The sequence below is a fragment of the Klebsiella sp. FDAARGOS_511 genome, assembly GCF_003812845.1.
In the GTDB taxonomy this organism is placed as follows: domain Bacteria; phylum Pseudomonadota; class Gammaproteobacteria; order Enterobacterales; family Enterobacteriaceae; genus Klebsiella; species Klebsiella grimontii.
Map to the genome: position 1 here is coordinate 3,891,986 of NZ_CP033824.1, position 230,686 is coordinate 4,122,671.

A 230,686-nucleotide genomic window follows, 5' to 3' on the forward strand; every position below is an offset into this window, starting at 1 on the left:
TGAAGGGCATAATCGCATCCAGCAGCTGGGCGCTCAGCGCCTGGTGGCGTGGATGCTGACTCTCTACCAGCGTCATGGCCTGGGCAAGCGTGGCCCGTTCGCCCAAACGTAATCGCCGAATGGCGTCGGTCAGGGTGGATAGGTTAATCATGATGCTGGCTAATCCGCGTCAGGACGTCACGCACGCTCTCCAGCATCGGCGTGCCGGGGCCGTAAATGGCGGCCACGCCGCGGGCCTGCAGAAAGGCGTAATCCTGCGGCGGGATGACGCCGCCGGCGATGACGCAGATATCTTCCCGCCCCCATTTTTTCAGCGCGGCGACCAGCTCGGGGATCAGGGTTTTGTGGCCTGCCGCCAGCGATGAGGCGCCAACCACGTGCACGTCGTTTTCTATCGCCAGACGAGCAATCTCTTCCGGCGTGGAAAACATCGGGCTCAGGTCAACATCGAAGCCGAGATCGGAATAGGCGCTGGCGATCACCTTGGCGCCGCGATCGTGCCCATCCTGGCCCATTTTGGCGATCAGAATGCGCGGTCGGCGGCCGTTATCCATCAGGAACCGTTCGGTTTGCGCAACAATGGCGTCAAATTCGCAGGCGGCTGTGTCTGACTGATGGTAGCTTTGCGCAATCACGCCTGTGACGCACTGGCTGGGTACCAGATAGCGGTCAAACGCCGCCTCCAGCGCGTCGGAGATTTCCCCCAGGGTGGCGCGAACGCGGGCGGCGTTTATCGCGGCGGCCAGCAGATTTTCATGATGCTGCGCGGCGTGGGTGAGGGCGTTCAGCGCGGCTTTTACCGTCACATCGTCACGCTGAGCGCGAATTTTTTCCAGCGAGGCGATCTGCTCGTTGCGCACCTTGACGTTGTCGATCTCCAGCACCGCTGTTTTATCCTCTTTTTCCAGCTTGTACTTATTAACGCCGACGATGACGCGCTTGCCCTGATCGATCAGCGATTGTTCGCGGGCGGAGGCCTCTTCGATCATCCGTTTCGGCAGTCCGGCTTCGATCGCCTTAGCCATTCCACCCGCCTCGGCGATCTGTTGAATAATGGCCCGCGCCTCCTTGACGATGCGATCGGTCAGCGACTCCACGTAATACGATCCGGCCAGCGGATCCACGGTGCGGCAGATCTCCGACTCCTCCTGAATGATGATCTGCGTATTACGCGCGATGCGGGCGGAAAAGTCGGTCGGCAGGCCGAGCGCCTCGTCAAAGGCGTTGGTGTGCAGCGACTGGGTGCCGCCAAGCGTGGCGCCGAGCGCTTCGATGGTGGTACGGATCACGTTGTTATACGGATCTTGCTCGGTGAGGCTCCAGCCGGAGGTCTGGCAATGGGTGCGCAGGGCTAAGGATTTCGGATTGGTGGCGCCGAAGCCGCTTACCGCTTCGCTCCACAGATAGCGGGCGGCGCGCAGCATCGCAACGTTCATAAACAGATCCATGCCGATGCCGAAGAAAAACGACAGGCGCGGCGCGAAGTCGTCAATTTTCAGCCCGGCGGAGAGCGCGGCCTTGATATATTCGATACCGTCCGCCAGCGTAAAGGCCACCTGCTGCACGCAGTTAGCTCCCGCTTCACCCATGTGGTAGCCGCTGATGCTGATGGTGTTAAAGCGCGGCATATTGCCCGAACACCAGGCGATGATGTCGGCGATAATGCGCATTGAGGGTTTTGGCGGGTAAATATAGGTATTCCGGCATAGATACTCTTTCAGAATATCGTTCTGGATTGTCCCGGTGAGCTGTTCCGGCGCAACCCCTTGTTCTTCCGCCGCGACGATATAAAACGCCATCACCGGCAGCACCGCGCCGTTCATGGTCATCGACACGGACATCTTATCCAGCGGGATCCGATCGAACAGAATTTTCATATCTTCGACGGTATCGATCGCCACGCCCGCTTTACCGACGTCGCCCGCCACGCGTGGGTTATCGGAGTCATAGCCCCGGTGAGTGGCGAGGTCGAAGGCGACGGAAAGTCCTTTCTGCCCGGCCGCGAGGTTGCGGAGATAGAAGGCGTTGGACTCTTTGGCGGTAGAGAAACCGGCGTACTGGCGGATGGTCCACGGCTGCGCGGTGTACATGGTGGCGCGCGGGCCGCGAACGTAAGGCGGCAGACCGGGCAGGGTGCCGGTCACTTCCAGATTATCAAGATCGGCTTTGGTATACAGCGGCTTAACGGCGATGCCCTCTGCCGTCTGTTTGATCAGGTCGTCGACGGTTTTTTCCCGCCGGCTAAGCTCTTTGTTGGCGAGCGTTTGCCACTCCTGCAACTCAGACATGTTGTGCTCCGTATTCGCAATAAAATGGGGTATTGCGAATACGGTGAGCTTTTTCATCGGCCCTGTCGCCAGCAAAAAACAGCCATCGATGCGTCGTTTTTTGCCGGATAAAATGTTTTATTTTGTGATGTATTTCAAAGATATGAGCAAAGAATGGTGGGGCACGCGGGCCGGAGGGCTCCGGCCTGCTTGCGGGGGTTAATCTTGCCTCAACACCTTGTGGCCGTAATCGATCAGCGCATCGGTCACCCGGCGCATCATGCGGCTTTCCGGCGCAAAACGGTGCCAGTAGAGCATCCGGCGCTGGAACAGGCCCGGCGTGAGGTTGATAAGCTCGCCGCTGTTCAGCTCTCTTTCAATTTGCAGATGCGGGATCATACAGCAGGTCGTTCCCTGGCGGGCCAGCTGCACGAAGGCTTCAGAAGAGTTGACGATATGGCAGGGCACGCTGCCCGGGGGTAAATCGAAGTTCTGCTGCAAAAAGGCCTGATGCATATCATCGAGATGATCGAATGCCACCACCGGTGCTTTCAGCAGCGCCGAGCGGGTCACTCCATTAGGGAAATAGCGTTGGGCAAACTCCTTCGAGGCGACGAACAGGTAGTCGAGGGCGCCGAGCTGATCGACCAGACAGCTTGGCAATGCCTGCGGCTGGATACTGACCGCGCCGACCACTTCGCCGCGGCGCAGGCGTTCCTGGGTCCGGGTCTCGTCTTCCACCTGCAGATTCAGGCGAATCGGGGAGTCCGAAAGCACGCTGGAAAGCGCGGGCAGCAGCCAGGTGGCCAGACTGTCGGCGTTGACCGCCAGCGATAGCAGCAGCGGCGTGGAGCCGGTTTGCTCATCGCCCAGCCACTCCTCTTCCAGCAGCTCAACCTGACGCAGCAGGGCCAGCAGCTTTTGCCCCTGTTCGGTAGGACGCGGCGGTACGGTTCGCACCAGCAGCGGCTGTCCAAACATGTTTTCCAGCTGTTTGATGCGCTGAGAGACGGCGGACTGCGTAATACAAAGCTTCTGCGCGGCGCGCTCAAACCCTCGTTCCCTGATTACCGCGTCCAGCGCCTGTAGTGTTCTGTAGTCCGGTCGTTTCATTGCTCTGGCGTGCCCCCTAATACTTTTCGTTAACTCGCACTATGACATAAATTTGTTTTTGATGAAGATGAAAAATTGGCGACTGCGTTGTGTGATCGCCGTCGCAGGGACAATGGCCCCCCTGATGTTCTATAATGCGCCACAGGAATTCACATCTCGGACCATAATCATGACGCAAGATGAACTGAAAAAAGCGGTAGGCTGGGCGGCATTGCAGTATGTACAACCGGGCACTATCGTTGGGGTCGGCACGGGCTCCACGGCGGCGCATTTTATTGATGCGCTGGGTACCATGAAAGGGCAGATTGAAGGAGCGGTTTCCAGCTCTGACGCCTCTACTGAAAAACTGAAAAGCCTCGGTATTACGGTTTTTGATCTGAACAGCGTTGACCGTCTTGGTATTTATGTGGACGGCGCAGATGAAATCAACGGCCACATGCAGATGATTAAGGGCGGCGGCGCCGCGCTGACGCGCGAGAAAATTATCGCCTCGGTCGCCGATAAATTTATCTGCATCGCCGATGCTTCCAAGCAGGTGGATATTCTAGGTAAATTCCCACTGCCGGTAGAGGTGATTCCGATGGCGCGCAGCGCCGTAGCGCGTCAGCTGGTTAAGCTGGGCGGCCGTCCGGAGTATCGTCAGGGCGTCGTGACCGATAACGGTAACGTGATCCTCGATGTGTTTGGTCTGGAAATTCTGGACGCTATTGCGCTGGAAAATACCATTAACGGTATTCCGGGCGTCGTGACCGTCGGCCTGTTTGCGAATCGTGGTGCGGATGTCGCGCTGATTGGTACCGCTGATGGTGTAAAAACTATCACTAAATAGTCTGATCCGAGGGAGCGAATCGCTCCCTCGCAAATATTTTTTCTCCAGGCCTATTTTGGTGACTTCTGTCACATTTATGCGCCTTGTCTCAGTAACAATCTACCTTTCTTTTACTTTCTGGTGTTTTGTCCTGCTATTTCCCGCTGATTGATATTTCTTCAGGATGCCGACGCAAACGTTCATATTGCCGCAATAGTTTTTTTTGATATGTTGCTGAGAAGAACTTTCGTTCCGCACGACATCAGTTAAGACAAAAACAGGACGGGGAAATGGCTAAGGTATCACTGGAAAAAGACAAGATTAAATTTCTGCTGGTTGAAGGTGTGCACCAAAAAGCGGTGGACAGCCTCCGCGCAGCGGGCTACACCAATATCGAATTTCATAAAGGCGCGCTGGATAGCGAAGATCTGAAAGCGTCCATCCGTGATGCCCATTTTATCGGCCTGCGTTCCCGTACTCATCTGACGGAAGAGATCTTCGCGGCGGCGGAGAAGCTGGTTGCGGTCGGTTGCTTCTGTATCGGCACCAACCAGGTTGATTTAAACGCGGCGGCAAAACGCGGTATCCCGGTGTTTAACGCCCCGTTCTCCAATACCCGTTCCGTTGCTGAACTGGTAATCGGCGAGCTGCTGCTTATGCTGCGCGGCGTACCGGCGGCAAACGCTAAAGCGCACCGCGGCGTATGGAACAAGCTGGCGGTCGGCAGCTTTGAAGCGCGTGGCAAAAAGCTGGGTATCATCGGCTATGGTCATATCGGCACGCAGTTGGGTATTCTGGCTGAATCGCTGGGGATGCACGTCTATTTTTATGATATCGAAAGCAAACTGCCGTTAGGTAACGCCACCCAGGTTCAGCATCTCTCTGATTTGTTGAACATGAGCGATGTGGTGAGCCTGCACGTGCCGGAAAACGCCTCGACGAAGAATATGATCGGCGCGGAAGAGCTGGCGCTGATGAAGCCCGGCGCGCTGCTGATCAACGCCTCCCGCGGCACCGTGGTGGATATCCCGGCGCTGTGCGATGCGCTTGCGAGCAAGCACCTGGCGGGCGCGGCGATCGACGTATTCCCGACCGAGCCGGCGACCAACAGCGATCCGTTCAACTCTCCGCTCTGTGAGTTCGACAACGTTATCCTGACCCCGCACATTGGCGGCTCCACTCAGGAAGCGCAGGAGAACATCGGTCTGGAAGTGGCGGGCAAGCTGGCGAAATACTCGGATAACGGTTCAACGCTCTCCGCGGTTAACTTCCCGGAAGTGTCTCTGCCGCTGCACGGCGGGCGCCGTCTGCTGCACATCCATGAAAACCGTCCGGGCGTTCTGACCGCGCTTAACCAGATTTTCGCGGCCCAGGGTATTAACATCGCGGCGCAGTATCTGCAGACCACTCCGCAAATGGGCTACGTGGTGATTGATATCGAAGCCGAAGAAGATGTCGCGCAGAGCGCGCTGCAGGCGATGAAGGCTATTCCTGGCACCATCCGCGCCCGTCTGCTGTTCTAACTCCTTTTTTGCCAGCGGGCAGGTCATCGACCTGCCCCTTGTCTCCTGATAGACCCTTCTGCCATTTCCCGTCACCACCCAAACGCTTTGCGAGGTCTGCCGCAAACGGCGATTAAAACCGTCGGAGGTCGTTGTGCCTGAAAGAAAGGGATTTACGATAAAGACTCAGCGTGGGGCTGAAACGGGAAAGCCCCTACCAAGGCAGGGGCTCTAAAAGGAAAGGGACGATGATGAGACTCTTCATCATGCTGCTTATCCTGTTAATCATCGCCTGGCCAGCATATTAACTGAGAGAATGCAGGAGGGAGGTTCGCCTCCCTCACCCTTTACCCAGGAATTTAGGTGAAAAAAACAGCAATGTCAATTGTTCGGGCGTTTTACCAGAGCCAGGTTTTTGACGGCGTGATGACCGCTGGCAGCGGGATATCCCACTGCTCCGTCGGTAGCGCGTCGACCTGCTGGCAATCATGCGCGTAGCCGACCGGCTGCAGGCGATGCCGCCGCCAGTTTTGCAGCGTCCGGTCGTAAAATCCGCCGCCCATACCCAGACGCTGTCCGGCGGCATCAAACGCGACCAGCGGCGTTACCAGTACATCCAGCCGGCTAAGCGGGAGGACATCGCGCACGTCGAGCTTCGGTTCGCGGATTTTCAGACGATTCACCACCAGATCGCTGCTTGGGTGGTAGTGCAGAAACAGAAGATTGCCGGGGCTGAACGGATGAAGCACGGGGAGATACACCCGTTTGCCCGCCCGCCAGAGCTGATCAATCAGCGGCCGCGTATCCAGCTCGCCGTCAAACGAAAGAAATACCGCGACCGTCTGCGCGAGCAGAACCGGCGTATACGCCATCATTCTGTCCGCCGCCTGGAGGGCGAACTGGGTTTGCTGCTCCGGCGTTAGCGCGCGTCGGCGCTGGCGGATCTGCTGACGAATTTGCTGCCTGGTATAGGGGGGATCTGACAGTAGAGTCATACCTGAGTCTCATCGGTAAGCAAACGATACAAACAGGCGTAGTTTAATACACGACGGCAAAAGCCGAAAATTAACTTAAGGGGGATGAAACGAAAAAGAAGGGAATCTCCGAGATGCCGCCGCAGGCTGTAACCCTTGAACCCTTGGTTCAAGGTGAATGTGTCGTCACAGTTTTAAGGCTTCTCGGACGGGCCGAGCATGCTCACCAACCGTGGAGCGCCACATTCTTGTGGTATGAAATATCGGCTCAGGGGACTGGCCCGCTTGCAAACATCTCAGAGAAATTTTGTTCTTGCGATTACTCTAACACAGTTAAATGCAAAGTGTTATTCAAACTTCTGCCCGGGTCTTTCGCTTATGCGACCTTGCTCAAGCAATGCTTGTTCGATGGTCTGCTGAAGCATCCGAATACGCTGCTCCATGCTGGCGGCGTAGTCGCGGGTTTTCGCTTTTTCCTGAGTCAACTCATAGCTGATGTTCAACGCGGCGATGAAGACCAGCTGCTCAGTATTTGTGACTCTAGTGCGTTCTTTTAAATCTTGCAACCGCTGATTCAGGTCGTCAGCTGCCTGGTTTAAGGCATCCCTTTGTTCAGGCGGGCAATTCACTCGTAGTGAACGGCCAAAAATTTGGAGATCTACGGGTTGTGCAGACATGCCACCTTCCTGCTGATTGACTGCGCGGCCTTCACGCCCTGGGAGGGTCTGCGAAGGGGCGACACTATAGCTACCCTGGTTTTAAGATACAAGCCCTATTCTGGTTCACCAGGGTCCAAAGTGGTAGCATATCATGAATATTCCTCCCAACGATGACGAATGCGCATGTCTATACAGAACGAAATGCCTGGCTATAACGATGTAGACCAGTTACTGAACCAACAAGGGGTGGGATTAACCCCTGCCGAAATGCACGGTTTGATCAGCGGGATCCTGTGCGGCGGCAACAAAGACAGCAGCTGGCAGCCGTTGGTGCACGATCTGACCAACGAAGGTCTGGCCTTTGGCCATGAGCTGGCGCAGTCGCTGCGTAACATGCATTCCGCCACTAGCGATTCGCTGGAGGACGACGGCTTCTTATTTCAGCTCTACCTGCCGGATGGCGATGCGGTGAGCGTGTTCGATCGCGCTGATGCTCTGGCGGGTTGGGTAAACCATTTCCTGCTTGGACTGGGCGTGACGCAGCCCAAGCTGGATAAAGTGAAAGACGAAACCGGCGAAGCCATCGACGACCTGCGCAATATTGCCCAGCTTGGGTATGACGAAGACGAGGATCAGGAAGAACTCGAAATGTCTCTGGAGGAGATTATCGAATACGTACGCGTTGCCGCGCTACTGTGTCACGACACCTTCTCTCTCCAGAAACCCACCGCGCCGGAAGTGCAAAAGCCGACGCTACATTAATAAATTCATTAAATCGTTCAGGGGGCGTCATGACTCAGCAGGAATTTCTCTCTCGTCGCCAGGCTCTACTGGCGCAGATGCAACCGGGCAGCGCAGCGCTCATTTTCGCCGCGCCGGAAGCGGTACGCAGCGCAGATTCGGAATATCCCTACCGGCAGAGCAGCGATTTTTGGTATTTCACCGGCTTTAATGAGCCCGAAGCGCTGCTGGTATTGATTAAAAGCGATGAGACGCACAACCACAGCGTGTTGTTTAACCGCGTGCGCGACCTGACCGCTGAAATCTGGTTTGGCCGTCGCCTTGGGCAGGAAGCTGCCCCCGAGAAGCTGGGCGTCGATCGCGCGCTGGCATTTAGTGAAATCAATCAGCAGCTGTTCCAGCTCCTTAACGGCCTCGACGCTATCTACTTTGCGCAGGGCGAATATGCCTACGCCGACGAAATCGTGTTTAACGCGCTGGAAAAACTACGCAAAGGCGTGCGGCAGAATCTACAGGCGCCGAACTCGGTCATTGACTGGCGGCCGCTGGTGCATGAGATGCGCTTGTTTAAGTCGCCAGAAGAGCTGGCGGTGATGCGCCGCGCAGGCGAGATTTCCGCCCTTGCGCATACCCGTGCGATGGAAAAATGCCGCCCGGGGATGTTTGAATATCATCTGGAAGGCGAGATCCTCCACGAGTTCAACCGCCACGGCGCGCGCTTCCCTTCTTATAACACCATCGTGGGCGGCGGCGAAAATGGCTGCATCCTGCACTACACCGAAAACGAATGCGAGCTGCGCGACGGCGATCTGGTGCTGATTGACGCAGGCTGCGAATACCGCGGCTACGCGGGCGATATCACCCGAACCTTCCCGGTTAACGGCAAGTTCAGCCCGGCGCAGCGCGAGATTTACGACATCGTCCTTGAATCTCTGGAAACCTCGTTGAAGCTCTATCGCCCCGGAACCTCGATCAACGAGGTTAACCAGCAGGTGGTGCGGATTATGATTACCGGCCTGGTGCGTCTGGGGATCCTGAAAGGCGAAATTGATGAGCTGATTGCTAATAACGCCCATCGTCCTTTCTTTATGCATGGCCTGAGCCACTGGCTGGGTCTCGACGTGCATGATGTCGGCAGCTATGACATCGACCGCTCGCGTATTCTCGAACCGGGAATGGTGTTGACCGTTGAGCCTGGGCTGTATATCGCCACGGATGCCGACGTTCCGGCCCAGTACCGCGGCATCGGCATTCGTATTGAAGACGACATCGTCATTACTGAGGACGGCAACGAGAATCTCACCGCCGGGGTAGTGAAAAAGGCTGATGATATTGAGGCGCTGATGGCGGCGGCGCGCCAGCTATGAGCGTCCTGATCGTTGGCGGCGGAATGACCGGCGCGACGCTGGCGTTAGCGATATCTCGCTTAACCGGCGGTACGCTGCCCGTGCATCTGGTTGAAGCATCCGCGCCGGAATCCGCGCAGCATCCGGGTTTTGACGCCCGCGCCATCGCCCTGGCTGCTGGTACCTGCCAGCAGCTGGCGCGCGTGGATATCTGGCAAGAGATAGCCGACTGCGCCACGGCCATTCAGCGCGTGCATGTTAGCGACCGCGGCCATGCGGGGTTTGTCACCCTCGAGGCTGAGGACTATGGGCTGGCGGCGCTGGGTCAGGTGGTTGAGTTGCACGATGTCGGCCAGCGCCTGTTTGCGCAACTGCGCAAAGCGCCGGGCGTGACGCTGCACTGCCCTGCCAGGGTGGAAAATGTCAGCCGCAGCGAAGAGAGCGTGAGCTTGCAGCTGGATAACGGCGAAACGCTCAGCGGTAAGCTGCTGGTCGCCGCCGACGGTTCGCGCTCCACTCTGGGAGCCCGCTGCGGTATCAGCTGGCAGCAACAACCCTATGAACAGCTGGCGATTATCGCCAACGTCAGTACCGCTCAGCCGCATAGCGGGCGCGCGTTTGAACGCTTTACCCCACACGGTCCGCTGGCGATGCTGCCTATGTCGCAGGGCCGCTGCTCGCTGGTGTGGTGCCATCCGCAATCGCGGCATGAAGCGGTTCTGAGCTGGTCTGACGAACGCTTTTGTCACGAGCTTCAGCAGGCGTTTGGCTGGCGTCTTGGCCGGATCGTCCAGGCCGGAAAGCGCAGCGTCTATCCGCTGTCGCTGACCTCGGCTACCCGCACGGTTGCGCATCGTCTGGCATTGGTCGGCAATGCGGCGCAAACGCTGCATCCTATCGCCGGACAGGGGTTTAACCTCGGTCTGCGGGATGTGATGAGCCTGGCGGAAATGCTGGCGCAGGCGCATGCTGACGGAGAGGATCCGGGTAGCTATCCGCTTTTATGTCGCTATCAGGCCCGGCGCGCCGAAGATAAGGCCGCCACCATCGGCGTGACCGACGGGCTGGTGCATCTGTTCGCCAATCGCTGGGCGCCGCTGGTGATGGGGCGCAATCTGGGCCTGATGGCGATGGAATTATTTACCCCGGCGCGCGATGCGCTGGCGCAGCGTACCCTCGGTTGGGTCCCCCGTTAAGGAGTGAAACGTGCAAAGTGTTGATGTCGCTATTGTTGGCGGTGGAATGGTAGGACTGGCCGTTGCCTGCGGTTTACAGGGCAGCGGGCTGCGCGTTGCGGTGCTCGAACAGGCCGCGCCTCAGCCTTTGAGCGAGGATGCGCCGCCGGCGCTGCGGGTGTCGGCGATTAACGCCGCCAGCGAGAAGCTGCTGAACAAACTGGGCGTCTGGCAGGATATTATCGCCCAGCGCGCCAGCTGCTACCACGGTATGGAAGTGTGGGACAAAGACAGTTTTGGCCGCATCAGCTTTGATGACCAGAGCATGGGTTTTAGTCACCTTGGGTATATTATTGAAAACGCCGTGGTTCACCATGCCCTGTGGCAAAAAGCACAGCGCTGTGCAGACGTCACCCTGCTGGCTCCGGCGCAGCTGCAGCAGGTCGCGTGGGGGGAGAACGAGGCCTTTCTTAGCCTGCAGGACGGCAACATGTTAACCGCCCGGCTGGTGGTTGGCGCCGACGGGGCCAATTCGTGGCTGCGCAATAAAGCCGATATTCCGCTGACCTACTGGGATTATCACCATCATGCGCTGGTTGCCACTATTCGCACCGAAGAGCCGCACGAAGCGGTGGCGCGTCAGGCGTTTCACGGTGAAGGGATCCTCGCGTTCCTGCCGCTGAGCGATCCGCACCTTTGCTCTATTGTCTGGTCGCTCTCTCCTGAAGAGGCGGAGCGGATGCGGGCGGCGGACGATGCCGCTTTCAATCAGGCGCTGAATATTGCCTTCGATAACCGCCTCGGCTTATGCGCCGTGGAGAGCGAGCGCCAGGTCTTCCCGCTCACCGGCCGCTATGCGCGTCAGTTTGCCGCCCATCGTCTGGCGCTGGTCGGCGATGCCGCCCATACCATTCATCCGCTGGCGGGGCAGGGCGTTAATCTTGGCTTTATGGATGCCGCCGAGCTGATCGACGAACTGAAGCGCCTGCACGCGCAGGGCAAGGACATCGGCCAGCATCTGTATCTGCGTCGCTATGAACGCAGCCGCAAGCATAGCGCCGCGGTGATGCTGGCGGGGATGCAGGGTTTTCGCGACATGTTCTCCGGCAGCCATCCTGCGAAAAAGCTGCTGCGGGATATCGGCCTTAAGCTGGCGGATACATTGCCCGGCGTGAAGCCGCAGCTTATTCGTCAGGCGATGGGGCTCCACGACCTGCCTGCCTGGTTACGTTAAGTACATCACACTTCTCTCACCCGGCCTCGCGCCGGGTTTTCTCCTCTCATTTGAAATAATCTAATTTCACCTCGTTTTTCGCATTAGTTTTATTAATGTTACCTTTTTTTTGTTATAGAAATTAGGCTCATCATTTCGCAGAAAATATCATCATGCGCTGCTTTTTCACTTTATTAGTTTAATTTTATGCGGTTTAACCCGCTTTATTGCAGCCGAAAACTCTGTAGTCTCTTTAGCTGATTTTAGTCATAAGCTAATGTGATGTCCTGACCAGGCTTATGGTTTAGTGTGGATATCGGTGGTAAGTTCAGGCCAAAGAGAACGTTTGCGTCAGCGTCCGTTAGCGATGCCGGCGGCGTTTTTCGCGGCGCAAAAACGCCAGAAATAGTGGCTGGTTCCGTTTTATTCGATGAGGAAAAGATGGCTCAACAGACTCCGTTGTTTGAACAACACACGCTATGCGGCGCGCGCATGGTGGATTTCCATGGCTGGATGATGCCGCTGCATTACGGATCCCAGATTGATGAGCATCATGCGGTGCGCGGCGATGCCGGAATGTTCGATGTGTCGCACATGACCATTGTCGATTTCCACGGCAGCCGAATCCGCGAGTTTCTGCGCTATTTGCTGGCTAACGACGTAGCGAAGCTCACCGTGCCAGGTAAAGCGCTCTATAGCGGCATGCTGACCGCCTCCGGCGGCGTCATTGATGACCTGATTGTTTATTTCCTTTCTGAAGACTATTTCCGCCTCGTTGTTAACTCCGCCACCCGTGAAAAAGATCTCGCCTGGATCACCGAGCAGTCTGAATCTTATGGTCTTGAGATAACCGTGCGCGACGATCTTTCCCTGATCGCAGTCCAGGGGCCTAGGGCGAAAGAGAAAGCGGCGACGCTGTTTACCGATGCGCAGCGTCAGGCCGTGGAAGGCATGAAGCCGTTCTTTGGCGTGCAGGCTGGCGATCTGTTTATTGCGACCACCGGTTATACCGGCGAAGCGGGCTATGAAATCGCGCTGCCGAACGAGCAGGCGGTAGATTTCTGGCGCGGCCTGCTCGATGCGGGCGTTAAGCCATGCGGCCTCGGCGCGCGTGATACGCTGCGCCTGGAAGCGGGCATGAATCTTTACGGCCAGGAGATGGACGAAGGCGTCTCTCCGCTGGCGGCTAATATGGGCTGGACCATTGCCTGGGAACCGGCTGACCGTGATTTTATCGGGCGTGAAGCGCTGGAAATGCAGCGTGAAAAAGGCACCGAGCAACTGGTGGGCCTGGTGATGACCGAGAAAGGCGTTCTGCGCGGCGGCCTGCCGGTGCGCTTTAGCGATGCCGACGGCAATCAGAAAGAAGGCATTATCACCAGCGGCACCTTCTCCCCGACGCTGGGCTACAGTATTGCGTTAGCGCGCGTACCGGAAGGCATCGGTGAAACCGCCGTAGTGCAGATTCGCAACCGCGAAATGCCGGTCAAAGTGACTAAACCTGTTTTTGTACGCAACGGCAAAGCCGTGGTGTGATTTCCCTTTTGGAGATGAATTGATGAGCAACGTACCAGCAGAACTGAATTACAGCAAAGAACATGAATGGCTGCGTAAAGAAGCGGACGGCACTTATACCGTTGGTATCACCGAGCACGCGCAAGAGCTGCTTGGCGATATGGTTTTCGTAGACCTGCCGGAAGTGGGCGCCGTCGTTGAAGCGGGCGCAGACTGCGCGGTTGCCGAATCCGTCAAAGCGGCTTCCGATATCTACGCGCCGATCAGCGGCGAAATCGTTGCCGTCAATGACGAGCTGAACGACTCCCCTGAGCTGGTCAACAGCGAGCCGTACGCCGGCGGCTGGATCTTTAAAATCAAAGCCAGCGACGAAGCTCAGGTTGCCGCGCTGCTGGATGCGACCGCATACGAAGCTCTGTTAGAAGACGAATAAATACGCTTCATCCTTCACGCTGCAGGGGCGTTGGCTTCCTGCTACGCCAATGATTTTGCGTATTCTGGCCCGGTAAGCATCAGTGCTCGCCGGGCAAACCAGTCAGACAATCACGATTCACCGCACGTTCAGGAACCATCGCTCATGACCCAGACTTTAGGCCAGCTTGAAAACCGTGACGCCTTTATTGAACGTCACATCGGCCCGGACGCCTTGCAGCAGCAGGAGATGCTGAAAACCGTTGGCGCCGATTCGCTTAACGCCCTGATTGGCCAGATTGTGCCGCAGGATATCCAGCTGGCGACGCCGCCGCAGGTGGGCGAGGCAACCACGGAATTCGCCGCGCTGGCGGAACTCAAGGCGATTGCCGGTCGTAACAAGCGCTTCAAGTCGTACATTGGCATGGGCTACACCGCCGTGCAGCTGCCGCCGGTGATTCAGCGCAACATGCTGGAAAACCCGGGCTGGTATACCGCCTATACGCCTTATCAGCCGGAGGTTTCTCAGGGCCGTCTGGAATCGCTGCTGAACTTCCAGCAGGTGACCCTCGACCTGACCGGTCTCGATATCGCCTCGGCCTCGCTGCTGGACGAAGCCACCGCCGCCGCGGAGGCGATGGCGATGGCCAAACGCGTAAGCAAACTGAAAAACGCCAACCGTTTCTTCGTCGCCGCCGACGTTCACCCGCAGACTCTGGACGTGGTGCGCACCCGCGCGGAGACCTTCGGTTTCGATGTGATTGTCGATGATGCGGAAAAAGCGCTCGACCATCAGGACGTCTTCGGCGTACTGCTGCAGCAGGTGGGCACCACCGGCGAGGTTCACGATTACAGCAAACTGATTGCTGACCTGAAAGCGCGCAAAGTGATTGTCAGCGTCGCCGCCGATTTTATGGCGCTGGTTCTGCTGACCGCCCCGGGCAAGCAGGGCGCGGACATCGTTTTTGGCTCCGCCCAGCGCTTCGGCGTACCGATGGGCTACGGCGGCCCGCACGCGGCTTTCTTTGCCGCCAAAGATGAATTTAAACGCTCCATGCCGGGCCGTATTATCGGCGTATCGAAAGATGCGGCGGGCAATACCGCGCTGCGCATGGCGATGCAGACGCGCGAGCAGCATATTCGCCGCGAGAAAGCGAACTCCAATATCTGTACTTCTCAGGTGCTGCTGGCCAATATTGCCAGCCTGTACGCGGTATTCCACGGTCCGGCTGGCCTGAAGCGTATCGCCAGCCGTATTCACCGTCTGACCGATATTCTGGCCGATGGTCTGCAGAAAAAAGGCCTTAAGCTCCGCCATGCGCACTACTTCGATACCCTGTGCGTTGAGGTTGCCGATAAAGCCGCTGTGCTGGCGCGGGCGGAAGCGCTGCGCATTAACCTGCGCAGCGATATTCATCATGCCGTCGGGATCACCCTTGACGAAACCACCACGCGTGAAGACGTCCTGAATCTGTTCCGCGCCATCATTGGCGACGATCATGGCCTGGACATCGATACCCTGGATAAAGACGTGGCCCTCGATAGCCGCTCGCTCCCCGCCAGCATGCTGCGCGACGATGCGATCCTTACTCATCCGGTGTTTAACCGCTACCACAGCGAAACCGAGATGATGCGCTATATGCATGCGCTGGAGCGTAAGGATCTGGCGCTCAACCAGGCGATGATCCCGCTGGGCTCCTGCACCATGAAGCTGAATGCCGCCGCCGAGATGATCCCTATCACCTGGCCGGAATTCGCCGAACTGCATCCGTTCTGCCCGGTCGATCAGGCTGAAGGCTATCATCAGATGATCGCTCAGCTCTCCGACTGGCTGGTTAAGCTGACCGGCTATGATGCGGTCTGCATGCAGCCGAACTCCGGCGCGCAGGGCGAATACGCGGGCCTGCTGGCAATTCGTCATTACCACGAAAGCCGCAACGAGGGGCATCGCGATATCTGCCTGATCCCAAGCTCTGCGCACGGCACCAATCCGGCTTCCGCGCAGATGGCGGGAATGCAGGTGGTAGTGGTGGCCTGCGATAAAAACGGCAATATCGATCTGGCGGATCTGCGGGCGAAAGCCGAGCAGCATGCGGCGAACCTCTCCTGCATCATGGTGACCTATCCGTCCACCCACGGCGTTTACGAAGAGACCATTCGCGAAGTGTGCGAAGTGGTGCATCAGTTTGGCGGCCAGGTTTATCTCGATGGCGCGAACATGAACGCCCAGGTTGGCATTACCTCTCCGGGCTTTATCGGCGCGGACGTCTCGCACCTCAACCTGCATAAAACCTTCTGCATTCCGCACGGCGGCGGCGGCCCGGGTATGGGGCCGATCGGCGTGAAATCGCACCTCGCGCCGTTTGTACCGGGCCACAGCGTGGTGCAAATTGAAGGCATGCTGACCCGCCAGGGCGCGGTTTCCGCTGCGCCGTTCGGCAGCGCCTCCATTCTGCCGATTAGCTGGATGTATATCCGTATGATGGGCGCAGAAGGGCTGAAACAGGCGAGCCAGATGGCGATTCTGAACGCCAACTACATAGCTACACGGCTGAAAGACGCGTTCCCGGTGCTGTATACCGGCCGCGACGGTCGCGTGGCGCACGAATGCATTCTGGATATTCGTCCGCTGAAAGAAGAGACCGGCATCAGCGAGCTGGATATCGCTAAGCGACTGATTGATTTTGGTTTCCATGCACCAACCATGTCCTTCCCGGTTGCCGGTACGCTGATGGTTGAACCAACCGAATCGGAAAGCAAAGTGGAGCTGGACCGCTTTATCGATGCGATGCTGGCGATTCGCGGCGAGATCGACCGCGTGAAAGCCGGCGAGTGGCCGCTGGAGGATAACCCACTGGTGAACGCGCCGCATACCCAGGGTGAACTGGTGAGCGAGTGGAACCATCCGTACGCCCGCGAACTGGCGGTCTTCCCGGCAGGGCTGAACAACAAATACTGGCCGACCGTTAAGCGTCTGGACGATGTTTACGGCGACCGTAACCTGTTCTGCTCCTGCGTACCGATGAGCGAATACCAGTAATCTGCTGATTAGACTATCTTTTAAAGGCGCTGCGGCGCCTTTATTTTTTGGGAGAATGGCATGACGATAGCACTGGTAACGGGCGGCAGCCGGGGAATAGGTAAAGCGACGGCGCTGCTGCTGGCGCAGGAAGGTTATACCGTGGCGGTGAATTACCACCAGAATAGCGCCGCCGCGATCGGCGTGGTGAACGAGATTATCGCCAGCGGCGGCAAAGCCGTTGCGCTACGGGCGGACGTCAGCGATGAAGCGCAGGTGATGGCGATGTTTGCCTCGATCGACCGTCTCGGCGAACCGCTCTCCGCACTGGTCAATAACGCCGGGATTTTATTTACCCAAGGGACGATTGAAAGCCTTAGCGCCGAACGGATTAACCGGGTGCTGGCCACCAATGTGACCGGTTACTTCCTCTGCTGCCGGGAGGCGGTAAAGCGGATGTCGTACAAGCACGGCGGTAAGGGCGGGGCGATTGTGAATGTGTCGTCCGCGGCGTCGCGCCTCGGGGCGCCGGGGGAGTATGTGGATTACGCCGCGTCGAAAGGTGCGGTAGATACTCTGACCACTGGCCTGTCGCTGGAGGTAGCGGCGCAGGGGATTAGGGTTAACGGCGTGCGTCCCGGCTTAATCTATACCGACATGCACGCCAGCGGCGGTGAGCCGGGGCGCGTGGATCGCGTGAAGTCGATGCTGCCCATGCGGCGCGGCGGGCAGCCGGAGGAGGTGGCTCAGGCCATCGTCTGGCTGCTAAGCGATAAGGCTTCCTACGTTACCGGCAGCTTCCTCGAGCTGGCGGGCGGAAGATAATCGGCAGCTCGTTTCCCGGGGGGGCGGCTAACGCCTTGCCCGGGCGACAAAATCTGCATACCGCACCCCATCCGTAGCCCTGCTAAGCGCAGCGCAAGCAGGGAAATGCCCTACGACGCCAGCCACAGCCGCAGGCGCATCCCCCAGCCGCTGGTCCAGCCGGTGGTGATTGACTTAACCTCGCCGCGTGAAATCACGATCAGGGTCGGCGTGACCTGCACTTCCCACCGTTGGGATAGCTGACCTGTAGCGTCATTGATCGTCGGCAGCGCCGTTTTTTTATGCGCCAGCCAGCGCGTCAGGGCGGCGTTGTCGCCGGAACGGAGCGCTACCGTCATGACGTTGCCGCCATCGTCGGCCAATGCGGCCACCGAAGGCGTGGTATAGCGGCAAACGCCGCACCAGGTGTCCCAGACGTACAGCAGCAAAGGGCGCTCGTGGCTCAAGGCCGCCAGATCGACCGTTCGGCCATCAAGCGTTTGCAGCGGCGTGCTGGAGAAATTCTGCGGCAGCGCGGGCCTGCGCAGGTAATCCACCGCCAGGCTGACGGCGGCGACAATCAGCAGCCATATCAGGATCTGTCTGAAGACGTTTAGCATCATTTTTCTACATAGTGATGCGCCGGAAAGGTCGGCAGCGTGCGGCGTTGATTCGCGGAGTAAGCGTCAGCGGCTCAACGTTTGATGTGGTTTATCTTATCGGCTGAGCGCGCGTTAGCAATGCTAAAGCTGTAAAGAAGTGTCTGTTTTGTGGGAAGTTTTGCCCCTTTCCGGCTGGAAAGGGGCAAGATGATTACAGTTTCTCGCCGTTGCTGGCGATAACGTCTTTGTACCAGTTAAAGCTCTTCTTGCGCGAGCGGGACATATCGCCGGTACCATCGTCATGTTTGTTGACGTAGATAAAGCCGTAGCGCTTGCTGTATTGACCGGTCGTGAAGGAGACACAGTCGATGCAGCCCCACGGGGTATAGCCCATTAGCTCAACGCCGTCGTAAGTCACCGCTTTGATCATCTCTTCGACGTGAGCGCGCAGATAGTCGATACGGTAGTCGTCGTTGATGCTGCCGTCTTCTTCGACTTTATCGTACGCGCCGAAGCCGTTTTCGACGATAAACAGCGGTTTCTGATAGCGCTCATACAGTTCGCACAGCGCATAGCGCAGGCCCACCGGGTCAATTTGCCAGCCCCAGTCGGAGGCTTTGACGTGCGGGTTGGGCACGCTGCCCTCGAAGCCGGAAATTGCGTCGCCGCTGCCGCCTTCCGCTTTCACCGCATTGGTCATGTAGTAGCTGAAGCCGAGATACGCGCAGGTGCCTTCGCGCAGGATTTGGGCATCGCCGTCCTCCATGTTGATACTGAAGCCGCGACGTTCCCATTCGTTCAGGACGTAGCTCGGATAGTAGCCGCGCAGCTGGACATCGGTAAAGACGTAGCGTTCGCGCATGGATTCCTGGGCAAACATCACGTCTTCCGGCTTACAGGAGAACGGATAGAGAGGGACCATTGCCAGCATGCAGCCAACCTGCATCTGCGGATTGATTTGACGTGCCGCCTTCACCGCCAGTGCGCTGGCGACAAACTGATGGTGCAGCACCTGATACATGGTCTCTTCCGGGTTTTCATGCTCGGTATAGACCACGCCGGAGCAGCAGTAGCCAAACAGCGGCGCGCGCCAGTTACGCTGGTTATTGATCTCGTTAAAGGTCATCCAGTATTTCACTTTATGCTTATAGCGCTCGAAGACCACTTCGGCGAAGCGCACAAAGAAATCGACCACTTTGCGGTTGGTCCAGCCGCCGTACTGCTGAACCAGATGCAGCGGCATCTCAAAGTGGGAGAGGGTGATTACCGGCTCGATGTTGTACTTCAGCAGCTCATCGAACATGTCATCGTAGAATTTCAGCCCCTCTTCGTTCGGCTGGCTTTCGTCGCCCAGCGGGAAAATGCGCGTCCAGGCGATGGAGGTACGGAAGCACTTGAAGCCCATCTCGGCGAAGAGCTTGATGTCTTCTTTGTAGCGGCCATGGAAGTCGATGGCTTCATGGTTCGGATAGTACTTGCCCGGCTCTACCTGCTGGGTTATCTCGCGCGGCACGCCGTGCGCGCCGCCGGTAAGCACGTCGCAGATGCTCGGACCTTTACCGTCTTTATTCCAGCCGCCTTCAACCTGGTGCGCGGCGACGGCGCCGCCCCATAAAAAGTCTTTTGGTAAAGGAATTTTCTTCATCTTTGCTCATCTCGTCATAATTACTTGTTGGTTTCGAGTCTAACAAAGGCGATATAAATGTCACGATATAACAATTTTCCATGGATGGAATTTGTTACATCGAAAAAACATCCTGTTATTTTCAGCGGAGTTTGCGCGCTAATTTACGCCCCAGTGTTTCCAGAATATAAATGACTGGGATCTGGGTGGTAATGTCATAGACGCCGCCAATGCGCGTTTGCGGAACGTGCCAGGAGAGATTAAAGTCGGCAAGCTTTGCCAGCCGCGAGTGCTCGTGGCTGGTAATGGACATCACTTTACAGCGATGCAGGCTGAACTGGCTGGCAAAGCGCAGGATCTCTTCGGTTTCGCCGGAGACCGACAGCACAATCGCCAGCGCATTACGCGCCATATCATTGGTCACCGGGAAATAAGGGTCATCGATATGGTTACTGAATTTCCCGACGTTAGAGAAGAAACGCGCACCATATTTCGCCAGCGCGCCGGAGGTGCCGGCGCCGACGAAAATAATACGTTCCGACGACAGAATAATATCGACCGCCTGCTCGAGCAGTTGGTCAAATTCATCGTTATTAACGCTTTTAAAAAAGCTCATTATTTCGCTGGCACCGATATTTGCCTGTTGAGGCTCATTCTGCTCCAGATATAATTTAAAGCGTACGCGGAATTCCGAGTAGCCTTCGCACTGCAGCTTGCGGCAGAAGCGCAGGACGGTGGTCGTGGAGACTCCGGCCGCTTCCGCCAGTTCTCGGATGGTCATGTACATCACTTTGTCGCGATTTTTAATGACATAGTGATACACCATCATCTCAAGATTATTGAGACTGGCGATAGCGGCGTGGGAGAAGATACTCACAGTGGCAAACTCACAATTCATAATGACCAGGACGGAATGATATCATGCAGCCAAATAACATAACCTTTTTTCAGCGTTTTCAGGACGACATCCTCGCCGGACGTAAAACCATTACCCTCCGCGATGCTGCGGAATCGCACTTTAAAGCAGGCGATGTACTGCGCGTTGGCCGCTATGAAGATGACGGCTATTTTTGCACCATTCGCGTAGTCGCAACCTCGACGGTGACGCTGGATACGCTGAGCGAACGGCATGCGCAGCAGGAGAATATGACCCTGGCGCAGCTGCGCGAAGTGATAGCGGAAATCTACCCCGAAGAAAAGCAGTTTTATGTTATTGAATTCGAAAAACTTTAATTAAATAGTGAACGCCTGTTAGTTGAAATATTTATGTAAGCTATTGATTTTATACTGTTCACAAATATTCATCTTTTTATTTTAGCTAACAGGTGTTCACTGGAATCATTCTCAGTTAACCTAAGTGTGCTATTGAAAGCGTACTTGTTTTCGGAGTCAAATATGGTTCGCAAATCGTTAATCACGCAGGGATATTCTCTGGCAGAGGAAATTGCCAACAGCATCAGCCACGGGATTGGGCTGGTGTTCGGTATTGTCGGTCTGGTGTTGTTGCTAGTACAGGCGGTGGACAGCAACGCCGGCGCAACGGCCATCACCAGCTACAGCCTGTACGGCGGCAGCATGATTCTGCTGTTTCTCGCCTCTACGCTCTATCATGCTATTCCGCATCAGCGGGCAAAGCTGTGGCTGAAAAAATTCGACCACTGCGCCATCTATTTGCTGATTGCCGGGACCTACACGCCGTTTCTGCTGGTGGGGCTCAATTCGCCGCTGTCGCGCGGGCTGATGATCGTCATCTGGAGCCTGGCGCTGCTGGGGATCCTGTTTAAGCTGACGATTGCGCATCGTTTTAAGATCCTCTCTTTAGTGACCTACCTGACTATGGGCTGGCTGTCGCTGATTGTGGTTTATCAACTGGCGATTAAGCTGGCGGTGGGCGGCGTGACGCTGTTGGCCGTTGGCGGGATTATTTATTCGCTGGGGGTTGTTTTCTACGTCTGCAAACGTATTCCGTACAACCACGCTATCTGGCACGGTTTTGTCCTGGGCGGCAGCGTGTGCCACTTCCTGGCCATTTATTTGTACGTCGGGCAGGTATAAATTTCGCGAAATCTCCCGGCTCGCGCTACGCTTTGCCGGGCTACAGGTTCACCGTCGTCTGAGGGCTGGTAGCCCGGACATGGCGCGCCAGCGCCGCCTCCGGGATATTCTCCGTTGGTGATGGCTTGCTTGCCTGGGCTACGGCCTGGTGTTTTTGATTCAGACCACGGCTTTCACAATATCCATTAATCTGCGGATATCTTCTGGCCGGGTATTGCCGGTTTGCGGGTCGATTATCGAGCTGTAAACATGAGGCATCACGCGAGGTACGCCGGCTTCCAGACAGCTTTGCAAAATAATGCCAAAGTTATCGAGATCGATTCCGCCGGTTGGTTCTATCAGCGTCATCCCGTTGCGCGCAGCGGTGGTCGCCAGCACATACAGCTCCGGTAGCGACTTCTCGCCGCCCATGGGAAAAAACTTCGCCGCATGGGCCCCCATATCCTGCATCATGCGTACCGCCGCATCGCAGGAGACGCGGGCCGGCGTGCCCTGACAGCTGCTGACGCCGGTGGAGATAAGCACCTCGCCTGGGGTTCCCGTCGGGCTGACCAGCGCATTAATGTAGGTCTGCTGCCCGCCCGTAGCCGCCAGCGCGCCTGCGGCAAACCCGCTGCCGGTAAAGGTCTGATTTACGTGCGCCGGGTGCAGCGCTGACGCGATCATCGCCGCTTTGTAATACTGTGCTGGATCGCCGGCCCCCAGGCCGACGGAGAGGGAGGGTATCTCCGCCATCCAGCGTTTGACTTCCTGGATACCTTCTTCCACGGAGGCAAACTGTGCCGAAAGGACGCCGATCGCCGCATGGCCTTCGGCGGCATCATAAATTTCCCGGGCGTTGGCGATATCTTTCGCCAGTACGTTAATTGCCACTCGTTGGCGATAAAAATTAATTTGCTGCATGGTTTGCAATCTCCTTTAAGCGCGTCACGATCAGGGCCATCTCCCCTTCAGCCACCGTTCGTGGGTCCAGACTAAAAACCCCCTGATGGAGGTTATAGCGCCGGGCGTAAATGGCGATATCGCCGTTGCGCAGCTGTGCTTCGACTTCGCGGGCATCCAGGCCCAGCTCCTCGGCATTCACCTGAATGCGGATACGCCAGATAGCGCGTCCGGCTTCATCCTGCTCAATATCGGCGGTTAAGCCCTTGATCTCTGAAATCGCTTTCGCGACGGGCTGGAGCTCCTCGGCAGCGACCGCCTTCTGTCCCTGATGATAGTGTTCCAGCGCATAAACCAGACCGACCATATTCTCCTTGCCGATTTTCATCGCCCGCGCAATACCGTGATGCTGCGCCTTACACGCCGCGATCCACTGTTTTTTCCCGGTGATGAATCCGGAGGTGGGCGCGTTAAACGCTTTTGCCCCGCTATAGATAACCATGTCCGCTCCGCTCGCGACCCAGACGCGCAAATCCTCCTCGGCGGCGGCGTCGACAATCAGCGGCAGGTTGTGGCGCTGCGCGACCTGGGCGAAGTCCTCAATGCTCAGCATCCCTTTTTGCACGCAGTGGTGCGACTTCACGTACAGCAGGGCGGCGGTGCTGGTAGAGATCGCGCTCTCCAACTGCCAGCGCGCCGCCAGATTGCTTGAACCGACCTCCACGACGCGCCCACCGCCTAAGCGAATCGCGCTGGTGATGGGCGCGCCGTAATCGACGTTATGCCCGCGGAGCATGACGACTTCGTTGGCCATATCGCGACTGTCCGGCATCTGCATCACTCGCGCCTGGTCGCCATGGGTAATCGCGGCGGCCACGGCGATGGCGATTCCCGCCGAGGCGCAGGAGGTGATATAGCTGTCCTCCGCACCGGTAAAGCGGGAGACCCGCTCGCCGGTTCGGTCTACCAGCCTGTCGATTTCCACAAAGGCCGATGCCGCCCGCGCCGTTGCCTGCATCACCTCCGGCGCCACGCTGGAAACGCCCAGAATCGTCATTTTGCCGCAGGCGTTAATCACCTGTTTTAACCCCAGCTGTTGATAGATATTCTGCGTCATGGTTTACAGCACTCCCAGTAGCGAACAGACCACGCTGAGCGCGACAATTGACAGCAGAATGGTGGTGTAGCGCGGCCCTTTCTTCACCAGATAGAAGTAGATGGCAAACACCGCCGCCAGCGGCAACAGGCCGGGCGCGATAGAGTCGAGAATTTGTTGGACCACCACCTCCGAGCCCTTCAGCGCGCTGAGCTTTAAGGGGGTGGTGATTTTGACGTAGCTTGCGGAGAGCGCGCCCATCATAATCAGGCCCAGCACGTTCGCGCCGTAGATAAGCTCCTTAATTCGTCCTCCCTGGAGCAGGCCGATTATTGAGTCGCGTCCCAGGGTGTAGCCTTTGTGCACCATGCCGTAGCTGATCGCCAGCGTAATGGCCGGATAGAGAATTAAGGGCACAATGCCGCCCATCGCGCTGCCGCTGGCGGCGAACGGGATGAAAATAGCAATCAGCAACGGCATGACGGCCGCCCAGATGATCGAGTCCCCCATCCCGGCCAGCGGCCCCATCAGCCCGGTCTTAATCCCGGTGATAGACGCGTCGCTAATCGGTTCTCCGCGGGTTTTCTGCTCCTCCATCGCAATCGAGATCCCCTGAATCACCGCGCCAAAGGTTTGCTCAGAGTTGAAGAAGTTCAGATGGCGTTTTAGCGCCTCCACCTGCTCTTCTTTTTGCGGGTAGAGTTTTTTGATAATCGGCGTCATGGAGGCGCAGAAAATCAGACTTTGTAAACGTTCATAGGAGCTGGAAACTTCCGCGCCCAGCCAGTAGATAAACCAGGCCTTGGTGATGTCCGCTTTGGTCAGCGTGCCGCTCTCACGTGCGCGCTCAACCAGTTCATGCTGCATTACGTCGCTACTCATCATGCTGCTCCTTCATTTTTCGCCAGGCCTTTAATCAGGAAGGCCACGCAGGTACCAAAGATCGCCATCGCCATGATGTCCACCTTCAGGTACAGCACCGCAAAGAATCCGCCGATAAACCACGGCAGCAGGCTCTTCTTGCCGATCACCATAATGGTGATGGCAAAGCCCAGCGCCGGCAGAATGCCGCCCATAATTTCAAAGGAGTGAGTCAACCAGTGCGGCATCAGCTTGAGGAAACTTTCCACCACGTCCTGGCCAAAATAGTTGGCAGCAAACACCACCGGGAAACGCAGCACCAGGCCGAGCAATGCCGGGTAGAGGAACGCGCAGCGCATAATACCGCCCATGTTGGCCGTTTCCGCGTGTTTATCCGCCATATGGACCCACGCGGCGTTCAGCGTGCGTCTAAGCTGGTCAAGGAATACGCCGATCACGCCAAACGGGATGGCCAGCGCGATGGCCAGGTTCGGATCCATTCCGGCTTTTACGGCAATAGGAATTGAGATGCAGGCGGCCAGCGCCGGATCTGACGGCACGTTACCGCCGGGCGTTGAGGTCACGCCGAGGTAAACCAGCTGCATGCCAGCGCCAATAATCATCGCTGTTTCCATGTTGCCCAGCAGCAGGCCGACAAAAACGGCGATCACCACGGGTTGAAGCAGCATGGCGGAGAAGGTGTAGCCAAGGCGTAAGCGGGCAAACCAGTAATACAATCCCATCAGGCTTGCAAAGACTAAAGTATCCATAATTATTTACCCTGTTATCAGAGGATTAGAATTTTTTCAGGATATCGTCCAGCGACTGCGGCTTATCTTCCGGGATAGTCTGGAAGACCGCCTTAATCCCTCGACTTTTCAGGTCGTGAAGAATGGCAACGTCTTTTTCATCCAACGTGATGTTCTGGAAAACGACCTTGCGGTTCGGCCCGCCGCCTAAGCCGCCAACCTGAATGGCGGAAACATCAAACCCGAGCTGTACGGCCTCCTGAATCGCCGCGAGGGAAGGGAACAGCACCAACACGCTGCCGTCACCAAGCTGGTTTTCTTTGCACGATGCGGCAAAGCTCTGATTGCTGTAGCAATCCACTTTGATGTTTGGCGGTGCCGCCATCAGATAGATATTTTTCATAAACGGATCGGCGTCCAGCTCATCACTCACTACCGCAATCCGGTTGGCCTGGGATTGTCCGACCCATTTTGTCACCACCTGACCATGAATGAGGCGGCTGTCGATACGACATAACACGATGTTAGCCATGATATTTTTTCCTTATTGTGATTGTTGTAGCTGACGAACGTGGGCGACAACGTCCAGACAGCTGCTGCGCGCGGCTTCAACTAAGTCGGCTACGCAGGCAGATAGCGGCCCCTGTTCACGCTTGTCCAGCGCCTCCAGCAGCAGCGAGGCATTCAGTCCGGAAATCACCGCCACCGGATAATCGGCGCTTAGCCGCGCGGCCACGTTAGAGGTAGTCCCACCGATAAAATCGGTCAGAATAAGTGAGCCTTCGGGCAGGGTTTTCACGACAGCTTCTACGCGCTGATAAAACTCGCCCAATGTATCGACGGGCATCAGGGCTATTTCCGTTACGCCTTTAATTTCGCCCGTCACCATGCACAGGCTGTTGCAGAGCTGTTGTCCCCAGCCGCCATGGGTCAGCAGCAGGATCTGGGACAAGGGTTCAGTGGTAATCAAAATGGCCTCCTGGCGCTATTACGTTGACATACGTAATAAGAGCAAAGGCTATGCCAGAATTTGTGTCACATGGGGGGATAAGAGGGGCTGGCGCAGCGTAAAGCCACGCCAGTTAAGGGGTTAGCGATACAGCAGTTCGTAGATATAAAAATATTCCGCGTCGGATAACCGAATGGCATAAGCCTCTTCGATCGGCTGGAAGGCGGATTTAATGACACTAAACGCGCGGACGTCCAGCGCGGGCTGGCTCTCCAGCGACATCTGTAACGGTTTTCGGTTAATCACGATACGCTCGACCATACAACAGCAGTGGATCAGGAAGCGTAGTGTCACCTGGCGGCTGGGTTTTAGCGAAAGCGAGGTGGTTAAATGATTAAACACGCCTTCCATCTCTTTAAGAATACGCTGGGGGTTGAGTACCGAAATATGGTTGATGATACTTTCCATGGTCAGCGCGCTGATAAATCGCATCGCGCTGCGCTCCATCTCCAGACGGCGCTCACTGCTTGAAAGGTCCGGCGTGAGCAGGCTAAGCACCAGCTCCGGCCCCTGCTCGGAGAACAGCTCTTCAAGTGAGATAAACGGAATGTCCGGCAGCCCCGGCTGGAAGGTGCCGACAATCCCCGCTAGCCGCTCACCGGCCAGCAGCGACTGCTGAACGCGCTCCAGGCTGCGAACCTCGTTGTAATCAAGGATTACCATTCGCGTATCCTGTGACATCAGCTCGCCAAAACTTTCCTCCAGCACTTTTTTGATTTTCTCTGCGGTTCCCATGCCCGTAATGCAGGAGATCACCAGCACCTTACCGCCATTCTCCTGCTGCGGAGTACAGAGCTGACAGGGGATATTTTTACTCTGCATTAATTCCGCAAGCTGCGGTAGCTCGCTGGTTTCATAGCTTAAATCCAGACCCAGCTCCAGCAGGCTGGTCAGCGTAATATTTGGCAGTAACAGGACGTCAATCTGGAATAACTTGCTGATGGTACTGCCAAAATGCACCAGTGAGCCGATATCCACCATCAGAATCAGCCGCCGGTAGCGTTGGGTTTGGATCAGCTGGGTTAGCGTTTCCAGCGTGTCATGCACCGACTGCTCAAATGGCATATCGATGGCGCTGAACAGCTCCCGCTCCAGCACTCGATTGACGTACTGGGCCTGGCTGGTCGCGGTCGTCGCTCCGTGAGCGATTAAAATGACGCCGCAGTCGGGACTGGCGTCGATACGCTGGCGATAATGGCGGCACTCTTTCAGGAACAGACATAACCAGACAATCTCCGTCGCCGGGCACTGAATATGCAGCAGCTCGTTGATTTTCCGGCACAGCAGAGTCGCGTTTTCATACTCGTCTTTGCAGCGGTCGAGGATCAGGCTGGAGGAGTAGAGCTGCGGGATCAGCCCGCGCTGGACGTAGCCAATCAGCGCCAGAAAGTGTTTTCGCAGCGGATTCATCAGGTTTTCTGGCAGCGTAAAGCCCAGCACCTGTTCCACACAGCCAATCAGCAGGGTCACCCGCTCTTCAATCCGATCGCCGTAGCGCGGCGGATGGGCCACGCTGTCGCGGCTGTAGAGACCATATTCAAAGATTGAACTGAGTTTGTTTTTGAGGATCGCCAGCGTCTCAGCCGGTGGGACATTGCTGTTGCGCAGGTTGATGTATTCGCGGGTGAGGAAGCTGTAAAACAGATCGCTTTCTTCGATCTCCGCTCCTGTCGCCAGAGAGGTTTTCAATGCGGGTAACGTGCGCGCATCGACGCTTAGCCGATCCTGGCCGTCAAACAAGGTATCGACGAGCAGGCGCTGTTCCGGGGTGGCGTTAAACGGCATGTCTACCAGCCGTTTATCCAGCCGGAGCGTGTCGTTATGCTCGGTCATTCCCGTGGCCCACGCCTGGGCGCAAAGAAACTGGATATCGCTTTTGAGCTGGCCGATATTGCCTTCCAGCGGCTTATTCAGCAACCAGAGCAACAGCGTTTTGTCGATACTGACCGTACGCTCAATTTTGCGGCTCTCACGCTGGAGAAAACCGACGATAAGCTCCACCTGTTCCTCCACCGAGCGCTGACGGATCCCAGGAAGATCGATACAGACCTGGATGCGCCTCTGGAACGTTCGCAGCAGCGCCGAACTGACCGGTTCGGTAGTGGCGCAAATCAAGCGTACCGTGATGGAACGCGCCGTGGCGCTTGAACCGAGCGGGCGATATTGACCTTTATCGAGAATGGAGAAGAGTTTTTCCTGCCCTTCATAAGGCAGGCGATGCACCTCATCAAGCAGCAGATACCCGCCGTCCGCCTGCTCCACTAGACCGGCTTTATTCTCACTGGCGCCGGTAAAGGCGCCCTGCCGATGACCAAATAAATGCGAAGAGAGCAGTTCCGGGTTGTGCGCATACTCGGCGCAGTTAAAGTAGACCAGCGGCGGGGGGGAGCCCGCGGCGTGTTCGCAGGCAAAGCGGTGCATCAGTTCGGCAAAGAAAGTTTTTCCCACACCGGAGGGGCCAGTCAACAGCACATGGAGCCCGTGAGGATAAAGCACCGCGGCGCGGCCTTTTTCCACCGCGTCACGGAGGCTACGGTCGTAGCCAATCAGCCCGCTGAAGGGGTCATCCGGCGAGCGATCTTCCTGATGCGGTAGAAGGTCGCCAACCGTGCGCACTTCACATTCGGTATCATTCAGTCTGCGCCCCAACAGCGTTTCCATTGCCTGACGGTGCAGAAAGAACACCGGTCGCCCTTTGCTTTTAATCGCCAGGCCGTCGTTCCATAACTGATTGAGGTCTTTACTGACCGAGTTACGCGCAAGCCCGAGGTTAAAGCCGATGGCTTCCGCCGTAAAAGCTGTTTCCTGTTCCAGATCCGCAAGACTCAGCCCGCGCGTTAGCCGCTCCAGTTCCCCCAGTATGACCTCAATCCGTCTCATCTCTTTACCGCTTAAGAAATAAATGATTGTTCAGAACATACACTATTATTCTACGCAAGAAAGTGGCCTGGGCCAGAGATGGCGCATTTGCGCAAAGCGCGGTCGCGGGTGTTTCGTGGTTTGCGGGTAGGGTAGCGCCGCCTCCGGGGAGAAGGCGGCCGGGAATGTCGCTTTAACGCTCTTCCAGCGAATACGGCAGCGGCTCAATGCTCAGGCTACCGGCATCGTCGCGCACGCGGAACACGCTGTCCGGCTCCATATCGTTATTCATTACCACCTGCACCAGCAGACGGCCGTCGTCCAGCTGTACGGCAGCTAAAACGGTGCCGGTACGGCGCCAGTTTTCACCCATTTTCAGCTCCAGGTCTTCCCCGGCTTCAGGCACGCGGCTGGCCGTTCCCGCCAGATACCACAGGGCGCGCTTGTTGGCGCCGCGGAATTTAGCGCGGGCTACCATTTCCTGGCCGGTGTAGCAGCCTTTTTTGAAGCTGATGCCGCCCAGCGCCTGCAGGTTGGTGGCTTGCGGAATAAACTGTGCGCTGTTGGCGCTGTCGATAACCGGCAGACCGGCTTCGATATTCAGCGCCAGCCACTGCTGGCTATTGTTGAGCTGCGCTTCGCCGCGCAGGGTATCGGTGATGCGGGTGGCGGTTGCCACATCGGTCACCAGCAGGAAGCGCTCGGCCGGATGCTCAAACCACAGCACGCTGGTAGCGCCTTCGCTGACCACCTGTTTCTCGGCGTTCGGCAGCTGACTAAACAGCGGCGACAGCGCAGCGCGCGCCTGGAAACCGGCAACGCCCAGCAGCACGGATTCATCATCGGCGGCGATGGTCACCTTAGAGAACACCGCGTATTTTTTCAGTTCGGTCAGCTGCGCATCGCGCAGGCTGCGGCGCTCAATCCACGCAAAACCCTCGTTGCGGCGGAAAACGCGAAGATTGCTCCACATCTTGCCCTTGGCGTCACAATGCGCGGCAAGCAGATGCTGCTCGTCGGTCAGGTGGCTGACGTCGGCGGTAATCTGCCCCTGCAGATATTTTTCGCCATCCGGACCGGTAATTGTCGCCAGCGCCCAGTCGTCCAGCGTCATCAGCGTTAACGGCAGACGAGCGGAAGAGGAAGGCTGACGCGGAGGAAAAGGTGTAAAAGCCATAGTCATATCCTGAATAGCTTAACGCAGAGTGTGTGACTAATGGTAAAAGAGCTATGGTGCAATGCAAGCGCTTTTGACAGGCCATTCGTGCCCTAAAAAACCGGGAGCTAAAACGAGCGAAATAATCAATAACCTGATTATTTTAAGGATTTCATGGAATAGCGCTCGCGAATCTTGATATTCCAGTGAAGTCAGCGCCGAAAACGGGTTAAACTAAGAGTTATTTATAAGTAGGAAGTAAAACATGGACATTAACAATAAAGCCCGCATCCACTGGGCATGTCGTCGAGGTATGCGTGAACTCGATATCTCCATCATGCCGTTTTTCGAGCATGAGTACGACACGCTAAGCGATGGCGATAAGGCGTTATTCATCCGCCTGCTGGAAAATGACGATCCGGATCTGTTCAACTGGTTGATGAATCATGGCGAGCCGGCTGATGCTGAACTGCAGCGGATGGTAAAATTAATTCAGACTCGGAATCGGGAACGTGGTCCTGTGGCAATCTGATTTACGCATCTCGTGGCGCGCGCAGTGGTTCTCACTGCTGATGCACGGCGTGGTGGCGGCGCTGGTGCTGGTATTGCCCTGGCCGCTGAGCTATACCCCGCTGTGGCTGATATTGCTGTCGCTGGTAGTGTTCGACTGCGTACGCAGCCAGCGGCGGATCCACGCCCGTCAGGGTGAAATAAAGCTGCTGATCGACTCGCGTCTGCGCTGGCAAAAGGCGGAGTGGGATATCATCGGCACGCCGTGGGTAATCAACAGCGGCATGCTGCTGCGCCTGCGGAATACGGAAAACCAACGTACCCAGCATTTGTGGGTCGCGGCGGATAGCATGGACGCGGGAGAATGGCGCGACCTGCGTCGGCTAGTGTTACAGAAACCGACGCAAGAGTAGGCAAGGGCTCAGGAGAACTGCTCAGCCATTTCACCGAGGATTTGCTCGCACCAGTTCTGAATGCGCTCATCGCTCAGGTCGTACTGGTTCGTTTCATCAAGCGCCAGGCCAACGAACAGCTGGCCGTCGGCGATGACCGGTTTCGGGCTGGTGAATTCATAGCCTTCGGTAGGCCAGTAGCCAATGAACTTAACCCCTTTGGTCGCCAGCTTATCGTGCAGCATACCGAGCGCGTCGAGGAACCATTCGCCGTAGCCGATCTGGTCGCCCATGCCGTACAGCGCGACGATTTTATCCTGCAGATCCAGCGTATCAAGCTGCTGCCAGACGGCCTCCCAATCCTCCTGGATCTCGCCGAAATCCCAGGTCGGAATGCCGAGGATCAGCACGTCATACTGCGTCATCAGGGTAGGGGAATCATCTTTCAGGTTGTGCAGCGTGACCAGTTCAGGGCCGATAATATCGCGGATTTTTTCTGCCGCCATTTCGGTGTAGCAGGTGCTAGAACCGTAAAAAAGACCTATGTTCATCGCGGAAACGTCTCAATTCTTGCTGTGACTTTGCGCTTAGTGTACCAGAAAGGCCGCGCCCGCCTGCAACTCGAATTATTTAGGGTATAATGGCGCCGTTTTAATAAGCAAAGAGGCCGGAGTGGAACAGGATCTCGCACGAATCGAGCAGTTTCTTGATGCCTTATGGCTGGAGCGTAATCTGGCTGAAAACACGCTAAGCGCCTATCGCCGGGACCTGACGATGGTGGTCGAATGGCTGCATCATCGTGGCCTGTCGCTTGCCAGCGTCAGCGGCGAAGATCTCCAGTCGCTGCTGGCGGAGCGGCAAACCGGCGGCTACAAGGCCACCAGCACCGCGCGCCTGTTAAGCGCCGTGCGTCGCTTCTTCCAGCATCTTTACCGGGAGAAAATTCGCCCGGACGATCCCAGCGCGCTGCTGGCCTCACCAAAGCTGCCGCAGCGGTTGCCGAAGGATCTGAGCGAGGCGCAGGTGGAGCGGCTGCTCCAGGCGCCGCTGGTTGAACAGCCGCTGGAGCTGCGCGATAAAGCGATGCTGGAAGTGCTGTACGCCACCGGTCTGCGCGTTTCCGAGCTGGTGGGCCTGACCATGAGCGACATTAGCCTGCGCCAGGGCGTGCTGCGCGTGATTGGTAAAGGAAATAAAGAACGTCTGGTACCGTTAGGCGAAGAGGCGGTGCTGTGGGTTGAGAACTACCTTGAATACGGCCGTCCCTGGCTGCTGAACGGCGTGGCGTCCGATGTGCTTTTCCCCAGCCAGCGCGCGCAGCAGATGACGCGCCAGACTTTCTGGCATCGAATTAAGCATTATGCCGTACTGGCGGGGATTGATAGCGAAAAGCTCTCCCCGCACGTGTTACGCCATGCGTTTGCTACGCATTTACTTAACCATGGCGCTGACTTACGCGTGGTGCAGATGCTGTTAGGACACAGCGATCTCTCCACGACGCAGATCTACACCCACGTGGCGACCGAGCGTCTGCGACAACTACATCAACAGCATCACCCGCGTGCGTGAGTGCTGAAAAAAAGGACTGAGTATGAAAAAAGGTTTACTGATGTTCACTCTGCTGGCGACCACCTTATCTGGTGCGGCGCATGCGGATAGCGCGGCGATTAAGCAACTGCTGGCGAAGCTGGGCGTGCAGAGTTCGGAAGTGCAACCTTCGCCGATCAAAGGCATCAGCACCGCATTGACGGACAGCGGCGTGATATACGTTACCGATGACGGTAAGCACATTATCCAGGGGCCGATGTACGACGTCAGCGGCGCGCGGCCGGTAAACGTCACCAATACGCTGCTGGTCGGTAAGCTGAACGCGTTGGAAAAAGAGATGATCGTCTATAAGGCGCCGCAGGAAAAACACGTCATCACCGTCTTCACCGATATTACCTGCGGCTATTGCCATAAGCTGCACGAACAGATGAGCGACTACAACGCGCTGGGGATTACCGTGCGCTATCTGGCCTTCCCGCGCCAGGGGCTGCAAAGCGAAGCCGAACAGAACATGAAGGCTATCTGGTGCGCCAAGGATCGCAACAAAGCCCTGGATAACGCGATGAGTGGCAAAGGCGTACAGCCGGCCAGCTGCGATGTTGATATCGCTAAGCACTACACTCTCGGCGTTCAGCTTGGCGTTAACGGCACGCCGGCGATGGTGCTGAGCGACGGCACGCTGATGCCCGGCTATCGCGATCCTAAAGACCTGAAAGCGCTCCTTGATGAGCATCAAAAACAGACAAGCGGTAACTGATTCGCGTGAAACAACAGATACAACTACGCCGCCGTGAGGCGGTTGACGGCGTCGATTTACCTGCCGATCTCCCGCCGCTGTTGCAGCGGCTGTACGCCAGCCGCGGCGTGCGCAGCGCGCAGGAGCTGGAGCGGGGGGTGAAAGGCATGCTGCCGTGGTCGCAGCTGACCGGCGTCGAAAAAGCAGTAGAGATACTTTATGGCGCATTTAAGCAGGGGCTGCACATCGTGGTGGTCGGCGACTTTGACGCCGACGGCGCCACCAGCACCGCGCTGAGCGTGCTGGCCCTGCGCGCGCTGGGGTATAGCAACGTTTCGTACCTGGTGCCAAACCGTTTTGAGGATGGCTACGGCCTGAGTCCAGAAGTGGTGGATCAGGCTCACGCCCGCGGCGCGCAGCTGATTATGACCGTGGATAACGGCATTTCTTCGCACGCTGGCGTCGATCATGCCCACGCGCTGGGTATTCCGGTGCTGGTGACCGATCACCACCTGCCGGGGGATTCGCTGCCCGCGGCGGAAGCGATTATTAACCCGAACCTGCGCGACTGTGAGTTCCCGTCGAAATCGCTGGCCGGGGTGGGTGTGGCTTTTTATCTGATGCTGGCGCTGCGCACTTTTCTGCGCGATAAAGGCTGGTTTGAGGAGCGCGGCATCGCGCCGCCGAATCTGGCTGATTTACTCGATCTGGTGGCGCTTGGCACCGTGGCGGACGTCGTACCGCTGGATGCCAACAACCGGATCCTGACCTGGCAGGGGCTGAGCCGCATTCGGGCGGGGAAATGCCGTCCGGGCATTAAAGCGCTGCTGGAAATCGCCAACCGCGACCCGCAAAAGCTGGCGGCAAGCGATCTCGGGTTTGCGCTCGGTCCGCGCCTGAACGCGGCTGGACGGCTGGACGATATGTCCGTCGGCGTGGCGCTGCTGCTGTGCGACAACACCGGCGAAGCGCGGGTGCTGGCCAATGAGCTGGACGCGCTGAACCAGACGCGTAAAGAGATAGAGCAGGGGATGCAGGCGGAAGCGCTGACCCTGTGTGAGAAGCTGGAGCGCAGCGGCGAGACGCTACCCGGCGGCCTGGCGATGTACCACCCGCAGTGGCACCAGGGCGTTGTCGGTATTCTGGCCTCGCGTATCAAAGAGCGTTTTCATCGCCCGGTTATCGCCTTTGCGCCTACAGGCGACGGTACGCTCAAAGGCTCCGGCCGGTCGATTCAGGGGCTGCATATGCGCGATGCGCTGGAGCGCCTGGATACCCTCTATCCGGGGCTGATTATGAAGTTTGGCGGCCATGCCATGGCGGCAGGACTATCGCTGGAAGAGGCGCGCTTTGAAGAGTTCCAGCAGCGCTTTGGCGAGCTGGTGACCGAGTGGCTCGATCCGGCGCTGCTGCAGGGCGAAGTGGTCTCCGACGGTCCGCTGGCGGCGGCAGAAATGAGCATGGAGGTCGCGCAGATGCTGCGCGACGCCGGGCCGTGGGGGCAGATGTTCCCCGAGCCGCTGTTTGACGGGCGTTTTCGTCTGCTGCAGCAGCGGCTGGTCGGCGAGCGTCATCTGAAGGTGATGGTTGAACCGGTCGGCGGCGGCCCGCTGCTGGACGGTATCGCGTTCAATGTTGATACTTCCCTTTGGCCGGATAACGGCGTTCGCGAAGTTCAGCTTGCCTATAAGCTTGATATCAACGAGTTCCGCGGCAACCGCAGCCTGCAGCTGATCATCGACCACCTCTGGCCAAATTGACAACAGTATATTAATGAGAGCGCGAATCCGGTAGAATTCCGCTCTTATCACCGCATTTTGACGAATCCATTAAAAGAAACCGACCATGTTTGAAATAAATCCGGTAAAAAACCGCATTCAGGACCTCACGGAGCGCTCGGGCGTTCTTAGGGGGTATCTTTGACTACGATGCTAAGAAAGAACGTCTCGAAGAAGTAAACGCCGAGCTGGAGCAGCCGGACGTCTGGAACGAGCCCGAGCGCGCACAGGCGCTGGGCAAAGAGCGTTCCTCGCTGGAAGCTATCGTGGATACGCTGGATCAGATGTCTCAGGGGCTGGAGGACGTTTCCGGCCTGCTGGAGCTGGCCGTTGAAGCCGACGACGAAGAGACCTTCAACGAAGCCGTCGCTGAGCTCGATGTGCTGGAAGAGAAGCTGGCGCAGCTGGAATTCCGCCGCATGTTCTCCGGTGAATACGACAGCGCCGATTGCTACCTCGATATCCAGGCCGGTTCCGGTGGTACGGAAGCGCAGGACTGGGCCAGCATGCTGACGCGCATGTATCTGCGCTGGGCAGAAGCGCGCGGCTTCAAGACCGAGATTATTGAAGAGTCTGAAGGCGAAGTGGCGGGCATTAAGTCCGTGACCATCAAGATTATCGGCGACTACGCCTACGGCTGGCTGCGTACCGAAACCGGCGTTCATCGCCTGGTGCGTAAGAGCCCATTCGATTCCGGCGGCCGCCGCCACACCTCTTTCAGCTCCGCGTTCGTTTATCCGGAAGTGGATGACGATATTGATATCGACATTAACCCGGCGGATCTGCGCATTGACGTTTATCGCGCATCCGGCGCGGGCGGTCAGCACGTTAACCGTACGGAATCCGCGGTGCGTATTACCCACATTCCGACCGGCTTAGTGACCCAGTGCCAGAACGACCGTTCACAGCACAAGAACAAAGACCAGGCCATGAAGCAGATGAAAGCGAAGCTTTATGAGCTGGAAATGCAGAAGAAAAATGCCGAGAAGCAGGCGATGGAAGACACCAAATCCGACATCGGCTGGGGCAGCCAGATCCGTTCTTACGTGCTGGATGACTCCCGCATTAAAGATCTGCGCACCGGGGTGGAAACCCGCAACACTCAGGCGGTGCTGGACGGCAGCCTGGATCAATTTATCGAAGCAAGTTTGAAAGCAGGGTTATGAGGAACCAACATGTCTGAACAACAAGCACAGGGCGCTGACGCGGCAATTGACCTTAATAATGAACTGAAAGCCCGTCGTGAGAAGCTGGCCGCGCTGCGTGAGCAGGGTATCCCGTTCCCGAATGATTTCCGTCGTGACCACACCTCTGACCAACTGCACGCTGACTTCGATGGCAAAGAAAACGAAGAGCTGGAAGCGCTGAACGTTGAAGTCGCCGTCGCTGGCCGCATGATGACCCGTCGTATCATGGGTAAAGCCTCCTTCGTTACGCTGCAGGACGTTGGCGGCCGCATTCAGCTGTACGTTGCCCGCGACGATCTGGCGGAAGGCGTCTATAACGAGCAGTTCAAAAAATGGGACCTCGGCGATATCATCGCGGCGCGCGGTAAGCTGTTCAAAACCAAGACCGGCGAGCTCTCTATCCACTGCACCGAGCTGCGTCTGCTGACCAAAGCCCTGCGCCCGCTGCCGGACAAATTCCACGGCCTGCAGGATCAGGAAGCGCGCTATCGTCAGCGCTACCTGGATCTGATCTCCAACGATGAATCGCGCAACACCTTTAAAGTGCGTTCGCAGATCCTGGCGGGCATCCGCCAGTTCATGGTCGGTCGCGGCTTTATGGAAGTCGAAACCCCGATGATGCAGGTGATCCCTGGCGGCGCATCTGCGCGTCCGTTCATCACCCATCACAACGCGCTGGATCTGGATATGTACCTGCGTATCGCGCCGGAACTGTACCTGAAGCGCCTGGTGGTTGGCGGCTTCGAGCGCGTGTTCGAGATCAACCGTAACTTCCGTAACGAAGGTATCTCCGTTCGCCATAACCCAGAGTTCACCATGATGGAACTCTATATGGCCTATGCGGACTACAAAGATCTGATTGAGCTGACCGAATCCCTGTTCCGCACCCTGGCGCAGGACGTTCTCGGCCATACTGAAGTGCCTTACGGCGATCAGACTTTCGATTTCGGCAAGCCGTTTGAAAAACTGACCATGCGCGAAGCGATCAAGAAGTACCGTCCGGAAACCGAGATGGCCGATCTGGATAACTTCGATTCTGCAAAAGCCATTGCGGAAAGCATCGGCGTTCACGTTGAGAAGAGCTGGGGTCTGGGCCGCATCGTGACCGAGATTTTCGAAGAAGTGGCGGAAGCGCATCTGATCCAGCCGACCTTCATTACCGAATATCCGGCAGAAGTCTCTCCGCTGGCGCGTCGTAACGACGAGAACCCGGAAATCACCGATCGTTTTGAATTCTTCATCGGCGGGCGTGAAATCGGTAACGGCTTTAGCGAGCTGAACGATGCGGAAGACCAGGCGCAGCGTTTCCTCGATCAGGTTAACGCGAAAGCCGCCGGTGACGACGAAGCGATGTTCTATGACGAAGACTACGTGACCGCGCTGGAGCATGGTCTGCCGCCGACTGCGGGTCTCGGTATCGGTATCGACCGTATGGTGATGCTGTTTACCAACAGCCACACCATCCGCGACGTGATCCTGTTCCCGGCGATGCGTCCGGTAAAATAAGCATTACGCGAATAAAAAAACCCAGCAGAGCTGGGTTTTTTTATGCCTGATTGCTAAAGCTGATTAATGCGTTACGCGCATTATCGTCCGCCGACTGCAGCACCATCCACGGGCTAAAAGCCCACGGCGTCGCGCGAATCCCGCTTAACACATCCGCAAGATGGCTCCATTGAAAATCCATCACTTCGTCAGGATTTATCCGTAATGCGCTGGCGACTCGTGCCGCATAGACCGGACAGACCTCGTTTTCGACAATGCCATTCGGCGCGACGGCCCGGTAACGGAACTCCGGAAAGACCGGGACGATGCGGGTAATCTCAACGCCGAGCTCAAAGCGGCAGCGGCGCTCAACGGCCTGTTCGAAGGTTTCGCCGGTTTGCGGATGCCCGCAGACTGAGTTTGTCCACACGCCTGGCCAGGCTTTTTTGCCCAGCGAGCGGCGCGTGACCAGCAGTTGGCCTTGTTCATTGAACAGCCAGCTGGAAAACGCGAGATGCAGAGGGGTATTGAGGGTGTGGGCGGCATACTTCTCCAGCATACCTGTAGGCTTATCTTGCTCGTCCAGCAAAATGACATGTTCCCCGGCCATGACAACTCCTGAAATAGAAAATGACCCGGCACAAACCCGCCGGGTCATGTACTCAGGCCACTAGGGTAGCCCATAAATGGGACAAAGGCATTACCAAAACATGTTGGCCACGGGGGAGAGTGTGATATTACAGATGCGCCGCCAGGCGGCTCATGGATTAACTAGCCGTTTAACCCGAAGCATCATGAAGATCCTGGCGATGATATGTAGCCGCTTAGCCGGCCTTTAATACTTCTGTATGAAGGGTAGCGATTGGGGATTGCCCTGGGGACTGGTATGATAATCCCCCCTGGTTTTGAGGTGAATGTTTGTGTTAAGCGCAGGACGCCTGATGAGAAAACGCTTTGTTATCGCAATAATGTTGTTGAGCAGCCTGATCGTCGCGGGGTGTTCCAGCTCATCCGATTCCGGTTCCACCTATACCGTGAAGCGCGGCGACACGCTGTACGCTATTTCACGTTCCACTGGCACCAGCGTCAGGGATCTCGCCCGTCTCAATAATATTTCACCTCCCTATACCATCGAAGTTGGGCAAAAGCTGAAGCTGAACAGCGGCTCAGGGACTACGGCGAAGGCGGGGGCATCCGGCAAGAAATCGTCAGCGAAACGTACCGCAGCCGTGACGCCATCTTCGGCAGTGCCGCAGTCCTCCTGGCCACCGGTCGGGCAACGCTGCTGGCGCTGGCCAACCAGCGGTAAAGTAGTGCTGCCATACTCCACCAGCGATGGCGGCAATAAAGGTATCGATATCGCCGGTAAGCGCGGCCAGCCGGTGTATGCGGCAGGGGCGGGCAAAGTGGTGTACGTGGGCAACCAGCTGCGCGGCTACGGCAACCTGATTATGATTAAACATAATGAGGACTATATCAGCGCCTATGCGCACAACGACAAGCTGATGGTGAACAATGGCCAGAGCGTGAAGATCGGCCAGCAGATCGCCACCATGGGCAGCTCGGATGCGGATTCCGTGCGTCTGCACTTCCAGATTCGCTACCGGGCGACGGCGATCGACCCGCTGCGCTATTTGCCGCCGCAGGGCAGTAAGCCCAAGTGCTAAAAGGTTATTTTATCGGCAGTTAGCCTGGTTTGGGCTTGTCAGCGGGTGCGTAAGGTCTATAATGGCCCTCGCACCTCTTCGCTTCAAGGAGGAGGAGTAAGGCATTGCATGGTTGTCTTAAAGTAGTCTGTTGTAAAACTGATTACATCCCTGACAAGAATCCAAATGGGTGAATTTGCTTTATCGGATCCTGTCTGGGCGAGTGTAGCTCAATGGTAGAGCTTTTGGTTCCCAACCAAATGACGGGGGTTCGATTCCCCTCACTCGCTCCACTTCCTGAATAGAGTCCGCTATGGACGCCAGCCTTAATTTCTCAAAACGTATGAATGGTGCCTACAAACGTCGCTATCACTTAGTATAGGGACATCATCTGAGTATTAACCCACGATGCGTTGGTGATTGATCTGTGCTCATGCACGATTCTTGGCTGGTCGCTGTTACTACGAATTTGACCACCATTTGCTTATGCTAGAATCTCATTCAACTCTTTGAAAGTAGACTATATTCATAGAGGTCACAGGGTCAGCCTGGGCACCAGATGGACGATAGCGTCTAGTTAGACAGAGTATGCTTTCAATCGCGGACGTTTTCACTGCGAGGATGGCGATCGCAGAGGGCAATAATTAGCAAATCAGTAAGTTACCAAGGTTAAGGTCATAACACATTTATAAGAATAAACTTATTCTGCTAATTATGTGATACGCAAGTTAAAGTGAAGTCCGCCAATAGAGATAAACTACAACGTACTGATAAAACACAAGTATTATAAAAAACATACGATATGTACGTGCTTAATATCAAAAAAATTCAAATATATTAGCGAAAATAGATGAAATAAATGATTTCTCCTGAAATTAGTATAACTTGCGCCTTTTAAGTTCAAAAAGTAACCAATTGCATACGAATTGCATAACCTATTTAATCAAATTATAATAAAAAGAATATAATTGCAGGAGCGATGTGCAATGAATTACTTACTTGAGAATTTGGTTCATTACAATGAAGAGTCGCGAGCTTTAGAGAACGATAATACAGAGATAATACTTCCTGTATCGGCCGCGAGGCTATTGTCTTTATTGTTACAAAAAAATAACGAGCAGTTAAGCAGAATTGAAATTCTTGAGAAAGTTTGGGAGAAGTATGGTTTAGTGGCATCTAACCACAATCTAAACAGAAATATCTCTATATTACGGAAAACGTTACAAGAATTAGGTCTGTCAGATATCATTGAAACGATACCTAAACAAGGGTTCAGGTTGCATTGTGATTTTAAGTTAATATCCCAAGCTCAAGAAAATAATACAAAAAAAATAAAACACAAGGTGTTACGTAACACTGGCTTAAAGCTTAATTTCTTCATTTTTATATGTTTTAGCATACTCCTCATATGTCTTTACATCAAATATGATGAAAAAAGCAGTGTATTATATAAATATAAAACGATAGGGAAATGTGATGTATATGTTGATAAAAGCTTAACAAACATTAATAATGTATCCGTTTTTTTCGATACTATACTTGGTAAGAAAATCATTGAAACTTGTAAGAGCATGACCCAAACGATATTTTTTGATGATAATAAAACATCTTTAAAAGATAAAACGTACTCTACGCACGTAGCTGTTTGCAAAGCAAATAAATTGAATAAAGGTAATCAATGTGAAAACTATCTCAATATTAAAAATATTTAGCGTAGCTGTTAATATTATATTGTTGCTGGTTATTGCCTTTATTGGTTATAAGTTATTTGCCATAGATAAATATTTGCCAATGAACTGTATGTCTAGTTTTTACATCAATCAGGGAGAAAAAAACGTTATCACAGGTAATGTTAAAATTGTTTTTCATATAACAGAGAAAGGACATGTGGTTGTTAATGAATATGGTACTCTCGAGAATGAAGGGAAGGAATATATTGTTGACCGTTCAGGTGATATGACTATCACCAAAAATACGGAAAATGGTTTTCATAAAGTATTTAAAGGGCGTTTTACAGCCAACAAGCAGGATACAACTCCGCCAGAATTGACGGAGAAACTTACTTCAAGTCAGTCTGTATTTTTTTATAAAATTCAGAAAATAGATGAAGTCACATGGCGTATTAGCGATCTGCAACGTACTATTTTCATGTGTCGCAAATGATCTATTTTATTCACCAGTGAATTAATAATGTTAGCTCATGGTTTTTATAAAGGTGTATGCAATTTTTATACTGTCGTATGTTCTTTTTAATCAATGATAGCGACAGTAAGCCGTATTGATTTAATAATCGACATTCAATACTGGTAATCAGTGATAAAGCAAGTTAACTATTTTTTCTTTTATAGCTATTCGATAACTGCTTTTAACTCCTGTAAAAATCTGGGCATGAAAATATAGCTATCAACAGGAATATATCTTCTTGTCCCTCACTCTTTTTTGACGTAATGCTGCGCTAACCATTTATGTGGTTATTCAATGTGGCAATCGAACTGGCAATTCTTTCTCCTTCTTCTGTTTGTATTGTTTATATCCGAATAGGTAACATACATCTTCCTGCCCTGATGAAGTATCCCTTTTTAACTCCTGATTTATTCATAAACAGTTTATGCAAAATATTTATCAGGAAAAAGCAAACTCTATCCCTGCCTGAATTATATCAAAGCATGTTGTTTCTTTATCTACATGGCAATACTGGCACAAGTAAAAAATTATAGGGATTAAATTTGATCGTAAATCTAGTGAAATACCTTCTTTCTGGTTTTTCTGAGCTGAATAAAAAATGGCAATAACTATTTCCAGTGAGGGATGGTTAAAAAATTTTCCTGTAGAGGGCATAAATATCTATAATTTTAATCGATTTTACAGTTGTCAGGTTTATGAATTGTCTTTGTAAAAGCGTGTGAAAATTGAACAAAAAAATTGTGGGCTTTACGTGGAGTTATAAAAAATCTTACCAATGCACCTATTTTCACACCAGCTAAAGGCAGTCAGTTGTATAATCCTTTCTTAATTAAAGCTATCTTGGTAGCGTGAAAAACTAGATTTTATGTGATTATTGGAGTTATGTGCTGATTCGTTATGATTGTCTATGATGTTTTTATAATTTATTACAGGTTTTAGAATAATAATTTGTATATTCAGTATGACTTTTTGCTCTATTGCCTTGCCTGACAAATAGCGTAACAATTGTTGCCATGTTCAGGTATGTTCAATTGGATGAGATCACCAGCGTTGGTACCAGATGGAATTATAAGTTATATGTTTTGCGATGGAATAGATTAAAAGCCTGGGGCTATACAAAGTAGGAACATTTTCTAACAAGGATAAGGATTCGGATGTGCGTGCCTTAATATTAGATCCAAATGTCATTAGTCAAAATTACTTACGATCTCAGACGGAAAATGCTGGGTTTGTTGTGGATGTTTGTTCGAGCTTAAAAGAAGCATGGCTGTTCATGATATCGAATAAACCAGATGTTATGGTAATGACTACGACTCCTCGTGATTCCGAAAGTGTCCAGGCTATTCGGCGTTGGCGAAAAATGGGAGAAAATATTAGGATCTTAATAATCAGCAATGAAGAAAACCTGCAGCATAAAGTGCGTGCTTTAAATGGAGGCGCTGATGATTATATTGTCAAACCATTCAGGATAGAAGAACTCATTGTTCGCTTACAAACACTTATTCGTAGGTCTTGTCTGGAACCGACAAAAAAAATGGCTGCAGGTAAGATTGAGCTTAACATTGGAAGTAGAGCATTGTTTATTGCAGATGAAAAAATAAAACTCACCAACTATGAGTTTGAGATAATGAGACTGCTTATTAAAAAAAGTGGCAAGCTCATCAGTAAATATGAAATTATGAAGCATTTGCATGATGATATATTTAATCAAAACAATAATACTGTAGAAGTACTCATTGGGCGGTTGCGAAAAAAAATCGCACCTTATAAATGTGCCAGAATTGAAAATAAAAGAGGTGATGGATATTATCTGGATGCAAAAAATTTTATTGACCATTAAATATAAAAGCATCCTTGCTTGTACCAGGTAGATGTGGAAATACCATCCTCATAAATTATAGTGAGAGTTGCAGTATAGATTAAATCTAATGCCGAAGTTTTAAAAATAACAATACATTCAGCGTGTATAGCAAACCATAGCCGTGTGGCCACAAATTCATGACCATTTTTATTATGGCCATATTTGATGATATCAGTAATGTGATAGCAAAATTGCTTACTGAATAAAAAGCAGTGATAAGTATTAAACTATGTATGTCAGGGAGCGACCACAGTGGCGGTTCCTGTTAATTAAAGATGAATTACGTTGTCAATAACAGGAGAGGTTATGTTTTTGAAATTAATTTTAGTGTCTGTTGGTTCCTTATTTTTAGTGAGCTGCAGTGGAAATCCTGTGGGCTCGGCTGATAATATTAATATGGCTTTGACGGGGCAGCCCATGGCTGTTACCCAGGGTACCGTCACCAGAGTAAGAAATATTACAATCCAGAATGACAGTGATAATAATATTGCCGGTGCGGCAGCAGGTGGGGTATTAGGTGGCGTAGCAGGTAATGCTATAGGTGGTGGAAGTGGCAGACGCATCGCTACGGCAGGCGGTGCCGTTGCCGGTGCTTTGACCGGGCAAGCGATTCAGCGCAATAGATCTCAAATAAATGCTGTGGAGCTTTTCATCCGACCAGTGCATGGTAATGAATTTGTCATTGTTCAACCGATGGGAGAAACGCCTTTTTTTGTCGGGCAGCAGGTTAATATTACGTCACTAAGGGGGCAGGTTACCATTACTCCTGTCGCTCAATTGTAGAATTATTCTCATTGTATGTTCTTTGAATAATATTGCTGTCTGGGGGAGATAGGATTAATTAAGCTGTTTTTTAATTAACTCATTTCCCATTTTATGCCGATTGCTTATGGAGGGTTTCTTTAATGAATTTACATTCAATGACATTCTCGGATATTGTTATGTCATTTTTTACGATTTTGTTCTTTTTTGCTTATTTAATGTTAATTTTTCAGATTCTGACGGATCTTTTTCGTGATGATGACTTGCATATTTCTTTTAAAGTAGTTTGGATCGTTTTATTACTCTTCATCCCTGTCATTTGCTCAATTATTTATCTATTGGTTAGGGGGAAGGGAATGGCGGAAAGACAGCGATATCATCACCATAAACATTCTTACTCAGGGTACCCCAGTGTAAGGAAGAGTATTACTGAACAAATAATTGAAGCTCATGAGCTTAAGGTCTCAGGCATTATCACTGAACGTGAGTATGCAGAAATAAAGGAAAAGCTTCTGCGGTAGTATGTTTTATTTTCTACATAGCTGAATAACGTCAGCCATGCGATACAGTATTTATTTGTTAAGCAAGGATATGCATAGCTATTTTTTTTTAGCAGAGCACTGCTATCATGATTGATAGCATAAATTTTGTTTAAATGACTAATGAGTACTGTACAACTCAATTTGCCCAAAGTGGGGTGATTTTTTTTTAATTTTTGTCAGTTTTTTTGATGAGATGCTAAATCAACCCTTTTCTAAAAGGATAATGGTATTTCCTTTAGGGCGTTATTTTACTTTTTAACAAAATAACCCTTAAAAAGAAATGTAATCATGGTTTTTTTATTATTAAGTATTTGAATTTCACTTGTTGGTAGTGAAAAGCTCTGAATTTGACTTTTTTGTGGCCTGACTTCAGCGCAAAATTCATTATTTCGCAAGAATATTCTTAAGTGCATGGGGGGGATTCCTAATTTTTGTGTATATCAGGTAGGTTTAATCATCCCTGAGTTAAGATTTTTCTTCTTTTTTAGAGTTTATTAATTCAAAAAAATCAAGTTGTAAAATTTATATCTGAATATATTATGTAGGAAAGTTCCTGGTGATTATTAGGATATTTCAAGGAGGGGTATGAAGCATGGGAATGTACTGTGTCAGAGTTGTAGTGTTAAATGCCAAATCCTTCCTGAACAAGAGTTTAGCGCCTCTCAGTGTCTTAATCCTAAGGTTTGTATCTGGCCGGGAGTAAATGTTTTTTTTGAGGCGGGGGTGAGGTTTCTGGTTAATTCAATAAGTATTATCACCTCTTCTGAAGGTTTTATTTTTGTGGATTTTTCCTGGCGGAACATTCATTTCTTTATGAATGACGAGTGGGTTGAATACCTTGCCAGTACGAATATGAAGATAATATTGTTGGCAGATGTAAAAATGGCAGCGCTGGCCAATTATTACAAACAAACTGAAAAGAGAGTAACAGAGGTACTCTACCTCTCTGAAGGTTTAGGGGCGACCTTAATTAACTTCAGGAAAGTGTTTATTGGATTACCTTTGTTTCGTCGGTCTGGCAGAGCATTAACAAAAAAAGAAAGGCAAGTTCTCTATTTAACGCTAAAGCATAAAGGCGTGGCTGATATTTCCACGGAAATGTCACTCGATGTCAAGGCTGTTTATAATATCAGGCAAAGAATTGAGAGTAAGATAGGAATGAAAATAAGGAGGTTTGCATAATATCAGAGTGCTGTGCCATCACCAGGCAGGCTGAAATATAGCGTTTATAATATCGTTGCTATTAATAATGTACGTGGAGAATTTATTTATGAATAAAAAGATCATAGCCCTGAGTGTTTTTGTCGGTTTGTCATCCGCTGTTTCAGCTTTTGCTGCATCTGATAACACTATTACTTTCCAGGGCGAAGTCACTGACCAGACCTGCGCGGTGACCATCAACGGAAACGCGGTATCACCGGTGGTTTTATTACCGACGGTGAGTATTTCCGATTTCGCAAGTTCGACAACTGCTGGCGCCACAAATTTTGAAGTCGGTGTCAGTGGCTGCGCGGTTGAAACGACCGATCGGGAAATTTCTACCGTTTTTGTAGGTAATCAGGTGACTACCTCTGGCAATCTGGGAAATACCGGTAGTGCAGGTGATGTGGAAATCCAGATCCTCGACACTACGGGAACGGTTATTGATTTTACCAGCTATTTCACTGGTGATGCTGACCTGACGTTAACCGCAGGTGAAACATCGGCAAGTGCTAATTATACCGCTCAGTACTATTCAGCTGGTACGCCAACAGCGGGTGATGTTACCGCTTCATTACAGTATGCCGTGACCTACCTGTAAAACTATGGCCGGAATTTTTTCCGGCCATTTTTACCGGGCCAGGCTGTGTACTGGCTTTATTAATGGAGAGAAATATGAAATTTCTATATAGATCCTTTTCGTTCTTTTGTTTTACTTTTTTAGCGTTATTTTCTCTTCAGCTTAATGCCAGCGTTATTATGACGGGTACTCGGATTATATATAATGAGGGCAGTCGTTCAGTTGATGTTAACCTTAAAAACCAGAGCGATTTCCCCTATGTTGTACAGACGTGGTTTGATGACGGGAAGATGTCTAGTGGACCGGATGCCTCTGTAAGGGTTCCCTTTATCGCCTCCCCCCCTGTTTTTCGAATTCAGCCGGGTGCAGGTCAGGTTGTTAAAGTGACATTCACGGGTGGTTTGAATCTTCCAGATGATAGAGAGTCTGTGTTTTATTTTAATTTCTTGCAGGTTCCTCCAGCAAATATTAACAAAAATGACGTAAAAAATAAAATGCTCGTCATGCTGCGTAACAGAGTTAAAATTTTCTATCGCCCTGCATCTCTGGTATCAGGTCCAGGCAGGGGGGTGCCCAATATATCTGTAACGCCTGTTGCAGATAATGCCTCAGCAGTGATGATAAAAAACCACACGCCTTTCTATGTCACTGTCAGCAGCGTTGCATTAACAGAGAAGCAACGGAGATTGTCTTCTGGGTCGGGTATGATTGAGCCTTCAGGATCTCATATTTTCAATATTTCTCGAGCAGGTTCAGTTAAGGGTAAAAAAATCACTGTGACAGTGGTAAACGATCAGGGAGCACGACTGAATGCGGAATTCAATTTATAACAATATCTGCATTAGTAATATCTGGTGGCGGTTTAACAAAATCATATTAACAATATCGTTTGTTGTTACATATATTCCTTCCGCCAGTGCACAGGATTATTACTTCGACCCGGCATTGCTGAAAGGTTCTGCCCTTGGGCAGGATATGGAACGATTCAATAAAAAAATCACGCCTGTTCAATCCGGGAAATATGTTCTCGATGTCTATGTTAACAACACGCTAATTTCGATAAGCGAGACCATCAATATAATGGAGCGTGAAGATGGAAAAACAGAACCTTGTCTGACTCGGGAACTGATCGCTAAATTGGGCATCAGAATAAATGCTGTAGTGACTGCAGAAAGTCATCAGTGTGTACTTGTGTCTGACGCCGGGGCGACTATTCAGGCTGAGGTGGACTTATCACAGTCTCGTCTCAACCTGTCTGTACCACAGTCGAATATGTTTCAAAACCCCCGTGGTTTTATTCCTGTCGAAAGCTGGGATAGCGGGGTTATGGCGCTTTTTCTGCGCCATAACACCAATTTCACACGCACCGAGAATACAGGAACAAATTTTAAATATAATTATCTCTGGAGCAATATTAATGCAGGGACGAACCTTGGATTGTGGCAGCTCAGGCATACAGGAAATTTAAGATATGCTGACAGTAACCTTGGCGGTAGTGAATATAAATATAATGCGGCCAGGACATGGGGGCAACGTGCTATTCCTGCATTAGAAAGCGTACTCACTGTCGGTGATAGCTACACCAGCAACAGCCTGTTCGGGAGTCTGTCTTTTAATGGCGTAAAGATGGCTACCGATAAACGAATGTGGCCTCAGGGAAAGCGGGGATACGCACCAGAAGTCAGAGGCGTTGCAGCGACAACAGCTCGGGTTGTCATCCGTCAGCAGGGGACGGTAGTGTATGAGACTACCGTTTCGCCGGGGAGCTTTGTTATTAATGATCTTTATAACACGAAAAGCAAGGGAGACCTGCATGTAGAGGTTATTGAGGCTGGTGGTAATATTTCAACGTTCACCGTCCCCTACTCTTCTGTACCTGATTCTGTACGACCAGGTAACTGGGAGTATTCTGTATCGTTAGGACGGGTGAGAAATTATTACAGCGTTAACAATCGTTTTATTGAAGGAACACTGCAGCGGGGCATGTCGAACATGCTTACCGCGAACAGCGGTATTCGTCTTGCTGAGGATTATCAGGCCGCTTTGCTGGGAGGCGTTATTGCTACTGGAGCAGGGGCATTCGGATTAAACACGACTTTTTCTCATGCCCGAGTTGAAAATGAGCAGACCACCAGCGGCTGGCGTGCAGAAGCCAGCTACAGCAGAACCTTTGACACAGGAACTAATCTTGTTCTTGCTGCGTATCGCTATTCAACCAGTGGCTTCAGGGATTTACAGGATGTCCTTGGCGTCAGGCGTCAGTATCATAATGGCACTGAATACTGGTCAGATACGTTAAGGCAAAAAAATAAGTTTTCAGCAACCGTCAGTCAGCCTATGGATGAATGGGGGATGCTTAACCTCTCAGGCAGTACTGCCGATTATTATGATGGGAGAGGCAGAATTAAACAATTGCAATTGGGATACAGTAATAACTGGGGACAACTCAGTTATAACCTGAGTATTGCTCGTCAGCAGACCATTATGACGAACGGCAGATACTTTTATAGTCTTAGGGATAGCGATTACGACACGGGAAACCGACAAAGGTATACAGAAAATACCATCTCATTGGGTTTTTCTGTACCACTTGATTTTGGCAAAAATCGATCCAACCTGACTTTTGGCTTAAATAAAAATAGAGACACCCGGAGTGCGCAGGTAGGTATCAATGGTTCTGCCGGGGAACAGAGTAATTTTACTTATTCCCTATATGGTGGTGCTGAAAATTACCATAACAGCGGTAATGCCACCAGTTGGGGAGGGAGCGGTCAGCAGAACACATCCGTGGGCGCTTTTCGCGCAAACCTCTCTGCAGGTAAAAACTATCGGCAGTTCGGCGCAGGATATTCTGGCACGCTGGTTGCTCACCGCGGCGGGCTCACGGTAGGACCCTATGCAAGCGATACGTTTGCAATCATCCATGCGCCGGGCGCCAGTGGGGCAATTGTCAAGAACGGCCAGGGAGCAACAATAGATCGCTTTGGCTACGCTATACATCCGTCGCTAACCCCTTACCAGTATAACAATGTTGGACTTGACTCGAGATTCATTAATTCTGACGTTGAGCTGCAGGGAGGCAGTAAGAAAGTGGTTCCTTACGCAGGAGCCATGCCGATGGTGTCTTTCGAAACGCTGCATGGTAGAGCCATTTTAATCACCGCGAGCTTTGAGGGGGAAATGCCTCCGATGGGCGCTGATGTTTTTGATTCTGCTGGTAACGAAATAGGAATGGTAGGTCAGGGCGGTCAAATTTATGCCCGCGTTGAAGATAATACAGGAAAACTGACTGTTAAATGGGGAAAGCAGGATGGTCAGCGCTGTGAAATCAAATATCGCCTACCGAAAGCAGATAATCAGCCGGTAACACAAATTCATCTGCCCTGTGAGAGGAAATAACAGAGATGATGACCTTCCAAAGTAAAAAAGAGAAGCCGCGGATTTTTATTTTCCTGCTAGTTCCGGTTATTTTTTTCGGCTGGAGCCAGATAAGCTTTTCTGCAGGTACCTGCACAAAAGTAACGTCGACAAGTCAACTATCCACTGCTGCGCTGAATGCAGGCTATACTGCCGCATCGTGGACCGGTGCTTCTGATGCTAATACGGTCACAAGTCTTGGGTTGCCCGGTATTATAACGATCAGTGGTTCCAGTAGTTTTCAGCCGTCTGGAACCCTTCTTGGTAGTTCAGCAGCCTCCTTTCTGACGTCTGGTCACAAGGAGACATACCCGGCAAATCAGATTTTATTTCGCTGCAATCAGACTGCAGTGGATGCGGGATTATATGAGTTTTATGCCACTAATGGTGACGAAAACTACAGTGGTAAAAATGCCGCCAGCGAAGTAGACGGCTCTTATTTTACGTATGTAAAAAATGTTGCTATCAGATTAACGAATATGAAGACAGGGGAATATTATTCACGGTACTGGAAATCCCGTCAGCTTACCGCTGACGACTGGTATTCAGATGATACCTATACTTATATCCCCGCGAGTGCATTCGCTGATGTATTTGTTGAGCTGTTTAAGGTTGACGGAACTTACGGGAGTCAGAATAGCTCAAACTTCTACACCTATAACTGGTGGAGTACAGGGAGCGCTCAGCCTGCCGGTTATGTTGCATTTCAGGGGGGGAGCTTAAGCTCTGGACTTTATAACGGCGCTGATTCTGCTAGTAACTACTCGGGATGGTATGGGTACTGGCCTGCCGGTTTTGGTCTGACGAATTATGTGACGTTCGTCAGAGGGGCGACATGTCTTGTTAAGGATTTCCCTTCGGTTGTACTGTTGCCAACTATTTCAGTTAGCGAGCTTAATGCGGGAAATACCAGCCGCGCCGGATTCTCCATCAGTCTGGAATGTGAATCGGGGGCTGTTTCCAGTACATCGAATTCAACAAGTTCTTCGGCAAATGTTGCTATGGGTTTTATGGTGAATCAGGCAAACGCGGTCAGTAAAGCGCAAAGTCTGGGGCTGGTGACTTCCGGTGGTGGTCTCACCTGGCTGCTGGATACCAATTATGGAAACGGTGCAGGGGAAGCCTCAGGGGTCGGTATTCAAATTCTTAACAATAGTGGAAGTGCGCTCAATCTTTTACCCGCTAAATCATCATTTGGCTCAGGAAACAGCTACGGATGGTATGGTTTTAAAGATTTATTGTCCTTAACTGGGACGGGAAGCGGCACCGATATTTATACAGGAGATTTCACTGCAGAGTTGGGTGCAATCACTGGTCAGACAGTTACCGCGGGGTCCGTAAATGCGCAGTTACAGGTTGTTGTCAGCTTTCAGTAAAACAATTATCAAGGTGAAATGGTTATGCTGCGTACTATTCGTGCTGGCGCAGCCTGGTTTCGCCGTTGTGAATGTAGAAGGTACCCGGGTAATATTTAATGCCGGAGAAATGGTTTCATCGGTGAATCTGATAAATTCAGGGGGGGAGCCCTCCCTTGTACAACTCTGGTTTGATGAGGGGGATCTATTTATGTCTCCAGAAAACGCCAGAACACCGATTATTGCCGTCCCTCCGGTGTTTCGATTACAGCCGGGTGAACTGCGCGATGTAAAGCTGCAGTTGATCTCTCGGGATAATTTTCCGCAAGATAAGGAATCTCTTTACTGGCTGAATATTTATCAGGTGCCGCCCAATACGATCGGTCCGGCTAATGAGAAGCGCGTTATTCTTCCCCTGCGATTACGCCTGAAAGTTTTTGTACGACCCGTTAATGTCCCACGACCTCAGCAGACTGATGGAGAGCGACTGCAGTTTCAGATTAAAAATAACAATCAACAGGTTGTCATTATGAGCAATCCAACGCCATGGTATATGACGATAGCGACATTCGAGTCTGGTTATATGAAAATTGATAGCATCATGTTAGCGCCAGGAGAGAAAAAGGAAATCACCCTGAATAAAACAGTGAAAGCGGGGGAGGTGCAGTATGAAATCATCAATGATGATGGAACCAAATGGCGTTATCGTTCATTTTTAAGACAGTCATGAACACTGAATGCTCGATAGGCATGACTGACCTGACCCGCCGGCATGACTCTAACACATATGATTTTTCATATGTGGTGTTGAACTTATATCTCTGTGGAGTATCCTGTCCGTCGACGATCGGGAGGAATGATGTCATTAACATCCTTACAGCTTTTCAAAAATCTGTCCGATGAAACCCGCCTGGGTATTGTGCTGCTGCTTAAAGAGATGGGGGAGCTGTGCGTGTGCGATCTCTGCACGGCGTTGGATCAGTCGCAGCCCAAGATCTCCCGTCACCTCGCTATGCTGCGGGAAAGCGGATTGTTGCTGGATCGCAAGCAGGGTAAGTGGGTGCACTATCGCTTATCACCACATATGCCTGCATGGGCGGCACAGGTAATAGAGCAGGCCTGGTTAAGCCAACAGGAGATCGTACAGACCATCGCCCGCAAGCTGGCATCAGCAAACTGTTCTGGGAGCGGTAAAGCGTTCTGCCTTTAAAAATTTGCCGTAACATATATGTTTTTTCGAATGTGATTTTCAGGGGGGGGTATGCTACTGGCAGGTGCTATTTTTGTCCTGACCATTGTTCTGGTTATCTGGCAGCCGAAGGGGTTAGGCATCGGCTGGAGCGCGACGCTGGGCGCGGTACTGGCTTTGATTGTTGGCGTCGTACATGTCGATGATATCCCGGTGGTGTGGAATATCGTCTGGAACGCGACGGCGACCTTTATTGCCGTAATTATTATCAGCCTGCTGCTTGATGAGTCCGGCTTTTTCGAATGGGCAGCGCTGCACGTATCTCGTTGGGGAAACGGTCGTGGCCGTTTGCTGTTTACGTATATCGTTCTGCTCGGCGCAGCGGTGGCGGCGTTGTTTGCCAATGATGGCGCGGCATTAATATTGACGCCAATCGTGATTGCCATGCTGCTGGCACTAGGATTCAGCAAGGGCACGACGCTGGCCTTCGTGATGGCTGCCGGGTTTATCGCCGATACGGCCAGCCTGCCGCTTATTGTGTCGAACCTGGTGAATATCGTCTCGGCGGACTTCTTTGGGCTGGGATTCACCGAATATGCGTCGGTGATGGTGCCGGTCGATATTGCCGCCATTGGCGCCACGCTGGTGATGCTGCACCTGTTCTTTCGCAAAGATATCCCGCAGTCCTACGATCTGGCCCTGCTTAAATCACCGGCAAACGCAATTAAAGATCCGGCTACGTTCCGCACCGGCTGGATAGTATTGATTCTGCTGCTGGTCGGTTTTTTCGTCCTCGAGCCGCTTGGCATTCCGGTCAGCGCGATTGCCGCGGTAGGGGCGGTAATACTGTTTACCGTGGCAAAACGAGGTCATGCCATCAATACCGGTAAAGTGTTACGCGGTGCGCCCTGGCAGATCGTGATTTTCTCACTGGGAATGTATCTGGTGGTATATGGTTTGCGCAACGCCGGGCTAACCGAATACCTTTCAGGAGTGCTGAACGTACTGGCGGATAAAGGACTCTGGGCTGCGACGCTGGGTACTGGCTTCCTGATGGCTTTCCTGTCTTCGATCATGAACAACATGCCTTCCGTGCTGGTGGGGGCGCTCTCTATCGATGGAAGCACCGCAACCGGCGTTATTAAAGAGGCGATGATCTACGCCAACGTGATTGGCTGCGATCTGGGCCCGAAAATTACGCCGATCGGTAGCCTGGCAACGCTGCTCTGGCTGCACGTACTTTCACAGAAGAATATGACCATCACCTGGGGCTACTATTTCCGCACCGGGATTGTCATGACTCTGCCTGTGCTGTTTGTAACGCTGGCCACGCTGGCGCTACGTCTCTCTTTCACTTTGTCATGAGATACCAAAATGATCAACGTTACTATTTATCACAACCCGGCCTGCGGCACGTCGCGTAATACGCTGGAGATGATCCGCAATAGCGGTACTGAACCCACCGTTATTCATTACCTTGAAAATCCACCGCCACGCGATGAGCTGGTCAAACTCATTGCCGATATGGGGATCGCGGTACGGGCGCTGCTGCGTAAAAATGTTGAGCCATATGAAGAACTGGGCCTGGCGGAAGATACATTTACCGATGACCAGTTAATCGACTTTATGCTGCAGCATCCGATCCTGATTAATCGCCCGATTGTGGTGACGCCGCTGGGAACGCGCCTGTGCCGCCCATCGGAGGTGGTACTGGATATCCTTCCTGACGCGCAAAAGGGCGCGTTTGAAAAGGAAGATGGCGAGAAAGTGGTGGATGATAATGGCAAAAGGCTGAAGTAAATTTCCAGCGGGACGGTATCACTATCACTGAACGTTGCCCTGGACGTGACGATTATCTGTAGATGCATCCTGATGTCGTTTCAGCCAGTATTGAATACTAATAATACCTGGCTGAAAAAGATCCGTGGTCAGGTAAGCTGGAAAATCACCAATAATCATCGCCAGCGGCAATAACATGACGCTGCCGTAACGGGAAATCGATGTTACTGATCTTTGGCGGTCTGCCCGGTACCGGGAAATCAACTATCGCTCGCCTGCTGGCCGCCAGGCTGGGCGCCGTCTGGTTACGGATTGATTCGATTGAGCAGGCGCTGATCCGCGCCAAAACCGTCACCCTGCACGATATAGGGCCGGCTGGATATCTGGCGGCGTACGCCATTGCCGCGGATAACCTCAGGCTGGGCAACGTGGTGATTGCCGATTCGGTGAATCCCATCGCCATTACCCGCCATGCGTGGAGAGAGGTCGCGACCGGGAATGCCGTGCCTTTTCTGGAGATAGAATTGACCTGCACCGACCAAACCCAGCATCGGTATCGCGTGGAAAACCGCGCGGCGGATATTCGCGGCCATATCCTGCCGGACTGGCAAAAGGTGATCACCCGTGAGTATGAGCCCTGGCGCACCGCCAGCCTGACTCTGGATACCTCTGTACTGACCGCCGAAGAGGCGGTCGAGAGGATCCTTCAACATATCCAGTCAGGCGGCCTGGCACGCCGGTAAGCGCATAAATAGCCTCCCGGGATACTGCCCGGCATCGGCGGCAAGAACCTACATAAAGAACTTCACGGCCTGCTGGAGGGTGGTGCCGACTCCCCATAACAGCGGCACGCTCACCGCTAACCAGCTTACGGTTAACAGCAGCGTGGACGGACGGGCCTCCCACGTGAGCTGGGCATCCTTATTGATGGTATACAGACCTTTCGCCTGCTGCTGCTGTTCCGCGGTCATCGCATGCTCTTCCGTCAGCGGACGCACCAGCTGATTACAGATAAAACCCATTACCAGCAGGCCGGTCAGGACCATCAGCGTAATATCATAGACGCGCTCGGGCGGAACCCCGTGCGTCAGCTGATACTCGCGCAGATAGTTCACCAGCACCGGGCCGCTGATCCCTGCCGCCGACCAGGCGGTTAACAAGCGCCCGTGAATCGCGCCCACCATTTGTGAACCAAAGACGTCGGCCAGATAGGCGGGAATACTGGCAAAGCCTCCGCCGTACATCGAAATGATAATGCACATCGCGCAGACATACAGCGCGATATAGCCGCCGTGATTCACCAGCGGCAACGTCCCGTACAGCACGGCGCCCAGGCAGAAAATAATCGCAAAGGTCATTTTGCGCCCGCACAGGTCCGACACCGATGCCCAGAAAAAACGTCCCAGGATGTTAAACAGGCTGAGCAGGCCGGTAAATCCTGCGGCCATGGTAGCAATGCGTTTCAGCTGCTCGCCATTCAGCTCATGCCAGCTGAGATCGAGCGACAGCAGTTTACCGGCAAAGATCTCCTGCAGCATCGGCGAGGCCATACCGAGAATACCGATTCCCGCGGTGACGTTGAGCCATAGCACCATCCACAGCAGCCAGAACTGCGGAGTGCGGCAGGCAACGCGGACGTGCACCTGGATGGTGGGATTATTGCGGATCGTTTTTTGCGCCTTCTCACCCGAAGGATGCCAGCCCATGGGCGGCAGGCGATAGCCAAAGGTACCGGCAAGCATAAATAGGGCATAAATCGCCGCCAGCGCCAGAATGCTTTGCCATACCCCGTTGCCGGCCGGACCGGCAAAGTAATTCATCAGACCGTTTGCCAGCGGCGCGCCCACCAGCGCTCCCCCGCCAAAACCCATAATCGCCATCCCTGCCGCCATTCCGCGCTTGTCAGGGAACCAGCGCAACAGCGTCGAAACCGGTGAAATATAGCCCAGTCCGAGACCGATTCCGCCGATGACCCCGGCCCCCAGCCACAGCAACCATAGCTGATGGAAATAGATAGCGGCGCTGGATAGCAGCAGGCCGCCGCACCAGCACAAGGTGGCAATAAAGCTCACCAGCCGCGGTCCAACCTTCTCCAGCCAACTGCCCCACAGCGCCGCCGAACAGCCGAGAAAAACAAAAAACAGCGTATAGGTCCAGCCGAGCATGGAGATTTTCCAGTCGCAATCGCGGGTAAACAGCTGCTGCCAGAACGACATATTGACGGGGCATTGCAAGGACGTGCTTCCTCCTATTAACTGCGACATTGGCAGCCAGTAAACGGAAAACCCATAGGCCATACCTATGCAGAGATGAACCGCCAGCGCGGCCGGTGGCACCAGCCAGCGGTTAAAGCCGGGCCTGGCGATGATACGGGGTTTCGCGAAAAAATCGCGTAAGGGAGAGACCGGTGCGGTCGCGATGTTTTCATTCATTTGCGCCATTTTCCTGTCCTTTTTGTCTATATTGGCCGACGAATGCCGCCGTCGGGGAACGTAGATAAAAGGCAAGAAAGATGCCATTTGATTAAAATATGTACAGAAATGGCGACTGAAGCGAGCAAGCTTCGCCGAACGGCTGAGGCGAAAAGCCCGCCACCGGCGACGGGCGCCCCTCTCGCGATAAAAATGCCGGGCGCGCTATTATTTTGATAAACGTCGGTCTCAGAGTGATACGCCGCGACCTGTAACGTTCGGGCCGTCTCCTCCCGGACATGGCCGGAGCACATGGCTAAGGCGTATTTCCCTGCAGGGCGGGCGAGAGCACCCGCCGCTCTTTAGCTTAAGGTATCAATCCATTCGCTCTGGCGCGGGTTCTGCCGACGATAGCAGTGTACCGACACCGCCAGCTGCGTCAGGTCGGTGAAGACCATCGGATCGAGCTGAATATGCTTTTTAATCTGCTGCAGCCGGTAGGTGAGCGTATTACGATGAATCCCCAACAGCAGCGACGTTTTGCCCGGTTCGGCGTTATTGGCTATAAAGCTGCTCAGGGTATCCAGCAGCACTTCGCCGGAATCATGCTCAAGCAGCTGGCGTACGTTATTGATAAAAAAATTCACCATATAGCTGTCCTCCAGCACCCGGAACAGGCAGAGCATCGCCATCTCGCGAAAGTAGTAGATTTGTCGCTGCGGCTGCACTTTGCTCCCCACCTCAATCACCGACCTGGCGAATCGGATGGCCTCGCGAATATCCGGGGCGTTGTCCGCCTGCACGCCAATCCCGATATGGTAATGGCTGATCTGATTGCTGAGAACAAACTCGATGCCCCGCAGCATCGTCTCCTGGGGGTCGCATAGCGTATTGAGGATAAGTATTTCATTGCTGCCCAGCAAAATGACGTCCCTTACCCCGGACAGCTGCGAGAATTCCCGCAGCAGCGTACTCAGTACTTCGCTTAGCTGGTGCTGTTCGACCTGCACGGTCACCACAACCGGCATCAGCGGCGCATTAAAACTGAAGCCGAGCTCCACCAGGCGATGAAGCGCTTCCTGTCCGGCGGGCGCGGCTCCCTGCTCAAGATACTGACAAAACAGAGTGTCGCGCAGACGCTGTCGCCAGTTAGTTTCCCGCATCTCTATGGCCTGGCGGACCAGTAGTTCGGCGGTGAGCACCGCCAGTTCAGCATAGCGGCTGATCGCCGCAGGATCGCCGCTGATGCCCACTACCATCACCACACGATCGTCATACATAATGGGGTGATTAATCCCGGGATGCACATTCTGAAAACGCGCCGCTTCCACGGTGTTATTAATACAAATGCGTTTACCGGTGCGTATCACCTCGCGAGCGATTTCATGCTGTTCGCCGATACGATGACGTTCACCTGAGGCAATAATCTGTCCATGATGGTCAATCACGTTCACGTTATGATGAATTATCGCCATTGCCCGGGCGACAATTTCATTAGCCAGCGCCGTCGTAATAATCATACAGTTATCCGCTTATGTGCCTCTCCGCGCCGTCCGCTCAGAAAGGTTCGTAGAACATTCTCCGCTGCGTCGGCGAGGAGCTGTTCGCATGTGTTCATCGACTCCGCCAGCGGCATAGGGCGCTGGCAGATAGACCACATCGCGTCAATATGGTGTTGATATAATTGCCGACTGCTCTCATCGCGTCCTCCGCAAAGGGCCACAACCGGTACGCCATGGCGCGCGGCTTTGCCCGCTACGCCCACCGGGGCTTTACCAAATGCGCTCTGACGATCGAGCCAGCCTTCACCGACGATGGTCAGCGCGGCATTGCTAAGATGGCGGTCGGCGTTTAGCAATTCCAGCACCAGGTCAATGCCCGGACGCAGCGTGCCGCCCGCATAGGCGATCAGCGCAGCTCCCATACCGCCCGCGGCCCCGGCTCCGGGCACTTCGCTGACGTCGTAGCCGAGCGTTTGCGTAAGCTGCCGGCTGTAGTGCGTCATACCCGCCTCCAGCTCGTTCAGCGCCGCCTCATCCGCCCCTTTCTGCGCGCCATAAACCCAGGTGGCGCCATCGGTTCCAAGCAGAGGGTTGGTGACGTCGCAGGAGGCCTGAATTTCGGCTTGCCGTAAACGTGGGTCCAGTTCGCTTAAATCGATGCGCTGGATATGCGCAAGATCCTGGCCCGCGGCGGGAACCGGCAGCAGCGTGCCGTCCTTACGCCAGAACCGTGCGCCAAGCGCCTGGGCAAAACCGATGCCGCCATCGTTGGTCGCGCTGCCGCCCAGCCCGATAATCAGACGCCGGCAACCGGCATCCAGCGCCGCTCTTACCTGTTCGCCCAGTCCAAAGCTGCTGGCCAGACGCACATCCCGCTGCGCTTTCGGCGTAAGCTCCAGCCCACAGCTTTGCGCCATCTCAATGATGGCCCGCTCGCCGGGCAGGATCAGAAACGCGGCCTGCATGGAGACACCGTAAGGCGAGGTACAGCGCTGCTGCTGCCACCTCGCGCCCTTCAGCTGCGGACTTTCCGCAAGGGTCGAGAGCAATCCCTCACCGCCGTCCGAGACGGGCATTTCGACCAGCTCCAGCGCCGCGTCAACCCGGCGCAATCCCTGTGCTACCGCTGCGCAAGCGGCCTGCGCGCTACAGCTGCCCTTAAACGAATCCAGCGCGATAACAATCTTCATGCGTTCTCCTGCGTTAATGCGCTTTGCGCGGCGTTTTATCGGTGGTCATGAGCTGCAACAACATCCCCAGCAGCGCACATCCCGCCATGGTAAAGAAGGCGTAGATATAACCCGCCGGATTTTCCCATCCCCCGCCAAACTGGATGAGCCAGCCCATAAGCAATGGCGAAATGCCGCCGCCGATAAACATCGCCGTGGTGATAATTCCGTTGGCGGTAGAGGTGGCGCGTTCTTCGGCGGAGTCCGAGGCCATTGCGTAATAGATAGGCCACACGGCGTTGGCCACCAGGCCAAAAAATAGCTGAATGGCGATAAGACGCGGCATATTGGTGGCGAAATAGAACAGCGCAATGCCGATACTCATCCATAGACCGCAGACGATCAGGGTACGTTTACGGCCAAAGCTATCGGACAGCCAGGGCCAGATTATCTGTCCCAGGGTACCGGTCAGCGTGAAGATAATACTTAGCCCGGCGGATGCCGCCAGCGACAGGCCGGAGACGTGATAAAGGTACGGCGGCAGCACAACGTTAATGCCCATATAGACAATTTGCGTCAGTAGGGTATTGCCCGCCGTCAGCGAAATATTGCGGTTGCGCAGGGTGCGTAAAAAGGTCTTCATCCCTTCGCCTTTGGCAACATGGCTGCTTTCCTGCGTCGCCGGGCGCGTCATCCCCTGGCTATCGATATGCTGATAAAGCGTGTTGATGCGATCGGCGGTGGAATATTTCGCCCAGAAGATCATTAGCGGTATGGCGACGATCAGCGCCAGCAGGAAGCAGTAGCGCCAGCTGCCTTCGCCAAATGCGGAAAGCACGAGGCTTGCCACCACGCCGCTCAGCAGCGCGCCAATCGGGTAGCCGGTATGATGTACCCCCAGCGCGAAGCCGCGCTTCTCTTTCGGCCACCACTCCGCGGTGTTGCTGACGCCGACGGGCTCGCCCCAGCCGGCCCCGAGGTTGACGCCAACGCGCAGCAGCACAAACGCCGTCAGTCCGTGGCTGATCGCTTTAATCCCGGAAATAAAAGAGAGGGCGGTATAGCCCAGCACCAGCGGTACCTGAAAGCGCGCTCGCTTCCAGCCTGAACCGTAGCGATCGCTCCAGATGGCGCCGGGGATATCCAGCACCGCCAGGGCAACCATAATCAGCGCGACGACGTTACCCCACTGTTCCGGCGAGAGCGAGAACTCCTTAGAGATGACCGGGCCAAGGCGCAGGATCATCTCCCGGTCGTAGGCGTTAAGCACCCAGATTAGCCAGCAAACCAGCAGCGAAACCCAGGAGAAACGATGTATCAGCCGCTTTTTTGCGCCTTGTTCGCCGGCAGGTGTGTGATTGATTGTTGTCATAGTCGTGTTTACTCCGCGGCGTCGCGACAGCATGGCGCGCGCCGCCAGGTATCAGGGTCAGAGTGGGTTCGCCGGGTATTATTGTTATCGCGGCGAGCCGGAGATTCGCTTAACCGGCAAAGCGCCGTTCCGCTACGCCGGTCACACCCAGGTCGTAAATGGCGAACAGGCTGCCGCGTAGCTGATTATCTTCCGGGAAGCGCGGTAGCGGCGGTTGCGCCATTGAGGTGACGTACAGCACGTCGAGGTTTTCGCCGCCGAACATCACGCTGGTGACTTTTTTCACCGGCATCTCAATGATGCGATCGACCTCGCCCTCCGGCGTGTAGCGCACCAGCTTGCCCGCGTAGACCAGCGCGTTCCACAGATAGCCTTCGCTGTCCACGGTGGCGCCATCCGCCGCGCCGCCTTCGCTGCGATCGACGTGGCAAAAGACTCGTTCGCCAGAGAGATCGCCGGTCGCGGTGTTGTAATTCCAGGCGCCGATCTCGCCTGTCCAGGTATCGGCAAAGTAGAACGTTTCGCCGGAGGGGCTCCAGCAGGGGGCGTTAGAGACAATGATATTTTTCTTCAACACGTGCAGTGACAGATCGGTATCCAGGCGATATAGCGCGCCGCTTGGCTCCTCTTCGCGCATATCCATCGACCCGAACAGAAAGCGTCCCTGACGATCGACTTTACCGTCGTTGAGCCGGTTAAAGGGCCGATCCGCTTCCGGTTGGTGCAGCAACGCCAGCTCGCCGCTGGCGAAGTCGAGCAGATGAACGCCATTCTGTAGCGCCACCACCGCGCCTTCGCCGTTCTGGCGCAGGGCGAAAGAGCCAATTTTCTGCCGCACGTCCCAGCTCTTAATCGCGCTGCCCTGCGCATTACAGGCGAACAGGCGCCCGTCGAGGCTATCTACCCACCAAAGACGCTGCTGCTCGACATCCCATACAGGACTCTCGCCGAGGCGGGTTTTTAAATCCAGTAACACTTCGATACGCATAAGGCGCTCCTGATTAAGCGTTTTCGCCGCGGGCCTGTTTTGCCGAGGCGGGGGTAGAGGATGACGAACTTTTAATCAATAGAGATGCCAGCGCGCCGACGATCAGTAGCGCGACGGCGAACCATAAGCCGGACGTCGCCGCGCCGGTGCGGTCCTCAAACGCGCCGAGGATAAACGGCCCGAGAAATCCGCCGCACAGTCCGAGGCAGTTAAGCAGGCCGAAACTGCCCGCCAGCATATGCCCGCTCATGATCGAGGGGAGCCAGTTAAAGATGATGGATTGCATGGCGAAGAACATGAAGGCGGCCAGCGAGAAGCCAAGCAGCGCCACGCCGTGGCCGGCAATTGCGCCAATCGCCATGCCGGTCGCCATGACCAGATACCCGGCCATCAGCATGCTGCGCGAACGCTGTTCCGTCCGGGCGAAACGTGGCAGCAGGATCCCGCCCGCGGCGGCGGCGATCCACGGGATGGCGGTCAGTAGACCGATCTGTAGCGGCGTCAGTTGGCCCCAGCTACCGATGATCCCTGGCAGGAAATAACTCAGGCCGTAAACCGAAAACTGATGGGTAAAGTAAATCAGCACCAGCAACAAAAATACGCGGGTGGTGAGCGCGGTTTTCAGGGAAAAACGGCTCGGCGTATGGCGCGTCTCCTCGGCTTCTTTCTCCAGCACCGCAGTGATTGCCTGCACGTCGTTGCTGTCCAGCCAGCGGGCGTCGGCGGGTTTATCCGGCAGCCTGCGCCAGACGACGAACGCCAGCGCTATCGCAGGCAGCCCTTCGATAAAGAACATCCACTGCCAGCCGTGCCAGCCGGACATTCCATCAAGGCTTAATAACAATCCGCCCAGCGGCGCGCCGATAATATTGGCCAGACAGACCCCCAGCAGGAACAGGCCGGTGGCTTTAGCGCGCTCTTCGCGGCCAAACCAGAGGGTCAGGTAGTAAATAATGCCCGGATACAGCCCCGCTTCGGCGGCGCCGAGCAAAAGGCGCATCACGTAAAAGGATGTAGGCCCGGTGACAAACGCCATGCCGCAGGAGATGATCCCCCAGGTGATCATGATGCGGGCGATCCAGCGCCGCGCGCCAATCCGGGTTAAAAACAGGTTGCTGGGGATCTCCAGCACTGCGTAGGTGAGAAAAAACAACCCGGCCCCGAGGCCGAATGCGGTTGCGGAAAGGCCGATATCCACCGACATGGTCGCTTTCGCCATGCCAATATTGGTACGATCAATAAAGCTGATGATGTACGCCACGATAAGCAGCGGCATCAAATGACGGTAGATCTTTTTATGGGTGCGCTGTAGCTGCGTCCCGTTTACCGCCTTTTCATTTATTGCGGACATGGTTATTATTTCCCCGTATTCGTGGTCAGAAGCCTTGCCGGGATCGCGTCGATCCCGTTCGTCAGCTCACAGGTTGTCGCCGGGTGCTGACCCGAACGACGCCCGGCCCGAAGCCCCACTTCGGGCCGTCTTTTCCTAAGCGCCTTCGCGCTCGAATAGCATAGAAATCCCCTGGCCGCCGCCGATGCACATGGTGACCAGACCGGTGCGCGCGCCGCTGCGCGCCATTTCATACATCAGTTTGACCGGCAGGATGGCACCGCTGGCGCCCACCGGGTGGCCGAGGGCGATCGCGCCGCCGTTGACGTTAACGCGGGCCGGATCGAGATGCAGATCGTTCATCACCGCCAGCGCCTGGGCGGCGAAGGCCTCATTGAGTTCAATTAAATCGATGGCGTGGACATCCATATTGAGACGGTCCATCAGACGCCGGGTAGCGGGAGAGGGGCCAAACCCCATAATATCCGCGCCGCAGCCGGCAACCGCCCAGCCGCGAATCCGCATGCGCGGGGTGAGGCCGCGTTTTTCCGCCTGCTGGCGGGTCATCATCACCAGCGCGGCCGCACCGTCGTTAATGCCGGAGGAGTTGGCCGCCGTCACCACTCCGTCGGCTTTAAATGCCGGGCGTAGCGCGGCAAGCTTTTCACGCGGGGTGTCGCGCGGGTGTTCATCGGTCGCAAACAGGCGGGTCGATTTTTTGCCGTCCGGCACCTCAAGGGCCAGAATCTGCTCGCGGAAGCGATCCTCAGCGATCGCCTTCAGCGCTTTCTGCTGGCTTGCCCAGGCGAAATCGTCCATCGCTTCGCGAGAGATACCGAAGCGTTGCGCGACATTTTCCGCCGTGATGCCGTTGTGATAAGGCCCTTCCGGCCAGGTAAGAATGGAGATCAGCCCATCTTCCAGCTCGCCGTGGCCCATGCGATAGCCATCGCGCGCTTTACGCAGGTAGTAGGGGAGCTGGGTCATATTTTCCGTTCCGCAGGCGACGACCACCTCGGCCTGGCCGCTTTGCAGCTGCATCATGCCGTCCGCGAGGGCCTGGAGCCCGGATCCGCACTGGCGGTTAACCGAATAGGCAGTGTTCTCCTGCGGGATCCCCGCCCGTAGCTGGCAGATGCGGGCGATAAAGCCGCTTTCGGCGATTTGCCCGACGTTGCCGACGATCGTTTCGTCGATATCCTGCGGCGCAAGCCCGGCGCGGTTGACCGCTTCGCGAATAACCGCTGCCCCGAGGTCATGCTGGTGGGTATGCTTAAGACTGCCGTTAAAGGTGCCAATAGCGGTACGAACGCCGCTGACAACCACAATATCATTAGCCTGTGTCATCGTTTTTCTCCTTACAGCACCATGCCGCCGCCGACGTTAATCACTTCACCGTTGATATAGCGTGCGCCGTCGGATGCCAGAAACGCCACGCACTCGCCAACGTCTTTCGCCTCCCCGGCGTAGCCCGCGGGTATCTTATTGATCATGATTTGCCAGACGTTTTCCGGGACGCCGCGCGTCATATCGGTATCGATAAAGCCCGGGCAGATGGCGTTAACCGTGACGCCTTTCTTCGCCAGTTCGCGGCAGGCGGTTTTGGTCATCCCCACCACGCCGGCTTTTGACGCCGAATAGTTGGTTTGCCCGACGTTGCCAAGCCAGCTGGCGGAAGCGATATTGATAATGCGGCCCGCGCCGCGCTCGCGCATGCGGATGGCGGCCTGCTGCATACAGAGAAAAGTGCCCTTCAGATTGACATCGATCACCGTGTCCCAATCCGCTTCGGAGAGTTTGTGCAGCATGGCGTCGCGGTTAATTCCGGCGTTATTCACCACAATATCCACCGGGCCAAACGCCTCTTCGGCCTGGGAAAACAGCGCTTCGACCTGCGCTTTTTCACCGATATTGCAGCTGATAAACAGTGCCTGCGCGCCCGATTCGCGCAGGGAGGCGGCGGCGGCTTCGCCGTGCGCGTCGCGATCGGCGATGATCACGCGCGCGCCTTCCCGCGCAAGCACCTGGGCAATGCCAAAGCCGATACCACGAGCGGCGCCGGTGACAATGGCGGTTTTACTGGCAAGTTTCATAGCTAATTTCCTTATGAGTCAGAGGATGAATTCCGGGACAGATGTTCCGCGAGGCCGCAGGGCTGCGGGGTGAACAAGCGGCTGTCCATAACCTGAAGGTCCGTGGCGATCGTCGGACGAAAATCCATATGCGCCAGGATGTCGCGCTCAAGATCGATACCGGGGGCGATTTCCGTCAGCACCGGCCCCTCCGGGCGCAGTTCGAAAACCGCCCGTTCGGTGACGTAATGCATGGTTTGTCCTTTGGCGCGTGCCAGCTCGCCGTTGTAAGAAATCTGATTAACCCCGGCGACGAATTTGCGTACCTCGCCTTCGCGACGGATATGCAGCGCCCCTTGTTCACAGGCGATCTCCAGCCCTTTGGCGGTAAAAGAGGAGCAGAACACGACGTGGCGGGCATTCTGGGTGATATCGATAAAACCACCCGCGCCGGGGCAGGAGGCGCCGAGCCGCGTGGCGTTGACGTGGCCGTGCGGGTCCATCTCGCCGGCGCCCATAAAGGTGATATCGACCCCGGCGCCGTTGTAATAGAGCATTTGATCCTGGTGGCTTATCATCGCGCTCAGATTACGGCCGATGCCGAAATCAACGCCGCCCGCCTGCTGCCCACCGTAGATCCCTGACTCCACGGTGATGGTGACCTGCTCGCCGAGCCGTTCTTCGTGAATGATGGCGCCAATAACGTCGTTGGGAATGCCGGTGCCGAGATTGATGACGCAGCCGGGCGTCAGATAGCGGCAGGCAATCCGCCCGATGAGCTTGCGCAGGTCGAGCGGCAGCGGCGCGTTCTGCGCGGCGGGAAGCTGGATATCGCCGCACAGCGCCGGATCGAAGTCCCAGCTGGAGGTCTGGCGGTGATCCGTCTGCGGCTCTTCGCACACCACAATGGCGTCGATCAGGTTGCCGGGAACGGTGATGCTTTTCGGATGCAGCGAGCCTTTCGCCACGCGATATTTCACCTGCGCCAGTACCTTCGCCCCATAGCGTCTGGCGGCGAGAACCGCGTGCAGAACTTCCAGCTTCATCACCTCTTCATCGGTCGTGAGGTTGCCGTCTTCATCAGCATGGGTGCCGCGCACAATGACCACGTCCAGAGGAATGGCCGGGTAGAACAGATACTCGTCGCCGCGAAACGTCACGTGCTCGATCAGATCGGGCCGTTCGCGGGTGCGGGCGTTCATCCGCCCGCCTTCCATGCGCGGATCGACAAAGGTACCGAGCCCGACGGGGGAAAGGCGCCCCGTAAGTCCGGCAGCCATCGCGCTATAGAGATGAACGATCTGCCCCTGCGGCAGACACCAGGCTTCCACTTCGTTGTTGTTGATCATCGCCATCCAGCGCGGCGCCAGGCCCCAGTGCGAACCGATGAGGCGCGTCACCATACCCGGATGGGCGAAGTGCTGGATACCGCGCTGGCGATCGCTTTGCCCTGCGGCATGCAGCAGCGTCAAATCGCGCGGCTCGCCTCCGCTCAGAAAACGCGCTTCGATGGCGCCTAAAATGGATTCCGCCGCGCCGATAAGCGTCATCCCGACGGTACAGACGGTGTCTCCGCTGGCGACCCGCTGCGCCGCTTGATGGGCGCTGATAAATTTGTTGCTCACTTTTTATCCTCCGTTGATAGCGTGATGATGGATTCCGCGAGGCGCGTTTTAAGCTGCTGTTTGCTCACTTTTCCGTTATGGGTGCGCGGTAAAACGCGGGTGAAAATAATGCGCGCCGGCAGCTTAAAGCGGGCGATTTTGACCTTCAGCCAGCCGAGGATCTCTTCGCTGGTCAGGTGGTGCTGACCGTCCGGCACGATAAACGCCACCGGCTCTTCGCCATAGACCGGGCTGGGGGTCGGGATCACGGCAACTTCCCGCACGCCCCGATAGGTAGAGAGGATGTTCTCCAGCTCCAGCGAGTAGATCTTCTCTCCGCCGCGATTGATCATGTCTTTGCTACGGTCTTTGATGTACAGCCAGCCTTCGTCGTCGAGATAGCCAAGATCGCCGGTACAAAACCAGCCCTGCGCATCGCAGCTCGGGCGTCGTTCGCTGTGCTGCCAGTATTCGCGGATCACCACATCGCCTTTTAGCCAGATATGCCCGATTTGCCCGGCGGGGAGGGGCTGCTGGCGATCGTTGCGGATCGTAATGGCGAGACCGGGGATCGCCTGGCCCGAACTGCCGCATTTAGCGCTGCCCCAGACGTCGCCCGGAAAAATCGTCGCGGGTGAGGTCGTTTCGGTGAGACCGTAGATCGGCTGAATCGCCGTATGCGGGAACAGGGTTTTTAGCTCCGCGATCAGTCCGTCGCTCAGGTGGCCCGCGCCGCAGGCAATCGTGCGCAGCGCGGGGAAATCGCCTGGATGGCTGGCGCTCTGCTCGCGCGCAGCCTGGCAAAGCAGGATAAAAATGGTTGGCGAGCCGTGCAGAAAGGTAATGTTCTGCTCGCGCAGGGTGTTGATTACCTGCGGGGCGTTGAACCGGTGCTGTAGCCAGATGCTCGCGCCAAGGCTAATAAACAGCGCCAGCAGCGCCGACAGGCCGGTGATGTGATAGATAGGCACCGCCAGAATGGTGCTATCCGCGGCGGTAAGATGCAGTTTTTGCGTGTAAGCGTCAATCGCGCAGAGCAGGTTGTGGTGCGTGATAATCGCCCCTTTAGGCTCGCCGGTGGTACCGGAGGTAAACATCATCACCGCCGTATCATCGCGGTTAACCGGGGTCGGCAGACGGGTTAGCGGATCGGGAAGAGAGAGCGCCTGCCATTCGCTGAGCGAAATGCAGCGGGCGTCGGGAGTGTGTTTCAGCCAGTCCTGCACGGTCGCATCGAACAGCACGGCCCGGGGGGCGATATGACCCACCAGCTCCTCGCTTTCGGCCTGCTTAAGCTTAGTGCTGAAAGGGACCACTTCGATGCCCAGACCCAGCGCGGCAAATAGGACTTCGCAAAAAGCGGGATGATTCCCCCAGGCCAGCAGGATTCGATCGCCTTTGCGCAGCGACCAGACCTGGTCAAGCTGCGCCATCGCTCGCTGTACCCGCAGGTGAAAATCGCGGTACAGATAGCGCCGATCCTCAAACGCCAGCGCCAGCGCATCCGGGCTGCGGGTGGCGCTGCGGCTCAGGGCCTGGTAAAGATTCTGGAAGTCGGCGGAGGTGCTGCTCATTTGTCTCTCCTGATATCGCGTATTGACTGGATGTAGTCTGGGGAAATTCAGGAGAGGAAATTGCCGAATGGCTCACAATAGAAAATCAACAAAACAGAAGCAATTTTGTAACATTGCACAATAGGCAGGAGAGGCTGGGTAGGGGAGAGAAATCCTCGAATTACCCCGGTTTTTGTAAAGCCAGAGGAAGCCCGCTTTTAGACCCGTATTAACCGGGCCTAAAAGGGAGAAGGGAATCAGGCCGGCCGCTTAGCGCTTAAAGGCATCAAACTCGAGCCGTTCGCCGTCGGGGCCGCGAATAAGCAGGAAGCGCACATTTTCTTCCTCAATCGGCCCTTCATCGAGCGGATAACCGAGCGCCGCCAGCCGCCGCTGCACCGCATTCAGGTCGCTAACTTCCAGCGCCAGATGATCGATACCGCAGCGAGGAGCGTCAAAAGGCGTTCCTGTGGGCAGCTGGTACAGCTCAAGAACGGCGCCCCCCATTTCAAGGAAAGCGACTTCAATGGCGCCCTGCGGCGAAGGTTTGCTAAACCGCTGCTGGCGCTGAAAGCCCAGCGGTTCATAGAAGGCCAGCGAACGCGTTAAGTCGCTGACCTGATAGCCGATATGAGCAATTTTATTAACCAGTTCACGCATTTTATACCCCCTTACGCACGCACCAGAAACCGTAGAAAGCGACATATACAAAGCACAGGAGCGGGGCGATAAAGGCGATTTGCATATTGCCGCCGTTCATATCCGAGATAATGCCCATCACCAGCGGAATAACGGCCCCGCCGATAATCGACATCACCACGATCGAGCCCGCGGTCTGGGTATCTTTCCCCATGCCTTTAATGACCAGGCCAAAGTTAGTCGGCCAGCATGGCGCCATACAGAAGCTGACCAGAATGAGTGCATAGACCGCCAGCATTGAACTGCTGAACACGGCGACCAATAAAAGGACAGTGGCGGCCAGGGCAAAGGTGCCGAGCAGCAGCGCCGGATTCAGGCGGTTCATCAACCAGGTGGCCACGGTTTTACCCACGGCGTAAATCACCAGAGAAGCCAGCAGCCAGTAAGTCGCGGAGTGCTCGCTGGTGCCCTGCTGCACGAGCTGCACAAAGCGAATCGTGAAGCTCCATACGCCAACCTGGGCGCCGACGTACAAAAACTGCGACATGATCCCGAGGCGAAAGCGCGGGATAGCAAACAGGCGTTTCAGCGTAGGTCCCATGCTCTCTGTCGGGATCTGCTGCTGTTGAGACGGCGTGCCCTTGCACGACGGGAATTTAATAAACACGAACACCAGCGCCAGTACTACCAGCACGGAGCCGATAATCAGATAGGGCCCGACCACCTGGCCGACCATCTGATGGCGCGCGGCGTCCGCGGCGGCGGCGGGCATCGCCAGCAGCTGTTCATGGCTCGGATCGTTTTCGCCAAAGACCATCACCTGGCCAATCAGCACGCCGGAAATCACGCCCAGCGAGTTGAAGATCTGCGAAAAGTTAATGCGTTGGGTGGACGATTGAATCGGGCCCAGCAGGCTTGAGTAGGTGTTTGCCGACGTTTCCAGAAAAGAGAGTCCGCAGGCGATCACCCCCAGGCAGGCGAGGAACGCGCCGTAGGTCATGATCTGCGCGGCCGGAACGAACAGGAAACAGCCGAGGGCGTACAGGCACAGCCCAATAATAATCGCCGCTTTATAGGAATAGCGCTTAATCAGTGCCGCCGCAGGCAGGGCGACAAAAAAATAGCCGAGGAAAAAAATCGACTGCACCAGCGCCGTCTGGGTATCCGTTAAATCGAAGCCCTTTTTAAACTGGGCGATCAAAATATCATTCAGGTTACCCGCCATGCCCCATAGAGCAAACAGGCAACAGACCAGTAAAAATTGCAGCCAGGGGGTGTGCGGTAAATACGCGCTGGTGTCCAGTTTTTCATGGTGGACCGCCGCTTTATCGACCTTATCCGTTATTAGCGTACTCATTGAGCTATCCTCTTAATGGTTTTTATACAGTAGGGTTTATGCCATTTGATAATCAGAGGCGGCACGCAAAAGCCGTTCTCGTGCCTCCTGGTAATCCGGTAAAGATGATGCGCCCTGCTTTTCGACGCTGACGGCGGCATAGGCCGCCGCGAATCGGGCCGCGGTATGCAGCGGCTCGCCGCAGGCCAGACGCGCCGCCAGCGCGCCGTTAAAGGCATCGCCCGCGCCGGTGGTATCGCGGGGATGAGAAGGAAAGCACGGGATAGGGGATTTCACGCCCTGCTCGCTCAACAGGGCGCCCTTTGCGCCAAGGGTGATAATGACATTGCGCGCGCCCTGAGCATGGAGCATATCGGCGGCCTCGGCCGCGGCCGCCAGACTGTCAACCCGGCGCCCGGTCATTAGCCCGGCCTCCGTCGCGTTCGGCGTGAGCAGATCCACTTTGCTTAGAAAGGCGCGCTCAACGGGCTGCCAGGGGGCGGGATTGAGCACCACGAAGGCCCCGGCTGCTTTCGCGGCGTCAACGACCTGTTCAATGGCGGAAAGATTGTTTTCCAGCTGAACCAGAACCACATCCGCGCAGCCGATAGCGGGGACGCAGCTGGCGATTTCATCATCGCTAACCGTCATATTCGCGCCGGGGTCGACGGCGATCATGTTTTCGGCATCGTTGCCGGCCACATAAATCAGCGCATTGCCGGTGGGGACATCTTCGGCGACCAGCAGCGTTACGGCGTTAAACCCCACGCCTTTTAGATGGCGGCGGGCAAAATGGCCGAACGTATCATTACCAATCTTGCCGATATAGTGGACATTCGCTCCCGCTTTTAGCGCGGCGGTGGCCTGGTTCGCCCCTTTTCCGCCGGCGCTGGTCATGCTCCCGCAGGCCACTAACGACTCGCCCGGGACGGGAAAGCGTTCCACTCTGGCCACCATGTCGAAATTGAATGAACCAAAAACGCAGACTTTTCCTGACATCATTCGCTCCTTTATACGCACTCGGGGGAGTGCAGCGCGGCGGACAGTTCCCGGGACATTTTTTCCCAGGCCTGCTCGAGCGGCATATCCGGGCGGAATAAGCCGCTGCTGCCCATCACTAATACCTGCGCCCCGGCGCCCAGCAGCTCACGGTAGGTGGTGCGGTTGCATGAGCCGTCGACTTCCAGCAAGAAGTGGAGGTCGCGGGTCTCTTTTAGCTGATGAAGCTGCACGATTTTGGCGGTCATTTCGGGAATAAACGGCTGACCGGCATAGCCCGGATCGACGGTCATCACCGTGACCTTATCGAGCAGATGCAGATAGTGCTGCATGCTCTCAACCGGCGTGGCGGGATTGAGCACCATGCCCACCGCTTTACCCGCCTGGCGGATGGAATTGATGATGCGAAAGGCTTCCCGGCAAATGGTTTCCGGATGCAGTGAAATGGCGTCTGCTCCGGCTTCTATCAGCGCCGGGATAAATGCCGCAGGTTCCTCAACCATCAAATGGACGTCGATCGGCAGCGACGTGTAAGGACGAATCTGCGCGACAAAGCTGGCTGATAGCGCCAGATTTTTAACGTAGTGCCCGTCCATCACGTCGACGTGCAGCCTGTCGGCTTTGCTATTTAAAAAGCGCAGCTGTTCGGTCACTTGCATCATGTCCATGCACATGAGCGAAGGAGAAAGGTAATAACGCATAAGGCCTCTTTTTATTCCGGTAGTGGCTGATTTCAGGCAAAGTCTGGCCCTGCCGCGTGAAGCAGCGTTTCGACAATGCGCGTATTGGCCGTCACGTCATGACGGCGCACTCAGGCGATTTGTAAGCCGACGTTGTGCCAGGTCATCTCTTTTTCCAGCAGCGGATCGGTAAACTTTTCGGTAATTAAACAGTCCAGTTCGCCTAACCCGCCGATCCGCGCGACGCCCGTTCGCCCCAGCTTGCTGCCATCGACTAATGCCACCGTCTGACGGGCGGCCAGCATCATCTGTTTCAACAGGGCGGCGTGGGCTTCCGTACCCGCATATAAGCCGCTATCGCGCTCCAGTCCCTGGCAGGAGAAAAAGAGCGTATCGACGGCGTACTCCCGCAGCGTTCGTGAGGCGGTTTCACCGAAGAACGACTCCTCGGTCGGGGAGAAATCGCCCCCCAGTCCCACGAGATGCAACGAGCGTCTGCTCATCAGCGTTTGCAAGATGCGGATGGAGGGCGTAATCACCGTTAGCGCCATCTCCGGCATCTGCCGGGCCAAAAACCAGCTGGTGCTGCTGCCGTCCAGGACGATGGTCTGTCCCGGCTGCAGAAACTGCAGCGCTTTGCGGGCAACGCGCATTTTTCCTTCGCTGTGCAGTAGCGTTCTCTGCTGAAAGCTTCCCTGGCTATCTTCGACCGGCAGAGCGGGCGACGCCGCCCGGATTGCCGGCAGCGGGTTCTCCGCCGCCAGCGCTCCTCCATGGCTCCGATTTAAGATCCCTTTCCGTTCCAGCGCGCTCAGATCGCGGCGAATCGTTTCCCTGGAAACCTGGGTCGCTTGCGCGATCTCATTGACCCGCATTACGCCGTGTTGGCCCAGCAGTTCGACAATCAAACGGTGACGTTCCAGCGGCAACATAGCTCTCTCCTGAAGTACATAATCAGATTACCTTTCCCTTGCGCGGGGCGTTGAGAGCGCGGGAATATCCTCTGAAGGCGATCTTTTCGTCGCCGGAGAGTGTGACAGGAAACGCATTTCAACCTCCCTCCCGGCACCCGTTTCCGCTACCTCGCTCGTTATCCGGTCACAAACAAAAACAAACAAAAATAAATGCAATATTGCGGTTGTGCCCGTTTATGCCCATTTACGCCCGTTCAGCAAGAGCTTCGCTCATTTTTCGTCTGCTAATTAAAAACAAATGAAAATAAAAAAATGCTAATTTGATCACGTTATTTTCATTTAATGCGTTTTTAAATGGATTTAAGCCGATTAACAGCATTAAATGAAAGCAACTAAAAACAAAGAGCAGGATGAAACCATGAATGAAACAACCCGTCGTTTTGCGCGTTTAGTCGACCTGAGCGCAGTCCAGGCCACCAGTACCGAAGCGGACGTTCGCGCCTGCGCCGAGCTGGCTACCCGATACAACATTATTTCCGTCCATGTGCTGCCCTGCTGGACGCGTTTTCTCAGTACGTTGCTGCCGCAGCAGGGAACGGGAGAGGTGATGATTGGCGGGCCGGTCGGCTTTCCCGGCGGCGGGCATGCTACTGATACCAAGGTTCAGGAAGTGCGGCAGCTGATTGCCGATGGCGCCCGCGAAGTCGATATGGTGGTGAACATCGGCAAAGTGTTATCCGGCGATTATGACTATGTGCGCGAGGATTTACGCCGCGTGGTGGACGCCGCCGCGCCGGTACCGGCGAAGGTGATCCTCGAAACGCACTATCTCAATGAGGAGCAGATTCGCCGCGTGTGCGATATCGCCGTAGAGGTGGGGATGAAGTGGGTCAAAACCTCCACCGGCTGGGCGCCGACCGGCGCGACGGTGGAGAAAGTCAGCATCATTGCCGACCAGCTTAAAGGCCGAATCGATATCAAAGGCGCAGGAGGCATTCGCGATCTGGAAACGGTGCGCGCGCTTTACCAGCTTGGCGTCCGCCGCTTTGGCATGAGCCACGGTGCGGTCAGCAAAGTGCTGACTGAACTGGAGCAGCACCCGGAGCGCTTTCCCGAGCTGAACGCCGATTAAACTGAGAGACCGCGGGCCTGATGGCCCGCCATAAAACGTCACCGGAGTCAGTGATGAAAGATAAAATACTCACGATTGATGTTGGCACTGGTAGTACCCGCGCCGCTATTTTGTGCGTTGATGGCACGATGGTCGGCTTTGCGCAGAGGGAGTATGAGCAGACCACGCCGCGTGCGGGCTGGTCAGAACAGGCTCCTTCTCTATGGTGGCGGGCCGCCTGTGAATGCATACGCGAGGTGCTCTACCGCTATCCTGAAATGGTTACGCAGATTGCGGTCATTGGCGCCTGCGGACAGATGCACGGCACCGTCCTGCTGGACGACTGCGGCGAGCTGGTGGAGGACCGGGCACTGCTGTGGAATGACAAGCGCAGCCAGCCGCAGGTGGATGCCTTTACCGCGCGCGAAGGGCGGGAAAAGTGGCTGGCGCATTTAAATAATCCGCCCGCGGCGGCCTGGCCGGCTTTTAAATTAGCCTGGTGGCGTGAACATCATCCGGAGCGTTGGCCAAAGCTCGCCAAAGTGTTAATGCCGAAGGACTATATTAATTTCATGCTCACCGGCGCCCTGGCGACCGACTATAGCGAGGCGTCCTGCTATTTCCTGATGGACAGCGAAACCCGCAACTGGTCTTCGCAAGCCTGCGAAACGTTTGGCCTGCGGGTCGATCAGCTACCTGAGCTTAAACTTTCCAGCGACATCATCGGCCAGGTGACGCCGCGCGCATCCGATACGACGGGGCTACCTGTCGGTATCCCGGTGGTGGCAGGCACGTCCGATATGGCGGCCTCTCTGCTCGGTTCTGGCGTGTATGAGCCGGGGATGGCGTCCGACTCCACCGGCACGTCGACGCTAATAACGGTGGTATCGCAGCGGCCGTTACGTCATCCGCTGGTCAATAATCTTCATCTGGCTAACGCGGCCTGGGGTGGATTTACGATTCTGGATGCCGGAGGCGATGCCGTCCGCTGGGCGCGGCTGGCGCTGGCCGATAACCAGATAACGCACCCGCAGCTTTTGCAGGAAGCAGCCGCGGTGCCTGCCGGTGCGGAAGGGCTGCTCTTTCTTCCCTATCTGACGGGAGAGCGCCTGGCCGAGCACACGAACTCGCGGGCGCAGTTTTTCGGCCTGCAGCGCAAGCATCGCCGCGGCCATTTATTTCGCGCGGTTCTGGAAGGGGTGGCCTTTGCGTCCTGGCGCAACCTTCGCCAGCTGCAAGCGTGCGGGCAATATCCGCAGCAAATGATCGCTTCCGGCGGCGGCGCGCGCAGCCCGCTGTGGCTTGAAATCAAAGCGGCGGCGTACAATCTTCCGATATTATCCACGCGCAATCAGGAGAATGGCGTCACCGGATGCGGTATTATCGCCGGGGTTGGCGCAGGGCTTTACGCCGATTTTGCCAGCGGCGTGCGGCAGACGGTGCAGTTCGACAAGCTGATTTCGCCGGATCCCCGTCTGCGGGAATATTACCAGGCCTGCAGCGAGCTTTTTGATACGCTCTACCGGCAATCCGCCGCCTTATACGACAGGCTGGATGCGCTGAGTGCGGGACCAGACTGAAGGTATGCTATCGCGCGGAGAGCGCCGTAAATATAGAGAGAGGCAGAATGTTTGCAGAAGAAAGACAGGAGAAGTTGCTCAGTATTCTCAGGGAAAAACGCAAAGTGGCTGTTTCTGAGATGTGTGACGTCTTTAATGTATCTGGCGCCACCATTCGTGCCGATCTCCGACAGCTGGAAGAGGAGGGGCTGCTGACCCGTACCCACGGCGGCGCCGTTCTTCGCACGCGGGCAAGCTTTGAACAGGCCTCTGACGCGCGCGAAATCGTCAACCTCAGCGCGAAAGAGCGCATCGGCCAGCGCGCGGCGGCGCTGGTTGAGGATGGCGACATTATCGTGCTGGATACCGGTACCACGACCCTGCATATCGCGCGCAATATTCGCGACAGACAAAACGTCACGGTGGTGACCAACGATTACCAAATCGCCCGCGAGCTGGAAGCCAGCCCCTCTATTCAAACCATTCTGCTGGGTGGGATCGTGAAGAAGGGGTACCACTGCGTGGTGGCTATCAACGGGCGCTCCATTCTCGATACGCTGAACGTCGATAAAGCGTTTATGGGCGCCAATTCGCTATCGCTGAAACACGGCGCCTGCGTGGCCGATATCATGCTGGCAGAAACGAAACGCGGCATGGTTGAACACGCCAGCCAGGTGATTATCGTCTGCGACTACAGCAAGCTGAATAACACCTCCCTTGCCCAATTTACCGCCGCGGATCGGATTGATACCGTGGTGGTCGATCGTCTGCCCGATGACGTTCAGGCGTATCGCAACGCCGGCATTCAGGTGATCTCCCTGGATGAAGAGGCGCACCCCTAGCGTTCTGTTCCGGCAGCGGCGCCACCGGACCCGGAGTGCCACGGTAAAGGGCTCGGTAATGCGCTGCGTAAAGGATACCCGCTGTTGGCTAAGATAAACCCGGCGCTGAGAAAGTGATGGCTTCTCCAGAATATAGCGAAATGAAACCACGCTGGATGAAATCGTCGTTGATAGTGGCGTACAGTAAAGATACCCCCGGAGGGTATAGCGCCTCAAACGTACCTGTATGCCATCGGGAGCATCGGCCTATCCGTCAACGAACAAACGGGTCACTGGTTTTCCCGCTTTTTAAAAGTTTTCAATACATTATGCGCATAGCTAATATAATCCTTAGCAAGTAGACATTTAAAATGTTACGTGAAACTTCTGAAAAACATGTCTAATGAAATAAAAAGTGGATTTTATTTCAATCTTTATGTCAGAATCGCGTTATGACAGTAAAAACCATATTTTATATATTGTCATTATGCAAGCCATAATGAGCGGTTATTACCGAACGCTACAGAAATAATATTCTGAGGCGTTGTCTGATTATCCGCATGGAGAATTATCGTGATGCTATCCTATTTTAAAAACTTCGCTGGTGATTATGTAGGATAGACATCATATGGCAGGAAGAATAAATGAGTTCGATGACAAATAGCCTGGAAAGATTAAGGGAAGAAAAGGAGAAAATAAAACGACAGCGGCATGAGTTTAAAATAAAATTCGTGTGCTTGTATGTCTCAATATTGTCACATCTAAAAGCTAACCCTGATAATAAAGTTACCAAGGGATCTTTTGGTGATACCAAAAAAATAACCGTGGCAAACGATGGCTTCTTTTTTGATATTAGTTTCAAATATGACTATGCAAGAAATAAAGTGCGGATCGTTGTATCTGAAGAAAGTCTATCGCTGAAAGTCAGGCTCACCCTGAGGCTGGTGACATCAAAAGCGAAATGGCGCATTGTAAAAATATCCCATAAAAAGTTTAAGTATCTTTTTAGAGTCATGAAGCCACAAATGATTGAGGGGCTTATCGTCTTTTTGATCCGCTATCTGTAGATATTTCCTCTCCGTCAGCGGGCCATCTAGTCGGGATGCTCGCTACGAGCGTTCCTCCGGCTGCCGGTTGGAATATTCCCTGCCGCGAGTCCCGTCTTGTTTGAGTCGATGAGAATGCCATTAAACGGCGTTACTCAATAAAGCCCACCATTAATGCTGTTTTTTCCTGCTTTTCCCCCTTTTACCGCCCGGGTTTCCTGGTGGGATGAGGTTGCTATGGTAATTTATTAACTTATTGTAATTAAATAGAAAAGTATCATTTTTGTCATGAATGCCTCTGTCAATCACATTTCCCCTCTCACCAACTTTAAATCTGTAAAAGTAGACGTTTGTCGACTTTTCATCTAAAAAGTTGGGGGAAGGGACTAGACAGGACCATTATTAGGTTATCAAATGGTTAAATTACGTCACATTAAATGTGAATGATTGGTCTTATGTATAAAAGGCCAACACGCTTTCCGCTGCGTTAAAGCGCTGCGGACATCTTTGGGAGAAGTTATGCATTCCTCTGTTAATAAAAATGAAACTCGGACCTTTTTTGGTCATCCTTACCCCCTCGGTTCACTGTTTTTCACCGAAATGTGGGAACGGTTCTCGTTTTACGGTATTCGTCCGTTACTGATCCTGTTTATGGCGGCCACCGTCTATGACGGTGGGATGGGGCTGGCGCGCGAGAACGCGTCGGCCATTGTCGGGATCTTTGCCGGGACCATGTATCTTGCCGCGCTGCCGGGCGGCTGGCTGGCTGATAACTGGCTCGGGCAACAAAAGGCGGTCTGGTACGGTTCGATACTGATCGCTCTGGGCCATCTCTCCATCGCCCTGTCGGCGGTGATGGGCGATAGCCTGTTCTTTATTGGCCTGATGTTTATCGTGCTCGGTTCCGGCCTGTTTAAAACCTGTATTTCGGTGATGGTCGGTACCCTCTACAAAAAAGGCGATGCGCGCCGCGATGGCGGCTTCTCGCTGTTTTATATGGGCATCAACATGGGGTCGTTTATCGCCCCGCTGATCTCCGGCTGGCTGATTAAATCCCACGGCTGGCACTGGGGCTTCGGCATCGGCGGCATCGGGATGCTGGTCGCGCTGATTATCTTCCGCGTTTTTGCCGTCCCGGCGATGAAACGCTACGACAGTGAAGTCGGCCTCGATTCCACCTGGAACAGCCCGGTAGTGAAACGAAATGGCGTCGGCGCATGGTTGCTGGCGCTAACGGTGGGCGTGGCGGTTATCATCGCCTTGATTGCCCAGGGCGTTATCGTGATTAACCCGGTGGCGGTCGCCAGCGTACTGGTCTACGTGATTGCGGCGTCGGTGGTACTCTATTTTATCTACCTGTTCGTCTTCGCCGGATTGAGCCGCAAAGAGCGCGCCCGCCTGCTGGTATGCTTTATCCTGCTGATCTCTGCCGCCTTTTTCTGGTCGGCGTTTGAGCAGAAACCGACCTCGTTTAACCTGTTCGCTAACGACTATACCAACCGTATGCTCGGCTCCTTCGAGATCCCGGCGGTGTGGTTCCAGTCGATTAACGCCCTGTTTATTATTCTGCTGGCGCCGGTATTTAGCTGGGCGTGGCCTGCGCTGGCGCGTAAAAACGTGCGTCCGAGCAGCATCACCAAGTTTGTTATCGGTATTTTATGCGCGGCGGCGGGCTTTGGCCTGATGATGCTGGCGGCGCAAAACGTCCTGAGCAACAACGGCGCGGGCGTCTCGCCGATGTGGCTGGTGGGCAGTATTCTGATGCTGACGCTGGGCGAGCTGTGCCTCAGCCCGATTGGCCTCGCGACCATGACGCTGCTGGCGCCGGAAAGAATGCGCGGCCAGATGATGGGGCTGTGGTTCTGCGCCAGCGCCCTGGGGAACCTGGCGGCGGGTCTGATTGGCGGTCACGTGAAGGCCGATCAGCTGGATATGCTGCCCGACCTGTTCGCACGCTGCTCTATTGCGCTGCTGATCTGCGCCGCGGTGCTGTGCCTGCTGATTGTTCCGGTTCGCCGGATGCTGGAAAACACCCGTAGCGACAAGCCGCAGGAGCCCGCGGCTAACGCGTAACCCCGCAAAAACCCGGCGCGTTCTGCGCCGGGTTTATCCCTTAACGGTAAACAATACCGCCATCGATCAGAATCGACTGACCGGTAACATAATCGGAATCCGGGCCTGCCAGATAAGAGACCAGGCTTGCCACATCGTCCGGCGTTTCGGCGCGGCCAAGGGCGATGCCTTCAACGTATTTTTTATAAGTTTCGCCCACCGGCGCACCGGTAATTTCCGCAAAGCGCTTATCGATTTCGGTCCACATCCCGGTTCCCACAATCCCCGGACAGTAGGCATTAACCGTAATGCCGCGGCTGGCATACTCCTTCGCCGCCGCCTGCGTCAGGGCGCGTACGGCAAATTTGGTGGCGGAATAAACGCCCAGCAGCGCGAAACCATCATGACCGGCGATAGAGCAGGCGTTGATGATTTTCCCTTTCTGCTGACGATCGATGAATTTTTTCGCCGCCGCCTGAATACCCCACAGGGTACCCTGAACGTTGATGCGCATGATGCGGTCCACTTCTTCAGGCGTCACATCGGCCAGCGCCTGAACCTGGGCGATCCCGGCGTTGTTCACGATAATATCAAAGCCGCCCAGCTGTTTTTCCGCTTCATCAATGGCGGCGTACACCTGCGCGCGATCGGCGATGTTAGCGACGAAGGTGGCTGCTTTGCGTCCCAGCGCTTCCACTTCGGCGGCGACGGCGGCAATCCCTTCAGGGTTCACGTCGACCAGCATCACCGACGCGCCGTCTTTGGCCAGACGCAACGCAATACCGCGGCCAATGCCCTGACCGGCGCCGGTTACCAGCGCAACTTTATTTTCGATAGCCATGTCTGTACTCACCTTGTACTGATTAATAAACTAGGGAGGCCCGCGGCCGATGTCGTCGTAGCCGCTGCGGCGAATGGCACTACTCTATCGGGCGCGATAAGCGTGGCCTACCCCCCTGATGGGGGGGATAATGAGCGTACGGACTGGATTAAGGAGTAATCGTGGTATGGCCTTTTTATCCTCGGCGGATGATGCGCTGGCAGCGCTTGTTCATCAGGAACCTTTACGCTTCACGGGGACACTGCCGCTTATCTCCACGCGCTTTACGCCGCCCCGTACGCCGGAAAGTCTGCTGTCGCGGGAGCGCCTGCTACAGCGCCTCGACGCCGCCGTCTCCCGCCGTTTAACCCTGGTGCGCGCGCCCGCCGGATTTGGCAAAACCACCCTGCTGGCGCAGTGGTACCGGCACCGCCTTCGACAAGGGGATGCGCTGGCCTGGCTGAGCCTTGAAGAGGATGACAACGCGCCGCTACTGTTTATACGCTATCTGCAGGAGGCGCTGCGGCCCTTGTGGCAGGGGTGGAGCCCGTCGTTTCTGCAGCTGCTGCAAGGCGAGCTTCCGGCCGATCTCCCCCTGTTCTTTGCTGAACTCGTTAATCAGCTTAATCAGTGCCCGCACCCGCTGTATCTGATCCTCGACGACTATCAATGCATCAGCGATCCGGCGATTCATCAGGGAATGAGCTGGCTGCTGGACCATGCGCCGCCGGCGCTGCACCTGATTATCGGTAGCCGCAGTCAGCCGTCTTTAGCCCTCAGCCGTCTGCATATGCAGGATCAGCTGCTGGAGGTGTACGACCCCGAGCTGCGCTTTACCCCCAGCGAAGCCCGCGCCTGGTTCTCCGGCGCATCGGGGCTGGATCCGCAGGCGATCCCGCGGCTAATCGCGCTCACGGAAGGGTGGATCGCGGGAATGAAAATGGCCGCGCTCTCTGCGGACGCCTCCACGGCGATGGGGCACAGCGCCGGCTCGCGGTCAATCTCCCGCTATCTGGATGAGGTGATTTTCGCGCCGCTGCCGCCAGAGGTGCTCGACTTCCTTCTGCAGACCTCGATGCTTAATCGCCTGCATCCGGCGCTGTGCGACGTCGTCTGCGGCCGCAATAACGCCAGCGCGATGCTGGCGTGGATAGAGCGGCATAACCTGTTTCTTTCCGCGCTGGATGAAAGCGGCCTTTGGTTTCGCTATCACCCGCTGATGCGCGACGCGCTGCTGCACCGCCTGCGGCACAGCGGTGAGATTGATATTCGCCAGCTGCACGACCGCGCCAGCGGCTGGTTCGCCTCACAGCAGCTGTGGGCCGAGGCGATACGCCATGCTCTGGCCGCCGGGACGTCGGCGGCGAAGGATGCGGAAGCCGGCGCGCAGTCGCTGGCGGAAGAGGGGGATATCGATACCCTGGTGCAGTGGATCTGTTATCTGCCTGCGCATCCTGACCCGTCGCGCATTGCGCTGCAGCTAAACCTGGCCTGGGCGCTAGCCCACCGTTTCCGATTCAGCGAAGCCCGCCAGCTGTTGGATGCCATTGAGATGCAATCGGCGGCGCATGGCGAGGCGCTGGCCCACAGCGCGTGGGTTAAGCTGCGGGTAGTGCGCGCGATCTGCGAAGCCTTTGCCGACAATATCGATCGCAGTATCGCCATTGTCGAACCGCTGCTGCGCGAGGTGCCCTGCGGCGATATCTGGGTCGATGGCCTGGTATGCAACATCCTCAGCTACTGTCATCTGGCGGACTCCCGGCCGCAGCAGGCGCTGGAGGTTCAGCAGCGGGTATCCGGCGTTAACCTCGCTAACCGCAACCTGTTCGTGACGGTTTACCGGGCGTTCGTCATGGCGCAGAGCTATCTGCGTCAGGGAAATCTTGCCGAAGCGGAACGCCAGGCGGCACGGGCGCTGCGCTACGCGGAGCGGCACGCCGGTGAGAACGCCAGCAGCGGCGCAACCCTGGCGCCCATCCTGGCGGAGATCGCCTGGGAGCAGGGGAAGGGAGAGCAAGCGCAAAGCCTGCTGGTTCCGCGTCTGGAGACTATCGACAGCTTTTGTCCGCCGGACGGCCTTAGCCGCACCTACATCGTCCTGGCCCGCCAGGCCCGAGAAACGGGGCGGCTCGCGGAGGCCGAATCGCTATTACTGCATGCCGAAGGGCTGGCGGCCCAGCGCGGCTGGCTGCGGGCGCAGGCGCCGCTGCTGGCGGAGCGGATCGCCGTCGCGCTTCACGCGGGCGACAAACTGGCCGCTGAGGCGCTGCTGCTTCGTCTGCAGATCCTTAGCCAGACGGAGGCTGCCGGCGGATATATCGCGCTCAGCCAGAGCCGCCTCCTTATCGCCGCCGGCGAACCGTTGGCCGCCGCGCGGCTGCTGGATACGCTGGCCGGCGTACGGGAAACTAGCGGCGAGTGGCTGTTCGCCGTGCGTTTGCGGCTCAGGCAGGCGCTCGCCCTCTGGCGTGCCGGCGAGCGGGAGCAGGCGATGGTTATCTGCCGACCGGCGCTTGCGCGCGCGCTGCATCAGGGGTTATGGCGCAGCCTGCTGGAGGGGAGGGAAGAGATGGCTGCGCTGCTGGCGGAGATACACAAGCGCGGCGCGGCGGATGATGCGCTGACCGCCGATATCGCCGCTGTGCTGTCGCGTTTCGCCGCCGCCGACATCGCGATTGATAGCGCCCGCCCGCAGCCGCCCGCCCTGCGGCTGACCGAACGGGAGCAGCAGACCCTGCGTTTAATTGCCGACGGCTATTCCAATAAGGGCGTCGCGCGCGAGCTGGGTATTTCGGCGGAAACCGTCAAATGGCACCTTAAGCAGCTGTATGAAAAGCTGCAGGTGAAGGGACGCATCCAGGCGGTAAACCAGGCGCGCGAATGGCGCCTGTTAAGCTAGCGCGATGGGGCGTTCTCGCTCAGCGCCGGGCCGCGGTAATCGCCGCCCAATGCTTTAATCAACGTGATATCAGTGCTGAGCCGCTGGGCCTGGATATCCAGCAGCAAAAGCTGCTGCGCGATGGCCGGGCGACGCGCCTCCTGCGCCGCATAGTAGCTGACCAGCCCGCGCTGATGGTGCGCGCTGGCGCTGCGGGTGGTCACCATCGCCGCCGTCACTTTCTGCTGCTGCAGGGCGGCCTGCTGGTTCAAATCGTTCAACTGGCTGGAGCTAATCGCCACGTCGCGCACCGCGTCCAGCACCGCCTGGTTGTACTGCTTAATCAGGATATTGCTCGCCGTACGCGTCGATTTCAGGGTGGCGTTTAAGCGCCCGCCGTCAAACAGCGGTAAATAGAGCCCCGGCAGTATATTGATCTGCTGGAAGGAGGACTTAAACAGGTCGCCGACGCTCAGGGCGTTGTAGCCCCAGAAGGCCTTGATATCAAAGTGCGGGTAAAAGGCCGCTTTTGCCGCGTCCACCTGGCTCATCGAGGCGCTAACGTAGCCGCGCAGCGCCTGCAGGTCCGGGCGGCGGGCCAGCAGCTCAAACGAGAGCGAGTCCGGGAGCGTTTCCTGCAGCGCCGGCAGCGCCACCGGATGGATCTCCGGCATGCTATGCGCATCAGCGCCGATCAGCGCCCGCAGGGTTTCCCGATACTGCGTTATCGTTCCCTGCGCCGTAATCACCTGCTGCTGCGCCGCCAGCAGCTCCGCCTGGGCATTGGCGACATCGACGCTATCCTCGACGCCGCGCGCGGTACGATGCTCATGGGCCCGCACCGAGAGACTGGCGATGGCCTCCAGTTGGTTGAGTAATTCGATTTTCTGGAAGGTTGCCTGCATCGCGAAATAGAGCTGGGCGACGCTGCTGGCGAGATCCAGCTCGATACCGGCGGTCTCCGCCTGGCGGGCGTTCTTTTCGCCAATCGCGGCGGCGACGCGGGCGCGGTCGGCGCCCCATAAATCGATATTCAGCGTTGCCCCTACGCCGACCGTATTCAACGTGTACCAGGGGCCGTTTTTATCCACCGGCAGGGAGAAGGAGTAGGGCCAGGTGAACTGTTTATTGGTCACCCGCAGGCGGTTTTGCGCCGCCACGGCGGTGGCCTGCACGCCCATTGCCGACTGCGCCAGCTCCACGGTGGACTGCGATTGCGAAATACGCAGCCGCGCAGCCTGCATAGTGGGTGAATTCTGCAACGCGCGGTTGACCAGCATATTGAGCTGCGGATCCTGATAGCCTTCCCACCAGCGCGCCGTCGGCCAGCCGCTATTCGCCAGATGGATCACCTGCGCCAGCTCGGCCTGCTGCGGCTTGACCAGCGGCACCTGGCCGGGATCGTCCTGAATTAACGCGCACCCGGTTAACAGCGTCAGGGCGAAGGCAAGCGCCGGGGTACGCCAGACGCGCGGAGGAGGAGTGATGTTTATCATGAGCGGGTTGCCTGTCGCGGAATAACGGAGGATGCAAAGGGCCACGCCGGCAGGGCGGCCAACGCGTGGACCAGCGGCGCGCCAAACGGATTCGCCGGGTCCGGGAGAAACGCCTGAGAGCGTTCTGCGGTGGTTTGCTGCGCGTCGATACCGGCGGCGTAGTCCTCAAGCCGCGGGGCGCAGCGGGATAAAAAGGTATCCCCCGACGCCGCATTCAGGCGATAGCCTTCACTGAGGCGCAGGATCTCTTCTGCCTGACGAAAAGTCGCCCGCGTCGGCCAGTTTTTCGCTTCCGGCCACGGGTGCGCGTAGGTTCCCAACGGCTCGGCGGACACCCGGTTAATTAAGGTTTCGCTTTCGGTCAGCGCGGCAAAGAGCGGTACCAGTTGAACCTCATCGTCGCGGGCGGCGAGGGTCTGCGCCAGCTGACGATACAGCTGCGCCAGACGCGCCTTAAGCCGCGGCGCTTCGCTATCGGGCCATAAATAGAGATGAACAATGGAGGAGACCAGCACGCCGAGCAGGATACCGATAACCCGGTCGCGCAGTTCGGTAAGGTTACTGAGCGGGCCAAACCAGCTGAGGAACGCCAGCGCGAAGGTAAAGCCTATCTGAATGCCGGCGTAGGCGATGCGCTCCGAGCCTGCCGCAATCCACGCCGCCAGCGCGAAAACCGGCAGGGTCATCGCCAACAGGCCGCTTAGCGAGTCGGTCCAGGGTTGCACAAAGACGATCAGCAGAAGCGCAATCAGCGTAGCCAGCAGCGCGCCGCCGATGCGCAGCCACGTTTTCTGCATGGTTGCGCCCAGGCCCGGCTGGGCGACGATCACGCAGCTCAGCATGATGGTGTGGATGCCCTGCCAGTCGGCGGCGGTATAGAAAACGTAGCACAGCAGCGTCGCCAGCAGCGTTTTCAGGGCAAAGTGTAGATAGGCGGGATTGGACCACGCGTCCGGCAGTAGCAGCGGCGCTTTTTCCACTTCACCCTGCGGTAACGCGATGTCTTCGCCGCGCGCCAGCCGCGCCAGCACCTCGGCGATCTCCTGCAAAATGGCGCCGTTGGCGCCGTCGCGCGGGACCATCAACGGCTCAATATCCACCGCCGTGGGGCTGGGCAAATTATCCGCCAGCGCGTTAAGTTCGTGGGCTATCCGCTGACGCGCATCGGAATGGTCGTCGCCCGGCTGGAGCAGCGCCGTCAAATGATAGCAGCGCAGCGCGGCGGCCATCAGCGCCTGCCAGGCCTGCGGGTCGGCGGCGATCTCCGGCGTGGCGCGTGCAGCCTGCTGATACAGGGACTGCAGCTGGTTAAACTGCCCGGCGATCTCGGTAAAGGTAGGCTGCGACTCTCCAGCATCCGGTTGGCTAAGCACCTTCGCCGTCTGGCGCAGCATCACCACCAGCCGGGCTTTAAACTGATAGCCGGGAAAGGCCTGCTGGAAACAGGCGTTGACCAGCAGCGTCACCAGAATGGCGGTATTAATTGCTACCCATAGCCACAGCAGCAGGCGCACCAGAATTTCGCTCTGGCTGGTCATCGACGGGAAGGTCTGGGCGTAGATGACCGCCAGCGCCACCACGAAAAATGCCAGCCCCAGCTTGCCGAGCACCCGCATCAGATAAATGGCGCAGAAGAACAGGATCACCGAGGCGACCAGGCGGATCAGCGGATAGTCATAGGTCCACTTGATAATCAGCAGCACGCCGCCGAGCGCGACGCTGACGGTGAGCACGAAAACCACGCTGACCAGCTTAATCATCAGCACGTTAGGCTGGCTGACGTAAAACACCACGATCAGGGCGACGGCGAGGAAGGGAATATGCAACGTCATAAACAGCACGATCAGCACCGCGCAGCTGAGCGTCAGGCGCAAGGTGTAGTTCGCCCGCCCCGGCGCATCGTGGAGTTCTCGGGTGAGAAACGGCCATAAGCTCTGCATGCCGTCTCCTTATTGCGGCTGCAGAACGGCGCTGGCGGAGGCGCCCATACGGAACAGGGCCGGGTCGGGGTCTTTGACGGCGATTTTGACCGGGAAGCGCTGGGAGACGTGGACCCAGTTGATACTCTTCTGGATGACCGGCAGGCCCTCGATGACGCTGCCGCCGTCGGGCAGAACGCCGGTGCCGACCGAGTCGACCACGCCCTCAAAGGTACGGCTGTGGTTGGTCATGACGGTGATTCTTGCCGGAACGCCGGGCCGCACGTTCTGCAAGTCGGTTTCGCGGAAGTTCGCCACCACGTACCAGTGGTCGTCATCCAGCAGGGTAAAGACCGGCTTAAGGGCCGAGGCGTACTGGCCGATCGTCGTTTTCAGCGCCACCACTACACCGTTAAACGGCGCACGCACTTCGGTGAATTCAAGGTGCAGCTCCGCCAGCGCAATCTGCGCGAGGATCCCCGCGCGCTGCGCCACCATGGCATCGACGCCGGTCACGGCGGCGGAAGCCTGTTTCGCCTGCAGCAGGGTGGCCTCCAGTTCGGCGCGCGCCGCTTTTTCGGCCGTTCGCGCCTGATCCAGATCTTCTTGTGAGGCAAACCCTTGCGGTACCAGTGGCTCAAGGCGTATGCGTGAAGAGGTGGTCTGCTTAACCAGCGCTTTAGCGCGTTCAACGGCGGCGCTGACCGACTGCGCGTTGTACTCCTGCGCTTTGATCGTGCGCTGGGTCAGCATAATCTGCGCATCAAGCGTGGTCAGGCGGGCTTTGGCATCGTCGAGCATCGCCTGGTAGGGGCGCGGGTCGATGCGGAACAGCAGGTCGCCTTTTTTTACCCGTTGATTGTCGCGAATAGGCATCTCGACGATCCGCCCGCTCACTTCTGGCACCACGTCGATGGTGTCGGCATAGACGTAGGCATCGTTGGTTTCCGGCGAGGTTTGCAGCTGCCAGATAACCACAATTAGCGCCACAATAGCGGCGAGAACGAGCGCCAGCAGGGGCCATTTTTTGCGGATAACGCTTGAGCGGGATTGAGTCATAGGTATCTAGTTTACGAAGAACAGGAACCACAGAATCGTGGCGAACAGGAACATCAGCGCCAGATAGCTGAAGACCAGCGGAGAAAATCGCGACTGCCATCCTTTACGCACAATCAGGATATGGCAGGGAATAAGTAATAGCGAGGCGCCTAATAAGCAGAAGAACCAGCCTGGAAAGGCAGCGCCTAATACCGGAATCGCCGGGGATAATGAGCAGCCGGTGAGCGTAAATAGCGAGAATAAGAGCGAAGGGCGCGCCAGCTTTACAATGCGATTCAAGACTAAATACCTGAGTGCTCGGGTTAGGATGGAATGAGTTTAATCTCACTGCCAGGGAAATTAAAGATGGATATAACAGAAGCGTCCGTACTTTATCGGCAATCAGAACATTTTCTTTGGCTAAAGAGTGCATAGAAAATCATTCATTCTGCATTAATGGCGTGCGGCTACCGAAATAAAATTTCACCCGTTACCGATAGTCAGCGGTTGTTGGCAGGACTATGCTTAGAGACAAAGTTATAAAAAATAGTCAGAACTGAGGCAATGTCATGGATAAAGAACTACTGGACGCGGGTTATCGCGCCTATACCGGCGAGAAAATCGATGTCTATTTTAACACCGATATCTGTCAGCACTCGGGCAACTGCGTGCGCGGCAGCGCGAAGCTTTTCAACCTGAAACGCAAACCGTGGATCGTCCCCGATGAAGTGGACGTGGACACGGTGGTTAAGGTTATTGATACCTGCCCGAGCGGCGCACTGAAGTATCGCCAAAAATAAGCGAGGAAACGATGGAAATACTGGAAGGTCATAATAAGTTTTACGTCAATGATGCTGACGGGAATCAGGTGGCGGAAATTGTTTTTGTGCCTACGGGCGAGCACCTCAGCATTATTGAGCATACCGACGTCGACCCCAGCCTGAAAGGACAGGGGGTAGGGAAAAAGCTGGTGGCGAAAGTGGTAGAAAAAATGCGCGGCGAGCAGCGCAAAATTATTCCACTATGCCCGTTTGCCAAACATGAATTTGATAATACCCGCGAGTACGACGATATCCGCGCCTGAATAAATGCGCCAGCGCGCTGGCGCAACTATTTTAGCCTGGCGCGGTCGGCGACGTCTTCTGGGGATTTTTCATCCGTCGATAAGGCTCAGATTGCGGCCGGATAAAAGCTGGTGGATAAGGTCACTGACGTTTTCCCGCTCCACCGGCGGCGAAATGAGATAACCCTGAAAACGGTCGATTCCCAGAGCTCTCAGTCGGTTGAATTTATCCAGGCTGTCCACGCCTTCGGCAACACAGCGGCTACCGGTTAGCTGGCAGTAGTAAAGCAGGCTTTTGATCAGGGCCATGGCGTGAGGATCGCGCTGCATATCGTTGACGATGCTCATATCCAGCTTATAGGCGCTGAACCTGACCGACCTCACTGGAAACATGACGCTGCTTTGTGAAAAGCAGTCATCGAGCATAATGGCAAAGCCCTGCTTGCGTAGCCGGGAAATATTATCGGCAATTTTACTCTGCAGGTTGAGGTCCAGGGTTTCAGCAAATTCCAGTACCAACCTCGAGGACAGATGGGGCTCGCGCAGCTGTTGGCGCGCGGTCTCCAGCATGCGGATCAGGTTGTCATTGCTGGCGATAGCGGCGGGAATATTGACTGAGAAATAAAACTCACCTGGATGCAAATTGATACTCTCCACGGCCTCGCGAAGCATAAAGGCTGTCAACACCAGCCAGGCGTACGCGGAACGTATCTGCGGTAAAAACTCGCCGGGAAGCAGAACCTGACCTTTTTGCCGCCAGCGACAGAGGATCTCTAAACCTTTTAGCCGCATCCGATCGTCAGTGATGGGCTGGAAGACCGGGAAAATTTGCCGACAGTGAATCGCGTGGACAAATTCGCGCTCAAAGGCGGAGAGCGCGGCATCCGGCTGGATCTTCTGCCCTTTGGTCTGGCTGCCGGGGAAACGGGTTGCCAGCTGAGGATAATGTTCCACCATTTTTTTCAGTCCTGCTGTGCGCTGGTTATAAAGCGTTTTGTGGCTAATGCCGCGGCGCTTTGCCTGGGCGTTGACGCTGTATCCGCTGAGTAGACCGAGAATGGCATTGAGCTCCGGCCTGGTGAGCCCGCTGGGGCGCTTTCCGCCGAGGCGTATCTCTTCGTCGGCCAACTGCTTAAGCGAAGGATATCTTTGCAGAATGTAGTCCTGGAGCACTGCGGTCAGGCTGGGGACGGGCAGGTCCGAGGCGGCGGATCGCACTTCAGAAAGTAAATGGCGATCGATGACCTGATGCAGCAGCGTGTGCCACAGCCAACTGGCCGGACTGCGGCTAAGGATCAGCATCGGCAGCGGCGTTGCCGAACGTTCGAGAAACGCAGCGGCCTGCTGTAGGGTGGCGAGCAGCCTGGCCGGCGTTTCCGGCAGAAAAACGATGATGCGGCGAATGTTCGCGTCGCCGGGAAGCCTCGTCGCATCCGATGGCAGCACAACGGGCTGCATGCTGTTGGCCATCATCACTTTGACTAATCCATCGGCGACCAGCGAGCAGGGCGAAAGAATATAGTCCATTCCCGTTCTATCACGCGCCGCAGGCGCGTTACTGGTAAACAAAGGTCACCCCAATAATGGATTGCACGTTGCCCGCGGTGACCTGGCCGCTGGTGCGCGCATAGGTTGCGGTGAGTCCCAGGTTGACCGCGGAGGTGCCCACGGTTCCCATTGAGACGGTACTGTTTGAACGCAGGATGGTGCCATTGCGCAGTAGCTGAACGCCAATGCCCTGAGCCGGTGAGGCGGAAGAGGTATTGGTGAAAACGGTGTTGGCGCTATCCGCCGTGGTGCCGGAGAGGTAAAAACCTATCTTTTGATTTTGCCCGCAGCGTACCGTAAGCGGAACAGCGGTTGAACCCGGGTACTCAGGCAGCGTTACCGTGACGTTGCGAGCGGAAACATCGCAGCCGCCCGTCGGGATAATCACGCTATTGTTGGAATAGATATTCCAGGTAAATTTTGAGGTACGAACGTTACCGCCGCCGTTGATATCGGAACCCACCTGATACATGACCAGCGTGGCGATATGCGAGCCGGCGCTTATCGCCAGCCCGGAGGCGGTGGATATTGGCGTCAGGTAGAGCTGGGTATTCCAGCTGGTGTAGTTACCGGAAGTAAAGTTGTGGCTGGCGGTCGGGGAGTTTAGCGGGAAGCTATAGCTAACCCCATAGTACTTTAAAGAGCCGGTAAAATTGGTCAACAGGCCGCTATAGGCCGAGCCCTGTAGCATGCTTACCATGTCGTTGCGCCGGTCCGGCGCGTCATTTTTACAAAAAATCGAGCTGGATAAGTCGACGACCAGGTTCTGCCCGGCCCCGAGGCTTGGCTGCAGGTTCACGTAGACGTTGGATACTTTCCCGCCGGAATCGCTATTTAATATGGTGCCGGTGGAGTCGTAGCAGGTATAGGCCCTGACGCTGGTGGAAAAGCCCGCTAACACAATCGCCAGCCACAGCGCCTTGACCAGCGCCATATGACATCTACGGGGAGCGGTAATCCGCTGATTCATAACGTTCTCCTGCCTTATAGCCAGGTGTAGGTGACGTTAATCACCGCCTGGATTGTTCCTTGCGTTGGCCCGCCATTAACCGTCAGCGCCCTGACGCGCAATGGAAAGCGGGTGGATTGCGTGGCATCGTTGACGGCCACCGTTTTGCTTGTGCCGTTGTTAAACCGGGCGCCGCTGGTGTCCTGCAGCTCCAGCTGGAGGTTGCCCGCCGTCCCCTGGTTTTTGTAATAGCCGGTGGCATCCGCCGTGCCGCTGAAGCTGGCGGTGACCCGTGAGGTACCAACCGGACAGTTGCTGAGCTCGAGCGTGACGTCATGCCAGCCTGATGCCGAGCCGGGTGAAAGCATGTTAAAGGTGTATAAATCACCGAGGTCGACGGTGGCCTTCGGGGTGGCGATGGTGCAGGGTTTGGCCACCACTTTGCCGTTAACGGTAATGGTCACATCGGCGGCTTGGGGGGCGCTGGCGAAGGTCATGATTACCGCCAGCAGCCAGGGTGCATGAGTCCATTTCATTTCAGCCTCCGGTTACTGAAATTCAAGCGTGAAGGTTGCGGTGGCATTAACGTGTCCTGCCGTAATCGGGACGCGCGCGGCCATCAGCCGGGCGTAAAAGTTCAGAGTGTTGGTCTGCCCGGGTTTCAGCGTGGTCCACGCGATGTTTGACGAGGGGGCGTTGAGTAGCAGGGGGGCCCGGCTGCCGTTAAGGATCTGCACGCCGATGCCGGATGCTGCTGATACGCCGCTGTCCAGCTTAAGCAGGCTGGTGTTGTCGCTATCCGCTACGCCGGTAAAACCGACTTTGACCGCGGTGACGGAACCGCCGCAGGGCGATAGCACGATGCGAAAAGGCACCAGCGGCGTGGTCGTGCCGACGGCATTAAACTGTTTGGCGGCGTTATTCATCAGGTCGACGGTAAAATCTTTTGACTCACCCGCCACGGCGCAGGTGTTATCCCTTACGTATCCGCTAATCGTAATAGTGCTATCGGCGGCAGGGGTGCTGAAGGAGACCAGAGAGAGTATGGCGCCCAGCAGATACAGGTTTTTTCTCATCATCATGCTTTCCTTAGCGGCACGCTGCCGACAGCTGGCTTAACGCCTGGTTCTGGCTTTCCGGCGGCAGACGGTAGTCGGCTTCACAGCTGGCGTCGGGGCCGTCTCCCCACTTCGCGCGCACCTTGCCCGCCAGCGGCATTCCGCTCAGATAAACCTGGCCGTTATCGGCGACGATGCTGCTATTCTGGCTATCGACAGCGGCGGCTATGGCGCCAAAAGGAACCGGTTTACCGTTGTGGGTCAGCGTTATCAGCAGCTTCATGCCGACGCTGGCCTTAAATTCGGCGCGCGCAATCGCCCCGTGGGTGGGCACAATACTGACCACCGCATCATCAAGATCGACGTTGTTGGCCAACGTATTGGTGTTCAGCGCCACCCGGTTTTCCCGGTATTCGGTGGCGTAGGGCAGAACGGCGTAGCCGCGCCAGTCGGTCCGTACCCCGGTCTGGTTTTCTACCTTCACGCCATCCGCGCCGGGGGCTTTGATCAGCACCACCGTATCGTTCATCGGCTGGCTCAGGGTGATGCCGTCGGCATGGGCCAGTACGCCGCCGCTCAGGCCGTAGTACAGCTGTTTGATGCCGTCGCTGCGGCTGTAGCCGACGTTGGCGTTGCCGTAGCCGCCACGGTAGTTCAGCGCCGCGTAGCCGGTACCGCCGCTGTTGCCCTCACCGCCGCCGGCGTAGCCGGTCTGTACGCTGTAGCTCAGGTTGTTGTCCTCCAGCAGCGTGCCGTACAGCCCCGCCAGGCTGGTGGTCCTGCCGTTCAGATCGTTGGACATGCTGTAGCTGGCGTTACCGTTTCTCCAGGCCGACTTGCTGTCGGAGCGCATCCAGTGGCTGAACGGGATACTGACGTTGACGGCCAGCATCTGGTCACGACCCTGCTGCCAGGCGTTTTTGGTCAGGCTGTAGCTCAGGGTCCAGTTGATATCGTCCACGGCGGCGTTAAGCCCGGCCTGGAGCTGCTGGTCGGCGCTGTTGGTTCCCCAGTAGGTCTGATGGCTGCCGCTCAGGTAGAGCGTGGCGGTGCGCCCCAGCTGCTGGGTAACGCTGAGCTGCACTTTGCCGCGCTTGTTGTACGCGAGGTTGTAGTAATCGGTGAACTTCGGCTTCATCTGCACCACCCCGTCCTGGGTCTCGATGTTGTAGCCGTTCATCCGGCTGTAGGTGGTGTCGGCGAAGCTGAAATAGCCGCGCGTCGAGTAGCGGTAGCCCACCAGCTGGATGTTGGTGCCGGTATCCGTCAGCGACTTGTTATAGAGGAAGCGAACCGACTGGCCCTGACGATCGCTGTCATCGGGCAGGGTGGCGTTGGCCTGGGTGATATCCAGCGACAGCGCCCCCAGCTCCCCCATATTTTTGCCGACGCCGAGGTTAAAGGCGCGGTAGCGGTCCGCCAGCTGGGTGCCGCCGTACAGCGTCCAGCCCTCAGGAAGACCGCGCATTACGGTGCTCTGGAAGAACTTCGGTTTTTCCTGCTGATTGCTGCCGCTGCGGTACTCCCCGGCGGTGACGGCATAGCGGGTATGGCCCTCGCGCTGGAGCACCGGAACGGACGAGTAAGGGACGGTGAAGATCTGGCTGCTGCCGTCGGCCTCTTTGATGGTCACCTGCAGATCGCCGCCATTGCCGGCGGAGTAGAGATCGTTGATGGTGAACGGGCCGGGCGGTACCGTGCTCTGGTAAATCTCATAGCCGTTCTGTTTCACCGATACCTGAGCGGTGCCGCGGGCAATGCCGTGAATGACCGGGGCAAACCCTTTCTGGCTGTCCGGCAGCATATTGTCATCGGAGGCAAGCTGCGCGCCGCGGAAGTTGATGCCGTCGAAGACGTCGCCGTTGGTGTAGCTGTCGCCGAGGGTCAGGCGCGAGCGCAGCAGCGTAATATCACGTTCAAGCCAGGTATTGATGTGCTGCCACTTGTTTTCATTGGTCGACGAGCTGCCGCCGCTGCTGTAGCTCCAGGTGGTGTTGTCGCGCAGGCGCCAGGCGCCGAGGTTGAGCCCGCTCTGCAGGTTCAGGTACGCGTAATTGCTGCTGCCGCCAACGTCGTTGTGCACGTTGTTGCCGGTGAAGTTGTAGTTCAGCAGGCCGGCGTTAATCCCGTGGTCCCACAGTTCGGGGGGAATATAGCCGCGGGCGCGGTTGCCCATAAACGCCTGGGGTACGGTCAGATACAGCCGCTGCAAACCGACATCGAAGCGGGTAGTGGCGTCCTTGATGGTTTCGGTTAACGGTACGCAGGCATCGGATGCCAGAGCGCCGATCCCTTCAATGGATAACGTGTTGACACCCATCCCGGCCAGCTGCCCGCGCGTCAGGCAGGGGACCAGCGAGCGATCGTTTTCTCCGCTATTAAAAGTGACATCGCGGGTGGTCATAAACCCGTCATTGAGGTAAATATCGACGCGATAGGTTCCTGGAGGGACCTCCTGGCCGTTGGCGAATCCTGATAAATCCGCCACGGCGGCAGGGTCATCCGCTAAAAAACGCGGATTAAAATAGAGCTCCGCCTGCACAGAAAAGATCGGTGCGGCAAGTAACAGAGCCAGCGTGATTTGAGCGAAAGCGCGCGTATTCCCCGGCCCGTGGCTGCTTTTACGCCCGGAGTCCAGGCCGTCGAGTCCATATTTCAGATGTGACATAGTCCCTCCGGTCCAAAGTCGCCCGGCTGTCAGTTCTTATTTTTATTTCCGGGAGGACGCGGCCTCCCGTCGGTTATTGCGTGACGCCCTGCATCCGTGGGGTCAGCGCGCCGTAGTCGTTAATCGTCCGGTATGTAATCTCACGACCGGCATCGGCGGGCAATTTAACGCTGGCTTCACCCATCGGCGGAACCAGCGCATTTTCCAGCACCCGGGTTCCGGCGTTGAGTTCGGTGACCGTCAGGTAGTAGGGGGTGGGATTGACCAGCGTAAGCGTGCCGGTGCCGCGGCGAAACTTCAGTTTCTCCGCAGCCTGATCCGGCGGCAGCGCCAGCTTTGCCGGGCGGTAATAGAGCTTAATGCGGCTGATGATCGCCAGTTGCAGGGTGTTGTCGCTGAGCTTTGATTTATCCATTGACGGGATCGCCTTGACGTTCATCCAGAACAGCGTTTCCCGATCCTGCGGCAGCTGGTTGTTGGTGGCATCAATAATGCGCAGGGTGTTCTCTTTTTTCCCCTGCATGGCGAACAGCGGCGGGGTGATGACAAAGCGGCCGTCCTTCGCGCCATCGGCATTCTCCACCCATGACTGGATCAAATAAGTGCTCTTTTCGTCGTTGTTGGTGACCGCCAGTTGAACCTGCTTTTGCCCGGCAGGATAGATGACGCGGGTTGCCCCCAGCGCCACGCCGGCCTCGGCGCGAGCGGTAAATCCCATGGCGGCTATCATCAGCGCCCCCGCCAGTAAACCGCGCGTTATCGCCAGTGTTGTTCTCACGTTTACCCCTTTTATCGTCACCGTCGTTTCCTGTTTTCGGTTCGTCTGCTGATTCATTACTGGTAGGTCAGGGAGAACCAGGCCTGAGCGTTGGCCGCGCCACCGGTGACCTGGTGCCCTGTTGCCCGGTATTTCGCTACAAAATGCAATGTGGTTGGCCCGGTATACAATCTTGTCCAGGCGGCGGGAGGACCGTTCAATGGGATCGGATGGTCGTCTTTATCAAACAGAGCGACACCCACGCCGGTCGCTATTCCCGGTCCTTCGCCCACCGAGAGCACGTCCGGGTTTTTACCATCGGCGACGCCGTGAAAGGCCACGCCAACGCGTTGGCTGACGGCGGTACTGCACTCCTGCAGGTGGATATCGAAGGGAACTGGATTCGTATCTTCTCCGGCTGAATGAAGCCGATTACTGCTGATCTGTCCCATATTGACCGTCATCTGCTGGTCGCCAGCTTCAACGCGGCAGGACTCGGCAATGATGATGCCCTGAAAGCGCATATTTCCGCCGGGCAGCGTGACGTTCCATTGATTACCGGCCAGCGCCAGCGATGGGAGCAAAAATATCAACAGACCTGACTTCATCCTTTGCATCGTTATCACCCGAGTTCCGTTATGGATAACGGGCCTTCCTGGCCCGATATGCTTCCCTGCCTGATGAATGAATTACTGGTATTGCACTTTGAAGGTCGCGTCAGCGTTAGCGGTACCGGCAGTGGCTGCAGCGGTCGCATAGTAGCGCGCCTGGAACGGGATGACGTTGGTGCCATCGTTCAAGGTGGAAGCTGCGCTGAAGGTCGCGCCATCCAGCACCAGCGGCGTACCGGTACGGTCCAGGATCTGCACGCCGACGTTATTCGCGCTGCCTGCTGCGGAGCTTTGCAGCGCCAGTACGGTGGTGTTGGTGCTGTCAATTGCGGTGCCGGTGAAGGCGACGGCGGCCTTGGTGGCAACGGTGGTGTCACAATCGTTCAACTGGATATTGAAGCCGACAGCCGTGCTGGTGCTGCCTGGAGTAGCGAGTTTTGCCGAACGAACCTGGCCCATTGGAACGGTCTGATCGATTGAACCCGCGTCAATGGCGCAGGCTGCGTTGACGACTTCCCCTTTAAAATGCACCGTGCCGCCATTTACCGTGGTGTCGGCCAGCGCCGCCGCGGAGCTCAGAGACAGGGCTGACAGAACAACGATTGCCAGTGATTTGATTTTCATGTTGTTTTCCTTTGAACAATATCGGGATTACGAACCGATCTGGCCGTCATCATGACCTCCAGGTATTTCATGTTTCAGCCGAAGTTTTCGGCTGCGGTTCTGCATGTTTTTCACCCAAAAAATGAGACATTTGGGGCCATTTTGACTCGTTGGCGTAATTCACTGAAAATATGGCTTTTTTATAAATAATTTGGTTTTTTAATCTGCTTTGTTGTTGTTTTTCGAGATAATGAATTGAAATAGTTAAGGCTTAATAAGCCATGGATGGCTATCGGCAACGCGGGGCCACGAAGGATGGGTAGCGGAAAGAAGGATGTTTCTGGAAAAAATTAAAAATAAAAAAATATTATTAATCAATGTGATATTGGTTTTTACACTCTGTTTGATGCATTCGATGGTTGCAAAAGGTTACTGAATATTTTTATGATGCACACAGTTTGGCCCCAATTGACCTGTTCGGTAAGCTATTTCCCCTTATTTATCAAATTCTTATTTTCCATTCTCTGATTTTGTAAATTCCACTCCATCAGGTTGTTGCGTTCCCAGAGTCCGGCGAATCGCGCGGCGTTGCTGGCCGTATAGCGTACGGTATGGCGAATATTTCGATGGCCGAGGTAGTCCTGGATAAGGCGGGTGTCGGCCCCTCTCTCCGCTAGCTCGTAACCGCAGGCATGGCGCAGCATATGCGGGTGAGTATGGGTAGCCGTGCCAGCGTCTACGCCAGCGGTTCGGATGATTCGGTAGGCCTGCTGACGCGAAAGCGGAGTACCGCGTCGCGATATAAACAGCGCATCGGTTTTTTGCGCGCCTTTCCAGGCGCCGCGTACCTGGCTCCAGCGCCTGATGGCGTCACATTCATCGACCATCAGCGGATGTACGGTGGAGAATCCATTCTTCAGCCGTCGAATATTGATGCGGCCTTCGACCAGATCGAGGTCGCGATAGTGCAGATCGAGTAATTCGCTAATGCGCATACCATGACGAAAAGCGAGCAGGATTAGACAGTAATCCCGCTCTCCCGTTTGCCCGTGACGGGCTGCCAGCATCATCGCCTGAACTTCTTTACCGGTAAGAAAACGACGTCGGTTCACAATAAATAACTCCTGATATGATCTTGATAATTAACACGACCCTGCTGACAGCAGGGGGCGCTCACAAATAATTCGCAAGGTTAATCGCGTATTATATGAAGGGGATTAAGCATAGTTGAATAATGACATTATAGCGGCTGTGGGACAGAATATTGCCAGATGATAAATCTTATTCTTATAGATTTTATTGATGGCGGCAACCTCTGCGCCGCGGTTCTTTTTCAGGTGTATAAAATTAAAAGGAAAAAAGCATGGTTGCGGCTATTTTAAACGGAAGGGAGTTGGTGCATTTATATGCTGGGTCATGCCCGAGGGGTAATAAGATAAATCATCGTAGCGCTGTGAACTTGCCGGAACAATAATCATAAACACCGTATGGTTAATTTTTATTAATGTTTACCGCTGCCTGACGGTTATTTTGACGCCCTCCATGGCATCGAGCATTACGGCAGAACAGGGCTCCGCTGTCTGTCTCTGCTTTCGTCCCAGATACCATAGAAACGGCCAGCGTTACTGGCGGTATACCATACGGTATGGCGAATGTTGCGGTGGCCCAGGTAGTCCTGGATAAGGCGGGTATCAATGCCCATGTTGGCCAGGGCGAAGCCGCATGAATGACGGAGCATATGCGGATGAATTTCGAGCGACAGCCCGGCATTATCGCCAGAGGCGGAAATAATCTGATAAAACTGCTGGCGAGACAAAGGATTACCTTTTCGTGAGAGAAATAACCATTCGCTGTCGGACTGCGGGTATGAGGCGCGGACATGCAGCCAGTTTTTTAATGCGCGGATTTCTTTATTCAGCAAAGGATGCGTTGTCGAAAATCCATTTTTAAGACGGTGAATATAGATGCATTTAGAACTAAGGTCGATATCGGAAATTTGCAGGCGGCATATTTCACTGGCGCGTAATCCGTGAATAAAACATAATAATGTCAGGCAATAATTACGCGTGGCATGTGCGCCACTGTTGGCCGCTTTGAGTAATGACTCTATTTCGTTGTGAGTCAGGAAGTTCCTTTTTTTTAAAATAGCATTGCTTTTCATTGAGTTCCCTTTATTATGCAGCCGGCTAGCGCATTTTTTGGCCGTTATCAGGTAATGATTAAGCTCGTCTGCATGTGCATTATTTATTGCTGCGGCGGGCAATATTTAAGCGTTGTGGCTTCTTTTGGATAGGCAGTTTTTATATTTATATTTTTGTTTGGCGTTACTCTTTGGGATAGGGCCCATATTCTGCTCATTGTTTTCTCCTTAAGTGGGTATACAGCAGTATATAACTTCTAATATTGTTAACCATACTGCAAAAACCTTCTTATGAATAGGGGAAACAGGATGCGCAAGAATTCTGGCGGATGGTAAGAGTTATTTTATTTAAAATGAGATAAACCTTAGCTGCTGCTAAGAGGATTATATCGGAAGGGCACATAATCAAAAATCAGGCTGATAAGGATCCCGGAGTCGCGTGTGGGCTAACTTCAGGGAGGTTATGGCTGATGCAAAAATAACCGTGAGGCGGGGCGTTTTACTGTACGTTTTTTCTTAATAATGCACTGGCGCGAACAGGCCGGTCGCTCACGCCTCATACTTCCTCCCTACCTCAACTGCTCCACGAACAGCACGGCGGCTACGGCGACCATCATCACGCCGGAAGCCATACTGACCTTGCGTGCGATTTGAGGCCGGGTTGCCAACAGCGCTCTGGCGCCGTAGCCGACCAGTAAATAGACCAGCGTGCAGGTCACCAGATGAATGCCGCCCAGCGCCGACATCTGCTGAGCCAGAGACCAGCTTCCCTGGGGATCGGTAAACTGCGGCAGCAGGGCCAGAAACAGAAGAAAGACTTTTGGGTTCAGACCGCTAATGCATAGCCCCTTAATCGCCCAGCGATTCCAGCTATCCGCGCTGTATTGCTGGGTGCCTGGCGTTGGCGGATGGCGCAAAATAGCGATTCCCAGCCACATCAGATAGCCCGCGCCCAGCAGGGTAATCGTCGACAGCGCCAGCGGGTGGCCGGCGATTAACACGCCGATTCCGGCGACGACGATCAGCGTGGCCAGTAGGTGGCCAGACATCAGTCCGGCGACGGCGGGTATCACGCGGCGTCCGTTGATTCCCGCGCTGATGGTATAGGCCCAGTCAGCGCCCGGCGTGATGATCAGCAGAAAAGAGACCAGCCAAAAGCTGGCGATAAAGCTCATTTCCATGGACAGCGCACCTCTGCGTGGTAACGGCAGTTTCTCATCATTTTCCCTCGTAAAGCGGCGATTATTTGAAGGAAAGAATATCGAGTTTATTGCGCAATGAGCTTTCAATGTTATGCTCTTAAGCGGTCTTCTGAGGGAAAATATTCCAAATGGATAGCATTGATAGAAAAATTCTTGCTGAACTCCAGTCCGATGGACGACTGTCGATAACCGAGCTAGCCGAGCGGGTGAATCTCAGCCTTTCTCCCTGTCATCGACGGCTGCGGACGCTGGAGCAGGAAGGCGTCATTACCGGCTACCGGGCCAATCTTGATCCGGCCAAAATGGGCTTCAACTTCCTGGCGATTGTCTTCGCGACGTTAAAAGAGGGCGATAAGAAAGCGGTGAGCGCGTTTGAGGACGCGGTAGAAGAGATCCCCCAGATCGTGCTGGCACAGCGCCTGTTTGGCGATCCGGACTACCTGATGCACGTGGTGACGCGCGATCTCCCGGCGTTCCAGAAACTGTATGATGACAAGCTCTCGGCGATGCCGGGCGTGCAGCACCTGCGCTCTACGCTGGTGATGAAGACGGTTGTGCAGGATCGCCCGTTTCCGCTCGGAAAGGGGTGAGCGCAGCCCGGACAGATGCGCAGCATCGCCTCCGGGGAAATAACGGTGATGCTTCATCAAAGATGCTCCGGCAGCAGTATGAGCACCCTGTCAAAGCAAAGTGGTATTACTCTTTTTCCAGCAGGCGCATAAAAACCGTCAGCGCTTCATCCAACTGCAGGCGCTGCGCTGCGGAAAGCCCGCTCAGCAGTTGCCGCTCATTCTCCACGTGGCTTTCCACCGCCTTATCGATGAGCTCTCGTCCCTCTGGCGTTAGCGCCACCAGCATACTGCGGGCATCTTCCGGGTTTGGCAGACGGCAAATAAACCCCCGTTTTTCCAGCGCCTTCAGGCGATGAGTCATGGTGCCGGAGGTGATCATTAACGTTGAAAAGAGCTGGGTGGGCGACAGCATGAACGGCTCGCCCGCCCGGCGTAACGTTGCCAGCATATCAAACTCCCAGCGCACCAGATCGTGGCGCACAAAGGCCGCTTCGATGCGCGGCTCCAGCAGCATCGTGCAGCGTTTCAGGCGGCCGATCGGCCCCATCGGGCTGCAATCGAGATCGGGGCGCTCCCGTTTCCACTGTTCAAGAATGCGATCCACGGCGTCGGTCTGCGGTGATTTGTCCATTCATGCTCACTTGTCTTGATATCAAGATAATTGTCGGTACATACTTAGGCCACAATTTACCTTGATATGAAGATAAAATCATGGCCTTTGTTTCGCGTAATGTGATCGTTGATTTACTGCTGACCGCGCTGGCGCCCGCCATCTGGGGCAGCACCTATATTGTGACCTCGCAGTTCCTGCCGCCCGATCGGCCGTTTATCGCTGCGTTGCTGCGGGTTCTGCCGGCCGGGATCGCTCTGCTGATCTGGAGCCGCCGTTTCCCGCTGCGCGCCGAGTGGTGGAAGCTGATCGTCACCGGGATCCTGAATATCGGCGCGTTTCAGGCGCTGCTGTTTATTGCCGCCTATCGGCTGCCGGGCGGTCTGGCGGCGGTGATTGGCGCCATTCAACCGCTGCTGGTGATGCTGCTGGCCTGGTGCGTCGATCGTCAGCGATCGCCCTGGCTGGCGGTACTCTCGGCATTGATGGGCATCGCGGGAATGGCGATGCTGCTGCTGTCGCCGCAAACCACCCTCGAACCGCTGGGGATCGCCGCCGCGTTTCTGGGGGCGATGAGTATGGCGTTGGGAACCTGGTTATCGCGGCGCTGGGCGATCGCTTTGCCGGTCATCGCGCTGACCGGCTGGCAGCTGCTGATTGGCGGTATCGTACTGGCGCCGATGGCGTTTCTGGTCGATCCGCCGCTGCATCAGGTGACGCTGACTCAGGCGGCGGGTTATCTCTGGCTGTGCGTTGCCGGGGCGATGCTGGCATATGGCCTGTGGTTTCGCGGCATCGGCCGCCTGTCTCCAGTGGCTGTGTCGGCGATGAGCCTGCTGAGTCCGGTGACGGCGGTGCTGTTAGGCTGGATCTTCCTTGGACAAAAAATTGAGGGAATGGCGCTGGTGGGGCTGGTGATTGTGCTGTTCAGCGTGCTGTCGATTCAGCGTGCGTTATCGAATAAGAGCGCCGTCGCGGGCCGATAACATCCCGGAGGCGATGCTGCGCATCTGTCCGGGCTATCGGACTGCAGACGGCAGTGAACCCACAGCCCGGGCTGTGGGTTCACTGTTCGCCAGCAACAAAAAAGCCCCATTAAGGGGCTCGACATTGCTGCGTGCTTATTATGTGGCGGGAGCCAGACCAGCCGCCGTCAGGCGACCTGTCCGGCAGCTCCCTCTGCAACCATTCGGTTATTTAGACAGCTCGGCGGTCATATGCACCTGATTACCGGTATACGCTTCGGTAATGTGGTAAGACTCGCCCTGGTCTTTAGCAATGGCGGCGATTTTGGCTTCGGCGTTGTCCAGTGTATCTGCGGTTACGCTAACAGGCTGAGCGAAGCTAGCGAAAGAGACCAGAGACAGCATACCGGCAGCGGCAAGTAATTTTACGTTTTTCATGGTGTTTATCCTTTTAACTTTTATGGTGGAAAGCGTGTTTGCTTTCGATGGACTTATAATAAGCCTGCTAACTATAACGCGCGTTGCAAAAAGTGCGATTTAGATCACATTTTTATGACGACATGATGACGGGTGTGCAAATTTTAACTTTTTATTTTCAATAAAAACAAAAGGATGGGTTGTCGTGAATCGTATTTTTGGTCACGGAAAATAATCTGACCAGAAGCGCAATTTTCCTGCATCGGCTTATTAATCATTGTTTTTGTGAATGCAATGGGTGTTTTTTGAGCAAAAAGGCGGCCATATTTCGCTCGTTAACGAAGCATTGGCTCGGGTGAAAAGCTACTGTGGCTCTCATACTGATTGCGTGAGGACGACGAAATGATTGCAGTACTCTTTGAAGCCGAGGTCACTCCGGCGAGCCAGGAACGTTACCTGGCGCTGGCGGCGGAACTGAAGCCGCTGCTGAACGACATTGACGGCTTTATCGCCATTGAGCGTTTTCAAAGTTTGAGCACGGCGGGGAAAATTCTGTCACTCTCCTGGTGGCGGGATGAGGACGCGGTGCTGGCATGGAAACGCAACCTTTGCCATCAGGCTGCGCAGAAAGAGGGGCGGGAGAGCATTTTCGCCTGTTATCACATTCGAGTGGCTCAGGTGCTGCGCGAATACCGTTCTTCACATTCCGATCCCCTGTAATAGGGTTATGTTTTGCCGTGGGGAAAATAAGCGAGGCGCTATGTTAAAACCTGTTGAGCTGATTGAAGACGACGAGTCGCTGGCCGAGGCGATGGCGGTAGTGGCGTCGGCGATGGCCGATGCCTCGCGGCTAAAGATCCTTTGCGCCTTAATGGATGGCCGGGCGTGGACGGCCACCGAGCTTTCCGCCGTGGCGGATATTTCCCCCTCGACCGCCAGCGCGCATCTTAGCCGCCTGATCAACAGCGATTTATTGATTTGCCTTGCCCAGGGCCGCCATCGCTACTACCGTCTCGCCGGTAGCGATGTCGCCGGTTTGCTGGAGAATATGATGGCCATGGCCGGCAAGCGCGCGGTGACGCTCTCAACCAGCACGCCGGTAAATTTGCGCGTTGCGCGTACCTGTTACGATCATCTGGCCGGAGAAGTGGCGGTATCGCTATATGATTTTATGCTGCGCGAAGCGTGGATAGCGCCTGACGGCACGGCCCTGACGCCCGCCGGGGAAGCGCACTTTACCCGCCTGGGGGTGACGGTAAAACGCACCTCGCGGCGTAAAGCGTGCTGCGGTTGTCTGGACTGGAGCGAACGCCGCCTTCACCTTGGCGGGGCGGCTGGGGCGGCGCTGCTGCAGCACGGTCTGCAGAAAGGCTGGTTTACCACCACCGCGGGATTTCGCGAAGTGACGATTACGCCGGCAGGATGGCGCGCGTTGCATCTGCATTTTCAACTGGCGGAAAGATCGTCGTGGATGATTAATTAAGAGTGTTCTCTATGTGGAGAAATAGCCTTCTATGACAAGATAGGTTGCTGTTTTGTTAATTCCATATCGCTTTTCCCTGTTCAATGTAAATAACAATGGTTTCGTTTCTTGCTATCAATCTCCCACAATTAATAGTTGTGAGCTATCTGTTACATTGATTAACAGCTCGTGAACATATGTATATTTGTCAGCGAAAAATAGCATTCTTTGACGCCGACAGCCTCGACGAATTCTTTCATTGAATTCGTTCCTGACGCCTTAAATATTGCGGCCTCCGGTCAGTCGAAGTTTCTATTAACAGTTGCACAAGTGAGCATCGCAAATCGCTTCTGACTTTTGTGCGAATTAACTGTTTGCTCATTGATACTTAATTCACTCTGACAAGGAAATGGCAATGAAAAAGGTTCTTCTCTCTGCTGCAATGGCGACTGCGTTTTTTGGTATGGCTGCAAATGCTGCTGATACCAATGTAGGCGGCGGTCAGGTTAATTTCTTCGGTAAAGTTACCGACGTATCTTGTACTGTTTCCGTAAACGGCCAGGGCAGCGATGCGAACGTTTATCTGTCTCCGGTTACTTTAACTGAAGTTAAAGCTGCCGCGGCGGATACTTATCTGAAACCAAAATCTTTCACCATCGATGTTTCTGACTGCCAGGCTGCTGATGGTACTAAACAGGACGATGTGAGCAAACTGGGCGTGAACTGGACCGGCGGTAACCTGCTGGCTGGCGCAACGGCTAAACAGCAGGGCTACCTGGCTAACACTGAAGCCGCTGGCGCGAAGAATATCCAGCTGGTTCTTTCTACCGACAATGCTACCGCGCTGACCAAAAAAATCATCCCGGGCGACAGCACTCAGCCTAAAGCGGTCGGCGACGCATCTGCCGTTCAGGATGGCGCGCGCTTCACTTACTACGTCGGCTACGCGACCAGCACCCCGACGACTGTTACCACCGGTGTGGTTAACAGCTATGCGACTTACGAAATTACCTACCAGTAATATCGACTGAGAGATAAAGGCCGCCTCGCGCCGGGGCGGTTTATACCCGTCATTCGAATTATTTAGGGTATACAACAATAATAAAGCGGCCACTGCTGCCGCTTATTTTTTTATTCTGAGGTCAGCATGAAGCGTATTGCCCTTTTTTTCTGTTTCATTTTTAGTTTTGCGGCCCACGCCAATAATATTATTGTCAACGGCACCCGCTTTATTTATCCAGGAAATGAAAAAGAAATAACGGTGCAGCTCTCTAACACCGCCGACCGTCCAGCGCTGGCGCAAGCCTGGCTGGACAACGGTAATGCCGACGCGACGCCGGATACCATTACGACGCCATTTATTATCACGCCGCCTATTTCCCGCGTAGATGCGAAAAGCGGTCAGACCCTGCGTATTAAGCTCGGTAGCAGCGCGGGTCTCGCTAAAGATAAAGAGACGCTGTGGTGGCTGAACCTGCTGGAAATACCGCCGGTTGAGGCCAGCCAGAAGAATGAAGGGCAAAATATTCTGCAGCTGGCGATTCGTTCGCGCTTTAAGTTTATCTATCGTCCCAGCGGATTAGGCAATCGCGACGCCGCGGCAGAGAAATTAGCGCTCTCCGCTAACGGCAACAGCCTGTCCGTCAGTAACCCGACGCCCTTTTATATCACCGTAAGCCGTATCTCCCGTAACGGCGGCAAAGCGCTCAACAGCAAAACGGTCATGTTTGCCCCACAGTCCAGCCAGACCATCGCCCTCTCTTCCGCAGTGAGCAAAGGCGAGATCCTGACCGTTAACAACATTAATGATTATGGCGCAGATGTCGCAGTGAAAGTTACCGTCAAATAAGGGAAACGATCATGAAGCAGAGGTCAATCTGCCCGGGAAGATTAAGCACGGCTATCGCGGTTGCGCTGTGCTGCTTTCCGCCATTTTCCAGCGGACAGGAAAACCCGGGAACGATCTATCAATTTAACGATGGTTTTATCGTCGGCAGTCGCGAAAAGGTCGACCTGTCGCGTTTCTCGACCAGCGCGATTAGCGAAGGCGTCTATTCCCTTGATGTGTATACCAACGGCGAGTGGAAAGGGCGCTACGATCTGAAAATCACCGCCGATAAAGATGGCAAAATGGGCATCTGCTACACCAAAGCGATGCTGATGCAATATGGGATCTCGCCGGAAAAGTTTAACCCGCAGCTCAGCGAAAAAGAGGGCTTCTGCGGACGCCTACAGGAGTGGCGCAACGAGGCAAACGTCAAAGACACGCTGATTCAGTCCTCCCTGAGACTGGATATTGCCGTACCGCAAATCTACGAAGATCAGCGCCTGAAAAACTTTGTCAGCCCGGAATTCTGGGATAAAGGCGTTGCGGCGCTGAATTTAGGCTGGATGGCCAACGCCTGGAACAGCCATATCTCCTCGGCCAACGGCTCCGATAACAGTAGCGCGTATCTTGGCGTTAACGCGGGTCTGTCGTGGGATGGCTGGTTGCTCAAGCATATCGGTAACCTGAACTGGCAGCAGCAGCAGGGGAAAGCGCACTGGAACAGCAACCAGACCTACCTGCAGCGGCCTATCCCGCAGATTAATTCGATAGTCAGCGGCGGGCAGATTTTTACCAACGGCGAGTTCTTTGACACCATCGGCCTGCGCGGGATCAATCTGGCGACCGATGACAATATGTTCCCGGACGGCATGCGCTCCTACGCCCCTGAAATTCGCGGCGTGGCGCAAAGCAACGCCCTGGTGACGGTGCGCCAGGGCAGCAATATTATCTATCAGACCACGGTGCCGCCGGGGCCGTTTACCCTGCAGGATGTATATCCTTCCGGCTACGGTAGCGACCTTGAAGTGTCGGTTAAAGAGGCCGATGGCTCGGTCGAGGTATTCAGTGTGCCTTACGCCTCGGTGGCGCAGCTGCTGCGTCCGGGGATGACCCGCTATGCGCTCTCTGCCGGTAAAGTCGACGATAGCTCGCTGCGTAATAAACCGATGCTCTACCAGGGAACCTGGCAGCACGGTATCAATAACCTGTTCACCGGCTATACCGGCGTCACCGGATTTGATGACTATCAGGCGTTCCTGCTGGGGACCGGGATGAACACCGGCATCGGCGCGCTGTCATTCGACGTTACCCATTCGCGGCTGAAGAGCGAGACCCTCGACGAGCACGGCCAGAGCTATCGCGCCACCTTTAACCGCATGTTTACCGAAACCCAGACCAGCATCGTGCTGGCGGCGTATCGCTACTCCACCAAAGGCTACTACAACCTGAACGACGCTCTGTACGCCGTCGATCAGGAGAAGAACTACAGCAGCAACTACACCGTATGGCGGCAGAAAAACGGCATGACGTTTACCGTCAACCAGAACCTGCCGGACGGCTGGGGCGGCTTTTACCTGAGCGGTCGGGTAGCGGATTACTGGAACCGTTCGGGGACGGAAAAGCAGTATCAGTTTAGTTACAACAACATGTACGGTCGGCTCTCGTGGTCGGTCAGCGCCCAGCGCGTCTATACCCCGGATAGTTCCGGCCACCGCCGCGACGATCGCGTTTCTCTCAACTTTAGCTACCCGCTGTGGTTCGGTGAAAACCGCACCGCTAACCTGACATCGAATACCGCGTTTAACAATTCGCGTTTCGCCAGCTCGCAGATTGGCGTCAACGGTTCGCTGGATAGCGAAAACAACCTTAACTACGGCGTGTCGACGACCACCGCCACTGGCGGCCAGCACGATGTGGCGCTGAACGGCAGTTACCGTACCCCGTGGACGACGCTGAACGGCAGCTATAGTCAGGGCGAAGGCTATCGCCAGAGCGGCGTGGGCGCCAGCGGGACGCTAATCGCGCATCAGCACGGCGTCGTATTCTCGCCGGAAACCGGCACCACTATGGCGCTGATCGAAGCGAAAGATGCCGCGGGCGCGATGTTGCCCGGTTCGCCGGGGACCCGTATCGATAGCAACGGCTACGCCATTCTGCCGTATCTGCGGCCTTACCGGATTAACGCCGTTGAGATTGACCCGAAAGGCAGCAACGACGATGTCGCCTTCGGCAGTACCGTGGCGCAGGTTGTGCCGTGGGAAGGTAGCGTGGTCAAGGTCTCCTTCGATACCACGCTGCAGAACAACATCACTCTGCGGGCGCGCCAGGCAAACGGCCTGCCGCTACCGTTCGCCGCGACAATTTACACCCCTTCCGGGAAAGAGATCGGCGTGGTGGGGCAGGGCAGCATGATGTTTATCAGCGACGCCAGCGCGCCGAAGGCCACGGTTAAGTGGAGCGGCGGACAGTGCTCGGTGGAATTAAGTCAGAAAAAAACAAAGGAAACGCTATGTCGCTAATGAAAAAACTGACGCTTTTTATTGGCTTAATGGCGATGGGGACTACGTCGGCGTGGGCGTACTGTACGCGCCTGTCGCAGCCGACGGTAAGCCTCGACATGGTAGTGGGCCGGGTGGTGGTTCCACCGGATCTGCCGGTAGGGTCGGTGATCGTTTCCCGCGACTGGACAATGTCGGCGCCGGGCGGGGCCAGCTATAGCTGTAGCAGCGGCACTAACCGCTTTGTGGCCAAAATCGTCGCCCCCGGGGCGACCGATCTGGGCAATAAAATTTATTCCACCAACGTGCCAGGTATCGGCCTGCGGTTTAGCCGCGGCGGGGCGACGGTCAATATCATCTATCCTGACACTTTCTCCAGCTACGTTAGCAGGACCACAAACTATTCGCTGGAGGGTTCCCGCTTTACGCTGGAGGTGATTAAAACCGCGAGCGTGACCGGCAGCGGTACCCTGGCGGCAGGTAAGTACACCTCTTATGACTGGGAGAACGGCAATAACCCGATCCTCGAAACCCGTCTGAGCGCCAACGCCATCACCGTGGTATCGCCCTCATGTACTATCCTGAGCGGCAAAAACATGAACGTCGATGTCGGCACCATCAAGCGCAGCGATCTCAATGGCGTCGGCACCACCGCGGGCGGGAAGGATTTTAATATTGAGCTGCAGTGCAGCGGCGGGCTAAGCGAGTCGGGATACGCCAATATCCAGACCTCTTTCTCCGGCACGTTGGCCACTGGCACCACGGTGAGCCGGGGCGCATTGCTGAACGAAAAATCCGGCTCCTCGCTGGCGAAAGGGATTGGTATCCAGGTCCTCAAAGAGGGCGTACCGCTGGAATTCAACAAGAAATACAGCGTGGGTACGCTGCGCACGCAAGAAACGCGATACATCACCCTGCCTCTGCACGCGCGTTTCTATCAATATGCGCCGACCACCAGTACCGGTGAGGTGGAGTCGCACATGATCTTTAACCTGACGTACGATTAATTCGGGAGGCGGGTATGCGTGATTCAGCACAATTGAAAAATAGCAAACGACTCATTCAGCTGGCCCTGATAAGCGGGATGCTGATTGCCTCCCCTGCGTCGGCTTTTGAGACCAACTACGATCGGGGACGGGTGGATTTTGCCGGACGGGTCACCGATATTTCATGCAGCGTGGCCCTAAACGGCGGCAACAACGCCGGGAGCGGCAGCGTCTGGCTGGCGCCGGTCAGCCTGGCGGAAGTCCACGAGCGCGGCGCCGGGGCATTTATGAAACCGCAGCCCTTCACGCTGGAGCTCTCGAACTGCCAGCTGCGGCACGACGGCGGCGCGGCGGATAAAAACGAGATCCGCCTGGTTAACGTGCGCTGGGTTGACGGATTTACGGTCAATGCGGTCAGCAATGAGAATGCTGGTTATCTGAGGAATACGCGGGCGGACGGCGCCAGCCATATTTTCCTCGCGCTGTCGACCAATGACAATAATACGCTGGATAAAAGCAATAAAATTGTTCCCGCCGACCCCTTACAAAACCGGGTACCGCTGGTAGAAAAAGCGGTGGATGGCGGCGTATTTACCTATTACATTGGCTACGTTACGCCAGCGCCGGAAAAAGCAACCAGCGGTCCGTTGACCAGCTGGGCGACCTGGGAACTTGTTTACAATTGAAGGGTTGATGGCCTTGCGCAAATGTTACAATTGATGCCGGAATCATCCGGCATTTATTTAAACGGTGAGATCTTCTTTGACCAGCTGTTCAATGCTGACTTCCTTCCAGTAGTGTCCCTGAATAGCAAACCACTCCATTCCCTGTAACCACGCCTTATGCGCTTCGCTTTCTACGCCTTCAATAATCACATTATGGTGATTGCGGGTAAGGAAGGTGACCAGTGCATCCATTAACGGCCGGCCGGAATCTTTTTGCATTAAAAGCCAGAAGAAGTCTTTATCGATTTTGACATAATCGAAATGATAGTCGCGAATGGCGCTAATACCGGCGTTGCCAGAACCGAAATCATCGAGCCAGAGCGTGGTGCTTTGCGGGTTGCTCCAGGTAGCGAGCGCCTTATTTAATAATTTATTTGAGTTCTCGGTAACTTCAAAATGGACGCAGCCGATATGGTTGACGAGCGCTTTAATCTCCGGGCGTAGCAATACGTTAAGTATATGGTCATCAACGTTGATCGTCGCCGAGATGCCATTTTGCTTAAACCACTGTTTATGTTTTTCAATGAGCGCCAGCTGTTCCATAAAAATGCTTTCACGTAATCCGGTATTGGCGTAGCGAAAGAAGTATTCCGGCGATATGGACATGCGGTCAAAGCGGCTCAGGCACTCCACGGCGACGAGCGTACCTTCTGGGGAAAACATTTTTTGAAAGACATAACGAACGGATATATCGCTACGTGATAAATTATGATCAGAAAAAAGAGTTGCGTTCATTATCTCTCGTCAAAATAAGGTCAGAGGTAAAGAGAGGTGGATATTATAGGTGACCTTTCTGCCGGTGGGAATGATTATTAATGGCTTGTTGCCAATAAATTATCGGCTTTTGATTGGTCACCCACATATTTTTAGTTTCAACACTGATACATATTGACTATGCTTTTGTTCATTATCCGCGAACTATTCATTCCTAGTTTTTTCATAATATGTACCTTATGACTGTGAACCGTTTTATGATCAATGTCGAGAAGCACCGCAATCCTTTTATTGTTATTGCAGGCAATAATTAACTCCAGCACCTGAAGCTCCCTGGCAGTGAGCTTTCTGCGGGTACATAGACCCTGGCAGCCCTCGGCGGTTAAGGGCCTGCTGAGGATGGCTGAGTAGGCTGACAAAGAGGATTTTTCTGTAAGAATCAATAGGTTTTCCAGATCAAGCAGTTCCCGGTACAGGCTGGAGAGCTCGCTTTTGACTATCAGAACCAGCATGGCGCAATGCGCGAGGCGATTGCGCAAAGTGTTCAGTAAGTCAACCGTTGTGGCCGCTGAGATATCTTTATGGATGATATTGATAATAACGGTCGCTGTCGGGGAAGCGCAGACTCCTTTCACGATATCCTGAAAGTTCAGGGTCGTGATGTCAGTGGCGTGATCGATCAAGTAATCATGAACTGATTGTCCGATGATATTATCATCGGTGTAAAGCAATATACTGTCCAATGGTTCAGACTCTCTTTTTTCTCTTGGCTTCCATAATCAAGTCGAGCAGCACTTTCTCTATTCTCTTCTTGTTATCAAGATGACGAAATTTGAACTGGCAAGAAATTTGGTAGTAGCTATCCGACTTTTCGTTATCATCTAAAGTCACCATGACAACGTTTTTTATAACTAAATCGACGGTAACTTCGCCATATTCAGCGAGGGCCAGTATGGCGTTCTTAAGGATGGCGTTATGGCTGAGGAATTTCAGATTGGGACTCTTGGTCATCAGCGCACAACCGCCATCCGAAATGTCTTTGATTTCGAATAGATAATTTTCTCCATTTTTATGCCGACCGTGACAGAAGAATTCGTGCTCGTGGCGCAAACGGAATCGGGGATCGCGCCGACGTTGTACCACCTGGATACATTCCGGCAAGGTAAAAGCGACCTTGTGGCATTTTCCTTCGCCGCTGGCGTAGCTTTTCTTTAGCGTGGAGCAAAACTCGATTTTTCCTGAATCGCTATGCAGAATAAATTTAACTTTATGCCCGGTGGGGATTTTGCTGGTGGTTAAGATATGAAACTCGGCAAAATCCACCCGCGTTAGCTGGGTAATAGTGCTTTTGTTATTAACAAAAACTTCTATCTCCGCCTGCTTTCGGAGCTCTTCCCTGAAAATAGCAATGATTTCATACTTACTGGTCTTTATCGTTCCCTCTGTCATGTGCAATCCTTGTAAATTGTTATTGTGTGTGGTTGATTTTTTATATAGCAATGCAAACATTCTGATTGTGTTAACCAGATGTTTTTATGAGCGTTTGATGTTGTTAGCTATCTTTGCAGCTAAATTGATTTGTATAAACTTTGAATGAGATATTGTTTTTCCTGTAATCAAGACTCCGAAATTTTTGGTGAGACAAAAACGACAGAAGCCTCCAATTAGGAGGCCAGTCGGAAAAGTATAAAGCTATGCTTTGCATAGGGTTATCCGTAAGAGAATAAAGCAGATAACCCCTAATTTGTAGGATGTATAGTGCCAGCGGCGTTAAGGTAATTCCAGGCAAATATTGGGATGAAGGCTTCTGCGAATATTCATCCGCAGAAGCCTGAAATCAGGCGTGGGGTTGGAGATTATCGAGAATGGTTAGCGCTTCAGGCGGAAGCGTTAATTGCGCGGCGGCGAGATTTTCATGCAGATGCGCTAGCGAAGAGGTACCCGGAATGAGCAGAATATTCGGCGAGCGCTGAAGCAGCCATGCCAGCGCCACCTGCATCGGGGTCGCGTCCAGCGAAGCGGCGACATCGTTAAGCTCCCGGGCCTGTAGCGGCGTAAAGCCGCCGAGCGGGAAAAAGGGCACCCAGGCGATATGCTGCGCCGCCAGTTCGTCGATAAGCGGGTCATCCTGACGGTTCGCCACGTTGTACTGGTTCTGAACGCAGACGATGGGCGTCATTTTTTGCGCATCGCTCACCTGTCTGGCGGTAACGTTGCTCAGCCCGATATGGCGAATCAACCCGCGTTCTTTAAGCTCCAGCAGGGTGGTTAAGGGCTCCTCCAGCGAACCTTCTACCGGACCGTGAGTGCCGAGCATACTGCGCAGATTCACCACCTCAAGCACGTCGAGACCCAGATTGCGCAGATTATCTTCCACCGCCTGAGTGAGCTCCGCGGGAGACATCGCGGGGAGCCAGTTGCCTTTTTCATCGCGGCGAGCGCTGACTTTGGTCACGATGCACAGATCGTCGGAATAGGGATGTAGCGCCTGGCGAATGAGCTGATTCGTGACGTGCGGGCCATAAAAATCGGAGGTATCGATATGATTGACGCCCGACTCGACCGCTTCCTGCAGTACGCGGATAGCGGTTTGCGGATCTTTTGGCGGCCCAAAGACGCCGGGCCCCGCAAGCTGCATCGCCCCGTATCCCAGACGATAAACCTGACGATCGCCTAACGTCGCGGTACCGGATAATTTTACGCTGGACATATAAACCCCTGCTCTAATGGTATGCAAAGGATCAGTGTATGTCCGTCAGGGAGATTGGGGGGATGAGAATGTTGGCAGAACGTGCGGCGAGCAAGAAACTCGCCGCAGAGCAAGGATCAGCTAAAAAACATCACTGATACGCAGAGCAAACCGACAACCAGGGTAATGAAGTTACCCACCGAGCGGTAGGGCTTCAGCGCCGGAATAAGGTACGTGGAGAGGGTCGGCATGATGAACAGGATCATCGCAATAAGCGGGCCGCTAATGGCGTAAATCATTGAAATAGCGTTGGGATTGATAAAGCACACCACGAAGGTCAGCGTCGATACCAGCAGGATCGACATCGCCCGGTTGAACGCGCGGCTCTTGCGAATACCCGCCTGAGCGAGAGACGTTTTGACGATTTCGCTGGCCCCTTCAATCACGCCAAAATAGGTACCCAGGAACGATTTCGACATCGCCACCACCGCCACAATAATCCCGGTGACCGCCAGCCACGCCGGTGACCCCGGCATCATCGACAGGGCGGAAAGAATGGTGACCCCTTGATTGCGCGCGGTTTCGATATAGCCCGCTGGTATCGACAGCAGGCAGCTGAAGACGAAAAACAGCACGCTGGCGCAGATGAGGGTGTAGGCCACCTTCATGATTTTTTTGCATTTACCCATGGCCAGCTCGCCGTATTTTTCCTGCTGATCGATAGCAAAAGTCGAGATGATTGGCGTATGGCTAAAAGCGAAAACCATCACGGGAATGGAGATCCAGATTTGGTGGAACGTGTGCGGGGTCAGCTGCATCTGGCTGGTCAGGTAAGCCGGCTGCCAGCTACCCATTAAATAGATGGAGAGGAACAGAAAACAGGCGATCAGCGGGAAGACTAAAAAGCCCATCACCTTAATGGTGACGTGGCGGCCCATTAAAAAGATCAGATTCAGCACCAGCACAACGGCCAGGCTGAGCAGCGCCCGTACCTGGGAGGTGATGGGGACATGTCGGGATAGCTGCTCCGCGAGCGAGTTAGTAATGGCGACCGCGTAGATCAGCACGACCACGAAAAAGGCGAGGAAATAGAGGCCGGTAATCAGGTTGCCGATCTTTTTACCGTAGTAGTGGTTAACGGCGCCGGTAATCCCCTCGCCCGGGGCGATGTTGGCGGAGAGAATAAACTGGCTCAGCGCTTTATGCGGCCAGTAGGTCAACGGCCAGGCGACCAGCGCGGTGATGAAAAGAACAATGGCGCCCGCGGATCCCAGTTGGATCGGCAAGAATAACGTGCCAGCGCCTACAGCAGTGCCATATAAGGCGAAACTCCAGAGAGTTTCTTCTTTAGACCAAATTTTAGACATTATGCGACTTTATCAACCAGAAAACGAACAAAAAGGAGTGCAATTTATCACATTTATGAATGGGCTGCGGCGATAGTTTCTGGCTAATAAGTGAAGCGGCGGAGCGCCCGTCAATCGATCGGGCGATCCGTGCAGGATGAGCGGCGAGCGGCGATTCGCTGCAGGCGAACCTTCATCACGCGCTCGCGCAGCGTATCCCAGGCCCAGTTGAAGGCCATGGTGTAGGGCAGGAAGAACAGCATGAAGCCGATTTCCAGCATAAACGCCTGCATCAGCGAGACGCCCAGCACCAGCGCGACCATGGTGACGCCAATAAGAATAAAGCCTGACTCAAAGCCGATCGCGTGCAGCGCGCGGACCCGCAGGTTGCGGACGACACGGGAAACCGGCCACAGGCGGTCAAACAGGGCGTTATAGATAATGTTCCAGACCATCGCCAGCGTCGCGAGCAGGATACTGAGCCCGCCCATTTCGACTACCGAACGCTGCATTAGCCATGCGGCGGTCGGGGCGAGGATCAGCGTCGCCAGACCTTCAAAGCTGATAGCGTGAATGACCCGTTCCGTCAGCGTTTTGCGCTGGGCGTTAACTTGTTGCATGGCTTGTTGCCTCCGGACTTTATAAGAAATTACCCGGCATTTTATGGATAAATATGATAAACAAAAGATAGTATCCATCGATAAAGTAGATAGTTCATGCGCTATTCTCCCGAAGCTTTAACCGCTTTTGTCGAATCCGTGGCCTGCGGTTCGTTCTCTGGCGCGGCGCGGCGGCTGCGTAAAAGCCAGTCCACCATCAGTACCGCAATCGCCAATCTGGAGGCCGATCTTGGCGTCACGCTGTTCGATCGCACCTCCAGGCAACCGACGCTGACGCCGCAGGGCGAACAGGTGTTGAGTTATGTGAAAGCGATTCTGGCGGCCAGCGACAGGCTGGATGAACTGGCCATTTCGCTGTCTGGCAACACCGAAGCGCGCCTGACCTTTGTGCTCTCCGATACGCTGCATCCCGATGTGCTTGAAGATCTGCTGGCGCAGTTCGATCGCCGTTTTCCGCATACCGAATTTGAGTGCCTGATTGGCGAAGATGACGATGTTATCGATCTGCTGCAAAAAGAGCGGGCGCAGGTGGGGCTGATTGAGGCCAGGGACAGCTATCCGACAGAGATAGGCAGTATCCGCCTGCCGATGCAAACCGAAATGGCTATCTTCGTGGCGCCCCGGCATCCGCTGGCGGCCCAGGGGAGAGTCACCCGTGACGAGCTGTTCAGCTGGCGCGAGCTGCGCCTGAGCACCTATCTGGACAATTCGGCGGAACCGGCGCGCGGTCTGGTCTGGTCGGCGCCAAACTATCTGCTGCTGTTCAGCATGGCGGCTCAGGGGCTGGGGTGGTGTATTTTACCCAGCGCGCTGGTGGAGGAGTTTGCCGGGAGCGGAAGCCTGGTGGCGCTGGATATTGCCGGCTGGCCGCGGATGATCTCTACCGATTTGCTGTGGAATAAAAAAGCGCCGCCGGGCGAAGCCGGAAGCTGGTTGCGTCAGCATCTGCAGGGACATGGGCGCAAATAGGGGCCATTTATGCCATCGTCGACGATCTTTGTGATTTCCCTCACTTTTTTTAAACAATTGCGAAATTTTTTGATAACAATTCACTACTATGATGCTGTTTCTTTGCGCAGAGGCGGAGCAGAGGTAGAGGATGAAAGATGTCGTAATCGTCGGCGCGTTGCGAACGCCAATCGGCTGTTTTCAGGGCACGCTATCGCGTCATTCTGCGGTGGAGCTGGGCAGCGTTGTGGTAAAGGCGTTAGTGGAGCGCAGCGGCGTCGATCCGCAGAGTATTGATGAGGTGATCCTCGGCCAGGTTCTGACGGCAGGAACCGGACAGAATCCGGCACGTCAGTCGGCGATACGTGGCGGGCTGCCTAATACTGTTTCTGCCATTACCATCAACGACGTCTGCGGTTCCGGGCTGAAGGCACTGCACCTGGCAACCCAGGCGATTCAGTGCGGCGAAGCGGACGTGGTGATCGCCGGAGGGCAGGAGAATATGAGCCGCGCCCCGCATGTGCTGACCGATAGCCGGACCGGCGCGCAGCTGGGTAACAGCCAGCTTATCGACAGCCTGGTCCATGATGGCCTGTGGGATGCGTTTAATGACTACCATATGGGCGTGACGGCGGAGAACCTGGCGCGCGAGTACGGTATTAGCCGTGAATTGCAGGACGCGTGGGCGCTTAGCTCGCAGCACAAAGCGCGGCGAGCGATTGACTCCGGCCGCTTTCGCGATGAAATCGTTCCGGTGACCAGCGAACTCAACGGTATTCCGCGGCTGGTGGATACCGATGAGCAGCCGCGCGTTGACCCCAGCGCTGAAGCGCTGGCCAGTCTGCTGCCGACTTTTGACCAGCAGGGCTCGGTCACCGCGGGCAACGCGTCGAGCATTAACGACGGCGCGGCGGCGGTGATGATGATGAGCGAGACTAAAGCCGAGGCGCTGGGGCTGCCGATACTGGCGCGGATCCGCGCCTTTGCCAGCGTTGGCGTCGATCCGGCGCTAATGGGCATCGCCCCGGTCCATGCTACCCGCCGCTGCCTTGAGCGAGCGGGCTGGAAGCTGGATGAAGTCGATCTGATTGAAGCCAACGAAGCCTTTGCCGCCCAGGCCATTTCGGTGGGTAGGGTGCTGGAATGGGACGAGCGGCGGGTGAACGTCAACGGCGGCGCTATTGCGCTGGGCCATCCGATCGGCGCTTCCGGCTGCCGGATCCTGGTTTCCCTGGTGCATGAAATGATCAAACGCGACGCCCGTAAAGGGCTTGCCACGCTGTGTATCGGCGGCGGTCAGGGCGTGGCGCTGGCGGTGGAACGTTAATAAGTCTTTTCTAATATGCGTTAACTGAGCCTCCCTGTGGAGGCTTTTTTTTTCTTCCCACCAGGCGTTTCCCTCCCAAAAAACTCCTTTTTGACGCGCGATTTTGGTGAGCGTTGTCACGTCTTTTTGTGCCACCTTTTTTGAAACAAATATTTACGATCGCGATCACTAAAACATTATTGCCTAAAAAATAAAATACGGTTTTATAAAAACGAAACGATATTTTAATTATGAGGGGTAATTTATGTTCGCAAGATCTCTGGCCCTTGCTGCACTCTGTGGCATGTCCTTCGCGGCTTCAGCTGTCACGGTAGATTTACGTCACGAATTCATTGATGGCGGGAAAACGGATAAGAGTAACGCCGACCGCGTTTCCGTCTCCCACCGTTTCGCTAACGGCTTCGGCTTCTCCGTTGAGGCGAAGTGGAAATCGGGCGGCGAGAACACCAGCCAGCCTTATTCCGATTTCGTCGGCAATGGTCATGAAGAGAGCATTAGCTGGCAGTGGAAAGCGGACAAAAACTTCTCGGTCACGCCGGGGTTCAATATTGAAAGTAACGATAGCCGCTCGATCTACAAGCCAAACCTGCGCGTGCAGTACAGCTTTGATAATGGCTTCTACGTTGCTGCCCGCTATCGTTATGACTATACCCGCTACCCGGCGAATGCAGGGAAAGACGATGACAAAGTTAACCGTGGCGATGCGTGGGCCGGTTACGTCTTCGGCGACTGGCGTACGGAGCTGAACTACGTTTACGCGCGCAGTAGCGAAGGAGTTAAGCGCAACGACAACAAACCGTACTCGCAGGAGTACAACCTCAAGGTTGCCTATAAGCTGGATAAAAACTGGGCGCCGTACGGCGAGCTCGGCAACGTCGGCGTCAACGATCGCAGCGACCGCCAGACCCGCTTCCGCGTAGGTGTCGCCTACTCGTTCTAAATTAAAAAATGTCTTCATCGTTTACCCCGGAGCGGTCAGCCGGGGTTTTCTGTTGGTATGAATCCCTCTTCCCGGAGGCGGCGCAGCGCGCCCCAGCTACACGTCATGTAGCCCGGATAAGCGCAGCGCAATCCGGGGCAAACGTAAACGTCGGGCATAAAAAAGCCCTCCGAAAGGAGGGCAAGGCCAGTTACAGAAACACTAACTCAAACAGTGGCTAACGCTATGCCTTCAGCATCTCAGGCTGCGGCGGCAGCTTCGCGATATAAACGGCAGGTTTGCCGTCTTTATCGGAGCTGAACAAAATGGCGCTATCGTCCGGCGTAAAGGACGGGTGCGGGTGGGTCACCTGGCGACTATTGGCCACCGTTGCCCAGGAGGTATCGTGCCGCGCGACGCGGAAATAGGCCTGCTTCGCGACATCGAAAGCGTACAGATACGGGTCGTTATCAATGGTGTAGCCGCTGGTGTCTTTGACGTCCACCGGGGTGCCGGAGCCATCGCCAACCAGCATCGTGCCGTCAAAGTTACTCATCAGATGCGAGCAGGCAGGCATCTGCATCACCGCTTCATTGACGCCGGTATCCGGGTTGAAGCTATAAATTGTTCGACCCTGCTGGCCCTTCAGATAAGAGACGTACACCAGCGCGGAGCCGTTCGGAACCCAGAATTCGTGAGTGCAGCTTTCGCCTTCCGCATGCGCTTTAACTTTACGCACGTTGCTGCCGTCTTCATTCACCATCCACATCCGCGCATCGACCAGGTCGTGCGGGCCTTCATGGCAGAAGGCGACGGTATTGTCATCGAACGGACGATAAATCGGATGGCCTAGCCATTTCTTCTCTTCGTGGATCACGCTGCTTTCGCCGGTTTGCAGGTCGACGCGCAGCAGGCGGCAGCGGGGGCCTTTGTGAAAGAAATCGTGGAAAATCTGCCAGTCGTTAAGCGGCGTCCAGTCGCTTTTGGCAATCTCAATGCCAACCAGTTTGGTGCAATCGCTGTTGGCCACCCAGGTGCCGTAGCCAACCCAGTCATCGGCAACGCGATAAACTTCGCGCTCTTGCAGCGTCGTGAGGTTAACTTCCAGCAGCGTCCGGTCGTTCTTCACGTAATAAAGGGATTTATCATCCGGGGAAAGGAAACCGCCAAATGTGTTATCACCAGCGCCTTCCGTTAGCTGCACCGCCTCGGCTTTTGCGAGGTCCAGCAGATAGTAGTTCCAGTTACCGTCGAACTCGCCGGCGAACAGCAAATGGCTGCCATCGTTAAAAAAACACTTCTGATAGAAATAGTTACGATGACAGGTCACTTCTGGTGGGGTTAAACGGGTGATCTCCGCGCCGGTGTCCGGATCGCGGCTGACGTCATAATTCAGTTTAACCCGCATGCCTTTAGCCATGATGTACTCCTTTTCCTTCCTGAGATGTCGCCCGCCTGCGTTGACCGGCCAGTGGAAGTAGATTTAAAAGATGGGTGTTAATTTATCAAAACATCGTTTCATTATTTGTGATGGCGGACGCAATTCGCAACAACTTCTTGCTGCAGATCGCGTTTTTTTGCTTTACGTGCGGCAGGTATCCCGGCGGTCTTTGTTTTCTTGTCGATTTTTTTCGATCCCTGGTCTTTTTTTAAAGTTCATTTTAACTAGCTGTATTTTAAAGAATTAAATAAATATTTCCGGATCAATTCTCCGGCGCTTCGTGATCTGTTTTGCATTTTTAACATTTAGCAGTCTTAAAATTGAAACGATGTTTTAATAATAATTGAAAATGACTTTAGCCGGGGATAAGATGTGCTCACAGTAAAACGGAACTCTGTTTTATTTTTAGAAGGGTCAATCCCTGAGAGTTCTTCAAACCATAAGGGTCTGCACAAGCAGCAGGCTGGACTATCAGAACCTTGCCTGTACCTACACAGGCTCTGAAAGATTAAGGAACCAAGTATGATTCTCGACGCATTCTCCCTGCAGGGCAAAGTAGCCGTGGTCAGCGGCTGTGATACGGGTCTGGGCCAGGGTATGGCGGTTGGCCTCGCGGAAGCCGGCTGCGATATCGTGGGTATCAATATTGTTGAACCGACGGAAACCATTGAGCGCGTTACGGCGCTGGGCCCACGTTTTCTCAGCCTGACCGCCGATCTGCGCCAGATTGACGGCATTCCACAACTGCTGGAGCGTGCGGTAGCGGAGTTCGGTCATATCGATATTTTGGTTAACAATGCCGGTCTGATCCGTCGCGAAGACGCGATTGAATTCAGCGAGAAAAACTGGGACGACGTGATGAACCTGAATATTAAGAGCGTGTTCTTTATGTCTCAGGCGGCGGCGAAACACTTTATCGCTCAGGGTACCGGCGGCAAGATTATCAATATCGCCTCGATGCTCTCTTTCCAGGGCGGGATCCGCGTACCGTCCTACACGGCGTCAAAAAGCGCGGTGATGGGCGTGACCCGTCTGCTGGCGAACGAGTGGGCCAAGCACGGCATCAACGTCAATGCGCTGGCGCCGGGCTATATGGCGACCAACAATACCCAGCAGCTGCGCGCCGACGAACAGCGCAGCAGCGAGATCCTCGACCGTATCCCGGCGGGACGCTGGGGCCTGCCAAGCGACCTGATGGGGCCGGTGGTCTTCCTGGCTTCCAGCGCTTCTGACTACATCAACGGCTACACCGTGGCGGTGGATGGCGGCTGGCTGGCGCGCTAATATTTGCCGCGTTATCAGCGCAAAATGGAACCCTGCTTCGGCAGGGTTTTTTTATGGCTGAATAACAATTGTCCATATGATGAAATTGAAATAGTCCATATGGTTTACTTGTTTCTCAGCAGAGTATCTATGTTTAACAAGGGTCGGTGAAGTTGAAATGCTTATTTTCTGTTCTTTCGAAAGTTGAATGTCCATCACAAAACCATTGCCTGTAGCAATTTAATCCATATCTTTGGCTTGTCACGCCTGACACCTTGCGCCGCCGATCCCGTAGTTTCATCGTATGTCTTACTTCGTCTGGCGGGAAAAAAATGACCTCAATCAGTCACGACTCTACAACTATGCCGCGTACGCTGCGCGATACCCGGCGCATGAATCAGTTTGTCTCGGTTGCCGCCGCGGTGGCAGGATTGCTGTTTGGCCTTGATATCGGCGTAATCGCCGGGGCGCTGCCCTTTATTACCGATCATTTTGTTTTATCCAGCCGCCTGCAGGAGTGGGTGGTGAGCAGCATGATGCTGGGGGCTGCCATCGGCGCGTTATTTAACGGCTGGCTCTCTTTTCGCCTTGGGCGCAAATACAGCCTGATGGTAGGCGCAGTGCTGTTCGTGGCCGGTTCCGTGGGCTCCGCTTTTGCCGCCAGCGTCGAAATGTTGCTGGCGGCGAGGATCGTTCTCGGGGTCGCGGTGGGGATTGCCTCTTATACCGCGCCGCTGTATCTGTCGGAAATGGCGAGCGAAAACGTGCGCGGCAAGATGATCAGCATGTATCAGCTGATGGTAACGTTGGGGATCGTGATGGCGTTTCTCTCCGATACCGCGTTCAGCTACAGCGGCAACTGGCGAGCGATGCTTGGCGTACTGGCTCTGCCGGCGCTGGTGCTGATTATTCTGGTGATCTTCCTGCCGAATAGCCCGCGCTGGCTGGCGGAAAAAGGGCGTCACGTGGAGGCGGAAGAGGTGCTGCGGATGCTGCGCGACACGTCTGAAAAAGCCCGCGACGAGCTGAATGAGATCCGCGAAAGTCTCAAGCTGAAGCAGGGGGGCTGGGCGCTGTTTAAGGTCAACCGCAACGTGCGGCGGGCGGTGTTCCTCGGTATGTTGTTGCAGGCGATGCAGCAGTTTACCGGGATGAATATCATCATGTACTACGCGCCGCGCATCTTCAAAATGGCCGGCTTCACCACTACCGAGCAGCAGATGGTGGCGACCCTGGTGGTTGGCCTGACCTTTATGTTCGCCACCTTTATCGCCGTCTTTACCGTCGATAAGGCCGGGCGTAAACCGGCGCTGAAAATCGGCTTTAGCGTGATGGCCATCGGCACGCTGGTGCTGGGCTACTGCCTGATGCAGTTTGATAACGGCACCGCCTCCAGCGGTCTCTCCTGGTTGTCGGTGGGGATGACCATGATGTGTATCGCCGGCTATGCGATGAGCGCCGCGCCGGTGGTGTGGATCCTGTGTTCGGAAATTCAGCCGCTGAAGTGTCGCGATTTCGGTATCACCTGCTCAACCACCACCAACTGGGTGTCAAACATGATTATCGGCGCGACCTTCCTGACGCTGCTGGACGCGATCGGCGCGGCGGGAACCTTCTGGTTATATACCGCGCTGAACGTCGCTTTTATCGGCGTGACGTTCTGGCTGATCCCAGAAACCAAAAACGTCACCCTTGAGCATATTGAACGCAAGCTGATGTCCGGCGAGAAGCTGCGCAATATCGGCAATTAACTATAACGACTCGCGCGGCAGCCACGGGCTGGCAACCCGTACCGTCTCCCGATGGCTGTCGCCGTTAATAATGTGCAGGGCGCTCAGGCGCCCAATATCATAGTGCGGGAGCTGTACCGTTGAGAGCGGCGGAAAAAACAGATCGCCGATCCCCACCATATTGTCGTAACCCACCACAGCCACATCCTGCGGAATGCGCAGCCCCTGCGCCAGTAGCGTCTGATAGACCATAAACGCGATGCGGTCGTTGCCGCAAATCACCGAGTCGAACGGCAGCGTGGGTTGCTGAATATGCGCCAGCACGACAGCGGGAATATCGCGATAGTGCTCATCGCCATAGGCCATATAGCTGTGATGGAGCGTATCCGGGTCAATCCCCGCTTCCCGGCAGGCGCGTTCCAGCCCCTGACGGCGGCGGACGGTCGCCAGATGATTCACCGGGAGATGCAGGCACAGCGGACGGCGGTAGCCCGCGGCCAGCAGAGCCTGCACCGCCGTATACTGGCCCTGTTCGTCGTCCGGGATATAGCTGGCCACCGGATCGTGCAGGCTTTCGCAGTTGGCCAGCACGCAGGGGAGGGTTAACAGCTTGGCCGGCAGCGGCACCTGGCGCAGGCCCATCGTGGTATAGATAATCCCGTCCGGACGGTGGGAGAGCAGCAGGTCGACAATAGTTTCCGGGCTATCGTCAGAGAACATGTTGACCACGAAGCTGTTCCAGCCGTGCGCCCGCGCGGTCTCTTCGATGGAGAGCGTAATCTCCACCGAGAACGGCGTAGTGACGGTATCCAGCGCCAGCACCCCGATGGTGTTTGGCGTCGCGTGGGCGCCGCGAATTTTCTTCGCCGACAGGTCGGGGACATAGTTGGTCTCTTCGATAGCCGCCTGGACCCGAGCCAGGGTCTCCGGCTTGAGTCTTTCCGGGCTGTTTAGCGCCCGGGAGACCGTCATCAGCGACACATTCGCCAGCTTTGCCACATCTTTCAGAGATGCCATATTAAGTGCTCCACCCATGCCGTCGGCAACGGGTTTTACTAAGTTACTGATGTAAAAGGATCATGCGATATTCTATCGTACACCCGATGCCGATGCAGACGAGGAATATTTGATCGCGATCCCACTCTCATTATGTTAACGTTAACTTTTGTGATTAACATCATGAATCTCAGCAAAATGACATGAGATTCGTTTTTTGTTAACGTTACCATATCAGCATTACTCCTACATGAGAATGTCATGATGAAAGCGCACCCCTCACAAAGCTATCCGTTACTCAGCGCGTTACTGTTTTTCTTTTTCGTGACCTGGTCCTCTTCAGGTTCGCTGCTCTCGATCTGGCTGCACCAGGAAGTGGGCCTTAAACCGGGGGATACCGGGATTATCTTCTCGGTGCTTTCCGTCTCGGCGCTTTTCGCGCAGGTGTGTTACGGCTTTATTCAGGACAAACTCGGCCTGCGTAAAAATCTGCTCTGGTACATTACCGTTCTGCTGATCCTCTCCGGCCCGGCCTATATGCTGTTTGGCTATCTGCTCAAAATTAACGTGTTGCTCGGCAGCATCTTCGGCGGGATTTATATCGGACTGACCTTCAACGGCGGTATCGGCGTACTGGAGTCCTATACCGAGCGCGTCGCGCGCCAGAGCCAGTTTGAATTCGGCAAAGCGCGGATGTGGGGCTCGCTGGGCTGGGCGGTGGCGACGTTCTTCGCCGGTTTGCTGTTTAATATTAATCCGCATTTAAACTTCGCGGTGGCCAGCTGCTCCGGACTGGTCTTTTTTATACTACTGGCGCGACTGCGGGTCTCTTCCGCGCCGCACGCCATGCAGGAGGCGGTATCGGGCGGTAAAGTGACGCTGGAGGACGCTCTGCGTCTGCTGACCCTGCCGCGCTTTTGGGCGCTGGTATTCTTCGTCATCGGCACCTGTATCTACGGCGTTTACGATCAGCAGTTTCCGGTCTACTTCTCTTCCCAGTTCCCGACCTTACAGGAAGGCAACGAGATGTACGGCTACCTGAACTCGTTCCAGGTGTTCCTTGAAGCTGCCGGTATGTTCTGCGCGCCGTGGCTGGTTAACCGTATTGGCGCGAAAAATGGTCTGATCTTCGCCGGGATGGTGATGGCGATGCGTATGGTGGCGTCCGGGCTGGTGGAAGGGCCGCTGCTTATCTCCATTACTAAACTGCTGCACGCGGTCGAGCTGCCGGTGCTGCTGGTCTCCATCTTTAAATACAACAGCCTGAACTTCGACAAGCGTCTCTCCTCAACGCTGTATCTGGTGGGCTTTGCCTGCACCAGCTCGGTTATCGCGACGGTGCTGTCGCCGCTGGCTGGCTATAGCTATGAGAAATACGGCTTCGCCCAGTCCTATCTGATTATGGGACTGCTGGTGTTCTGCACCACCTTTATCTCCATCTTCTTGTTGCGTTCCAGTAAGTCCTCTTCGGACCCGCTGATGCCGCAAACTTCCGCTATCTGAATCAAAAGAGTAATGAATATGACTTATTCCATTCCCCGGGCCGAGCAAGAACTGCAGGCCAAACATGAAAAGCTGAACCTGCGCTGGTATCCGCGCTATCACCTGGCCGCCCGCGCGGGTTGGATCAACGATCCCAATGGCCTGGTCTGGTTCGACGGCTGGTATCACGCCTTTTACCAGCACCATCCGTACTCCACCCAATGGGGACCGATGCACTGGGGTCACGCGCGCAGTAAGGATCTGGTGCACTGGGAGCATCTGCCGGTGGCGCTGGCCCCGGAAGGCCCGGAGGATAAAGACGGCTGCTTCTCCGGCTCCGCAGTGGTGGATGGCGATACGCTGGCGCTGATTTATACCGGGCATAAATTCCATGGCGATCCCAGCGATGAAGCCAACCTGTATCAGGTGCAGTGTCTGGCGACCAGTCGCGACGGGATTCACTTCGAGCGCCAGGGGATCGTGGTCGACACTCCGCCGGGCATGCACCATTTCCGCGACCCGAAAGTGTGGCGAGAAGGGGACAGCTGGTACATGATCGTTGGCGCTCGCGATGGCGATACCGGCCAGGTGCGGCTGTATCGCTCAGCCGATCTGCGCCAGTGGCAGGACGCGGGCGTGCTTGATGAAGCGGAAAAAGAGATGGGCTACATGTGGGAATGCCCGGATTTCTTCGCCCTCAACGGCAAACATATCCTGATGTTCTCCCCTCAGGGGCTGGCGGCGAAAGGCTATCGCAACCGCAACCTGTTCCAGAGCGGCTATCTGCTCGGTGAGTGGCAGCCGGGGCAGGCGTTTGTACGCGAGGGGGAGTTTGTCGAAATGGATCACGGGCACGATTTCTACGCCCCGCAGAGTTTCCTCACGCCCGATGGTCGCCGCATTGTCATCGGTTGGCTGGATATGTGGGAATCGCCGCTGCCGGAGCAGCAGGACGGCTGGGCGGGCATGCTTTCGCTGCCGCGCGAGCTGAGCCTGAGCGCCGATAACCGTCTGCAGATGCGTCCGGCGAAAGAGGTCGAGAGCATGCGCGGCGCCAGCTTCCCGTGGCCGGTGACGACCCTGAAAAACCAGCAGACCACGATGGTGGAGAACTGCGAAGCGATGGAGGTGATCCTGCACTGGGATGGCCTGAACAGCAGCGCCGAGCAGTATGGCCTCAGCTTCGGCGAAGGTCTGCGCGTTTACGTGGATGCGCAGATGCAGCGCCTGGTGCTTGAGCGACACTATCCGCAGTATGGCCTCTGCGGCACCCGCAGCGTCCCGTTGACCGAAGGCGCCGATCTGAAGCTAAGAATATTCTTCGATAGCTCTTCGGTAGAAGTGTTTGTTAATGATGGCGAGGCCTGTCTCAGCAGTCGTATATATCCTGACGCCGCTCGCCGTGAATTAGCGTTATTTTCCTGGAGCGGTTCGGCGCATTTAAAAGAAGCGGGTGCCTGGCAGCTGGAATAAGTTTTACTGAATAGTTGTTAATAACCCGTCTTCGACGATGGGCGGGTTATTATTGTCACTGTCGTCGAGCTTTACCCATAAATAAAAAATACTATTTAACTAAATAATAAAGGGTTATTCCGATGAATAAAATCTGGGTCGGGTGTGTTCTGACGTCTTTATTTACCCCTCTGGCTAATGCTCAGGCGCCGTTATCTCTTGAGGAGCGGCTGGCGCAAATGGAACAACGGCTAAAGGCGACAGAGCAGCGGGCGGCCAGCGCGGAGGCGGAAATCCGCGCGCTAAAAAAACAGGAGGCACAAGCGACGACGGTGGCCAGCGCCGCGCCAGCTAAACCCGCTTTACAACTTAATGATTATGGTGAATTAAAATTCTATGGCGACGTTGAGTTTAATATGGACGGCGCCAGCCGCACCGGTAGCCTGACGTCGGTGAAAACCAGCGCCAATAAAAACTGGGCGCCGGGAGATAAAGAGCGCTGGGATATTAACGGCCGTATTCTTCTCGGCTTTGATGGATTACGCAAAGGGGCTAACGGTAAATATGCCGGTTTCAGCGTACAGCCGCTGGCGGATATGAATGGCAAAATGAATCTTGATGATGCGGCCTTTTTCTTTGGTCAGCAGGATGACTGGAAAATTAAAATCGGTCGCTTCGAAGCCTACGATATGTTCCCGCTAAATCAGGATACGTTTGTTGAATATTCCGGCAACACGGCGAACGATCTGTATAGCGACGGCTACGGCTATATTTATATGATGAAAGAGGGGCGCGGACGCAGCAGCAGCGGCGGCAATTTCCTGCTGAGTAAAAATCTCGATAACTGGTATTTTGAGGTGAATACGCTGGTGGAGGACGGCAGCTCGCTGTTCGTGGACCAGAATTATCACGGCAACGCGCTGGATAACCGTAAAAATGTGGTTTACGTGCGTCCGGTCGCGGCCTGGCAATCCGGCGCCTGGTCGGTGGCGGCAGCGATGGAAAGTAACCTCGTTAATAATGCTTACGGTTATGAGAATCAGAATGGACGTTGGGTCGATCAGTCCAGCCGCACCGGCTACGGCATGACGATGAGCTGGAACACGCTGAAAACCGATGCCGAGAACGGGGCGGTGGTGAACGTAAGCACCGCGTATCTTGATGCGGCGGACGAAAAGGATTTCAGCGCCGGTATCAATGCGTTATGGCATCGCGTGGAGCTGGGCTATATCTACGCGCATAACAAAATCGACCAGTTTAATATGTCCGGCGTCAACGCGGAGTGCGATGGCGACTGCGCCATCCTGGCGCCGGGGCGCTACGATATCCACACCCTTCATACCTCATGGCATCTGCCGAATATTATGGATATGCCGAACTTTAATATTTATCTCGGAGCCTATGCGTCATGGCTCGATTCATCGGCGGCGAAAAGCGGCAATACCGATGAACGCTACGGCGCGCGGGTGCGGTTTAAATATTTCTTCTGACGGTCTTCCCGGGTCGCGGCGTCAACGCCTTACCCGGGCTACCTGTCCGCAGACGGCGGTGAACCTGTAGCCCGGGCAGGCGCTTTGCGCCGCCCCCGGGGAAGCAGGGTGATAATTCCCGGAGGCGATGCTGCGCATCTGTCCGGGCTACCTGTCCGCAGACGGCGGTGAACCCGTAGCCCGGCTAAGCACCGCGCGAGCCGGGACGTTGCCGAATCACTACACCTCCGCCAGATATAGCGCCGGCATGCCCTCTTTATCGGAGGTAACCAGTACCCAGCGGTTATCCGGTGAAAATGACGGATGCGGATGCGTCGCCTGCCGCTCGCCTTCAATCACTTTCCAGGTGGAGTCGTGGCGGCACACCGCAGTCTGCTTATCGGCGGCTATATCAAACACCCAGATAAACGGATCGTTAAGCTGTATATCGCCGGTGCTGTGCGGCGCGCCGTCGCCGACCACCAGCGAGCCATCGTGATTGCTCATCAGATGTGAGCACGGAGGAATGGCCATCAGCTGGCGGTTTTCCAGGGTTGCCGGGTCGGCGCGATACAGATAGCGATGCGGATCGTTTTCCTGATGCGCGACATAATAAAGCGCGGATCCATCCGGCACCCAGAATTCGTGGGTAAAACTCTCCCCCGGCTGGTGCTGGCGAACCTTGCGCATATGGCTGCCGTCAGCGTTGATAAGCCACATTCGGGCATCGATAGCATCGCGCGGGCCTTCGTGGCAGAAGGCGATGGTGCCGTCATCAAACGGGCGGTAAATCGGGTGGCCGAGCCAGCGTTTTTCCTGCAATACCACGCGCTGTTCGCCGCTGCGCAGGTCGATATTAATCAACCGGCACTCCGGCTCGGTGAAGTAGAAGGCGCGGAACTTGCCCCAGTCGGTCAGCGGCTGCCAGTCGCTTTTTTTGATTTCGATACCGACCATCTGGCTGCAATCGCTATTGGCGACCCAGGTTCCGTAGGCCACCCATTGGTCATCCACCTGATATACAACCTGCTCTTCCAGCGTCGCCAGGTCCACGCGGCGCAGCTGCTGGTTGTTTTTCACGTACCACAGCGACCGGTCGTCGGCGGACAGGAAACCGCCAAAGGTGTTATCACCCGGCCCATCGGTCAGTTGGGTGGCCTGCTGGGCGGCGATATCGAGTAGATAGTAATTCCAGTGGCCTTCAAAGGCACCGCCGAAAATCAGTTTGCTGCCGTCCCGGGTAAAGCATTTTTGATAGAAGTAGTTGCGGTGGCAGATAACATGCGGTGGCGTCATCCGGATCACCTGGTGACCGGTTTCGCGGTCCTGCGTGTGCAGAAAGCTCAGCGGGATGATTTTGCCTTTCATGATTCGATTCACTCCTTGCTAAAAAAATACCCCGCAGCCGGAGCTGCGGGGTAGATACGGATAGCGGTTAATTAGCGCATCGCGCGGCGCAGGATTCGGTCAGACTGACGTTGGAAGTCAATTGCCGTCTCTTCTACGGTTTTCTGCCCGTAGTCGATGTACTGCAGAGAGGTGCCGAACTGGGCAACGATCTGCGGGTCGTCAAAGTATGGCGACACCGAGAGTTTGGCCGGCAGGGACTGCGCCAGACGCAGGCCAGATACCGCCGGATCGTCCTCTTTGATCGCGCCGTTTTCGGTCAGGTATTGCACCGCGACTTTGCTCAACGGCACGCCGCGCTCCAGGCCCAGCGTCTCAACCCCTTCTTTGCTGTTCAGCAGGAAGTTGATCACCTTCGCCGCCGCTTCCGGGTTTTTAGTCGATTTACCAATCGAGAGCATCTGCGCGGGTTTAAAGAACAGGCCCGCGTCGGTGGCGCCCGGCAGCATCGGATAGCTGCCCAGCTCCAGCTTCGCCGGCGGCTTCAGGTTGTCGGAGTATTTGTTGATGGTGGAGTTCCACATATAGGTTCCCGCCCACTCGCCCTGAATCCACGGCTTCATTTCATACATATTGCTCTTGCCGAACGAGGCGTAGTACTTGGTGTCCGGCATGACGTGGCTGTCGATAAGCTTTTTATACATCTGGAAAAATTCGACCCACTGCTCTTTGCTGTAGGAGAATTTTTTGGTTTTTTCATCGATAGCCGGCTGGTTGTACTTCTGAATCATATATGAATTCAGCAGCGCCAGGGTGTCCTGGTGCTCCAGCACTACCGGGTAATACTGTTTACCCAGCTTGCTCTCGAAGGTTTTACCCGCCGCCATCAGCTCGTCCCAGGTTTTCGGGTACTCAACGCCCGCTTTTTTCCAGGTTTCGTCATTGAAGTAGAACACGCGCGCGGTGACGGAGATCGGAATACCGTTAAGCTTGCCGTCCACCGTGGTGGACTGCAGCTCTTTGGCGTCAAACTGGCTCAGGTCGATCACATCCTTCATCTTATTCAGATCGTAGAAGCCTTCGCCGTTTTTCGAGAAGATCGGCAGCCAGTTCCAGTTGGTTTGCATCACATCCGGCTCGGTGCCGCCGGCGATTTGCGTGGTCAGGCGCGAAAGGTGACCGTCCCAGCCGGTATATTCCGCCTTCACGTTAATATCCGGATTGAGTTTATGGAACTCTTCCAGCGCCTTCAGGGTCACCTGGTGGCGGCCGTTGCCGCCCCACCATGACATACGCAGGTCGACATCCTTCGCCATGGAAGGCAACGCGGTAAGGGCCAAAGTTGCGGAGATTGCGGCGCTTAAAAGCACTTTTTTCATTTTAATACTCCAGGGTTCACAGAGAGATGTTCTGTTCAGTTTTGGCGTCAAAGATATGACACTTGTTGAGATCGAATTTGAAATGCACCTTGCGATGCAGCCCTTTCTCAATCATGGGCTTCGCTTCATCTGACGGCACGCGGGCGGTCAGTTCATAATCGGCGACCTTCAGATAGACGAAGAATTCATGGCCCATATTTTCCACGCGTACCATTTCGCCGGTGCATGAACCTTCGGCGAACGGTTCATCGGAGATGGAGACAAACTCCGGGCGCACGCCGAAGAACACCTGCTGGTTCTTGTGGGTGTCGACCTTGCTCTGCAGCCTGTCGTTGAGCGGCAGCAGGCCATCGCCAACGGTCAGATGCAGACGGCCCGCTTGCTCAACCAGCTTGCTGGGACGAATATTCATCTCCGGCGCGCCGATAAACCCGGCCACAAACATGTTTTTCGGCTTGTGGTAGAGGTTGTCCGGGGTATCCACCTGCATGATATGACCCAGCTTCATCACGCAGATGCGGTCGCCCATGGTCATCGCTTCGGTCTGATCGTGGGTAACGTACACGGTGGTCGCCGGTTTACCGGATTTCTTCAACTGCTTATGCAGGTCGGAAATACGGATGCGCATCGAGGCGCGCAGCTTGGCGTCAAGGTTAGAGAGCGGTTCATCGAACAGGAACACATCCGGTTTCTTCACAATCGCGCGGCCAACCGCCACGCGCTGCGCCTGGCCGCCGGAGAGCTGACGTGGCAGACGATCCAGTAGCTCTTCCAGCTCAAGGATTTTCGCCGCTTCGTTAACCTGGGCTTCAATCTGATCTTTCGGCAGCTTGCTCAGCTTCAGGCCGAAGGCAAGGTTTTCGCGCACCGTCATATGCGGATAGAGCGCGTAATTCTGGAACACCATCGCGATACCGCGCGCTTTCGGCGCGAGGTTGTTTACGATTTTCTCGCCGATCCGCACTTCGCCGCCGCTGATGGTTTCCAGACCGGCCAGCATGCGCAGGGTGGTGGATTTGGCGCAGCCGGACGGTCCAACGATAACCATAAACTCGCCGTCCGCAATTTTCAGATCGATACCATGTACCGCCTTGAAGCCGTTGGAGTAGACCTTTTCCAGTTTGTTGAAAATAACTTCAGCCATGATATTTCCCTCTTAACCTTTAATTCCGCTGCTGGTAACGCCCTGTACGAAGTAGCGTTGTGCCAGGAAGAACACGATGATGGACGGCAGAATGGAGATGCTCGCCATTGCCAGAATTTCGTTCCACGGAGCGCCTTCCGTGACGTCGATGGACATTTTCAGCGCCAGCGCAATCGGATATTTATCCACGCTGTAGACGTAAATCAGCGGACCGATAAAGTCGTTCATGGACCACATGAACTGGAACAACGCCACCGAGATAATCGCCGGTTTCAGAATCGGCACCACCACGTACCACAGCACCTGAATGGAGTTGCAGCCGTCGATCTGCGCCGCTTCTTCCATGTCGCGCGGAACGCCGCGCAGGAACTGAATCAGCATGAAGACAAAGAACCCCTGGGTGGCGAAAGCCAGCGGCAGGTACAGCGGCAGATAGCTGTTCAGCATGCCCATTTCACGGAACATCAGGTACTGCGGAATCAGCAGTACGGTGCTCGGCAGGAGCATGGTGGTGATCAGCGTCGCGAACCAGAATTTCTTCCACGGGATTTCGAAGCGGGCAAAGCCGTAGGCCACGATGGTGGAGGAGATAATGGTCAGCAGTACTTTCGGGATCACATACTTGAAGGTGTTCAGCATGTAGTGACCGAAGTTGTACTCGGTACCGGTTTTCCAGCCGTTGATAAAGCCATCCCAGGTCGCGTGGGCAGGCCACAGGCTCAGGGTGGTGAAGATCTCGTGGTTCGGTTTGAACGACGCCGAGAACATCCATACCAGCGGGTAGAGCATCAGCAGGCCGACGAACAGCAGGATCACATAGCGAATCGAGCGGCTAATTTTTTCACGACGCAGCGTCCGCGCGACTTCACGTTCGGCGATGTCCCTTGCTTCAGAGATGTGTTGGATATCAGCCATTTTTGCCTCCCTTATCGGCGGAGTAGAACACCCAATATTTCGAAGACTTAAACGCGATGGCGGCAAAGACCGCGACCACCAGGAACAGCACCCACGCCAGCGCCGCGCCGTAGCCCATATCGAAGTACTTAAAGGCGGTGTCGTAGATGTAGAGCGAGAACAGATAGGTGGAGTAGGTCGGGCCGCCGCCGGTAATGACGTACGGGCCGGTAAACTCCTGGAACGCCTGGGTGGTCTGCATGATGAAGTTGAAGAAAATCACTGGCGTGATCAGCGGCACCGTGACCTTCATAAACATCTGCCATTTTGACGCGCCATCGATCATCGCCGCTTCATATTGTGATTGCGGAACGTTCTGCAGCGCCGCGAGGAAGATAACCATGGCCGAACCGAACTGCCAGACGCGCAGCAGGGTGACGGACATCAGCGCCAGCGAAGGCTCGCCGAGCCAGTTGACCGGATCGAAGCCGAGCACGCCGATAAAGCTGTTCAGCAGGCCGTCGATAGCAAACAGCGCGCGCCACAATACGGCAATCGCCACCGAGCTACCGAGAATGGACGGGATATAGTAGGCGGTACGGAAAAAACCAATGCCGCGCAGCTTAAAGTTGAGGACAAACGCGATCCCCAGAGCGAAAGCCAGTTTTAACGGGATGGTTAAAAAGACATACGCGAACGTCACGCCCATGGATTTCCAGAAGAGGCCATCTTCGGTCAGCATGTAGCGATAGTTTTCGATGCCGTTAAACACCGGTGGGCTCATCAAATCGTACTCAGTGAAACTGAGGAAGAAAGATGAAACAAAGGGAAAGGCGGTAAAGACTATCAACCCTATGATATAGGGCGATATCCATGCCAATCCCAGCATTTTGTTTTCATTCATACATACCTACCTGGCTTGCGAGTTTGTAATACGGATTCGGGTTGACTGTCTCTCCCGCGGTAGCCGCCGGAGAGTTAATGCGTTCCTGGTATGTCGGCGGTAAATGCTTCCTTGTTAACTGTGCGTTTGTTGAGAACTTTTGCGCTCTTATCATCCCTGGAGAGCATATGTTTTTTGATTTTGTCTTACCCAGCGTTCTGATTTTGTAAAACGCCGTTTTAATTTTATTTTATTGCTATTTATTACGGAGTCATTCGGTTCATCGCGGAAATGTGATCAAAGTCGAAACGATGTTTCAAAAAGGTGCTGGCGCGCGCATTTTGCCAGGGGGCGGTCATAGAAAAGGATGAGAGACAGGCGCAGTGAGGTGATTCAGGTGGGATTAATTGCTCGGCTAATCATTGCGACATGACATACATTATGACAATTATTATTGGCGGAAAAGTTCAGAAAATGGTGGGCATGCGCGGCATGCCCCAGGGAGGAGAGATTACTTTTGCAGAAAATCCTGACGAACGGGGGTAAAGGTATCCAGCAGCGTGCCCGGTTTCAGGCACACGCAGCCGTGCATAATGTTCGGTTTCTTGTAGAGCGTATCGCCGGCGCTGACCACGTGCTTTTCATCACCGATGGTGAACTCAAACTCGCCGGAGAGCACATAGGTGAGCTGCTCGTGCGGGTGATTATGCATCGGCCCGATAGCGCCCGCTTCGAAGTTCACTTCAACCGCCATCATCTTGCCATCGTGCGCAAGGATGCGGCGGGTGACGCCATTGCCCAGATCTTCAAGGGTGGTCTCTTTATGAAAAATAAACATCCGCTGGTCCTGTAATTAAATGAAACAATGTTTCATTTAATCTATCGCATAATCTTCTAAAAGGAAACGATCGCCTGGAGAAGTGGAAAGTCGATCACAACTTTGTTTTACTGAAACTTCACGCACGGAGGGATGATGAAAACAATTGGTCTGTTAGGCGGCATGAGCTGGGAATCGACGATTCCTTACTATCGTCTTATTAACGAAGGTATTAAAACGCGCCTCGGCGGCCTGCACTCTGCCAGCCTGCTGCTGCATAGCGTAGATTTCCACGAAATTGAAGTCTGCCAGTCCACCGGCGACTGGGATCGGGCGGGCGAGATCCTCGCCCGGGCGGCGCTCGGGCTACAGCAGGCGGGCGCCGAGGGGATTGTCCTGTGCACTAACACCATGCACAAAGTCGCGCAGGCCATTGAAACGCGCTGCGATGTGCCGTTCCTGCATATTGCCGATGCGACCGGCCGGGCGATTACCGCGAAGGACCAGCGCCGCGTGGCTCTGCTGGGGACGCGCTATACCATGGAGCAGGATTTTTATCGCGGCCGCCTGCAGCAGCAGTTCGCTATCGACACGCTGATTCCGGAGGCGGAAGATCGCGAACGTATCAACCAGATCATCTTCGACGAGCTGTGCCTGGGAACCTTTAGCGCAGACTCGCGCGACTACTATCTTCAGGTTATTGAGCTCCTGGCGGAGCAGGGTGCGGAAGGGGTGATTTTCGGCTGTACCGAAATCGGCCTGCTGGTGCCGGAAGAGAGCAGCCCGCTGCCGGTATTTGATACGGCCGCGATCCATGCGGCGGACGCGGTGGAATTTATGCTGTCGTAAGTACTGCTTCGAGCGGCGTCAGGATGCGCGGCATGCTCTCTTGCAGATGGCGGGCGAAGGCATCGACCAGCGCGGAGCCGGGACGGTGCAGCGGGCGCACCAGGCTAACGGTAAAAGGCACTTCCACGCTAAAGCGGCGTACCACCACGCCGTTCCCGGCATAATCGAGGGCGGTGAGCGGGTTAACCACCGAAATGCCGACCCCGGCCCGCACCATCGCGCAGATGGAGGCGGCGCTGTGCGTCTCCACCACCATCCGCCGTTTGACCTGATGTTCGACAAACAGGGCATCGAGCAGCTGGCGATAGCTATCGGTGCGCGACAGGCTAATGTAGTTTTCGCCGTGAAAATCCGCCGGCGTCAGCGCCGGCTTTGCCGCCAGCGGATGGCCCTGCGGCAGTACGCACACTTCATTGAGGGTCAGTAGCGGCGTACGCTCGGTTCCGGCGGGGGTATGCAGGGTTTCCGTTAATCCCAGATCGTGGCGCTGGGCCGACAGCCACTCCTCCAGCAGCGGTGATTCCTGAGGGACGATTTGCAGGCTGACGTCCGGGTAACGGGCTAAAAACGGCGCCAGCAGCAGCGGCAATAGCGATTGGGAGAAGACCGGCAGACAGGCTATCGACAGCTCCCCCTGGCGGAATTCGCGCAGGCTTTCCGCGGCGCTGACGATTCTGTCCAGGCCATACCAGGAGCGTTGGACCTCTTCAAACAGACGTAATCCCTGAACCGTAGGCTGCAGGCGCCCGCGGGTACGGGAGAACAGCGTCAACCCCAGCACCTTTTCAAAACGCGCCAGCTCGCGGCTAACGGTGGGCTGCGAGGTATGCAGCATACATGCGGCCTCGGTCAGATTGCCGGTGGTCATCACCGCATGGAAGATTTCAATATGGCGCAGGTTGACGGCGGGCATGGGTGTTCCTTAAGTGGCGCAAGCCATATCATTTTTGCATAGACTGGCAATAAAACGATATTTTTTATTACGTACGCGCTGTGGCGTAATCGTAAAAAACAGAGATAACGCACACACATAGCACCGGAGTTCTTTATGCCACACTCGCTTTACGCCACCGATACCGACCTGAGCGCAGAAAACCTGCTGCGTCTGCCCGCCGAGTTCGGCTGCCCGGTTTGGGTTTACGACGCGCAGATTATCCGCCGCCAGATTGCCCAGTTGAGCAAGTTCGACGTGGTGCGTTTTGCGCAGAAGGCCTGCTCCAATATCCACATTCTGCGCCTGATGCGCGAGCAGGGCGTGAAGGTCGATTCGGTGTCGCTGGGCGAGATCGAGCGCGCGCTGGCGGCAGGGTACGATCCGCATCAGCATCCGGACGATGTTGTCTTTACCGCTGACCTGATCGACGACGCGACGCTGGCGCGGGTTAAAGAGCTGCAGATCCCGGTCAACGCCGGCTCAATTGATATGCTGAGCCAACTGGGCGAAGTTTCTCCTGGCCATCGCGTCTGGCTGCGGGTTAACCCGGGCTTCGGCCACGGCCATAGCCAAAAAACCAATACCGGCGGCGAGAACAGCAAGCACGGGATCTGGCACAGTCATTTAACGGCGGCGCTGGAAGTGATGCGCCGTTACCAGCTCCAGCTGGTGGGTATTCATATGCATATCGGTTCTGGGGTCGATTATGGCCACCTGGAACAGGTTTGTGGCGCGATGGTGCGCCAGGTGGTTGAATTCGGTCAGGATCTGCAGGCGATCTCCGCCGGAGGCGGGCTGTCGATCCCCTATCACGAAGGTGAAGAGGCGATCGACACCGATCACTACTTCGGCTTGTGGAACGCCGCGCGCGAGCAGATCGCTAAACATCTGGGCCATCCGGTGAAGCTTGAGATCGAGCCGGGTCGTTTCCTGGTGGCGGAATCCGGGGTGCTGGTTTCTCAGGTCCGCAGCGTGAAGGAGATGGGCAGCCGCCACTTCGTGCTGATTGACGCCGGCTTTAATGATTTGATGCGCCCGGCGATGTACGGCAGCTATCACCATATTACCGCTCTCGCCGCGGACGGCCGCGATCTGCGCGCTGCGGCGGAGGTTGAAACCGTGGTGGCCGGGCCGCTGTGCGAATCGGGCGATGTCTTTACCCAGCAGGAGGGTGGGAAAGTGGAAACCCGCCTGCTGCCTGCGGTGGCGCCGGGGGATTATCTGGTGCTGCACGATACCGGCGCTTACGGCGCGTCGATGTCTTCAAACTACAACAGCCGTCCGCTGCTGCCGGAGGTGCTGTTCGACAACGGCAAAGCGCGGCTGATCCGCCGTCGCCAGACCATTGAAGAGCTGCTGGCGCTTGAGCTGCTGTAAGGTGGTGCCCGATGGCGCTTCGCTTATCGGGCCCGCTCATTATGGGTAATACGGCCCAATTGTCACCGATTCGCGCAGCACCAGGGTGCCGGTAAACGGCGGGATGGTCTCGATCGGCTGACCGTTGGCCAGCTTGATGGCCTGATCGATAGCGGTGGTGATCATGTTATCGATCGGCAAATAGACCGTCGACAGCCCTGGCTCCAGCCATTTGGCGCTCGGCGCGTCATCAAAACCAAACAGCGAAATATCCTGCGGGATCCGCAGCCCCGCCTGATGCAGCGCTTTCGACGCGCCCAGCGCCATATCATCATTACAGGAAAACAGCGCGCTAAACGGCGTCTTCTCTTCCAGCAGCTCGCAGCACAGCTCATAGCCGCGGCTCATGGTGGAGTCACCGTATTTCACCTTCGCCGGATCCCACTTGATGCCGTGCTTTTTCAGCGCGTTACGATACCCTTCCAGGCGGGCTTTGCCCGTCGGCGTGTGCATCGGCACGGTCAAACAGGCAATATCGCGATGGCCCTGGGTAATCAGGTACTCCACCGCCTGGAACGCCGCATCCTGCTGTTCAAAGAACACGCAACGTTCCCGCGCCTGGCTAACATCGCGGTTAATCACCACCAGCGGCATGGCGATGGACTCAATCAGCGACATGATCTTCTTTTCGCTCATATGGCGGGTGTAGAGCACGATGGCGTCGCACTGGCGATCGGCCAGCATCTGCACCGCCTCTTCTTCACGCTCTGGCGCATCGTGGCCGTCGGTGACGATTAGCTGTTTGCCCCAGGCTTCCGTCTGGCGGGAGGCCTGCTGCAGCAGGCGGCCAAAATAGAAGCCATCAAAGGTGGAAACCACCAGGCCGATGCTGTTGCTCGTGCGGTTCGCCAGCGAGCGGGCGAGAAAGTTAGGCCGATAGCCCAGCTCTTCCATCGCCTTAAAAACCTGTTGGCGGGTGCTCTCTTTTACCTGACCCGTGCCGTTCAACACGCGGGAAACCGTCGCTTTAGAGACGCCTGCGCGAATTGAGACATCCAGCATTGTAGCCATTCATCCGATTCCTGATATCACGTGGTAACCCGCAGTTTATCACAGACATTCAGGGGGATATGGCCTCATGGCGCGGCAAAAAAACCATCGCGATCACGCTTTTACAGGAATTGATCGAGTGGAAAATAAAACCGCCAATGCGGTATGCCAATTATTGCCATTCTGGAATACCAATGAGCGCGTTGAGAGCTTAATCACAGAACTTATTTTCACCAGTCGCTATTTTTTGGTATGCCAATAGGTGTTTGGCTGTACACCTGGTGCGCTATAAGCCCTTAAACCTGAGGTATCCTCTATGGCATTGCAGGACAAACTGATCGACTCACTGGGGAGTTTCGCCACGAAATTCAACAGCTACCGCTACATCATGGCGATAAAATCCGCTTTTATTACCCTGATGCCGGTGATCATCGTTGGCGCCTTTTCGGTGCTGATTTCCAATATGGTACTGGATCCGAAAAACGGACTCGCCAGCTTTCAGTCGCTCTCATTTCTGGCGGCGCTCAAACCGATTACCAGCGCCATCAATTATGCGACCCTTAACTTTCTCAATATTGGCGCGGTCTTTCTTATCGGCATCGAATTGGGGCGGATTAACGGCATCAAGAGCCTGTTCCCCGGTCTGCTGGCGGTGATCTGCTTTATCTGCGTCACGCCGACCACCGTCGAGATGATGGTCGACGGCCAAATGCATGAAGTGAAAGATGTGCTGCTGCGCCAGTTTTCCGATACCCGCAGCCTGTTCCTCGGCATGTTTATCGCCATTCTGTCGGTGGAGATCTACTGCTGGCTGGAGGGTCGCAAGGGGCTGAAGATCAAGATGCCGGATACCGTGCCGCCCAACGTCTCGGCGTCATTTTCCGCGCTGATCCCGGCCATTATCACCACCACGGCGATCGCCACCTTTGGCTTTATTTTTCATCAGGCCACCGGCATGTACCTGTATGACGCGGTCTATCAGGTGGTGCAGCAGCCGCTGGAACGCGTGGTGCAAAGCCTGCCGGGGATCCTGCTGCTGATGTTTGTCGCGCAGCTGTTCTGGGTTATCGGTATCCACGGCAACCAGATGATCAAACCGATCCGCGAACCGCTGCTGCTGGGAGCGATCACCGTCAATATGAGCGCCTTTGAGCAGGGCAAAGAGGTGCCGAATATCATCACCATGCCTTTCTGGGATGTTTATATGAGCATCGGCGGATCGGGGCTGACGATTGGCCTGCTGATCGCGGTGATGATCGCCACCAAACGCAAAGAGATGAAAGAGATCGCTAAGCTGTCGATTGGGCCGGGCCTGTTCAACATCAACGAACCGGTGATTTTCGGCATGCCGATCATGCTCAACCCGATCCTCGCGATCCCCTTTATCATCACGCCGCTGGTGACCGGCAGCATCGGCTACTTCGCGACCGCCGCCGGTTTTGCCGGTAAAGCGGTAGTGATGGTGCCGTGGACCACGCCGCCGCTGATCAACGCCTGGCTCTCCACTGCAGGTTCGATGGGCGCGGTGGTGACCCAGCTTATCTGTATCCTGACCGCGGTGCTGATCTATCTGCCGTTCGTCAAAATTGCCTCCCGTCGCGCGGAAAACGCACAGCGCCAGGCGGAAAATACCCCCACCAGCCAACAGATATGAGGACACGATGACGACGGTAAGGATGGCGATCCCCCACGACTTTATCCTCGGCGCCGCCGCTTCGGCGTGGCAAACCGAGGGCTGGAGCGGCAAAAAAGAGGGCCAGGACTCCTGGCCGGATCTGTGGTACAAAAACGACCGCCACGTCTGGCATAACGGCTACGGCCCGGCGGTGGCGACCGATTTTATCAACCGCTTTCGCGAAGACGTGCAGTTGATGAAGCTGGCGGGGCTGACCCACTACCGCACGTCGATTAACTGGTCGCGCTTTCTCACCGACTATGAAAACGTCACGGTCGATGAAGACTATGCGGCGTACTACGACCAGCTCTTCGATGAACTGCTGGCCAACGGCATCGAGCCGATGATCTGCCTTGAGCATTATGAACTTCCCGGCCATTTGCTGGAGCAGTACGGCGGCTGGGCGTCGAAAAAGGTGGTTGAGCTGTTTGTGCAGTACGCGGAGAAAGTGTTCGCCCGTTATCACCACAAAGTGACGCGCTGGTTTACCTTCAATGAACCGATCGTGGTGCAGACCCGCGTTTATCTGGATGCGCTGCGCTGGCCTTACGAGCAGAACACCGGCACCTGGATGCAGTGGAATCACCACAAGGTGCTGGCGACGGCAAAAGTGGTCCGGCTGTATCGCGAGAAAGGCTATTGCGGCACGGTCGGCTGCATTCTTAACCCTGAGGTCACCTACCCGCGTTCAAACGCGCCGCACGACGTGCGCGCCGCCGAACGCTACGATCTGTTTTATAACCGGGTTTTCCTCGATCCGCTGGTCCACGGCATCTACCCGCCCGAGCTGTTGACCCTGCTCGAACAGCACCACGTCTCCTGGGATTATGACGCTGAAGAGCTGGCGCTTATCCGCGAAAATACCGTTGATGAGCTGGGAATTAACCTTTACTACCCGCATCGCGTCAAAGCTCCCTCGCGCGCCTGGCATCCGCAGACGCCGTTCCACCCGGCTTACTATTATGAGCCCTTTGAGCTACCGGGGCGGCGGATGAATAGCTCTCGCGGTTGGGAAATTTATCCGCAAATCATTTTTGATATGGCGATGCGGATCAAGCAGGACTATCGCAATATTCCGTGGTTTGTGGCGGAAAGCGGCATGGGCGTGGAAAACGAAGGGCAGTTTCGCAATCGCGAAGGCGCTATCGCCGACGACTACCGGATCCGTTTTATCAGCGAGCATCTGTGGCAAACGCTGCGCGCGAGGGAAGCGGGGGCCAACTGTCACGGCTACATGCTGTGGGCCTTTACCGACAACGTTTCGCCGATGAACGCGTTTAAAAATCGCTACGGGCTGATTGAAATCGATTTACAAAATAATCGTGCCCGGCGGCCCAAGGCTTCCGCCAGCTGGTTCCGTAAGCTAGGCGAGAGTCGCGAATTGACGCTGGATATTGACGATGAGTGGCGCTAGGCGGGCGGAAATTTTGCTAAGATAGCGGCCGATATTGACTCGCAGGTTCATAACGCACAGGTGATATTGTGGAGAAGGCTATCATTCCGCCGGAAAAGAAACCCTACCAGGAAATAGGTGATGATTTACGCGCACAGATTGCGCAGGGGCGCTACCCCATCGGGTCGCGCCTGCCGCCGGAACGCAATATCGCCGAGACCTACGGCGTGAGCCGGACCATAGTGCGCGAAGCGCTGCTGATGCTGGAGCTGCAGGGGACGGTCGATATTCGCCAGGGCTCCGGGGTGTACGTCATGCGCATCCCGCACGAGGACGATAGTGAGGAAGAGCAGATGCTGAGCAGCGACGTCGGGCCGTTCGAAATCCTGCAGGCCCGCCAGCTGCTGGAGAGCAATATCGCCGCCTTTGCCGCCAAAATGGCGACCCGCGCCGATATCGATAACCTGAAGCGTATTATCGAGCAGGAGCAGCGGGCTATTGCCGCCAACGATACCAGCCAGGATAACGCCCGGCTGTTTCACCTGGTGCTGGCCGGGGCGACGCAAAATCAGATGCTGCTGGCGACGGTCGAGCGCATCTGGCTGCAGATGGACAGCAGCCCGCTGTGGCAGCAGTTCAACGTGCATATCGCCAGCCGGGCGTACCGGCTGAAGTGGCTCGGCGACCGGCAAACGCTCCTCGCCGCCCTGCGCCGACGCGATGTGATGGGGGCCTGGCAGGCAATGTGGCAGCATCTTGAAAACGTCAAAAACAGCCTGCTGGAGCTCTCCGATGAAGACGCGCCGGACTTTGACGGCTATCTGTTTGAATCGGTGCCCATTTTTCAGGGGAAGCTGGTGTGATCATTCAGCCCCTGCACGCCGCGCCGCAGCACGCTTCACGGGTGACGGAATGGCTATGGCAGGCTTTTGGCGGTGAAACGCTGCCGCAGGCGTTCTTCGCCAGCATTGTCGGGCATAGCCAGACGCCGGGGGCGCTGCCGATGACCTTTATTGCCGCTGAAGGGGAGACGCTGCTGGGCACCGTCGGCCTGTGGCGCTGCGATTTAATCAGCCGTCAGGACCTTTATCCGTGGATGGCGGCGCTCTACGTGGCTCCTGAGTCGCGCGGGCGCGGGCTGGCGGGGAAACTACAGCAGCACGTGATTGGCTATGCCCGAACGCAGGGCTATAGCGAGCTGTTTCTCTACTCCGCCTGCCGCGATTTTTATGAACGTTTCGGCTGGCAGTATATCGGCGAAGGCCTGGATTATCCGGCCGCCGCCGTCAGTTTATACCGCTACGATTTATCGCTATCGAGAGGCGCAATCACCGAGTGACGGCGGACCAGCGTGGGGCTGAAAAGGTGGGTAATCTCCGGCGGCGGGCGATGTTCCGCCAGCGCTAACGCCAGCTCCGCGGCCTGCGTCGCCATGGTGACAATCGGATAGCGTACGGTGGTCAAACGCGGGCGCACGTAGCGCGAAATCAGCACGTCATCAAAGCCAATCAGCGAAATCTCGCGCGGCACATCAATCCCGTTATCGTTTAATACGCCCATAGCACCGGCGGCCATTGAGTCGTTATAGCAGGCTACGGCGCTGAAGTTCCTGCCGCGACCCAACAGCTCGGTTATGGCCTGTTCTCCACCGCTCTCATCGGGTTCGGCAAAAGTCACCAGGCGATCGTTGCACGGCAGATCGCTCTCTTTTAACGCCGCGTAGTAGCCCTGCAGGCGGTCTTCGGCATCGGAAATAGCGTGGTTTGAGCAGAGATAGCCGATGCGGGTGTGGCCCTGCTGGATCAGGTGGCGGGTCGCGAGCCATGCGCCGTAGCGGTCATCCAGCGCAACGCAGCGCTGCTCGAAGCCGGGGAGGATGCGGTTAATCAGCACCATGCCGGGAATTTGCTTCATCAGCGAGGCCAGTTCGTCATCGGGGATCATTTTGGCGTGGACCACCAGCGCGGCGCAGCGGTGGCGAATCAGTTGTTCAATCGCCTGGCGCTCTTTATGGAGATTGTGATAGCCGTTACCGATCAGCAAAAAATTGCCGGTATTGTAGGCGACCTGCTCGACGGCTTTCACCATCGCGCCGAAGAAGGGGTCGGAGACATCGCCCACCACCAGGCCGACGGTTTCCGTTGACTGCTGCGCCAGCGCGCGGGCGTTGGCGTTGGGGTGATAATTTAGCGTTTCCATCGCGGCGCCTACCGACTGGCGCGACGCTTCGCTGGCTTTCGGGGAATTGTTGATAACGCGGGAGACGGTAGCGACGGAAACTCCTGCGAGCCGGGCTACATCCTTAATAGTCGCCATACCAGGCCTTTTTTAGGGTAAGCGTTTACATAACGTTTATGTTACGGGAAAGCGCGGCAGATTCAAGGGTTGCTACTTTTGGGTTCATGCAATTGTGACGCAGATTAGCGTTGCTGGTGAAATAGTTACCCACAGGCGAGCGGAGAATGATTCCGGAAAACGACAATTCACACCTTTGCTTACACTTTGCGATTGGCTGTTGCGAATGTTCGCTGGTTTACCCATTCATTGCATTGATATTCTGGCTATCCCAGAGGTATTGATAGGTGGAGTCAACTTCAGGTTGACCACTTAATTACACCAGCCTGCGCAGATGCGCAGGTTTTTTTTTGCCCGCCGTTGGCCATTGTTACAGTTCGCGAAAAAAGTAATAACTGGTTGCACTTAGGCTCATTCCTTTGCGTTTTATGGCTGGCGGCGGCGGCGGGAAAAACGAGACAATCAGGATCCCAGAGGTATTGATTGGTGAGTTTTTTAAGTACGCTTTTCGTACTGATTATCTTGCACCGACCTGCGCGGATGCGCAGGTTTTTTTTGTCCTGAATTCCGCTCCTCCTGGTGCATTTTCCGCCCCTTCTCATGTAACCTGCTTTGACTGATTAACCGGTCAAACGGAGTTGTTATGCTTTTGGGATTTTTTAGACTGCTTTTCAAAGGATTGTACCGGGTCAAGTTAACCGGTGACCCGCAGGCGTTGTATCAGCAAAAGGTGCTGATTACGCCAAACCATGTCTCATTTATTGACGGCGTACTGCTGGCGCTTTTCCTGCCGGTACGCCCGGTGTTTGCGGTCTATTCCTCAATCAGCGATCGCTGGTTTATGCGCGCGCTAAAACCGATTATTGATTTTGTGCCGCTGGACCCGACCAAACCGATGTCGATAAAACATCTGGTCCGCCTGATTGAGCAGGGGCGCCCGGTGGTGATTTTCCCGGAAGGGCGGATCACGGTGAGCGGCTCGCTGATGAAAATTTACGACGGCGCCGCCTTTGTGGCGGCGAAGTCGCAGGCGACCATCGTGCCGCTGAGAATCGAAGGCGCTGAATTAACCCCCTTTAGCCGCCTGAAAGGGCTGGTCAAACGTCGTCTGTTCCCGCGCATTCAGCTGCACCTGCTGCCGCCGACGCATCTGCCGATGCCCGATGCGCCTCGCGCCCGCGAGCGGCGTAAAATTGCCGGTGAAATGCTGCATCAGATCATGATGGAAGCGCGGATGGCGGTGCGCCCGCGCGAAACGCTGTATGAGTCGCTGCTGGCGGCCCAGTACCGCTTCGGCGCGCGCAAAAACTGCGTGGAAGATATCAATTTTCAGCCGGACACCTACCGTAAGCTGCTGACCAAAACCCTCTTCGTGGCGCGCATTCTGGAAAAATACAGCGCCCAGGGCGAAAAAATCGGCCTGATGCTGCCGAACGCCGGAATAAGCGCGGCGGTGATTTTCGGCGCGATCGCCCGCGGCCGGGTCCCGGCGATGATGAACTATACCGCCGGAGTCAAAGGCCTGAGCAGCGCCATTACTGCCGCGGAAATCAAAACCGTGTTCACCTCACGCACCTTCCTCGAAAAAGGCAAACTCTGGCACCTGCCGGAGCAGTTGACTCAGGTGCGCTGGGTGTTCCTCGAAGATTTAAAAGGCGACGTCACCGCCGGCGATAAGCTGTGGATTTTTGCTCACCTGATGATGCCGAAGCTGGCTCAGGTTAAGCAGCAGCCGGAAGACGCGGCGATGATCCTCTTTACCTCCGGCTCGGAAGGCAACCCGAAAGGGGTGGTGCATAGCCATAAAAGCCTGCTGGCCAACGTCGAACAAATTAAAACCATTGCCGACTTTACCGCGAACGATCGCTTTATGTCGGCGCTGCCTCTGTTTCACTCCTTTGGCCTGACGGTCGGCCTGCTGACTCCGCTGTTTACCGGCGCGGAAGTGTTCCTCTATCCCAGCCCTCTGCATTATCGCGTGGTGCCGGAGCTGGTGTACGACCGCAACTGTACCGTGCTGTTCGGCACCTCCACCTTCCTTGGCAACTACGCCCGCTTCGCGAATCCGTATGATTTTTACCGCCTGCGCTACGTTGTCGCCGGGGCGGAGAAGCTGCAGGAGAGCACGAAGCAGATCTGGCAGGACAAGTTTGGCCTGCGCATTCTTGAAGGCTACGGCGTCACCGAATGCGCGCCGGTAGTCTCGATCAACGTGCCGATGGCGGCGAAAGTGGGCACCGTTGGCCGCATTCTGCCGGGGATGGACGCGCGTCTGCTGGCGATGCCGGGAATTGAAGAGGGGGGCCGTTTGCAGCTTAAAGGGCCAAACATTATGAACGGCTATCTGCGGGTGGAAAATCCTGGGGTACTGGAAGCGCCAGCGGCGGAAAATCAGCATGGCGTCATCGAGGCTGGCTGGTACGACACCGGGGATATCGTCAGCTTTGACGAGCAGGGCTACGTGCGGATTCAGGGCCGCGCGAAGCGCTTTGCCAAAATCGCCGGTGAGATGGTGTCGCTGGAGATGGTCGAACAGGTGGCGCTGGCGGTTTCGCCGGACAAAATGCACGCTACGGCGATTAAACAGGACGCCAGCAAAGGCGAGGCGCTGGTGCTGTTTACTACCGATAATGAACTGAATCGTGAAAAACTGCTGCGCTATGCCCGTGAACACGGCGTACCGGAGCTGGCGGTACCGCGCGACATTCGCTGGCTGAAGCAACTCCCGGTACTGGGCAGCGGCAAGCCGGACTTTGTCACCCTTAAAGGCATGGTTGAACAGGCGGAAGATTCGGATGAGTGAGTCAGTACACACTAACACGTCGCTGTATTCGAAAGGGATGATGGCGGTTATCTGCGCCCAGTTTCTTTCGGCGTTTGGCGATAACGCGCTGTTGTTCGCCACCCTGGCGCTGATGAAGCAGCTGTTCTATCCGGAGTGGAGCCAACCGGTATTACAGATGTTGTTTGTGGGCGCTTACATTCTCTTTGCGCCGTTTGTCGGACAGTTTGCCGATAGCTTTGCCAAAGGGCGGGTGATGATGGTGGCGAACGGCCTGAAGCTGGTTGGCGCAGGCTGTATCTGCTTCGGCGTGAATCCGTTTATTGGCTATACGCTGGTGGGCATCGGCGCCGCCGCCTATTCTCCGGCTAAATACGGCATCCTCGGCGAGCTGACCACCGGCGATAAGTTAGTGAAAGCGAATGGCCTGATGGAGTCATCGACCATTGCGGCAATCCTGCTCGGCTCGATGGCGGGCGGTATTCTCGCCGACTGGCACGTTGTGGCGGCGCTCAGCGTCTGCGCGGTGGTGTATGCCGGGGCGGTCGTTGCCAACCTGTGGATCCCGAAGCTGCCGGCGGCTCGCCCCGGACAGTCGTGGCGCTTCAGGCCGATGACCCACAGCTTCTTCAGCGCCTGTACGACGCTATGGCGCAACGGTGAGACCCGCTTTTCGTTAGTCGGCACCAGCCTGTTCTGGGGGGCGGGCGTGACGCTTCGCTTCCTGCTGGTGCTGTGGGTCCCGGTGGCGCTGGGCATTACCAGCAACGCCATGCCAACCTACCTTAACGCGATGGTGGCGGTGGGGATCGTACTGGGGGCCGGCGCGGCGGCGAAGCTGGTGACGCTGGAAACGGTGTCGCGCTGTATGCCTGCCGGGATATTGATTGGCGTGGCGGTTATCTTTTTCGCCATCCAACAGGCGCTGCTGCCGGCGTTTGCTCTGCTGCTGCTGCTCGGGGCGTTCGGGGGCTTCTTTATCGTGCCGCTGAACGCGCTGCTTCAGGAGCGCGGCAAACATACGGTTGGCGCGGGTAACGCTATCGCGGTGCAGAACCTCGGCGAAAACGTGGCGATGCTGCTGATGCTGGGCCTCTATTCGCTTGCGGTGAGCATCGGTATTCCTGTCGTGGGCGTAGGGATTGGCTTTGGCGTGGTGTTCGCGCTGGCGATTACTGCCCTGTGGATTTGGGGACGACGCAGATAGTCTCTCTGGTGGCGCTTCGCTGACCGTATACGTATTTTCCCGGAGGCGGCGCGTCGCGCCTGTCCGGGCTACAAACCGCACGAACTTGTAGCCCGGACAGATGCGTAGCATCGCCTCCGGGAGCTTTTACGGCCTTACGGTGCCGGGTAGGTATAAACCTGATGCACCGCTTCAATCTCGGCTAAAACCTCTGCGCTTAGCTCCAGATGGAGGCTTTCGACGTTGGTCTTAAGCTGCTCCATGGTCGTCGCGCCAAGCAGGGTGCTGGCGACAAAAGGCTGACGACGCACGAAGGCCAGCGCCATCTGCGCCGGATCAAGGTTGTGCCGCCTGGCGATATCGACATAGGCCGCTACCGCTTTTTGCGTTTGCTCGCCGCTGTAGCGTGTAAAACGGCTGAACAGCGTGTTGCGCGCGCCAGCCGGTTTCGCGCCGTTGAGGTATTTCCCGGTCAGCGTACCGAACGCCAGGCAGGAATAGGCCAGCAGCTCCACGCCCTCATACTGACTGACTTCCGCCAGGCCCACTTCATAGCTGCGGTTCACCAGGCTGTACGGGTTCTGAATCGTCACGATGCGCGGCAGATCGTGCTTATCCGCCAGGTGGAGATAGCGCATTACGCCAAACGCCGTTTCGTTGGAGACGCCAATATAGCGAATCTTACCAGCGCGCTGGAATTCGGCCAGCGCGTCCAGCGTATCCAGCAGGGTGACGACCGGCGCGGAATCGGCCCAGGTGTAGCCCAGCTTGCCGAAACAGTTGGTCGGGCGCTGAGGCCAGTGTACCTGATAGAGGTCGAGATAATCGGTCTGCAGACGCTTCAGGCTATCGTGCAGCGCATCGCGGATGTTTTTGCGATCCAGCTTGTGGTCAGGACGAATGCTGCTGTCGTTATTGCGGGCAGGGCCGCTGACTTTAGAGGCGACAACCAGCTTTTCGCGATTGCCGCGCTTCGCCAGCCAGTTGCCGACGTAGGTTTCCGTCAGGCCCTGGGTTTCCGGGCGCGGCGGGACGGGATACATTTCCGCGACATCAATCAGGTTAATGCCCTGACTCACCGCGTAATCGAGCTGTTCGTGCGCGTCTGCCTCGCTATTCTGCTCACCAAACGTCATTGTGCCCAGCCCCAGCGTGCTGATCTCAAGAGAACTGTGTGGGATACGGTGATACTGCATAGCCGGCTTCCTTTTTTATCAACAAGGTCAGGCATTACCCGACAAAGGAATATAAAAATGGCAGAGGGGGAGAAAAAGGGGAAGTAAAAAATCAAAAAAGCCGGGTTGACGCGCTCCGGCCCGCTTAATGCTGGCGGGCAGATCCGGTTTGTCCCGACTCTTTTCTTAAATCTGAAGAATAATGAAAGCTGCTCAACCCGGCGATAAATGAGACATCGCTGCCCGGCGGCGGGTCTTAACGTTTAATAATCTGCGAAACGTCGTCACGATTGATCTGCATTTTATTACCCTGCTGATCTTCGTAGCTGATAAGGCCGGTATCGTCATCTATGGCGGGCTTACCGTCGGTCAGAATCATGCGACCATCTTTGGTTGCCATGACGTAATCGCTGCTGCAACCGGAAACCGAGAACGCCAGTCCTACGGCGGAAATCAATACTGCCCATTTTTTCATCGTTATCACCCCTATTATAGCCGCACCTCGTACCAGTATATTAATAGCCTGATTTATGAGACATAAAAAGCAGTTAAGTCTTAAAAAAGGATTGCAGCCCGTTTCAGGGCTGCATTTTAGCGGGCTACAGCGGATTTTTTTTATTGCGCAGCAGGTTGAGGCTTTCAACTGCAATCGAAAAGAACATCGCGAAGTAGATGTAGCCTTTCGGCACGTGCACGTCGAAACTTTCGAGCATCAGCGTGAAGCCGACGAGGATCAAAAACGACAGCGCCAGCATTTTCACCGAAGGATGGCGGTCAACAAAATCGCCTATCGGACGAGCGGCGACCATCATTACCAGCACCGCGATGACCACTGCCGCCATCATGATAAACAGATGGTCCGACAGCCCGACGGCGGTGATCACCGAATCGAGACTGAAAATAATATCCAGCAGCATAATCTGCACGATGGCGCCCATAAAGGAATGGACGTTGGTTTTCAGCCCTTCTTCTTCGCCTTCAATGGATTCGTGAATCTCTTTACTCGCCTTCCAGATCAGGAATAGCCCGCCCAGCAGCAGGATCAGATCGCGAAACGAGATCTCCTGGCCTAACACGGTAAAGAGCGGATTGGTGAGCTTGACGACCCACGCGATTGACGCCAGCAGTGCCAGACGCATGATCATCGCACCCATTAGCCCAATGCGGCGAGCGTGAGCCCGTTGCGCCGTGGGCAGCTTAGCGACCACCAGAGAGAGGAAAATAATATTATCGATCCCGAGCACTATCTCCAGCAGCGTCAGCGTACCAAGCGCCAGCCAGGCGTTAGGATCGGTTACCCATGCAAATAACATCGTTCAAAGTCCTGCAAAATAGAAAGATGCGATTATATGCAACCGCTACGGCAGAACAAAAAAATAATCATCCGCAGGCCGTTATTTAGGAGGAGAGAAGGAAGTGGCGGGCCAACAGGGCGGCGGTAAAGTTTTTCTTCAGGTAGAAACCGCGCGGTAAGGTGAGAATCGGCTCGCCGCGGGCGCCGACGGCCTCGGTCAGCGCTTTGCTGTTTGCCGCTTTCGGGCGCAGCTGCAGCACTTCGCCATGGCGGGCGGTAATACGTTCGACCTGGCCGAGCACGATCAGATCCATCAGCTCTTCCCAGTCCATCCGCAGCTGGCGATCTTCTTCTTCGCTGGGGCTCCACAGCAGCGGAGCGCCGACGCGGCGATCGGCCAAAGGGATCGTCCGCTCGCCCTCTACCGGCACCCACAGCACGCGCTTGAGCTTATGGCGCACGTGGCTGCTCTCCCAGGTCACGCCGCTGTTGCCGGTGAGCGGCGCGACGCAGACGAAGGTGGTTTCCAGCGGGCGGCCTGAAGAATCGATGGGGATCGTTTTCAGCTCGACGCCGAGGGCGGCGAAATCCTGCTCCGGCTTACTGCCTGCGCTGGCGCCCAGCCATATCTCCAGCAGAATGCCGATCCAGCCTTTATCGCGTTTTAAATCGCGCGGAATCGGAATCCCGGCAAGCTGGGCCAGTTCACCCAGCGAATAGCCTGCCAGCTGCTGCGCCTGGGCCAGAAGTTGCTCCTGGCTTTGCGGGGGGGATAAGAGCGGCGCGATGGTCGGCATAACGTAAAACCTCTGACTAAAAAGTGAGCAGTAATTTCATCCATTGTGGATAGAGTTTACCTTTTCTTGAGTAAGTATGACAATTTGATGATTCGTATGGCTTTTTTTTCATTTTTTTGTCGCTGTGAAAATGGTGAAACCGGGTTTTCCAGAACTGGTCACCGACAATGAACAGGATCTTACACCCAGTTATCCACAGAAAAATGGGATAACTGGGGAAAAGCGCCACTACTGTTTCCATTTACAGCCTTGACGTGAGAGGAAAATCGAGTTTTTAGACAAAATATGCCCAGCTCACTTGTGTAATCTGTGGATAAAATCAACATTGCTCGATCTTTCATCAGTTCCAGGATCGCTTATGTGATGATCGTCACGTTATACTGTGAATTATGAAATTTAAACATGCTAACATAATGAAAATTAGGTCATTATTATTAATGGTTATGGCTACGCCGTTCGGATGATTCCGGGTTTTCCCGGGTTAATTCCATACTTCTTCACAACTCTATCCACAGAAAAAGTGAATAAAATCGTCCGGGTATGGCTTTCGCTGTTTATAACTCTGGGTATTACTGTGAGTTATTCAAATGTTATTCGAACTCATCGCTCTCACAGAGTGGTTTACCGTTTCCAGCGAGTGTGAAACAATCATTCACATTGAAGCTTATTTTGAGGTAGTCCGGTGATTGATGACGATGGCTACCGCCCAAATGTCGGTATTGTAATCTGTAATCGCCAGGGCCAGGTTATGTGGGCCAGGCGCTATGGTCAGCACTCGTGGCAGTTCCCGCAAGGGGGCATAAATCCAGGAGAATCAGCAGAGCAAGCGATGTATCGGGAATTGTTCGAAGAAGTCGGGTTAAGCCGCAAAGATGTGCGGATCCTCGCTTCAACCCGTAACTGGTTGCGTTACAAATTGCCTAAACGTTTGGTGCGTTGGGACACTAAGCCGGTATGTATCGGCCAGAAACAGAAGTGGTTTCTCCTGCAATTGATCGGCAGCGATGCGGATGTCAATATGCAAACCAGCAGTACACCTGAGTTTGATGGCTGGCGATGGGTAAGCTACTGGTACCCGGTGCGCCAGGTGGTGTCGTTTAAGCGCGACGTATACCGCAGGGTGATGAAAGAGTTCGCCAGCGTCACGATGGCGCTGGCGGAAAGCACGCCTAAGCCGCAAAGCGCGCCTGCATATCGACGTAAAAGAGGTTAAGCCACGCACATTATGCTCACTCGGTTGCGAGAAATAGTCGAGAAGGTCGCGAGTGCGCCGCGTTTAAACGAGGCGCTGGATATCCTGGTCACCGATATCTGCGCCGCGATGGAGACGGAAGTCTGTTCGGTTTATCTGGCTGACAATGACCGACGCTGTTATTACCTGATGGCGACGCGCGGGTTGAAAAAGCCCCGCGGGCGCATCGTTGCGCTTGCTTTTGACGAAGGCCTGGTCGGCCTGGTGGGCCGCCTGGCGGAACCCATTAACCTCGCCGACGCGCAAAAGCACCCCAGCTTTAAATACATTCCTGCAGTAAAAGAGGGCCGTTTTCGCGCCTTCCTCGGCGTGCCGATTATCCAGCGGCGTCAGCTGCTCGGCGTGCTGGTCGTGCAGCAGCGCGAACTGCGCCAGTTTGACGAAAGCGAAGAATCATTCCTGGTCACTCTGGCCACGCAAATCGCCGGCATTCTCTCTCAGTCCCAGCTGAACGCGCTGTTTGGTCAATACCGTCAGACCCGCATCCGCGCGCTGCCCGCCTCGTCAGGCGTGGCGATTGCCGAAGGCTGGATGGACGTCAGCCTGCCGCTGATGGAGCAGGTGTATGAAGCCTCGACGCTCGATACCGCTTCCGAGCGCGAGCGGCTGACCGGCGCGCTGGAAGAGGCGGCGAATGAGTTTCGCCGCTACAGCAAGCGCTACTCTGCCGGCGCGCAGAAAGAGACGGCGGCCATCTTTGACCTCTATTCGCATCTGCTTTCCGACGCGCGCCTGCGCCGTGAACTGTTCGCCGAAGTCGATAAAGGCGCGGTGGCTGAATGGGCGGTGAAGAAGATCATCGAGAAGTTTGCCGAACAGTTTGCCGCGCTCAGCGACGGCTATCTGAAAGAGCGCGCGGGCGATCTGCGCACGCTGGGCCAGCGGCTGCTTTTCCATCTTGATGACAGTATTCAGGGGCCAAACACCTGGCCGGAGCGTATCGTGCTGGTGGCGGATGAACTGTCGGCCACCACCTTAGCGGAGGTTCCTCAGGATCGTTTAGCCGGCGTGGTGGTGCGCGATGGCGCGGCCAACTCCCATGCCGCGATTATGGTGCGCGCGCTGGGCATTCCGACGGTGATGGGCGCGGATATTCAGCCTTCGCTGCTGCACGGGCATACCCTGATTGTTGACGGCTATCGCGGCGAGCTGCTGGTCGACCCGGAGCCGGTGCTGCTGCAAGAGTATCAGCGCCTGATCAGCGAAGAGAACGAGCTTAGCCGCCTGGCTGAGGACGATCTTGAACGCGCTTCCGAACTGAAAAGCGGCGAGCGGGTAAAAGTGATGCTCAACGCGGGCCTCAGCCCCGAGCACGAAGAAAAGCTCGGCAATTTCGTCGACGGTATCGGCCTTTACCGTACCGAAATCCCCTTTATGCTGCAAAGCGGCTTCCCGTCTGAAGAGGAGCAGGTTGCCCAGTATCAGGGCATGCTGCAGATGTTCAACGAGAAATCGGTCACTCTGCGCACGCTGGACATCGGGGCGGATAAACAGCTGCCGTATATGCCGATTAGCGAAGAGAATCCGTGCCTTGGCTGGCGCGGCATTCGGATCACGCTCGATCAGCCGGAGATCTTTCTGGTACAGGTCCGCGCGATGCTGCGGGCCAACGCGGCAACCGGAAACCTCAGCATCCTGCTACCGATGGTCACCAGTCTCGATGAAGTGGATGAGGCTCGTCGCCTGATCGATCGCGCCAGCCGCGAAGTGGAAGAGATGATTGGCTACGCCATTCCCCGCCCGCGTCTTGGCGTGATGCTGGAAGTGCCGTCGATGGTCTTTATGCTGCCGCAGTTGGCGAACCGCGTTGATTTTATCTCCGTTGGCACCAACGACCTGACCCAGTACATTCTGGCGGTGGATCGCAACAATACCCGGGTCGCCAGTATGTACGACAGCCTGCATCCGGGCGTACTGCGGGCGCTGGCGATGATTGCCCGCGACGCCGAGCGTTTTGGTATCGACCTGCGCCTGTGCGGCGAAATGGCGGGCGATCCGATGTGCGTGACGATCCTGATCGGGATGGGCTATCGCCATCTGTCGATGAACGGTCGTTCGGTGGCGAGAGTGAAGTATTTGCTGCGGCGCATCGATATCAATGAAGCCCAGGAGCTTTCCCAGCGTAGCCTGGACGCGCAGATGACCGCCGAAGTGCGCCATCAGGTCGCGGCTTTTATGGAGCGACGCGGACTCGGCGGCCTGATTCGCGGCGGCCGGTAGCGGGGGCTACGGTTCATGAATTTGTAGCCCGTGTAAGGCGTTAGCCGTGACCCGGGTCAACGCTGACGAGATTCGAGCGGCCTGAGGGTTGGGTCGTCCGGACAGGCGCAGCGCGCCGCCTCCGGGAATGCTCAACCGCGAATTCGCATTCGTATACATATCTTTTACATGTCCGGCGCGGATCGCCCTTCGCGCTTATGCTATCATTCGCAGCCTTTGGAGCGCCCGTTTCTGACGCGCGCGAACGATCCCCGCTGTCCACTTTCGGCGGAATAACAAGTGTTTATGGTGACAGATGAATAGTGGCTACCTGCATTTTCCGGAGTTTGATCCGGTAATTTTTTCCATTGGACCGGTCTCCCTTCACTGGTACGGCCTGATGTACCTGGTTGGGTTTATATTTGCGATGTGGTTGGCCACCCGTCGGGCCAATCGTCCGGGCAGCGGTTGGACAAAAAACGAAGTTGAAAACCTGCTGTACGCTGGCTTCCTCGGGGTTTTTCTTGGCGGGCGTCTTGGCTATGTCTTCTTCTACAACCTACCGGTGTTCCTCGACGATCCGCTCTATCTGTTCCGCGTCTGGGACGGCGGTATGTCCTTCCACGGCGGCCTGATCGGCGTGATTCTGGTGATGATCATTTTCGCCAAACGCACGAAGCGTACCTTCTTCCAGGTTTCCGATTTTATTGCGCCGCTGATTCCGTTTGGCCTCGGCGCCGGGCGTCTGGGCAATTTTATCAACGGCGAACTGTGGGGCCGCGTCGATCCGAACTTCCACTACACCATGATTTTCCCCGGCTCTCGGGCGGAAGACCTGGCGCTGCTGCCGTCACATCCTGAGTGGCAATCGCTGTTCGATACCTACGGCGCGCTGCCGCGTCACGCTTCCCAACTCTATGAGTTGGCGCTGGAAGGCGTCGTGCTGTTCCTGATCCTGAACCTGTTTATCCGCAAGCCGCGTCCGGCAGGTTCGGTTTCCGGTCTGTTCCTGATTGGCTATGGTCTGTTCCGCATCATCGTGGAGTTTTTCCGCCAGCCCGATGCGCAGTTCACCGGCGGCTGGGTACAGTACATCAGCATGGGTCAGATTCTTTCGATCCCGATGGTGCTTGCGGGTATCATCATGATGGTCTGGGCGTACCGTTGTCGTCCGCAGCAACAAAATTCTTGAGGAACCATGAAACAGTATCTTGATTTGATGCAGAAAGTGCTCGACGAGGGCACGCAAAAAAATGACCGCACCGGTACCGGCACCGTCTCTATCTTCGGCCACCAGATGCGTTTTAACCTGCAGGAAGGATTCCCGTTGGTGACGACCAAACGCTGTCATTTACGCTCCATCATCCATGAACTGCTGTGGTTCCTGCAGGGTGACACCAACGTGGCGTATCTGCACGAAAACAACGTCACTATCTGGGACGAGTGGGCGGATGAAAACGGCGATCTGGGGCCGGTCTACGGCAAGCAGTGGCGTTCCTGGCCCGCGCCGGACGGCCGTCATATCGACCAGATCAGCACGGTGATGGAACAGCTGAAGAACGACCCGGATTCTCGCCGGATTATCGTCTCGGCATGGAACGTCGGCGAGCTGAACAAAATGGCGCTGGCCCCGTGCCACGCGTTCTTCCAGTTCTACGTCGCCGACGGCAAGCTCTCCTGCCAGCTCTATCAGCGCTCGTGCGACGTATTCCTCGGTCTGCCGTTCAATATCGCCAGCTACGCGCTGCTGGTGCATATGGTGGCGCAGCAGTGCGACCTCGAAGTGGGCGATTTTGTCTGGACCGGCGGTGATACGCACTTGTACAGCAACCACATGGAGCAGACGCACCTGCAGCTGAGCCGCGAACCGCGGGCGCTGCCGAAGCTGGTGATCAAACGTAAGCCGGCATCGATTTTCGACTACCGTTTTGAAGACTTCGAAATCGAAGGCTACGACCCGCATCCGGGGATTAAAGCGCCAGTGGCGATTTAACCCGGAAGTGACGACGAAAAACCGGTGCCTGCGAGCGCCGGTTTTTTTATGCGCCAGCAAGGCTAAACGGCGCAGTAACCCGCTGTCAGAAGACTTTTTTGCGAGCAGGTATCCTGCGTCTCTGCAACCCGTTGCAATACCATAAATACTCTCTGAAGCGCGACGCAAACCCGCATTTTACTGTTCGAATAAAGCCTCAATGCTCCGCATACTTGGGCCATGAACAGAGAACATGGCTACACCCTGATTGAAACCCTGGTCACGATGGTCGTGGTCGTCATTCTTGGCGCCAGCGGGCTGTACGGCTGGCAGAGCTGGCAACGGCAGCAGCGCTTGTGGCAAACCGCCTGTCAGGTCCGCGACTACCTGGTGCTGCTACGCGATGACGCCAACTGGCACAACCGCGATAGAGTGTTAAGCGTCGGCCAGGGCGCGGCGGGTTGGTGCCTGAGCGCCAGCGGGCCGATGGCCGACTGTAGCGTCAGGAACGTTTTCACGCTGCAACCGCTCTGGCCGGAGGTTTCGCTCAGCGCGATGACGCCGGGGCTGGGATTCTATGGCCTGCGTAATACCGCCTGGGCCGGGCATATCCGCCTGCAAAGCGCGGCTGGCGGCTGGAACATAATCGTTTCAAACTGGGGGCGAATCCGCCTCTGTCGCGGCGAGGAGATAGCATCATGCCTGTAACATGCCGCGGTTTTTCGCTACCGGAAACGCTGATCGCGATGGCTATCAGCTCCGTACTGCTGCTCGGCAGCGCGCGTTTTCTCCCGGCGCTGCAGTGGGCTACGCTTCGCCAGACCCGCCAGCAGTCGCTGGAAAATGAGCTCTGGCAGCGAATCTACACCGTAGCGAAGCACCTGCAGCGCGCCGGCTATTGCCGTGGCCTCTGTCGCGGGCAGGCGCTGTATATTGCAGGCGGCGGTGATTGCCTGCTGGTGAGTTGGGATAGCAACGGCGATGGCGTCTGGAATAGCGCGCCGTCATCGGAATCGGATACCACCGGGTTTCGTCTGCGCGATGGCGCGCTGGAAACCCTGCGCGGAGCAAGCGCCTGTAGCGGCAAAGGCTGGGAGAAAATGACCAACCCGGCGGCGATTCAGGTCACCGCGTTTCAGGTTACGCGCCTGGAGAGGGCGGGCTTCTCGCCTGAATTATCGATCGCGCTGGCGGCGCACTCGGTCGCCGACCCGCAAATCCGCGCGCGGGCGGAATACGCCGTAACGGGATATAACCTGTGAATCGCCAGCGCGGGCTCTCTTCGCTACTGATGGTACTACTGTTTTTAGCGCTCGGCAGTTTATTACTCCAGGGGCTGAACCAGCAGCAGCGTTCGCTGTTAGCGCAGACGGCCAGCGAAACACAGGCGCTTCGCGATGCCGCTGGCGCGCATTCTGCGCTGCAGTGGGGGAAGGGGCTCGCCTGGTCTCTCCAGGAAACGGTTAGCTGCCAGCAGAACGCGGCGCTCGGCTGGCGCGCCTGCTTGCGGATCTTTAGCGACGCCTCGGTATTGCTAATTGGCGGCAGCGATGGCGGCGGCATGCTGCTGTGGCAGTCAGGCGCAATCGAACAAAGCCGCATTCGCTTTTCGCCTCACGGCTGGAGCGATTTTTGCCCGTTAAAGGAGGCGAGCCTATGCCAGATGCCCTGAGGCGGCAGAGAGGGTTTAGCCTGCCTGAAACGCTGCTGGCTTTAGTCTTGCTTATCGCAACCGTGACCGCGCTGGCCGGCTATCAGCGAGGGTTGGCCAACGGCTTTATGCAGCTTAACCAGTACCGTCAGCTGTGGCGCGATGCGTGGCGATTCGCTCAGCTTAGCCCACCGGTGATTCCCGCGAACCGCCAGGTATCCCGTGTGCAGACATCGGTGCAAAGATGTGTCAGCATCACGGTAACGATCACCATGCCCGCAGCCAGGCGGGCGCAGATGACCCGGCTGCATTGCCCGGTCAGTCAGTAACCAGGAGCGAATATGTTAAGGGTGTACCACTCAAACCGTCTGGATGTGCTTGAAGCGTTGATGGAGTTTATCGTCGAGCGCCAGCGGCTGGATGACCCTTTTATGCCGGAAATGGTGTTGGTGCAGAGTACCGGGATGGCGCAGTGGCTACAGATGACGCTGGCGCAGCGCTTCGGCATCGCGGCCAACATTGAGTTCCCGCTGCCCGCCAGCTTTATCTGGGATATGTTCGTGCGGGTACTGAAAGATATTCCCGGAGAAAGCGCGTTCAGCAAACAAAGTATGAGCTGGAAACTCATGACCCTGCTACCGCAGCGGCTTGACGATGAATCCTTTACGCTACTGCGCCACTACCTGCACGATGATAGCGACAAGCGTAAGCTGTTCCAACTGGCCGCCAGAGTCGCCGATCTCTATGACCAGTATCTGGTTTATCGCCCCGAGTGGCTGATGCGCTGGGAGGCCGATCGGCGCGTGGACGGCCTGGGCGATGCGCAGGAGTGGCAGGCACCGCTGTGGAAAGCTCTCGTGGAATATACCGCCGAGCTGGGCCAGCCGCTGTGGCATCGCGCCAATTTGTACCAACGCTTTATCAGCGCGCTTGAAGCGGCCGAAGAGCCGCCCGCCGGGCTGCCGTCGCGAGTCTTTATTTGCGGGATTTCGGCGCTGCCGCCGGTATATCTGCAGGCGCTACAGGCGTTGGGTAAGCATGTCGACGTCTATGTCCTTTTCACTAACCCGTGTCGCTACTACTGGGGTGACATTAAAGACCCGGCATTTCTCGCAAAACTGCTGTCCCGCCAGCGCCGTCACCACCGCGAAACGACGCGAGCGCTGCCGCTGTTTCGCGATACGGAACAGGCTCCAGGGCTGTTCAACGACGCCGGGGAGCAGGATGTGGGTAATCCGCTGCTGGCTTCCTGGGGCAAGCTGGGGCGCGACTATATTTATCTGCTGGCGGGTCTTGAGCGCTATGAAGAGCTGGACGCCTTTGTCGATATCGCGCCGGATAACCTGTTGCATAATCTGCAGGCGGATATTCTTGAGCTGCGCAATGCGGCGGTGGCCGGGCGCAGCGCCGAGGAGTTTGCCAACAGCGGCAGCAAGCGGCTGCTGGCCGCGGACGACCGTAGCCTGACGATTCATGTCTGCCACAGCCCGCAGCGCGAGGTTGAGGTGCTGCACGACCGGCTGCTGGCGATGCTGGAAGAGAATCCCGAACTCACCCCGCGCGATATTATCGTCATGGTGGCGGATATCGATAGCTACAGCCCCTATATCCAGGCGGTCTTCGGCAGCGCCAGCGGCGAGCGCTGGCTGCCGTGGGCGATATCCGACCGGCGCGCCCGTGAATCGCATCCGGCGCTGCAGGCGTTTATCACTCTCCTTTCGCTGCCCGACAGCCGCTTCGCCAGCGAAGACGTGCTGGCGCTGCTCGACGTTCCGGTACTGGCCGCGCGCTTTAACATCGACGAAGAGGGGCTGCGCTACCTGCGCCAGTGGGTTAACGAATCCGGCGTACGCTGGGGAATGGATGACGACAACGTGCGCGAGCTCGACCTCCCTGCTACCGGCCAGCATACCTGGCGCTTTGGCCTGACGCGTATGCTATTGGGCTACGCCATGGACAGCAGCGAGGGGGAGTGGCGCTCGGTGCTGCCTTATGATGAGTCGAGCGGTCTTATCGCCGAGCTGGTGGGCAACCTGGCGTCGCTGCTGATGCAGCTCAATCTCTGGCGTCGCGGGCTGGCCCAGGATCGCCCATTAGCCGAGTGGCTGCCGCTATGCCGAGACCTTCTGAACGACTTCTTCCTTCCGGACAGCGAAACGGAGGCCGCCCTGGCGCTGATAGAACAGCAGTGGCAGGCGGTGATTGACGGCGGCGTCGACGCGCAATATGGCGAAACGGTACCGCTGTCGCTACTCCGCGATGAGCTGTCCCAGAGGCTCGATCAGCAGCGTATCAGCCAGCGCTTTCTCGCCGGCCCAGTCAATATTTGTACCCTGATGCCGATGCGTTCGATTCCTTTCAAGGTGGTCTGCCTGCTGGGAATGAACGACGGCGTTTATCCGCGCACCCTGGCGCCGCTGGGCTTTGATTTAATGAGCCAGAAGCCGCAGCGCGGCGACCGTAGCCGTCGCGATGACGACCGCTATCTGTTCCTTGAAGCCCTGATGTCTGCCGAACAGAAGCTGTACATCAGCTATATCGGCCGTTCTATTCAGGATAACAGTGAACGTTATCCCTCCGTTCTGGTTCAGGAGCTGGTGGACTACATCGGCCAGAGCCATTGCCTGGAGGGCGACGAGGAGCTGGACTGCGATGCCAGCGAACGCCGCGTCAAAGAGCACATCACGCATCTACATACCCGCATGCCTTTCGATGCCGCTAATTTTCTGGCCAATGAAGATCAAAGCTATGCCCGGGAATGGCTGGCGGCCGCCAGCCAGCAGGGGGAAGCGCACAGCGCGTTCATCCAGCCGCTGCCGGCGCCGGAAATCGATCGCTTACCTTTCGAACAGCTGCTGCGCTTCTGGCAACACCCCGTTCGCGCCTTCTTTCAGCAGCGGCTGCGGGTGAATTTCCGCTCGGAGGAGAGCGAGATCCCCGACGATGAACCTTTTATCCTCGAAGGGCTGAGCCGCTATCAGCTGAACCAGCAGCTGCTCAACACCCTGATTGAAGAGCAGGACGCCTCGGCGATGTATCGCCGCTTCCGTGCCGCCGGCGAGCTACCCTACGGCGCTTTCGGCGAGCTGGCCTGGGAAACCCAGCGTCTGGAGATGCAAAACCTGGCCGAACGGGTGATTGCCTGCCGCCAGCCGGGGCAAAGCATGGAAATCGATCTGCAATGCAACGGAGTCAACATAACTGGCTGGCTGCAGCAGGTACAATCCGACGGTTTGCTGCGCTGGCGGCCTTCGCTATTAAGCGTGGCCCAAGGGATGCAACTTTGGCTGGAGCATCTTGTCTATTGTGCTAGCGGCGGTAGCGGCGAAAGTCGGCTGTTTGTGCGTAAAGAGGGCCAGTGGCGTTTTCCACCGCTGGCGCAGGAGCAGGCCCAGGGCTACCTTAACGATCTGGTTGACGGTTACCTGCAGGGAATGTCCAAACCGCTGCTGCTGCTGCCGGAAAGCGGCGGCGCATGGCTAAAAGTCTGTTATGACGCCGAAAAGGATGTCATGTTAATGGACGAAGAGACGCAGCAAAAAGCGCGCAGTAAATTTCTACAGGCTTATGAAGGGAACATGGTGGTCAGCGGTGAAGGTACCGACGTCTGGTATCAGCGCCTGTGGCGTACCCTGGAACCAGAATACTATGAAGAGATCCTTACGCATACGCAGCGTTATTTGCTACCGGTGTTTCGTTTCCATCAGTCCGAATAACATTGTAATAGTATAAAAATTGCGCACTGGACGGCAGTTCAATTATGATGCGCAGCGAATCACGGACTGATGTTTTATTAAGAGCTTATCCCATTAGGTTATTTTATTTGCCTGTTTGGGCTTGGGCAGTGCTCACAATCCTCACGTACTATGTGTACGCTCCGGTTGTTCCGCGCTGTCCGCGTCCAAACTGGCTGCAACAATGACACCTACCGGGAAAAGCTCTAAGGCTGCCAATTATGCAGCGCCAGGTTTGTTAATGATGAGGTCCGTGAATGCCCCGCAGTTTATGGTTCAAGGTTATTGTTTTACTGGCCGCCCTCTGGGCGCCGTTAAGTCAGGCAGACACCGGATGGCAACCGATCCAGGAAACCATCCGTAAAAGCGACAAAGATACCCGTCAATATCAGGCGATCCGCCTCGATAACGGCATGGTGGTGCTGCTGGTTTCCGATCCCCAGGCGGTAAAATCGCTGTCGGCGCTGGTCGTTCCCGTGGGATCGCTGCAGGATCCCGCCGAGCATCAAGGGCTGGCCCACTTCCTGGAGCATATGACGCTGATGGGCTCGAAAAAGTACCCGCAGCCGGATAGCCTCGCAGAGTATCTCAAAATGCACGGTGGCAGCCACAACGCCAGCACCGCGCCGTATCGCACCGCCTTCTATCTTGAAGTGGAAAACGACGCCCTCGACGGCGCGGTCGATCGCCTGGCCGACGCCATCGCCGCGCCGCTGCTGGATAAAAAATATGCCGACCGCGAGCGTAATGCGGTGAATGCCGAGCTCACGATGGCGCGTACCCGGGACGGGATGCGAATGGCGCAGGTTAGCGCGGAAACCATCAACCCGGCGCACCCCGGCTCGCAGTTTTCCGGCGGTAACCTTGAAACGCTGAGCGATAAGCCCGGCAAACCGGTGCTTGATGCCCTGCACGCTTTCCGCGATAGCTGGTATTCCGCCAACCTGATGAAGGCGGTGATCTACAGCAACAAGCCTCTGCCGGAGTTGGCAAGCATCGCGGCGGCCACCTACGGTCGCGTGCCGAACCACGATATCAGCAAACCGGAGATTACCGTCCCGGTGGTGACCGATGCGCAAAAGGGCATTATCATTCACTACGTCCCGGCGATGCCGCGTAAAGTGCTGCGCGTGGAATTCCGCATTGATAACAATAGCGACAAGTTCCGCAGCAAAACCGATGAGCTGGTGACCTACATGATCGGTAATCGCAGTCCCGGCACGCTCTCCGACTGGCTGCAAAAGCAGGGGCTGGTTGAAGGCATTCGCGCGGACTCTGACCCGGTGGTCAACGGCAACAGCGGGGTGCTGGCGATATCTGCGACCCTGACGGACAAAGGTCTGGCACACCGCGATGAAGTTACCGCAGCCATCTTTAGCTACCTCAATCTGCTGCGCAGCCAGGGGATTGATAAACGCTATTTTGATGAGCTGGCCCACGTGCTGGCGCTCGACTTCCGCTACCCATCCATCAACCGCAATATGGATTACGTCGAATGGCTGGCGGACACCATGATCCGCGTGCCGGTGGAGCATACGCTGGACGTGGTCAACATTGCCGATCGCTACGATCCGCAGGCAATCAAAGACCGCCTGGCGATGATGACGCCGCAAAATGCCCGCATCTGGTACATCAGCCCGAAAGAGCCACATAACAAGACAGCCTACTTTGTCAATGCGCCCTATCAGGTGGATAAAATCAGCGAGCAGACCTTTGCCGACTGGCAGCAGAAGTCCAGCGCCATCGACCTCAAGCTGCCGGTGCTGAACCCCTATATTCCGGATGATTTCAGCTTAATCAAAAGCGATAAGGCTTACCCGCATCCGCAGCTGATCGTTGATGAACCGACGCTGCGGGTGATTTACGCGCCGAGCCAGTACTTCGCCAGCGAACCGAAAGCGGATATCTCGCTGGTTCTGCGGAACCCGCAGGCGATGGACAGCGCCCGCCGCCAGGTGATGTTTGCGCTCAATGATTATCTGGCGGGCATTGCGCTCGACCAGCTCAGCAACCAGGCGGCGGTCGGGGGGATCAGCTTCTCTACCGGCGCGAATAACGGCCTGATGGTTAACGCCAACGGCTATACCCAGCATCTGCCTGAGCTGTTTAACGCCCTGCTCGACGGCTACTTCAGCTATACGCCAACCGAAGAACAGCTGGAGCAGGCCAAATCCTGGTACGCTCAGATGATGGATTCGGCGGATAAAGGCAAAGCCTACGATCAGGCGATCATGCCGATTCAGATGGTTTCGCAGGTGCCGTACTTCCAGCGTGAAGAGCGGCGGGCGCTGCTGCCGTCGATTACGCTGAAAGAGGTGCTGGAGTACCGCGCTAATCTCAAGGCGAAAGGGCGACCGGAGCTGATGGTCATCGGTAATCTTACCGCCGATCAATCCACCGCCATGGCGCGGCAGATTCAAAAACAGCTCGGCGCCGACGGCAACGAGTGGTGCCGCAACAAAGACGTGCTGGTCGACCATAAACAGCTGGCGATTTTTGAAAAAGCGGGCAACAGCACCGATTCCGCGCTGGCCGCCGTCTTCGCGCCGCCGAACGTTGACGAATACGCCAGCTCAGCCGCCAGCTCGCTTCTCGGGCAAATCGTACAGCCGTGGTTCTATAACCAGCTGCGTACGGAAGAACAGCTGGGCTACGCGGTCTTCGCCTTCTCGATGAACGTGGGCCGCCAGTGGGGGATGGGGTTCCTGCTGCAAAGCAACGATAAGCAGCCGGCTTATCTCTGGCAGCGTTTCCAGGCCTTCTTCCCCACGGCGGAAGCCAAACTGCGGGCGATGAAGCCGGAAGAGTTTGCGCAAATTCAGCAGGCGGTAATTGGTCAGATGCTGGAAGCGCCGCAAACGCTGGGCGATGAAGCGTCGAAGCTGAGCAAAGATTTCGATCGCGGTAATATGCGTTTCGATTCACGTGATAAAGTAGTGGCTCAGATTAAACTGCTGACGCCGCAAAAGCTTGCCGACTTCTTCCATCAGACGGTGGTGGATCCGCAGGGCATGGCAATGCTCTCCCAGGTTTCCGGTAGCCAGAATGGCAAGGCGGAATACGCGCATCCTCAGGATGGCAAAGTCTGGGAGAACGTCAGCGCATTGCAGAAATCCTTACCCCTGATGCGAGAGAATGAATGACCGACACCGCCGAGTCTCTTGACCCCCTGCGCTTGCCCCTGACGGGCGAGCGCCTGATAGAAGCCTCTGCGGGCACAGGAAAAACCTTTACCATCGCCGCGCTCTATCTGCGGCTGCTGCTGGGGCTGGGCGGTGAATCCGCCTTTCCCCGGCAGGTTAGCGTGGAAGAGCTGCTGGTGGTGACCTTTACCGAAGCGGCGACCGAAGAGCTGCGCGGGCGTATTCGCAGCAACATCCACGAGCTGCGTATCGCCTGCCTGCGCGACAGCGCCGACAACCCGCTTTACGCCGGGCTGCTGGCGGAAATCGCCGATAAAACCCAGGCCGCGCAAACGTTGCTGCTGGCCGAACGCCAGATGGACGAAGCGGCGGTGTTTACCATTCACGGCTTCTGTCAGCGGATGCTGAGCCTCAACGCCTTTGAGTCCGGCATGCTGTTCGAACAGCAGCTGATTGAAGACGAGTCCCGCCTGCGCTATCAGGCCTGCGCCGACTTCTGGCGTCGCCACTGCTACCCGCTGCCGCGCGAAATCGCGGCGGTTATCCACGAAGCGTGGAAAGGGCCGCGCGATTTGTTGAAATCCATCGACCGCTGGCTACAGGGAGAGGCGCCGCAGCTTAAATCTCCGCCGCCGGCTGACGAAACGCTAGCCGAACGCCATCAGCAAATTATCGAACGCATCAACGCGCTGAAGCAGCAGTGGCTGGCACAGGTGGGCGAGGTTGAGGCGGTGCTGGAAAACTCGGGCCTCGACCGGCGCAAGTTCAATCGCGGCAATCAGGGGAAATGGCTGGAGAAAGTGACCGCCTGGGCCCAGGAAGAGACCCTGAGCTACCAGCTTCCGGATGCGCTGGAGAAGTTCTCCCAGGTCTTCTTGCTTGAGCGCACCAAAGCGGACGGCGCGCCGCCAGTACACCCGCTGTTCAGCGCGGTAGAAGCGCTGCTGGCGACACCGTTAACCCTGACCGATCTGGTGATCGCCAGGGCGATGGTTGAAATCCGCGAAGCGGTCGCGCGGGAGAAACGCCGCCGCGGCGAGCTGGGCTTTGACGATATGCTCAGCCGCCTGGATGACGCCCTGCGCGGGGAGAGCGGCGAAGCGCTGGCCAGCGCGATTCGCCAGCGCTTTCCGGTGGCGATGATCGACGAATTTCAGGATACCGACCCGCAGCAGTACCGCATCTTTCGCCGCATCTGGCGGCGTCAGGCGGACACTGCGCTGCTGCTGATTGGCGACCCAAAACAGGCTATCTACGCCTTCCGCGGCGCGGATATTTTCACCTATATGAAGGCGCGCGGGGACGTCACCGCCCACTATACGCTCGACACCAACTGGCGCTCCGCGCCGGGGATGGTTGACAGCGTCAATCGCCTGTTTAGTCTCAGCGATAATCCCTTTATGTTCCGTGAAATCCCGTTTATGCCGGTGAAGTCGGCCGATAAAAACCAGGGGCTGCGCTTTACCGTCGATGATGCTGCGGTACCGGCGATGAATATCTGGCTGATGTCGGGCGAGGCCGTGGGCGCGGGGGATTACCAGACGTTTATGGCTCAGCTCTGCGCGGCGCAAATCCGCGACTGGCTCAGTGCCGGCCAGCAGGGCAAGGCGCTGCTGTGGCGCGGTGAAAAAGCGGAGCCGGTGCGGGCTTCAGACATCACGGTACTGGTGCGTAATCGCCAGGAAGCGTCTTTAATCCGCGATGCCCTCCAGCTGCTGTCGATTCCTTCCGTGTATCTCTCCAATCGCGATAGCGTGTTTGAAACGCCGGAGGCGCAGGAGCTGCTGTGGCTGCTGCAGGCGGTGTTGGCACCTGAACGCGAAAATACGCTGCGCAGCGCGCTGGCGACGTCGATGTTTGGCCTTAACGCGCTGGATATCGAAAATCTCAATCACGACGAACGGGCGTGGGATGAGCTGGTTGAGGAGTTTAGTCGCTACCGGCAAGTCTGGCGGCAGCGGGGCGTCATGCCGATGCTCCGCGCGCTGATGAGCGCGCGGAGCATCGCTGAAAATCTGCTGGCGACCAACGGCGGCGAGCGGCGCCTGACCGATATTCTGCATATCAGCGAGCTCCTTCAGGAGGCGGCGAACCAGCTGGAGAGCGAACATGCGCTGGTGCGCTGGCTGGCGCAGCATATCGTCGAACCGGACAGCAACGCCTCCAGCCAGCAGATGCGGCTGGAAAGCGATAAGCATCTGGTGCAGATCGTCACCATCCATAAATCGAAAGGGCTGGAGTATCCGCTGGTCTGGCTGCCGTTTATCGCGCGGTTCCGTAAGCAGGATCAGGCGTTTTATCACGACAGAAGCTCCTTTGCCGCCGTTCTCGACCTGGGCCAGGATGAGGGCAGCATGGAGCTGGCGGAGGCCGAGCGTCTGGCCGAAGACTTACGTCTGCTTTACGTCGCGCTGACCCGCGCGGTCTGGCACTGTAGCCTTGGCGTGGCGCCGCTCAGCACCCGACGCAGCGACAAACCTGGCGCCAGCGATTTTCATCACAGCGCGCTGGGCCGTCTGCTGCAGGGCGGGGAAGCGATGGATGCCGCGGGGCTGATGGCGCGCCTGCAGGTGTTCTGCAGCGGGGACATTGCCCTGCAGCTGCCGGATATGGCGGCGCAGATGCCGTGGCAGGCTCCGCAGGCGGAGCTGCCGCCGCTTTCAGCCCGTATGCTTGAGCGGTCGGTGACCGATGACTGGCGGGTCACCAGCTATTCCGGCCTGCAGCAGAATGGACACAGCGTGGCGCAGGATCTTCTGCCGCGATTGGATGTCGATGCCGCTGGCGTCGGTAAGGTCGTGGAGGAGCCGCAGCTTACGCCGCACCAGTTCCCGCGCGGCGCGTCGCCGGGAACGTTTCTGCACAGTTTGTTCGAAGATCTCGATTTTACCCAGCCGATTCCCGCCGACTGGATGGCGGAAAAACTTCAGTTGAGCGGCTTCGAGGAAAAGTGGACCCCCGTGCTGACCACATGGCTCGACGGCGTACTGCGTACCCCTCTGCCTGGCGCGGGGATCGCCCTCAATCAGCTGAGCGAGCGCGATAAACAGGTGGAGATGGCGTTTTATCTCCCCATCGAACAGCCGCTGGATCCCCTGCGTCTGGATGCGCTGATTCGCCAGTATGATTCGCTCTCCGTGGATACCCCAACGCTCGATTTCCGCCAGGTGCGCGGGATGCTGAAAGGCTTTATCGACCTGGTGTTTCGCCACAACGGCCGCTACTACCTGCTGGATTACAAATCCAACTGGCTTGGGGAAAACCGCGAAGCTTATACCCAGGAGGCGATGAGGCAGGCAATGCGTTCGCATCGTTACGATTTGCAGTATCAGCTCTATAGCCTGGCGCTGCACCGCTATTTACGCCACCGTATGGCCGATTATGATTACGAACGCCATTTTGGCGGCGTTATTTATCTCTTTTTACGCGGCATGGACGGGCAGGAAGGCGGGCAGGGGATCTTCACCACCCGGCCGGCGCTGCCGCTGATTAACGGCCTCGATGCGCTGTTTGCCGGGGAAACCCTGGAGGTTGTGCTATGACCATGGATGAACTGTTGCAGCAGGCGGTTGAACAGCGCCTGCTGCGCCCGCTGGACGTCCAGTTTGCGCTCATGGTGGCGCAGGAGGCGCATCCGGCGGTGAAGCTGACTGCCGCAATTCTCAGTCGCGATGCCGGAGAGGGGCACGTCTGTCTGCCGATTTCACGTCTTGCCGACGATGAACTCCTGAGCGCAAAGACAACGGCTCTGAGTGAGCAAATCCTTGAACTGACCGGCGCTGCGGAGGGCTGGCTGCCCCTGCTGCTCGATTCGGAAGCGGTGAGCCGCGGTGAGCGGCCGACGCCGATGATCCTCTGCGGCGAACGGCTCTATCTCAACCGCATGTGGCGCAACGAATTAACCGTCGCGCGCTTCTTTAACGAAGCCAACCAGGTGCTGGAGGTAGATGAAACCCGGCTGGCCTCGACGCTCGACGCGCTGTTTCCGCCAGGGGATGAAATCGACTGGCAAAAGGTTGCTGCCGCGGTTGCTCTGACCCGACGGATTTCGGTGATCTCCGGCGGCCCCGGGACCGGTAAAACCACCACCGTCGCCAAACTGCTGGCGGCGTTGATTCAAACCAACACCAGCCCGCGCTGCCGTATTTGTCTGGCGGCGCCGACCGGTAAAGCCGCCGCGCGCCTGACTGAATCCCTCGGCGCTGCGCTGCGCCGCCTCCCTCTTACCGACGAACAAAAGGCGCTGGTGCCGACCGAAGCCAGCACCCTCCATCGCCTGTTGGGCGCGCAGCCGGGAAGCCAGCGGATGCGTTATCATGCCGGGAACCCGCTGCATCTTGACGTGCTGGTGGTCGATGAAGCCTCAATGATTGACCTGCCGATGATGTCGCGCCTGATCGAGGCGCTGCCTGAACACGGGCGGGTGATTTTCCTTGGCGACCGCGATCAGCTGGCTTCGGTAGAGGCCGGCGCGGTGCTGGGGGATATTTGCGCGTGGGTTAATGCAGGGTTCACCCCGGCGCGGGCGGCGCAGCTTGGCCGCTTGACCGGTCAGCCGGTGCCGGCAGGCGAAAGCGAGATTGCCGGCGCCCTGCGCGACAGCCTGTGCTTACTGCAAAAAAGCTACCGTTTTGGCCGCCACTCCGGTATCGGCCATCTGGCCTGGGCGGTGAACAGCGGTGAACGCCGCGCGGTCAGGGAGACGCTGCGTCAGTCGTTCGACGATATCGCCCTGCATCCGCTGAGCTCCACCGAGGAGTATGAAGCGATGCTCGTTCAGGCGCAGGCGGGTTACGGCCGTTTTCTGCAGCTGCTGCGTGAACGGGCCGAGCCCGCAGAGCTGATTGCCGCCTTTAGCGAGTTTCAGCTACTCTGCGCGCTGCGCGATGGTCCTTATGGCGTTAGCGGCGTGAACGAACAGCTGGAGCAGATGCTGAACCGCAAGCGGGCGATTGCTCTGCCGCGCCATTCGCGCTGGTATGAAGGACGGCCGGTGATGATCTCCCGCAACGACAGCGCGCTGGGGCTGTTTAACGGCGATATCGGTATTGCGCTGGAAAGAGGCGATGGCCTGCGCGTCTGGTTCCCGATGCCCGATGGCAGCATCAAGTCGGTTCAGCCAAGTCGTCTGCCGGAGCACGATACCGCCTGGGCGATGACGGTTCATAAATCGCAGGGGTCAGAGTTCGATCACGCGGCGCTGATCCTGCCTTCGCGCAGCGTGCCGCTGGTAACCCGCGAGCTGGTTTATACCGCTATTACGCGTGCGAAACGGCAGCTGTCGATTTATGCCGATGAGCAGGTGCTGACCCAGGCGGTTGTCGCGCGTACCGAACGCCGCAGCGGCCTGGGGGATATTTTTTCCGCCGGGTGAGAGCCCGGCGGCTATTAGGACACCAGTAAAAGCATCAGCCATAGCAGCGAGATGGAATTCATGGCGAGAAAATACTTTGCCGAGCCTTTGGGGATCGGAGGCGTTGAGACATTAACCACCACGATAATCACGGTTGAAATCACAAGGTTAATGATAGACAGGACAATGAAAACAAAGAAAATGAACAGCCCGGCTCCCAGGGCGCTTCCGGAAGCGCCGCCGCTGCCCATCATCATCAGCAGAACGAGTAACCAGGGATAAAGCGCAATAACGGTGACGATTAGCTTTATATTCTTCACAAACCAGTTTGGTGATTTCTGCATAATAAGTACACATCCTTTGTGTTTTGCAATGAAACGCTTAGAGATTAAATATCGGGAAAATTACCCACAGTAAAGAGATAGAGTTTATTGCCCAGAAATAACCGGCATTTACTTTTTCTCTGGTCGTGATAAATATATTAATTAGCATAATGAAAATTATGGAAATAATAAAATTAATGAATGACAGGGTGGCCAGCGCACAAGCAAATGCCGCGCCTGCGCTGAAAATCCGCCTGCGAGTTTATTCCTGACATTAAGAGAGACCAACACCATCAGCAGCCAGGGATATAAAGAGAGTAGTGTGGCAATTATTCGCCTGTAGCGAGGGGAACCGTTTTCAAAAAGGATCATTCAGACTGCTCTCCATGCTTATATTGCAACTCCGTTCTTAAGCTACTATAAGCGAGGCCAGCTATCAGGGGAATAGATTATAAATAATTGGGTTATTGGACGAGAGATAATTATCCCCGGTTACGGATGCGTTTCCGGGGATAATATTATCAGGCCAGGTCTGCCATCAGCACCTTGGAGCGGCGCTGATAGTTGTACATCTCTTTTTTGCTCTCCGGCAGCAGGTCGACGTCGACCGGCGTAAATCCGCGCTCCTGGAACCAGTGAATGCTGCGGGTTGTGAGCACAAACAGCTTGCTGAGGCCCATTTGCTTCGCCTGCGCGGCAATGCGTTCGAGCAGCACTTCGCCGCGCGATGAGCTGCGGTAATCCGGATGCACCGCCACGCAGGCCATTTCGCCGATCTTCTCTTCCGGGAAAGGATAGAGCGCGGCGCAGGCGATGGTGGTGTTGTCGCGCTGAATAATGGTGAATTTGTCGATTTCCATCTCCAGCTGTTCGCGCGAACGCCTGACCAGAATGCCCTGCTGCTCCAGCGGGCTAATCAGCTCGAGGATACCGCCGATATCGTTAATGGTGGCGCGGCGGATCTGCTCGGCGCTCTCCATCACTATCTGGGTACCGATACCGTCGCGTGAGAACAGCTCCTGCAGCAGGGTACCGTTTTCCTGATAGCTGATCAGGTGGCAGCGGCGCACGCCGCTGCGGCAGGCTTTTACCGCGCCGCGCAGGAAGCGCACCGTGCCGGAGCTGTAGTCTTCATCCGCTTCCATCTCTTCGACGCGCGCCTGGGCTTCGTTGGGGAACAGTTCGGGGACGATCTCGCCGTCCTGATTGTAAACCCCCTGCGATGAGCAGAAGCCAATCATCTTTTCAGCTTTCAGCTTAATCGCCAGCTGGGTGGCAATCTCTTCGGAGGTCAGGTTAAAGCTTTCGCCGGTGACCGACACCGCAACCGGGCCCATCAGCACGATCGCGCCGTTATCCAACTGGCGGTGAATCGCTTCTTCATCAATGCGGCGAATGCGCCCGCTGTGGCAGTAATCCACACCGTCGTCCACGCCTAACGGCTGCGCGATAATGAAATTGCCGCTGACCACGTTGATGTGAGCGCCCTGCAGCGGCGTGTTGTTGAGGCTCATCGACAGGCGAGCGGTAATTTCCAGCTGCAACATGCCCGCCGCCTGCTTAACCAGCTCGAGCGTTTTAGCGTCAGTCACTCGGGTTTGTTTGTGATAAACCGGCTCATGGCGATGTTCGGCCAGATTGGCGTCAATCTGCGGACGAGCGCCATAGACCACCACCAGGCGAATGCCCAAACTGTGAAGCAGACCAATGTCGTTGACAATACTAGAGAAATTATCATGCTCAATGGCTTCTCCGCCCAGCATGATGACAAACGTTTTACCCCGATGGGCGTTAATATAGGGAACAGAATGGCGGAATCCCTCTACCAGTTCGGTGCGACGTTCCTTCACCATGACACAACCTCAATGCATGATTATTCGTAATTAATGTATTTTTATTCTGTTTTGTCGGCAAACGCAAGCCCCAATTTTGGGCGGAGCCAGGAAAAAGGTGTGAGCCAAATCAGGGTGTCAAAGATTGTTTACCCTTTTATAGATGACAGGTTATACGCCTTTCGTTAAAGTTTCCGGTCAATCTGTTTGTTTTCAATACGAATGATTTCTTACTGCTTGGGAGTGGCATGTCGGGATACAAGTCAGGATTAAGCCGCCGCCGTTTTTTACAAGGGGCGGGCGCCATGTGGTTAATGAGTGTGAGCCCGGTTGGCCTGGCTGCCGCGGCGCAGGTGGTTGCCGTACGCGTCTGGCCATCGTCGACCTACACCCGCGTGACCGTGGAGTCCAACCATATCCTGAAATATCGGCAGTTTGCGCTCAGCAATCCTGAACGTCTGGTGGTGGATCTGGAAGGAGTTAATCTCAATTCCGTACTTAAAGGCATGGGGGGGCAGATTCGCGGCGACGACCCCTATATTCAATCCGCCCGCGTGGGGCAGTTCGATCCGCAAACCGTACGCATGGTGTTTGAGCTAAAACAGAACGTGAAACCGCAGCTGTTCGCGCTGGCTCCGGTCGCCGGGTTTAAAGAGCGTCTGGTTATGGACCTCTATCCCGCTAACGCCACCGACGTGCAGGATCCGCTGCTGGCGCTGCTTGAGGATTACAACAAAGGCGATCTTCAGCGGCAGGTTCCGCCAGCGGAGAGCGGGCCTAAACCGGGTAAAGCCGGGCGCGATCGGCCCATTGTTATCATGCTCGATCCCGGCCACGGCGGCGAAGACTCCGGCGCGGTGGGGAAATACCGCACCCGCGAGAAAGACGTGGTGTTGCAGATTGCCCGACGGCTGCGCGCGCTGATCGAGAAAGAGGGCAATATGAAGGTCTATATGACCCGCAACGAGGACGTTTTTATCCCGCTGAAGGTCCGCGTCGCCAAGGCGCAGAAGCAGCGCGCCGACCTGTTTGTCTCTATTCACGCCGATGCCTTTACCAGCCGTCAGCCCAGCGGATCGTCGGTGTTTGCCCTGTCAACCAAAGGGGCCACCAGTACCGCGGCTAAGTATCTGGCGCAGACCCAGAACGCCTCGGATCTGATCGGCGGCGTCAGCAAAAGCGGCGACCGCTACGTCGACCACACGATGTTCGACATGGTGCAGTCGCTGACCATCGCCGACAGCCTGAAGTTCGGCAAGGCGGTGCTGGAAAAGATGGGCAACATTAATAACCTGCACAAGAACCGGGTTGAGCAGGCGGGCTTCGCAGTGCTGAAGGCGCCGGATATTCCATCGATTCTGGTGGAAACCGCGTTTATCAGTAACGTCGAAGAAGAGCGTAAATTGAAAACGGCGAAATTCCAGCAGGAAGTAGCAGAGTCGATTCTGGCAGGGATTAAAGCCTACTTCGCCGACGGCGCGACGCTGGCAAGGCGAGGGTAACGCAACAGGAAAAGGACATGGCTCTACTGAAGAGCGCCCACGGCGGCAATATCCGCGAGGCCGCCGCGCTGTTGGGCATCTGTGCGGAACAGCTGCTGGATTTTAGCGCCAATATCAATCCGCTGGGGATGCCGGAAAGCTTAAAGCACGCCATCATCGACAATATGGCCTGCGCCGAACGCTATCCTGACGTTGAGTATCAGCAGCTGCACCTCGCGCTGGCGGAACACCATCAGATCCCCGACTCATGGATCCTCGCCGGAAACGGCGAAACTGAAGCGATCTTTACGCTGGTTCAGGGTCTCAAGCCGCGCCAGGCGATGATCGTCACTCCGGGCTTTGCCGAATACCGCCGGGCGCTGCAGTCGGTGGACTGCGCGGTACGGGAATTTCTGCTGTGTGAAGAGGATGGCTGGCAGCTCACCGGGGCGATTCTTGACGCTCTGACGCCGGATCTGGACTGTTTGTTTCTCTGCACCCCGAACAACCCAACCGGTCTGCTGCCCGAGCGCCGTCTGCTGGAGATGATTGCTGAACGCTGTAAGTCGCTGGGAATCGCCCTGATTCTCGATGAAGCATTTATCGATTTTATCCCCGATGAGCCGGGGTTTATTCCGCTACTGAGCCGCAACCCGCACGTGTGGGTGCTGCGTTCGCTGACTAAGTTTTATGCCATTCCCGGCCTGCGTCTGGGGTATCTGGTCAATGGCGATGCGCGAGCGGTGGCGAGAATGCGCGAGCGTCAGATGCCGTGGTCAATCAACGCTTTTGCCGCGCTGGCCGGGGAAATTATTCTCCAGGATAGCGTCTATCAGCAGAAAACCTGGCAGTGGCTGGCGGAAGAGGGGCAGCGCTTTTACCATCAGCTGCGCCACGTTCCCGGTCTGACGGTCTATCCCGGGCAGGCCAACTATCTGTTTCTGCGCTGCGACGTGCCGGATCTGGATCTGCAATACGTGATGCTGCAACGGCGCATCCTGATCCGCAGCTGCGCTAACTACCCCGGGCTCGACGGACGCTACTTCCGCGTCGCGATCCGCAGCCAGCAGGAGAATACGCAGCTGCTAACGGCTTTCAGGCGGGTTTTTAACGGGTAGATGTTCCGGGCGTCTGCCGCCATTGTTCGTCTGCGTTCTTCCCGGTGGCGCTGCGCTGACCGGGCTACGGGTTTACAGCCGTCTGCGGTCCGGTAGCCCAGGTAAGGCGCGCAGCGCCGCAACCCGGGGAATGCGCCGGGATTAATGCATCGGTGCGGCTTATCCCCGCCTCGCTCTGCGCTTAGCCGGGCTACGGATTCATAGCCGTCTGCGGACCGGTAGCCCGGACAGGCGCGCAGCGCCGCCTCCGGGGAGGTATGGCTGCTGTAGCGTTAGCGCAGCTCGACGCCGCCCTGCACCATGCGCAGCAGATGCTGCCGGGGCCAGAGCTCGCTAAGCCTCGTTTCCTGCAGCCGCCGCTGCAAATACTCAATATCGTGACGCTGGCGGTCGAGCATCAGGCCGACCACGCTGCCGCTGTGCGCCACGTTAATGCCGTATAAATCGCACTCTTCCACCAGCCCCCGCAGCGTATCAAAACCCGGCTTCGGCAGCAGATGCTGGCTGGCGATGGCGCTCAGCGTCGCCGCCTCGCCCATCCGTCGAGGATCGTCGGTCTGGCAGGCCTGCTGAACTTTCTCCCAGGCCTGATGCAGCGTGGCGGAATGGGCATGCAGCTTTTCGAGCCGGGGAAGGCGGTGGTAATCGGTGGTCAGCAGCGTGGCGGGGCTTTCCAGTACCAGCAGATCGAGCTGAGGCTGGCAGCCGCAGGCAATTTGCGTGGCGGCGGTGTTGTGGTCGAATAGCGTCAGCTGGCGGAACAGGGTGCTGTCGGTGGGTTCCAGGGAAACGCAGAGCCGGGCGAGGGTGGCTTCATCCAGCGGATGGCCGAGATGATGCGCGGTGGCCACCGCCGTCGCGGCGATATCCGCGGTGCTGCTGGCCATCCCCTTGGCGACCGGAATCGTAGAGCAAATATCGATCCGAATTTCTTTGCTCAGCGCTGGCGGATAGCGCCAGTAGCTCAGCAGCCGGTCAACCATCGCCCGCGACAGCGGGCGTTCATCCGCGCGAGGCGAACCGTAGTCCACCTCGACGGTGCTGTACCAGTCAACGGGGCAGGAGACCAGCTTCTCGCTGCCGAGGATCCAGCCCTGGATAAGTTCCCCACAGGAGGCGGGGCATTGTGCTACGGCCACGTATTCACCTTTTTACCCGTTATACTTCAAGCTACAGGAGCGTTGGCTGCTCTCATTCACCCCAGTCACTTACTTATGTAAGCTCCTGGGGACTATGAGGGACATCCCTGTCCCTCACTAAAGCCAGCCTTTGGCTGTTCAAATTCGTTCCAGACGAATTTGTCACTCGTTTGCCGCGTTACTCGGCCTGCGGCCTCGCCCCTACGGGGCCAGCGCAAGCGCTGTTCAAAGCACAAGTGCTTTGTCCTGTAACTTGAATTATTTAGGGTAAAGTTTCAGAATTTTAAGCGCATAGTGTCATGCCGATCCCGCTATTACCATGATTCACCGCAACTTGCCGGACGGCGAGCTCAGGCTGAAACGGTTAATGTCTGCGCTTCGGGAAGCGCGAGGCGCATCACGTCGCGGGCAATCATCAGCTCTTCATTGGTATTGATGACCGCCACTTTGACCAGCGCATGTTCGGCCTGAATAAAGGTGGCGTTGTGCTGGTTTTTCTCTTCATCGACCGACAGCCCGAGGAAATTCAGGTTATGGCAGATGGCGCTCCTGGCACGGGCCGAGTTTTCGCCGATGCCGCCGGTAAAGATTAGCGCATCAATTCCACCCATCTGCATGATATAGCTGCCGATGGTGGCGCGAATACGCTCGGCAAATAGCGCCAGCGCCAGGGCCGCCCGACGATTACCGCCGTCCGCCGCCTGTTCGACATCGCGATAATCGTGTGAGACGCCGGAAACCCCCAACAGGCCGGATTCGTTATTCAGCAGCTGATTCAGCTGCTCCGGCGTTTGCCCCTCATGCAGCGCCAGCCACGGTAAAATCGACGGATCGATATCACCGCTGCGGGTGCCCATCATCACCCCGGACTGCGGCGTAAAGCCCATTGAGGTGTTCACCGAACGCCCGCCTTTAATGGCGCAAACGCTGCTGCCGTTGCCGAGATGGCAGCAAACCACGCGCAGAGCGCTCAGCGGCACGCCCAGCTTTTCCGCCAGCGTCGCGCTGACGTACTTATGGCTGGTGCCGTGGAAGCCGTAGCGGCGAATGCCCAGCTCGCTGTAGTAGCGCCACGGCAGCGGATAGATAAACGCGCGCTCGTCCAGCGTCTGGTGAAAAGCGGTATCAAACACCGCTACCGACGGCGTATCGGGCAGCAGCTGGCGGAAGACTTTGATTCCCAGGGCGTTAACCGGGTTATGCAGCGGAGCCAGCTCGGCCAGACGCTCGATTTCCGCTAAGCTTTCATCGGTCACCGGCGTCGAATCTTTAAAGCGCTCGCCGCCGTGCGCCACGCGGTGGCCGACGCCGTCAATATCCTGCAAACTCTCAATAATGCGGTAGCCGAGGAGCTTTTCCAGCAGCAGCGTGACGGCTTCGCGATGATCGGCGATCGGCGCCGATTCCCGCCATTTCTGCGCCGGCGTTTTGAGGGTCACCTGGGCGTTTGCCATACCGATACGTTCAATCAATCCCTGGCAGAGCGTCTCGCCCTGCGGCATCTCCAGCAGCTGGAATTTTAACGATGAGCTGCCGGCGTTGATGGCCATTATTTTGTAAGACATAGGGGTTCCTTCGAATTCAGAAAATCCAGCACCGCGTCGAGTCCCGAATTGTTCAACGCGCTGGTAACAAAAATCCGCCCGGCGCCAGCCTGCGTAAGCCACTCCGCGATGAGCGATATCCGCTGCGGGTCGGCGAGGTCGGCTTTGGTGACCAGGCCAATCGTCGGGCGATTCATCGGGGCGGTAAACCCAGGCGAAAACGGCGACCACTGGGCGTCGGCGTTCAGTACCAGGGCGATAACGTCAGCCTCGCAGGCGCTGGTCAGTAGAGCGCTATACAGGCAGCGGTTCTCCAGATACTCCCCCGGCGTATCGATGGCCATCGGCGACCATTCGATAGCCTGGGTTTTCTTATAATGGAGCGCTTCACCGCGCAGGCTTTGCGTTAGCGAGGTTTTGCCGCACTGGCTGGGGCCGATAAACATCAGGCGCTTCATTGCGCTACGTCCGGGTGATTGCGCAGGTGGTGAACTGCATCATCTCGCCCAGAGTACGCGTCACCTGCTTGAGGGCATATTCCACGGCGGAAACGTCGCCGGTCAGCACCACGGCCCCGGTAAAACGGTCGAGAAAACCGATCTCCACCGCGCCGGATTTGGTGGCGATATCACAGGCGATAATCGACGCCTCGCTGGGGGTAATGGTGAGGATGCCAATGGCGGAAACCGCATCCTGCAGACCGAGCTTCTTAAAGAGATCTTTTCCGGGATTGGCAATCAGGTGCGCGAGGGTGACCTGTTTCCCCGGCACGTACTCCTGAATCATGCGATCCGTTGTCGGCTGTCTTTCCATTATCCCTCCACCATCTGTCGCCACATCGCTTCATGCGGGCGCGGGATCACTGAACGATAAACCAGTAGCCCTTTTTCGCCCGCGCTTTCGCTGGCCACCGTGACCGCGTTATTGACGTCGGATACGTCGCCCGCCACCACCATGTAACATTTACCGCCGATGCCGAAGGCCATATGCACCCGCACCAGGGTGACGTTTGAGCCTTTCACCGCCCGATCGGCGGCGCTGATGCAGGCCGCAACGCTCCAGGTTTCAACGATGCCGACTGCCTGGCGCTTATCTACGCTGTTCAGGCCGCTGATGGCCGGAAGTACGCTGGGATGAATATTCGCCAGCACCAGGCTGTCAACGAGCATTTCGCCGGCCTGCGACGCGCCAGTTTCAATGGCCTGCTGGATAGCGCCGATATCTCCGCCGAGCATCAGCAAAAACTTACCCGGGCAGATAGTCTTGCTGACCAGCAGATTGACGCTGGCGCTTTTCAGCATCGCATCGCCGAGCTCCATTCCTTTGGCAATGCTGGTGAGTTCTAAAATTCCTATAGCCTGAGACATGGTTAACCTCTTACCACCGTGATGGCCTGTTCGCTGATGGTCGCAACCACGCCGTCGATGCTGGCGTGAATCGGCGCGCCTAATACGCCTGCCGGGATATCGGCAACGCATTGCCCGCGCGTAACGCGTTCTCCTACCGCAACGTTGGCTACCGCGCTGGCGCCGATATGCTGGCGCAGCGGCAACGTCACGGTTGCGACCGCCGGTTCGTCTTCCACCAGCGGCGCCTCCTGATACCAGGGGCTTAGCCCCAGTTTGGCGATCAGCCGCTTCACCGGCACCAGGCGATATTTCGCCATCTCATCTGCCGGATAGAGCGGCCCTTCGTAGCGCTGGTTTTGCGCCCGCAGCTCGCGTTTGAGCATGCGGTTGATGCGCATCGGCGAGATCCCCACCGGGCAGGCCACGCTTTCGCAGACGTTGCACTCTGAGCAGGTGAGGGCGCTCAGCAGCAGCTGCGGCGTGGCGGCCTGATGAAAGTTCACCGCCCGTACCAGCAGGTGCGGAGAGAGTTCGTGGCCGATCAGATGCCGCGGGCAGAGATCGGTACAGAGTCGGCACTGTTCGCAGACGGTGCGGGCCACGGAAAGCACCGTGCGCTCATCCTGCATCCGTCGCTGAATAAGCGAATGGCTTTTCGGCAGCACCAGCAGGCCGCCGGTGGTTTTGGTCACCGGGCTATCGAGAGAGGTAATCAGGCCGCCCATCATCGGGCCGCCGTTAATAAAACCGGGGTCGTCGACCGTCGCGCCGCCCGCCAGCGCCAGCACTTCGCGCAGCGACATGCCGATGGGGACGGTGACGGTCAGCGGCCTGGCGACCGCGCCGTTAACGGTCAGCGTCCGGCGGGTCACCGCAAACTGCTGCTCGACCGCGCGGGCCATGTTGAGCACCGTTTGCACGTTATTCACCACGACCCCGACGCTGGCCGGCAGCGCGGCGGGCGCGACCCGGCGACCGGTCGCCAGCCAGATAGTCAGCACCTCATCGCCTGCGGGATAGACATCGGGCAGAATATGCAGGCGAATACCGGCAGGCAGCAGCGGGGTGAGCGCATCGATAGCCCGGCGGTATTTCTCTTTCAGGGCAATCACCCCTTCGCGCGCGCCGGTTGCCGTCATTGCGTATCGTACGCCGCGGACAAGACGCGCAGCCTGCTGCCACATCAGCTGCTGGTCGACCTTGAGCATCGGTTCGCACTCGGCTGCGTTCACCAGAAAAATCTCTACCTGCGCCTGCAGCTTCACGTGGGCGGGAAAACCCGCGCCCCCCGCGCCGACCACGCCCGCTGCGCGAACGCGCTCACGGATGTCATCAGCGCTCAGGGCCATTTCAACAGCGTTGACGGCGTGACTCATAGCAGTTCCTCCAGCAGTTCCCGAATCTCCTCGGCGCTGGCTGGGCGAGGATTGGTGCGTAGCGTGACGTCAGCCAGCGCGGCCTGCACCATCGCCGGAATGCGCGCTGAAAATGTGGATCGTCCCTCTTTCAACGCCACCGCCAGCGAAGGCAGCGCGCAGCGCTGCTTGAGCCGTTCGATTTGCTGGATCAGGGCATTGATCGCCGTAACGTCGTTGGCCTCTGGCGGGCAAAATCCACAGGCTTTTGCCAACCGTGCGTAGCGTTTGGCAGCACGGGGAACAGCGGCGTTAAAGCGGATAACCGTGGTTAACAGCAGCGCGTTGGCAAGACCGTGCGGGAGATGAAACTGTCCGCCAAGCTGGTGCGCGATGGCGTGGTTAAGCCCCAGTCCCGCCTGGCTGAAGGCCATCCCGGCAAGGGTTGAGGCGTTGTGCATTTTCCCGCGCGTCGCCACGCAGTCGCCTTTTTCCACCGCGGTGGGCAGATACTGAAACACCAGTTTGGCGGCTTTTTCCGCTAGCGCGTCGGTAAAGTCGCTGGCGTGCGGAGAGACCCACGCCTCCAGCGCGTGGGTCAGTACGTCCATGCCGGTGTTGGCCGTAATCTGCGGCGGCACGCTGACCACCAGCTCCGGGTCAAGGATCGCCATATCGGGATAGAGCGCGTTGTTAAACAGCGGATACTTGATGCCTTTATCCGGGTCACTAATCACGCAGGCGCTGGTCACTTCCGAACCGGTGCCGCTGGTGGTCGGTATCGCCACGCAGGTTTCGATATTGATGCCGCTCTGCTGGCTGAACCAGACGATAGCCTTCGCCGCATCCATCGCCGAGCCGCCGCCGAAGCCGATAACCACTTGTGGCTGCAGAGCCTGCATTTGCGCAATGCCCTGCGCCACGGTGCGGATGGTGGGGTCCGGGGTTATCTCGCTAAAGACGCTGATGCGGTTATCAGCGGGTAATGCGTTGCGCAGGGTCTCCAGCAGCGGCGAGCGCGCAAGAAAGCCATCGCAGATGATCCAGATGTGCTTGTTGGTAAAGCGCCTGAGCGCCGCCAGGCTACCCTGACCGCTGTACAACCGCGTTTGTAGTGAGAAAGTCTTCATCGCGACCTCGGTTAGCGAATGGAAAAGCCGTTGGTCAGCACGCAGCGACGGGAGCGGGCAAAGGTGCGCGCCGAGGTCGTCCCTTCGCCGGTCGGCGTGGCAATGGTAAAGGTGGTAAAGCCTTCACCGCCGACGCCGATCCCGGCATAAGAGGGGCCGTTCTTGACGAAAATCGAGGTTTGCAGGGTGCGGGCTGCGAGGTTCAGGCGAGACACATTTTGCGAGTGCATAATGGCGGTATGATGCAGTCCCTCTTCAACCTTCAGCGCCAGGGCCAGCGCGCTATCGAAATCGTTGACTTTCACTATCGGCAGCATCGGCATCAGCTGTTCGCTGGTGACCCACGGGTCGTCGGCGTTGACGATAGCGATCAGCAAGCGCGGCGCTTTCGCCGGAACGGCGATCCCGGCTGCTTCCAGCAGCGCCGATGGGCTTTTTCCGACCAGCTTCTTATTGGCCTGGCCTTCCGGCAGGCAGGCGGCGCGGAGCTTGTCGGTATCGGCCGGGCTTAGCAACAGCGCGCCGAAGGTTTGCATTTGCTGCACCAGACGTTCAGCGACGCTCTCCACCACAATCAGGCTTTTCTCGGCAATGCAGGGCAGGTTGTAATCGAACGAGGCGCCGTTGATGATATCCTCCGCCGCTTTGACCAGGTCAGCGGTTTCATCAACGATGCAGGGGGGGTTGCCCGCGCCAGCACCAATCACTTTTTTACCGCTCTTCATGCCCATCGCCACAATGCCGGGGCCGCCGGTAATAGCGAGGACCGCAATGCGCGGATGGGCCATCATCTGTTGGGTCGCTTCAAACGTCGGTTCCGCCACGGTGACCACCAGGTTGCGGATGCCGCAGCAGCGGAAGGCAATCTCTTCAATCAGGCTGATGAGCTTGAGTGAGACCTTTTTCGCTCCCGGATGCGGGCTGAAGTAGACGCTGTTGCCCGCCGCCAGCATGCTGATGCTGTTGTTGATGATGGTCTCCGTTGGGTTGGTGCTCGGTGCGACCGACCCGATTACGCCAAACGGCGAATACTCAAACAGCACCATACCGCCGTCGCCGGTCAGCGCGGTGGTGGTGAGATCTTCCACGCCGGGGGTGTTGTCCAGCGCAGCCTTGTTTTTCAGGTATTTATCTTCTTTGTTGCCCATTCCCGTTTCATTGGCGCTCTCTTCCGCCAGCGCGGTCAGCAGCGGCGTCAGCTCCTGACGTATCGCGCTGATGATGGCGCTGCGGGTTTTCAACGGGCACTGCTGATAACGTAAGAACGCCTGGTGCGCGGCGTCGATGGCCTCGCTGACGGACTGGAAAATCCCTTTGCCCTGCGGCTGGATCGGCGTTTGCGCTGGCGTGGTTAATTGCTCGCTAAGAATGGTGCGAATAAGGGTTTCGAGTTCAGAAGTATTCATTGATGAGTTCCCACATTAATGGCCGCGATGGCGGCCAGTGCTATGTCCATGTCCTGCTCAACGCTGCCGCCGCTGATGCCAAGACCCCCGATTAATAAGCCGTCGCGCCACAGGGCGTAACCACCGCCAAAGGTGACCACTTTTCCCTGTAAATGCGTTTCGAGGCCATAAAGCGCGGCGCCCGGCTGAACTACATCGCTCAGCTCATGGGTCGCCGTTTTCATCGCCACCGCGGTCCAGGCCTTTTTCGGCGCCAGTTCGCTGCTGACCAGCAGGGCGTCCGGCATCCGCCAGGTCACGGTCTCGGTACCGTGGGCATCAACGATGCTGATCACCACCGGCACCTGTAGCCGCTGCGCGCGCTCGACGGCGGCGCGGGTGAGCTGGTGTAGATCGTGGAATGAGAGGGCCACGGGCGTCGTCTCCTTACTGCGGCTCGGCTGGCTGGCGGCCAGATAGCGCCGGCTTATTTCTCGGATAAGGTTGTTCTGGTGCGCGTCGCTATCTTCGGCGCGGGCTAGGGCGTACAGGCAGTCTGATAAGCGATTGATGTAGCGCATCAGCACCTGGCGCACATTGACTTCCGCCGCCAGCTCCACCAGGCGGCGTTCGGCCCGGCGGGCCAGCGTACGGGCAAAATGCAGGCGGCTCGCAGCTTCGCAGCGGCCGGGTAAAATAAAGCTGTGCAGCGGTTCGACGCGGGCCATGGCCCGATCGATGGCGGCTTCCAGGGCGGAAATTTCTTCGCTGCTGATGTAGCGCTGTTTGGGCGACGGCCGTTCGCTGTCGCTGGCCAGTTCCGCGCTAAACCAGAAAATTTGCTGCTGGATGGCCTCGAGCAGGGCGCGGTGATTTTCATCCGCGGCGGCGCAGGCGCACAGGCTCAGCGCGGCATTCAGCTCGTCCAGCGTGCCGTAGGCTTCAACCCGCGGATGGGTTTTACTCACCCGCTGGCCGGTAAAGAGTGAGGTGGTGCCAGCGTCGCCCGTTCGGGTATAAATCGCCATATTCGCTCCTTAACGTGAAAGCGTATCGACAATGCCGACGACGGCGAGGTCGATGGCCTCGTTTGGCCCGGAAAAAACGTGCCTGGCGCTGGAGCCGCCGCTGAGCAGAACCAGCTCGCCGATCCCCGCGCCGACGGAATCCACGGCGACTTCATCGCCGGAGGTGGGCGAGGCGGGAAGTTCGCCATCGGCGCTGACCCTCCGCACAAGCAGCAGCTTTTTCCCGACCAGGGAAGGCGATTTTTGCGTGGAGACAACCGCGCCCGTGACTCGTGCCAGATGCATGATTTACTCCTGCTTAATTAATTGAATATTCCGCGCGCGCGCCGCGTCGCGCGCCAGGGCGGTCACGAGGCATTTGCGCTGAATAACCAGACGCCCGTGACCTAGCGGCGCGACGTCGCGATAGCTGAGCACCGAACCGGCGTGTAAAACCAGCGGCAGCCCGCGTTCGTCGGCAAAGGTCAGCGGCAGGCGAGCCAGTTTTTTAACCGGGATAACCGGCAGCAGCTGGCCGTGCAGGGTGAGCTGCACGCGGATGCCGAAAGCCAGCGCATCGTGAATGTTGCGGGCGGCGGCATCGTCGGTGTCCGCCTCCGCCAACTGGTTCAGCAGCGGCAGGTCGACGAGCAGGATGCGCAGCGACGCGTGCTGGCAGAACAGACTCCGGCAGTCGGCATCACGCAGTTGCGCAACGCTCAGCGTCGCCGTGCTTTCGGCACGCCGCTGCAGCCGGGAGACGATCGTCTCCACAATGCGCTGCAGAAGTTCAGTGTTCATCGCGGGCCTACCAGCCGGGCAAAGACCTGCGGGCTATCGGCCCCGGCGGCGTTAGCCTCATCGGTATCAATATGCATTTCGAGGCGCATGTCCGGCGAAACGCGAACCGCCACGTTGTTGAAGATCAGCCCGCGCTCGTCGCCTTCAATGGCCACCGAAACTCTGTCGCCGTGGGCGACCCGCAGGATCAGCGCATCGAGCGGCGACATATGAATATGCCGCTGCGCGACGATAACCCCTGACGCCAGCTCCAGCTCGCCAAAAGGGCTGACCAGGCGGATGCCCGGCGTGCCCTTGAGGTTGCCGGACATTCTCAGCGGCGCCGCAACGCCCAGGGTTCTGGCATCGGTACGTGAGATTTCCACCTGGCTTACCGAGCGCAGCGGGCCGAGCAGGCGTACATTTTTCAGTTGCCCCTTCGGCCCCACCAGGGTGACGGTTTGCTCCGCGGCATACTGTCCCGGCTGCAGCAGCGCTTTTTTCTCGCTGATGGGATGGCCGGGGAACAGGCGTTCGTAATCCGCCGCGGACAGGTGGATATGACGATTTGAAACCCCCAGCGGGATGGGCCGTAGCCGCATCTCGTCGAGAACTTTACTGACCGTTGATTCCAGAAGCTGTTTATCCATTACGCCTCACCTCGCTTGCCGGGGTGAATGCAAAGCGAGCGCGGCTCGCCCTTCTGGCGCGGACATTTCGGGTCCAGACACAGGTTGCAGCTAACCAGACCCTGTTCCTGCGGGAGCGCTTCGGAAACCCTATCTGCCGTCTCTGACGCTTCAGGCTCAGGTTGCATGACGGAGAGAGGGGGCGTCTGCGTGCGCAGGATCCCTTCTCCTGGCCTGGCGATGACTTTGTGGGCCACCAGGCCATTTCGCTGTTCGGCAAACTGCGCACCGGTGGTGATAGCCGCCTGCACGGAGGCCACATCACCGGTAATTTTAATCACCGTCCAGCCTGAACCATTGGTCTTTTCGAGGGCGACCAGCGTGATAGAAGCGGATTTCGCCATGATATCGGCGCAGCTAATAGCCAGTGCCAGACCACAAACTTCAAGTAATCCCAGTGATTGCTTCACGCGGTGCTCCTTATTCGCCATCAATCAGGCTGATTTCGGTAAAATGGCCTCAACGTCGCTGTGCGGACGCGGGATCACGTGGCAGGATTTCACTTCACCCACTACGCTTGCCGCCGCGCTGCCCGCGTCCACCGCCGCTTTGACCGCGCCGACGTCGCCGCGAACCATCACGGTCACCAGACCAGAGCCAATTTTTTCGTAGCCAACCAGCTGCACGTTGGCGGATTTCACCATGGCGTCGGCGGCTTCAATAGCGCCCACCAACCCTTTTGTTTCAACCAGTCCCAGTGCGTTATTCATCCTGCTGTTCTCCTGTTGCTTAGCGATTCAGGTCCCGGAAAGGGACCCCTTTGACCAGCCGTGCCGCGTTATTACCGGTGTTGCGATAGGCCTGACTGTCCTGATGATGCATCAGCGTAAAAAGCGGCGCCGATGCGGGTAAATTCTTGTAGTGCACGACCAGCGTATGGCGGTCGCAGGCGATGCCCACCAGCAGCGGCGAACTGCGCGCCGCCTGCCAGGCGCTGTCCACGACCTCTCCGGCCGGCTGATGCTGGAGCAGGAAAGGGATGCCTTCCTCTTCAATGCCCAGCAACACTTCGCGCCACAGGCCGTCGCAGCCGTCGATGGCGGTAATGACGATGGCCGGGGCGCTGTGCTTACTGTCCATGCGCAAACTCCTTATGCCAGGAGAGAATCAGCCCGGTGGCCACCGCGTTTCTCGGGCCTTCGCTGCCGCGAATATTTCCCCGCCCGGCAACCAGGCGGTAGTGCGCCAGCGCATCGGTGACCAGCTGCGGGACTTCGAAATCCAGCGACGAGCCGCCGACCAACACCACGAACGGAATATCGCGAATGTTGCCGGTCGGGCTGACCTGACGCAGCGCGCGCAGGGCGTTGGTGACAAAGACCCGCTCTTTGGCGCTGCGGCGAATGGCGCGTACTTTTTCCAGTGCTAAGTCGCCGGGTAGCGGCACCAGTTCCTCCGGTTTCACCACGCAGACACGAGCGAATACAGCGGGAGGCAGCGGCGTGGAGAAGAACTGCACGCTGCCGTCCTCGTGGCGCAAATGGAACAGGCTTTCGACCTTAGCCAGCGGGTATTTCTTGATCTCTTCCGCCAGATAGCGGTCTTCCAGCCCCAGCTCGCGGGCAATGATCATCGTCACCATATCGCCTGCTCCGGCGAGGTGGGTGGCGATGATTTCGCCTTTAGGGTTGATGATGGAGGCATCGGTGGAGCCTGCGCCGAGGTCGAGGATCGCCAGCGGTCGGGTGGTGCCCGGCGTGGTCAGCGCGCCCAGGATGGCGGCTTCGGCCTCGGCGCCGCCGATCTGCACGTCGATATTAAGCTTCTGCTCGATCTCGCGGGCGATCATCGCCATCTGCAGGCGATCCGATTTCACCATCGAAGCGATGCCGACGGCCTGCTCCAGCGAGAACTCCCCGGCCAGACCGCCGGTGACGCTCACCGGTACCGAGGTATCAACGGCCAGCAGGTCCTGGATGAATATTTCGCTACTCGGCTTGTTGGTCAGCTCGGCCATGGTCTGGCGCACGTGTTCCAGCATGCCGCCGATATTGGTGCCAGCCTCGCCGGTGACGTTATCGAGCCTGCCGCAGCCGTCGACCGCTTTCATGATGGCCTCGGCGCCGGTGGCGACATCTACGCGCACGCTGCGCCCCTGGGCCAGCAGCGCCAGGTTACCGGCGGGGATCGCCCGCGCTTTGACATCGCCGGATGGCGTTTTGACCACCACGGCGGAACGGTTGCCAATCAGCGCGCGGGCCATCGGGACGATGTTTTTCGTCTCCTCCGGGTTGAGGTTGAATACGGTAGCGATGCCGTAAGGGTTGGAGAGGGTTTCGATAACCTTCCCCGGAACGGCGACTTCAATCGCCGCCAGCATCCCCAGCGGAATGCGGTCGATGTACAGCACTTCGTCAACGATTGGCAGCGGTTTTTCCAGCCGGTTGCTGACCAGCACGCCGTCGTCGCGCTGCAAAATGACGCCGGTAATCTGATACCCGGCGCGCAGGGAGGCGTTGATAACGTTCGCGATATCGGCAAAATCGAAGGTCGATGACACCACCAGGACATAGGGGGCGTCCGCCGGGCGGGTTAACAGCTCCTGCGGCGTAATAGTGATGCCAACGCCAAGCCCCACGCCGCCGGGCGTTTTCGGGTTATGACCGATCATGGTCGATTCGGTGATGATGGTTTCGGTAATGGTTTCCATCGCCACATCGCCAATCACCGGCGTGGCTTCGTTAATGCGGATGAGCGAAATATCGCTGACATTGATCCCCGCGCGCTTTGCAACGAGAGCGAGGGCCTCCTGAATGCCGAACACGTTACGCAACGTGCCTTTGATCCCGGTGGTTTCCGCTAGCGCGCTATGTGTAATCGTCAGCGCGCCGGCCGCATCCAGAGTCGCCAGGGCGACTTCCGTTGATGAGTTGCCGATATCAATGCCAGCTATATATCGCATTGTTTACCCCTAAAGTTAATCGTCGCCTTTAAGTTTCTTACGCTCGACGTACAGCGTGGCCGCTTCGCGAACGAAAGCGGCGCAAATCTTCGCCTGATAGCGGCTTTCGAGATCGTCGGCGATCGCCAGCAGCTCCTCTTTCGTCGAGCGATAGGGGCGGAGGGCGTTGTAGATTTCAAGAATGCGATCGTCCGGTACCGCGGTCAGCTCGGCGGCGCGTTCGAAGTTCATCGCCAGCCGGTCGCGGCCCGCGTCTTTGGCGATAGACGCCTGTAAGCGCAGGGTTTCCGGGGTGATACGCATATCCTGGGCGGTGACTTTGTTGCTCAGCACGTTTTCCAGCGTAAAGTCGTCCAGCGTTTTATTGGTGGCGGTTTTCACCCATTCCGGGTGCTTGTTCGCCAGCGGATAGTCGCTGACCCTGGCGCTACGGGGCGCGCCGCCAGCCGCCGGAGCCGCCGCAGGCGCCTCGCCCTGCAGGCTATTCATGCGGCTCAATACGTCGCGGACCATCGATTCAATTGCGTCGGTATTCATGGAGTTATCCTTTATCAAAGCGCCACGCGCAGTTCCTGCGGGTTTTTACCCGTCACCACGTACTTGGTCTCTTTAATGTGCAAAATGGCCGATTTCGCCTGGTACTTTGGCCGCGCCATCTGATCATTCAGTGTCGGGACCGGCTGCGGCGATTCGCGTTTCGCATAGCGGGCGGCGTTCTTACCAATCTGACGATAGGTGTCCAGGGTCAGCAGCGGCGCCTGTGGGAACAGCTCCAGGTTGGAGAGCGGCGGCAGCCCCTGCTGGTGGATAACCGTGGTGCCTTTCGACTGGATGCCGATAGAGATGCCGGAGCCGCTCAGGCGATTGCCCTCAACGGCGACGAAGGCCACGTCGGAGGATTTAAAGCAGCGAATCACGCGCGCTTTAATGCCTTCTTCTTCAATACCGGCAATCACTTCGCGCAGAATGCTCTTATGCGGGATGCCAACGATATTGACGGTCTGCGCCAGGCCGAAAGCCGGGCCGACGGCGATAATCACTTCGTCCTGCTGGGTTCCCTGACGCGCTTCGCCCACTTCGGTCAGGAAGCCGTCGCCGGCAGGCGCTGCGGAGGCAGCCGGCGCATTAAACGAGACCGGTTTATCGCTGCCCTTCATTTCGCTAAGCACGTCTTCAATTATCTGGCGCAGCAATTTTTCATTAATTTCCATTTCTCACCCCTTAATCAATCTCGTTGGGATCAAGAGCGCCAGGAATGTTTTTAATCTCTTCCCAGCGTTCGCCCTGCAGGCGATAACCCGTTGCCGGACCGGCATAATCGTTAACGTCGTTGACGGCTGATAGCACCTGTCCGTCGCCGACGATAATCGCGGAGGTATGCAGGTAGTCCCCGGTCAGCTTGGCCTTCTGGATGTTGAGCATGTCCTGGGCCACGTCGGTAAACCCGCCCTGCGCCAGCGCTTTCACTACTTCCAGACCGTTGCGGTTTTGATTGATGATTTCCTGGGCGAACTTGATGTCTTCGACGATGTTACGCTCCGGCATATCTTTCGAACCGTGGGCGTAGGTCGCGGCTTCAACTTCCTCATCAGTAATCGGCGGCAGCCCCATTCCGGCAAACACGGCCTGCAGCGCGCGGGCGGCTTTGTTACGGATGGCGATGACGTCCTCTTCACGAACCGGACGCAGACCGCCGTCCACCTTCAGGTCGCGCTGGATAACGTTGTAGTCGTCAAAGTCTTCGGCATCTTCGTTGGAGCCGGCGAACATGTTGTCGTAGTTCGGCACCGCGGAGTAACCGGAAGAGATGAAGTCGGTTCCCGGCAGGAACTGCATCAGCAGGCGCGCGGTGCGACGCATATCGGAGTGGGTAAAGGTCTGGTCGTTACTGGAGGCGCATTCCAGATCCAGCGACGAGCAGATCAGGTTTTCCGCCAGCACCGCACGAATGCCTGACGGCACCGCAGACGGTACGCCGATGCAGCTCACCGAGCCGTTTTGCAGCCCCTGAACGCCGGCGGCTTTGGTGATGTAGATGCAGCGCGCTTCCAGATAAAGCATGGATTTGCCTTCGGCGTAGCCCATCTGCACTTCCGAGCCGGAGCCGGAGGTGAAGCGCATTTTCAGGCCGCGAGAGGCGTAGGACGAGGCCAGGAAGCCCTTCGACCACGGGGTGTCGTCGCCGTCGGTAAAGACCGGCTCGGTGCCGTAGACGGAGATGGTTTCGGCGTAGCAGGTATGGCCCAGCATGCCGAGCTTCAGCTCGGTGGCTTCTTCCAGCGAGCACTGAGTCAGCACGCCCGGACGGCCTACCTGCGAGCCCACCAGCAGCGCGATGGCGTTAAACGGCGCATAGCGCGCTACCGCAACCGTGGTTTCTTGTTCGTCAAATCCGCGCCATGCGCCTTCGGCGGCGTCGGCGGCAATTTGTACCGGGTTATCTTTGACGTTGGTGACGTGGGCCTGCTGGGACGGGGTGCGGCGAGCGCGCATTTTCTGCATCGCCATCATCATCTCGACCACGTTCATATGCGAAACCACTTCGACGATTTTCGCCGGCGTCATCGCGGTGGTCAGCGGGACGATTTCGCTGCGTTTGACGTTCGGATCGCACAGCATATTGGCCAGCTTGACCGAATCCATCGCCATCACTTCTTCAGCGCGGTTCAGATTGATGCCGTAGCGGGCGATGAAGTGGTCGATCAGGTCAAATTCGCTTACCGGTTTCCCGTCCAGCTCGGTTACCGCGCCGTTAAAGATTTTAATCGACGGTTTCGGGTCGTTCGGGCTTTCCATTGCGATAAAGCCTTCTTCGATCCACTCTTTAACGAAGCCGTCCTGATTCACAGGGCGTTTCGCCAGTGCTTCAAATCTTTTCGATCTCATGAATCAGCCTCGTGGGTATCAGATGTAGGACGGGCGATCGTTTTTCGGTTCAGAACCGAGGGTCGCAAGGACGGTTTTGCCGATTTCGCGCGCCGAGATGACCGCCTGGCGGACCGCGCCGGAGTCGCCGGAAATCACCAGAATGGCTTCGTTACTGAAGCTGGTGCCGTGCGCCGGGGAGCTATAGGCCACGACTTCAACGTTGGCTGACTTCAGCGCGGTATCGGCCATCAGTACGCCAACCGAAGCCGGCGCGCCGACGATGATGCCGCAGGCGCGGCCAATCGGCGCGCCGAACGCTTTTTCCAGGGCGTAGCTGGCGCGAGCGGTGTACTGCAGCTCGATATGTCCGGCTTCGTTGCCGTAAACATCGCCGAAGGTGCGGTCGAGCTCTTTCAGGGCGACTTCGATACCGCGCTTAACGTCGGAAACGTCGTTGCCGCCTAAAATAATCAGCGAACCGTGGCCCGCGCCGCCTTTGGTATCGCGCGGAAGCTCAATGCTGACCACTTCGGTGTTGGTGGCTTTCACCGCTTCGTCCGCCGCCATAATGTGCGGGCCTGCGCCGGTGCGGGCACCGAGAATGCCGATGGAGCGATAGCGTTTTTCAAGCTTCATCGCGTCCAGCAGGGCGGTATCGACGTTGGCGATCACCAGGCCCAGGGTGTCGCCAATGGCGGTCCCGACAAATTCCGTTAAACTGCAGCTTTTCTCTGCCATAGCCGTCTCTCGTATTGGATGGTTTTCAGTAGGGATGGCCTGCTGTTCCGGCGTTGCCACACGGGCAATCACCTGAGCCATGATCTGTTCAACCAGCTCATTGCTGCTCATTGGCTAATTCCCTTCGGTAAGATTTTTTCTACATCGGTGTGAGGGCGTGGGATGACGTGTACGGCTTTCACTTCTCCCACGTTACGTGCGGCGGCGGCACCGGCATCGGTGGCCGCTTTCACCGCGCCAACGTCGCCGCGCACGATGACGGTGACCAGCCCGGAGCCAATCTTTTCATAGCCCACTAACATCACATTGGCTGACTTCACCATTGCATCAGCGGCCTCTATGGCTGCGGTTAAGCCTTTGGTTTCTACCATTCCTAGTGCTTCTTGTTGCATAAAGACCTCGCATGGAGTGTTCCGATAGTTGGGACTATAAGAAGATGCGAGGAAAAAGAATGGCTGACTTGAATTTGATGGTGAAAAAATAGTGGGTATTTAATAATATAAAATTGTCATTTATAAATTTAATGCAATGATTTTATTATATATTTTTATTTTGTCTTATGTGATTATCTTGTTTTGTATATTCCATATTTACAAATTTATCCATGACGAATTTAATTTTATCTGCTATGCGAGAAAAACTGATTTGTGATGTTTGTTGGAAAAAGAGGAGTTGGTTTTAGCAATATTTTTGCATGCCAAAGGGACAGGTTAATTACAGAATCCACGCGTCAGCGTAGCTCTTCCGGCTTATTCCATGACAATAATTTGTTATTGATGCCCGAATTTTCCGGAGCCGCCGTCGGCAGGTTGCCAACAATTTGTGGAGCGGAGTTCATATAGTGATGCTCGTTGTACTCTACTGCCAGCAGGAGGTTGGCTGGTCAGGACACGAACTCTGCTAAGAAGGTGTCACCATGAATGATTCGTTAAAAGCGCAATGTACCGCCGAGTTTCTGGGCACCGGGCTGTTTTTGTTTTTCGGCATCGGCTGCCTGAGTGCGTTGAAAGTGGCGGGCGCGAGCCTCGGGCTATGGGAGATATGCATTATCTGGGGGCTGGGGATCTCGCTTGCCGTCTATCTGACGTCGGGAATATCCGGCGGCCATCTCAACCCGGCGGTGACCGTGGCTTTATGGCTATTTGCCTGCTTTCCCGGACGAAAAGTTTTCCCCTATATCGTTTCACAGGTCGCGGGCGCCTTTGGCGGCGCGGTGCTGGCCTATGTGTTGTACAGCACTATGTTTACCGAGTTTGAATCCGCCCACCATATTGCTCGCGGCAGTGTGGAGAGCCTGCAGTTGGCGAGTATTTTCAGCACCTACCCGGCGGCGTCGCTGAGCATCTGGCACGCGGCGCTGGTCGAGGTGGTAATCACCTCCATGCTGATGGGGATGATCATGGCGCTGACCGACGATGGCAACGGCGTGCCGAAAGGGCCGCTGGCCCCGCTGTTGATCGGTCTGCTGGTGGCGGTCATTGGCGCCTCAACCGGGCCGCTGACCGGCTTCGCGATGAATCCGGCACGTGATTTTGGACCGAAGCTGTTTACGTGGATGGCGGGCTGGGGCGATATCGCGATGACCGGCGGAAGGGATATTCCGTATTTTATTGTACCGATTATTGCGCCGCTGATCGGCGCCTGCCTCGGCGCGGCGATCTATCGTTATCTGATAGGGAATAACTTACCGTGTAATACCTGTAAATTAGAGGATTAATGTATCGGCTGAAATAGCTAAAAAATTTCATGAACCGGTATCACGAACTGGCCAAAAACGTCTCCCACGGATGGGAGACTTTTGCTATCGTAATATTCTTTTATCGTTGGCGGTAAATGATGATGAAAGGCAGTGAATATTAAAAAAATGTTTTATTTATAACAAAAAATTAACTGAGAGGTTTTATCATGATTTCTGCGAGCACACTGAACTCAGAACTCATTAATAAAATCGCACAGGATTTTGCGCAGGCCACCAGTCTGGCGGTTGTGGTTGTCAATATTCACGGTGATGAACTATCCGAACTGTTTAATTTCACTCCTTTCTGCCAGCTGATGCGCCAGCATCCCCAGCACAGCACCCGCTGCCGAATGAGCGACCGCTGCGGCGGCCTCGAGGCCTCGAAAACCGATGCGCTCTGTATCTACCGCTGCCACGCCGGGTTAACCGATTTTTCCATTCCGCTGGTTATCGCCGGGCACCTTGTGGGCTTCGTGCTTTGTGGCCAGGTGCGCTTAAGCAACGACGTTGAACTGGTGGATATCCTCAACGTTGACGACCGCTGGCAGGCTGACCCCGAGCTGCTTAAAGCGTTCCGCGACGTGCCGGAGATGGACTACTCCAGAGTGATTGCCTCCGCGGATTTACTGAAGCTGATCGTCGAGAATTGCCTGAAAAAGCAGCTTAATTTTGTGGTGATTAAAGACAATCCCCTGCCGCCTGAACCCGCGCGCGCCAGCCGGGCGGTCAGCCCCCACGACAGTAAAATGAAGAAGGCACTGCGCTACATTGACGCCCATTTATCCGACGAGCTTCGCCTGGAAGACGTCGCCGCCCACGTTTATCTCAGTCCCTACTATTTCAGTAAGCTGTTCAAAAAATATCAGGGAATCGGTTTTAACGCGTGGGTTAACCATCAGCGGATGGTGAGCGCCAAAGAGCTGCTTTGCCACAGCGACTGGAGCATCGCCAGCATTGCGCGGAATTTAGGATTTTCGCAAACCAGCTATTTTTGCAAAGTTTTTCGCCAAGCTTATCAGGTCACTCCGCAGGCCTATCGCCAGCAAATTAACGCCAGATCACAAACTGAGTCAATTTAAATGACAATATTTTGTTATTGCCGATTTTTGATATGCCCTCGTATCTGGCTCATTATAAAATGAAAATATCTCATTCAGAGCAATAAATTGTCATAGCGCAACAAAATAATAATGAGAGAACGATAAGCTGCACCAGTTTTTATTTATTTGATGGGATAGAGTGACAACTGAAATGCTTTTCAGAGCGCTATCGGCGTAATGAAGCAGCCTTTGCAATTAAAGATTAAACACGACGGGAGCCATCCAGCTTCCGTAAGATGTTCCTGAAAGCATTCGAGCCGGGCAGTCCCGCTCGAATCACGACGGACTAAACCGACAGGCGCCAGGGAAGGGGGTGTGAATCCCCCGCAGCCCCCGCTGCTGTGATGCTGACGAACCCATATTTAGCCACTGATCTGCTTACCGGATTGGGAAGGATGGGGGAGGACGACGCTAAGCCAGAAGACCTGCCTGCCGGTAATAATCAACAACTTCGGTGGGAAGTGGGTTGCTCAGATGCGTACAGTCGAAAGACTGGGAATGCACGCAGCCCTACCACCCGGCACAGGATCGGGGTATGGCAGCCAGGCAGCACGCATTTATTCTCGCAGGTACCGGCAGCGGTTGTGGTAAAACCACCGTTACGCTTGGTCTGCTCAGCCTGTTGAAGCAGCGCGGCATGCGGGTGCAGCCGTACAAAGTCGGCCCGGACTACCTCGACACCGGCTGGCACACCGCCGTCAGCGGCGTCGCTTCCTGCAACCTCGATGGCTTTATGCTCCCGGAGCCAGTGCTTAACGCGCTGTTTTGCGAACGGATGCAGCGGGCGGATATCGCGGTCATTGAAGGCGTCATGGGGCTGTATGACGGTTTCGGCGCCGACCCCGGCTACTGCAGTACCGCCGCGATGGCCAAACAGCTCGGCTGTCCGGTCATTTTACTGGTAGACGGTAAAGCGGTTTCCACCTCCATCGCCGCCACGGTGATGGGATTTCAGCACTTCGACCCCAGCCTGAATATCGCCGGCGTTATCGTCAATCGCGTCAACAGTGACACCCATTATCAACTTCTCAAAGGCGCCATTGAACGCTACTGCGGGCTGCCGGTGCTCGGCTACGTGCCGCGGGTGGAAGGGGTGGCGTTACCGGAACGCCATCTGGGACTGGTTACCGCCCGCGAGTCGCTGGTTAACCAGCAGCCGTGGCGCGATTTTGCCCACACGCTGGCGCAAACGCTGGATATTGAACGGCTCCTTGCCCTTAGCCAACTCATTACCCTACCCGCCGGGGAGTGGTCCCCGCTGCCGTCGCCCGACGCCGGCGCGGGCCTGACGCTGGCGCTGGCCGACGACGAAGCCTTCAACTTTTACTACCCGGATAACCTCACGCTGCTCGAACGTTGCGGGGTGAATATCGTGCGCTTCAGCCCGCTGCGCGATAGCGAGCTTCCACCGTGCCAGATGATTTGGCTCGGCGGCGGCTATCCGGAAATTCATGCCGCCGCGCTGGCGGCGAACACGCGGATGCTGGCGCAGCTGCAGGAGGCGCACCGGCGCGGGGTGGCGATTTACGCCGAATGCGGCGGCCTGATGTATCTCGGCAGCACTCTTGAAGACGCCAGCGGCGACATCTATCCGATGGCCAACCTTATTCCCGGTCACAGCAAGATGGGCAAACGGCTCACCCGCTTTGGCTACTGTGAGGCGCGGGCGATGCGGCAAACGCTGCTGGCGGCGCCCGGCGAAATCCTGCGCGGGCACGAGTTTCACTACTCGGATTTTACCCCCGAGTCCCCTGCGGTCCTGGCCTGCCGCAAAGTCCGCGACGGCATCACCCTCCAGCAGTGGTCGGGCGGCTGGCAGGTGGGCAACACGTTCGCCAGTTATCTGCACCTGCACTTTGCGCAGCGTCCCATGATGCTTAACCACTGGCTGGCTGCGGCAAGGAGCGCGCTATGACGCTGCTGGCCTGGGGCGTTGCCTGGCTCCTTGATTTTTTCATCGGCGATCCGCAGAGCTGGCCGCACCCGGTGCGCTGGATTGGCAACCTGATCGCCGTCGTTCAGCGCGGCGTGCGTCGCTGCTGTCACAGCGATGCGGCCCTGCGCCTCGGCGGCGCGATGATGTGGCTGGTGGTGGTCGGGCTGACGTGGGGCGTCTCCTGGGGCGTGCTGACCCTGGCGCAGGCGATCCATCCGTGGCTTGGCTGGCTCGTTGAAGTATGGATGATTTTCACCGTGCTGGCCGGACGCTGTCTGGCGCAGTCGGCGCGGGATGTCGAGCGTCCGCTGCGCGCGGGCGATCAGGTGGAGAGCCGTATCAAACTGTCGTGGATCGTCGGGCGAGACACGTCGCAGCTTGCGCCGCAGCAGATTAATCGCGCGGTGGTGGAAACCGTCGCGGAGAACACCGTCGACGGCATTATCGCGCCGCTCTTCTTTTTGCTGCTGGGCGGCGCGCCGCTGGCGATGGCCTATAAAGCGGTCAACACCCTGGACTCGATGGTTGGCTATAAGCACGAAAAATATCGTGCCATCGGCATGGTCAGCGCCCGCCTCGATGATGTCGCCAACTTTATCCCCGCCCGCCTGAGCTGGCTGCTTATCAGCCTCGCCGCTCTCCTCTGCGGTGAAGCGGGCGGCCGCGCGTTGCGCATCGGCTGGCGCGACCGCTACAACCACAGCAGCCCGAACTGCGGCTGGTCGGAAGCGGCGGTCGCCGGGGCGCTCGGCATCCGGCTTGGCGGCCCTAACGATTACTTTGGCCAGCGCGTGGAGAAGCCGTGGATCGGCGACGCGACGCGCGATATTTCCGTAGACGATATTTCCCGAACGATTCGACTGATGTGGGTGTCTTCGACCCTGGCGCTGGCGCTGTTTATGGCGGTCCGGTACTGGCTGGTCGGCGCAGCCTGAGGACAAATGAATGCACTATATCCAGCAACCGCAGGCGATTGAGGCGAAAAGCTTCGACATTATTGGCGACATTATTGCGCAGACCCGCCCGGACTACCGCTTTGCCAGCCCGCTGCACGAAGCCATTATCAAGCGGGTGATCCACACCACCGCCGATTTTGACTGGCTGGATATCCTGTGGTTTTCGCCCGACGTGCTTCCGCGCTTAAGCGCCGCCCTGAGCCATCCCTGCACGCTTTATACCGATACCACCATGGCCCTTTCCGGAATCAATAAAACTCTGCTGGCGAAATTCGGCGGCGAGTGCCGCTGCTATATCAGCGATCCGCGGGTGGTGGCGGAGGCCAAAGCGCAGGGGATGACCCGCTCGATGGCGGCGGTCGATATCGCGGTCGCCGAAGAGGGCGAGAAGGTGTTTGTTTTTGGCAATGCGCCCACCGCACTGTTTCGTCTGCTGGAGCATGACGTCGCGGTCAACGGCGTGATCGGCGTGCCGGTCGGTTTCGTCGGCGCGGCGGAGTCGAAAGAGGCCCTGACGCAGAGCGGCCTGCCGGGCATCGCCGCGCTGGGTCGTAAAGGCGGCAGCAACGTCGCCGCCGCCATCGTCAACGCCATTTTGTACCACCTGCAGGGGGCGCGATGAGCGAGCAATCCTTTGACGCCCCGGTGTGGCACAACGGCAAGGCGCTGCGCAAAGGCTATACCACCGGATCCTGCGCGACGGCGGCAGCCAAGGTCGCGGCGCTGATGGTGATGCGCCAGCATCTGATTCATCAGGTCTCCATTGTCACCCCTTCCGGCGTCACCCTGTGCCTTAACGTCGAGTCGCCGCACGTTGAAGGGCAGCAGGCGATCGCCGCCATTCGTAAAGACGGCGGCGACGATGTTGACGCCACCCACGGGATGCTGATTTTTGCCCGCGTGACGCTCGACGATTCCGGCGAGATTATCCTGCGCGGCGGCGAAGGTGTCGGCACGGTCACCCGCAAAGGAATCGGCCTGCCCATCGGCAGCCCGGCGATTAACCGTACCCCGCGCCACACTATTGAGTCGGCGGTGCGCGAAGCGATTGGCCCGTCGCGCGGAGCCGAAGTCGAGATTTTCGCCCCGGAAGGCGAGGCGCGGGCGCAGAAAACCTATAACTCGCGGCTCGGGATCCTGGGCGGCATCTCGATTATCGGCACCACCGGTATCGTGACGCCGATGTCGGAGGAGAGCTGGAAGCGTTCGCTATCGCTGGAGCTGGAAATTAAGCGCGCGGCGGGGCTGGAGCGGGTGGTGCTGGTGCCGGGCAACCACGGCGAGCGCTTCGTCCGCGAGCAGATGGGTATTGATGCGCAGGTGGTGGTCACCATGAGCAACTTCGTCGGCTACATGATTGAAGAGGCCGTGCGCCTCGGGTTCCGCCAGATTGTGCTGATCGGCCACCCTGGCAAGCTGATTAAAGTCGCCGCCGGGATCTTCCACACCCACAGCCATATCGCCGATGCGCGGATGGAAACCCTGGTCGCGCATCTGGCGCTGCTGGGCGCGCCGCTGGCGCTTCTGCAGCTGGTGAGCGAATGCGATACCACCGAAGCGGCGATGGAGCACATCGACGCGTACGGTTTTCAGCATATCTATCACCATCTTGCCGAACGCATCTGCCTGCGGGTGACGCAGATGCTGCGCTTTACCAAAGCGCCGCCCGTCTGCGACGCCATCATGTTCTCCTTTGATAACAAGGTCCTCGGCAGCAATCGGCCGATCGCCGAGATTGCGCGGGAGATGTCATGTTAACGGTCGTTGGCATGGGCCCGTCGGGCCTGCATCTGATGACGCCGGCGGCGCGGGACGCGGTCGCCAGTGCGGACGCGCTGGTGGGCGGCAAGCGGCATTTGCAGCAGTTCCCTGAGTTTGACGGCGAACGGTTTGCGCTGGGGGCCAATATCGCCGAACTACTGGAATGGCTCGGCGAGCGTGACGCGCAGAAGGTGGTGGTGCTGGCCTCCGGCGACCCGCTGTTTTACGGCATCGGTACGCGGCTGATAGCCCACTTTGGCATCGAGCGCGTGCGCATTATCCCCGGCATCAGCGCGGTGCAGTATCTCTGCGCGAAGGCTGGTATCGATATGAACGATATCTGGCTGACCAGCAGCCACGGGCGGGAGGTCTGTTTTGATGAGCTGGCGCGCCAGCGCAAGGTGGCGATGGTGACCGACGGGCGCTGCGGGCCGCGGGAAATCGCCGCCCAGCTGGCGGCGCGGGGAAAAGGGTATCGCTGGATGGTGATTGGCGAAAATCTGGCGATGGATAACGAGCGGATCCGCTGGCTACCGGTCAGTGAGGTCAACGGTGAATATGAGATGAACGCGGTGGTGATCCTCGATGAAAGATGAGCTTTTTCTGCGCGGCGAGAAGGTGCCGATGACCAAAGAGGCGGTTCGCGCGCTGGCGCTGGCCAAACTTGAACTGCACCGGGCAAGCCACCTGATTGATATCGGCGCCGGTACCGGCAGCGTGTCGATTGAGGCGGCGCTGCAGTACCCCTCGCTGCAGGTAACGGCGATCGAACGCAATCCCGCGGCCCTGCAGCTGCTGGACGAAAACCGCCAGCATTTCGCCTGCGGCAACATTGAGATCCTGCCCGGCGAAGCGCCGATGGTGATGACCGAGCGGGCCGACGCCATATTTATGGGCGGCAGCGGCGGCCGCCTCGACGAGCTTATTGACTGGTCGTGGCAGCAGCTCTACCCCGGCGGTCGTCTGGTAATGACCTTTATCCTCCAGGAGAACCTGAATGCCGCTCTCGACTATCTGCGGCTGAAGGGAATCGAACAGGTTGATTGCCTGCAGCTGAACGTTTCAGCGCTGACCACGCTGGGCTGCGGCCACTATTTCAAACCGAATAATCCCGTTTTTGTTATCGCCTGTCAGAAGGAAGAAAACCATGGCTGAGACATTTGATCCCCGTAGTGTGTGGTTCGTTGGCGCAGGGCCGGGCGACCGTGAACTGATTACCCTCAAGGGGTACCGTTTGCTTCAGCAGGCCCAGGTGGTGATCTACGCCGGGTCGCTGATTAACACCGAGCTGCTGGAGTACTGTCCTCCTGGCGCCGAGTGTCACGACAGCGCCGAACTGCATCTGGAGCAAATTCTCGACCTGATGGAAGCCGGGGTTAACGCCGGGAAAACGGTGGTGCGTTTACAGACCGGAGACGTGTCGCTGTACGGCTCGGTACGCGAGCAGGGCGAAGAGCTGACTAAACGCGGCATCGACTGGCAGGTGGTGCCGGGCGTCAGCGCGTTTCTCGGCGCCGCAGCGGAGCTGGGGGTCGAATACACCGTCCCGGAAGTCTCCCAGAGCCTGATTATTACCCGCCTCGAAGGGCGCACGCCGGTGCCGGAGCGTGAGCAGCTTGAGTCGTTTGCCAGCCACCAGACCTCGATGGCGATTTACCTCTCTGTGCAGCGTATTCATCGGGTGGCGGAGCGCCTGATTGAAGGCGGTTACCCGGCAACCACGCCGGTGGCGGTGATCTATAAAGCGACCTGGCCGGAAAGCCAGACCGTACGCGGCACCCTGGCGGATATCGGCGACAAGGTGCGCGAGGCGGGGATCCGCAAAACGGCGCTCATTCTGGTCGGGAATTTCCTGGGCTCTGAGTATCACTACTCAAAACTCTACGCGGCGGACTTTAGCCATGAATACCGTAAAGCCTGAATCGATTGCGCTTTTCTGCCTGACCCCAGGCGGCGTCCGGCTGGCGAAACGGCTGGCGGCGATGCTGCCGTTAACCTGTTTTACCAGCGAGAAGCTGCTGGAGGAGGGGTTTCTTCCCTTTGAAAACGGTTTTGCCAGCGCCGCGCGCGAGGCCTTCAGCAGCTATTCGGCGCTGATCTTCATCGGCGCCACCGGGATCGCGGTACGCGTGCTGGCCCCGCTGGTGAATGACAAGTTTAGCGACCCGGCGGTGGTGGTGATTGACGAGCGCGGCCAGCACGTTATTAGCCTGCTTTCCGGCCATGCGGGCGGCGCGAATGCCCTGAGCCGCTATCTGGCCGGGATGCTCGGCGCCGACCCGGTGATCACCACCGCCACCGACGTCAACGAGATGGCGGCGCTGGATACCCTGGCGTTCCAGCTTAATGCCCGAATGGTCGACTTCCGCGCGGCGGTGAAAACCGTCAACCAGATGCTGGTCAGCCATCAACGCGTCGGCCTGTGGTGGGACGACGAGCTGGATGAAGACGTCAGCCGCTGCGACCGGCGCGGGTTTATTACCGTGACCGATCTGCACCAGCTTCCCGAGCTGGACGCGCTGGTCTGCGTCACCCTGCGCAACGAACTGCCGGCGATCGCCGTGCCGCACTGGAAGCTGGTGCCGCAGCGGGTAGTCGCCGGAATTGGCTGCCGTCGCGATACGCCATTCCCGCTGTTAGCGGCGCTGCTGGCGCGCCAGCTTGAGGCGCAGCGCCTCGATCCGCTGGCGCTGAAAGCCATCGGCAGCGTCACGCTGAAGAAACACGAACAGGGGCTGATTCAGCTGGCCTCCTGCTGCCGCGTGCCGTTTGAAACCTTTACCGCTGATGCGCTGCGCGAGCATGAGCATCACTTTCCCGCTTCATCGTTCGTCAGAAACACCGTCGGCGTGGGGAGCGTATCCGGCCCGGCGGCCTGGCTGCTGAGCCATGGACAACTGTTGGGCGAAACCCTGCGCGAACAGGGCGTCACTATTACTTTGGGAGTTTCACACTGATGTTAAGCGTAATCGGAATCGGCCCTGGCTCGCAGTCCATGATGACCATGGAGGCCATTGAAGCGCTGCAGGCGGCGGAAATCGTCGTTGGCTATAAAACATACACCCACCTGGTGAAAGCCTTTACCGGCGATAAGCAGGTGATCAAAACCGGGATGTGCAAAGAGATTGAGCGCTGCCAGGCGGCGATTGAGCTGGCGCAGGCCGGGCATAACGTGGCGCTGATCAGCAGCGGCGACGCCGGTATTTACGGCATGGCCGGACTGGTGCTTGAACTGGTCAGCAAGCAGAAGCTGGATGTGGAGGTTCGCCTGATCCCGGGGATGACCGCCAGCATCGCCGCCGCCTCGCTGCTGGGCGCGCCGCTGATGCACGACTTCTGCCATATCAGCCTCAGCGACCTGCTGACCCCGTGGCCGGTGATTGAAAAGCGCATTGTCGCCGCCGGGGAAGCCGACTTTGTGATCTGTTTTTACAACCCGCGCAGCCGCGGCCGCGAAGGGCATCTGGCGCGCGCTTTCGAGCTGCTGTCGGCCAGCAAAAGCGCGCAGACCCCGGTGGGGGTAGTGAAGTCCGCCGGACGTAAAAAGCAGGAGAAATGGCTGACCACCCTGGGGGAGATGGATTTTGAACCGGTCGATATGACCAGCCTGGTGATCGTCGGCAACAAAGCGACCTATATCCAGGATGGCCTGATGATCACGCCGCGGGGCTACGTGCTGTGAGCCACGGCGAGGTGCTGGTGATGGGGGGAACCAGCGACGCGCGGGCGCTGTGCCAACAGCTTGACGCGGCGCAGGTTCGCTACACCCTGTCGGTAGCGACGCCGACCGGCCAGCAGCTGGCGGGGGATATTCGCGGCCGGGTGCGCTGCGGGCGTCTTGAGCTGGAGGAGATGATCGCCTGGCTGAAGGCTAACCGGACCCGCTGGGTGATTGATGCCTCGCACCCCTACGCCGAAGCGGTGAGCCGCAATATCGTCCAGGCCTGCGAAATCGCCGGCGTGCTGCTGAGCCGCTATCAGCGCCCTGAGCAGCTGAGCGGCCTGACCCATCCGCTGCTCTATACCGTGGAGAGCATTGAACAGGCCTGCGAGGTCGCGCGGCGCTTCGGTCCGCGCGTGCTGCTCACAACGGGCAGCAAAGATCTGGCGCGCTGGCGGACGGGATTAGGCGAAAAAACGCTGCTGGCCCGTGTGTTGCCGGTAGCCGATGTCATCGCGCAGTGCGCCGCGCTGGGGTTTGGCGTTGGCGAGATCTTCGCCCTGTGCGGGCCGTTCAGCGCCGAGTTCAACGCCGCTTTCTACCGCCAGTGCCGGGCCGATGTGGTGATCACTAAGGCCTCCGGCGCCGAGGGCGGCTATCAGGAAAAAGTACAACCCTGTCTGGATGCCGGTATCCCCTGCATCGTGATTACGCGCCCGGCGCCGCTGGTGACCGGTGAAGAATTACTGGAAAGTCAGGCTGCCTTTGCCCGGCGCTTAGCGCGCTGGCTGGCCGCTGCTTAAGGAGTCAGAAATGAAAAAAGCGCTTCTGGTGGTCAGTTTTGGCACCAGCTATCCCGACACCTGTGAAAAGAACATCGTCGCCTGCGAGCGCGAGCTGGCGGCCAGCTGCCCGGACCGCGACATGTTTCGCGCCTTTACCTCCGGGATGATTATCCGCAAGCTCAAACAGCGCGACGGTATCGAGATTGATACGCCGCTGCAGGCGTTGCAGAAGCTGGCCGAGCAGGGCTACCAGGATGTGGCGATTCAGTCGCTGCACATTATCAACGGCGATGAGTATGAAAAGATCGTCCGCGAAGTGCAGAGCCTGCGCCCGCTGTTCCTCCGCCTGACGCTGGGGGCGCCGCTGCTGAGCAGCCATAACGATTACGTTCAGCTGATGCAGGCGCTGCGCCAGCAGATGCCGCCGCTTGCCGCCGATGAAACGGTGGTCTTTATGGGCCACGGCGCCAGCCATCACGCTTTCGCCGCCTACGCCTGCCTGGACCATATGATGACGGCGAAGGGATTTCCGGCGCGGGTCGGCGCGGTCGAAAGCTATCCGGAGGTCGATATTCTTATCGACAGCCTGCGCCGGCAGGGGGTGAAGGGCGTGCACCTGATGCCGCTGATGCTGGTGGCCGGCGATCACGCCATTAACGATATGGCCTCGGACGAAGAGGATTCCTGGAAAACGCTGTTCAACGCCGCCGGTATCACGGCGACGCCGTGGCTGAACGGGCTGGGAGAGAATCCGGCGGTGCGCGCGATGTTCGTCGCTCACCTGCAGCAGGCGCTGAGCCTGGCGATGGAGGAGGCGGCATGAGCGGCAAACTGTATGCCCTGAGCACCGGCCCCGGCGCCGCCGATCTGATCACCGTGCGCGCGGCGCGCGTGCTGGGCACGCTGGACATTCTCTACGCGCCCGCCGGACGTAAAGGCGGCGACAGCCTCGCGCTCTCCATCGTGCGCGAATATATCGGCGAGCAGACTGAAGTGCGCTGCTGCCATTTCCCGATGAGCGCCGACAGTGCGGAAAAAGAAGCGGTGTGGGACGAGGTCGCCGCCGCGCTGGTTGAGGAAGTGGCGGCGGGCAAGCAGGTCGGCTTTATTACCCTCGGCGACGCCATGCTGTTCAGTACCTGGGTGTTCTTACTCCAGCGCATCGGCTGCCCGGAGTGGCTGGAGATTGTACCCGGCGTCACCTCTTTCGCCGCCATTGCCGCGCGTTCAAAAACGCCGCTGGCCATGGAGCAGCAGTCGCTGGCGGTGATCTCCTGCACCGCGCCGGAAACGGAAATCGAACAGGCGCTGCGCCAGCATGAAAGCCTGGTGCTGATGAAAGTCTACGGACGCTTTCCCCGCATTAAAGCGCTGCTGGCGAAAAATGGCCTGCTGGATGCCGCCCTGATGATGTCCGAAGCCACGCTGCCGGGCGAGCAGTGCTGGCGTCATTTGGCTGAAGTCAGCGACGACCAGCCGCTGCCCTATTTCTCGACCATTCTGGTCAACAAACAGTGGGAGTATGCAGAATGAAACTTGAACAACAGCTAAAACAGCTGTCTTTCAGCGGGTTAGCTGCAGCGCTATTGCTGATAGTGGTGCCCGAAAAGGCTTTCGCGATGCACATCATGGAGGGGTTTTTACCGCCGATGTGGGCCCTGGCGTGGTGGCTGCTGTTTTTACCCTGCCTGTGGTACGGGCTGGTGCGCCTGCGCCGCATCGTGCAGGAAGATAACAACCAGAAGGTGCTGCTGGCGCTGTGCGGGGCGTTTATTTTTGTCCTCTCGGCGCTGAAAATTCCTTCCGTTACCGGCAGCTGCTCGCACCCGACCGGCGTCGGCCTGGCGGTGATTCTCTTCGGGCCTGGCGTGGTGGCGATCCTTGGCGCCATTGTGCTGCTGTTCCAGGCGCTGCTGCTGGCGCACGGCGGGCTGACAACGCTCGGCGCGAACGGCATGTCGATGGCGGTCATCGGGCCGGTGGTCGGCTATATGGTGTGGAAAATGGCCTGCCGCGCGGGCATTCGTCGCGATGTCGGGGTATTTCTCTGCGCCATGCTGGCGGATCTGGTGACTTACTTTGTCACCTCGGTCCAGCTCGGCGTGGCCTTCCCGGATCCGACCGCCGGCGCGACCGGATCGATCGTTAAGTTTATGGGGATCTTCTGCCTGACCCAGATCCCGATCGCCATTGCTGAAGGGCTGTTAACCGTCATGATCTACGACCAGTTGACCAAACGTCAGCTGATTACCGCACAGGGGCATTAACATGAAAAAGACGCTGATATTGTTAGCCATGGTGGTGGCGCTGGTGATCCTACCGTTCTTTATCAATCACGGCGGCGAGTTTGGCGGCTCGGACGGCGAGGCGGAGAGCCAGATTCAGGTGGTCGCGCCGCATTATGAGCCGTGGTTCCAGCCGCTGTATGAACCGGCAAGCGGGGAGATTGAGAGCCTGCTGTTTACGCTCCAGGGCTCGCTTGGCGCGGCGGTGATATTCTATATTCTGGGCTACAGCAAAGGCAGACAGCGCCGTGATGACCGGGTTTGACCGACTTAGCTATCAGAGCCGCTGGTTTCACGTCGCGCCGGAGCGCAAGTTCCTGTTCTGGCTGCTGCTGATGGGACTGGCCTTTACCCTGCCCCCGCTGGGGCAGGGTATCGAAATGGCGTTGATTGCCGCCTTAACCTGCTGGCTGCTGCGGGTCTCGCCGTGGCGCTGGTGCCGCTGGATGGCGCTGCCGTTTGGCTTCCTACTGATCGGCGTGCTGACCATTCTGTTAAGCGTCAGCCGCGATCCGCAGGATCTGCTGGTGAGCCTGCCGCTGGGCAGCGTCTGGCTGGGCATCACGTCGGAGGGGCTGACGACCGCCAATCAGACCTTCTGGCGCAGCCTGGCGGCGCTGGCGTCCACCTTCTGGCTGGTGCTGAATCTGCCGTTCCCGCAGCTTATTGTGCTGCTCAAGCGCGGGCGGGTGCCGCGGCTGCTGACCGAGCAAATCCTGCTGACCTGGCGCTTTATTTTTATTCTGTTAGACGAAGCGCTGGCGATTCACCGTGCGCAAACATTACGTTTTGGCTACCGTAGCGTGCCGAAGGGCTATCGTTCGCTGGCGATGCTTGTAGGGCTGCTGTTTACCCGGGTGATGATCCGCTACCAGCAGATGAGCACAACGCTGGATATCAAATTGTATCAGGGTGATTTTCACCTCTAAGGATAAGTATGCTTGCCACGACCGATCTCTGGTTTCGCTATCAGGACGAGCCGGTGCTGAAGGGGCTGACGCTGGATTTTTCCCATCACGCGGTGACCGGACTGGTGGGGGCGAACGGCTGCGGAAAATCGACGCTGTTTATGAACCTGAGCGGTCTGCTGCGCCCGCAGAGCGGGGCGGTGCTGTGGCAGGGAAATCCGCTGGACTACAGCAAGCGCGGCCTGCTGGCGCTGCGTCAGCAGGTGGCGACCGTTTTCCAGGACCCGGACCAGCAGATTTTCTATACCGATATCGACAGCGATATCGCCTTTAGCCTGCGTAACCTGGGAGTTGCGGAAGAGGAAATTGCCCGCCGGGTGGACGATGCCCTGACTCTCGTCGATGCCCAGGGGTTTCGTCACCAGCCGATTCAGTGCCTGAGCCACGGGCAGAAAAAGCGCGTGGCGATAGCCGGCGCGCTGGTGCTGCAGGCGCGCTATTTACTGCTCGACGAGCCTACGGCAGGGCTCGATCCTTCGGGACGCGCGCAGATGATCGACATCATTAAGCGTATTGCCGATCGGGGCAACCACGTGGCGATCTCCAGCCATGATATCGATCTGATCTATGAAGTCAGTGATGCGGTTTACGTGTTACGCCGCGGCGAAGTGCTGGCGCATGGCGAACCCGGCGAGGTGTTTGCCCGCAGCGAACTGATGGCCCAGGCCGGGCTAACCCAGCCGTGGCTGGTGAAGCTGCACGCGCAGCTCGGGCTGCCGCTGTGTAAAACCGAAGAAGAATTTTTTACGCGGATGCGAAGCAACGCGATGAAGGAGGCGTCATGACGCTGGCAATTATGTTACAGGGCACCGCTTCCGACGTCGGTAAAAGCGTGCTGGTCGCTGGGCTGTGTCGTATTTTTTATCAGGACGGGCAGCGCACCGCGCCGTTTAAATCGCAGAATATGGCGCTCAATTCCGGTATTACGCCGGATGGCAAAGAGATGGGCCGCGCGCAGATTTTCCAGGCCGAAGCGGCGGGGATCGCGCCGGACGTGCGCATGAACCCGGTGCTGCTTAAGCCGACCAGCGACCGCAAAGCGCAGGTGGTGCTGATGGGCAAGGTGGCGACCGATATGGACGCGGTGAGCTATCACGAATACAAGCCGCGCCTGCGCGAACAGATCCTCGCGGTCTATCATAGCCTGGCCGCCGAACATGACGTGCTGGTGCTGGAAGGGGCGGGCAGCCCGGCGGAGATCAACCTGCGCGATCGCGACATCGTCAATATGGGCATGGCCGAGATGGCCCAGTGCCCGGTGATCCTCGTGGCCGATATCGATCGCGGCGGCGTATTCGCCTCTATCTACGGCACCCTCGCGCTGCTGCACGACCACGAGCGCGCGCGGGTCAAAGGGGTGATTATCAATAAATTTCGCGGCGACGTGGCGCTGCTGTATTCCGGGATCGAGCAGATAGAAGCGCTCACCGGCGTCCCGGTACTCGGCGTGATGCCGTGGCTGGACGTCGATCTCGAAGATGAGGACGGCGTCGCGCTGCAAAAGGGCAAATATCTGCGCACCGACAGGCGCGACATTGAGATTGCCGTGGTTCAGCTACCGCACATCGCCAATTTTACCGATTTCAACGCGCTGGCGGCGCAGCCGGACGTCCGCGTCCGCTATGTTTGCCAGCCGCAGGAGCTGGCGGGCGTGGATATGGTGATCCTGCCGGGCAGTAAAAATACGCTTGGCGACCTGGGCTGGCTGCGCGAGAGCGGCATGGCGCACGCGGTGCTGCAGGCCCGGCATCGGGGCGTACCGGTGCTGGGGATCTGCGGCGGCTACCAGATGCTCGGCGAAACCATTATCGATGAGGTGGAGTCGGGGCTTGGCACGCAGCCGGGGCTGGGTTTGCTCAATACCGTCACCCACTTTGCGCACAGCAAAACGACCACCCAGGTGAGGGCGACCCTCGCTCCAGGGCTGCCGGCGTGGCTGGCGGCAACGGCGGGGCTGGCCGTACGCGGCTATGAGATCCATATGGGCGAAACTGAGCTGCGCGATGGCTGCCGTTCGCTGATGCAACTCCATAAAAATGGGCTGAGCGTAGCGGACGGCGCGGTCAGTGATGACGGCCTGGCGTTTGGCACCTATCTGCACGGCCTGTTTGATAGCGATGAATTTACCCGCGCGCTGGTTAACGGCCTGCGCCAGCGTAAAGGGCTGGCGGCGCTGGATAGCGATGTCGAATATGCACAGTATAAATCCCGCCAGTTCGATCTGCTGGCCGACGCGATGCGCCAGCATATCGATATCGAAAAAATCTACGCCATCATGCGTCAACATCAGGAGCCCGTATGCTGACTTTAGTCACCGGCGGGGCGCGCAGCGGTAAAAGCCGTCATGCCGAAGCGCTGATCGCCCATGCGCCGCAGGTACTGTACATCGCTACCTCACAGATCTTTGATGACGAGATGGCGGCGAGGATCCAGCACCACCGCGATGGCAGGCCCGCACACTGGCGCACCGCCGAGCGCTGGCGGCAGCTTGATGAGCTGATAACGCCGGATATCGCCCCGGAAGAGGCGATTTTGCTGGAATGCATTACCACCATGGTGACCAACCTGCTGTTTGCGCTGGGCGGCGACAGCGCGCCGGACGATTGGGATTATGCGGCGATGGAGCGGGCGATCGACGCCGAAATCGACGTCCTGATCGCCGCCTGCCAGCGCTGTCCGGCCCGCGTGGTGCTGGTGACCAACGAAGTGGGGATGGGGATTGTGCCGGAGAATCGTCTGGCCCGCCATTTCCGCGACATCGCCGGGCGCGTCAATCAGCGCCTGGCGGCGGCGGCGGACGAGGTCTGGCTGGTGGTGTCGGGCATTGGTGTGAAAATCAAGTAAATCAGGCGCGCCGTACCGGGCGTTATTCTTCTTGCTGGCTCTGCCCTGAGCCAGCCAACATGACGAGAACCTCTATGCAAAGCTTAACCTCTCTACTGAGTGCGATCCCTGCGCCTGATGAAAAAGCGATGGCGCGCGCCCGGCTTCATATTGATGGTCTGCTGAAGCCGCCCGGAAGCCTTGGACGCCTTGAAGATCTTGCTGTGCAGTTGGCGGGCATGCCTGGCCTTGACGGCGTCCCGCAGGTGAAAAAGAAGGTGTTGCTGGTGATGTGCGCCGACCACGGCGTGTGGGACGAAGGGGTCGCCATCTCGCCAAAAGCGGTGACCGCGATTCAGGCGGCGAATATGACGCTGGGCAAAACCGGCGTTTGCGTACTGGCGGCGCAGGCGGGTGCGAAGGTGCACGTGATTGATGTCGGGATCGATGCCGAGCTTATTCCGGGCGTTATCAACATGCGCGTGGCGCGCGGCTGCGGCAATATCGCCGTCGGTCCGGCAATGCGCCGCGGCCAGGCGGAAGAGCTGCTGCTGGAGGTGATGCGCTATACGCGAGGGCTGGCGCAGGATGGCGTGACGCTGTTTGGCGTCGGGGAGCTCGGAATGGCCAATACCACCCCGGCGGCGGCGATTGTCAGCGTTCTGACCGGTAGCGATGCCCAGGAGGTGGTCGGGATTGGCGCTAATCTGCCGTTGGCGAAAGTCGCTAACAAAGTGGAGGTGGTGCGTCGGGCAATTGCCGTCAATCGACCCGACCCGAATGATGGCCTGGATGTACTGGCGAAAGTGGGCGGTTTTGATTTATTGGGGATGACGGGCGTGATGCTGGGCGCGGCCTCCTGCGGCCTGCCGGTGGTGCTCGATGGCTTTCTCTCCTACGCGGCGGCGCTGGCGGCGTGCCGAATTGCGCCGGAAGTGAAACCCTATCTGATCCCGTCCCACTATTCGGCAGAGAAGGGCGCGCGTACGGCGCTGATGCATCTCGAACTGGAGCCCTACCTGAATATGGGGATGCGCCTGGGCGAAGGCAGCGGCGCGGCGCTGGCGATGCCGATCGTTGAAGCAGCCTGCGCGATGTACCACGAGATGGGCATGCTGGCGGCGAGCAATATTGTGTTGCCGAAGGGCTGAGAAAGGGCTGGGGAGCGGCGCTGCGCCGTTCCCTGAATCACATGGAAGATTTTGCGGAACGCAGAAACAAAAAAACACCCTTGAGGGTGTTTATGATGTTGGTTGCGGGGGCCGGATTTGAACCGACGACCTTCGGGTTATGAGCCCGACGAGCTACCAGGCTGCTCCACCCCGCGTCCGTCTTTACTCTTCATCGAGTAAACTTGCATCAGATTTTAATTGGTTGCGGGGGCCGGATTTGAACCGACGACCTTCGGGTTATGAGCCCGACGAGCTACCAGGCTGCTCCACCCCGCGTCCGTCATTACTCTTCCATCGAGTAACGTTACTTCTCTGATTTTAATTGGTTGCGGGGGCCAGATTTGAACTGACGACCTTCGGGTTATGAGCCCGACGAGCTACCAGGCTGCTCCACCCCGCGTCCGTGGAAGCGCACTATACTCCGCTAACGTTTTGATGCAACCCTTTTTGACAGAAATCGTCGATTTTGTAAAAAATGGTGCATACAGAAGCACTTCCCGCTTGTTTTTTGCGCAAAACTGCCTTTGCGGTGCCCAAGCGCATTTCATTAGCCCTGGCGGTTTGTTATCTTCATCACGCACCCGGGCTTAGCAGCATAAAGAAGAGATACCATGAAAGGACGTTGGGCAAAATATGCAGTAACAGGCGCGATGCTGGCAATGCTGGCCGCCTGTTCCTCAAAACCGACCGATCGCGGTCAGCAGTATAATGAAGGTAAACTCACCCAGCCGTTTTCGCTGGTTAACCAACCTGATGCGGTCGGCTCGCCGATTAACGCCGGCGACTTCTCCGAGCAGGTGAGACAGATTCGTAGCGCCTCTCCGCGTCTCTACACCAGCCAGAGCAACGTCTACAATGCGATTCAGGAGTGGCTGCGTTCCGGCGGTGACACTCGCACGCTGAGCCAGTTTGGTATCGACGCCTGGCAGATGCAGGGGACGGATAACTACGGTAACGTTCAGTTTACCGGCTACTACACGCCGGTGGTGCAGGCGCGTCATACTCGCCAGGGCGAGTTCCAGTATCCGATTTACCGGATGCCGCCGAAGCGCGGCAAGCTGCCGTCCCGCGCCAGCATCTACGCCGGCGCTCTGAGCGACAACTACATCCTGGCCTACAGCAACTCGCTGATGGATAATTTCATCATGGACGTGCAGGGTAGCGGCTACATTGACTTTGGCGACGGTTCGCCGCTGAACTTCTTCAGCTATGCCGGGAAAAACGGCTGGCCCTATTACAGCATCGGTAAAGTGCTGATCGACCGCGGCGAAGTAAAGCGCGAAGATATGTCGATGCAGGCGATCCGCGAATGGGGCGAAAAGCACAGCGAGGCGGAGGTTCGTGAATTGCTGGAGCAGAACCCGTCGTTCGTCTTCTTTAAACCGCAGTCCTTTGCGCCAGTGAAAGGCGCCAGCGCGGTGCCGCTGATTGGCCGCGCGTCGGTGGCCTCCGACCGTTCCATTGTTCCTGCTGGCACCACGCTGCTGGCGGAAGTGCCGCTGCTGGACAATAACGGTAAGTTCAACGGCCAGTACGAGCTGCGTTTAATGGTGGCCCTCGACGTTGGCGGCGCGATTAAAGGCCAGCACTTCGATATTTACCAGGGCATTGGTCCGGATGCCGGACACCGTGCCGGTTGGTATAACCACTATGGCCGCGTATGGGTGCTGAAAAACGCGCCGGGCGCGGGCAACGTCTTTAGCGGCTAGTACTCACGTTCTTTTCCCCCGGTCGCGCTGCGCTTACCGGGGCTACGGTAGCCCGGGTAAGGCGCTTGCGACGCGGCCCGGGAATATCCACTTATTCTGAGGTTTTATGTCTGTTGTAATCAGCGATGCCTGGCGCCAGCGTTTTGGTGGCACGGCGCGTTTATATGGTGAAAAGGCGCTGCAATGTTTTGCCGATGCGCACGTCTGCGTGGTCGGCATCGGCGGCGTGGGCTCCTGGGCGGCGGAAGCGCTGGCGAGAACCGGGATTGGCGCGATAACCCTCATCGATATGGATGACGTCTGCGTGACCAACACCAACCGCCAGATCCACGCGCTTGGCGGTAACGTTGGCCTGGCGAAAGCCGAGGTGATGGCGGAGCGCATTCGCCTGATCAACCCCGAGTGCCGGGTCACGGTGGTGGACGATTTCATCACCCCGGAAAACGTCGCGGAGTATCTTGGCGTTGGTTTTAGCTACGTGATTGACGCCATCGACAGCGTGCGCCCGAAAGCGGCGCTGATCGCTTACTGTCGTCGCCATAAGGTTCCGCTGGTGACCACCGGCGGCGCGGGCGGGCAAATCGATCCGACGCAAATTCAGGTCGCCGATCTGGCGAAAACCATCCAGGATCCGCTGGCGGCAAAGTTGCGCGAGCGTTTGAAGAGCCAGTTCGGGGTGGTGAAGAACAGCAAAGGTAAGCTCGGCGTGGATTGTGTGTTTTCCACCGAAGCGCTGGTTTATCCGCAGGCGGACGGCAGCGTGTGCGCGATGAAAAGCACCGCTGAGGGGCCGAAGCGAATGGATTGCGCATCCGGTTTTGGCGCCGCGACGATGGTGACCGCGACCTTTGGTTTTGTCGCCGTCTCCCACGCGCTGAAGAAAATGCTGGCGAAGGCGGAGCGGCTGACGGCGTAAATTCCCGGGGGCGGCGCAGGCGCCGCCCCCGGGATGAGCTTAAACCTCAACCTCGCGGGCGGCGGCGAGTACCGCCTCGCTCAGGGCGCTGAGCCCCTGGCTGCGCGAGGCGCTCAGCTGGCCGCGCATCCCCAGCGCATCAAACAGCGCCAGCGGATCCTGCGCCAGCAGCTCGGCGGCGCTTTTGCCTTCAACGGCGGTCAACAGCACCGCCAGCATGCCGCGCACGATACGGCCTTCGCTATCGCCGAAGAAATGCAGCTTGCCCTCGGCATCGACGGAATAGCCCAGCCAGACGCGGTTTTCACACCCGGCAATCTCTTTGGCCCGCGCTTTCTGGTCGTCCGGCAGGGCGGGAAGCTGCTTGCCCAGTAAAATCAGCTGGCGGTATTTATCCTCCCACTGGCTGAGCGGAGTAAAGGTCTGCCGTAGAAATGCCTCGGTGATGCGGGTTCCAAAAGGGTGAGAAGTCGTCATTAGTCCACCAGAATTTCCAGAGCGCGGTCAACGGCGTGCACCAGCGCGTAAACGTCGTCTTGCGTATTATAAGGCGCGAAGGAGGCCCGCAGCGTGCCGCTGACGCCAAGCGCCGCCAGCAGCGGCTGAGCGCAGTGCTGACCGGCGCGCAGCGCGATACCCGATTCCGCCAGCAGCGTCACCATATCGCTATGGTGAACGCCGTCAAAATCAAACGCCAGCAGGCTGGCGCCCTGGCAGCGGAACGAACGGAATCCCGGACGTTTCGCCAGCTCCTCTTCCGCCAGCGTGGCCAGACTGCGGCACCAGTTTTCCGCCTGCGCGATATCCGTCTCCTCCAGCCACTCCAGCGCCGCGCTCAGGCCAATCACCCCGGCGATATTGGGCGTCCCGGCCTCGAAGCGCCAGGGGGCGGGCTGGGTTTTGAAGCCGTCGAAGGTGACTTCGGTAATCATTTTTCCCCCGCCGAGCCACGGCGACATCTCCGCCAGCCGTTCGCGTTTGCCATACAGCGCGCCGATGCCGGTCGGCCCGTAGAGCTTATGGCCGGAAAAAGCATAAAAGTCGATATCCAGCGCCTGGACGTCCGCCGGGAAATGCACCGCCCCCTGCGCGCCGTCGACCATCACCACCATCCCGGCAGCGCGAGCCTGGCGAATCGCCAGCGCCAGGTCCGGGCAGCCGCCGGTGACGTTGGACATCTGGCCAATCGCCAGCACCCGACTGCGCGGCGTGATGAGCGCGCCAAGCGCCGCTACGTCCGGCAGACGGTTGCCCGCCAGCGGCAGCTTCACCACCCGCGCGCCGGTTTGCTCTGCAACCATTAACCACGGCACCAGGTTGGCGTGATGCTCCGCTTCGCTGACGATAATCTCATCGCCGGGTTTCAGACGCGGGCGCACGTAGCTCTGCGCCACCATATTAATGGCTTCGGTGGTGCCGCGCGTCCAGACGATATCTTCGCCGGATGGGGCATTAAGCAGCGCCGCCACGCGTTCGCGCGCGTTCTCATAGCGTTCGGTTAGCTGCCGGGCGGCGGCGAACTGGCTGCGATGGACGTTGCCGGCGCTAAGGCGATAGAACTGGTCGCTGGCCTCAATGACCGCCAGCGGTTTGAGGGTGGTCGCGGCGCTATCAAGATAGACGCCGGCGTCGGCCAGCGCCGGGAACTGGGCGCGAAATTGGACGGGGTTGAATGCGTTCATGAGATTCCTCGTATCGATATCAGGATCGTCGCGCAAATCGGCGGGTGATACAAGGTTTGTGCTAACGACTGGAATTTTCTGAATATGGCTTCGGGTGGGTAAAAGATAGTTATGCTGAATAGTGTTGGGTTTGCGTTTTAACCTGGTGCAGAACGAATCATAAACAGTATAAATAGTCGAAAGGAGAGAAAGATGAAAATGAATAAGACTGCCGCAATTATTACTGCCTGTGTGCTGACCTTTGGCCTGAGCGCGTGCTCCTCCAACTACGTGATGCATACCAACGATGGGCGCACCATCGTGACCGACGGCAAACCGCAAACGGATAATGATACTGGCATGATTTCGTACAAAGATGCCTGGGGTAACAAGCAGCAGATTAACCGTTCTGACGTCAAACAGCTGGGCGAGCTGGATAAGTGATTAGCGTATATACCCTAAATAATTCGCGTTGCAGGAAGGGGGCAAGTGAGCGAACCCCAGGAGCTTATCGAGTAAGTGACTGGAGTGAACGACAAATCTGCCGGGAGCAGATTTGAACGTCGCTTGCGACGGCCCGCCAGGGTGAGGCCCACGGATCGGCCGAGTAATCCGAGGCCAACGCACATGCAACTTGAAGTATGACGGGTATAGCAGGCAAAAAAAAGCACCGCGCAGTGCGGTGCTACATTAAATCACTATGGACAGACAGGGTAAATGTACAGGAAGTGAAAAGGGGTAGCTGAGCTACCATGGTCCGCAAACCCGGACCAATTGCAAACACAACAACACAACATCACAACCGTAAGCCAAAAGCTTGTTGGAACACGCATTCCAAAAAAAGCTCTTCGTTCCGGCTCAGGAAGTGCCGCCACTATAGGTATTTGCTGGTAGAAGCTCAACGGACAAATTATAATAGCTCAGATAAAAAAAACTAATAGGTTAACTATTGTTTCCTGTTTGTTAAATTGCCTTAACATCTAAGCCAGAATAACTATGTCCAAGCGTTTGCCACCTCTGAATGCATTACGTGTTTTTGATGCTGCCGCCCGTCATCTTAGCTTCACTCGCGCCGCCGATGAGCTTTTTGTGACCCAGGCCGCAGTCAGCCACCAAATCAAGTCCCTGGAGGATTTCCTCGGCCTCAAGCTGTTCCGTCGACGCAATCGTTCTCTTCTTTTAACGGAGGAGGGGCAGAGCTATTTTCAGGATATCAAAGAGATTTTTTCGCAGCTCACCGAAGCGACCCGCAAGCTTCAGGCGCGAAGCGCAAAAGGGGCTTTAACCGTCAGTATGCTGCCCAGTTTTGCCATTCAGTGGCTGGTGCCGAGACTCACAAGCTTTAACTCAGCTTATCCGGGAATCGACGTCAGAATCCAGGCCGTGGACCGTCAGGAAGATAAGCTAGCCGACGATGTCGACGTGGCGATTTTTTACGGCCGCGGCAACTGGCCGGGGCTACGGGTGGAAAAACTGTACGCCGAATATCTGCTCCCGGTGTGTTCCCCGCTGTTACTCACCGGTGATAAAGCGTTGAAAATGCCTGCCGATCTGGCGCAACATACCCTGCTGCACGACGCTTCCCGCCGCGACTGGCAAACTTATACCCGTCAGTTGGGTCTAAACCATATCAATGTTCAACAGGGACCTATATTTAGCCACAGCGCAATGGTGCTGCAGGCGGCAATCCATGGACAGGGGGTCGCGCTGGCCAACAATGTGATGGCGCAGTCCGAGATTGAGGCAGGCCGTTTGGTCTGTCCGTTTAATGATGTTCTGGTCAGTAAGAATGCGTTTTATCTCGTTTGTCATGACAGTCAGGCAGAACTGGGTAAAATAGCCGCCTTCCGCCAGTGGATTCTGGCAAAAGCGGCTAATGAACAAGAAAAATTTCGCTTTCGTTATGAACAATAAATCATCGTAGGGTAAACACATGACCAGCCGTTTTATGCTGATTTTCGCCGCGATAAGCGGTTTTATCTTTGTGGCTTTGGGCGCTTTTGGCGCGCATGTTTTAAGTAAAACGATGGGCGTTGCGGAAATGGGCTGGATCCACACCGGCCTGCAGTATCAGGCTTTCCATACGCTGGCGATCTTTGGCCTGGCGGTGGCGATGCAGCGCCGGATCAGCATCTGGTTTTACTGGAGCAGCGTCTTTATGGCGCTCGGTACCGTTCTTTTTAGCGGCAGCCTCTACTGTCTGGCGCTCTCGCATTTACGCCTGTGGGCGTTCGTTACGCCGGTCGGGGGCGTCTGCTTCCTCGCCGGTTGGGTATTAATGTTAATTGGTGCAATTCGTCTGAAACGTAAGGGCGTTGTTCATGAATAAAGTTGTCCTCTATTGTCGCCCTGGGTTTGAGAAAGAGTGCGCAGCAGAAATTACCGATAAGGCCTCGCGCCTTGAGGTGTTTGGTTTTGCCCGAGTCAAAGACGACTCCGGCTATGTGATTTTTGAGTGCTATCAGGCCGAAGACGGCGAAAAGCTGGTGCGCGAGCTGCCGTTCAGCTCGCTGGTGTTTGCCCGCCAGATGTTTGTGGTTGGCGAACTGCTGCGCGACCTGCCGCCGGAAGACCGTATTTCCCCGATCGTCGGTATGCTGCAGGGCGTGGTGGAGAAGGGCGGCGAGCTGCGCGTGGAAGTGGCCGATACCAACGAAAGCAAAGAGCTGATGAAGTTCTGCCGCAAGTTTACGGTACCGCTGCGCGCGGCGCTGCGCGAAGCGGGCGTGCTGACCAACTATGAAACGCCAAAACGTCCGGTGGTCCACGTGTTCTTTATCGCGCCGGGCTGCTGCTACACCGGCTATTCGTTGTCTAACAACAACTCGCCGTTCTATATGGGCATTCCTCGCCTCAAGTTCCCGTCCGATGCGCCAAGCCGTTCGACTCTCAAGCTGGAAGAGGCGTTTCACGTCTTTATCCCGGCGGATGAGTGGGATGAGCGTCTGGCGAACGGTATGTACGCGGTGGATCTCGGCGCCTGCCCCGGCGGTTGGACCTATCAGCTGGTGAAACGCAATATGTGGGTCTCCTCGGTGGATAACGGCCCAATGGCGCAAAGCCTGATGGATACCGGCCAGGTGACCTGGCTGCGTGAAGATGGCTTCAAGTATCGCCCAACGCGCAGCAACATCTCGTGGATGGTGTGCGATATGGTAGAGAAGCCAGCGAAAGTGGCGGCGCTGATGGCGCAGTGGTTGGTGAACGGCTGGTGCCGGGAAACCATCTTTAACCTGAAGCTGCCGATGAAAAAACGCTACGAAGAGCTATCGCGTAACCTGGCCTATATTCAGGAACAGCTCGACGAGCACGGTATCAACGCGCAGATCCAGGCGCGCCAGCTGTATCACGATCGCGAAGAGGTGACGGTTCACGTTCGCCGCCTGTGGGCTGCCGTCGGCGGTCGCCGCGACGAACGCTAGTTTGCCCGCTTGTAGGCCGGATAGGGCACTAAGAGCCTATCCCATTAGGGCTATTTTGTTTGCCATTTTGAACCTGGGCAGTGCTCAGAATCCTCACGTACTACGTGTACGCTCCGGTTCTTCCGCGCTGTCCGTGTTCAAACTGACTGCACCAATAACGCCTATTGGGATAGGCTCTAAGCCGCTATCCGGCGCTGCCATAGCCGTTATGACTGCGACACGTCCGAAACAATATGCGTCACATCATCCAGATGGCCGATCCGTGCCTCTCCTGAGCGATTAAATTTGCTCTTATCAATCAGCAATAACGATTGCGACGCCCGCTTGAGCAGCAGCGATTTGAACTCGGCGTTCACCGTGTTTGAGTCCCAGAGCGCGCCCTCGCTGTCGATACCCTCGCAGGAAAAAATGAACAGGTCGATCTCCAGCGCTTTGAGCTGTGGGATAAGCGACGCGCTGACGTAGCAGCCGTATTTTCGCTGGAGCGTACCGCCGGAGCAGGTGAGCTGAATGTTCTCTCGCTTGCTGAGCTCCTGGCAAATTGGCTGGCTGTTGGTAAAGACGTGAAGGTCGATATCAGGCAACTGGCGGGCCAGATACCAGCAGGTGGAACTGGCATCAAGGGCGATAACCATCCCCTCTTCTATCCACGCAAGCGCCTCGCGGGCGATATCCGCTTTGTGCGCGTAGTGGCTTTTCAGACGGATATGAAAAGGGTCGCCGCTATCCCGGCTTTGCCGGTGAATGACTTTTGCCCGGCCGTGGTTACGCAGCACTTTTCCCTGGGACTGGAGCTCGCTGAGATCGCGGCGGATGGTTTCTCTGCTGACGTTCAGCTGCAGCGATAAGGCTTCGGTGGTCAGGCTGTTATGGTTAATGAGCAGGTCTAGTATCGCTTGCTGTCGTGCCGCTTTCATTTTTCTCACCCTGGCGTTCGCTGAGCGCCCGCATCAGACGGGCGCTCCGGCATGAGATTACGGCGTTACTCCTTTTTTTAAAAGAATATTCCCGTACTTAGCGCGCTCACCTGTGATAACGATCGCAAAGGCTTTTTGCGCCCGCTCGTAGAAAGCAAAACGGTCGATGCGCGTGATATCCGGGCAGGGCGCGGGGCCGGAAAGCGCCTCGCGGTAGCGGGTTTCCACCTGCGGATCGAGGGCGTCGCCGGTCACGGCGGCCATCATTACCAGCGGGGGAGCGTAGCTGTCTAACTCAAACAGCGGAATAATCGCCTGCAGCAGGTCGCTGACCTGCAGGCCGTCGGCGCGAATGACCTGTGGCCCCATGCTGTGCGCCGGGAAGTGGGCATCGGAAAAGACGATCTCATCTCCGTGCCCCATTTCCGCCAGCACTTTCAGTAGCTCCGGCGATATTAACGGGGAAATTGTTTTTAGCATCTCATACTCCCTCAATCAGTTCGGGATCGGTTTGCGGGTAAAAATAGCGATACTGATAGCTCACCTGCGCTCTGGCCTGCTCAGGGCTGCTGAATTCACCGACGCCATACCAGCCAAACATGGCGGCGCCGGCGACGGTGGTTTCGGCGTCATCCAGTACTTTAATCGGGATCTCCAGTCTGTTGGCCTTGATCTGATTCCACAGCGCGTTGCGGCTGCCGCCGCCGACCAGCAGCAGCTCGCTGGCGTTAAAGTGACCGATTTTTTGCAGCGTTTGTAGATTGTTCGCCAGCTGTTTGGCTAATCCCTCCAGCGCGGCGAGGTAGAAGTGACCGCGAGTGGTATTCAGCGTGATGCCCTGCCAGCCCGCATTTGGGCTGGATAGCAGGTCGCACTGCATCTTCACTTTTTGAGCGCCGGCGGGGAGGGCGCGGGCCTCTTCAATCAACGTTTGCCACGGCGTTTCAGGCGTCCACAGCAGCTGGCGTATCCATTCCAGCACGCCGGAGGCCAGCCACTGCATGCCGGGGTTATAGCGTCCCGGCTGGCTATCCAGCTCGCAGGTGGATCCCGCGTAGTGGCTGAGTAGCGGCGTATTCACCTGAGCACTGCGCACCATCAGGATTTCCCAGGTGCCGGAAGAGAGCACCGGTTCATCCTGCTCCGCGCCCGCGCCAAACAGCGCGAACTGGGTATCGTGTCCGGCGGAGATAACCGGAATACCGACGGCTAAACCCAGCATCTTCGCGGCATCGCTTTGTAGCGTGCCGATCTGCTGGCCCGCCTCAACGAGCCGGGGAAACAGGCGGCGCGGCAGCCCCGTCGCCTGCAGGATCTGCGCGCTGAAATCCCGCTGGTGGATATCCAGCATCTGGCTGGTGCCCGCCATGGTGATATCGGTCGTGAATTCCCCGGTCAGACGCTGGTTGAGAAGCGAGGAGATGAACAGCCAGGCATGGGCCTGCTCCAGCAGCTGCGGGTGGTTCTCTTTCAGCCAGATCAGCTTATACAAGGTGTTGAAGGCAAATGCGCCGACGCCGGCAATCTGCTGGAGCTGCTGCGCGGGCATAAAGCGGCCGATATTGTCCATCACCGCCGCGGTACGCGGACATTTCCAGCTGATGACCGGATAGAGCAGCTTGCCCTGTTCATCCACCAGCGCGCCGTCGACGCCGAAGGTGGTGACCGTGATGCCGCGAACCGTGCAGGACGAGAGCGCATCGCTAATCTGCCGGCAGCACTCGGCGAAACGTTGCAGGATCGCCTCCAGCGACCACTGGTGCCAGGCGCTGTTCTCCACGGCGATATCGCTGGCGTTGGCCGTTGCGGCGCGGGCGATAATGTTCCCCTGGCGGTCAACCGCAATCGCCCGCACGTTGGTGGCGCCGCAGTCGAGGACCAGGATGACGTCTTTTTTCATAGTGAACTCCATAAACGTCGCCGGATGGCGCCGCGCTTATCGGGCCTACGGTTCTGTAGGCCCGGTAAGCCTGCGCCACCGGGCAAAGCCGCATTAACGTTTATACAGCGGGCCGTAGTTCTCGCAGGCGCGGTAATCCTGGCCTTCGCTATCCATACCGTGCGCAGACCAGCTGGAGGGGCGATAAATTTTCGCCTCTTCTACGTTATGCATGCAGACCGGGATCCGCAGCATCGACGCCAGGGTGATAAAGTCGGCGCCGACGTGCCCGATGGTCAGCACGCCGTGGTTAGCGCCCCAGTTCGCCATCACCGAGTAGACGTCGGAGAACGGGCCTTTACCGGTCAGGCGCGGCGCAAACCAGGTCGTGGGCCAGGTGGAGTTGGTGCGGGCATCGAGTTGGTCATGCATCGCTTTCGGCAGCTCTACGCTCCAGCCTTCGGCGATTTGCAGTACCGGGCCAAGACCTTTGATGATATTCACGCGGGTCATGGTGAACGGCACGCCGCCTTCGGTCAGGAAGCGGGAGGAGAAGCCGCCGCCGCGGAAGTATTCATGAATCGCCGGGCACCATTCGGTGGCCGCCAGGCAGGCGTCGGCCTCCTGCTGGCTGATTTCCCAGTGCGGTTTCATGGTTGGCTTGCCTTCCGCATCGCGCTGTTTGCAGGCGCCGTCCAGCGCCGCCGAACCGGAGTTGATCAGGTGGATGATGCCGTGCTCCGCCAGCCCGGTGAGCGGTTGTCCGGTGACGCGTTCTACCGCTTCCGGCGACCAGTAGGTGCGCACGTCGGCAAATACCTGAGCGGTGCCGGTCAACTGGTGGCCCATCAGCATTGCCACGCCGTTGAGGCTGTCGTTTTCCGTGGCGACGACAAAGGGTTCGCGTACGCCGTTCCAGTCGAACGAGCTATTGAGCAGCGCTTCGGCGGTATCGCCGTTGGGGTATTGATCGGTCCAGTGGCGCTGGCCCTGAAAACCCGCAGCGATGGCGTTATAGCCCAATGACTCTTCGACCAGCCCTTTTTCCGCCAGCTTGCTGTTGCCCTGCATCATGTCGCGAATGCACATCGCCATCAGCAGGCTCTCTTTCAGCACCGCGCGGCTCTGTTCGGCGTTGCGCTTATACTGTTGCGCGTTCTGGTCTTCGCCGTAGCGGAAGTTTTTATCCGCCCACGCCAGCGCCATTTCCAGCTCGCTTTCATCATAGATTTTCTGGTCGATGCGGCGGCGCAGTTCGGTCATGTCCACCGCCTGCACTTTCATACCGAGCCAGGACTCGAAGAAGTTGTGATCGACGATAGAACCGGCAATCCCCATCGACACGCCGCCGACGGAAAGATAGCTTTTGCCCTTCATGCTGGCGACCGCTAAGCCGGCGCGGGCAAAGCGCAGCAGTTTTTCTTCGACATCCGGCGGAATGGTGGTGTCGTCGGCGTCCTGTACGTCGTGGCCATAAATGGAGAATGCCGGAATACCCTTCTGGCTATGCGCCGCCAGCGCCGCCGCAAGGTAAACCGCGCCGGGGCGCTCGGTGCCGTTAAAGCCCCAGATGGCTTTTGGCCGCAGCGGATCCATATCGATAGTTTCGCTGCCGTAGCACCAACACGGGGTGACGGTAATGGTGACGCCGACGTTCTGGCTGCTGAATTTCTCCTCGCAGGCAGCGGACTCCGCCATACCCGCGATGCAGCTGTCGGCGATGACGCACTCAATCTGCGCGCCGCAGGCGTGACGCAGTTTTTCCGCGATCAGCGCGGCGGTGGCTTTCGCCATGTTCATGGTTTGTTCTTCCAGCGACTCGCGCACTCCCATGCGGCGTCCATCGATCACCGGGCGAATGCCAATTTTCGGTAAGCTGATTTTTTTCATTACAGATTCCTCACGTTATTCGGATAAATGTTTAGTTAGCTGCCGTTTGCGAACGGAAACGGGCGAAAATGAAGATGACGGCAAAGCACAGGGCCGGAACCAGCTCCGCGGTGGGAATATTGCCGGCGGCGTCGCTGACAAAGCCCATCACCGGGGTGACGATCCCGCCGCCAATAATGGTCATGACGATAAAAGAGGAGCCGTATTTGGTGTCCTGCCCCAGGTTTTTGATGCCCAGCGAGAAGATGGTCGGATACTGAATGGACATAAAAGCGCTGCACAGCGTCAGGGCCAGCAGACCCACGTGGCCGCCGGTGAAAGCGGAAATCAGGCACAGGATCATGGAAAGCAGGGCGTAGGCCGCCAGCACTTTATGCGGCGCGAAGCGGCTGATGAGCCAGGTACCGGAGAAGCGGCCGATAAAGAAGCACACCATGGTGCCGGTCAGATAGTTGGCGGCGAAACCGGGCGTCATGCCGGGGATCTCTTCGATAGCGTAGCGAATCAGATAGCTCCAGCAGGCGGTTTGCGCGCCAACGTAGCAGAACTGCGCCAGCACAGCCCAGCGCCAGTGGCGAACGCGGACCAGGCGAGCAAGGGAAGCGGAGAAAGAACTCTGGTTGGCGTCACTATGGTCGTCGCTCTGCAGGGCCGGAAATTTGGTCAACATAATCAACAGAGCGACCAGTAAGACAACCGCGACGATGATCATATACGGGGTTTGCACCGAGAGCACCAGGCTGTGCTTATAGGCGCTAAGCTGCTCCGGAGCCATTTTATCGAGCACATCCTGCGATTGATGCGGCACATTAGACAAAATAAGACTTTGCCCAAAAACCACCGCAATAATGGCGCCAAACGAGTTAAAGGTCTGGGCAAGATTAAGCCGGAAGTGACCGCCGCTTTCTGGGCCTAACACGGTAACAAACGGGTTTGCCGCGGTTTCTAAACACCCTAAGCCCGCAGCAATAATAAACAGGCCAATCAGAAATAAGGTGTAATTCATGACCTCGGCGGCGGGCCAGAATAGCGCGGCACCAAAAGCATATAAGAACAGTCCGGTAATAATACCGGCTTTATAACTTAACTTTTTCATCAAGATTCCGGCCGGAATAGGGATGACGAAATAGCCGAAATAAAAGGCGGACTGAATCAGTCCGGCCTGAAAATTCGTCAGCGTAAAGGCTTGTTGAAATTGTGGTAATAAAATATCGTTGAGATTATTAGCGACCGCCCAAAGAAAAAATAACGAGCACAGCAGGGCGAAGGGAATAATGTAGCGCTTGCTTTTCCCTGTCTCTACCGCACGAAAACTCTGCGTTTGTATTGTTGTGTTTCCCATAGCATCCTCATTGGTTCAGAAGCGTGTTCAGCGGCCGGCTTATGCCCACCAGACCACAATAATCAGGTGAGCTCTTGCGGCGACGTCAACAGTGAAATAAACATCACGGAATGAACTCATGAATGCATTTTCAAATTAAAAACGCCTTTTAATATGATGACGGTCACATTTAGCATCCCCTCGGTGATTTTATGTGATTATCATCACTTTAATTATCAGAAAAACATGACCGTTTGAGGAAGTTAATTCTAAAACCCACAGGTTGAATGCCCGATTTAATTTATAATAAAGAAAACGGTCAGTTGTTAAAACTATCAGCAAAATGCCCGTTTTTAAATCTATGAGTAAGAACGGGCATTTTTTTATCAGGCAAAAACGAGAGAACGCTTTTTTTAGCCTGAAATAAGTGAGGGGTATCACAGAACCGGTGAATGTAAATTCCTTTCTGATTATTCGGTATGAAGATGATGGGCAATTATTCGAGTTATTCAACAGCGTCGCGCGTCTTATCCGACGAGCCGTCTGTTGTGGCATTGCGCATCATAAAGAGAGGTAAAGAATGGAACGAAATAGACTGGCCCGGCAGATTATTGATACCTGCCTGGAAATGACCCGGCTGGGGTTAAATCAGGGGACCGCCGGCAACGTGAGCGTGCGTTATCAAGGGGGAATGCTGATCACGCCGACGGGTATTCCATACGAAAAGCTGACGGAGGCGCATATTGTGTATATCGATGCCGAAGGCCAGCACGAACAGGGTAAACTGCCGTCCAGCGAGTGGCGTTTTCATCTGGCGGCCTATCAGACCCGCCCTGACGCGCACGCGGTGGTGCATAATCACGCGGTTCACTGCACGGCGGTGTCGATCCTCAATCGCCCCATTCCCGCCATTCACTATATGATTGCGGCGGCGGGGGGCAACTCTATCCCCTGCGCGCCATACGCCACGTTCGGTACCCGCGAGCTGTCTGAACATGTGGCCGTGGCGTTGAAAAATCGTAAAGCGACGCTGCTGCAGCACCATGGACTGATCGCTTGTGAAGAGAATCTGGAAAAGGCCCTGTGGCTGGCGCATGAAGTTGAGGTACTGGCGCAGCTCTATCTCAGTACCCTGGCGATTATCGATCCGGTGCCGGTTCTTGATGACGAGGCCATCGCCGTTGTGCTGGAGAAATTCAAAACCTACGGATTGCGTATCGAAGAGTGATGCCGTAAGCGAAGGTTTCTGCCGACGGCTTCCGGGAAACAGATCCAGTGCGGCTTCGCTTATTCCCCCGGTGGCGGCTGGCGCCTTACCGGGGCTACTGGGTCATCACCGTCTGCGGATCGGTAGCCCGGACAGATGCGCAGCATTGCCTCCGGGAAGCCCCAGCGCTAGCGGGCCAGCCGCAGTTGCTGCAGGTTGCCGTCCAGCTGTAAATCGGTTTGCAGACGTGCGATTTCCCGGCAGGTGAAGGCCATCTCTTGCTGTTCTTCCAGCTTCTTGCGCCACTTCTCCGGCACGTCCGCCAGCCGCGCGTAGATTCCTTCCAGATCCTGGAAATCGGTTAATAGCTGGGCGGCGCTTTTTGGACCAATCCCCGCCACGCCGGGAACCTTTGAGCTGCTGATGCCCGCCAGCCCCCAGTAGTCGGGCAGCTGCTCCGGCGTCACGCCAAACTCTTTGGCGATAAACGGCGCGTCGAGCCAGCGCTTCTGGAAATAGTCGCGGATGCGAATCGTCGGCGACAGCAGCTGGCAGTAGCCTTTGTCGGTTGAAACGATGGTTGCCTGATGGCCGGCCTGCGCCACCTTTACCGCCAGGGTCGCGGCGAGATCGTCAGCTTCGCTGCCGCTGAGCGCCCAGCAGCGAAACCCGCGCTGCTCAAACGCCGCCCGCAGCGCCGGCATTTCCGCTTCGAGGGTCTCCGGCATCGGCGCGCGCCCGGCTTTATAATCGGGCAGGCGCTGATGCCGCCAGCCGTGGCCGCGGTCTTCATCATCAAATACCGCCACCACGTGGGTCGGCTGGCTATGAACCACCAGCTGTTCGAGCGCATGCAGGCAGGTATCGACGCAGGGTGACCCCTGCACCGCATGGATGCGGCGAATCAGATTAAGTGCGTCGACGATTAGCAAATGAACGGCCACGGATCCCCCTTATTCTCAACGTCTTTTAGGGTAACACCACCGCGCGGATGAGGCTATTGGCACCAGGAAAATCAGGAAGATGCCTCGCAGTTTCGGGCTAACCAACGTGCATCAGCAGGCGAGGATCGCCATGAGTGGCCTCGCCGTACCAGACCGCCTCGCGTACCGACACCGGTTTGTGGATCAGGCCCAGCGCGTAAAAACGATCGGCGATACTTTGCTGGGCGCGAATCACGTGGAGATCCATTGGCCGCGGTCGATGGCTGCGGCGCGCCAGGGCTCGGGCCAGAGAAGCGGCGTTAAGCCCCTGCTCGGCGGAGAGCAGTCCGACGGCTTCCTCCCGATGCTGGTCGATAAACTGCCCGGTCTGCGTCAGTTCCGCCAGCAGGCGCTGCATGATATCGCTATTGCGGCTGGCGTAGTCGCGGCGCGACAGGTAGAACTGGTGGTTATTGACGCGCCCCTCGCCGCTGGCGACAACCCGTAATTCACCGCTATATTCCGCGTCGCTGAGCAGCGGATCCCACATCATCCAGGCGTCCACCGCCAGGTAATCGCTGGCGGTCAGTGGATATTTCGGCGGTATATAGACCACTTTGACGTCATGTAATCCCAGCCCGGCCTCTTCCAGGATATGCAGCAGCAGCCAGTGCACGTTAGAACCTTTATTCAGCGCGATACGCTTGCCGCGCAGGTCGGTAAGGGTGCGAATGTCGCTGTGCTGCGGGACGACCATCGCCACGCTTTGCGGCGCGGGTGGTTCCCAGGCGACGTAGACCAGTTCGCTGTTATTGGCCTGCGCGAAAACCGGCGGCGCTTCGCCGGTGGTGCCAAAATCGATTTCATCGCAGGCTAGCGCGTGCAGCAGCTGCGGCCCGGCGGGGAACTCGCTCCACAGCACGCTGACGCCGCGGCTGGCAAAAGCTTGCTCAAGACTTTGCCGCGCTTTCAGGATGCCAAGATTGCCGAAGCGCTGGAAGCCGATGCGCAGTTCCCGGTCGCGAGAGATCGTTTTGACCGCCGCGCTGTAGCGGGGCTCCTGACGGCGGCGGCTTTTAATGATGCCTAAATTTGCCAGCTGCGTGCGCAGCGCGTGGCGGCTGATACCGAGCAGCGCCGCGGCCTGACTTTGATTATCGTCACTGTGGGCCATCGCGCCGCGTATCAGCGCCCCGGTGACCCTTTCCCACAGCGGTTCGCCCGGCAGGGAAAGCTGACGACGAATAAAATCGTCGAGTTCATTATCGCCAACTGCCGAGGGCTCGTTGTTCAGGGTCGTCAGCCGCAGCTGGGCGGGGCCGATCTCCTCTTCTTTACTCAGCAATACCGCGTTATGCAGGGTGTTCTCCAGCTCGCGAATATTGCCCGGCCAGGGGTACGCCATCAGCCTTGCCAGCGTCTCCGGGGCCAGACGGCGAACCGGGCGACCTGAGCGGCGGGCGTAGAGCGAGAGAAAATGGTCCGCCAGCACCGGAATATCCTGGCGACGCTGGCGCAGCGGCGGCAGCGGCACGATGGCGATATTCAGTCGATAGTAGAGGTCTTCGCGGAAACGACGCTCGCGGATGGCCTGCATCAGATCCACGTGGGTGGCGGCGATCACCCGCACATCGACCTTAATGGCCTTGCGCGAGCCGACGCGGGTGATTTCGCGCTCCTGCAGGACGCGCAGCAGTTTCACCTGGAGCGCCAGGCTAAGCTCGCCGATTTCATCGAGCAACAGCGTGCCGCCTACCGCCGCTTCGAACCAGCCGGGATGGCTTTGTACCGCGCCGGTAAACGCTCCTTTTTCATGGCCGAACAGCTCCGCTTCCGCCAGGCTTTCGCTGAGCGCGCCGCAGTTGACGGCCAGGAACGGCCGGTGACGGCGCGGGCTATGGTGATGCAGGTAGCGGGCGACGACCTCTTTACCGGTGCCGGTTTCGCCGACGATCAGTACGGTCGCCTCTGTTGGGGCCAGTTTATCCAGCAGGCTCTGAAAAGCTTTCGACGCCGGGTCGATCAGCGTGGGCGTTGAGGGTGGAAATTCAGGATTCAGCATGGTTGACCTCCGGCTTTTGATGTCCTGAAGTTATCCTGTGCCGGGGACGGAAACCAGAGGGCTAACTCGCCGGTCTGTTGCAAATGCCGCAGTCCGAACGCATTGGCTGCGGCATTTGCAACAGCGGTATACGGTCCCGTTTTATCTAACCGACTGATTTTGTATTGTTAATTTTTTATTCACCATTGGCACGATTATCGCTAACACTCATATAACCAAATTAAAACAACTCTTCGATAAATATCGAATATGGTTATATAGGAAATCGATAATGACGCAAAAAACCGACGACAAAATCAATGTGTTCTGGTTTCTGCCCACCCACGGCGATGGTCGCTACCTGGGCACCGCGGAGGGCGGGCGGCCGGTTGATTTGCCTTACCTGCAGCAGGTAGCGCTGGCGGCCGACAGCCTCGGCTACTACGGCGTGCTGATCCCAACG

The 230,686-nt window shown here is 56.7% G+C and carries 214 protein-coding genes, 4 tRNA genes, 1 other RNA gene, 2 pseudogenes and 1 riboswitch (2 of these 222 cut by a window edge); of the genes and pseudogenes, 111 read left to right on the forward strand and 110 right to left on the reverse strand.

Annotated features, from left to right (window positions below; genetic code table 11):
- The 3 genes from meaB to argP form a co-directional block, all read right to left on the reverse strand.
- Positions 1-151, reverse strand: the 5' portion of a protein-coding gene (gene meaB, locus EGY08_RS19840; RefSeq protein ID WP_123828828.1) for a methylmalonyl Co-A mutase-associated GTPase MeaB. It extends 845 nt beyond the left edge of the window; 151 of the gene's 996 nt are visible here — the first part of the coding sequence; the start codon lies at positions 149-151; its stop codon lies off the left edge, out of view.
- Positions 144-2,288 (reverse strand): methylmalonyl-CoA mutase, encoded by a 2,145-nt coding sequence (gene scpA, locus EGY08_RS19845; protein WP_049112566.1) that lies wholly within the window; start codon positions 2,286-2,288, stop codon positions 144-146. The genes meaB and scpA overlap by 8 nt, the downstream gene beginning before the upstream one ends.
- A 198-nt stretch (positions 2,289-2,486) precedes the next feature.
- Positions 2,487-3,380, reverse strand: coding sequence for a DNA-binding transcriptional regulator ArgP (gene argP / locus EGY08_RS19850; RefSeq protein ID WP_004105608.1), 894 nt, complete (start codon positions 3,378-3,380; stop codon positions 2,487-2,489).
- A 169-nt stretch (positions 3,381-3,549) separates the two neighbouring features.
- Between argP and rpiA the strand changes: the two genes are divergently transcribed.
- On the forward strand, positions 3,550-4,209 hold the full coding sequence (gene rpiA, locus EGY08_RS19855) for a ribose-5-phosphate isomerase RpiA (RefSeq protein WP_004125006.1): 660 nt from the start codon (positions 3,550-3,552) through the stop codon (positions 4,207-4,209).
- Positions 4,210-4,478: 269 nt separating this feature from the next.
- Positions 4,479-5,711 (forward strand): phosphoglycerate dehydrogenase, encoded by a 1,233-nt coding sequence (gene serA, locus EGY08_RS19860; RefSeq protein ID WP_004125005.1) that lies wholly within the window; start codon positions 4,479-4,481, stop codon positions 5,709-5,711.
- Between the two features lie 377 nt (positions 5,712-6,088).
- Here the strand turns inward: serA and EGY08_RS19865 are convergent, their stop codons facing one another.
- From EGY08_RS19865 to zapA, 3 genes are all read right to left on the reverse strand, one after another.
- Positions 6,089-6,685, reverse strand: a complete 597-nt coding sequence (locus tag EGY08_RS19865; protein WP_049114439.1) for a 5-formyltetrahydrofolate cyclo-ligase — start codon at positions 6,683-6,685, stop codon at positions 6,089-6,091.
- Positions 6,686-6,786: 101 nt separating this feature from the next.
- Positions 6,787-6,970, reverse strand: a non-coding RNA gene (gene ssrS / locus EGY08_RS19870) — 6S RNA.
- Between the two features lie 41 nt (positions 6,971-7,011).
- Entirely contained in the window at positions 7,012-7,341 is a 330-nt protein-coding gene (gene zapA / locus EGY08_RS19875) for a cell division protein ZapA (protein WP_004105598.1), read from the reverse strand.
- A 165-nt stretch (positions 7,342-7,506) separates the two neighbouring features.
- Between zapA and EGY08_RS19880 the strand changes: the two genes are divergently transcribed.
- From EGY08_RS19880 to EGY08_RS19915, 8 genes are all read left to right on the forward strand, one after another.
- Entirely contained in the window at positions 7,507-8,085 is a 579-nt protein-coding gene (locus EGY08_RS19880) for a YecA family protein (protein WP_087828548.1), read from the forward strand.
- A 29-nt stretch (positions 8,086-8,114) separates the two neighbouring features.
- Positions 8,115-9,431 (forward strand): Xaa-Pro aminopeptidase, encoded by a 1,317-nt coding sequence (gene pepP, locus EGY08_RS19885; protein WP_004125002.1) that lies wholly within the window; start codon positions 8,115-8,117, stop codon positions 9,429-9,431.
- Entirely contained in the window at positions 9,428-10,606 is a 1,179-nt protein-coding gene (gene ubiH, locus EGY08_RS19890) for a 2-octaprenyl-6-methoxyphenyl hydroxylase (RefSeq protein WP_123828829.1), read from the forward strand. Before pepP ends, ubiH begins: the two co-directional genes overlap by 4 nt.
- Before the next feature lie 10 nt (positions 10,607-10,616).
- Positions 10,617-11,819: an FAD-dependent 2-octaprenylphenol hydroxylase gene (gene ubiI / locus EGY08_RS19895; protein ID WP_087828532.1), complete on the forward strand. Its 1,203-nt coding sequence runs from the start codon at positions 10,617-10,619 to the stop codon at positions 11,817-11,819.
- Between the two features lie 420 nt (positions 11,820-12,239).
- The gene (gcvT, locus tag EGY08_RS19900) at positions 12,240-13,334 is read left to right on the forward strand and encodes a glycine cleavage system aminomethyltransferase GcvT (RefSeq protein WP_049114444.1); all 1,095 of its coding nucleotides are present in this window, start codon (positions 12,240-12,242) and stop codon (positions 13,332-13,334) included.
- A gap of 22 nt (positions 13,335-13,356) precedes the next feature.
- A complete protein-coding gene (gene gcvH / locus EGY08_RS19905) occupies positions 13,357-13,746 on the forward strand; it encodes a glycine cleavage system protein GcvH (protein ID WP_004124985.1) in 390 nt (129 codons plus the stop codon).
- 144 nt (positions 13,747-13,890) lie between these two features.
- Positions 13,891-16,764, forward strand: coding sequence for an aminomethyl-transferring glycine dehydrogenase (gene gcvP / locus EGY08_RS19910; protein ID WP_123828830.1), 2,874 nt, complete (start codon positions 13,891-13,893; stop codon positions 16,762-16,764).
- Between the two features lie 60 nt (positions 16,765-16,824).
- Positions 16,825-17,568, forward strand: coding sequence for an SDR family oxidoreductase (locus tag EGY08_RS19915; protein WP_123828831.1), 744 nt, complete (start codon positions 16,825-16,827; stop codon positions 17,566-17,568).
- A 110-nt stretch (positions 17,569-17,678) separates the two neighbouring features.
- Here EGY08_RS19915 and EGY08_RS19920 read toward each other — a convergent pair whose 3' ends face one another.
- From EGY08_RS19920 to EGY08_RS19930, 3 genes are all read right to left on the reverse strand, one after another.
- Positions 17,679-18,170 (reverse strand): protein disulfide oxidoreductase, encoded by a 492-nt coding sequence (locus EGY08_RS19920; protein WP_123828832.1) that lies wholly within the window; start codon positions 18,168-18,170, stop codon positions 17,679-17,681.
- Positions 18,171-18,360: 190 nt separating this feature from the next.
- Positions 18,361-19,794 (reverse strand): 6-phospho-beta-glucosidase, encoded by a 1,434-nt coding sequence (locus EGY08_RS19925; protein WP_004124981.1) that lies wholly within the window; start codon positions 19,792-19,794, stop codon positions 18,361-18,363.
- 121 nt (positions 19,795-19,915) lie between these two features.
- On the reverse strand, positions 19,916-20,644 hold the full coding sequence (locus EGY08_RS19930; RefSeq protein WP_024358621.1) for a MurR/RpiR family transcriptional regulator: 729 nt from the start codon (positions 20,642-20,644) through the stop codon (positions 19,916-19,918).
- A 50-nt stretch (positions 20,645-20,694) separates the two neighbouring features.
- On the opposite strand from EGY08_RS19930, the gene yqfB reads away from it, so the two are divergent.
- On the forward strand, positions 20,695-21,006 hold the full coding sequence (gene yqfB, locus EGY08_RS19935) for a N(4)-acetylcytidine aminohydrolase (protein WP_123828833.1): 312 nt from the start codon (positions 20,695-20,697) through the stop codon (positions 21,004-21,006).
- Between the two features lie 162 nt (positions 21,007-21,168).
- The gene (gene trhA / locus EGY08_RS19940) at positions 21,169-21,828 is read left to right on the forward strand and encodes a PAQR family membrane homeostasis protein TrhA (RefSeq protein ID WP_123828834.1); all 660 of its coding nucleotides are present in this window, start codon (positions 21,169-21,171) and stop codon (positions 21,826-21,828) included.
- Positions 21,829-21,987: 159 nt separating this feature from the next.
- Here trhA and dagF read toward each other — a convergent pair whose 3' ends face one another.
- From dagF to ygfZ, 8 genes are all read right to left on the reverse strand, one after another.
- Positions 21,988-22,731, reverse strand: a complete 744-nt coding sequence (gene dagF / locus EGY08_RS19945; protein WP_049115562.1) for a 2-dehydro-3-deoxy-phosphogluconate aldolase — start codon at positions 22,729-22,731, stop codon at positions 21,988-21,990.
- Positions 22,718-23,827, reverse strand: a complete 1,110-nt coding sequence (gene dgaE, locus EGY08_RS19950) for a D-glucosaminate-6-phosphate ammonia lyase (protein WP_004124974.1) — start codon at positions 23,825-23,827, stop codon at positions 22,718-22,720. Before dgaE ends, dagF begins: the two co-directional genes overlap by 14 nt.
- Positions 23,828-23,830: 3 nt before the next feature.
- A complete protein-coding gene (locus tag EGY08_RS19955) occupies positions 23,831-24,691 on the reverse strand; it encodes a PTS system mannose/fructose/sorbose family transporter subunit IID (protein WP_162626088.1) in 861 nt (286 codons plus the stop codon).
- The gene (locus tag EGY08_RS19960; protein ID WP_004124968.1) at positions 24,688-25,437 is read right to left on the reverse strand and encodes a PTS mannose/fructose/sorbose/N-acetylgalactosamine transporter subunit IIC; all 750 of its coding nucleotides are present in this window, start codon (positions 25,435-25,437) and stop codon (positions 24,688-24,690) included. The genes EGY08_RS19955 and EGY08_RS19960 overlap by 4 nt, the downstream gene beginning before the upstream one ends.
- Positions 25,438-25,462: 25 nt before the next feature.
- Entirely contained in the window at positions 25,463-25,948 is a 486-nt protein-coding gene (locus tag EGY08_RS19965; protein WP_123828835.1) for a PTS system mannose/fructose/N-acetylgalactosamine-transporter subunit IIB, read from the reverse strand.
- 12 nt (positions 25,949-25,960) lie between these two features.
- On the reverse strand, positions 25,961-26,386 hold the full coding sequence (locus EGY08_RS19970) for a PTS sugar transporter subunit IIA (protein WP_004124962.1): 426 nt from the start codon (positions 26,384-26,386) through the stop codon (positions 25,961-25,963).
- A 120-nt stretch (positions 26,387-26,506) separates the two neighbouring features.
- Positions 26,507-29,305 (reverse strand): transcriptional regulator DagR, encoded by a 2,799-nt coding sequence (gene dagR, locus EGY08_RS19975; RefSeq protein WP_123828836.1) that lies wholly within the window; start codon positions 29,303-29,305, stop codon positions 26,507-26,509.
- 172 nt (positions 29,306-29,477) lie between these two features.
- A complete protein-coding gene (gene ygfZ / locus EGY08_RS19980) occupies positions 29,478-30,461 on the reverse strand; it encodes a tRNA-modifying protein YgfZ (protein WP_004124956.1) in 984 nt (327 codons plus the stop codon).
- A 244-nt stretch (positions 30,462-30,705) separates the two neighbouring features.
- On the opposite strand from ygfZ, the gene sdhE reads away from it, so the two are divergent.
- On the forward strand, positions 30,706-30,972 hold the full coding sequence (gene sdhE, locus EGY08_RS19985) for an FAD assembly factor SdhE (protein ID WP_004124953.1): 267 nt from the start codon (positions 30,706-30,708) through the stop codon (positions 30,970-30,972).
- Positions 30,953-31,363 (forward strand): protein YgfX, encoded by a 411-nt coding sequence (locus EGY08_RS19990; protein ID WP_004124948.1) that lies wholly within the window; start codon positions 30,953-30,955, stop codon positions 31,361-31,363. The genes sdhE and EGY08_RS19990 overlap by 20 nt, the downstream gene beginning before the upstream one ends.
- Before the next feature lie 8 nt (positions 31,364-31,371).
- Here EGY08_RS19990 and fldB read toward each other — a convergent pair whose 3' ends face one another.
- A complete protein-coding gene (fldB, locus tag EGY08_RS19995; RefSeq protein ID WP_004124946.1) occupies positions 31,372-31,893 on the reverse strand; it encodes a flavodoxin FldB in 522 nt (173 codons plus the stop codon).
- Between the two features lie 121 nt (positions 31,894-32,014).
- Here fldB and xerD point away from each other — a divergent pair, with 121 nt between their 5' ends.
- The 5 genes from xerD to lysS all read left to right on the forward strand — a co-directional run bounded on the left by xerD (position 32,015) and on the right by lysS (position 38,097).
- Positions 32,015-32,911, forward strand: coding sequence for a site-specific tyrosine recombinase XerD (xerD, locus tag EGY08_RS20000; RefSeq protein WP_004124942.1), 897 nt, complete (start codon positions 32,015-32,017; stop codon positions 32,909-32,911).
- Between the two features lie 22 nt (positions 32,912-32,933).
- Positions 32,934-33,647 carry a bifunctional protein-disulfide isomerase/oxidoreductase DsbC gene (gene dsbC / locus EGY08_RS20005; RefSeq protein ID WP_123828837.1) on the forward strand — a complete coding sequence of 238 codons (714 nt, stop codon included), beginning with the start codon at positions 32,934-32,936 and terminating at the stop codon, positions 33,645-33,647.
- 5 nt (positions 33,648-33,652) lie between these two features.
- Positions 33,653-35,386: a single-stranded-DNA-specific exonuclease RecJ gene (recJ, locus tag EGY08_RS20010; protein WP_004124937.1), complete on the forward strand. Its 1,734-nt coding sequence runs from the start codon at positions 33,653-33,655 to the stop codon at positions 35,384-35,386.
- Positions 35,387-35,471: 85 nt separating this feature from the next.
- A protein-coding gene (gene prfB, locus EGY08_RS20015) for a peptide chain release factor 2 (protein ID WP_098066859.1) occupies positions 35,472-36,570 on the forward strand; the annotation gives its coding sequence in 2 pieces (ribosomal slippage) (positions 35,472-35,546 and positions 35,548-36,570; 1,098 coding nt in all).
- Positions 36,571-36,579: 9 nt separating this feature from the next.
- Positions 36,580-38,097: a lysine--tRNA ligase gene (lysS, locus tag EGY08_RS20020; RefSeq protein ID WP_004124930.1), complete on the forward strand. Its 1,518-nt coding sequence runs from the start codon at positions 36,580-36,582 to the stop codon at positions 38,095-38,097.
- 40 nt (positions 38,098-38,137) lie between these two features.
- Here lysS and idi read toward each other — a convergent pair whose 3' ends face one another.
- Complete coding sequence (idi, locus tag EGY08_RS20025; protein WP_004124926.1) at positions 38,138-38,686, reverse strand: isopentenyl-diphosphate Delta-isomerase; 549 nt, start codon at positions 38,684-38,686, stop codon at positions 38,138-38,140.
- Positions 38,687-39,017: 331 nt separating this feature from the next.
- Here idi and actS point away from each other — a divergent pair, with 331 nt between their 5' ends.
- From actS to arsC, 15 genes are all read left to right on the forward strand, one after another.
- Entirely contained in the window at positions 39,018-39,743 is a 726-nt protein-coding gene (gene actS / locus EGY08_RS20030) for an amidase activator ActS (protein ID WP_004124922.1), read from the forward strand.
- A 198-nt stretch (positions 39,744-39,941) separates the two neighbouring features.
- Positions 39,942-40,015 (forward strand) — tRNA-Gly (locus EGY08_RS20035).
- A 693-nt stretch (positions 40,016-40,708) separates the two neighbouring features.
- Positions 40,709-41,434, forward strand: coding sequence for a winged helix-turn-helix domain-containing protein (locus tag EGY08_RS20040; protein ID WP_004124913.1), 726 nt, complete (start codon positions 40,709-40,711; stop codon positions 41,432-41,434).
- A complete protein-coding gene (locus tag EGY08_RS20045) occupies positions 41,403-41,885 on the forward strand; it encodes a hypothetical protein (protein WP_112166777.1) in 483 nt (160 codons plus the stop codon). The genes EGY08_RS20040 and EGY08_RS20045 overlap by 32 nt, the downstream gene beginning before the upstream one ends.
- 1,177 nt (positions 41,886-43,062) lie before the next feature.
- Complete coding sequence (locus EGY08_RS20050; protein ID WP_032751173.1) at positions 43,063-43,746, forward strand: winged helix-turn-helix domain-containing protein; 684 nt, start codon at positions 43,063-43,065, stop codon at positions 43,744-43,746.
- A 327-nt stretch (positions 43,747-44,073) separates the two neighbouring features.
- On the forward strand, positions 44,074-44,550 hold the full coding sequence (locus tag EGY08_RS20055; protein ID WP_049113066.1) for a glycine zipper 2TM domain-containing protein: 477 nt from the start codon (positions 44,074-44,076) through the stop codon (positions 44,548-44,550).
- A gap of 1,106 nt (positions 44,551-45,656) precedes the next feature.
- Complete coding sequence (locus tag EGY08_RS20065; protein WP_004124890.1) at positions 45,657-46,253, forward strand: helix-turn-helix transcriptional regulator; 597 nt, start codon at positions 45,657-45,659, stop codon at positions 46,251-46,253.
- Between the two features lie 88 nt (positions 46,254-46,341).
- Positions 46,342-46,872 (forward strand): fimbrial protein, encoded by a 531-nt coding sequence (locus EGY08_RS20070; RefSeq protein WP_004124888.1) that lies wholly within the window; start codon positions 46,342-46,344, stop codon positions 46,870-46,872.
- A gap of 74 nt (positions 46,873-46,946) precedes the next feature.
- Positions 46,947-47,681: a fimbria/pilus periplasmic chaperone gene (locus tag EGY08_RS20075; RefSeq protein WP_004124884.1), complete on the forward strand. Its 735-nt coding sequence runs from the start codon at positions 46,947-46,949 to the stop codon at positions 47,679-47,681.
- Complete coding sequence (locus tag EGY08_RS20080; RefSeq protein WP_004124881.1) at positions 47,662-50,250, forward strand: fimbrial outer membrane usher protein; 2,589 nt, start codon at positions 47,662-47,664, stop codon at positions 50,248-50,250. The genes EGY08_RS20075 and EGY08_RS20080 overlap by 20 nt, the downstream gene beginning before the upstream one ends.
- Positions 50,251-50,255: 5 nt before the next feature.
- Positions 50,256-51,644, forward strand: a complete 1,389-nt coding sequence (gene stbD, locus EGY08_RS20085; protein ID WP_123828838.1) for a fimbrial usher protein StbD — start codon at positions 50,256-50,258, stop codon at positions 51,642-51,644.
- On the forward strand, positions 51,610-52,353 hold the full coding sequence (locus tag EGY08_RS20090; RefSeq protein WP_049113063.1) for a fimbria/pilus periplasmic chaperone: 744 nt from the start codon (positions 51,610-51,612) through the stop codon (positions 52,351-52,353). The genes stbD and EGY08_RS20090 overlap by 35 nt, the downstream gene beginning before the upstream one ends.
- 129 nt (positions 52,354-52,482) lie before the next feature.
- The gene (locus EGY08_RS20095; protein WP_004124874.1) at positions 52,483-52,833 is read left to right on the forward strand and encodes a transcriptional regulator; all 351 of its coding nucleotides are present in this window, start codon (positions 52,483-52,485) and stop codon (positions 52,831-52,833) included.
- A gap of 51 nt (positions 52,834-52,884) precedes the next feature.
- Positions 52,885-54,177, forward strand: coding sequence for an arsenite efflux transporter membrane subunit ArsB (gene arsB / locus EGY08_RS20100; protein ID WP_004124871.1), 1,293 nt, complete (start codon positions 52,885-52,887; stop codon positions 54,175-54,177).
- Between the two features lie 9 nt (positions 54,178-54,186).
- Positions 54,187-54,612 (forward strand): glutaredoxin-dependent arsenate reductase, encoded by a 426-nt coding sequence (gene arsC, locus EGY08_RS20105; protein ID WP_123828839.1) that lies wholly within the window; start codon positions 54,187-54,189, stop codon positions 54,610-54,612.
- A gap of 93 nt (positions 54,613-54,705) precedes the next feature.
- Here the strand turns inward: arsC and EGY08_RS31110 are convergent.
- Positions 54,706-54,789 (reverse strand): annotated as a pseudogene (locus EGY08_RS31110) (hypothetical protein); the annotation flags it as partial.
- A 23-nt stretch (positions 54,790-54,812) separates the two neighbouring features.
- Here EGY08_RS31110 and EGY08_RS20110 point away from each other — a divergent pair.
- On the forward strand, positions 54,813-55,334 hold the full coding sequence (locus EGY08_RS20110; protein ID WP_123828840.1) for an AAA family ATPase: 522 nt from the start codon (positions 54,813-54,815) through the stop codon (positions 55,332-55,334).
- Between the two features lie 48 nt (positions 55,335-55,382).
- Here the strand turns inward: EGY08_RS20110 and EGY08_RS20115 are convergent, their stop codons facing one another.
- From EGY08_RS20115 to EGY08_RS20185, 15 genes are all read right to left on the reverse strand, one after another.
- Complete coding sequence (locus tag EGY08_RS20115; RefSeq protein WP_004124862.1) at positions 55,383-57,032, reverse strand: OFA family MFS transporter; 1,650 nt, start codon at positions 57,030-57,032, stop codon at positions 55,383-55,385.
- Positions 57,033-57,364: 332 nt separating this feature from the next.
- On the reverse strand, positions 57,365-58,522 hold the full coding sequence (locus EGY08_RS20120) for a CdaR family transcriptional regulator (protein WP_004124860.1): 1,158 nt from the start codon (positions 58,520-58,522) through the stop codon (positions 57,365-57,367).
- Positions 58,519-59,694, reverse strand: coding sequence for a glycerate kinase (locus tag EGY08_RS20125; protein ID WP_004124858.1), 1,176 nt, complete (start codon positions 59,692-59,694; stop codon positions 58,519-58,521). Before EGY08_RS20125 ends, EGY08_RS20120 begins: the two co-directional genes overlap by 4 nt.
- A 13-nt stretch (positions 59,695-59,707) precedes the next feature.
- Positions 59,708-61,078 carry an MFS transporter gene (locus EGY08_RS20130; RefSeq protein ID WP_162557762.1) on the reverse strand — a complete coding sequence of 457 codons (1,371 nt, stop codon included), beginning with the start codon at positions 61,076-61,078 and terminating at the stop codon, positions 59,708-59,710.
- A 76-nt stretch (positions 61,079-61,154) separates the two neighbouring features.
- Positions 61,155-62,033, reverse strand: coding sequence for an SMP-30/gluconolactonase/LRE family protein (locus tag EGY08_RS20135; RefSeq protein WP_123828841.1), 879 nt, complete (start codon positions 62,031-62,033; stop codon positions 61,155-61,157).
- A 13-nt stretch (positions 62,034-62,046) separates the two neighbouring features.
- On the reverse strand, positions 62,047-63,384 hold the full coding sequence (locus tag EGY08_RS20140; RefSeq protein ID WP_004124842.1) for an MFS transporter: 1,338 nt from the start codon (positions 63,382-63,384) through the stop codon (positions 62,047-62,049).
- A gap of 135 nt (positions 63,385-63,519) precedes the next feature.
- Positions 63,520-64,710, reverse strand: a complete 1,191-nt coding sequence (locus EGY08_RS20145; RefSeq protein ID WP_004124840.1) for a thiolase family protein — start codon at positions 64,708-64,710, stop codon at positions 63,520-63,522.
- Positions 64,711-64,721: 11 nt separating this feature from the next.
- A complete protein-coding gene (gene fabG / locus EGY08_RS20150) occupies positions 64,722-65,456 on the reverse strand; it encodes a 3-oxoacyl-ACP reductase FabG (protein ID WP_032720110.1) in 735 nt (244 codons plus the stop codon).
- 11 nt (positions 65,457-65,467) lie between these two features.
- On the reverse strand, positions 65,468-67,060 hold the full coding sequence (locus tag EGY08_RS20155) for an acyl CoA:acetate/3-ketoacid CoA transferase (protein ID WP_123828842.1): 1,593 nt from the start codon (positions 67,058-67,060) through the stop codon (positions 65,468-65,470).
- Positions 67,057-68,613, reverse strand: coding sequence for a class I adenylate-forming enzyme family protein (locus EGY08_RS20160; protein ID WP_004124830.1), 1,557 nt, complete (start codon positions 68,611-68,613; stop codon positions 67,057-67,059). Before EGY08_RS20160 ends, EGY08_RS20155 begins: the two co-directional genes overlap by 4 nt.
- Before the next feature lie 249 nt (positions 68,614-68,862).
- Positions 68,863-69,252 carry a VOC family protein gene (locus EGY08_RS20165; protein WP_004124827.1) on the reverse strand — a complete coding sequence of 130 codons (390 nt, stop codon included), beginning with the start codon at positions 69,250-69,252 and terminating at the stop codon, positions 68,863-68,865.
- 1 nt (position 69,253) lies between these two features.
- A complete protein-coding gene (gene fucP, locus EGY08_RS20170; RefSeq protein ID WP_123828843.1) occupies positions 69,254-70,588 on the reverse strand; it encodes an L-fucose:H+ symporter permease in 1,335 nt (444 codons plus the stop codon).
- 36 nt (positions 70,589-70,624) lie between these two features.
- Entirely contained in the window at positions 70,625-71,566 is a 942-nt protein-coding gene (locus EGY08_RS20175; protein WP_004124820.1) for a ribokinase, read from the reverse strand.
- An 11-nt stretch (positions 71,567-71,577) separates the two neighbouring features.
- Entirely contained in the window at positions 71,578-72,267 is a 690-nt protein-coding gene (gene alsE, locus EGY08_RS20180; protein ID WP_004124818.1) for a D-allulose 6-phosphate 3-epimerase, read from the reverse strand.
- Between the two features lie 110 nt (positions 72,268-72,377).
- Positions 72,378-73,178 (reverse strand): DeoR/GlpR family DNA-binding transcription regulator, encoded by an 801-nt coding sequence (locus tag EGY08_RS20185; RefSeq protein WP_004124815.1) that lies wholly within the window; start codon positions 73,176-73,178, stop codon positions 72,378-72,380.
- Positions 73,179-73,542: 364 nt separating this feature from the next.
- On the opposite strand from EGY08_RS20185, the gene deoC reads away from it, so the two are divergent.
- From deoC to EGY08_RS20215, 5 genes are all read left to right on the forward strand, one after another.
- The gene (gene deoC / locus EGY08_RS20190; protein ID WP_087828519.1) at positions 73,543-74,292 is read left to right on the forward strand and encodes a deoxyribose-phosphate aldolase; all 750 of its coding nucleotides are present in this window, start codon (positions 73,543-73,545) and stop codon (positions 74,290-74,292) included.
- Between the two features lie 53 nt (positions 74,293-74,345).
- The gene (locus EGY08_RS20195; protein ID WP_004124808.1) at positions 74,346-75,851 is read left to right on the forward strand and encodes a xylulokinase; all 1,506 of its coding nucleotides are present in this window, start codon (positions 74,346-74,348) and stop codon (positions 75,849-75,851) included.
- A 47-nt stretch (positions 75,852-75,898) separates the two neighbouring features.
- Positions 75,899-76,672: a DeoR/GlpR family DNA-binding transcription regulator gene (locus EGY08_RS20200; RefSeq protein WP_004124804.1), complete on the forward strand. Its 774-nt coding sequence runs from the start codon at positions 75,899-75,901 to the stop codon at positions 76,670-76,672.
- Between the two features lie 623 nt (positions 76,673-77,295).
- A complete protein-coding gene (locus tag EGY08_RS20210; protein WP_004124801.1) occupies positions 77,296-77,718 on the forward strand; it encodes a hypothetical protein in 423 nt (140 codons plus the stop codon).
- 498 nt (positions 77,719-78,216) lie between these two features.
- Positions 78,217-79,770 carry a peptide MFS transporter gene (locus EGY08_RS20215; RefSeq protein WP_004124798.1) on the forward strand — a complete coding sequence of 518 codons (1,554 nt, stop codon included), beginning with the start codon at positions 78,217-78,219 and terminating at the stop codon, positions 79,768-79,770.
- Between the two features lie 40 nt (positions 79,771-79,810).
- Here EGY08_RS20215 and EGY08_RS20220 read toward each other — a convergent pair whose 3' ends face one another.
- Complete coding sequence (locus tag EGY08_RS20220) at positions 79,811-80,590, reverse strand: acetoin reductase (protein WP_004124794.1); 780 nt, start codon at positions 80,588-80,590, stop codon at positions 79,811-79,813.
- Positions 80,591-80,756: 166 nt separating this feature from the next.
- Here EGY08_RS20220 and EGY08_RS20225 point away from each other — a divergent pair, with 166 nt between their 5' ends.
- Complete coding sequence (locus EGY08_RS20225) at positions 80,757-83,468, forward strand: LuxR C-terminal-related transcriptional regulator (RefSeq protein ID WP_123828844.1); 2,712 nt, start codon at positions 80,757-80,759, stop codon at positions 83,466-83,468.
- Here the strand turns inward: EGY08_RS20225 and EGY08_RS20230 are convergent.
- From EGY08_RS20230 to EGY08_RS20245, 4 genes are read right to left on the reverse strand one after another with little or no spacing between them, the layout of a single operon-like run.
- Positions 83,465-84,943, reverse strand: coding sequence for an MdtP family multidrug efflux transporter outer membrane subunit (locus EGY08_RS20230; RefSeq protein WP_004124789.1), 1,479 nt, complete (start codon positions 84,941-84,943; stop codon positions 83,465-83,467). The genes EGY08_RS20225 and EGY08_RS20230 overlap by 4 nt on opposite strands.
- Positions 84,940-86,883: an FUSC family protein gene (locus EGY08_RS20235; RefSeq protein ID WP_123828845.1), complete on the reverse strand. Its 1,944-nt coding sequence runs from the start codon at positions 86,881-86,883 to the stop codon at positions 84,940-84,942. The genes EGY08_RS20230 and EGY08_RS20235 overlap by 4 nt, the downstream gene beginning before the upstream one ends.
- Before the next feature lie 9 nt (positions 86,884-86,892).
- A complete protein-coding gene (gene mdtN / locus EGY08_RS20240) occupies positions 86,893-87,921 on the reverse strand; it encodes a multidrug transporter subunit MdtN (protein ID WP_004124783.1) in 1,029 nt (342 codons plus the stop codon).
- Positions 87,922-87,927: 6 nt separating this feature from the next.
- Entirely contained in the window at positions 87,928-88,200 is a 273-nt protein-coding gene (locus tag EGY08_RS20245; protein ID WP_004124782.1) for a YtcA family lipoprotein, read from the reverse strand.
- Between the two features lie 269 nt (positions 88,201-88,469).
- Here EGY08_RS20245 and yjdI point away from each other — a divergent pair, with 269 nt between their 5' ends.
- Together yjdI and EGY08_RS20255 are read left to right on the forward strand one after the other, a co-directional pair.
- Entirely contained in the window at positions 88,470-88,700 is a 231-nt protein-coding gene (gene yjdI / locus EGY08_RS20250) for a 4Fe-4S mono-cluster protein YjdI (protein ID WP_004124779.1), read from the forward strand.
- Between the two features lie 11 nt (positions 88,701-88,711).
- Positions 88,712-88,984, forward strand: coding sequence for a GNAT family N-acetyltransferase (locus tag EGY08_RS20255; protein ID WP_004124777.1), 273 nt, complete (start codon positions 88,712-88,714; stop codon positions 88,982-88,984).
- 69 nt (positions 88,985-89,053) lie between these two features.
- Here the strand turns inward: EGY08_RS20255 and EGY08_RS20260 are convergent, their stop codons facing one another.
- From EGY08_RS20260 to EGY08_RS20310, 11 genes are all read right to left on the reverse strand, one after another.
- Positions 89,054-90,490: an EAL domain-containing protein gene (locus tag EGY08_RS20260; protein ID WP_123828846.1), complete on the reverse strand. Its 1,437-nt coding sequence runs from the start codon at positions 90,488-90,490 to the stop codon at positions 89,054-89,056.
- Positions 90,491-90,518: 28 nt separating this feature from the next.
- Complete coding sequence (locus EGY08_RS20265; RefSeq protein ID WP_170100957.1) at positions 90,519-91,445, reverse strand: fimbrial protein; 927 nt, start codon at positions 91,443-91,445, stop codon at positions 90,519-90,521.
- 50 nt (positions 91,446-91,495) lie between these two features.
- Positions 91,496-91,996 (reverse strand): fimbrial protein, encoded by a 501-nt coding sequence (locus EGY08_RS20270; RefSeq protein ID WP_004124772.1) that lies wholly within the window; start codon positions 91,994-91,996, stop codon positions 91,496-91,498.
- A 12-nt stretch (positions 91,997-92,008) separates the two neighbouring features.
- Positions 92,009-92,536, reverse strand: coding sequence for a fimbrial protein (locus tag EGY08_RS20275; RefSeq protein WP_162626091.1), 528 nt, complete (start codon positions 92,534-92,536; stop codon positions 92,009-92,011).
- Positions 92,537-92,549: 13 nt separating this feature from the next.
- Positions 92,550-95,186, reverse strand: a complete 2,637-nt coding sequence (locus tag EGY08_RS20280; protein ID WP_123828847.1) for a fimbrial biogenesis usher protein — start codon at positions 95,184-95,186, stop codon at positions 92,550-92,552.
- A gap of 73 nt (positions 95,187-95,259) precedes the next feature.
- On the reverse strand, positions 95,260-95,985 hold the full coding sequence (locus tag EGY08_RS20285) for a fimbria/pilus periplasmic chaperone (protein ID WP_032742201.1): 726 nt from the start codon (positions 95,983-95,985) through the stop codon (positions 95,260-95,262).
- A gap of 35 nt (positions 95,986-96,020) precedes the next feature.
- Complete coding sequence (locus EGY08_RS20290) at positions 96,021-96,560, reverse strand: fimbrial protein (protein WP_004124751.1); 540 nt, start codon at positions 96,558-96,560, stop codon at positions 96,021-96,023.
- Positions 96,561-96,632: 72 nt separating this feature from the next.
- Positions 96,633-97,178, reverse strand: a complete 546-nt coding sequence (fimA, locus tag EGY08_RS20295) for a type 1 fimbrial major subunit FimA (protein ID WP_004124748.1) — start codon at positions 97,176-97,178, stop codon at positions 96,633-96,635.
- A gap of 464 nt (positions 97,179-97,642) precedes the next feature.
- Positions 97,643-98,269, reverse strand: a complete 627-nt coding sequence (locus EGY08_RS20300) for a tyrosine-type DNA invertase (protein ID WP_004124745.1) — start codon at positions 98,267-98,269, stop codon at positions 97,643-97,645.
- Positions 98,270-98,712: 443 nt separating this feature from the next.
- Positions 98,713-99,318 (reverse strand): tyrosine-type DNA invertase, encoded by a 606-nt coding sequence (locus tag EGY08_RS20305; RefSeq protein WP_004124742.1) that lies wholly within the window; start codon positions 99,316-99,318, stop codon positions 98,713-98,715.
- A 548-nt stretch (positions 99,319-99,866) separates the two neighbouring features.
- Entirely contained in the window at positions 99,867-100,478 is a 612-nt protein-coding gene (locus EGY08_RS20310; RefSeq protein WP_004124739.1) for a LysE family translocator, read from the reverse strand.
- Positions 100,479-100,627: 149 nt separating this feature from the next.
- Here EGY08_RS20310 and EGY08_RS20315 point away from each other — a divergent pair, with 149 nt between their 5' ends.
- Positions 100,628-101,089 (forward strand): Lrp/AsnC family transcriptional regulator, encoded by a 462-nt coding sequence (locus tag EGY08_RS20315; protein ID WP_004124737.1) that lies wholly within the window; start codon positions 100,628-100,630, stop codon positions 101,087-101,089.
- 106 nt (positions 101,090-101,195) lie between these two features.
- Here EGY08_RS20315 and EGY08_RS20320 read toward each other — a convergent pair whose 3' ends face one another.
- Complete coding sequence (locus EGY08_RS20320) at positions 101,196-101,702, reverse strand: MarR family winged helix-turn-helix transcriptional regulator (protein WP_049115369.1); 507 nt, start codon at positions 101,700-101,702, stop codon at positions 101,196-101,198.
- Positions 101,703-101,782: 80 nt separating this feature from the next.
- On the opposite strand from EGY08_RS20320, the gene EGY08_RS20325 reads away from it, so the two are divergent.
- Entirely contained in the window at positions 101,783-102,667 is an 885-nt protein-coding gene (locus EGY08_RS20325; RefSeq protein WP_004124726.1) for an EamA family transporter, read from the forward strand.
- 207 nt (positions 102,668-102,874) lie between these two features.
- On the opposite strand, the gene EGY08_RS20330 is transcribed toward EGY08_RS20325, so the two are convergent.
- Complete coding sequence (locus EGY08_RS20330) at positions 102,875-103,084, reverse strand: YdgH/BhsA/McbA-like domain containing protein (protein WP_004105360.1); 210 nt, start codon at positions 103,082-103,084, stop codon at positions 102,875-102,877.
- A gap of 381 nt (positions 103,085-103,465) precedes the next feature.
- On the opposite strand from EGY08_RS20330, the gene EGY08_RS20335 reads away from it, so the two are divergent.
- The 7 genes from EGY08_RS20335 to EGY08_RS20365 all read left to right on the forward strand — a co-directional run bounded on the left by EGY08_RS20335 (position 103,466) and on the right by EGY08_RS20365 (position 110,523).
- Positions 103,466-103,783, forward strand: coding sequence for an antibiotic biosynthesis monooxygenase family protein (locus EGY08_RS20335; protein ID WP_004124723.1), 318 nt, complete (start codon positions 103,466-103,468; stop codon positions 103,781-103,783).
- A 40-nt stretch (positions 103,784-103,823) separates the two neighbouring features.
- The gene (locus tag EGY08_RS20340) at positions 103,824-104,546 is read left to right on the forward strand and encodes an ArsR/SmtB family transcription factor (RefSeq protein ID WP_004124720.1); all 723 of its coding nucleotides are present in this window, start codon (positions 103,824-103,826) and stop codon (positions 104,544-104,546) included.
- 394 nt (positions 104,547-104,940) lie between these two features.
- Entirely contained in the window at positions 104,941-105,546 is a 606-nt protein-coding gene (mrkA, locus tag EGY08_RS20345) for a type 3 fimbria major subunit MrkA (RefSeq protein WP_004124717.1), read from the forward strand.
- A gap of 126 nt (positions 105,547-105,672) precedes the next feature.
- Entirely contained in the window at positions 105,673-106,374 is a 702-nt protein-coding gene (locus EGY08_RS20350) for a molecular chaperone (protein ID WP_004124715.1), read from the forward strand.
- Between the two features lie 11 nt (positions 106,375-106,385).
- A complete protein-coding gene (locus EGY08_RS20355) occupies positions 106,386-108,872 on the forward strand; it encodes a fimbria/pilus outer membrane usher protein (protein ID WP_123828848.1) in 2,487 nt (828 codons plus the stop codon).
- Positions 108,863-109,858 carry a fimbrial protein gene (locus tag EGY08_RS20360; RefSeq protein ID WP_004124708.1) on the forward strand — a complete coding sequence of 332 codons (996 nt, stop codon included), beginning with the start codon at positions 108,863-108,865 and terminating at the stop codon, positions 109,856-109,858. Before EGY08_RS20355 ends, EGY08_RS20360 begins: the two co-directional genes overlap by 10 nt.
- A 14-nt stretch (positions 109,859-109,872) precedes the next feature.
- The gene (locus EGY08_RS20365) at positions 109,873-110,523 is read left to right on the forward strand and encodes a fimbrial protein (RefSeq protein ID WP_004124696.1); all 651 of its coding nucleotides are present in this window, start codon (positions 109,873-109,875) and stop codon (positions 110,521-110,523) included.
- A gap of 57 nt (positions 110,524-110,580) precedes the next feature.
- Here EGY08_RS20365 and EGY08_RS20370 read toward each other — a convergent pair whose 3' ends face one another.
- The 6 genes from EGY08_RS20370 to EGY08_RS20395 all read right to left on the reverse strand — a co-directional run bounded on the left by EGY08_RS20370 (position 110,581) and on the right by EGY08_RS20395 (position 115,931).
- Positions 110,581-111,297, reverse strand: a complete 717-nt coding sequence (locus EGY08_RS20370; protein WP_004124691.1) for an EAL domain-containing protein — start codon at positions 111,295-111,297, stop codon at positions 110,581-110,583.
- Between the two features lie 137 nt (positions 111,298-111,434).
- Positions 111,435-112,019 (reverse strand): helix-turn-helix transcriptional regulator, encoded by a 585-nt coding sequence (locus EGY08_RS20375; protein WP_004124688.1) that lies wholly within the window; start codon positions 112,017-112,019, stop codon positions 111,435-111,437.
- A gap of 4 nt (positions 112,020-112,023) precedes the next feature.
- Positions 112,024-112,725, reverse strand: coding sequence for a flagellar brake protein (locus EGY08_RS20380; RefSeq protein WP_004124685.1), 702 nt, complete (start codon positions 112,723-112,725; stop codon positions 112,024-112,026).
- 388 nt (positions 112,726-113,113) lie between these two features.
- Positions 113,114-113,986 (reverse strand): aldo/keto reductase family oxidoreductase, encoded by an 873-nt coding sequence (locus tag EGY08_RS20385; RefSeq protein WP_049114628.1) that lies wholly within the window; start codon positions 113,984-113,986, stop codon positions 113,114-113,116.
- Between the two features lie 116 nt (positions 113,987-114,102).
- Positions 114,103-115,332, reverse strand: coding sequence for an amino acid permease (locus EGY08_RS20390; RefSeq protein ID WP_004124679.1), 1,230 nt, complete (start codon positions 115,330-115,332; stop codon positions 114,103-114,105).
- 110 nt (positions 115,333-115,442) lie between these two features.
- Entirely contained in the window at positions 115,443-115,931 is a 489-nt protein-coding gene (locus EGY08_RS20395) for a multidrug/biocide efflux PACE transporter (protein ID WP_004124676.1), read from the reverse strand.
- Between the two features lie 96 nt (positions 115,932-116,027).
- Here EGY08_RS20395 and EGY08_RS20400 point away from each other — a divergent pair, with 96 nt between their 5' ends.
- From EGY08_RS20400 to EGY08_RS20410, 3 genes are all read left to right on the forward strand, one after another.
- Positions 116,028-116,900, forward strand: coding sequence for a LysR family transcriptional regulator (locus EGY08_RS20400; protein ID WP_004124673.1), 873 nt, complete (start codon positions 116,028-116,030; stop codon positions 116,898-116,900).
- Positions 116,901-117,030: 130 nt separating this feature from the next.
- A complete protein-coding gene (locus EGY08_RS20405; RefSeq protein WP_004124670.1) occupies positions 117,031-118,206 on the forward strand; it encodes an acetyl-CoA C-acetyltransferase in 1,176 nt (391 codons plus the stop codon).
- Between the two features lie 244 nt (positions 118,207-118,450).
- Positions 118,451-119,146 (forward strand): porin, encoded by a 696-nt coding sequence (locus tag EGY08_RS20410; RefSeq protein ID WP_004124666.1) that lies wholly within the window; start codon positions 118,451-118,453, stop codon positions 119,144-119,146.
- Between the two features lie 223 nt (positions 119,147-119,369).
- Here the strand turns inward: EGY08_RS20410 and EGY08_RS20415 are convergent, their stop codons facing one another.
- Positions 119,370-120,545, reverse strand: a complete 1,176-nt coding sequence (locus tag EGY08_RS20415) for an oligogalacturonate lyase family protein (RefSeq protein WP_004124664.1) — start codon at positions 120,543-120,545, stop codon at positions 119,370-119,372.
- A gap of 543 nt (positions 120,546-121,088) precedes the next feature.
- Here EGY08_RS20415 and kduD point away from each other — a divergent pair.
- Positions 121,089-121,850 carry a 2-dehydro-3-deoxy-D-gluconate 5-dehydrogenase KduD gene (gene kduD / locus EGY08_RS20420; RefSeq protein WP_123828849.1) on the forward strand — a complete coding sequence of 254 codons (762 nt, stop codon included), beginning with the start codon at positions 121,089-121,091 and terminating at the stop codon, positions 121,848-121,850.
- 311 nt (positions 121,851-122,161) lie between these two features.
- Entirely contained in the window at positions 122,162-123,580 is a 1,419-nt protein-coding gene (locus tag EGY08_RS20425) for a sugar porter family MFS transporter (protein WP_004124659.1), read from the forward strand.
- Here EGY08_RS20425 and EGY08_RS20430 read toward each other — a convergent pair whose 3' ends face one another.
- Positions 123,581-124,576 carry a LacI family DNA-binding transcriptional regulator gene (locus tag EGY08_RS20430; RefSeq protein WP_004124657.1) on the reverse strand — a complete coding sequence of 332 codons (996 nt, stop codon included), beginning with the start codon at positions 124,574-124,576 and terminating at the stop codon, positions 123,581-123,583.
- Positions 124,577-124,816: 240 nt separating this feature from the next.
- On the opposite strand from EGY08_RS20430, the gene EGY08_RS20435 reads away from it, so the two are divergent.
- From EGY08_RS20435 to EGY08_RS20445, 3 genes are all read left to right on the forward strand, one after another.
- Positions 124,817-126,058 carry an MFS transporter gene (locus tag EGY08_RS20435; RefSeq protein ID WP_004124655.1) on the forward strand — a complete coding sequence of 414 codons (1,242 nt, stop codon included), beginning with the start codon at positions 124,817-124,819 and terminating at the stop codon, positions 126,056-126,058.
- A gap of 18 nt (positions 126,059-126,076) precedes the next feature.
- Positions 126,077-127,510, forward strand: coding sequence for a glycoside hydrolase family 32 protein (locus EGY08_RS20440; protein ID WP_049112503.1), 1,434 nt, complete (start codon positions 126,077-126,079; stop codon positions 127,508-127,510).
- Between the two features lie 122 nt (positions 127,511-127,632).
- Positions 127,633-128,979 carry a carbohydrate porin gene (locus EGY08_RS20445; protein ID WP_123828850.1) on the forward strand — a complete coding sequence of 449 codons (1,347 nt, stop codon included), beginning with the start codon at positions 127,633-127,635 and terminating at the stop codon, positions 128,977-128,979.
- Between the two features lie 219 nt (positions 128,980-129,198).
- Here the strand turns inward: EGY08_RS20445 and EGY08_RS20450 are convergent, their stop codons facing one another.
- The 6 genes from EGY08_RS20450 to EGY08_RS20475 all read right to left on the reverse strand — a co-directional run bounded on the left by EGY08_RS20450 (position 129,199) and on the right by EGY08_RS20475 (position 135,443).
- Complete coding sequence (locus EGY08_RS20450; RefSeq protein ID WP_185762664.1) at positions 129,199-130,329, reverse strand: oligogalacturonate lyase family protein; 1,131 nt, start codon at positions 130,327-130,329, stop codon at positions 129,199-129,201.
- A 68-nt stretch (positions 130,330-130,397) separates the two neighbouring features.
- Positions 130,398-131,684, reverse strand: a complete 1,287-nt coding sequence (locus EGY08_RS20455; protein ID WP_004124644.1) for an ABC transporter substrate-binding protein — start codon at positions 131,682-131,684, stop codon at positions 130,398-130,400.
- Between the two features lie 16 nt (positions 131,685-131,700).
- Entirely contained in the window at positions 131,701-132,828 is a 1,128-nt protein-coding gene (locus EGY08_RS20460) for an ABC transporter ATP-binding protein (protein WP_004124642.1), read from the reverse strand.
- A 12-nt stretch (positions 132,829-132,840) separates the two neighbouring features.
- Positions 132,841-133,743, reverse strand: a complete 903-nt coding sequence (locus EGY08_RS20465; protein WP_004124639.1) for a carbohydrate ABC transporter permease — start codon at positions 133,741-133,743, stop codon at positions 132,841-132,843.
- Positions 133,736-134,626: a carbohydrate ABC transporter permease gene (locus EGY08_RS20470; protein ID WP_004115132.1), complete on the reverse strand. Its 891-nt coding sequence runs from the start codon at positions 134,624-134,626 to the stop codon at positions 133,736-133,738. Before EGY08_RS20470 ends, EGY08_RS20465 begins: the two co-directional genes overlap by 8 nt.
- Positions 134,627-135,116: 490 nt before the next feature.
- The gene (locus tag EGY08_RS20475) at positions 135,117-135,443 is read right to left on the reverse strand and encodes a cupin domain-containing protein (protein WP_004124635.1); all 327 of its coding nucleotides are present in this window, start codon (positions 135,441-135,443) and stop codon (positions 135,117-135,119) included.
- A gap of 135 nt (positions 135,444-135,578) precedes the next feature.
- Between EGY08_RS20475 and EGY08_RS20480 the strand changes: the two genes are divergently transcribed.
- Positions 135,579-136,271, forward strand: coding sequence for an aspartate/glutamate racemase (locus EGY08_RS20480; RefSeq protein WP_049114678.1), 693 nt, complete (start codon positions 135,579-135,581; stop codon positions 136,269-136,271).
- On the opposite strand, the gene EGY08_RS20485 is transcribed toward EGY08_RS20480, so the two are convergent.
- A complete protein-coding gene (locus EGY08_RS20485) occupies positions 136,258-137,184 on the reverse strand; it encodes a LysR family transcriptional regulator (RefSeq protein WP_123828852.1) in 927 nt (308 codons plus the stop codon). The two genes, EGY08_RS20480 and EGY08_RS20485, sit on opposite strands and share 14 nt — an antisense overlap.
- A 135-nt stretch (positions 137,185-137,319) precedes the next feature.
- On the opposite strand from EGY08_RS20485, the gene lysA reads away from it, so the two are divergent.
- Positions 137,320-138,582, forward strand: coding sequence for a diaminopimelate decarboxylase (gene lysA, locus EGY08_RS20490; RefSeq protein ID WP_004124628.1), 1,263 nt, complete (start codon positions 137,320-137,322; stop codon positions 138,580-138,582).
- A 39-nt stretch (positions 138,583-138,621) separates the two neighbouring features.
- On the opposite strand, the gene EGY08_RS20495 is transcribed toward lysA, so the two are convergent.
- On the reverse strand, positions 138,622-139,623 hold the full coding sequence (locus EGY08_RS20495; RefSeq protein ID WP_162626078.1) for a LacI family DNA-binding transcriptional regulator: 1,002 nt from the start codon (positions 139,621-139,623) through the stop codon (positions 138,622-138,624).
- 304 nt (positions 139,624-139,927) lie between these two features.
- Between EGY08_RS20495 and EGY08_RS20500 the strand changes: the two genes are divergently transcribed.
- The 4 genes from EGY08_RS20500 to EGY08_RS20515 all read left to right on the forward strand — a co-directional run bounded on the left by EGY08_RS20500 (position 139,928) and on the right by EGY08_RS20515 (position 144,018).
- Positions 139,928-141,265, forward strand: a complete 1,338-nt coding sequence (locus EGY08_RS20500) for a PTS sugar transporter subunit IIC (RefSeq protein ID WP_004124622.1) — start codon at positions 139,928-139,930, stop codon at positions 141,263-141,265.
- 7 nt (positions 141,266-141,272) lie between these two features.
- The gene (locus EGY08_RS20505) at positions 141,273-142,700 is read left to right on the forward strand and encodes a glycoside hydrolase family 1 protein (protein ID WP_112166514.1); all 1,428 of its coding nucleotides are present in this window, start codon (positions 141,273-141,275) and stop codon (positions 142,698-142,700) included.
- A 68-nt stretch (positions 142,701-142,768) separates the two neighbouring features.
- Positions 142,769-143,542: a GntR family transcriptional regulator gene (locus tag EGY08_RS20510; RefSeq protein WP_004105268.1), complete on the forward strand. Its 774-nt coding sequence runs from the start codon at positions 142,769-142,771 to the stop codon at positions 143,540-143,542.
- Positions 143,539-144,018, forward strand: coding sequence for a GNAT family N-acetyltransferase (locus EGY08_RS20515; RefSeq protein WP_004124615.1), 480 nt, complete (start codon positions 143,539-143,541; stop codon positions 144,016-144,018). Before EGY08_RS20510 ends, EGY08_RS20515 begins: the two co-directional genes overlap by 4 nt.
- On the opposite strand, the gene galR is transcribed toward EGY08_RS20515, so the two are convergent.
- Positions 143,979-144,995 carry an HTH-type transcriptional regulator GalR gene (gene galR, locus EGY08_RS20520; protein ID WP_004853879.1) on the reverse strand — a complete coding sequence of 339 codons (1,017 nt, stop codon included), beginning with the start codon at positions 144,993-144,995 and terminating at the stop codon, positions 143,979-143,981. The two genes, EGY08_RS20515 and galR, sit on opposite strands and share 40 nt — an antisense overlap.
- A gap of 622 nt (positions 144,996-145,617) precedes the next feature.
- On the opposite strand from galR, the gene aas reads away from it, so the two are divergent.
- Both aas and lplT read left to right on the forward strand, forming a co-directional pair.
- Positions 145,618-147,777: a bifunctional acyl-ACP--phospholipid O-acyltransferase/long-chain-fatty-acid--ACP ligase gene (gene aas / locus EGY08_RS20535; RefSeq protein WP_049114675.1), complete on the forward strand. Its 2,160-nt coding sequence runs from the start codon at positions 145,618-145,620 to the stop codon at positions 147,775-147,777.
- Positions 147,770-148,963 (forward strand): lysophospholipid transporter LplT, encoded by a 1,194-nt coding sequence (gene lplT / locus EGY08_RS20540; protein ID WP_004124605.1) that lies wholly within the window; start codon positions 147,770-147,772, stop codon positions 148,961-148,963. Before aas ends, lplT begins: the two co-directional genes overlap by 8 nt.
- Positions 148,964-149,097: 134 nt before the next feature.
- On the opposite strand, the gene EGY08_RS20545 is transcribed toward lplT, so the two are convergent.
- The 5 genes and pseudogenes from EGY08_RS20545 to EGY08_RS31340 form a co-directional block, all read right to left on the reverse strand.
- On the reverse strand, positions 149,098-150,138 hold the full coding sequence (locus EGY08_RS20545; protein WP_004124602.1) for an NADP(H)-dependent aldo-keto reductase: 1,041 nt from the start codon (positions 150,136-150,138) through the stop codon (positions 149,098-149,100).
- 235 nt (positions 150,139-150,373) lie between these two features.
- Entirely contained in the window at positions 150,374-150,592 is a 219-nt protein-coding gene (locus tag EGY08_RS20550) for a YgdI/YgdR family lipoprotein (protein ID WP_004105255.1), read from the reverse strand.
- 124 nt (positions 150,593-150,716) lie between these two features.
- The gene (locus EGY08_RS20555) at positions 150,717-151,430 is read right to left on the reverse strand and encodes a TerC family protein (protein ID WP_004132983.1); all 714 of its coding nucleotides are present in this window, start codon (positions 151,428-151,430) and stop codon (positions 150,717-150,719) included.
- A gap of 85 nt (positions 151,431-151,515) precedes the next feature.
- Complete coding sequence (gene mutH / locus EGY08_RS20560; RefSeq protein WP_004124598.1) at positions 151,516-152,208, reverse strand: DNA mismatch repair endonuclease MutH; 693 nt, start codon at positions 152,206-152,208, stop codon at positions 151,516-151,518.
- Between the two features lie 88 nt (positions 152,209-152,296).
- Positions 152,297-152,437, reverse strand: a pseudogene (locus EGY08_RS31340) (hypothetical protein); the annotation flags it as partial.
- Between the two features lie 453 nt (positions 152,438-152,890).
- Between EGY08_RS31340 and rppH the strand changes: the two are divergent.
- The 12 genes from rppH (at position 152,891) to recD (ending at position 171,533) form a co-directional block, all read left to right on the forward strand.
- Positions 152,891-153,421 carry an RNA pyrophosphohydrolase gene (rppH, locus tag EGY08_RS20575; RefSeq protein ID WP_004124593.1) on the forward strand — a complete coding sequence of 177 codons (531 nt, stop codon included), beginning with the start codon at positions 152,891-152,893 and terminating at the stop codon, positions 153,419-153,421.
- Positions 153,422-153,433: 12 nt separating this feature from the next.
- The gene (gene ptsP / locus EGY08_RS20580; protein ID WP_004124590.1) at positions 153,434-155,680 is read left to right on the forward strand and encodes a phosphoenolpyruvate--protein phosphotransferase; all 2,247 of its coding nucleotides are present in this window, start codon (positions 153,434-153,436) and stop codon (positions 155,678-155,680) included.
- 295 nt (positions 155,681-155,975) lie between these two features.
- Positions 155,976-156,851, forward strand: a complete 876-nt coding sequence (gene lgt, locus EGY08_RS20585; RefSeq protein ID WP_004124587.1) for a prolipoprotein diacylglyceryl transferase — start codon at positions 155,976-155,978, stop codon at positions 156,849-156,851.
- Positions 156,852-156,857: 6 nt separating this feature from the next.
- Complete coding sequence (gene thyA, locus EGY08_RS20590; protein ID WP_004124584.1) at positions 156,858-157,652, forward strand: thymidylate synthase; 795 nt, start codon at positions 156,858-156,860, stop codon at positions 157,650-157,652.
- A gap of 219 nt (positions 157,653-157,871) precedes the next feature.
- Entirely contained in the window at positions 157,872-158,339 is a 468-nt protein-coding gene (locus EGY08_RS20595) for a prepilin peptidase-dependent protein (protein ID WP_123828854.1), read from the forward strand.
- Positions 158,330-158,893 (forward strand): prepilin peptidase-dependent protein, encoded by a 564-nt coding sequence (locus tag EGY08_RS20600; protein ID WP_087829939.1) that lies wholly within the window; start codon positions 158,330-158,332, stop codon positions 158,891-158,893. Before EGY08_RS20595 ends, EGY08_RS20600 begins: the two co-directional genes overlap by 10 nt.
- Complete coding sequence (locus tag EGY08_RS20605) at positions 158,890-159,303, forward strand: DUF2509 family protein (protein ID WP_123828855.1); 414 nt, start codon at positions 158,890-158,892, stop codon at positions 159,301-159,303. The genes EGY08_RS20600 and EGY08_RS20605 overlap by 4 nt, the downstream gene beginning before the upstream one ends.
- On the forward strand, positions 159,288-159,611 hold the full coding sequence (locus EGY08_RS20610; protein WP_004124577.1) for a prepilin-type N-terminal cleavage/methylation domain-containing protein: 324 nt from the start codon (positions 159,288-159,290) through the stop codon (positions 159,609-159,611). Before EGY08_RS20605 ends, EGY08_RS20610 begins: the two co-directional genes overlap by 16 nt.
- 12 nt (positions 159,612-159,623) lie before the next feature.
- Positions 159,624-162,998: an exodeoxyribonuclease V subunit gamma gene (recC, locus tag EGY08_RS20615; RefSeq protein ID WP_123828856.1), complete on the forward strand. Its 3,375-nt coding sequence runs from the start codon at positions 159,624-159,626 to the stop codon at positions 162,996-162,998.
- A gap of 275 nt (positions 162,999-163,273) precedes the next feature.
- The gene (gene ptrA, locus EGY08_RS20620; RefSeq protein ID WP_049114854.1) at positions 163,274-166,159 is read left to right on the forward strand and encodes a pitrilysin; all 2,886 of its coding nucleotides are present in this window, start codon (positions 163,274-163,276) and stop codon (positions 166,157-166,159) included.
- Positions 166,156-169,701, forward strand: coding sequence for an exodeoxyribonuclease V subunit beta (gene recB / locus EGY08_RS20625; protein ID WP_123828857.1), 3,546 nt, complete (start codon positions 166,156-166,158; stop codon positions 169,699-169,701). Before ptrA ends, recB begins: the two co-directional genes overlap by 4 nt.
- Complete coding sequence (gene recD / locus EGY08_RS20630; protein WP_087829929.1) at positions 169,698-171,533, forward strand: exodeoxyribonuclease V subunit alpha; 1,836 nt, start codon at positions 169,698-169,700, stop codon at positions 171,531-171,533. Before recB ends, recD begins: the two co-directional genes overlap by 4 nt.
- Before the next feature lie 14 nt (positions 171,534-171,547).
- Here recD and EGY08_RS30895 read toward each other — a convergent pair whose 3' ends face one another.
- Together EGY08_RS30895 and argA are read right to left on the reverse strand one after the other, a co-directional pair.
- Positions 171,548-171,856 carry a hypothetical protein gene (locus tag EGY08_RS30895; protein ID WP_004124564.1) on the reverse strand — a complete coding sequence of 103 codons (309 nt, stop codon included), beginning with the start codon at positions 171,854-171,856 and terminating at the stop codon, positions 171,548-171,550.
- A 500-nt stretch (positions 171,857-172,356) separates the two neighbouring features.
- The gene (argA, locus tag EGY08_RS20640; RefSeq protein ID WP_004105227.1) at positions 172,357-173,688 is read right to left on the reverse strand and encodes an amino-acid N-acetyltransferase; all 1,332 of its coding nucleotides are present in this window, start codon (positions 173,686-173,688) and stop codon (positions 172,357-172,359) included.
- A 227-nt stretch (positions 173,689-173,915) separates the two neighbouring features.
- On the opposite strand from argA, the gene amiC reads away from it, so the two are divergent.
- Together amiC and cobD are read left to right on the forward strand one after the other, a co-directional pair.
- Positions 173,916-175,169: an N-acetylmuramoyl-L-alanine amidase AmiC gene (gene amiC / locus EGY08_RS20645; protein WP_004124560.1), complete on the forward strand. Its 1,254-nt coding sequence runs from the start codon at positions 173,916-173,918 to the stop codon at positions 175,167-175,169.
- 17 nt (positions 175,170-175,186) lie between these two features.
- Complete coding sequence (gene cobD / locus EGY08_RS20650; RefSeq protein WP_049114849.1) at positions 175,187-176,266, forward strand: threonine-phosphate decarboxylase CobD; 1,080 nt, start codon at positions 175,187-175,189, stop codon at positions 176,264-176,266.
- A gap of 272 nt (positions 176,267-176,538) precedes the next feature.
- Here the strand turns inward: cobD and EGY08_RS20655 are convergent, their stop codons facing one another.
- The 21 genes from EGY08_RS20655 to pduA form a co-directional block, all read right to left on the reverse strand.
- Positions 176,539-177,405, reverse strand: coding sequence for an L-threonine kinase (locus tag EGY08_RS20655; RefSeq protein ID WP_049114965.1), 867 nt, complete (start codon positions 177,403-177,405; stop codon positions 176,539-176,541).
- Positions 177,406-177,755: 350 nt separating this feature from the next.
- Positions 177,756-178,970, reverse strand: coding sequence for an acetate/propionate family kinase (locus EGY08_RS20660; protein ID WP_004124553.1), 1,215 nt, complete (start codon positions 178,968-178,970; stop codon positions 177,756-177,758).
- Positions 178,955-179,407, reverse strand: a complete 453-nt coding sequence (gene pduV, locus EGY08_RS20665) for a propanediol utilization protein PduV (RefSeq protein WP_004124550.1) — start codon at positions 179,405-179,407, stop codon at positions 178,955-178,957. Before pduV ends, EGY08_RS20660 begins: the two co-directional genes overlap by 16 nt.
- 4 nt (positions 179,408-179,411) lie before the next feature.
- The gene (gene pduU / locus EGY08_RS20670; RefSeq protein ID WP_004124546.1) at positions 179,412-179,762 is read right to left on the reverse strand and encodes a propanediol utilization microcompartment protein PduU; all 351 of its coding nucleotides are present in this window, start codon (positions 179,760-179,762) and stop codon (positions 179,412-179,414) included.
- Positions 179,762-180,316, reverse strand: a complete 555-nt coding sequence (pduT, locus tag EGY08_RS20675; protein ID WP_087829921.1) for a propanediol utilization microcompartment protein PduT — start codon at positions 180,314-180,316, stop codon at positions 179,762-179,764. Before pduT ends, pduU begins: the two co-directional genes overlap by 1 nt.
- Positions 180,317-180,318: 2 nt before the next feature.
- Positions 180,319-181,674 (reverse strand): cobalamin reductase PduS, encoded by a 1,356-nt coding sequence (pduS, locus tag EGY08_RS20680; protein ID WP_123828858.1) that lies wholly within the window; start codon positions 181,672-181,674, stop codon positions 180,319-180,321.
- The gene (pduQ, locus tag EGY08_RS20685; protein WP_004124538.1) at positions 181,671-182,783 is read right to left on the reverse strand and encodes a 1-propanol dehydrogenase PduQ; all 1,113 of its coding nucleotides are present in this window, start codon (positions 182,781-182,783) and stop codon (positions 181,671-181,673) included. The genes pduS and pduQ overlap by 4 nt, the downstream gene beginning before the upstream one ends.
- An 11-nt stretch (positions 182,784-182,794) precedes the next feature.
- The gene (gene pduP / locus EGY08_RS20690) at positions 182,795-184,189 is read right to left on the reverse strand and encodes a CoA-acylating propionaldehyde dehydrogenase PduP (protein ID WP_087829915.1); all 1,395 of its coding nucleotides are present in this window, start codon (positions 184,187-184,189) and stop codon (positions 182,795-182,797) included.
- The gene (gene pduO, locus EGY08_RS20695) at positions 184,186-185,196 is read right to left on the reverse strand and encodes a two-domain cob(I)yrinic acid a,c-diamide adenosyltransferase PduO (protein ID WP_004124530.1); all 1,011 of its coding nucleotides are present in this window, start codon (positions 185,194-185,196) and stop codon (positions 184,186-184,188) included. Before pduO ends, pduP begins: the two co-directional genes overlap by 4 nt.
- A 9-nt stretch (positions 185,197-185,205) precedes the next feature.
- Positions 185,206-185,481 (reverse strand): propanediol utilization microcompartment protein PduN, encoded by a 276-nt coding sequence (pduN, locus tag EGY08_RS20700; protein ID WP_004124529.1) that lies wholly within the window; start codon positions 185,479-185,481, stop codon positions 185,206-185,208.
- Positions 185,482-185,484: 3 nt separating this feature from the next.
- Positions 185,485-185,976, reverse strand: a complete 492-nt coding sequence (gene pduM / locus EGY08_RS20705; RefSeq protein WP_004124528.1) for a microcompartment protein PduM — start codon at positions 185,974-185,976, stop codon at positions 185,485-185,487.
- Complete coding sequence (locus tag EGY08_RS20710; protein WP_004124527.1) at positions 185,973-186,605, reverse strand: phosphate propanoyltransferase; 633 nt, start codon at positions 186,603-186,605, stop codon at positions 185,973-185,975. Before EGY08_RS20710 ends, pduM begins: the two co-directional genes overlap by 4 nt.
- The gene (locus EGY08_RS20715; protein WP_087829907.1) at positions 186,605-187,075 is read right to left on the reverse strand and encodes a BMC domain-containing protein; all 471 of its coding nucleotides are present in this window, start codon (positions 187,073-187,075) and stop codon (positions 186,605-186,607) included. Before EGY08_RS20715 ends, EGY08_RS20710 begins: the two co-directional genes overlap by 1 nt.
- Positions 187,076-187,078: 3 nt before the next feature.
- Positions 187,079-187,354: a propanediol utilization microcompartment protein PduJ gene (pduJ, locus tag EGY08_RS20720; protein WP_001057755.1), complete on the reverse strand. Its 276-nt coding sequence runs from the start codon at positions 187,352-187,354 to the stop codon at positions 187,079-187,081.
- Positions 187,355-187,373: 19 nt separating this feature from the next.
- Complete coding sequence (gene pduH, locus EGY08_RS20725) at positions 187,374-187,724, reverse strand: propanediol dehydratase reactivase beta subunit PduH (RefSeq protein WP_004124522.1); 351 nt, start codon at positions 187,722-187,724, stop codon at positions 187,374-187,376.
- The gene (gene pduG, locus EGY08_RS20730) at positions 187,714-189,546 is read right to left on the reverse strand and encodes a propanediol dehydratase reactivase alpha subunit PduG (RefSeq protein WP_004124520.1); all 1,833 of its coding nucleotides are present in this window, start codon (positions 189,544-189,546) and stop codon (positions 187,714-187,716) included. Before pduG ends, pduH begins: the two co-directional genes overlap by 11 nt.
- 15 nt (positions 189,547-189,561) lie before the next feature.
- Complete coding sequence (gene pduE, locus EGY08_RS20735; RefSeq protein ID WP_004124517.1) at positions 189,562-190,083, reverse strand: propanediol dehydratase small subunit PduE; 522 nt, start codon at positions 190,081-190,083, stop codon at positions 189,562-189,564.
- Positions 190,084-190,097: 14 nt separating this feature from the next.
- The gene (pduD, locus tag EGY08_RS20740) at positions 190,098-190,757 is read right to left on the reverse strand and encodes a propanediol dehydratase medium subunit PduD (protein ID WP_004124509.1); all 660 of its coding nucleotides are present in this window, start codon (positions 190,755-190,757) and stop codon (positions 190,098-190,100) included.
- A 10-nt stretch (positions 190,758-190,767) separates the two neighbouring features.
- On the reverse strand, positions 190,768-192,432 hold the full coding sequence (gene pduC / locus EGY08_RS20745; RefSeq protein WP_123828859.1) for a propanediol dehydratase large subunit PduC: 1,665 nt from the start codon (positions 192,430-192,432) through the stop codon (positions 190,768-190,770).
- 18 nt (positions 192,433-192,450) lie between these two features.
- Entirely contained in the window at positions 192,451-193,263 is an 813-nt protein-coding gene (pduB, locus tag EGY08_RS20750) for a propanediol utilization microcompartment protein PduB (protein ID WP_004124503.1), read from the reverse strand.
- On the reverse strand, positions 193,260-193,544 hold the full coding sequence (pduA, locus tag EGY08_RS20755) for a propanediol utilization microcompartment protein PduA (protein WP_001183618.1): 285 nt from the start codon (positions 193,542-193,544) through the stop codon (positions 193,260-193,262). The genes pduB and pduA overlap by 4 nt, the downstream gene beginning before the upstream one ends.
- 524 nt (positions 193,545-194,068) lie before the next feature.
- On the opposite strand from pduA, the gene pduF reads away from it, so the two are divergent.
- The 21 genes from pduF to cobT all read left to right on the forward strand — a co-directional run bounded on the left by pduF (position 194,069) and on the right by cobT (position 212,316).
- Positions 194,069-194,869 carry a propanediol diffusion facilitator PduF gene (gene pduF / locus EGY08_RS20760; protein ID WP_004105118.1) on the forward strand — a complete coding sequence of 267 codons (801 nt, stop codon included), beginning with the start codon at positions 194,069-194,071 and terminating at the stop codon, positions 194,867-194,869.
- Positions 194,870-195,057: 188 nt separating this feature from the next.
- Positions 195,058-195,969, forward strand: coding sequence for a transcriptional regulator PocR (gene pocR / locus EGY08_RS20765; protein ID WP_123828860.1), 912 nt, complete (start codon positions 195,058-195,060; stop codon positions 195,967-195,969).
- A gap of 267 nt (positions 195,970-196,236) precedes the next feature.
- Positions 196,237-196,438: riboswitch (cobalamin riboswitch) on the forward strand.
- An 87-nt stretch (positions 196,439-196,525) separates the two neighbouring features.
- Positions 196,526-197,905 (forward strand): cobyrinate a,c-diamide synthase, encoded by a 1,380-nt coding sequence (locus EGY08_RS20770; protein ID WP_004124491.1) that lies wholly within the window; start codon positions 196,526-196,528, stop codon positions 197,903-197,905.
- Entirely contained in the window at positions 197,902-198,861 is a 960-nt protein-coding gene (cbiB, locus tag EGY08_RS20775; RefSeq protein WP_004124488.1) for an adenosylcobinamide-phosphate synthase CbiB, read from the forward strand. Before EGY08_RS20770 ends, cbiB begins: the two co-directional genes overlap by 4 nt.
- Before the next feature lie 10 nt (positions 198,862-198,871).
- Positions 198,872-199,504, forward strand: coding sequence for a cobalt-precorrin-8 methylmutase (locus EGY08_RS20780; RefSeq protein ID WP_004124485.1), 633 nt, complete (start codon positions 198,872-198,874; stop codon positions 199,502-199,504).
- Complete coding sequence (gene cbiD / locus EGY08_RS20785) at positions 199,501-200,640, forward strand: cobalt-precorrin-5B (C(1))-methyltransferase CbiD (protein ID WP_004124482.1); 1,140 nt, start codon at positions 199,501-199,503, stop codon at positions 200,638-200,640. Before EGY08_RS20780 ends, cbiD begins: the two co-directional genes overlap by 4 nt.
- Positions 200,634-201,239, forward strand: coding sequence for a cobalt-precorrin-7 (C(5))-methyltransferase (locus tag EGY08_RS20790; RefSeq protein ID WP_004124479.1), 606 nt, complete (start codon positions 200,634-200,636; stop codon positions 201,237-201,239). Before cbiD ends, EGY08_RS20790 begins: the two co-directional genes overlap by 7 nt.
- Complete coding sequence (locus EGY08_RS20795) at positions 201,229-201,798, forward strand: decarboxylating cobalt-precorrin-6B (C(15))-methyltransferase (RefSeq protein WP_123828861.1); 570 nt, start codon at positions 201,229-201,231, stop codon at positions 201,796-201,798. The genes EGY08_RS20790 and EGY08_RS20795 overlap by 11 nt, the downstream gene beginning before the upstream one ends.
- Positions 201,791-202,564: a cobalt-precorrin-4 methyltransferase gene (locus EGY08_RS20800; RefSeq protein WP_004124472.1), complete on the forward strand. Its 774-nt coding sequence runs from the start codon at positions 201,791-201,793 to the stop codon at positions 202,562-202,564. The genes EGY08_RS20795 and EGY08_RS20800 overlap by 8 nt, the downstream gene beginning before the upstream one ends.
- Positions 202,545-203,600: a cobalt-precorrin 5A hydrolase gene (gene cbiG / locus EGY08_RS20805; RefSeq protein WP_123828862.1), complete on the forward strand. Its 1,056-nt coding sequence runs from the start codon at positions 202,545-202,547 to the stop codon at positions 203,598-203,600. Before EGY08_RS20800 ends, cbiG begins: the two co-directional genes overlap by 20 nt.
- Positions 203,600-204,325 carry a precorrin-3B C(17)-methyltransferase gene (locus EGY08_RS20810; RefSeq protein ID WP_004124467.1) on the forward strand — a complete coding sequence of 242 codons (726 nt, stop codon included), beginning with the start codon at positions 203,600-203,602 and terminating at the stop codon, positions 204,323-204,325. The genes cbiG and EGY08_RS20810 overlap by 1 nt, the downstream gene beginning before the upstream one ends.
- Positions 204,322-205,107, forward strand: coding sequence for a cobalt-precorrin-6A reductase (locus tag EGY08_RS20815; protein WP_123828863.1), 786 nt, complete (start codon positions 204,322-204,324; stop codon positions 205,105-205,107). Before EGY08_RS20810 ends, EGY08_RS20815 begins: the two co-directional genes overlap by 4 nt.
- A gap of 10 nt (positions 205,108-205,117) precedes the next feature.
- Positions 205,118-205,912, forward strand: coding sequence for a sirohydrochlorin cobaltochelatase (gene cbiK / locus EGY08_RS20820; protein WP_004124462.1), 795 nt, complete (start codon positions 205,118-205,120; stop codon positions 205,910-205,912).
- Positions 205,909-206,622 carry a cobalt-factor II C(20)-methyltransferase gene (locus EGY08_RS20825; protein ID WP_049112532.1) on the forward strand — a complete coding sequence of 238 codons (714 nt, stop codon included), beginning with the start codon at positions 205,909-205,911 and terminating at the stop codon, positions 206,620-206,622. Before cbiK ends, EGY08_RS20825 begins: the two co-directional genes overlap by 4 nt.
- Positions 206,619-207,356, forward strand: coding sequence for a cobalt ECF transporter S component CbiM (cbiM, locus tag EGY08_RS20830; protein ID WP_004124457.1), 738 nt, complete (start codon positions 206,619-206,621; stop codon positions 207,354-207,356). Before EGY08_RS20825 ends, cbiM begins: the two co-directional genes overlap by 4 nt.
- Position 207,357: 1 nt before the next feature.
- Positions 207,358-207,639, forward strand: a complete 282-nt coding sequence (locus tag EGY08_RS20835; protein ID WP_004124454.1) for an energy-coupling factor ABC transporter substrate-binding protein — start codon at positions 207,358-207,360, stop codon at positions 207,637-207,639.
- Complete coding sequence (locus tag EGY08_RS20840; RefSeq protein WP_004124452.1) at positions 207,626-208,303, forward strand: energy-coupling factor ABC transporter transmembrane protein; 678 nt, start codon at positions 207,626-207,628, stop codon at positions 208,301-208,303. The genes EGY08_RS20835 and EGY08_RS20840 overlap by 14 nt, the downstream gene beginning before the upstream one ends.
- Positions 208,304-208,311: 8 nt before the next feature.
- Positions 208,312-209,127 carry an energy-coupling factor ABC transporter ATP-binding protein gene (locus EGY08_RS20845; protein WP_004124450.1) on the forward strand — a complete coding sequence of 272 codons (816 nt, stop codon included), beginning with the start codon at positions 208,312-208,314 and terminating at the stop codon, positions 209,125-209,127.
- Complete coding sequence (locus tag EGY08_RS20850) at positions 209,124-210,647, forward strand: cobyric acid synthase (protein WP_004124447.1); 1,524 nt, start codon at positions 209,124-209,126, stop codon at positions 210,645-210,647. The genes EGY08_RS20845 and EGY08_RS20850 overlap by 4 nt, the downstream gene beginning before the upstream one ends.
- On the forward strand, positions 210,641-211,186 hold the full coding sequence (gene cobU, locus EGY08_RS20855) for a bifunctional adenosylcobinamide kinase/adenosylcobinamide-phosphate guanylyltransferase (RefSeq protein ID WP_004124443.1): 546 nt from the start codon (positions 210,641-210,643) through the stop codon (positions 211,184-211,186). Before EGY08_RS20850 ends, cobU begins: the two co-directional genes overlap by 7 nt.
- A gap of 74 nt (positions 211,187-211,260) precedes the next feature.
- Positions 211,261-212,316: a nicotinate-nucleotide--dimethylbenzimidazole phosphoribosyltransferase gene (gene cobT / locus EGY08_RS20860; protein WP_087829893.1), complete on the forward strand. Its 1,056-nt coding sequence runs from the start codon at positions 211,261-211,263 to the stop codon at positions 212,314-212,316.
- 99 nt (positions 212,317-212,415) lie between these two features.
- Here cobT and EGY08_RS20865 read toward each other — a convergent pair.
- The 3 genes from EGY08_RS20865 to EGY08_RS20875 all read right to left on the reverse strand — a co-directional run bounded on the left by EGY08_RS20865 (position 212,416) and on the right by EGY08_RS20875 (position 212,737).
- Positions 212,416-212,492, reverse strand: a tRNA-Met gene (locus EGY08_RS20865).
- Positions 212,493-212,536: 44 nt separating this feature from the next.
- A tRNA-Met gene (locus EGY08_RS20870) sits at positions 212,537-212,613 on the reverse strand.
- Positions 212,614-212,660: 47 nt separating this feature from the next.
- Positions 212,661-212,737 (reverse strand) — tRNA-Met (locus EGY08_RS20875).
- A 211-nt stretch (positions 212,738-212,948) separates the two neighbouring features.
- Here EGY08_RS20875 and mltA point away from each other — a divergent pair.
- Together mltA and tcdA are read left to right on the forward strand one after the other, a co-directional pair.
- Positions 212,949-214,046 (forward strand): murein transglycosylase A, encoded by a 1,098-nt coding sequence (mltA, locus tag EGY08_RS20880; RefSeq protein ID WP_004124438.1) that lies wholly within the window; start codon positions 212,949-212,951, stop codon positions 214,044-214,046.
- A gap of 106 nt (positions 214,047-214,152) precedes the next feature.
- Complete coding sequence (tcdA, locus tag EGY08_RS20885) at positions 214,153-214,962, forward strand: tRNA cyclic N6-threonylcarbamoyladenosine(37) synthase TcdA (protein WP_004124436.1); 810 nt, start codon at positions 214,153-214,155, stop codon at positions 214,960-214,962.
- A gap of 39 nt (positions 214,963-215,001) precedes the next feature.
- Here the strand turns inward: tcdA and csdE are convergent, their stop codons facing one another.
- Together csdE and csdA are read right to left on the reverse strand one after the other, a co-directional pair.
- Entirely contained in the window at positions 215,002-215,439 is a 438-nt protein-coding gene (gene csdE, locus EGY08_RS20890) for a cysteine desulfurase sulfur acceptor subunit CsdE (RefSeq protein ID WP_004124433.1), read from the reverse strand.
- Positions 215,439-216,644 (reverse strand): cysteine desulfurase CsdA, encoded by a 1,206-nt coding sequence (gene csdA, locus EGY08_RS20895; RefSeq protein WP_123828864.1) that lies wholly within the window; start codon positions 216,642-216,644, stop codon positions 215,439-215,441. The genes csdE and csdA overlap by 1 nt, the downstream gene beginning before the upstream one ends.
- 198 nt (positions 216,645-216,842) lie before the next feature.
- Between csdA and EGY08_RS20900 the strand changes: the two genes are divergently transcribed.
- From EGY08_RS20900 to rlmM, 4 genes are all read left to right on the forward strand, one after another.
- Positions 216,843-217,067 (forward strand): YgdI/YgdR family lipoprotein, encoded by a 225-nt coding sequence (locus EGY08_RS20900; protein ID WP_032742197.1) that lies wholly within the window; start codon positions 216,843-216,845, stop codon positions 217,065-217,067.
- Positions 217,068-217,619: 552 nt separating this feature from the next.
- Positions 217,620-218,537, forward strand: coding sequence for a glycine cleavage system transcriptional regulator GcvA (gene gcvA / locus EGY08_RS20905; RefSeq protein WP_004124422.1), 918 nt, complete (start codon positions 217,620-217,622; stop codon positions 218,535-218,537).
- Between the two features lie 19 nt (positions 218,538-218,556).
- Positions 218,557-218,952 carry a DUF423 domain-containing protein gene (locus EGY08_RS20910; protein WP_004105073.1) on the forward strand — a complete coding sequence of 132 codons (396 nt, stop codon included), beginning with the start codon at positions 218,557-218,559 and terminating at the stop codon, positions 218,950-218,952.
- Positions 218,945-220,045: a 23S rRNA (cytidine(2498)-2'-O)-methyltransferase RlmM gene (gene rlmM / locus EGY08_RS20915; RefSeq protein WP_004124420.1), complete on the forward strand. Its 1,101-nt coding sequence runs from the start codon at positions 218,945-218,947 to the stop codon at positions 220,043-220,045. The genes EGY08_RS20910 and rlmM overlap by 8 nt, the downstream gene beginning before the upstream one ends.
- A gap of 206 nt (positions 220,046-220,251) precedes the next feature.
- Here rlmM and fucR read toward each other — a convergent pair whose 3' ends face one another.
- The 5 genes from fucR to fucP (EGY08_RS20940) all read right to left on the reverse strand — a co-directional run bounded on the left by fucR (position 220,252) and on the right by fucP (EGY08_RS20940) (position 226,073).
- Positions 220,252-220,962 carry an L-fucose operon activator gene (fucR, locus tag EGY08_RS20920; protein ID WP_004124416.1) on the reverse strand — a complete coding sequence of 237 codons (711 nt, stop codon included), beginning with the start codon at positions 220,960-220,962 and terminating at the stop codon, positions 220,252-220,254.
- A gap of 57 nt (positions 220,963-221,019) precedes the next feature.
- On the reverse strand, positions 221,020-221,442 hold the full coding sequence (gene fucU / locus EGY08_RS20925) for an L-fucose mutarotase (RefSeq protein ID WP_004124410.1): 423 nt from the start codon (positions 221,440-221,442) through the stop codon (positions 221,020-221,022).
- Between the two features lies 1 nt (position 221,443).
- A complete protein-coding gene (gene fucK, locus EGY08_RS20930; RefSeq protein ID WP_123828865.1) occupies positions 221,444-222,862 on the reverse strand; it encodes an L-fuculokinase in 1,419 nt (472 codons plus the stop codon).
- Between the two features lie 93 nt (positions 222,863-222,955).
- Positions 222,956-224,731 carry an L-fucose isomerase gene (gene fucI, locus EGY08_RS20935; RefSeq protein WP_049114096.1) on the reverse strand — a complete coding sequence of 592 codons (1,776 nt, stop codon included), beginning with the start codon at positions 224,729-224,731 and terminating at the stop codon, positions 222,956-222,958.
- Between the two features lie 31 nt (positions 224,732-224,762).
- Positions 224,763-226,073, reverse strand: a complete 1,311-nt coding sequence (gene fucP, locus EGY08_RS20940; protein WP_004124401.1) for an L-fucose:H+ symporter permease — start codon at positions 226,071-226,073, stop codon at positions 224,763-224,765.
- Between the two features lie 559 nt (positions 226,074-226,632).
- Here fucP (EGY08_RS20940) and fucA point away from each other — a divergent pair.
- The gene (gene fucA, locus EGY08_RS20945) at positions 226,633-227,280 is read left to right on the forward strand and encodes an L-fuculose-phosphate aldolase (RefSeq protein ID WP_004124398.1); all 648 of its coding nucleotides are present in this window, start codon (positions 226,633-226,635) and stop codon (positions 227,278-227,280) included.
- Positions 227,281-227,447: 167 nt separating this feature from the next.
- On the opposite strand, the gene xni is transcribed toward fucA, so the two are convergent.
- Both xni and EGY08_RS20955 read right to left on the reverse strand, forming a co-directional pair.
- Positions 227,448-228,203 (reverse strand): flap endonuclease Xni, encoded by a 756-nt coding sequence (xni, locus tag EGY08_RS20950; protein WP_004124395.1) that lies wholly within the window; start codon positions 228,201-228,203, stop codon positions 227,448-227,450.
- A gap of 97 nt (positions 228,204-228,300) precedes the next feature.
- The gene (locus EGY08_RS20955) at positions 228,301-230,244 is read right to left on the reverse strand and encodes a sigma-54-dependent Fis family transcriptional regulator (protein ID WP_004124392.1); all 1,944 of its coding nucleotides are present in this window, start codon (positions 230,242-230,244) and stop codon (positions 228,301-228,303) included.
- A 271-nt stretch (positions 230,245-230,515) separates the two neighbouring features.
- Here EGY08_RS20955 and ssuD point away from each other — a divergent pair, with 271 nt between their 5' ends.
- On the forward strand, positions 230,516-230,686 hold the beginning of the coding sequence (gene ssuD / locus EGY08_RS20960; RefSeq protein WP_049088640.1) for an FMNH2-dependent alkanesulfonate monooxygenase. It continues 1,002 nt past the right edge of the window; the window shows 171 of its 1,173 coding nt (coding positions 1-171); its start codon is at positions 230,516-230,518; the stop codon falls past the right edge of the window.

Coding starts and splice junctions, on each gene's coding strand:
- EGY08_RS20900 (WP_032742197.1), top strand. CDS start 216,843: ATGAATAAGACTGCCGCAATTATTACTGCCTGTGTGCTGACCTTTGGC.
- EGY08_RS20280 (WP_123828847.1), bottom strand. CDS start 95,186: ATGTCACATCTGAAATATGGACTCGACGGCCTGGACTCCGGGCGTAAA.
- fabG (WP_032720110.1), bottom strand. CDS start 65,456: ATGAAACTTGCCAGTAAAACCGCCATTGTCACCGGCGCCGCTCGTGGT.
- EGY08_RS19965 (WP_123828835.1), bottom strand. CDS start 25,948: ATGGCTAACATCGTGTTATGTCGTATCGACAGCCGCCTCATTCATGGT.
- EGY08_RS20850 (WP_004124447.1), top strand. CDS start 209,124: ATGACGCTGGCAATTATGTTACAGGGCACCGCTTCCGACGTCGGTAAA.
- EGY08_RS20065 (WP_004124890.1), top strand. CDS start 45,657: ATGAAGCATGGGAATGTACTGTGTCAGAGTTGTAGTGTTAAATGCCAA.
- EGY08_RS20715 (WP_087829907.1), bottom strand. CDS start 187,075: ATGGCGAATAAGGAGCACCGCGTGAAGCAATCACTGGGATTACTTGAA.
- EGY08_RS19955 (WP_162626088.1), bottom strand. CDS start 24,691: ATGATGAGTAGCGACGTAATGCAGCATGAACTGGTTGAGCGCGCACGT.
- EGY08_RS20840 (WP_004124452.1), top strand. CDS start 207,626: ATGACCGGGTTTGACCGACTTAGCTATCAGAGCCGCTGGTTTCACGTC.
- EGY08_RS20235 (WP_123828845.1), bottom strand. CDS start 86,883: ATGCAGAGCTTATGGCCGTTTCTCACCCGAGAACTCCACGATGCGCCG.
- rpiA (WP_004125006.1), top strand. CDS start 3,550: ATGACGCAAGATGAACTGAAAAAAGCGGTAGGCTGGGCGGCATTGCAG.
- fucP (WP_123828843.1), bottom strand. CDS start 70,588: ATGAGTACGCTAATAACGGATAAGGTCGATAAAGCGGCGGTCCACCAT.
- cbiB (WP_004124488.1), top strand. CDS start 197,902: ATGACGCTGCTGGCCTGGGGCGTTGCCTGGCTCCTTGATTTTTTCATC.
- mrkA (WP_004124717.1), top strand. CDS start 104,941: ATGAAAAAGGTTCTTCTCTCTGCTGCAATGGCGACTGCGTTTTTTGGT.
- EGY08_RS20040 (WP_004124913.1), top strand. CDS start 40,709: ATGAATTACTTACTTGAGAATTTGGTTCATTACAATGAAGAGTCGCGA.
- arsC (WP_123828839.1), top strand. CDS start 54,187: ATGATCAACGTTACTATTTATCACAACCCGGCCTGCGGCACGTCGCGT.
- EGY08_RS20225 (WP_123828844.1), top strand. CDS start 80,757: ATGGCCTTTTTATCCTCGGCGGATGATGCGCTGGCAGCGCTTGTTCAT.
- EGY08_RS20310 (WP_004124739.1), bottom strand. CDS start 100,478: ATGGAAATGAGCTTTATCGCCAGCTTTTGGCTGGTCTCTTTTCTGCTG.
- EGY08_RS20275 (WP_162626091.1), bottom strand. CDS start 92,536: ATGAGAAAAAACCTGTATCTGCTGGGCGCCATACTCTCTCTGGTCTCC.
- pduA (WP_001183618.1), bottom strand. CDS start 193,544: ATGCAACAAGAAGCACTAGGAATGGTAGAAACCAAAGGCTTAACCGCA.
- dagF (WP_049115562.1), bottom strand. CDS start 22,731: ATGCAGCAAATTAATTTTTATCGCCAACGAGTGGCAATTAACGTACTG.
- EGY08_RS20780 (WP_004124485.1), top strand. CDS start 198,872: ATGCACTATATCCAGCAACCGCAGGCGATTGAGGCGAAAAGCTTCGAC.
- EGY08_RS20555 (WP_004132983.1), bottom strand. CDS start 151,430: ATGTTATTTGCATGGGTAACCGATCCTAACGCCTGGCTGGCGCTTGGT.
- EGY08_RS20430 (WP_004124657.1), bottom strand. CDS start 124,576: ATGGCATCTCTGAAAGATGTGGCAAAGCTGGCGAATGTGTCGCTGATG.
- EGY08_RS20340 (WP_004124720.1), top strand. CDS start 103,824: ATGTTAAAACCTGTTGAGCTGATTGAAGACGACGAGTCGCTGGCCGAG.
- EGY08_RS20165 (WP_004124827.1), bottom strand. CDS start 69,252: ATGCGTGAACTGGTTAATAAAATTGCTCATATCGGCTATCAGGTCAGC.
- EGY08_RS20125 (WP_004124858.1), bottom strand. CDS start 59,694: ATGAAGATTGTTATCGCGCTGGATTCGTTTAAGGGCAGCTGTAGCGCG.
- EGY08_RS20325 (WP_004124726.1), top strand. CDS start 101,783: ATGGCCTTTGTTTCGCGTAATGTGATCGTTGATTTACTGCTGACCGCG.
- kduD (WP_123828849.1), top strand. CDS start 121,089: ATGATTCTCGACGCATTCTCCCTGCAGGGCAAAGTAGCCGTGGTCAGC.
- EGY08_RS20195 (WP_004124808.1), top strand. CDS start 74,346: ATGAAAGATAAAATACTCACGATTGATGTTGGCACTGGTAGTACCCGC.
- EGY08_RS30895 (WP_004124564.1), bottom strand. CDS start 171,856: ATGCAGAAATCACCAAACTGGTTTGTGAAGAATATAAAGCTAATCGTC.
- EGY08_RS20480 (WP_049114678.1), top strand. CDS start 135,579: ATGAAAACAATTGGTCTGTTAGGCGGCATGAGCTGGGAATCGACGATT.
- pduV (WP_004124550.1), bottom strand. CDS start 179,407: ATGAAGCGCCTGATGTTTATCGGCCCCAGCCAGTGCGGCAAAACCTCG.
- EGY08_RS20260 (WP_123828846.1), bottom strand. CDS start 90,490: ATGGACTATATTCTTTCGCCCTGCTCGCTGGTCGCCGATGGATTAGTC.
- argA (WP_004105227.1), bottom strand. CDS start 173,688: ATGGTGAAGGAACGTCGCACCGAACTGGTAGAGGGATTCCGCCATTCT.
- EGY08_RS20075 (WP_004124884.1), top strand. CDS start 46,947: ATGAAATTTCTATATAGATCCTTTTCGTTCTTTTGTTTTACTTTTTTA.
- pocR (WP_123828860.1), top strand. CDS start 195,058: ATGATTTCTGCGAGCACACTGAACTCAGAACTCATTAATAAAATCGCA.
- EGY08_RS20255 (WP_004124777.1), top strand. CDS start 88,712: ATGGAAATACTGGAAGGTCATAATAAGTTTTACGTCAATGATGCTGAC.
- arsB (WP_004124871.1), top strand. CDS start 52,885: ATGCTACTGGCAGGTGCTATTTTTGTCCTGACCATTGTTCTGGTTATC.
- sdhE (WP_004124953.1), top strand. CDS start 30,706: ATGGACATTAACAATAAAGCCCGCATCCACTGGGCATGTCGTCGAGGT.
- EGY08_RS20845 (WP_004124450.1), top strand. CDS start 208,312: ATGCTTGCCACGACCGATCTCTGGTTTCGCTATCAGGACGAGCCGGTG.
- ptrA (WP_049114854.1), top strand. CDS start 163,274: ATGCCCCGCAGTTTATGGTTCAAGGTTATTGTTTTACTGGCCGCCCTC.
- recD (WP_087829929.1), top strand. CDS start 169,698: ATGACCATGGATGAACTGTTGCAGCAGGCGGTTGAACAGCGCCTGCTG.
- ubiH (WP_123828829.1), top strand. CDS start 9,428: ATGAGCGTCCTGATCGTTGGCGGCGGAATGACCGGCGCGACGCTGGCG.
- EGY08_RS20455 (WP_004124644.1), bottom strand. CDS start 131,684: ATGAAAAAAGTGCTTTTAAGCGCCGCAATCTCCGCAACTTTGGCCCTT.
- EGY08_RS20505 (WP_112166514.1), top strand. CDS start 141,273: ATGACGACGGTAAGGATGGCGATCCCCCACGACTTTATCCTCGGCGCC.
- csdE (WP_004124433.1), bottom strand. CDS start 215,439: ATGACGACTTCTCACCCTTTTGGAACCCGCATCACCGAGGCATTTCTA.
- mltA (WP_004124438.1), top strand. CDS start 212,949: ATGAAAGGACGTTGGGCAAAATATGCAGTAACAGGCGCGATGCTGGCA.
- fucR (WP_004124416.1), bottom strand. CDS start 220,962: ATGAAAGCGGCACGACAGCAAGCGATACTAGACCTGCTCATTAACCAT.
- EGY08_RS20400 (WP_004124673.1), top strand. CDS start 116,028: ATGCGCTATTCTCCCGAAGCTTTAACCGCTTTTGTCGAATCCGTGGCC.
- EGY08_RS20460 (WP_004124642.1), bottom strand. CDS start 132,828: ATGGCTGAAGTTATTTTCAACAAACTGGAAAAGGTCTACTCCAACGGC.
- cbiM (WP_004124457.1), top strand. CDS start 206,619: ATGAAACTTGAACAACAGCTAAAACAGCTGTCTTTCAGCGGGTTAGCT.
- EGY08_RS20405 (WP_004124670.1), top strand. CDS start 117,031: ATGAAAGATGTCGTAATCGTCGGCGCGTTGCGAACGCCAATCGGCTGT.
- EGY08_RS20335 (WP_004124723.1), top strand. CDS start 103,466: ATGATTGCAGTACTCTTTGAAGCCGAGGTCACTCCGGCGAGCCAGGAA.
- EGY08_RS20330 (WP_004105360.1), bottom strand. CDS start 103,084: ATGAAAAACGTAAAATTACTTGCCGCTGCCGGTATGCTGTCTCTGGTC.
- EGY08_RS20475 (WP_004124635.1), bottom strand. CDS start 135,443: ATGTTTATTTTTCATAAAGAGACCACCCTTGAAGATCTGGGCAATGGC.
- pduF (WP_004105118.1), top strand. CDS start 194,069: ATGAATGATTCGTTAAAAGCGCAATGTACCGCCGAGTTTCTGGGCACC.
- cobU (WP_004124443.1), top strand. CDS start 210,641: ATGCTGACTTTAGTCACCGGCGGGGCGCGCAGCGGTAAAAGCCGTCAT.
- dsbC (WP_123828837.1), top strand. CDS start 32,934: ATGAAAAAAGGTTTACTGATGTTCACTCTGCTGGCGACCACCTTATCT.
- EGY08_RS20390 (WP_004124679.1), bottom strand. CDS start 115,332: ATGTCTAAAATTTGGTCTAAAGAAGAAACTCTCTGGAGTTTCGCCTTA.
- csdA (WP_123828864.1), bottom strand. CDS start 216,644: ATGAACGCATTCAACCCCGTCCAATTTCGCGCCCAGTTCCCGGCGCTG.
- EGY08_RS20230 (WP_004124789.1), bottom strand. CDS start 84,943: ATGATAAACATCACTCCTCCTCCGCGCGTCTGGCGTACCCCGGCGCTT.
- amiC (WP_004124560.1), top strand. CDS start 173,916: ATGTCGGGATACAAGTCAGGATTAAGCCGCCGCCGTTTTTTACAAGGG.
- pduC (WP_123828859.1), bottom strand. CDS start 192,432: ATGAGATCGAAAAGATTTGAAGCACTGGCGAAACGCCCTGTGAATCAG.
- EGY08_RS20810 (WP_004124467.1), top strand. CDS start 203,600: ATGTTAAGCGTAATCGGAATCGGCCCTGGCTCGCAGTCCATGATGACC.
- EGY08_RS20500 (WP_004124622.1), top strand. CDS start 139,928: ATGGCATTGCAGGACAAACTGATCGACTCACTGGGGAGTTTCGCCACG.
- EGY08_RS20270 (WP_004124772.1), bottom strand. CDS start 91,996: ATGAAATGGACTCATGCACCCTGGCTGCTGGCGGTAATCATGACCTTC.
- fimA (WP_004124748.1), bottom strand. CDS start 97,178: ATGAAAATCAAATCACTGGCAATCGTTGTTCTGTCAGCCCTGTCTCTG.
- EGY08_RS20380 (WP_004124685.1), bottom strand. CDS start 112,725: ATGACAGAGGGAACGATAAAGACCAGTAAGTATGAAATCATTGCTATT.
- cbiD (WP_004124482.1), top strand. CDS start 199,501: ATGAGCGAGCAATCCTTTGACGCCCCGGTGTGGCACAACGGCAAGGCG.
- EGY08_RS20395 (WP_004124676.1), bottom strand. CDS start 115,931: ATGCAACAAGTTAACGCCCAGCGCAAAACGCTGACGGAACGGGTCATT.
- EGY08_RS20160 (WP_004124830.1), bottom strand. CDS start 68,613: ATGAGCAGCACCTCCGCCGACTTCCAGAATCTTTACCAGGCCCTGAGC.
- trhA (WP_123828834.1), top strand. CDS start 21,169: ATGGTTCGCAAATCGTTAATCACGCAGGGATATTCTCTGGCAGAGGAA.
- lgt (WP_004124587.1), top strand. CDS start 155,976: ATGAATAGTGGCTACCTGCATTTTCCGGAGTTTGATCCGGTAATTTTT.
- pduG (WP_004124520.1), bottom strand. CDS start 189,546: ATGCGATATATAGCTGGCATTGATATCGGCAACTCATCAACGGAAGTC.
- fucI (WP_049114096.1), bottom strand. CDS start 224,731: ATGAAAAAAATCAGCTTACCGAAAATTGGCATTCGCCCGGTGATCGAT.
- EGY08_RS20385 (WP_049114628.1), bottom strand. CDS start 113,986: ATGTCCAGCGTAAAATTATCCGGTACCGCGACGTTAGGCGATCGTCAG.
- EGY08_RS20825 (WP_049112532.1), top strand. CDS start 205,909: ATGAGCGGCAAACTGTATGCCCTGAGCACCGGCCCCGGCGCCGCCGAT.
- EGY08_RS19880 (WP_087828548.1), top strand. CDS start 7,507: ATGTCTATACAGAACGAAATGCCTGGCTATAACGATGTAGACCAGTTA.
- EGY08_RS20210 (WP_004124801.1), top strand. CDS start 77,296: ATGAGTTCGATGACAAATAGCCTGGAAAGATTAAGGGAAGAAAAGGAG.
- pduE (WP_004124517.1), bottom strand. CDS start 190,083: ATGAATACCGACGCAATTGAATCGATGGTCCGCGACGTATTGAGCCGC.
- fldB (WP_004124946.1), bottom strand. CDS start 31,893: ATGAACATAGGTCTTTTTTACGGTTCTAGCACCTGCTACACCGAAATG.
- EGY08_RS20145 (WP_004124840.1), bottom strand. CDS start 64,710: ATGACACAGGCTAATGATATTGTGGTTGTCAGCGGCGTTCGTACCGCT.
- EGY08_RS20710 (WP_004124527.1), bottom strand. CDS start 186,605: ATGGATAAACAGCTTCTGGAATCAACGGTCAGTAAAGTTCTCGACGAG.
- fucK (WP_123828865.1), bottom strand. CDS start 222,862: ATGAAAAAAGACGTCATCCTGGTCCTCGACTGCGGCGCCACCAACGTG.
- tcdA (WP_004124436.1), top strand. CDS start 214,153: ATGTCTGTTGTAATCAGCGATGCCTGGCGCCAGCGTTTTGGTGGCACG.
- EGY08_RS20545 (WP_004124602.1), bottom strand. CDS start 150,138: ATGCAGTATCACCGTATCCCACACAGTTCTCTTGAGATCAGCACGCTG.
- pduB (WP_004124503.1), bottom strand. CDS start 193,263: ATGAGCAGCAATGAGCTGGTTGAACAGATCATGGCTCAGGTGATTGCC.
- stbD (WP_123828838.1), top strand. CDS start 50,256: ATGATGACCTTCCAAAGTAAAAAAGAGAAGCCGCGGATTTTTATTTTC.
- EGY08_RS20610 (WP_004124577.1), top strand. CDS start 159,288: ATGCCAGATGCCCTGAGGCGGCAGAGAGGGTTTAGCCTGCCTGAAACG.
- pduO (WP_004124530.1), bottom strand. CDS start 185,196: ATGGCGATTTATACCCGAACGGGCGACGCTGGCACCACCTCACTCTTT.
- EGY08_RS20495 (WP_162626078.1), bottom strand. CDS start 139,623: ATGCTGGATGTCTCAATTCGCGCAGGCGTCTCTAAAGCGACGGTTTCC.
- EGY08_RS20800 (WP_004124472.1), top strand. CDS start 201,791: ATGGCTGAGACATTTGATCCCCGTAGTGTGTGGTTCGTTGGCGCAGGG.
- EGY08_RS20320 (WP_049115369.1), bottom strand. CDS start 101,702: ATGGACAAATCACCGCAGACCGACGCCGTGGATCGCATTCTTGAACAG.
- EGY08_RS19865 (WP_049114439.1), bottom strand. CDS start 6,685: ATGACTCTACTGTCAGATCCCCCCTATACCAGGCAGCAAATTCGTCAG.
- scpA (WP_049112566.1), bottom strand. CDS start 2,288: ATGTCTGAGTTGCAGGAGTGGCAAACGCTCGCCAACAAAGAGCTTAGC.
- argP (WP_004105608.1), bottom strand. CDS start 3,380: ATGAAACGACCGGACTACAGAACACTACAGGCGCTGGACGCGGTAATC.
- cobD (WP_049114849.1), top strand. CDS start 175,187: ATGGCTCTACTGAAGAGCGCCCACGGCGGCAATATCCGCGAGGCCGCC.
- EGY08_RS20080 (WP_004124881.1), top strand. CDS start 47,662: ATGCGGAATTCAATTTATAACAATATCTGCATTAGTAATATCTGGTGG.
- EGY08_RS20115 (WP_004124862.1), bottom strand. CDS start 57,032: ATGGCGCAAATGAATGAAAACATCGCGACCGCACCGGTCTCTCCCTTA.
- EGY08_RS20595 (WP_123828854.1), top strand. CDS start 157,872: ATGAACAGAGAACATGGCTACACCCTGATTGAAACCCTGGTCACGATG.
- EGY08_RS19925 (WP_004124981.1), bottom strand. CDS start 19,794: ATGAAGAAAATTCCTTTACCAAAAGACTTTTTATGGGGCGGCGCCGTC.
- fucA (WP_004124398.1), top strand. CDS start 226,633: ATGGAACGAAATAGACTGGCCCGGCAGATTATTGATACCTGCCTGGAA.
- EGY08_RS20305 (WP_004124742.1), bottom strand. CDS start 99,318: ATGAAAAGCAATGCTATTTTAAAAAAAAGGAACTTCCTGACTCACAAC.
- EGY08_RS19960 (WP_004124968.1), bottom strand. CDS start 25,437: ATGGATACTTTAGTCTTTGCAAGCCTGATGGGATTGTATTACTGGTTT.
- gcvA (WP_004124422.1), top strand. CDS start 217,620: ATGTCCAAGCGTTTGCCACCTCTGAATGCATTACGTGTTTTTGATGCT.
- EGY08_RS20465 (WP_004124639.1), bottom strand. CDS start 133,743: ATGGCTGATATCCAACACATCTCTGAAGCAAGGGACATCGCCGAACGT.
- zapA (WP_004105598.1), bottom strand. CDS start 7,341: ATGTCTGCACAACCCGTAGATCTCCAAATTTTTGGCCGTTCACTACGA.
- pduD (WP_004124509.1), bottom strand. CDS start 190,757: ATGGAAATTAATGAAAAATTGCTGCGCCAGATAATTGAAGACGTGCTT.
- EGY08_RS20350 (WP_004124715.1), top strand. CDS start 105,673: ATGAAGCGTATTGCCCTTTTTTTCTGTTTCATTTTTAGTTTTGCGGCC.
- aas (WP_049114675.1), top strand. CDS start 145,618: ATGCTTTTGGGATTTTTTAGACTGCTTTTCAAAGGATTGTACCGGGTC.
- EGY08_RS20365 (WP_004124696.1), top strand. CDS start 109,873: ATGCGTGATTCAGCACAATTGAAAAATAGCAAACGACTCATTCAGCTG.
- rlmM (WP_004124420.1), top strand. CDS start 218,945: ATGAATAAAGTTGTCCTCTATTGTCGCCCTGGGTTTGAGAAAGAGTGC.
- EGY08_RS20550 (WP_004105255.1), bottom strand. CDS start 150,592: ATGAAAAAATGGGCAGTATTGATTTCCGCCGTAGGACTGGCGTTCTCG.
- EGY08_RS20175 (WP_004124820.1), bottom strand. CDS start 71,566: ATGTCAGGAAAAGTCTGCGTTTTTGGTTCATTCAATTTCGACATGGTG.
- EGY08_RS20435 (WP_004124655.1), top strand. CDS start 124,817: ATGATGAAAGCGCACCCCTCACAAAGCTATCCGTTACTCAGCGCGTTA.
- fucP (WP_004124401.1), bottom strand. CDS start 226,073: ATGGGAAACACAACAATACAAACGCAGAGTTTTCGTGCGGTAGAGACA.
- alsE (WP_004124818.1), bottom strand. CDS start 72,267: ATGCGTTATTACCTTTCTCCTTCGCTCATGTGCATGGACATGATGCAA.
- mutH (WP_004124598.1), bottom strand. CDS start 152,208: ATGCCGACCATCGCGCCGCTCTTATCCCCCCCGCAAAGCCAGGAGCAA.
- EGY08_RS20415 (WP_004124664.1), bottom strand. CDS start 120,545: ATGGCTAAAGGCATGCGGGTTAAACTGAATTATGACGTCAGCCGCGAT.
- lplT (WP_004124605.1), top strand. CDS start 147,770: ATGAGTGAGTCAGTACACACTAACACGTCGCTGTATTCGAAAGGGATG.
- pduJ (WP_001057755.1), bottom strand. CDS start 187,354: ATGAATAACGCACTGGGACTGGTTGAAACAAAAGGGTTGGTGGGCGCT.
- pduU (WP_004124546.1), bottom strand. CDS start 179,762: ATGGAAAGACAGCCGACAACGGATCGCATGATTCAGGAGTACGTGCCG.
- EGY08_RS20215 (WP_004124798.1), top strand. CDS start 78,217: ATGCATTCCTCTGTTAATAAAAATGAAACTCGGACCTTTTTTGGTCAT.
- EGY08_RS20185 (WP_004124815.1), bottom strand. CDS start 73,178: ATGTTGCCGCTGGAACGTCACCGTTTGATTGTCGAACTGCTGGGCCAA.
- EGY08_RS20425 (WP_004124659.1), top strand. CDS start 122,162: ATGACCTCAATCAGTCACGACTCTACAACTATGCCGCGTACGCTGCGC.
- pduT (WP_087829921.1), bottom strand. CDS start 180,316: ATGTCTCAGGCTATAGGAATTTTAGAACTCACCAGCATTGCCAAAGGA.
- EGY08_RS20090 (WP_049113063.1), top strand. CDS start 51,610: ATGCGCAGTTACAGGTTGTTGTCAGCTTTCAGTAAAACAATTATCAAG.
- gcvT (WP_049114444.1), top strand. CDS start 12,240: ATGGCTCAACAGACTCCGTTGTTTGAACAACACACGCTATGCGGCGCG.
- EGY08_RS20070 (WP_004124888.1), top strand. CDS start 46,342: ATGAATAAAAAGATCATAGCCCTGAGTGTTTTTGTCGGTTTGTCATCC.
- EGY08_RS20910 (WP_004105073.1), top strand. CDS start 218,557: ATGACCAGCCGTTTTATGCTGATTTTCGCCGCGATAAGCGGTTTTATC.
- EGY08_RS19920 (WP_123828832.1), bottom strand. CDS start 18,170: ATGATGCTAAACGTCTTCAGACAGATCCTGATATGGCTGCTGATTGTC.
- mdtN (WP_004124783.1), bottom strand. CDS start 87,921: ATGACTCAATCCCGCTCAAGCGTTATCCGCAAAAAATGGCCCCTGCTG.
- deoC (WP_087828519.1), top strand. CDS start 73,543: ATGAAAGCAACTAAAAACAAAGAGCAGGATGAAACCATGAATGAAACA.
- ygfZ (WP_004124956.1), bottom strand. CDS start 30,461: ATGGCTTTTACACCTTTTCCTCCGCGTCAGCCTTCCTCTTCCGCTCGT.
- serA (WP_004125005.1), top strand. CDS start 4,479: ATGGCTAAGGTATCACTGGAAAAAGACAAGATTAAATTTCTGCTGGTT.
- EGY08_RS20410 (WP_004124666.1), top strand. CDS start 118,451: ATGTTCGCAAGATCTCTGGCCCTTGCTGCACTCTGTGGCATGTCCTTC.
- EGY08_RS20795 (WP_123828861.1), top strand. CDS start 201,229: ATGAAAGATGAGCTTTTTCTGCGCGGCGAGAAGGTGCCGATGACCAAA.
- yjdI (WP_004124779.1), top strand. CDS start 88,470: ATGGATAAAGAACTACTGGACGCGGGTTATCGCGCCTATACCGGCGAG.
- EGY08_RS20445 (WP_123828850.1), top strand. CDS start 127,633: ATGAATAAAATCTGGGTCGGGTGTGTTCTGACGTCTTTATTTACCCCT.
- lysA (WP_004124628.1), top strand. CDS start 137,320: ATGCCACACTCGCTTTACGCCACCGATACCGACCTGAGCGCAGAAAAC.
- lysS (WP_004124930.1), top strand. CDS start 36,580: ATGTCTGAACAACAAGCACAGGGCGCTGACGCGGCAATTGACCTTAAT.
- EGY08_RS20360 (WP_004124708.1), top strand. CDS start 108,863: ATGTCGCTAATGAAAAAACTGACGCTTTTTATTGGCTTAATGGCGATG.
- pduM (WP_004124528.1), bottom strand. CDS start 185,976: ATGAACACTGAACTTCTGCAGCGCATTGTGGAGACGATCGTCTCCCGG.
- fucU (WP_004124410.1), bottom strand. CDS start 221,442: ATGCTAAAAACAATTTCCCCGTTAATATCGCCGGAGCTACTGAAAGTG.
- EGY08_RS19915 (WP_123828831.1), top strand. CDS start 16,825: ATGACGATAGCACTGGTAACGGGCGGCAGCCGGGGAATAGGTAAAGCG.
- EGY08_RS20135 (WP_123828841.1), bottom strand. CDS start 62,033: ATGCGTATCGAAGTGTTACTGGATTTAAAAACCCGCCTCGGCGAGAGT.
- actS (WP_004124922.1), top strand. CDS start 39,018: ATGAGAAAACGCTTTGTTATCGCAATAATGTTGTTGAGCAGCCTGATC.
- EGY08_RS20130 (WP_162557762.1), bottom strand. CDS start 61,078: ATGCTGTCGCGACGCCGCGGAGTAAACACGACTATGACAACAATCAAT.
- ptsP (WP_004124590.1), top strand. CDS start 153,434: ATGCTCACTCGGTTGCGAGAAATAGTCGAGAAGGTCGCGAGTGCGCCG.
- pduH (WP_004124522.1), bottom strand. CDS start 187,724: ATGGACAGTAAGCACAGCGCCCCGGCCATCGTCATTACCGCCATCGAC.
- EGY08_RS20790 (WP_004124479.1), top strand. CDS start 200,634: ATGTTAACGGTCGTTGGCATGGGCCCGTCGGGCCTGCATCTGATGACG.
- cobT (WP_087829893.1), top strand. CDS start 211,261: ATGCAAAGCTTAACCTCTCTACTGAGTGCGATCCCTGCGCCTGATGAA.
- galR (WP_004853879.1), bottom strand. CDS start 144,995: ATGGCGACTATTAAGGATGTAGCCCGGCTCGCAGGAGTTTCCGTCGCT.
- dgaE (WP_004124974.1), bottom strand. CDS start 23,827: ATGACGCAGAATATCTATCAACAGCTGGGGTTAAAACAGGTGATTAAC.
- cbiK (WP_004124462.1), top strand. CDS start 205,118: ATGAAAAAAGCGCTTCTGGTGGTCAGTTTTGGCACCAGCTATCCCGAC.
- EGY08_RS20485 (WP_123828852.1), bottom strand. CDS start 137,184: ATGCCCGCCGTCAACCTGCGCCATATTGAAATCTTCCATGCGGTGATG.
- gcvP (WP_123828830.1), top strand. CDS start 13,891: ATGACCCAGACTTTAGGCCAGCTTGAAAACCGTGACGCCTTTATTGAA.
- EGY08_RS20140 (WP_004124842.1), bottom strand. CDS start 63,384: ATGTCCGCAATAAATGAAAAGGCGGTAAACGGGACGCAGCTACAGCGC.
- EGY08_RS20290 (WP_004124751.1), bottom strand. CDS start 96,560: ATGCAAAGGATGAAGTCAGGTCTGTTGATATTTTTGCTCCCATCGCTG.
- pduN (WP_004124529.1), bottom strand. CDS start 185,481: ATGCATCTGGCACGAGTCACGGGCGCGGTTGTCTCCACGCAAAAATCG.
- EGY08_RS20955 (WP_004124392.1), bottom strand. CDS start 230,244: ATGCTGAATCCTGAATTTCCACCCTCAACGCCCACGCTGATCGACCCG.
- EGY08_RS20770 (WP_004124491.1), top strand. CDS start 196,526: ATGGCAGCCAGGCAGCACGCATTTATTCTCGCAGGTACCGGCAGCGGT.
- pduQ (WP_004124538.1), bottom strand. CDS start 182,783: ATGAAGACTTTCTCACTACAAACGCGGTTGTACAGCGGTCAGGGTAGC.
- cbiG (WP_123828862.1), top strand. CDS start 202,545: ATGAATACCGTAAAGCCTGAATCGATTGCGCTTTTCTGCCTGACCCCA.
- dagR (WP_123828836.1), bottom strand. CDS start 29,305: ATGAGACGGATTGAGGTCATACTGGGGGAACTGGAGCGGCTAACGCGC.
- EGY08_RS20220 (WP_004124794.1), bottom strand. CDS start 80,590: ATGGCTATCGAAAATAAAGTTGCGCTGGTAACCGGCGCCGGTCAGGGC.
- pduP (WP_087829915.1), bottom strand. CDS start 184,189: ATGAATACTTCTGAACTCGAAACCCTTATTCGCACCATTCTTAGCGAG.
- EGY08_RS20470 (WP_004115132.1), bottom strand. CDS start 134,626: ATGAATGAAAACAAAATGCTGGGATTGGCATGGATATCGCCCTATATC.
- EGY08_RS20110 (WP_123828840.1), top strand. CDS start 54,813: ATGTTACTGATCTTTGGCGGTCTGCCCGGTACCGGGAAATCAACTATC.
- EGY08_RS20370 (WP_004124691.1), bottom strand. CDS start 111,297: ATGAACGCAACTCTTTTTTCTGATCATAATTTATCACGTAGCGATATA.
- pepP (WP_004125002.1), top strand. CDS start 8,115: ATGACTCAGCAGGAATTTCTCTCTCGTCGCCAGGCTCTACTGGCGCAG.
- yqfB (WP_123828833.1), top strand. CDS start 20,695: ATGCAGCCAAATAACATAACCTTTTTTCAGCGTTTTCAGGACGACATC.
- EGY08_RS20200 (WP_004124804.1), top strand. CDS start 75,899: ATGTTTGCAGAAGAAAGACAGGAGAAGTTGCTCAGTATTCTCAGGGAA.
- EGY08_RS20355 (WP_123828848.1), top strand. CDS start 106,386: ATGAAGCAGAGGTCAATCTGCCCGGGAAGATTAAGCACGGCTATCGCG.
- EGY08_RS20440 (WP_049112503.1), top strand. CDS start 126,077: ATGACTTATTCCATTCCCCGGGCCGAGCAAGAACTGCAGGCCAAACAT.
- idi (WP_004124926.1), bottom strand. CDS start 38,686: ATGGCCGGGGAACATGTCATTTTGCTGGACGAGCAAGATAAGCCTACA.
- thyA (WP_004124584.1), top strand. CDS start 156,858: ATGAAACAGTATCTTGATTTGATGCAGAAAGTGCTCGACGAGGGCACG.
- EGY08_RS20660 (WP_004124553.1), bottom strand. CDS start 178,970: ATGTCTTACAAAATAATGGCCATCAACGCCGGCAGCTCATCGTTAAAA.
- gcvH (WP_004124985.1), top strand. CDS start 13,357: ATGAGCAACGTACCAGCAGAACTGAATTACAGCAAAGAACATGAATGG.
- pduS (WP_123828858.1), bottom strand. CDS start 181,674: ATGAGTCACGCCGTCAACGCTGTTGAAATGGCCCTGAGCGCTGATGAC.
- EGY08_RS20315 (WP_004124737.1), top strand. CDS start 100,628: ATGGATAGCATTGATAGAAAAATTCTTGCTGAACTCCAGTCCGATGGA.
- EGY08_RS20265 (WP_170100957.1), bottom strand. CDS start 91,445: ATGGCGCTGGTCAAGGCGCTGTGGCTGGCGATTGTGTTAGCGGGCTTT.
- recC (WP_123828856.1), top strand. CDS start 159,624: ATGTTAAGGGTGTACCACTCAAACCGTCTGGATGTGCTTGAAGCGTTG.
- EGY08_RS20120 (WP_004124860.1), bottom strand. CDS start 58,522: ATGATTATTACGACGGCGCTGGCTAATGAAATTGTCGCCCGGGCAATG.
- EGY08_RS20055 (WP_049113066.1), top strand. CDS start 44,074: ATGTTTTTGAAATTAATTTTAGTGTCTGTTGGTTCCTTATTTTTAGTG.
- EGY08_RS20095 (WP_004124874.1), top strand. CDS start 52,483: ATGTCATTAACATCCTTACAGCTTTTCAAAAATCTGTCCGATGAAACC.
- recB (WP_123828857.1), top strand. CDS start 166,156: ATGACCGACACCGCCGAGTCTCTTGACCCCCTGCGCTTGCCCCTGACG.
- EGY08_RS20835 (WP_004124454.1), top strand. CDS start 207,358: ATGAAAAAGACGCTGATATTGTTAGCCATGGTGGTGGCGCTGGTGATC.
- EGY08_RS20600 (WP_087829939.1), top strand. CDS start 158,330: ATGCCTGTAACATGCCGCGGTTTTTCGCTACCGGAAACGCTGATCGCG.